Consider the following 230686-nt stretch of genomic DNA (forward strand, 5'->3'; position numbering starts at 1 on the left):
TAAACTCATTTGACGAAAGTTCGGCATTCAAATAAGACCAAACGAGTAAGCATACAAGTTGTGCTGGCGACAATAGCAAGAGTGAACCACCTGATCCCTTCCCGAACTCAGAAGTGAAACCTCTTAGCGCTGATGGTAGTGTGGGGTTACCCATGTGAGAGTAAGTCATCGCCAGCTCATTATTCGAAACACCCTCAACTAAACAGTTGGGGGTGTTTTTTTTATACTAAAAAAATAAAATGAAAATAGACAATTAATGATAAAAACCACCCAAGTAGTTTTCAAATAAATCAAAAATATCTTCTACATCATATCTAATAATAATATTTAATTGAGATGAGATCAGGGCTATAAGAAGCTAAATCAAGCAGTTTATAACCCTGTTTTAGAATTCGACACTCTATTGTTTTTAACCATGCTATAAAATATTTGGCGGTGTCACCTGTTCAAAAAATTTAGCATGAGCAGAAGTTAAACTAAGTTTTATCGAAAGGTAGGTATTTAAAAGGTTGCTTTTATTTTCATTCATAAGCATGATCATAATAGGCATGTTAAAGGCACTGCCTAAGCAAATGGAATGTGTATAAAAATTAGTTCGAGAGTATATCGAATGATTTTAAAAAAGAAGAAGGATGTGCAATATGGAATTCATTGTACTCACTATGATCAGTTTGTTGATTTTAGTTACGTTTTTTCTGCGCTATAAAAGAGTTCATTCGAGCTTACATGATAGTGTGTTAAAACAACGTAGAATATTGAATTATAATGAACAATTATTATTAAGTCGTTTAAGTTTCTTACGGCCTGACTACACGATTTTATCGAAAGTTTCTTATGATGCATTAATCACCACGAAATATGAGCATACTCGGCATAAATTTAATGCACTAACAGCCGATTTTGTGGTGTTAAATGAGCGTTACGAGGTAGTGGTTGTGATTGCCTTGTATGATCCTGTTTTAGGTGTGAGCCAACAGTTAAAATCGGGACAATACAGAAGTCATTTATTGAGTTTAGCGGGCTACAAAACGTTAAGTTATATCGGTGTGCCCGATGAGCAACGCTTAGAACAAGACTTAGACATTGAACATCGGGAAATGGCTTTTGCTTAAAAGCAATTGATATTAAAAGATTATAGTGGTTTTACTGCTGTAACAGTCATTTCAACCAAGACATCTGGAGCATATAATTTTGCTTCAACACACGTGCGTGCAGGGGGATTTTGAGGATCAATCCAAGCATCCCATAATTTGTTCATCGCAGCATAGTCTTGTTCAATGTTTTTTAGATAAATTGTTACTGATAAAATATGGCTTTTACTACTGCCTGCATCTGCTAGAAAACGGTCAATATTGGCAAAAGTTTGTGCTGTTTGTGAATGAATATCTTGATTCGTATCATCTGCAAGTTGTCCTGCTAAATGAATAAGATTGCCAGAAACAGCAACTTCACAAAAACGTGTACCTGCATGTAAGCGTTGAATGGTCATTATTTTGTCCTAAATACGTTTTGGTGATGATAATACTTTAGCTTTCATTGTCGCCGCAACTATTGCTGTAAGTAAGCAGCCAATGCTTAAATATATTGCAACGAGAATCCAATGGCCATTTGCATATGCAATCAGTGCTGTGGCAATAAAAGGAGTGAAACCACCACCAATAATACTGGCAATTTGATAACCTACGCCTGCGCCACTATAACGATATTCTGCACCAAAAAGCTCGGTAAAAATTGGTTGATGTACACTCACCACCATGTCATGTGCTAAATTTGCAAGTAAAATTGATAGCACAACAATCCAAAAAATCGAGCCATTTTGTAGGGCAAAAAAGAAGGGGAATGCTGCGAGTGCTCCAATGATCCCTCCCATAATACACATGCGTTTGCGTCCGAAACGATCTGCCATGTAGGCAAAAAAAGGAATACTCACACAACTAATTGCCCCAACTAGCAGTGAAATATTTAAGAAAATTTGTGATGGCATATGTAAATTTTGGGTTGAATAGCTAAGCGCGAATGTAGTGACTAAATACATGGTGAGCAGTTCAGCTAAGCGTAGGGCAATAATATAGAAAAATCCACGTGGGCTTTCTTGAATAGCTTGTAAAATAGGGAAGCGTTTTCTTGGGTGATTTTCTTGTGATTTTTGATGTGAAAATTCAACTGATTCGGGTTGCTTTGCTCGTACCCAAACTGCAAAAGCCACTAAAATAATACTGACCAAAAATGGAATACGCCAAGCCCAAGTATTAAAAGCATCTTGTCCCAAACTAAAAATAACCAATGAAACACAGCCAGAAGCGAGCATGAGACCAACGCCATAGCCAATCTGAACACCGCTGCTATAAAAAGCTTTTTTATGTTCAGGTGCATTTTCAACTGCCATTAATGCAGCACCACCCCATTCTCCCCCCACAGCAAAGCCTTGCAGAGCACGTAAACTCACCAGTAAAACTGGTGCCCACCAACCAATTTGGGCAAAATTTGGCAATAATCCAATACAAACAGTGGCCATGCCCATTAAAAAAACGGTGAGGAACAGCATTTTTTGTCGCCCGAGTTTATCTCCAAAATGTCCAAAGACTAAGCCGCCTAAAGGGCGAAATAAAAATCCGACTCCAAAGGTGGCAAAAGCTGCGAGTGTCCCCATAGTTGGGCTGATGCTTGGAAAAAATTGGCTCTTAAATACCAATGCTGCCACAATGCCATAGAGTAAAAAATCGTACCAGTCGACCACTGCACCAATAAAGCTACTAAAAGCAGCCTGACGGGCACGCTTTTCTACAGAAACGGAAGGCTTTGTGGTCATGTAAATATCCATATCGGTCAGTCAAAATCTAGCGAGCGTTGTTTTGATTGCAATCAAGGTACAATCAAAAGGGGTCATAGCTTAATCGAAATGGATACAGATGGCGAGATGTAGCGGTATTATTCATCAAGTAAAGATAGCTGTTGAATCTGTTGTAGTTCAATCAATTGATATACACCAACGCCAATCAGGCGAAAATGTGCTGTTGGGCTGATATTGGCTTCATCAAGGAGCTGAAAAATGGCATCTTGGAGTTGTATTTGGTGCTGTAATGGCTGATTAAACTGTTTACTATGCTGTAAAATCTTAAAATTGGGCGATTTTAATTTAATTTGTACGCCATAAGCCGTTAAATTCTTAGCTGTTAAGCTCTGCCATACTTGCATTGCCAATTGTTGCCAATAGGGCTGACATTGGCTTAGTTGCAGGTCGAGATTAAACGTAATTTCTTTGGAAATTTGTTGTCGTGGGCGACTTGGGGTCACTGGACGATGATCAATGCCTTGTGCGTATAGGTATAATTGCTGACCATATTTACCAAAATGTTGGACTAAAAAAGCTTCTGGAACTGTTTGTAAATCGCCTAAAGTAAATAAATGAAAGGTGGCTAATTTCGCGGTGGTCACACGCCCCACACCTGGAATCTTATTTAAGGGTAAATTTTGAATAAACTCTTGTACTTGTTTCGGCTTAATAACACATAAACCATTTGGTTTATGCCAGTCTGAGGCAATTTTGGCTAAAAATTTATTCGGTGCAACCCCTGCCGATGCAGTAAGTTGAGTGGTTTCAAAAATTTGCTGTTGAATGGCTTGGGCAATTTCCGTGGCACTTTGGAACTGGCTAAAATGCTCAGTTACATCCAGAAATGCTTCATCGAGTGAAAGTGGTTCAATAAGCTTGGTATATTGCTGAAAAATCTGTTGAATTTGCTGTGAAACTGCACGGTATAGCTCAAAATTAGGCGCTAAGATAATGACTTGCGGACACAGTTTTTTGGCCTGAGCCACAGACATGGCCGAACGTAAACCAAATTTTCGAGCAGGGTAAGATGCTGTTGTGACGACTGAACGTGGATGATCATGGGCAATAATCACAGGTAAATGTTGCAACTCGGGGCGAGTGCGTAATTCAACTGAAGCATAAAATGCATCCATATCAATATGAATAATTTTACGCATAAAGGTCGCCTATTTGTGTTGAATGCCAATATAGCGTAAGTAACTTTGCCATTGTGCGGGTGTCCCTGCATAGACATCGAGATCGACAGCTTGTTCAATCCCCGCAATTTTACCTTGTTTACTATATTGCCAAAAAAACCAACCACGTTGATCTTTCAAGGTTGGATTGGCTTCATCGTAGTCACGAATCCATAATGCAGTTTTATTAAAATTACCCATTAATACAACATGATAAAAGGTTTTAGATACATAAAAAATTGGTGCTTTGCCATAGTGTTGTTGCAGGAGTCGTTGCATGAGCTTAATTTGTTGAATAAGTTCGGTTCGATTACTTGTGAGTAGACATTGGCTATCATATTCAAGATCGATGACAGGGGCGAGCGCATTCCATTTTTTGGGTACAGTATGAATAAAATTTTGTGCTTGGACTGTGGCATCACGGCATAAACGATAAAAATGGTATGCCCCGACATTTAGACCTTGTTCACGGGCGTGTAACCAATTTTCTTGAAAATTTGGGTCTTGATAATCACCGCCTTCGGTGGCTTTGATATATATAAACTGATAGTGCTGCGGTGAAATTTGTTTCCAATCAATCTGACCTTGATGGTGTGATACATCAAAACCTTGTACAGGATAATTGGACGCTGCTAGTGGTGTATTTTGCATCAGTAGCCAAACGCCAAGGCTTAGTAGACCTATGCCTGTCATGCTTAAAAGCATAGGTAAAAGGTAGCGAGGCGTACGAAACATTTTCTTCATGCAGCGTTTGCAAATCACACAATGGGTTCGCTTAAAGTGTAAAACAAGCTGCGGTTGAAGCCTATTTAAAATTGTAGCAAAGCATGTAAATCATTGCCCTTTTGGGATTTTTAAAAAAATGATCAAGGTGAAAATATTAAATAAACCTAAGCTGATAAACGTCCAATGAAAAACTTGAACGGTATTTAAATGCAGTGTAGGAAGAGAATAGACATTAATTAATGCACCTGAGATGGCAATTGCGATACTCATCGATAGCATCATTATCATTGATAAAAAGCTGTTACCGCTACTGGCATATTGTTTAGGCAGATCTTTTAAGGTGAAGGTATTCATTGAAACGAATTGGGTTGAGTTGAAAATTCCACAAATGAAAAAATGGCTCGCACGAATCCATTCAGGCATATTTGCATCGTGCAGGGCAAATGCCATAGTGCATAGTCCTGAAAATGCGGTATTAAATACGAGTACACGGCGGTAGCCTAATTTTTGAATTAAAGGTCGTACAATCGGTTTAGAGGCCAAAGAACCGAGAACCAATGGAATGAGCATTAAACCTGTGGTTAGAGGTTCAAAGAGGAAAGCCACTTGCAACATGAGTGGCAATAAGAAGGGGATTGCATTGCCTGAGAAACGGGCAAAAAAGTTCCCTAAAATACCGACCCGAAAGCCCTGATTTTGAAATAAATCACTACGAAATAAAGCTTTGGGTACAGCATGTGCGTAATAGGCATAACCAACACAGCTAAATAGACTTACGACAACCAGTGCTGTGCTTAACTTTGTAGATAAATGTTCGGAAAAGCTATCAATCCCAAGGGTTAAACCCATCATGCTGAGCATGAGTAATACAAAACCAAAACTATCGAAGGATGGAACGGTACTTTTTAGGTTCGGTAGAGTTTTGAGGGTGACGATGATCCCTAATAAGCCCATGGGTAAATTGATAAGAAAAATCCAATGCCAACTGTATTGTTCGACCAGCCAACCGCCTAAAGTTGGACCAATTAATGGGCCAACTAAGCCTGCAAGGCTCATCAGGTTCATAGCGGCAAGGAACTGCGGGCGGGGAATAATTTTGAGTAAAGACAGTCTGCCTACAGGTAATAACAACGCCCCGCCAATGCCTTGCAAAACACGAAAAAGAATCAGGCTACTGAAAGATTCAGACATACCACAACCAAGTGATGCAGTAGTAAATAAAAAAATAGCAAATAAATAGACATTCCGCAGACCAAAGCGGTCGGCAAGCCAACCACTTAATGGAATACAACAGGCCACCGACAACACGTAAGCCACGACCACACCATGCATTTTCAGTGGGTCTTGTTGCAAACTTTTTGCCATAGCAGGTAAAGCCGTATTGACGATGGTGGTATCGAGTGCTTGCATGAAAAAACCAATCGATACCAATAACACCAACAGGCGATATTGTGTTTCCAAAGGTTGGTATTTGGTACTGCTGTCTTGGTTCATGCAAAAATCATCGAGGATGGAATGAATGATGATTATAAAGTTTAAAAAGATGATGGTGTATGTGATTGTCTGAGTAAAGATGGGGCATAGCCATAATATTGTTTAAAACTGCGGCTAAAATGGCTGGCAGAGCTAAAGCCGCATAGCGTTGCAATGTCGGTTAAATTGAGCTGTAAATGGCTGCGTAAGTATAAATAAGCCTGATTTAAACGGCGTTGTAGCACGTATTGGTGTGGCGTCATGTGGGTTGAATGACGGAACATATGGGCAAAATGGTATTCGCTTAAATGCACTTGTTCAGCTAAGTCGGCAATACTGAGAGGAAGGTGTAGATGTTGATCAATCCATTGTTTTACATAGTTTAAACTAAATGGTGATAAACCACCTTTCACTGTAGGTAAGGTCCAATCTAAATTACTGTGCTGTTGTAGTAAATGGGTTAGCAGCTGCGTTGCAGCACTACTGAGCAGCATCACATTTTGATTTTGCTGCCAATCATAACTCAATAAAAATTGGCGATACAATTGAGTAATATAAGCATCTTGCGCAAAGGTTTTCTCATCTAGCTGAATCAGACTAGGCTCTTTGTCCCAAATTTTGGCAGCCATTTGGCGTAAATGTTGGTCGGTATAATACAAATGCACAAAAGACAGTTCACCCCGTATATCCCACATCGATTCTTGTGCTTGTGGCATTAAACAAAAATGGTCAGGGCCACCGCCATTGCGCCAGCCCGAAGTCGTTTTTTGATAGCTTTCATAGCCACCTTGCACATAAAGGCTTAAGGTATGATGGTCACTACACACACGCACAGTATCGTGCTGATTAAACCACGCAGCCAGTTGCATGCCATGTCCTAATCCGACCTGATTGAGAAGTTGTGTTTTATGCTGCTGTAATTGCTCTAAAATTTGATAGGTCATTGCATAACAACAAGGCCAATTAGAATGAGAAAATAAGTGTAGCGTTTTTTAGCGCTTAATTTTTGTTTTCGGGTTAAAAAACCGCAAGATTATGCAAGTCAGCTGCGTTTGGCTTTGCCACAATTAACAGCCATAGCGTTGTAGAGAATGATGTAATGGTTAATATTTTATTATATGGCTTGGTGGTGTTAATTTGGGGAACTACATGGATTGCGATTACTGCACAGCAAGGCGTGGTGAGCGCTGAAGTTTCCATTTTTTGGCGCTTTTTAATTTCTGCGGGCATTTTATGGATTATTTTGGCTGTTCGTAAACGTGTGGCTCGCTTGAATGTACGTGACCATTTGTTTTGTGTATTACAGGGCATGTGTGTTTTTGGTTTAAATTTTTTATGCTTTTATAGCGCAGTTGCCTATATTAACAGTGGCTTAGAATCGGTGATTTTTTCATTGGCGGTATTATTTAATGCCATAAATAGCCGTATTTTCTTTAAAACCCCAGTTCCAGTGCGTTTTTATTCTGCCGCGTTGTGTGGCTTTATCGGTATATTGGCTTTATTTTGGCAAGATATTCATGCCACCAGTTTTAAAGTCGAAACATTTTGGGGAATTGGGCTGTGTATGTTGGGTACACTTGGTTTTTCCTTCGGAAATATGATTAGCACACGACATCAACGTCAGGGCTTAGATGTGTTTAGTACCAACGCTTACGCGATGAGTTATGGCACAGTTTTTATGGCGTTGCTGGCATTGTTACAAGGGCATCCGTTTGTGACTGCATTTGATACGAAGTTTGTAGCTGCGGTTTTGTATTTAGCCGTATTTGGCTCGGTGATTGGTTTTACAGCTTATTTTATGTTGGTAGGGCGAATTGGCGCAGGGCAAGCGGCATATAGCACCTTACTTTTTCCCTTAATTGCCTTAAGTGTTTCAACCATTTGGGAAGGCTATGTGTGGAGCAGCAGTGCAATTTTGGGGGTAATGTTGATTTTACTGGGTAACTTTATTTTCTTTGCAAAATTACCCGTATGCAGCAAAATTTTAAAGCCTACAGCACCTTCAGATGCTGTATGAGCATTTTCCCTTCTCCCGCAAGGAAGAAGGGAAAATGGCTTTAATTTATGTTTGAAACAAGTATTAGTGTTTCACGACAATTGAGTCGATACCACTATTTGCTAAGGTCTGTTGTGCTGCAAAGGCTGCATTTTGGCTATTAAATGGCCCTGAAATCACCCGATACCATGTTTTACCGCCTTCTTGGGTGGTAATGACATCGGCTGGGAGTTTGTTCATTAGAATTTCAGAACGTTTCGCATCGGCGCTGTCTGGGTCGCTAAAACTTTTAACCTGTAGAATATAACTGGTGGCAGCAGGTGTTTCACTGACCTCTGAAGCATCATTACTGAGCTGTGTGGGCTGCGCAGGGGCTTCAACAATCATACCTGTATTTTTAGCTTGAGTGTCGGGTACTGCTTGTTCAGGAATGGGAGTGACTTGTTGTTTTGGGAGTTGGTCGTAAAAACGGTAGTCGGTATTGGTTTCTTCTTGGTTTTGTCCCGCACTAATTTCAGTATGTGGTTGCACAGGTGCCCACGGTTTCCATAGCATAAAGGCAACCGCCGCAACTACAAATAAAAGAATCACAAAAAGTGTTAGTACCCATTTCGGTAGCCATGGTTGTTTTGGTTGTTTTGGTCGTTCTGAAACACCACGTTGCATTTTTCCAAACACAGGAAATTCCTCTTTTTTACAGCGACCTTTAGGCAATCTACTGCCAAAGCGTTACAGGTGTAACACTTTGGTTAAAGCTAAAAAATTATACTTATAAACACAAGTTTACATGCTTTCTGGTGCAGAAACACCGAGTAATTTTAGACCATTCTGTAACACTTGTTGTACGTTTACCGAAAGCAATAAACGCGCTTGGGTTAGGTCTTGGTCATCACCTAAAACTTTGTGCTCGTTATACCAACCGTGGAATAACGCCGCCAATTCTTTTAAGTAGTTTCCGACTTGGTGTGGTTCATAAGCATTGGCAGCACGTGCAACAATTTCAGGATAAGCGGCAAGTTTCGCTAAAATTTCAGCTTCAGCTTCTAATTGCAGTTGCTGTGCAAATTCACGTGCTTGAGTTGCATCAAAATTTAAGCCTGTGTCTTTGGCTTTTTCTAACATACGGCAGATACGCGCATGGGCATATTGAATGTAATACACCGCATTATCTTTGCTTTGTGAAACAGCAAGGTCTAAGTCAAAGTCGATGTGTTGTTCGCTTTTACGCATGACATAATAAAAACGTGCAGCATCATTACCAACTTCTTTACGTAAGTCACGTAAAGTCACAAATTGGCCTGAACGAGATGACATTTGGATCATCTCGCCACCACGCCATAAGCTTACGAACTGTACCAAAAGGACGGTAAGTTTGGCTGAGTCATAACCTAAAGCATCAATTGCAGCTTTCACACGTGCAATATAACCGTGGTGGTCTGAACCCCAAATGTCTAAAATATGGGTATAACCCCGTTGTAGTTTATTTAAGTGGTAGGCAATGTCGGATGCAAAATAGGTAGTTTGACCATTGCGGCGTTTAACCACACGGTCTTTTTCATCGCCAAAGTCAGTCGATTTAAACCAAATATTGCCGTCTTTTTCGTATAAGAAACCACGTTGTTCAAGTGTTTCAAGTGCTTCATCAATTTTGTCGGTTAAGCTTGCTTCGCTAAACCACTGATTAAAGGTCACACCAAATTCGCCTAAATCGTCTTTAATGTCGGCTAAAATTGCATTTAAAGCCGCTTGATGGAACACGCGATAGCCTTCGCCAAGCAAGTTTTGTGAATTGGCAATCAAACCATCAATATGTTTTTCTTTGTCGCCTGAAAGCACCACTTTATTGCCATCGGCATCCAATTCTGCTGCATATTGCACATCTTCAGGAACATTGGCATACACATCGGCTACAGGGCGTACTAAAGTTTCGCCTTTTTGGTCGATAATGCTTTGTGCGATATCTTTTACGTAATCGCCCTGATACGCATTTTTAGGAAAAACAAGGCTTTGACCTGTTAATTCCAAATAACGTAAATAGGTTGAAGTCGCCAGAATATCCATTTGACGGCCTGCATCATTGACATAATATTCACGGTCAACCGTTGCCCCTGTGGCTTCAAGCAAGTTTGCCACGGTCATGCCATACGCAGCGCCGCGACCATGTCCTACATGTAGGCTAGAGGTTGGATTCGCCGAGACAAACTCAACTTGAACTTTGTGGTTTGCATTAATGTGTGTACGCCCAAATTCCGCTTGTTGCGCCTGAATTTGATCTAACACAGCAAAGCGTTGGTCGGCATTTAGAAAGAAGTTAATAAAGCCTGGGCCTGCAATTTCAGCTTTAGTGATATCAATTACTTCTGGTAAATTTTCTAGAATTTTTTCGGCAAGATCGCGTGGTTTAAGTCCCGCAGGTTTTGCAGCAATCATCGCAACATTCGATGCAAAATCGCCGTGGCTTCGGTCTTTGGTACGGGTTAAGGTACTGCTGTTTTTCCACTCTTGTGGAAGGACACCTTGCTGCTGAAGCGATTGGATTGCATGTTCGAGCGCTGCTTGTATTGCCGTATTCATAATCTATAGAAAACTTGTCACAAAAAAGAGATCAAATATAGCAAATTTTGTGCGGTTTAGGAAAAGGCATTTATGTTTTAACGTGTGTTGATGAGATCTTTATTGCGTTCTTTTTATCTTTGATGGAATGATGAACCGTCTCTAATTTAGTGTGGAATTTTGAGTTGGCTAAAATGGTTTTGCAGAGTGCAGCATATTTAGGTATTATTGTTATGTTATAACATAATTTTTGAGTGTAAAATGAAAGCCAATCTCCATCCGGATTATCAACAAGTCTTGTTTCACGACACCAATGCTGATGTGTATTTTTTAATTGGTTCAACTTTAAAATCACAGCAAACCAAAGAATATCAAGGTCAAATTTATCCTTATATGACTTTAGATATTTCCAGTGCATCACATCCGTTTTATACAGGTGAGATTCGTCAGGCCAGTAATGAGGGGCGTGTTGCGAACTTTAAGCGTAAATTTGCACGCTTTGCCAAGAAAAAAGTAGATTAACTGCTGTTCGGCACTCACTTTTATGTTTTTACAACCAAAGTGAGTGCTGTAATTCATCTTAAAAATAGCGCTATCGCTACTATAAATATAAGAAATACCCATTTGAGTGAAAAACCGATTAAGCTTAGCAGGGTAAATTGGAGGGTAGGTTAGTCGGCGTGATTAACTTACAAAAACAGATAGGACATAAATGCAATGACGCAAGCCAAGTATCCCCTTTATATTCCTTATGCAGGCAATACTTTATTAGAACTTCCTTTATTAAATAAAGGTTCCGCATTTAGTGAAGAAGAACGGACGCGTTTTAATTTGCATGGTTTAATTCCACATGTTGTGGAAACAATTGACGAGCAAAGCCAGCGTGCATATCAGCAGTTTTCTGCATTCCATGATGCAATTAACAAGCACATTTATTTACGTAATATTCAAGATACCAACGAAACACTTTTTTTCCGTGTACTTGAAGACCATTTAGCCGAAATGCTACCTGTGATTTATACCCCAACTGTGGGCGAGGCGTGTCAGCGTTTTTCTGATATTTATCGCCGTCATCGTGGGGTATTTATTTCTTATCCTGACCGCGAACATATTGATGATATTTTGCAAAATGTCAGCAAAAAGAATGTCAAAGTAATTGTGATTACTGATGGCGAGCGAATTTTAGGTTTAGGTGACCAAGGTATTGGCGGTATGGGCATTCCAATTGGGAAATTGTCTTTGTATACCGCATGTGGTGGCATTAGCCCTGCATATACCTTGCCAATTACCATTGATGTGGGAACCAATAATCCACAACTACTCAATGACCCAATTTATATGGGCTGGCGTCAGCCACGTATTAGTGGTGATGAATATTACAGCTTTGTTGATGAAGTCATTAAAGCAATTCAGCGCCGTTGGCCAAAAGCACTGATTCAATTTGAAGATTTTGCACAAAAAAATGCCATGCCATTGCTTGAAAAATATCGCGATAAAATTTGCTGTTTTAACGATGATATTCAAGGCACTGCCGCAGTTTCGGTGGGCAGTTTAATTGCAGCAAGCCGTGCCGCAGGTAAGCAGTTAAAAGATCAAACCGTTGCCTTTTTAGGTGCAGGTTCGGCAGGTTGTGGTATTGCCGAACAAATTGTGGCGCAAATGATTGCGGAAGGCTTAACCGATGCACAGGCTCGCGCACGTGTGTTTATGGTCGATCGTTTTGGTTTAATCACTGAAAATCAGCCGAATTTATTGAATTTCCAACGTAAATTGGCACAAAAACCTGAAGCGGTTACAAGTTGGGGGAATGCTGAAGAAATTATTTCATTGCTTGATGTGGTGAAAAATGCCAAACCAACTGTGTTAATTGGCGTTTCGGGTCAACCTGGCTTATTTACCGAAGAAGTGATTCGTACCTTGGCACAAAACTGTGAGCGTCCAATTGTATTGCCACTGTCAAACCCAACTTCACGTGTTGAAGCTATTCCTTCGGATATTATTCAATGGACAGAGGGTCGTGCCTTAATTGCCACGGGAAGCCCATTTGCACCAGTGAATTATCAAGGCAAGCTGTATCATATTTCGCAGTGCAATAACTCGTATATTTTCCCAGGCATTGGGTTGGGCATTTTAGCTGCTTCGGCAACGCGAGTAACCGACAGTATGCTGATGGCTTCAAGCAATGCGTTGGCAGATTGCTCACCTATGCTCAAAGATTTAAATGCTGATTTATTGCCTGATATTAATGAAATTCAGCAAGTGTCGCGTTTAATTGCGTTTAAAGTTGCAAAGGCAGCTATGGAAGCTGGGGTTGCACCGACGGTTTCAGATGAACTTTTACTTGAAAATATTGAGCAGAATTTCTGGAAGCCTGTGTATCGTCAATATAAACGAATTCCATTTTAATTAATCATCAGATTAGCCCCGACCTGTTCGGGGCTTTTTTTATTTACTTATTCTAATTTTAGATATCTCGAAAAACGATAAATTTGCCTAATTTTCTTATTTTACGATGGCGTTATAAATATGGATAAATAGATCTTAAGTTCAATATAAATACTTTAGGTTTAGTTATGACAGCTTCTTTCAATCTTCAAAAACCCCTCAATATTGTCGCAGTTTCAGGTGGTTTAAATCATCCTTCTAAAACCGAAGCTTTGGTACAAGCTATTTTAGATGAGCTTGGCGATGCGACTCCCATCAATGTGCATTTTATTAAGTTTAGCGAAATTGGGCATTTATTAGGTGGTGCAATTTACCGCAGCCAATTACCACAGCGGGTGCAAGATGACTTGGCTGCGGTAGAAGCTGCCGATGCTTTAATTGTGGGAACACCTGTTTATCGTGCTTCATTTACTGGGTTATTCAAACATTTCTTTGACTTTGTAGAACAAACCGCTTTGGTGGATGTGCCTGTACTTTTGGCAGCATCAGGCGGGAGTGACCGTCATGCGTTAGTGCTAGAGCACCAACTGCGTCCATTATTTAGCTTTTTCCAAGCACAAACATTACCGATTGGCGTGTATGCCACCGACCGCGATTTTACCGCGCAGTACACCATCCAAAGCGATTTATTGCGTGAGCGCATTACCTTAGCTGTGGCACGTGCTTTGCCAATTTTAGAGTGGGCACCTGCAAAAGGGCAGCGTGCCGCGGTGATTAAATCGAAAACTGAACAAGCCAATCAGCACTTGGGGATTAATAAACAAATTGAGCAAGCAGAAGTATTGCCATCGGCTGCCGTACCTGACTTAAAAACAGCGGAATCACGCTTACATCCAAAATCAACTAAACATCATGTTGCTTAAGCCACATCGATGATACAGGGGAGAGCATTGCATGGCACAGTCACAAGTCGCAATTAAGTTTGCCTATTGGGTACCCAATGTAAGTGGTGGTTTGGTGGTGAGTAATATTGAACAGCGCACCGAATGGAATATTGATTACAACACAAAGCTTGCACAGACAGCCGAGCGTTATGGCTTTGAATATGCATTAACCCAAATTCGTTTTACGGCGGGATATGGCGCAGAGTTTCAGCATGAGTCTGTGGCATTTAGCCATGCAATTTTAGCCGCGACCAACCAATTAAAAGTGATTGCTGCGATTTTACCTGGGCCGTGGAAACCTGCTCTTGCAGCAAAACAGCTCGCTACGATTGACCAACTTACCCAAGGGCGAATTGCAATTAATGTGGTGAGTGGTTGGTTTAAAGGCGAGTTTGATGCCATTGGTGAGCCTTGGCCTGAGCATGACGAGCGTTATGTCCGTTCGGAGGAGTTTATTCGGAGTTTAAAAGGGATTTGGACGACCGATAACTTTAGTTTTGATGGTAAGTATTATCAATTTAAAGATTACACTTTAAAACCTAAGCCTTTACAGCAGCCACATCCTGAAATTTTTCAGGGTGGCACATCACGTGCAGCGCGGGATATGGCAGCTAAAGTTTCAGATTGGTATTTTGCCAATGGCAATAGCGTAGACGGAATTTCACAGCAAATTCAAGAATTACGTGCCAAGGCAAAAGCCAATCAGCATCAAGTTAAAGTTGGGTTGAATGCGTTTGTGATTGCCAGAGATACCGAAGCAGAAGCACAAGCTGTACTTCAAGAGATTCTTGCAAAAGCGAATCCTGAAGCGGTGAATGCTTTTGCCGATGCGACACGTCAAGCAGGGGCAGCGAGTCCTGAAGGGCAAGGTAATTGGGCCGAGTCGAGTTTTGAAGACTTGGTGCAATATAATGATGGTTTTAAAACCAATTTAATTGGAACACCTGAACAAATTGCCGAGCGTATAGTGGCTTATAAAGCGGTTGGGGTGGACTTAATTTTGACAGGCTTCTTACACTTTATAGAAGAAGTGGAATATTTTGGACAGCGGGTTTTACCACTCGTGCGAGAGCTTGAGCAAAAGCAACACAGAAATGTCGCTTAAATTTCTAAGTTTTAATTGAAGCACGCTCAAATTTGAGGGTGCTTTTTGTTTTTTAAGTTATTGTTATAAAGGTAAAAAATAGATAATTTTATTCAAATAAATTGGTTCGAATACACAAAAATAATTGCGATAGTAACAGAATCATCCACATTCAAATGACGTGAAATATGGGAAATTATAATACTGTTATCGATGAGCTTTCTTTAGGCGCAGACGACGAAACACTTGCACAGCGATTCCGTCCAATTTTTCAAAGAATTTCTGCAACAGCATTACAGCGTGAACAACAAAGACAATTGCCCTTTGAACCAATTCAATGGTTAAAAACAGCTGGTTTTGGTGCGGTTCGTGTGCCTGTTCGTTATGGTGGTGCGGGTGCATCGTTGCCGCAATTACTCCAACTGTTAACTGAACTGGCAGCAGCCGACTCCAACATTACCCAAGCTTTACGAGGTCATTTTGCCTTTGTGGAAGACCGTTTAAATGCACATCGTGATCAATCACAAAAAAAGTGGTTTGAGCGCTTTGTTGCAGGTGAATTGGTGGGTAATGCGTGGACGGAAGTGGGGCAAGTGAAAATTGGCGAAGTCATCACACGAGTGAAGCAACAGCCGAATGGAACATGGATTGTTTCGGGAAAAAAATATTACAGCACAGGCAGTATTTTTGCTGATTGGTTAGATTTATTTGCACAAATTGATCATAGCAATCAAAACGTGATTGTTGCTTTACCTACACAGCATGAGCAGATTCAAATTGAAGATGATTGGGATGGTTTTGGGCAACGAACTACAGGCAGTGGTACGGTAACGATTCACGACGTAGCAGTCGATGCTGAAAATATGATTGATTTTGAACAACGTTTTAAATACCAAACTGCATTTTATCAGGTGGTGTTATTAAGTGTTTTGTCAGGAACAGCGCAAGCGGCTGTGAAAACTTTTAGTGAGCAAGTCAAGTTGCGTACGCGAGTCTATAGTCATGGTAATGCCGATCGGGTCGATCAAGATGCACAGGTATTACAAGTCATTGGGAAAGCGACTGCACAGGCTTATGCAGCAGAAGCGATTACCGACCGAGCAGCACACGCTTTGCAAGATGCTTATAAAGCACATTTTAGTGCCGAGCTACAATCTGACAGTTTAGAAAAACAAGCCAACATTGCAGCCGAATTAGCATCGGCACAAGGGCAGGTGGTGGTTGCAGATTTGGTTTTAACCTTAACCACCCAACTGTTTAACGCATTGGGTGCATCGGCCACCAGTATGCAAAAAAGTTTAGACCGTTTTTGGCGTAATGCACGTACTGCGGCTTCACATAATCCGATTATTTATAAAGAGCGGATTATTGGCGATTATGTCGTAAATGGAACAGAACCACCGTATGTTTGGCAAATTGGTGGAGGCAGTTTGCAAAAATAAATCTGCCTCATCATGCTCCACGTGGAACATGAGCTTAGCCGCTTTTAAACAGCGTATGATTGAGTGCGCTGTTTAAAAACAGAATTTAGATTTTACTTAGAAAAAAATAAAGCAGCTGTAAAAAATGATAGCCATTTATTGATTAAACCAAAGTAGCTAAGCGTCGCCCTTCATATAGTCGAATAAGCAAGCTGAAACTGGCACAAATACACGCCAATAGCACGACAGCCATCCAACCATATTGCACAAACATGATATTGCCAAGCCATGAGCCTAAAGACATACCAATAAAAACACCTGTAAATAAAATACCATTGAGGCGGCCGCGTGCTTCGGGATTCAAAGCATAAACCAAGGTTTGATGTGACACGAGACTGGCTTGTAAGCCTAAGTCAAAACCAACTGCGGCAATTGCAATCACAATAAGTTGCCAGTAAACGGATACAAAAGGCATGCTAAACATCAACATAAAAGACAGGCAAACCAAGATTGCACCTAACTGGGTAACCGAATGTGCGCCGTATTTATCAGACAGTGTGCCTGCAATTGGCGCTGCGAGTGCACCTGCTGCACCAGCCAGTCCAAAAGCCCCTGCAACAACACTGCCAAAGTGATATTGCTGTGCCAACATTAACGCAAGAGTTGACCAAAAAGCGCTAAAGGCGACTGATAATAATCCTTGTGCAAATGCAGCATGGCGTAAGGCAGGGTAGTGTTGCCAGAGTTTAAGCATTGAACCGAGCAAAGCGAAATAGCTTAATGAAACATGAGGTTTAAATGTAGGTAAAACCCGCCATAAACCTACGGCAACCAGTGCGACACTGAGGGCTGCAATTTGGTATAAGGCACGCCAACCGAAAGCTGCACTGAGAATTCCACTCACTGTTCGTGACAATAAAATGCCAAGCAATAGCCCCGTCATTACTGTGCCGACAAATTTTCCTTGTTGTCCTGCGGGCGCTAAAATGGCGGCAGAAGGAACAATGTCTTGCGCTAGTGTGGCGACAATGCCAATCATTAAGCTTAAAAATAAAATACTTTGGGTGCTATGACTTACACTAAACGCGAATAACGTGAAGGTGAGTAATCCACTTTTAATGAGAATTAAATGCTTACGGTTATAACGGTCGCCCAAAGGAATTAAAAAGAAAATACCCAGTGCATACCCCATTTGGGTAAGGGTTGGTATAAAACCAATAGTGTGTGCTGAAAGCTGTAAGTCACTTTGCAATAACGGTAAAATGGGCTGAGCATAATATAAACACGCCACCGCAAAGCCTGCTCCAAGTGCCAGCATAAAAATTAATAAAGTTGAAGGTGGTGCCGTTGGCGCATGGGTCATGGCTGTCTCGGGTTCTGTAAATATAGAAACAATAGCGATATTTTAAAAAAAATAGCCAATAGTGGTAGCCGCTTCTTTGCTAAAATAGTTATACGTTAGACGCATAACAATAACGCTTATGAAATACGCAGAACGTATAGATCGCATTGAACTCATGCACACCTTTATTCGTATTCTTGAAAGTGGTTCACTTTCGGCTGCTGCACGGCAGTTAAATTTGTCGCAAGCCAGTGTGAGCCGCCGTTTAAGTACCTTAGAGAAATTACTGGGGGTGAAATTACTTATGCGTAACACCCATAGCCTAAAGCTAACTGATGATGGCGAGCGCTGTTATCAGCATGCCAAGCAACTCACCAGTCATTGGCTAAGTTTAGAAGAAGAATTAAAACAGGCATCTGATGAACCTGTTGGCACATTGCGGGTGCGTGTACCACATGCTTTTGGGCAGCAACAATTAATTGAACCGCTCATTCCATTTCTGGAAAAATATCCGCAGCTAAATATTGAATGGAAATTACGTGATATTTTACCTGACTTTTTAGCTGAAGATATCGACTGTGCGATTCATGTTGGTTTTGAACCGAATGTGAATACAGTAGCAATTTTATTGGCAGAAGTACCGCGTATTGTGGTAGCAAGCCCACAATTATTGGCGAAGCATCCGCCCGTTCGGCAGTTACAAGATTTAGCGCATTGGCCTTGGGTAGCAGTGAGTTTGTTTTATCAAGATAAAGTCAGTTTACATAATCATCATACCCAACAATCTGATGTCATTCAGATCAGTCCACGTTTAAGTACCGATAATTTATTTGTGACGAAGAATGCTGTTTTAGCAGGTTTAGGTGTTGCGATGGTGTCGAGTTGGATTGTGAAAGATGAGCTTGCTACAGGGCAATTGGTGCAAATTTTACCAGAGTGGTCTGCCGCACCCATTCCGATCTATTTAATTTATCCGTGGGCAGACTATTATCCTGCACGGTTAAGACAGTTTTTAGCGTTGATGAAACAGGTCATGCCAAATATTGTGGGCGTACAAGCCCCCGATACGGAAAAAATCTGAAAAACTTGCAGCACATGCATGCACTGCAAGGGTCAAAATGAAGTTATTTTACTTTATGTAGTTCATCGCCCACAGCATTAAACAAGCGCTCTAAATCGGTGGCTTTGGCATTAAACATTGGCCCAAATTGCAATGTGTCTGCCCCAAAGCGTACATAAAAACCTGCTTTCCAAAGTGCTGTTCCAACTTCAAATGGGCGAATGGTTGGATCTGCATCGCGGGCATTTAATTGAATTGAGCCAATTAAACCGCAGTTTCGAATATCTGCAATATGCGGTGTGCCTTTTAAACCATGAATAAGTTTTTCAAATTCAGGTGCTAACGCGGCTGATTGGTCAATCAGTTGTTCTTTTTCTAAGACATCTAACGTTGCAAGTGCTGCTGCACATGCCACAGGATGCGCCGAATAGGTATAACCATGGCCCAATTCAACGGCATGTTCAGGCAGGTCTTGCTGCATAAAGGTATTGTAAATTTTACTTGAAGTGACCACGCCACCAATCGGAATTGCACCATTCGAGATTTGTTTGGCAAAGTTTAAAATATCAGGTGTTACGCCAAAATATTCAGCACCTGTCCATTTGCCCATGCGTCCAAAACCTGTAATGACCTCATCAAAAATCAGTAAGATATTATGTTGATCACAAATTTCACGTAAGCGTTGTAAATAGCCTGTTGGGGGAACAATACACCCGCCCGAACCGGAAACAGGCTCGACAATTAGCGCGGCAATATTCGAGGCATCGTGCAGTTCAATCAGTTTAAGCAGTTCATTGGCAAGTTCAATGCCCCCTGTGGCTGACATGCCTTGGGTAAATTGCTGATTTGGTTGTAGTGTATGTGGTAAATGATCGACATCCATAAACTGCCCAAACATTTTACGATTACCACCAATACCCCCTAAACTTGTACCTGCAAGGTTTACGCCGTGATAGCCCTTCATTCGCCCAATAAATTTGGTTTTGCTGGCTTGACCTTGAATGCGCCAATAGGCTTTGGCAATTTTCACTGCTGTATCGGCAGATTCTGAACCTGAACCTGTAAAAAAGACATGATTTAAGGGTTCAGGCATGATTGCCGCGATTTTATCGGCTAATTTAAAAGAAAGTGGATGTCCAAATTGGAATCCTGGCGAATAATCTAAAGTTCCGAGTTGTTGTGCCACGGCTTGCTGAATCTCAACACGGCTATGTCCCGCACCGCATGTCCAAAGCCCTGATAACGAGTCATAAATTTGCCGGCCTTGATCATCCACTAAATAATGGTCTTTGGCAGCCACTACAAACCGTGGGTCTTTGGCAAAGCTGCGGTTGCCACTATAAGGCATCCAATGAGATTGAGAATAGTTGGCATCGTAATCTTGAGTGGTGAACATGGTGGCATCCTGCAATGGCTTGAGCATTTGAGCTTACAATGTTGGCTTAGATAAGATAAATTTAAATCAACTCAACTTTGGTTATAAAAAAACTCACCTAAAATGAAAGCCAAGAACATTAGCCAAATTACCGATTTTGATTTAAAACTTCTACGTGTTTTTCAGCGTGTGGTGGCGTGTGGCAGCTTTGTTGCCGCCGAAAGTGCGCTTGGCATGACGCGCTCTGCAATCAGCCTACATATGAGCGACTTAGAAAAACGCTTAGGTGTTCGATTATGCCAACGTGGGCGTTCAGGCTTTGCCTTAACCGAAGAAGGACGTGAAATTTTACGTTACAGCGAAATTTTATTTACCTCTTTGGAAGATTTTCGTCAGAGTGTTAATCAAGTGCATCAGCACTTAAAAGGTGAGCTCAATATTGGCATTATTAATAATTTGGTGACGCAGCCACAAATGAAAATTACTGCTGCTTTGTCGGCACTGTCCGATGCTAGTCGCGAGGTGCAAATTCATTTAAGCATGAGCACCCCCAGTGAAATTGAACGGGGCATTTTAGAAGGGCGCTTACATGTTGGCGCTTTGCCGATGATGCAACCGCTTTCAGGGTTAGATTATTTCCCCTTGTATGATGAAACCTGTTTTTTATATTGTAGTCAGCAACATCCGCTATTTAATTTAGATGTGAGCATGACCGATTTAAAAAATTTTGATGCGGTTGTTCCGAATTATCGAATGAATAACGAGGCGATGCGCTTACAAAAAAGTTTAAAGAAAAGCGCAACGGCAACTGACCGTGAAGGCATTGCATTTTTAATTTTATCGGGGCGGTTTGTGGGTTTCTTGCCTGATCATTATGCCAAACAATGGGTCGATCAAGGCGTAATGCAGGCAGTTTTACCTGAGCAACTGGCTTTTCAGTCGCAAATTTCGGTGGTGACCCGTAAAGGTCGGCATCCCAATTTAATTCTAGAATTGTTTTTAGAAAAGTTGATGGCGTAGTTGTATTTGGCGCAAATAAAAAGCTGCCACATCGGGCAGCTTTTTATTAATTTTGGAATAATTTTACATATTCGACAAAATAGAATCGCGAACTTGATCCATCGTTGCATCAATTGACAGCATCACGGCATCAGCGCATTGTTTAATTGCGGTGTCTGGATCTTTTAAGCCGTTACCTGTTACAGTACACACAATCACAGAACCTTCAGCAATTTTACCTGCTTTAATGTCACGAATGGCACCGCCAATCGATGCTGCTGAAGCAGGCTCAACAAACACCCCTTCATACATTGAAAGCATGCGCTGTGCATCTAAAATATCGGCATCGGTCAACTCATCAAACCAACCGTTTGAGTCACGTACCACAGCTTTAGCATGGTTCCAGCTTTGTGGGTTACCAATACGAATCGCTGTTGCCACTGTTTCAGGGTTAGTAATTGGCGCACCACGTAAAAATGGCGCAGCGCCTGATGCTTGATAACCAACCATCACAGGTAAACCTTCAGGTTTTGGCCCAGTAAATTGATCTGTTGCAGCATCGTACACCACTTGCTCGAATTGATCGGCAGGTTGGTTGGCAACCGCTTCGGTATAACCCATCCAGTGCGCAGTAATGTTACCTGCATTACCCACAGGTAGGCAGTGGTAATCAGGTGCACGGCCAAGTTCATCCACCACTTCATAAGCAATGGTTTTTTGACCTTGTAAACGGTATGGGTTAATTGAGTTAACAATGGTTACAGGCGCTTTGTCGGCAACTTCTTTTACAAGGCGCATACCATCGTCAAAGTTACCTCGAATTTGCATGGTGATCGCACCGTACATCATGGCTTGCGCCATTTTACCCATGGCAATTTTGCCTTCAGGAATTAAAACAAATGCTTTAATGCCGGCACGTGCTGCATAAGCCGCAGCCGCAGCCGAAGTGTTACCAGTAGAGGCACAAATAATGGCTTTAGAACCTTCTTCAACCGCTTTGGTCACTGCCATGGTCATGCCACGGTCTTTAAATGAACCCGTTGGATTAAGACCTTCATATTTCACATAAATTTCAACATTTTTGCCAATAATACGTGGAATATTCTCAAGCTTAATGAGCGGGGTGTTTCCTTCACCTAAAGAAATTGCACGTGTAGTTGCAGATACAGGTAGACGATCACGATAACGATCTACAAGACCAGTATAACGATTGGCATTCGACATGATGATGTTCCAATGAAAAAATGAAGCATGAAGAGGGGAAACCATTCCCCTCGACCTGATTAGTTATCGAGCGATTCTAAACGAATTCGCACGAGTTCGCCACGAATAGTCGGCAAGGCTTGAATTTGAGCCAATGCCTCATCCATTTTAGATTCGAGAATTGGGTCAGTTAAAATCACGATTGGGATTAAATCTTTTAAACGTGACTGTTGCATGATGGCATCAATACTAATGCCTGCACGGCTTAAAATGGTGGTGATGTCTGCTAAAACACCCGGTTCATCTACTGCATTCACACGTAAGTAATAACCTGTGGTCATTGCTTCACGCGGTAAAATAGGTAAGTCAGTTAGGGCTTCAAAGGCCAATTGTGGAATCGTACCTGCACCATCTTCGGTATATGAAATATCGCGGACAATATCGACAATATCTGCAACCACAGCCGAAGCGGTTGGGCCTGCACCTGCGCCTGCGCCATAATATAAAGTTGGGCCAACCGCATGTGCCTGAACGAGTACCGCATTTTTCACACCGTTGACATTGGCGATCAGTTCTTCTTGCGGAATTAAGGTTGGATGCACCCGTAATTCAATGCCGTTGTCACGGCGGCGGGCGATGCCTAAATGTTTAATTCGGAAACCAAGTTCTTCTGCATATTTAACATCTTGTGCGGTAATTTTGCTAATGCCTTCGGTATAGACTTTATCAAATTGCAGTGGAATACCAAATGCACATGAAGCCAAAATGGTGAGTTTGTGTGCCGCATCAATGCCTTCAACATCAAACGTCGGGTCTGCCTCGGCATAACCGAGTTCTTGTGCTTCTTGCAGTACATCGGCAAAGGCACGACCTTTGTCACGCATTTCGGTCAAAATAAAGTTGCCAGTACCATTAATAATGCCTGCTAACCAGTCAATACGGTTGGCTGCTAAACCTTCACGAATCACTTTAATGATTGGAATACCACCTGCAACTGCTGCTTCATAGGCAATTTGCACGGCATTATCTTCGGCAAGTTTGAATAATTCATTGCCATGTTCTGCAAGCAAAGCTTTGTTGGCAGTCACCACTTGTTTGCCATGTTTAATGGCTTCTTGAATGATTTCATAGGCAGGATGAATACCGCCCATGACTTCAACTACAACGTCTACATCGGGTTGACGGACAATTTCTAATAGATCGTCGCTTTGTTTAATTCCAGCTAAATCGAGGTCTGGGCGAGGACGGCGTGTACCGACATAGGTGATTTGAATTTCCCGACCAGTACGACGTTTAATCTCAGCTGCGTTTTCTTGTAATAGTTTAAGGGCACCGCCACCCACGGTACCAAGACCAAGTATAGCCAGACGAACTGGATTCACGTCATACTCCAAAGTATTTATTTTGATAGTCTTTGATCATAGATAGCATCTGAGGGATCAACAAGCCTTTTTTTCTAAAAATTGAAGGAATTAAATGACATAATTTTATATTTTATATAACTTTTTTTTATAAAATGGCTCTTAAATTTCTTTAGGGAAGTAAATAATTTTTAATTTTATTGAATAAAATCATTTTGATATGTGATTGTTTGCCAAATGGTTAGCTTGAAGAGGATCGATAATAAATTTTTATCAATGATCGATAAATGCTGATAGATATATGTGCAGATTAAAAATATTGAAATATGAGGTGTATTCAAAAAAGGTGAAAATTGTTTAATTTTCACCTTTTTTATAGATTATTTCGCTAAGCGTTGCTCAATTTCATCAGCGCTTAAGTAGCCACCTAAATATTTACCATCTTCTGAGTAAATTGCAGGTGTACCATTTACCCCAATATTCATACCCAATTGATATTGAGCTTTGACTGGACTATTACATGTTGTTGCAGGAAGTTGCTGACCTTGTACCACAGCACTGAAAGCCGCTTTACGGTCGGCACTACACCAAATCGCTTCCATTGATGGGAAGAATTGATCGCCACGTGGCCATGCAATATAACGGACTTCAATACCTTTGGCATTAATTTCAGGTAATTGTTCATGTAGCTTATGGCAGTATGGGCAATTGGCATCGGTAAACACATAAACAACATGTTTAGTTTTGCCCTGTGCAGGGTAAACAATCAAATCTTTTACTTTTAGCTCGGCAAGTAATTTTTTATTTTCACTGGCTTGCAGGTTTTCACTGACGTTATAAAGTTGTTTGTCGCCTAAACGTAATACATCACCTTGAATGATGTATTTACCATCTGCCGTGGCATAAACCGATGGCATGCCTTGTAAGTTGACCCAATAGATGTTGGGTACTTCAGTGCTTTTAATATCGACAATTTTTACATTTACATTGGCTTTTTGGAGTTGGCTTTGTAGTGTTTCAATTAAACGTTGTTTGGCATTACGCTCTAAAACTGGCGATGCTTGTCCTGTTGCTGGTGCGGTTGCAGTCAGCGTATTATCGGTTTTTTGTGAATTTTTATCTTGAGAACAGGCGCTCAGTAGTGTGCTGGTCGCAAGAATACTGGCTACAGCAAGTGAAGAATAACGACGAAACATAGATAACCCTTAAAGGTATAATCAAAAACAAGCTAAGCATAACAAAAATCAGTTTCGGCTTCGTGAATTTTCATTACATCGTGTCAATTTTCTGATAAAACCGCTTGTCGGTTCTAAGCACGTGGATGATGTTCGGCATATAAAGCTTGCATGCGTGCTTGTGCCACATGAGTATAAATTTGCGTGGTCGATAAATCGCTGTGTCCTAATAGCATTTGTACGACACGCAAGTCGGCACCGTGGTTGAGCAGATGCGTTGCAAAAGCATGGCGCAAGGTGTGCGGTGATAAATCGCTGTCGATATTTGCAATAAGCGCATAGCGTTTAATGGCATACCAAAAATTTTGCCGACTCATCAGTCCACCATGAACGGTCAAGAACACATAATCATTATGATTTTTAAACAATTGTGGACGTGCATCTTGAAAATAGCGTTGTAGCCATTCGGTGGCAATCTCGCCGAGTGGCACTAAACGTTCTTTATTACCCTTGCCTAAAATGCGCACATAGCCCTGATTTAAATTCAGTAAATCAAGGCGTAAATTGAGCAGCTCAGAAACACGTAAACCACAGGCATATAATACCTCTAACATAGTACGGTCGCGTAAACCTAAAACAGTCGTGGTATCGGGTGCATGAATGAGTGCTTCAACTTGCTGTTCTGAAATATCTTTGGGTAGGGCACGACCAAGTTTTGGGGTTTTATGCTGTGCAAGTGGATTATCGGTACGTAATTTTTGTTCGCGCAAAAACTTAAAAAAAGAGCGTAGGGCCGACATGTAGCGTGCAATTGAACGTGGACTTTTTCCTTGTTGTGTGAGTTTCAAGAGCACATCGGAAATATCGTGTTCATACCATTCGGTTAAAGGTTTAGTTAATATTTGACTACATTGAATTAAGTCACACAGGTAAGCATTTCGGGTGTGTGGACTTACCGTTTGTGCCACTAAAAAGTCACGATAACTGAATAAAAAACCTAATTTTTTAGGGATTTGAACAGGTGTAGGAATACGTGGTTTTTTATTAGATTGCATGCAAATATGACAAAATACAGAAAGCATTTACTTTAATTTAAAATGAAAAAAAAGTCGATTTTTACATTTTGGCTACAGAATAATGATGGTCATAAAATAAGAAATAAGTATGTAAACTATTCTCATTTATTTTATAATATTGAGAAAATTTGTGGATACGATGCTGTGCTGTTATCAGAATTGAAAAAAAAGCAGACTGCAATCATTACTAAAGTTACGCGAAATTTAGACAGTGATTCAAGTCAACCCGATCTTATAGCAAGTCGCTTAGAAACCTTAGGCTTTGTGGCAGGAACTGCGGTTCAAGTGGTCACAAAAGGCTTCTTTGGTGAAGATCCTATTTTAATTCAAATTGGTTTTACACGATTTGCATTACGAAAGGCAGAAGCTGAAAAAATTGAAGTTGAGTTATCTCATGTAGGAGCTGCCCTGTGAGCGAAGCTTTACGTATCGCCTTAGTCGGCAATCCAAACTGTGGTAAAACCTCACTGTTTAACCACTTAACTGGTACACGTCAGAAAGTGGCTAACTATGCAGGTGTGACGGTAGAACGTAAGACAGGATTCTTTACCTTGCCATCGGGTCGACCTGTGCGAGTATTGGATTTGCCAGGTACTTATAGTCTAGATGCTACTAGTCCTGATGAAGCTGTGACACGTGATGTGGTCTTAGGGAAAATCGAGACTGAAGCACAGCAAGATGTTTTATTGTGTGTGGTGGATGCAACCAATCTCAAATTACATTTGGGTTTAGTGCTTGAAGTGATTGCTTTAAAACGCCCTGTGTTACTCGTGTTAAACATGATGGATGAAGCACGCCGTCGTGGTATGCAAATTAACGTGCAAAAATTATCACAGCGACTTGGTGTGCCTGTAGTAGAAACGGTTGCGGTAAAAAATGCAGGGATTGAAACCCTCATGGCAGCCTTACAACAAGATATGTTTCATGTACCAAGTCATGAACTGAGCGATGTTCAGCTATCAGGCAACATACACGAGCAAATTGCACAAGTACTCAAAGATGTGGTGGTTTATGTCGACAGCGCAGATAAACGCACCGACTTCTTAGATAAAATCTTTTTGCATCCTGTACTTGGTCTGCTCAGTCTCGCTTTGATGATGTTTGTGGTATTCCAAGCGGTATTTTCTTGGGCACAGCCTGTCATGGACAGCATTGATGCGGGCTTTGCATGGTTAGGCAGTCAGGTGGGTCATGTTATTACCCAACCATTATTGCAAAGTTTAATTGCAGATGGCGTGATTGCTGGCGCCGGTAGTGTTTTGGTGTTCTTACCACAAATTATTATTTTGTTCTTCTTTATTTTGGTGTTAGAGGAATCTGGTTACTTGCCACGTGCTGCATTTTTGCTGGATAAATTGATGTTTAAAGCAGGTCTAAGTGGACGTTCTTTTATTCCATTATTGTCCAGTTTTGCTTGTGCGGTACCGGGTGTGATGGCAACACGTAGTATTCATGATCCACGTGATCGTTTTATTACTATTTTGGTTGCGCCATTAATGACCTGTTCGGCACGTTTACCTGTATATGCCTTATTAATTGCGGCTTTCATTCCTAATCAAACTGTAGGGGGCATTTTTAACTTACAAGGTTTGGTGCTTTTTGGTTTGTATATGGGCGGTATTGTGAGTGCCTTAATTGTTGCAGCAGTGGTGAAGTTATTCCAAAAAGACAAATCACAACATGCATTATTAATGGAACTTCCGAGCTATCGTATTCCAGATCCAAAAAGTATTGCGATTGGTTTATTAGACCGTGCCAAAATTTTTGTAAAACGTGTGGGTGGTATTATTTTTGCCTTGGCGATTTTACTATGGTTCTTAAGCACTTTCCCAAGCCCACCAGCGGGTGCAACAGGTCCTGCGATTGATTATTCGTTTGCAGGTATGATTGGGCACTTTATTCAGCCTATTTTTGCCCCAATTGGATTTGGCTGGCAAGTGTGTATTGCGCTGATTCCTGCCATGGCAGCGCGTGAAGTCTTTATTGCATCTTTGGGTACGGTCTATGCATTGTCGGCAGGTAATGAAGATGACCTTGCACAAGGACTATCACATTTGATTAGTAATGGGACTTCAGGTTGGTCGCTTGCGACAGGTCTTGCGGTTTTGGTGTGGTTCATTTATGCACCACATTGTTTGTCTACGCTTGCAACAGTGAAGCGTGAAACGGGCTCACTCAAAATTGTATTGGGGATGGCAGCCTATTTATTTGGTTTGGCATATTTGATGGCGTTCTTGACCTATCAAATTGCATCACATTATTTCGGTGCTTAACCGAAGGAGTTTGAAATGATTGAAGTGTTGATTGTTGCGGTTTTGGTGGCATGGAGTGCTTTGGTTGTCTTCAAAAAAGTCTTTCCCCGAACGGCTTATACAACCTTTGCAAAATTGGCGCAGTTGTGTCAAGCACGCGGTTGGCATGCTATGGCAAAACGTCTAAGTCCTGCAATGGTGAGTGGTTGTGGCGGAAGCTGCGGTTGTAGTAGCAATGACAAGAGTAATGTCGCTCAGCCCGTGGAAGTCCAAGCGGTGAAATGGAAATAAGTGAATTGTTATATACATAAAAAACTGTCCATTTATGGGCAGTTTTTTTATGCAGATATACAAAAAAAAGCACATCGATTGCTACACAGCACACTATTTTGAAAAGCAAAGTGCTAACATTTGCTAAGTTTAAAAATAAAAGGCAATGGGGCAAACATGTTAATACAACGTGGTGGTTTGAAAGTTGTCGCAGGACTCGGCATTTCGGGTGTATCTGCGGTTAATTTTCTGGTTGAAAATGGCTATCAGGTGGCAGTGACCGACTCCCGCGAAACCCCTCCAGGGCATGACCAAATTCCAAGTCATGTGCAACGTAGTTTTGGAAAATTAGATTTAGAATTACTGTTACAAGCCGAAGAAATTATTTTAAGTCCTGGACTTGCACCACAATTACCCGAAATTCAAGCAGCAATGGCTGCGGGTATTGCTGTGATTGGTGATGTACAACTGTTACGCCGTGCTACAGACGTGCCGATTGTGGCGATTACAGGTTCAAATGCCAAAAGTACAGTCACCACATTATTTGGTTTAATGGCTGAAGCCGCAGGAAAGAAAGTCGCTGTTGGTGGTAATTTAGGGCGGCCTGCACTCGATTTACTCAAAGATCAGCCTGAACTTTTGGTGCTTGAATTGTCAAGTTTCCAACTTGAAACCACTTCGCATTTACATGCGGCAGTGGCCGTAGTGTTGAACATGAGTGAAGATCACTTAGACCGCCATGGCGATATGATGGGCTATCATCAAGCCAAGCATCGTATTTTCCAAGGGGTTAAAAAAGTGGTTTATAACCGCGATGATGGTTTGACCCGTCCGTTTGTGCCTGATGCGACCCCAATGCAAAGTTTTGGTTTAAACGCGCCAGACATGAATCAATATGGCATTTTAAAAGACTTAGATGGCACGATTTGGTTAGCGCGTGGTCGTGAGCGTTTGTTAAAAAGCAGTGAAATGTATATTCAAGGGACACATAATGTCGCCAATGCCTTGGCATGTTTAGCATTAGGTGAAGCGATTGGATTACCATTAGAGGTGATGTTAGACACCCTAAAAACCTTTAAAGGATTGGAACATCGCTGTGAATACGTTACCGAAATTGCAGGTGTTCGTTATTATAACGATTCCAAAGGGACTAATATTGGTGCCACTTTAGCTGCTATTGATGGCTTAGGTCGGGCGATTGAAGCACAGCAAGGTCAGGTGTGCTTAATTTTAGGCGGGCAGGGCAAAGGGCAAGATTTTACTGCTTTACGCACATCCTTAACGCACTATGTAAAATTTGCGGTGTTGATTGGTGAAGATGCCGAGTTAATTGAGCAGGCTATTGCAGGTACAACAACGCTGTATCGTGCAGACAGCTTACAACAGGCAGTTGAACTGTGCCAACAACAGAGTCATTTGCATGATGTGGTGCTTTTGTCACCTGCTTGTGCAAGTTTTGACATGTTTAAGGGCTATGTTGATCGTGGGAATCAATTTGTTGCTTGTGTGCAAGCATTGGCTTAAGCCACAACGCAAAAAGGAACATTGATATGGCAGGTTTCGCACAGACAACACGCAGCAAAATTCAGAATATGCTACAACGCATAACGCTGAAACTCCCCGTTGAATTAACGTCGCGCAATATTCTCATTTTTTGTGTGTTGGCTTTATTGATTATTGGCACCATTATGGTGGGTTCGGCCTCTATGCCGTATGCTGATGCTAAGCAACATGACCCATTTTACTTTTTAGAGCGACATGGCATTTCGATTATGATCGGAATTTTGGTGGCATTTGTCACTTCGCGCTTTCCTTTAGAATTTTGGTTTAAAAACACTTTTTTGTTTTGGATCTTAACCATTGGCCTTCTCTTTGTTGCTCTGTTTGTGGGAACAGAGGTAAATGGTTCAACCCGTTGGATTCGCTTTGCAGGCTTTACGCTGCAACCGACCGAAATTGCCAAATTAATGATGGCAATTTTTACCGCCGACTATGTGGTACGCCGTGCGCATGAAGTTCGCAATAGTTGGATGGGCTTGGTACGCTTAGGTGCGATTATGGCAATTACTGTTGGGCTGATTTTAGCCGAACCCGATTTAGGGGCAACAGTGGTGATTGTTATGATGATGTTTGGCGTATTCTTCCTTGCAGGTGCGCCTGTTATTCAGTTTTTGTTTTATATTGGCGCAATTGTGATTGCGGTGATCTTCCTTATTTTATTCGAACCTTACCGTTATGAACGTTTGGTGTCGTTTTCAAACCCTTGGGCTGACCCATTAGGTGCAGGTTATCAGCTCTCGAATGCCTTAATGGCTTTTGGGCGAGGTGAGTGGTTTGGGGTAGGTTTAGGTCATAGTATGCAAAAAATGTCCTATTTGCCTGAAGCACATACTGACTTTATGTTGGCGATTTTAGCTGAAGAATTTGGTTTTATTGGAATTACGGTGGTACTTGGTTTAGAGTTTGTGATGTTGGCGTGCTGTATGTACATTGGACATCGTGCTTTAAAAAATAACTACTTGCGTGCAGGCTACTTGGCTTATGGAATTAGCTTAATCTTCTTAATGCAGGTGCTTGTGAACGCAGGCATGAATATGGGGATGCTCCCGACCAAAGGTTTAACCTTACCGTTTATTAGTTATGGTGGCTCATCGTTAATGATGTGTGCAGCAATGATTGTATTGGTGCTGAAAATTGATGCATCCACTCAAAAAGCCAATCCTGATAAAGAGCTATCCAATTTTTAAGTCAGAGTGTTTAAAAGAAAAACCACACCTCAGCGTGTGGTTTTTTTATGCAAATAGATGAATATCAAGCGCAAAGATAAGCTGAGCTTAGTGAGCCTTTATATCTTGAAAAATAAGGGTGGAGATTACTGATAATTTTCGGCAAGTTGCATTTGATGTGGAATGCTTGCAACATTCCACTGCGCAATGGCTTGTTTGAGCATATTCTGTGGCGTATCTAGGTCAACAGCAGGCTGACGCAGTGCTTGCAGCGCTTGTTGTAAATCGTATGGTGCATTTTTAGGAATCAGTGCAGTCGCCATATTTTGTTTAGATAGCTTTTGTCCCTGACCATTCATTGCTAAAGGTAAATGCATGTAATGAAGAAGCGGATAGCCTAAAACCTGTGCCAACCACATTTGTCGTTGGGTATTGTCGAGTAAATCTGCACCGCGTACCACATGAGTAATCCCTTGCAGATAATCATCTACCACCACAGCCAGTTGATAATTGATAATCCCATCACGACGTTTTAAAACAAAATCACCTAAATCATCTTTTAGGTTGGAACAGTGTCGGCCCTGTAGGCGATCCTCAAAACAAATATTCTGGTCGATAACTTTTAAGCGGATGGCTTGGTCTTGAAAAGGCAGCTGTAAATGGCGGCAAGTGCCTGAGTAAATGGCATTAGAGCCAAGCATTTTACGGGTGCATTGACAGGCATAGACCCAATTTTTTGTATGCAGCTGTTCTAAAATGTTTTGATAAAGCGCTAGGCGATCTTTTTGAAAAATAATCTGGGCATCGGGTTCAAAACCAAAGGCTTCAATACAGCTCAGAATATGTTGTTCACTATTGGGAAAAATTCGCGGGATGTCGGTATCTTCAATTCGTACCAACCATTGCCCATGCTGCGACTTTGCATCGCAATAACTGGCCACTGCGGTAATCAGTGACCCAAAATGTAATGGCCCTGTTGGCGATGGCGCAAAACGCCCAACATAGGCAGGCGTAGGTGGCTGCTGTGTGCTTGGCATGGCAGAACTCAGCGCTTCTGCCTGTAGAACACTTGGCGTACACACAGCAATAACCGAATTAGCCTTTGTTTTGCTTCTCTTTGATTTCTGCAAGCGTTTTGCAGTCAATACAAAGGGTTGCAGTTGGGCGCGCTTCTAAGCGACGTAAACCGATTTCAATGCCACAGGTTTCACAGAAACCATAGTCATCATTTTTAATCGCTTCTAAAGACTGTTCAATTTTACGAATAAGTTTACGTTCGCGGTCGCGGGTACGTAGCTCAATTGCAAACTCTTCTTCTTGCGTTGCACGGTCATTTACGTCAGGCAAAGCAGTTGATTCGTCTTGCATGGTGTTGAGCGTACGATCAACCTCAGACATTAAATCAGCTTTCCATGCCTTTAAAATAAGGCTGAAATGTTCAAGCTGACCTTCAGACATATAGTCTTCGTCTTTTTTAGGTTGATAAGGCGCAATGCCAAATAGACTTGCAGTTGAAGTGCTTTCTGGATTTGCCATTTTCGACTTTGCAGTCTTTCCATCTTGTTGATCTAAGACAGAATTTAAGTTGTCATTCGCCATAATAGGGCATTCCTCATCATATACGTCGCAATCTACGTCATCGCTATGGTGATATGCAAGTTGTTGTTATTTTACCCTTGTAGGGGTAATTTGCCATTTAAAGGGTGGTCATCATAAAGACTTTTCACAAATTTGAATAGTCTTTTTTATCAAACAATGTGAGCGCTTTTTGATGACGCCTTAAAGTAATCGAAATACGCTAAAATAGAAAGTTAATAACCAGTAATGAGTGGATTTATTTTCGCTAAAAGAGCAGGAACACGATGAACTTCAGTGCTGAGCTGTCCTTTTTTCCCTAAAGTTAAGCAGCGATAACCTGGGGCCGCCTCATCAAAGGAAAAATCATGGCTACAAGGCTTAAATTGCACGCAGGTTGAAGGGGTTGCTAAAATCTGTAGGTGTTCCATAACTTGAGAAAAGTTTTGGTGAACGTGTCCATGAATAATGGCTTTAACTTGTGAATAGCGCAGCACAATTTCAAGTAATTGTTGTGGATTCTTTAGTCGATGTCGATCGAGCCATGTCGATTGCATGTGGATAGGATTGTGATGGCAGGCAATTAAGCTTGGTCGGTCTTTAAATTTTTCTAATATATTTTCGAGCTGTTGTAATTGTTCTAAATCAATCAAGCCATCGGTTTTGCCCGACACTGCACTGGTCATGAAAATAATCACCCACGAACCGAGTTCGATATAACTGCATGGCATTGCTTGATGATGCGGAAAGATCGTTAAATCATCGTGGTTGCCTGCCACTTGGAAAAATGGAATATTGAACTGCTGCATGTAGGCTAAATAACGCTGATAGGTTTCAGGTACTGCAACTTGAGCAACATCTCCTGTATGGATAATGGCATCAATTTTAGGATGCGTGGTTAAAATATGTTGCATGAGTGCATGAAAAGAAGCTTCAGGATTCATTCCAACAAACAGGTGACTTGCATCTTGCATGAGATGCGTATCACTAATCTGAATTAAAGTTAATTTTTGTTCTGGTTCTGGGTGGTTCAAAGGGCAGAACCTCCTGTCGGCACGAAAGTCGGCAACTGTGCAATATGTTGTTTCAACCATTGTAATGCCATGATTACAGGTGCATTACATAACCGTTGTTGTTGAAATAATGGTTGAAGATCGGTGTAGTGAAATAGATGTAATTGAATATTTTCCCCTTCTTCTGCAAGGCCAAAAACGCCACCTTGTTGGGGCAGATCAACTTCTGCTGCATAAAGATGAAATAGCTCTGAGCATGCACCAGCCGATGGGTAAAAACTAAACAGATGCTGAATCTCTTGCAGTTCACAACCAGACTCTTCAAGGCTTTCACGGCGGATACAGCTTTCTGGGGATTCATCACCATCTAACACGCCTGCAATCACTTCAAGTTGCCAAGCTGATATCGCATCATTAAGCGCGCCCACTCGGCACTGTTCAATTAAAGCAAATTTTTGTTGTTGGTCATTATAAAGTAGAACCCCTGCTGCGACAGGACGGACTATCAACTCACGTTGTAAAATCGGGGTATAGGCCGTACTTTGGAATAATTGATGGCGAAAATGAATTTTTTCAACGTGCAAAAAGCCACGATAAAGAGACTCTTTTTTGACAATTTCAGTTTGTTGTTTTGTATATGTGGCTTTTTTTACAATATCCATAAGGTGGCTAGGATGAAATATTTACAGTTCATCCTAACCGAGAATTTGATCTAGGCAAGTGCTTTTTAAACTTATTTACAGTTTATGATAAAGTTTTTGCCCGTGTTGCTGATAAACCACATTCATCTGCTGCATTCCTTGTTCAACTTCTTGAATTTGATTGTTTAATTGCAGCGCAATCTCATTATTTTTTGCGTAATCCCTCACATTTTGAGTGATTTTCATCGAACAAAATTTAGGTCCACACATTGAACAAAAATGCGCAGATTTATGTGCTTCTTTGGGCATGGTTTCATCGTGCATACTACGTGCAGTGTCGGGATCTAAACTTAAATTAAATTGATCTTCCCAACGGAATTCAAAACGAGCTTTGGATAGGGCATTATCGCGTGCTTGTGAACCCGGATGTCCTTTGGCAAGGTCGGCTGCATGTGCGGCAATTTTGTAGGTAATAATGCCGTCTTTAACGTCTTTTTTATTGGGCAAGCCTAAATGTTCTTTCGGCGTGACGTAACACAACATCGCTGTGCCATACCAACCAATCATGGCTGCGCCAATGGCAGAGGTAATATGGTCATAACCCGGCGCAATATCGGTAGTGAGTGGGCCAAGGGTATAAAAAGGCGCTTCCTTACAGACCTCAAGTTGCAAGTCCATATTTTCTTTAATCATATGCATTGGCACATGCCCGGGCCCTTCAATCATGACTTGCACGTCATGTTGCCATGCACGATGGGTCAGTTCACCTAAAGTACGTAATTCACCAAATTGCGCTGCGTCATTGGCATCTTGAATACAACCCGGACGCAAGCCGTCACCTAAGCTAAACGAGACATCGTAAGCTTTCATGATTTCGCAAATTTCATCGAAATGGGTGTATAAAAAGTTTTCTTGATGATGTGCCAAACACCACTGCGCCATAATTGAACCCCCGCGCGAGACAATCCCAGTTAAACGATTTGCCGTGAGCGGAACATAGCGCAATAACACCCCTGCGTGAATGGTAAAGTAATCTACGCCTTGTTCTGCTTGTTCAATGAGCGTGTCTTTAAAAATTTCCCATGTCAGGTCTTCTGCAACGCCATCGACTTTTTCGAGTGCTTGATAAATGGGTACTGTTCCAATCGGTACAGGTGAATTACGAATAATCCATTCACGGGTTTCATGGATATTTTTTCCTGTTGATAAATCCATGATGGTGTCGGCACCCCAACGGGTCGCCCACGTCATTTTCGCCACTTCTTCATCAATACTTGAACCCAGTGCCGAGTTCCCAATATTGGCATTGATTTTGACCAAAAAATTGCGTCCAATAATCATCGGTTCAATTTCAGGGTGATTAATATTGGCAGGGATAATCGCGCGACCAGCAGCAACTTCCTGACGTACAAATTCTGGGGTAATTTCAGTTAAGTTTTTTGCACCAAAATTTTGCCCTGCATGTTGGCGCATATCGATATCATCACGTTGGCGCTGATTTTCACGAATGGCGATATATTCCATTTCAGGAGTGATGATGCCCTGTTTGGCATAGTGCATTTGGGTGACGTTTTTGCCTTTTTTGGCGCGGCGCGGTTGTTGAATATGGGCAAAGCGGATATTTGCAGTGCGAATATCTTTTAGGCGTTCTTGTCCAAAACTTGAACTTAGGGTTTCGAGTACATCAGTATCTTGACGTTCGTCAATCCATGTTTGGCGAACATGTGGCAGACCTTGGTTTAAATCGATGTTGATTGTTGGGTCGGTATAAGCCCCCGAGGTGTCATAAACCATAATAGGAGGATTTTTTTCGCCCCCTAAACCTGTTGGTGTATCGGTTAGGCTGATTTCTCGAAAAGGAACTTGAATGTCGGGGCGTGAGCCTTGAATATAGACTTTATTCGATGCAGGCAAAATGCGGGTCAGATCCTGAGCATCTTGTTCATGTTGTGCTGAGAGGTCAGCAGGGGATAGATTCGTTAATTGGTTCATGGCATGATCCTTATGAAAAACACTAACGAATCAAGCAACCAAAAACGAAGGCAGCGATTTCTATGCCATAGAATGACATAGAGCATATCAGTTTTTTGATGACTTGATTCCTACGCAGGTCTTAACCTGATCAGGTTCAACGGTACTCGTAATCAAATTTTGGTAAATTTATACGATCTCAGCGAGGTGTTACTCGCGCTCCGTCAAGCATGCCGCCATAGTAGCATAATTTTGCAGCACTGCACTTCGTAAAATGCAGCTTGGTTTGGTGCTGTTAATACTGGGTTGGGCCAATCAAACTATTGGTGACTTTGCCTGTGTGAGTAATACAAATTGCATCAATTAAACAATCGCGGGTGATATGCGTACCATCTAAGGCTAGAGGGTCAAACAGTTTCATATAAATATCTAACTGCTTATGGGTTTGAATCACATCCCGTTGTGTTGCGCGTTGTTCGCTCGGGCTTAATTCAAATGGAATAGACTGATCACGTTCGGCAGGTGATAGCATCATGAACTGTAGAAATTTTTGTGCCTGTTGTCCAAGCACAGTCGGATTTTGGGCTGCCAACTGTTTAATTTCAAGAAGTGCTTCGGGTGAAATATCTGTTTCGCCAAGGTAATGTTCAGAAATAAGTGAATTGCGGCTACCATGGAACAAAAACTCAGCATATTTAAATTTGAGTCGCTGTGCATCATCAATAAAACTGCTGTTTGGATATTGTGCAACATAATTTTGCCAAAATTGTGCGCGTTGTGACAGTTCACTCCAAGGAAGGTCTAAATTACCATTGGAAAAAATAGGATTTTGATTTTGTTTTGCTAAGGTCTCAAGAAAAATCTGTTCAGCTTTAGGGAGTTCGGGTGCAAAAAGTTCGAGTAAATATTTGGGTTGGCGGCGATACATAATGGTGCCATCCCCTGCATCGTATAACTCATAAAAGGCTTCACCCTGATGCTCAATTAAATAACGGTCACGCGGATTGAAGCTTGCAACATACTGTTGATGCAAAGTTGGATTGGTACTGTTATTTACTGCATATTGTTCAAATGCTTGCTGTTGTTCAGGGTTGCGCTCAGTGGCTAAAAAACGCTGATACATGGTGGTTGAGGCATAAATCAGTTGGGTTTTTTCGGCAAGCGTCATGTGTGCTAAGCACTGTTTGATACTGTGATTGACCTGATTGAGTTCGCTAATTTGACTTTGATTATTAATATTTTGCATTAATTCATTTAAGCGCTCACATAAAGGTTGTACCTTTGGCGTGGAAGCTGCAAGTGCGGGTTCATGCGCAGGTGGTGTGTTTTGTTGATGACAACCACTCATCAACAACACTGCAAAAATAGCGCAACCAAGGAACTTTACCTGCATAAATGAATCGACCTAACGTCATAACAGTAAATAATATTAATGCCGTCATTATGCCAAGATCAGCTAGAAAAGTTGTTGTAGTGTTGCAAGTTTTAGTGAGTAAAGTTTAGTCGTTTTGTTGGTTGTAGAACATTGATACATGATAATGATCAGAAAATGTCATCAAATCTTCACGATTGTTATGTTTAAATTCATCATCGCGTTCCTTGACTGTAAATTTTGGGAGAAATCTCTTGAGCTTAAAAAACCCCATGTTAGCACATCATATTTCCTCTCAATTTAATGAAGAGTTGCAGGAAGTAAATACCAAATTTATGACCATGGGCGGTATTGTCGAACAGCAAGTGACGCATGCGATTCATGCTTTATTAGACATGGATGTTAGCCTTGCTATGGACGTGCAATATACAGAAAAAACGGTTAATCATTTAGAACGAGAAATTGATGAGAGTTTGACTTTAATTTTGGCGCGCCGTCATCCTGCCGCCATTGATTTACGCATGGTGATTGCCATGAGTAAAGCCAATACAGACCTTGAGCGAATTGGGGATGAAGCCTCAAAAATTGCCAGTATTGCACAAAATTTATGTGAAGAAGGTGGTTCACCACGTGGCTTTATGGAAACACGTCATATTGGTAATCAGGTGCGGGTCATGATTCACGATGCCTTAGATGCCTTTGCACGTTTAGATGCCGAACAAGCGGTGAATGTATTACGTGCCGATGCAGACATTGATCGTGAGTATCAATCTGCAACCCGTACTTTAATGACGTATATGATTGAAGACCCACGTTATATTTCACGGGTACTCAATGTGCTGTGGGTGCTACGTTCTTTGGAACGGATTGGCGACCATGCCCGTAATTTATCTGAGCAAGTCATTTATATTGTGAAAGGTTTAGATGTGAGACATACCAGTGTCGATGAAATTGTGCAGCAGGTACATCGCCAATAATTGGTTCTTGTATGCAAAAAAAATCCTAGATTTTGGGGGAAATCTAGGATATCTAAAAGGGTATTACCATCAAGCATAATCATTGCTTAATGATGCTATTTTAATACCTTTTTATGGGATTATCCGTGTAGATCATGTGATCAGATGTTATTTTATATATACACAATGTAAAAACAGCAGCGAAGAGATCGCTGCTGTTTTATCGGTTGGTTTGCCAATTTGCTAAAATAGCTTATTTTTCGGCAGTCCAGCCTTCAGCTTTTTCAACGCTATCATCATTACTAAAAAACTTTTCGCGTTGTTCTTCTAAAAACTTTTTGGCATCTACGTCAAACACATTTAAACGTTTTTCATTAATCAGCGTGGTTTGGTGTTTTAACCATTCTTGCCAAGCTTGTTTCGAAATCGTTTCAAAAAATTCTTGCCCCTTTGCACCAGGGAATGGTGCAAAGTCGAGTCCATCTAAGTCTTGTTGATATTTACGGCAAAATACGTGTCTGCTCATGGCTTATCCTTGGTTATAAAGCGCAGCTAAACGCGTATGTGCACGTGCAATTGCCGCAGTCACTTGTGCAGGTGCTGTTCCGCCAATGTGGTTGCGTGCATTAACAGATGCTTCTAAAGTTAAGGCTTGTTCGAATACATCTGCGCTAATTAAGTTAGAGAACTGTTGTAATTGTTCAAGGGTTAATTCAGATAAGTCTTTGCTTTCTGCCACACCCAAAGCTACAGCTTTACCGACAATTTCATGCGCATCACGGAAAGCGATCCCTTTTTTCACTAAGTAATCGGCAAGGTCTGTTGCAGTTGAGAAACCACGTAAAGCGGCTTCACGCATAATCTCAATATTTGGGACAAGTGCAGGGATCATATCGGCAAAGGCCATGAGTGAGCCACGAACGGTATCAATTGCATCAAACAAAGGCTCTTTGTCTTCTTGGTTGTCTTTGTTATACGCCAATGGCTGACCTTTCATTAAGGTTAATAAGCTCATTAAATCGCCAAAAACACGACCTGATTTACCACGTACCAATTCTGGTACATCTGGGTTTTTCTTCTGCGGCATGATGGATGAACCTGTGCAGAAACGATCAGGAATTTGCACAAATTTAAATTGTGCCGATGTCCATAAAATTAATTCTTCCGACATGCGTGATAAGTGCATCATAATTAACGCTGCTGCCGCGTTAAATTCAATGGCAAAGTCGCGGTCAGATACCGCATCTAATGAGTTTTCAGATACCGCTTCAAAACCTAACAATTCTGCCGTATACGCACGGTCGATTGGGTAGGTTGTGCCTGCAAGTGCCGCCGAACCTAAAGGCATACGATTAACACGTTTGCGGCAGTCTTGTAGACGTTCGGTGTCACGCACTAGCATTTCGAACCATGCCAATAAATGATGACCAAAGGTTACTGGCTGTGCAGTTTGTAAATGGGTAAAACCTGGCATAATGGTGTTGGTGTTTTTTGCAGCCAGTGCCAAAATACCGTTTTGTAGGCGTTGTAATACCACCAAAATTGCATCAATTTCGTCACGTAAATATAAACGAATGTCGGTTGCAACTTGGTCGTTACGACTACGACCTGTATGTAGTTTTTTACCTGTAATCCCAATACGGTCGGTCAAGCGCGATTCGATATTCATGTGCACATCTTCTAAATCAATGCGCCATTCAAAGCTGCCTGCTTCAATTTGAGTTTGAATTTCAGTTAAACCTTGAACAATGTCGTTGCGTTCTGCTTCGGTCAGTACCCCAACTTTTGCCAACATGGTTGCGTGGGCAATTGAACCCACGATATCTTGTTTATAAAAACGTTGGTCAAATTGAACAGAAGCGGTAAATTCAGCAACAAATGCATCTGTCGCTTCACTAAAGCGACCACCCCACATACCAGACGTGGCTTGGGGATTATTTGAGGATTGAGAAGATGTGGTCATGGCGGCTCAGCAAAATAAAAAAGAGTATAGCAAAACCTGACTCGTTTGCCGATGGACAAGCGCTGTACATCAAAGCTGCATCGACTGGCGTACGTCAGGCACAATCTCGCTATTTTTTTACGAAAATTGGCCGTTGGCAATATTTAATCGAATTATTTTTGGCCAGTGCAGTTTTATCTGTGATGTTGGCTCTTGCCGAAGCCCAAACTTGGCAAGCATTACAGCTTGTGCGAATTATGCAAATTTTATTGTATTTGTATTGGGTTGAAGTGGTTTTTGCTTTTGTGGTCGATCGTTATCAGCAGAATTTAAGCCGCGTTTCTCACGCCACTGCACTTGGAGTTGGTTTTTGTATTTTAGAAAGCATCATTGTTTGTACCACCATTTTTTTAAATGGTCTAAATGTGATGTTGCAGCATCATCATGGTTTCTCATGGCAGGTTGAACAATTGTTTATAGGCCTGCCTTTGCATTTAGGCTATGGGTTGTTATTAGGCGTATTTTGCCTGCGCTATTTATATATTCGTGACCAATGGATGCGCCAGCAACATAGCGAATTACAAGCACGGATTCAGGCATTACAAGCACGAATTCAACCGCATTTTTTATTTAATAGCTTAAATAGTGTGGTGAGTTTAATTGCCATAGACCCAGACAAAGCCGAAGATATGCTGATTAATTTATCACGGCTATTTCGAGCCAGTTTGCAAGAACTCAAATTGGTTCCTCTGTGCGATGAAATTGAGCTATGTCGTCAATACATTGCCATAGAGCAAATGCGTTTGGGCGAACGCTTAGAGATGGATTGGCGTTTAGCACGGCCTGATGTGTTGATGGGCATACAAATTCCACTCCTCAGTTTACAACCGTTATTGGAAAATAGTATTTTTCATGGTGTTGAAAAAATGAGCGGGGCGTGTAAGATCAGTTTACTGATTGAAGTGTTAGAACAACAAGTCAATATTGTAATTAGCAACCATTATCCACTCAAACAACAGCGGCAGCGCCAAGGGCATGGATTAGCACTCGACAATGTCAAACAGCGTTTACGTGCTTATTATGGCTATGCGGCCGATATACGTTTTTTTGCGGTAGATGGCATATTTACCACTATTTTACGCTTTCCAACCCAAGTGGATCCAAAAATAGAATGATGTTGGGGACAAATAAGAAACATGAAAATTTTAATTTGTGATGATGAGCCTTTAGCGATTGCACGCTTATCTCGCTTAGTAACACAGCTCGGGCATGAAGTTGTGGCGACAGCAGAAAATGGGGCAGCGGTACAGGCTTTGGTTGAACAGTTACAGCCCGATGTCATTTTGCTCGATATTCAAATGCCTGAATTAGATGGTTTAACTTGTGCGAAAAATTTGGCACATTTAGCCTTTAAACCTGCCATTATTTTTTGTACTGCATTTGATCAGCATGCATTGGCGGCCTTTCAAGCACAGGCGCAGGCTTATTTACTTAAACCAATTGCTAAACAAGACTTAGAACAAGCCTTGGCGCATATTATACAACCTACTCAAGCGCAGCGTAGCCAATTTGGTACTACCGAACCAAACACGCGTTTAACTACCCAGACCACACCACAGCGTCAATTTATTACTGCGCGTTCACATCGTGGGGTTGAGCTGATCCCAATTGATGGTATTTATTATTTTTTAGCAGATCAAAAATATGTTTCGGTGCGTCATGCACAAGGTTTAGTGTTGATTGATGAAACCTTAAAAGAGCTTGAAATTGAATTTGCACAAAAATTTATCCGCATTCATCGTAATGCATTGGTATCGATTCACGACTTAGACGGTTTGGAAAATTTAGGCGCAGGACAGTATCAAGTTCGATTTCGGCACATTGACGAAAAATTGGCAGTGAGTCGCCGTCATTTGGCTGATTTAAGAGAAAAACTACAACAGTTATAGTGTTATGACACCTAAAAATGGTTCTGCTTTTGAAGTAGATGGCGAAAAACTTGCATTTTTATCGGATCAGGTTAAGTTTAATGCTTATTATTTTGCAAAATAGACAGAACAGCGATGAAGTGCCTAAAAATTGCCACCCGTCAAAGCCCACTCGCACTTTGGCAAGCAGAACATATTCAAGCGCGTTTAATGGCGTTATATCCTGAACTTAGTGTGGAATTGGTCAAATTTGTGACCCAAGGCGATAAAATTTTAGATACGCCATTGGCAAAAATTGGTGGCAAAGGCTTATTTGTCAAAGAACTTGAGCATGCTTTATTAGACGGGCGTGCCGATTTAGCGGTACATTCAATGAAAGATGTGCCGATGCAATTTCCCGAAGGTTTAAGCTTGGCCGTAATTTGTGAGCGTGAAGACCCAAGTGATGCTTTTGTTTCGAATGCTTACGCAAGTTTTAATGCACTGCCACAAGGTGCAGTGGTGGGAACCTCAAGCTTGCGCCGTAAATGCCAAATTTTGCAAGCACGCCCAGACTTAGTGATTAAAGACTTACGTGGCAATGTGGGTACCCGGCTTAGCAAATTAGATGATGGTTTATATGATGCGATTGTTCTAGCAAGTTCAGGCTTAAAGCGATTAGAACTTGAAAATCGTATCCGCCATGCATTAGATTTTGAGATGAGTTTACCTGCTGTGGGTCAAGGAGCATTGGGCTTAGAATGTCGGAGTAATGACCAAACAGTTTTAGAGCTAATTGCACCTTTACAACATTTAGACACTGAGCTTTGTGTGCGTGCAGAACGTGCCTTTAACACCACCTTAGAAGGGGGCTGTCAGGTGCCAATTGCAGGGTTTGCCTACTTAAAACAACAGCGTATTTACATGGAAGGGCGTGTAGGGAGTGTGGATGGAAAAACCTTGCTTAAAGTGCGTGGTGAAGCTACTGCCGAAATGCATGCCGCAGAAGCGCTGGGGCGTGACTTGGCACAGCAATTATTGGCACAAGGCGCGGCAGAATTGCTTAAAGCTTTGCATGACTAATGTTATTCATTAACACGCGCCCTGCCGAGCGGGCACATGTCCTGTCAAATTATGTGCGTGATTTGGGTATTCATGTGCTGGATTTACCGTTATTGGAGCTACGACCTATAGATTATAGTCCGATATTGGCACAGCTGTATCAACAGTTGGTGTTCAGCCAAGTGGTGGTGGTGGTGAGTCCAACGGCAGCCGAAATTGGTTGGGCATATTTAGCTAAAAGTGGCTTAACACTTGCTCAAGTGAGCCATTTAACTTGGATTGCTGTGGGGGCCGCCACAGCCAAATTTTTAGCACAGAAAGGTATTCAGGCAGTTGTGCCTACGCTAGAAAATTCAGAAGGCATGTTATCTTTGCCTATATTGCAGCAGTTGAATATGCAGCGAGTGGCTTTTTGGCGTGGCGAGGGTGGGCGACAATTCATGATGGATGCCTTACAGCAACGTGGTATCGAAATTTTAAATTTTATTTTGTACCGTCGTTATTTACCTGAAAATGCGCCCGTCATTTTTAAACAACAGCATGATTTTTTCATGCACTGTATGCCCAAAATTTATGTTTGTATAAGTAGTGAAGCCAGTTGGCGTAATTGGCAGCAGTTATGTCACAATTCGCGACAGTTGCTTTGTCAATGTCATTATATTGTGCTTGGTGAACGCTTATATCATTTAATTGCAAATGCGGTTGAATGGCAAAAAGAGGGACAAATTGTGGCATTGGCAAAATTAACGCCTGAAAACGTGGGGCAATATTTGTTAGCACAAGAAGGATTGGCATGAAAAAACGCGTTCTCATCGCGAGTTTAGTGGTGTTGGTGTGGCTCGCAAAAAATAGCTATGACCAGTGGCAAATCACTCAGCAAATGAATATTTTGCACACTCAAATGACACAACTTGAACAATCGAGTGCCAATTTGAATGACCAATGGGTGGCATTAAAACGCCAACCAACAGAAAATCCTGAAAAAGCAGCCATAGCAGCCAAGTCTGTTACAACGGAAAGCAGTGTGATTACGCCATTTAATCCTGTGGTAATGGTGAAACAACAATTACAATTGGTGCAGTTTGCTTTACAGCAACAGCAAAGTATTTATGCCTTTGAACAATTAACGCAATTACAAAAACAATTATCTACATATGCAATTGCACCTGCTTTACAGCAAAGCCTCGCACAAGGTATGACACAGGATTTACAACGGATTCAGCAATACCATGATCTACGGCAAGGGCAGCTTGACCAAGCCCATGCCTTATTTAGTTTAATCGATCAGCAGCTCAATCACCGTTTAAGCCAACCTCAGCAGGCTTATCAGCCAACAAATACGCACTTTTGGAGTCGGTGGCTGACGATTGAAACAGCTTCTACGCCAAAAACTGAGTTAATGAGTCAACGCTTAGTGTTAAAAGAAGCACAAATTCGCTTGTTGTTGGCACGACAAGCCTTTGATGCAGGCCTTGTGGATGAATACCAAAAAAGTGTGCAGCAAATTTTGGCATTATTACAACAAGCCCCTGCGGTTGATCAGCAGCAATTGACCCAAGCTTTAGCCAAAGCCAAGCAATTGCAAATAGCGGCGGTGCCAACGCTGAGCAGCATTGCGCTATTAAATTAGGAGGCTGTAGGTGAAGTATCTTTTACGTTCCTATTTATGGGTAACTTTGTTGTGTGTGACCGTACTGAGTGTGCTGAGCTATGGTTTCGGTGCAGGCTATGTATATATTTATTTACGGCATTGGCAAATTGAAAGCAATATTTGGGTCTTGATGATTGCACTTGGATTATGCAGTTTGATGGCACAATTATTGTGGTTAGGTGCGAAGCGTTACTTGATGCGTAAACAGCGTCAACAAGAACACGTCCTACATTTTGAGCAACTACACGCATATGAAAAACTTGCGGTGCTGAGTGTATTGGATGCTGAGCCAGAACAAAAAAAAATTTTGCAAGAAATCTATCAGCCATCTATTTTGTTAAAAGAAATTGTACAAGCCAATATGCTTTGGAAGTCGGGGCAGTCTGAACAAGCGTTATTGGTGTTAGAACAAAGTTCGAGCAGCGTATTTGAATTGGCTAGCCTGCAACGCATCGAAGTTTATTTGGCACAGGGTGATGGGCAGCAGGCACTGAGCCAATTAGAATTTTTATCACAACATGATTTATCGCCATGGCTAAGTGCAGTAGCGCAAGGGTATCAAAATAAATTAGAAAACTTATGGGGACAATTTGCGATCCAATTTCCGTGGCATTATTTGCATGCCAGTCAATTTGGGTTGTTAAAGCCAGAACATAAGACCCAATGGTTGCAACAAATTTTAACCCAATATGAGCAGGCCAGTTTAAATGACTTAGAGGCATTGCAAGCGCGTTATTATAAATTGCTAGAAACACAGAATTTAAGCTTGGTGCGTGAAAATAGAATTTTGTGGTTAAAAGTTTTAGCACGTATGCCTGATATGGCGGTACAACATACTCAATTGGCCGAAGACTTATTAAATGAATTATTTGACCAAGAGGTTTTTTATTTATGGTTTGAAAGCCAATGGTTAAAGCAGCAACCCGATTATGCAGATATTGAATCACACTTGGATATTTGGGAACAAAAATATACTCAATTACCAATTTTTGCTTTTAGTCGATGGCATATTTACCAAGCAACAGGGCGATTGCTTGAAGCAGAACAATTACTTCAGCTATTTCCAGATCACTTATTGATGAGTTATTTGCGAATTAAGGTTCAGTTACAAGGTCAGCCACAATTAAGTGAACAATTAAATTTATTATTTGAAGGTAATAATAATTACTTAAAAATTAATGTTTAGGAATATATATGACACATTTAGCTGATTTCCCCATTGTTTTTAATCAAAATGTTGCATGGGGCGATATGGATGCATTTGGACACGTCAATAATGTGGTGTATTACCGTTATATTGAGTCGGCACGAATTGAGTATTTAACGCATTTAGATTTATTTAATGAGCCATTATATGGTGTAGTTGCATCAAGTCAGTGTCAATATTTAAAACCTGTATTCTTTCCTGATCAATTAAAAATAGCCGCGCGTGTAGTTGAAATGCGTCAAAGTGCTATTCGGATGAGTTATGTGTTATGGAGTCAACAGCAGCAAAGCATTGTAGCAACAGGTGAAGCGGTGGTCGTGTTCGTAGACCAAGAGCAATTAAAGAAAACAGCAATTCCTGAATCGATTCGTCAAAAAATAATAGATTTAGAAACAGGGTTTTTACCAATAATTAAAATTACAACTTAATTGAATAAAAAGTATTTAAAGTTTGTTATTTTTTATAGAAAAGAATAAAAAGAAGTTTTGTATAAAATGGCGAATGTATCAGCTATACATTATTTGTAAGATTGATTATGATAAATTGTCAGTAAAGATTTTAAATTTTTTGGAGATTAAATCATGCCAGACATTAGTGCATTAAGTGTTGAAGAGTTAAAAAAATTACAACGTGAAGCTGAAGTTTTAATTGCGTCTAAAAAAGACCAAGCAATTCAAGATGCTTATAATCAAGTCATTGAAATTGCAGCTAAGCTCGATTTAAATATTGAACAATTATTAGAATATGGTGCACAAAAACGTAAAGTTACTGTGCGTAAAACTGTAGAGCCACGCTATCGTAATAAAAACAATGCAAGTGAAACTTGGACAGGTCGTGGTAAAAAACCACGTTGGTTAGCTGCTGAGTTAGGAAAAGGTGCAAAATTAGAAGATTTTCTTATCTAATTTTCCCTTAAATTGAAAAAAGGTATTAATGTATATTTAATGCCTTTTTTTTATGGATTTTTCAGTCGTATTTATTTTACATCACAGGCTTATTCAATGAATTTTGGCTTGAATGAACTGTCATTATTTTTATTTTTCGATAATAAAAAAGAGCTTAAAAATTGTTTTAATCATGCATGCTTAGAAATATCTACATACTTAGATTCAGCTTTAAACATGTTATGCTACGCTGAAAAGAAAATGGGGCATACAACATGAGTTGGACATTACAAGCACTTTCAGATGAACTCAATGGACAAGAGATTGTGATTGATCGCGATATGGTCGTAGGTCGTCATCAATCTACCGATATTGTGTTGCAATCTTCGGCAATTTCACGCCAACATGCGGTCTTTAATTTACAAAATGATGGTTTGTGGTTGAAAGATACAGGTTCATCGAATGGTACTTTTGTGAATGATTCACGCATTGAGCAAGAGACCTTATTGCAAGACCAAGACATTGTGCAATTTGCCCATCTTAAATTTTTACTGCTTGCACCTGTTGTTAAAGAAACTGTGATGGATGAGGTTATAGCGGCTGAAGTCACGGCGGCAGAAAAGATGAGTGAGCAAGGCATGCCAAGTTTGACCGAGCGTGCCGATACAATTGTAAATGCCCAAGGTATGCCACAAAAAGTTGCCATTCCTGTACCTGCGCCAATTCCAGCAGGTATTGATGTTCATGCTAAGTCTGAACCAACGCCTGTTCCGATTGTCACAGCACCGTCACGAGTTGAAGAAAAGATTGAAGAGAAAAAGAATGCTTCAGTCGGGCTAATAAGCATTATTATTCTAATCATCCTTGCGCTGATTGCATGGGCGGTATTGAAATAAACCAAAATCGAAAGGCATCTTAAGGTGCCTTTTTTGTTAAAAATAGGGATATAACAATGTCAATTAGTCAATTACCAACCCGTAATCTCATTCTGTTTGATTTAGATGGTACTTTAATTGATACAGCCGCAGATATGTACGGTGCAATGAACTTGGCTTTAGCGAAGTTGCAATTGCCGTTGGTAACCGAAGCACAGGTGCGTCAATGGGTGGGCAAGGGAACGGCGCAGTTGTGTGAGAGTGTATTGATGCATTTGACAGGTCGGCTTGAGCCAACTCAGCAACAGCAACTTATGCAACATTATTTGGCGTGTTATAGCGCAGGGCTATGTGTGAACAGTCAACCTTTTGCAGGAGTGGTGACATTTCTAAATTATTGCCAAGCACAAGGCATAGCAATGGCATGCGTGACCAATAAACCTGAAGGGCTCGCCAAGCAATTATTGCAACAATTACAACTCGATCATTATTTTGGTTTGACTCTTGGGGGTGACAGCTTGCCTGTGCGTAAACCAGATCCTTTGCCATTGTTACATGCTGCGGCATTTTTTAACTGCTCGCCTGAGCAAACCTTAATGATTGGTGACTCAAGTAATGATGTTGAAGCCGCAAGAAATGCCGGAATCGATTGTATCGTGATGAGCTATGGCTATAATCATGGAGAAGATATTTATGCTTGCCATCCACAGCAAGTGATTGATACTCTCGAAACCCTAATTGTGTCATAAATTTTGCTTTGGGAAGTCTGAAATGGAACACCTTCAAATTTTTCGATGGCGTCGCTCATTTAGTCGTAAATGAATCGCAGCGCTCAATTGAACTTTAATTTAAAAGGTATTTTTACATGATGACATCTCAAAAATTTGCGCTATTACAGCAGCAAGGCTACAACACCATTCCTGTGTATCGTCAGCGCTTAGCCGACACCGATACGCCATTGTCAATTTTTGCCCGTTTAAAAGAAAATCAACACGCTTATTTGTTTGAATCGGTTGAAGGTGGTGAAAATTGGGCACGCTATTCGATGATTGGTTTGGGTGAGTCGACCGTATTTTCCTGCAATAACGGTATTTTAAGCATTCAAGCTGCCGATGGACGTATTGAGCAGCAAGCGTGCCTTGATCCATTTAATTATATTCGTGAATTCCAAGCCCAATTTAAAGTTCCGACCAAAGCTGAGTTACCTGAATTACCGAATTTCACGGGTGGTTTGGTGGGTTACTTTGGTTATGATGCGGTACGTTATATCGAACCACGTTTGAAAAATGTACCTGCACAAGACCCTGTGGGTTTACCTGATATTTGGATGATGCTGTCTAAAACGGTGATTGTGTTTGATAACTTAAAAGACACGCTGTTTTTAATTGTCCATGCCGATGCCACGCAGCCAGATGCTTACCTTAAAGCACAGCAGCAGCTCGATGCATTAGAGGCACGTTTGGCAACCCCAATCAGCCTACAAGCCAAGCCACACACCGCGCCGCATTTCGAGTCGATTACAGGTAAAGAAAAATTCTTACAAACGGTAGAGAAAGTCAAAGATTACATCCGTGCGGGCGATGTGATGCAAGTGGTACCTGGACAGCGTATGGTGTCCGACTTTGATGGCGATGCTTTGCAAGTTTACCGTGCCTTACGTCATTTAAATCCATCGCCGTATTTATTTTTAGTACAAGGTCAAACTTTGGAAGAGGGTAAGCCCTTTCATGTGGTCGGTTCATCGCCTGAAATTTTATCGCGCTTAGAAGATGGTATTGCTACAGTAAGACCTTTAGCAGGCACACGACCACGGGGTAAAACCAAAGAAGAAGACTTGGCGCTTGAGCAAGATTTGTTGTCGGATGAAAAAGAAATTGCCGAACATCTCATGTTGATTGATTTGGGGCGCAACGATGTTGGGCGCGTGGCAAAAATTGGTAAAGTTCAAGTGACCGATAAAATGGTCATTGAGCGTTATTCGCATGTCATGCACATTGTATCGAATGTGCAAGGCGAGGTGCGTGACGATGTTGACGCATTAGATGTGTTTAAAGCAACTTTTCCTGCAGGAACGTTGTCGGGTGCACCTAAAATTCGTGCCATGGAAATTATTGACGAAGTAGAGCCTGTTAAGCGTGGCATCTTTGGTGGAGCAATTGGTTATTTGGGTTGGCATGGTGAAATGGATATGTCGATTGCCATTCGAACTTGTGTAATTCGTGATAATAAAGTTTATGTGCAGGCAGGGGCGGGGCTTGTTGCGGACTCAAATCCTGAATCTGAATGGAATGAAACCCAAATAAAAGCTCGTGCAGTGATCAAAGCGGTTGAATTATCATCAACTGGATTGATTTTATAAGTTTTTTGCAAAAATTTTGCAAAAAGGGCTTGCATCATTTTTAAGTTTTGCTAAACTGCACACCGTTCCGATACGAAACGTACGAAACACTAAGAAGCGCCGGCATAGCTCAGTTGGTAGAGCAACTGACTTGTAATCAGTAGGTCCACAGTTCGAATCCGTGTGCCGGCACCATTCTAAAGTTGTTTTGGTTGTGAGTAAAAGAATAGCACTGAAAGTAAGTGTGATATGGTGAGATTCCCGAGCGGTCAAAGGGAGCAGACTGTAACTCTGCCACGAAAGTTTCGAAGGTTCGAATCCTTCTCTCACCACCATTATTTTACTTCGATAAGTGGTTAATACCAACATTAAGCGGGAGTAGCTCAGTTGGTAGAGCGGTAGCCTTCCAAGCTACATGTCGCGAGTTCGACCCTCGTCTCCCGCTCCATCGAAGTATATTGCTCTTATAGCTCAGTGGTAGAGCACTCCCTTGGTAAGGGAGAGGTCTCGAGTTCAAATCTCGATAAGAGCTCCAGATTACAGTTTAGCGTTTTAACGCAATTTTAAAGAAAGCAGGCTTATTAGTCTGCTTTTCAAGTATTTGGTGTTTGGTTTTTTTAGGCGATGTGTCGAACTGTGTTGAATATACCTGTGTTCGACCTAAACGAGGAAAGTGAACATGGCTAAGGCTAAGTTTGAACGTAATAAACCACACGTAAACGTGGGCACAATTGGTCACGTCGACCATGGTAAAACAACTTTAACAGCTGCGATTGCAACAATCTGTGCAAAACACCACGGTGGTGAAGCGAAAGATTACTCGCAAATCGACTCGGCTCCAGAAGAAAAAGCACGTGGTATTACAATTAACACGTCTCACGTAGAATATGATTCTCCAATCCGTCACTACGCTCACGTAGACTGCCCGGGCCACGCCGATTATGTTAAAAACATGATTACTGGTGCTGCTCAAATGGACGGCGCGATCCTTGTATGTGCTGCGACCGATGGTCCAATGCCACAAACTCGTGAACACATCCTACTTTCTCGTCAGGTTGGTGTACCGTACATCGTTGTATTCTTAAACAAATGTGACCTTGTAGACGACGAAGAATTACTTGAATTAGTAGAAATGGAAGTTCGTGAACTTCTTTCTACTTATGACTTCCCAGGTGATGACACTCCAATCATCCGTGGTTCAGCTTTACAAGCATTGAACGGCAACGCTGACCAATATGGCGAGCCAGCAGTTCTTGCACTTGTAGAAGCGCTTGACTCTTATATTCCAGAGCCAGAACGTGCAATCGACAAAGCATTCTTAATGCCAATCGAAGACGTATTCTCTATTTCTGGTCGTGGTACAGTAGTAACTGGCCGTGTAGAATCAGGTATCGTTAAAGTTGGTGAATCAGTTGAAATCGTGGGTATCCGTGATACTCAAACTACAACTGTAACTGGCGTTGAAATGTTCCGTAAACTTCTTGACGAAGGTCGTGCGGGCGAGAACTGTGGTGTTCTTCTTCGTGGTACTAAGCGTGAAGACGTACAACGTGGTCAAGTACTTGCTAAACCAGGTACAATCAAGCCGCATACTAAATTCGACGCAGAAGTATACGTACTTTCTAAAGACGAAGGTGGTCGTCATACTCCGTTCCTTAACGGTTACCGTCCACAATTCTATTTCCGTACAACTGACGTAACTGGTGCGATCCAGTTGAAAGAAGGCGTTGAAATGGTAATGCCGGGTGACAACGTTGAAATGTCAGTAGAATTAATCCACCCAATCGCAATGGACCCAGGTCTACGTTTTGCGATCCGTGAAGGTGGTCGTACTGTAGGTGCTGGTGTTGTTGCGAAAGTAATTGCATAATCTCGCTACTTGCGTATTGAAACCGAGAACTTAGGTTCTCGGTTTATTTTATGGTCAGTATTTCAATAGTAAAATTTTGATCTTTAATTTATAAAAAAGTTGGGAAATTTTCATCCTGACTGATTTTTCAAAAATTGAAACTTGATGCTGGCTAAATTGTCTTATAAGATGCTGGCTCAATTGTCTTATAATAAGTCGCAAATTCTACGACGAGTAAACCCATGTCGAATGATCAATCGCGTGACGCATTCAATAATGCGCCAATTCCGCAAAGAAATACCACCGCTGAAGTTGTCCGTTCTGGTTCTGCGCTAGATGTTGTGCTTTGGATTATTGCACTTGTTTTGCTGATTTCGGCAACATTGGCAAATCAATACTTGCCTGCTTATTGGGCGCCGGCCAATGATGTTTGGGTGCGGGTCGGGGTAATTTCTGCTTGTATCATTATCGCTTTAGGTTTATTATACGCCACCCACCAAGGCAAAGGATTTATTCGTTTGCTGAAGGATGCGCGCGTAGAATTACGTCGAGTAACTTGGCCAACCAAGCAAGAAACAGTAACAACTTCGTGGCAAGTTGTATTGGTTGTTGTGATTGCGTCTATTGTGCTGTGGTGTTGTGACTACGCTTTGGGCTGGTTAGTGAAGTTGTTTATCGGGTAGGAAGCTATGAAACGTTGGTATATTATTCATGCCTATTCGGGTTATGAAAAGCAAGTGATGCGTTCGCTTAACGACCGAATTCTGCGTAGTACTGTTGCTGAGAGCTTTGGCGAAGTCCTTGTTCCGACTGAAGAAGTCGTGGAAATGAAGGATGGTAAAAAGCGCAAGTCTGAGCGTAAATTCTTTCCTGGCTATGTGTTAGTCGAAATGGATATGAATGAAGACACTTGGCACATTGTTAAAGAATGTCCAAAAGTGTTAGGTTTTATTGGCGGTACGCCTGAAAAACCTGCGCCAATTACGCAAAAAGAAGCAGATGCGATTCTTGCTCGCGTGCGTAATACTGGTGAAGCACCTCGTCCTAAGACGATGTTTGAGCCAGGTGAAGAATTATTGGTTATTGACGGTCCATTCACAGACTTTAAAGGTGTGGTGGAAGAAGTTCAATACGAGAAGTCACGTTTAACGTTGACGATTAACGTATTTAATCGTCCAACACAGGTTGAACTCGAGTTTCGCCAAGTCGAAAAAACGATTTAATTTGTTTTGGATGAAAAACGCCCGATTTGTCGGGCATTGTTATTACAGTGCATTTTGCGCTGTGCATGAAAATTGGGGAGCCTAACGGCGTTTGTACCCAGAGGTAATTGAAATGGCTAAGAAGATTGACGGCTATATCAAGCTGCAAGTTCCAGCTGGTAAAGCAAATCCATCTCCACCAATTGGTCCTGCTTTGGGTCAACGTGGTGTAAACATCATGGCATTCTGTAAAGAATTCAATGCTGCTACACAAAAACTTGAAGTTGGTTTGCCAATTCCTGTTGTGATTACTGTGTACAACGATAAGTCGTTCACATTCATCATGAAAACTCCACCTGCATCTATTCTTCTTAAGAAAGCTGCTGGTATCCAAAAGGGTTCATCTGTACCAAACAAAACTAAAGTTGGTAAGTTGACTCGTGCTCAATTGGAAGAAATTGCGACTACTAAAGAACCAGATTTAACTGGTGCTGATTTAGACGCACGTGTTCGTACCATCGCTGGTTCTGCACGTTCTATGGGCTTGGAAGTGGAGCTATAAGACATGGCAAAGTTAACTAAACGTCAAAAAGCCATTGCTGCTGCTGTAGAAGCACACAAAGTTTACACTTTGGAAGAAGCAGTACAAGTTTTAACAGATCTTCCAGCTGCTAAATTCAAAGAATCTTTGGATGTTGCGGTAAACCTAGGTGTTGACCCACGTAAATCGGATCAAGTGGTTCGTGGTGCGACAACTTTACCTGCAGGTACTGGTAAAACTGTACGTGTTGCAGTATTTGCTCAAGGCGCTGCTGCTGAAGCTGCTAAAGCTGAAGGTGCAGACATCGTTGGTTTTGACGATCTTGCTGAAAGCATCCAAGCGGGTAACTTAGACTTTGACGTTGTAATTGCTGCTCCAGATGCAATGCGCGTTGTAGGTAAGTTAGGTACGATTCTTGGTCCACGTGGTTTAATGCCAAACCCTAAAGTAGGTACGGTAACTCCAGACGTAGCTGGTGCTGTACGTAACGCGAAAGCGGGTCAAGCACGCTACCGTGTAGACAAAGCGGGTATTATCCACGCTGCGATTGGTCAAGTAGGCTTTACTGCTGAAGCGATCCGTTCAAACCTTGAGACTTTAGTTGCTGACTTGAAGCGTTTAAAGCCTGCAACGTCTAAAGGTGTTTATATCAAAAAAATCACGCTTAGCTCAACTATGGGTCCTGGCTTGACTGTTGATGTAAACAACGTATCTAACTAATCTTTTAGTTAAACGAATTTTTAAAGGTCTGCAAATCTCTTTTTGCTCAAAGTAAAAAGTGTTTGCAGGCGGACTTTGAATTGGTAAATGTAAATTTGCCAGCGTCAAAGACCTCAGGTGATGAATGCTTGCGTTTATCTTAATGTTACCTGAGTAGACGCGGTGGTGTGATTTGTTCCTCCTCCGCGTGTAAGTCGAAAGGCTTACGAATTGGGAGTGTACCTGTTTAGGTACATAAATCACCGTTAGGAGGTTTTACAATGGCTCTTCTTATCGAAGGCAAAAAACAGATTGTTGCTGAAGTAAGCGAAGTTGCTTCTAAAGCATTTTCTGTTGTTGTGGCTAACTATCAAGGTTCAAGCGTTGAGCAATTAACACAATTACGTGTTGAAGCTCGTAAGCTTGGTGTAACTACGCGTATCGTACGTAACACTTTGGCTAAGCGCTCATTGGAAGGTACTCAGTTTGATATCTTAAATGACAACCTTGTTGGCCCAACCATTCTCGGTTTCTCAACTTCTGAAGACGACATGGGTGCAGCTGCACGCTTGTTTGAAGAATTTGCAAAAACGAACAAAGCATTTGAATTAAAAGCTGCTGCATTTGACGGCAAAGTTTATCAAGGTGCTGAAGTTAGCGTTATCGCAAACCTTCCAAACCAAGAAAAAGCGCTTACTATGCTTGCCAATGTTCTTCAAGCTCCTATTTCGAAATTGGGCCGCTTACTTACAGCGCTTCAAGAGAAAAACGAGTCAGAAGCTGCATAAGCTCAAACTTACACACACATCATTCAATACCCATTTGGAGTTACTCTCATGGCTTTAACTAACGAAGAAATCTTAAACGCAGTTGCTGAAAAAACTGTTCTTGAACTTGTTGAATTAATTTCTGCTTTCGAAGAAAAATTCAATGTATCTGCTGCTGCTGTAGCTGTAGCTGCTGGTCCTGCTACTGCTGTAGCTGAAGAGCAATCTGAATTCAACGTTGAGTTGACTTCTTTCGGTGCTAACAAAGTAGCTGTTATTAAAGCAGTTCGTGAAGCAACTGGTCTTGGTCTTAAAGAAGCGAAAGATCTTGTAGAAGGCGCTCCTGCTGTTCTTAAAGAAGCTGTTTCTAAAGAAGAAGGCGAAGAACTTAAAGCGAAACTTGAAGCAGCTGGTGCTACAGTTACTCTTAAGTAATTCCTTTGCGGAGTTGATTTTTGCAAATTGACTCCGAAAAATGGCTGATGGCTCTTGGGTCATCAGCCTTTTTGCGTTACAATAGTCGGCTCGATTTTTATTCAAATCGAGTAAAAATGATGCTGTGACTAAAATAACGTAAGTATTCAAACGCTTAGCAATGTTTTTGTGCCTAAAAAAGACATTGCTAAGCGTTTTTACCACTCTCATTTGCAGATTTGTAAGTAGTGGTGGCCATATCGGCCTGCTAATTTCATCTAAATCCGAACTGCAGGCGGGTTTAGTTTTGTACTTTCCGAGGACTCCAGATGGCATACTCATATACCGAAAAAAAACGGATCCGTAAGAATTTTGGTAATTTGCCCAAAGTGATGGACGTTCCGTACTTACTGTCGATTCAAGTCGATTCGTACCGGACGTTTTTACAAGATGGTAAAATTCCCAAAAATCGTGAGGATCTCGGTCTCCAAGCCGCATTTCGTTCAGTTTTTCCAATCGAAAGTTATTCTGGGAATGCTGCCTTAGAATTTGTTGAGTATAGCCTTGGTAAACCTGAGTTTGATGTACGTGAATGTATTCTTCGCGGCTCAACTTATGCGGCACCAATGCGCGTTAAGATTCGTTTGATCATTAAAGATCGTGAAACGAAATCAATCAAAGACGTTCGTGAGCAAGAAGTCTATATGGGCGAAATCCCATTAATGACTGAAAACGGTACTTTTGTGATCAATGGTACTGAGCGTGTCATCGTTTCTCAGTTACACCGTTCACCTGGTGTGTTCTTTGACAGTGACAAAGGTAAAACTCACGCCAACAAAACCTTATATTCTGCACGCATCATTCCTTACCGTGGTTCATGGTTAGACTTTGAATTTGATGCGAAAGATTTGGTATATGTACGTATTGACCGTCGTCGTAAATTATTGGCAACTGTTATTTTACGTGCTTTAAATTATACAGACACTCAAATCTTAGACATGTTCTATGAAAAAGTACCTGTATATTTAGATATGGGTAGCTATCAAATTGAATTGGTTCCAGATCGCCTGCGCGGTGAAATGGCACAATTTGATATTGCCGATAACAGCGGTAAAGTGATTGTAGAACAAGGTAAACGTATTAACGCGCGTCACGTGCGTCAAATGGAAGCTGCTGGCTTAACTAAGCTTTCAGTTCCAGATGAATACTTGTACGAGCGCATTGTTGCTGAAGATATCATTTTACGTAATGGTGATGTGATTGCAGCAAACACCTTGCTTAGCCATGAAGTGATGGTGAAGCTTGTTGAAGGTGGTGTTAAACAATTTAACATGTTGTTTACCAACGACATCGACCGTGGTTCATTTGTTGCAGACAGCTTACGTGCTGACTTAACCCGTGACCGTGACGAAGCTTTGGTTGAAATTTACAAAGTGATGCGTCCAGGCGAGCCACCAACCAAAGAAGCTGCTGAGAACTTGTTCAACAACTTGTTCTTCTCTTCAGAACGTTATGACTTGTCTCCTGTGGGTCGTATGAAGTTCAACCGTCGTTTGGGTCGTCCTTACGAAGTCGGTACAGATCAAAAATCACGTGAAGTTGAAGGTATCTTGTCAAATGACGATATCATCGATGTATTGCGTACTTTGATTGAAATCCGTAACGGTAAAGGCGAAGTCGACGATATCGACCACTTGGGTAACCGTCGTGTACGTTCTGTTGGTGAAATGACAGAAAACCAATTCCGTGTTGGTTTAGTTCGTGTTGAACGTGCCGTGAAAGAGCGTTTGGGTCAAGCTGAAACAGACAACCTTTCTCCGCAAGATTTAATTAACGCCAAACCTGTTGCAGCAGCAATCAAAGAATTCTTTGGTTCAAGCCAATTGTCACAGTTCATGGACCAAAACAACCCATTGTCTGAAATTACACACAAACGTCGTGTATCAGCACTTGGGCCAGGTGGTTTGACCCGTGAACGTGCAGGCTTTGAGGTACGTGACGTACACCATACACACTATGGTCGTGTTTGTCCGATTGAAACCCCTGAAGGTCCAAACATTGGTTTGATCAACTCGCTTTCTGTATACGCTAAAGCGAACGATTTTGGTTTCTTAGAAACACCATATCGTAAAGTGGTTGATGGCCGTGTAACTAAAGAAACAGAGTACCTTTCTGCAATTGAAGAAGTAGGTACTGTGATTGCACAGGCCGACTCAGCAGTAGATGCCGATGACAACTTGATTGATGAAATGGTTACCGTTCGTCACCAAGGTGAAACCATTCGTATGCCGCCTGAAAAAGTAACGCATATGGACGTTTCTGCACAGCAGGTTGTATCTGTTGCAGCATCACTCATCCCATTCCTTGAACACGATGACGCCAACCGTGCATTGATGGGTTCAAACATGCAACGTCAGGCTGTGCCGACTTTACTTGCGGACAAGCCGCTTGTAGGTACAGGTATGGAAGCAAACGTTGCACGCGACTCTGGTGTGTGTGTGATTGCAGGCCGTGGTGGTGTGATTGAGTTTGTAGATGCATCACGTGTCGTTATTCGCGTGAATGAAGATGAAATGATCGCGGGTGAAGCGGGCGTTGATATCTATAATTTGATCAAATACACACGTTCGAACCAAAACACTTGTATCAACCAAAAAGTTCTTGTGAACTTGGGTGATAAAGTTGGTCGTGGTGATGTGTTGGCTGATGGTCCATCTACCGATGGCGGTGAGCTTGCATTGGGTCAAAACATGCGTGTTGCGTTCATGACATGGAACGGCTTCAACTACGAAGACTCGATCCTACTTTCTGAACGTGTACTTCAAGAAGACCGTTTAACCTCAATTCACATTCAAGAATTGTCGTGTGTTGCGCGTGATACCAAGTTAGGTGCAGAAGAAATTACTGCCGATATTCCTAACGTAGGTGAAGCGGCATTATCTAAGCTTGACGAATCAGGTATCGTGTATATCGGTGCTGAAGTGACTGCGGGCGATATCCTTGTTGGTAAAGTTACGCCTAAAGGTGAAACGCAATTAACACCTGAAGAAAAATTGCTTCGCGCAATCTTCGGTGAAAAAGCGGCTGATGTAAAAGATTCATCTTTACGTGTTCCATCGGGCACTAAAGGTACAGTTATTGATGTTCAAGTGTTTACACGTGACGGCTTAGAAAAAGACGAACGTGCGCAAGCAATTGAAAAAGCACAGTTAGATGCGTATCGCAAAGACTTAAAAGAAGAATACAAAATCTTCGAAGAAGCTGCGCGTGAACGTGTGATCCGTTTGTTGAATGGCCAAGAATCAAATGGTGGCGGTACAACGAAACGCGGTGACAAACTGACTGATGCGGTATTGTCTGGTCTAGAGTTAGTTGACTTACTTGACATTCAACCAACTGACGAAGCAATTGCTGAGCGTTTATCTCAAATTCAAGTGTTCTTAAAAGAAAAGGGCATTGAAATTGATGAGAAATTTGCTGAGAAAAAACGCAAACTTTCTACAGGTGATGAATTAACCACTGGCGTATTGAAAGTTGTTAAGGTTTACTTGGCTGTTAAACGTCGCATCCAACCGGGTGATAAAATGGCGGGTCGTCACGGGAACAAGGGTGTTGTATCTAACATTCTGCCTGTAGAAGATATGCCACACGATGCAAGCGGTGTTCCTGTTGATATCGTACTTAACCCGCTAGGCGTACCATCGCGTATGAACGTGGGTCAGATTCTTGAAACGCATTTAGGTTTAGCGGCGAAAGGTCTGGGCGAGCAAATCGACAAGATGATGCAGCAGCAACGCACCATGGCTGAGCTACGTGGCTTCTTAGACAAGATTTACAACAAAGTGGGTGGCGAGCAAGAACAGCTTGATACTTTAACTGATGCTGAAATCTTAAAGCTTTCTGGTAACTTGCGTAAAGGTGTTCCTTTAGCGACTCCTGTATTTGACGGTGCTGAAGAAGGTCAAATTAAAGAGTTACTTGATCTTGCTGGTTATTCTAAGACTGGTCAAATGGACTTATACGATGGACGTACAGGCGAGAAATTCGACCGTCCGGTAACTGTAGGTTACATGTATATGCTCAAATTGAACCACTTGGTTGACGACAAGATGCATGCGCGTTCGACAGGTTCTTACTCGTTAGTGACGCAACAGCCGCTTGGTGGTAAAGCACAATTCGGTGGTCAGCGTTTCGGTGAGATGGAAGTCTGGGCACTTGAAGCTTATGGTGCTGCGTATACCTTGCAAGAAATGTTAACTGTGAAATCGGATGACGTTGAAGGTCGTACTCGTATTTATAAGAACATTGTAGATGGTAACCATTATATGGAACCAGGTATGCCTGAATCGTTCAACGTATTGACCAAAGAGATCCGTTCTTTAGGTATCAACATTGAACTGAAAAATGGTGACTAAGTAACCATTAACGCCCTCACAACTGCTGGTTTATACTTTAAGCGGTTGTGAGGGAATTTTCAGTTAAAAAACAATATTTGTGACCCAGTCGTAGCACTGAAATTGCTTCGGCACACGGAGAAAAAAATTGAAAGACTTGCTCGATATCATGCGCAAAAAGACGGACTCAGAAGGTCATGCTCCTGTAGAGTTTGATCGCATCCGTATTGGTCTTGCGTCACCAGAAATGATTAAGTCATGGTCTCATGGTGAAGTTAAAAAGCCTGAAACCATTAACTATCGTACGTTCAAACCAGAACGTGATGGTTTATTCTGTGCCAAAATCTTTGGACCAGTAAAAGATTACGAATGCTTGTGTGGTAAATACAAGCGTATGAAATACAAAGGCGTCATTTGTGAAAAATGTGGCGTTGAAGTAACAACAGCTAAAGTTCGTCGTGACCGCATGGGCCACATTGAACTTGCGTCACCTGTTGCACACATTTGGTTCTTAAAATCATTACCAAGCCGTATCGGTTTGTTACTTGATATGACTTTACGTGATATCGAACGCGTATTGTATTTCGAATCATACGTTGTGACTGACCCAGGTATGACACCGTTTGAGAAGTACCAACTTCTAAACGATGAAGAATACTTCAATGCACTTGAAGAACACGGTGATGAATTCACTGCGAAAATGGGTGCAGAAGCGGTTCAAGACTTGTTAAAAGATATCGATCTTGAAAACGAAATTTCTCGCTTACGTGAAGAAATTCCACAGACATCTTCTGAAACTAAATTGAAGAAAATGTCTAAACGCTTGAAATTAATGGAAGCGTTTAAAGAATCGAACAACAAGCCAGAATGGATGGTGATGAATGTACTTCCTGTACTTCCACCAGACTTACGTCCGCTTGTACCACTTGAAGGTGGTCGTTTCGCAACATCTGACTTGAACGATCTTTACCGTCGTGTGATCAACCGTAACAACCGTTTAAAACGTCTTTTAGACTTGGCTGCACCAGATATTATCGTACGTAACGAAAAGCGTATGTTACAAGAGTCGGTAGATGCCTTGTTAGACAACGGTCGTCGTGGTCGCGCAATTACCGGTTCGAACAAACGTCCGCTTAAATCTTTGGCAGATATGATCAAAGGTAAGCAAGGTCGTTTCCGTCAAAACTTATTGGGTAAACGTGTTGACTATTCTGGTCGTTCGGTAATTACCGTTGGTCCATCTTTACGTTTGCACCAATGTGGTTTACCGAAAAAAATGGCACTTGAATTGTTCAAGCCGTTTATTTTTGCAAAATTACAAGCTTCTGGCCAAGCAACCACCATTAAAGCTGCCAAGAAAATGGTTGAGCGCGAAACTCCAGAAGTTTGGGACGTTTTAGCATCGGTGATTCGTCAACATCCAGTGATGTTGAACCGTGCGCCTACACTTCACCGTTTGGGTCTGCAAGCATTTGAACCGATCTTAATTGAAGGTAAGGCAATCCGTCTTCACCCGCTCGTTTGTGCTGCGTTTAACGCCGACTTCGACGGTGACCAAATGGCGGTACACGTACCATTAACACTCGAAGCTCAACTTGAAGCACGTGCGTTAATGATGTCGACCAATAACATCTTGTCACCTGCCAATGGTGAGCCAATCATCGTTCCTTCTCAGGACGTTGTATTGGGTCTTTACTACATCACGCGTGATGCAGTAAATGCCAAAGGTGAAGGCATGATGTTTGCCGATACGCATGAAGTAAACCGTGCGCTCGCAACCGGTCAGGTGAACATTCACGCGCGCGTAAAAGCACGTGTACACCAAACTGTGATTGATGAAGATGGTCGTCGTGAAAAGCAAACCATTATTGTTGATACCACACCAGGTCGTTGCTTACTTTGGGAAGTTGTTCCTGAAGGCTTAAGCTTTGATATGATTAACCTTGAGATGACCAAAAAGAACATCTCGAAATTAATCAACACTTGCTACCGTAAGCTTGGTTTAAAAGACACGGTTATTTTTGCTGACCAATTGATGTACCTAGGCTTCCGTCAAGCGACGCGTTCGGGTGTTTCTGTTGGTATGGAAGATATGGTTATTCCACCGCAAAAACAAGCAATTATTGACAAAGCAGAAGCAGAAGTCCGTGAAATCGAACAACAGTTCGAACAAGGTTTCGTAACTGCGGGCGAACGCTATAACAAAGTGGTCGATATTTGGGCGCGTACCAACGACCAAGTTGCAAAAGCGATGATGGACAACTTGTCTTTCACTAATGTTAAAAACAAACAAGGTGAAGACGAGAAGCAAAAATCGTTCAACAGTATCTACATGATGTCTGACTCAGGTGCCCGTGGTAGTGCGGCACAGATTCGTCAGCTTGCAGGTATGCGTGGCTTGATGGCAAAACCAGATGGCTCGATTATTGAAACACCGATTAAAGCTAACTTCCGTGAAGGCTTAACGGTACTTCAGTACTTTATTTCAACGCATGGTGCGCGTAAAGGTTTGGCCGATACAGCATTAAAAACTGCTAACTCGGGTTACTTGACGCGTCGTTTGGTAGACGTTGCACAAGATTTAGTGATTACTGAGTCTGACTGTGGCACTGCTGGCGGTTTAGTGATGACACCATTCATTCAAGGTGGTGACGTGATCGAGCCATTACGTGACCGCGTATTGGGTCGTGTAACGGCAGAAGACGTGCGCCGCGCATCTGACGATGAAGTGGTATTACCACGCGGTACGTTAATTGACGAGAAAATCGCAGCTCAGCTTGAAGAAGCGGGTGTCGATGAAGTTAAAGTACGTTCGGTAATTGCGTGTGAATCAACATTTGGCGTATGTGCGAAATGTTACGGTCGTGACCTTGCACGTGGTCACTTGGTGAATCCAGGTGAATCTGTGGGTGTAATGGCTGCGCAGTCAATTGGTGAACCAGGTACACAGTTAACCATGCGTACGTTCCACGTGGGTGGTGCTGCAAGCCGAACTTCTGCTGCAAACAGCGTTCAAGTGCGTAACAAAGGTACTGTACGTTTCCACAACGTGAAAACTGTACAACACGCAAAAGGTCACTTGGTTTCTGTTTCACGTTCAGGTGAAATTGGTATTGCCGATGACTTAGGTCGTGAACGCGAGCGTTATAAACTGCCTTACGGTGCGTCAATCTTACTTAAAGATGGCGAAGCTGTAGAAGCGGGCGGTATTGTGGCGACTTGGGATCCACATACACATCCACTCGTTACCGAAGTTGCAGGTAAAGCACGTTTCAGTCAGATTGTTGATGGCGCGACTGCAACCTCGAAAACTGATGACGCAACGGGTATGACTACGGTTGAAATCTTGCCTGTAACAGCACGTCCTGTTTCTGGTAAAGATATGCGTCCTGCAATTGTGTTAGACACAGCAGACGGCACAGAACAGTTCTACTTCTTGCCACAAAACACTATTGTGACTGTCCGTGATGGCGAAACAATTGGTGTGGGTGACGTTATTGGTCGTGTACCACAAGAAACTTCACGTACCCGTGACATTACCGGTGGTCTACCGCGTGTAGCTGACTTGTTCGAAGCACGTAAGCCGAAAGAACATGCCATCCTTGCTGAAATTTCAGGTGTGGTGAGCTTCGGTAAAGAGACCAAAGGTAAGAACCGTTTAGTGATTACCCCAACAGACGGTACTGAGATCTACGAAGAATTGATTCCAAAATGGCGTCAAATCAACGTGTTCGAAGGCGAGCATGTGAACCGTGGTGAAACCATTTCTGATGGTCCACAAAACCCACATGACATCTTACGTTTGAAAGGTGAAGTTGCGTTAACTAACTACATCGTAAATGAAGTTCAAGACGTTTACCGCTTACAAGGCGTAAAAATTAACGACAAGCACATTGAAGTTATCGTACGTCAAATGTTGCGTAAAGTTGATATTACCGATGGCGGTGATACAAGCTTCATTAAAGGTGAGCAAGTTGATTACATCCGTGTTGTGGGTGAAAACCAAGCAGTTTCGGCGCAAAACAAATTCCCTGCGAAATTTGAGCGTCAATTGATGGGTATTACCAAAGCATCGCTTTCAACTGACTCGTTCATCTCTGCTGCATCGTTCCAAGAAACCACGCGTGTGTTAACTGAAGCGGCTGTAACAGGTAAAGAAGATGATTTACGTGGCTTGAAAGAAAACGTCGTTGTGGGTCGTTTGATTCCTGCGGGGACTGGTTTGGCGTATCACTTAGAGCGTCGTCGCCAAGAAGCAGAAGCTGCTGAATTTGAGCTACACAACGACTTTAGCGATGTAGACCAAGCATTTAGCCAAGCATTAAACGAAGAACAGTTCTAAGTTTAAGTGTTTGAATAAAAAAAGAGCTTTTCGAGGCTCTTTTTTTATGTATGAAATGATTTTTAGCGTATGCCTTGATGACGGTGAGATTGTTAAGCATTAGTTTTTTTCGATTCTGATATTCCAATTTTGGATGATGCGTATTACGTTGATTTTAGAAAGACTTAACATTTTTGGCGATTTAAAAGTCTCTTTACGATAAAAAATGATATTAAGAGAATAGGTAAGGTTAATAAAAAACGTATTACATAAATCGGGTAGACTAACGATTTACTCCAACTTTTCATTTCATTCGGGTCAGTAATAAATATAAAAGTATCGTCTGAGGTAGGTTTCTGAAAAATTATCTTTTTTATCAAAATATTAGATTTCGACATTGAGTTGGTATCAATTAGTTCCCCTTCTAATTTAGTTATATTTTTTAATTTTGTGATATTACAAAAGCTATCATTTTTACTACCTAAATATGCACAATTAGCAATATATTTTTTCTTATCTTTAATCAAAATTAACGATGTCATTTTTCCTGCTTTTATATAAGAAGTAGGGGCTTCCAAATGGATCGATAATTTAGATATAGGACTCAGAAGATATGGATTCAACAACAATATTAGTGACAAAATAACAATTATTGGAATTATTAAAATGAAAATATTCTTGTAAAAGAACAGGTATATTTGGGATAAGGGAGACTTTACTTCTTCTTTGAGCCATTTTCTGGTATTTCGCATTTATTCGTATGATCCTAGACACTAGATGTGTGCTGAAATTACAGGAGACTTTCACTTGGGACTCTAAACAGCTAACCTATCAAAGTATTATAACCAAACGATAATTCCATAAAACTCAAAGATAACCTATCAATAGATTGATCTTTAAAATCTAATGATAGGTTTATCGTTAAACGCATCAAAACATATCTAAAATTAACGATAGATTCAGACTGAATAATATTCAGTTTTTCACATAGACACTTTAATCGGTAATCGATGGTTAATAATATCTTTTTAAGTTTCAGTTATTTAATAACTTTCCAAAATCAAAAAGAATCTCCAAAAAACGATTTAAAAAGTCTGATTTTTACAGCAACTTCGTCCCCAAAGCCACGTCACCATCGGGTACACATAAAAACACACCACCATCTTCATCGTGTAAACCTGTAATTAAACATTCCGACTGAATTGGCCCAATTTGCTTTTTCGGAAAATTCACCACGGCAATCACTTTTTTGCCAAGCAAGCTTTCTTTGGTATAGTGTTGGGTGATTTGTGCGCTACTTTTACGAATGCCAATTTCAGTACCGAAATCGACATATACAATAAAAGCAGGTTTACGTGCCTTTGGAAAATCTTCAACTTGAATAATTTGCCCAACACGTAGTTCTACTTTGGTAAAGTCATTCCAATCAATGGTTTGCATGTCTTATAAGTTCCATCTTAGAGTATTATTTTGTCGTAATTTCAAGGGAAACCATGAAAGCCCCATTGCACAAGATACAAAATACCTAATAACAATAGCAAGCCAAATAAAAATTCTAATTTTTTCATTTTGTTTTCAGCTAGACCTAATGTGAGAATACATCGCTTACTTTATACACGATTTTGTTTAGCAGTTTAGGTGCAATCTTTATCATCAATATTCATAACGATTCCTGTTTTTTATTTGAGATTGTGAATTAAAAAGGTTTATGATTTTATCCATATTAAACGAATTAAATTTAAGGATAACTCATGACCACCGATGCACAATTTCCAACCCCTGACAATTTAGGCATTGCTGTATATGCCAATAATGCTGAAGCCATTGGTAACACGCCACTCGTTCGAATTAATCGAATTATTCAGGGTAGTGCAACGGTTTTGGCAAAAATTGAAAGCCGAAATCCTGCATTTTCAGTGAAATGCCGTGTTGGTGCAGCTTTAATTAGCGACGCCGAAAAACGAGGTGCTTTAAAAGCAGGCATGCATATTGTCGAGCCAACCAGTGGCAATACAGGCATTGCTTTGGCATTTGTGGCTGCGGCAAAAGGCTATCCGATTACACTAACCATGCCTGCAAGTATGAGTTTAGAACGCCGTAAAGTGCTCAAAGCATTGGGTGCAAATTTGGTTTTAACGGAACCTGCAAAAGGCATGAAAGGTGCGGTAGATGAAGCGGTGCGCTTGGCTACCGAGCAACCTGAACTGTATTTTTTACCGCAGCAATTTGAAAACCCTGCCAATCCACAAATCCACCAAGACACTACAGGTCCTGAAATTTGGCAAGCTACCGATGGCAATGTCGATATTTTAGTGGCGGGTGTTGGTACAGGTGGCACGATTACAGGTATTTCGCGCTATTTCGAGCAAACCCAAAACAAGCCGTTATATTCGGTGGCGGTAGAACCTGCGGAATCTCCAATTATTGCCCAAGCGAAACAAGGCGAAGCAATTACCCCTGCACCGCATAAAATTCAAGGGATTGGTGCAAACTTTATTCCTAAAAATTTAGATTTAAATTTTGTCGATGAAGTGATTGCTGTCAATAGCGCCGATGCTGTGACATGGGCACGAAAAGCCGCAACTCAAGAAGGTATTTTAGTGGGTATTTCAAGCGGTGCTGCTTTGGCAGCAGCAGCCGAATTGGCTATTCGTCCTGAAAATGCAGGGAAAACCATTGTGGTGATCTTGCCCGACAGTGGCGAGCGCTATTTGTCTTCGGTGTTATTTGATGGTTTGTTTGATGATGTTTAAGACTACTTAATCAGTCATTTAAAAAGGATGTTCGCTTGAATATCCTTTTTTATTCGGCACTTTTAAGTTGCATTGTAACCGTTGGAATGTGAGCAAATTTTTTGGCATAAACCACACAAATCATCACCAAAACTGCTGAAATTACCATGCCTAAACTGACTGTTTCATGCAGTAATAAGGTACACAATATGAGTCCAAAAAAAGGCTGAATGAGTTGTAATTGTCCAACGCCAATCACCCCTGCGGTTGCTAAACCGTGATACCAAAAAATAAACCCAATAAACATACTAAACATTGAAACATAGCCAAGCCCTATAATTGCAGAAAGGGGTGCTTGACCAAGGTGTATAGGAAAAAAGTAATAGCTAAGAGGTAGCATAACGGGCAATGCAAGTACCAAAGCCCATGAAATCACTTGCCAACCGCCCAATTCACGCGCAAGTTTCCCCCCTTCGGCATAGCCTAAACCACATAAAATAATGGCGGCAAACATCCATGATTGTCCTGAAATGCCTTGTGCATGTGTATTTTGGGTAAAGGCAAATAAAACCACCACGCTACTGCCTAAAATTGCGAAAAACCAAAATTTAGGCTGTGGCCGTTGTTCGCCTTTAAGTACAGCAAAGAGTGCCGTGGCTAATGGCAAAATGCCAACAAAAACCACCGAATAAGCTGCGGTAATACTTTGCAAAGCCATAGAGGTGCAAAATGGGAAACCAATTACCACACCTAGCGTGACAATACTTAAACGTTGCAATTGCGCCCAATTGGGTTTGGCTTGTTTAAGTAAAATTAAACAGATGAGTGCCAAGCAGCCTGCAAAACTGGCACGGCCAACCGTCAAAAAAGTGGGTGAAAATGCAGCCAGTGCTACCCGTGTAGCAGGCAATGACCCTGAAAAAATTAACACGCCAATTAAGCCACTGAGCCATCCATTTAGTTTCGATTGCATGTTGCTGCTCCATTGTAATTGAGCTTTATTTATAAATGTGGCAGGCTAGTTTGACGAGATACACAGCAATACAATTCAAAGATACTGTACTGGTTCAATTTAGAGAACTGTCATGGAAAAATCACAACAACTGAGCAAAATAGAACACCTAATGCTGTGGGTTCAGCAGCAGATTCAACAGCGGGTTTGGACTTCAGGTGCTAAGTTACCTTCGGTGCGTGCTTTGGCACAGCAGAAAAATTTGTCTGTTTCAACCGTAGTTGAAGCCTATGCACGTTTAGCAGCCCAAGACATTATAGAAGCACGGCAGGGTTCAGGCTATTTTGTTAAATCACAACTAAAGCCTTATTTATTAACTACCTATGAGCCACAATTAACGCGAGCAGTTGACCCGCTTTGGATTTCTCGGCAGTCTTTAGATGCATCAGATGACATTTTAAAACCAGGTTGTGGTTGGTTGCCTAAAGCATGGATGCCTGAGGAAATTGTGCGTAAAGCCATTCGGAATGTATCTCGAGCCGACAGCGGTGTTTTAATGAACTACGCAACGGCATTGGGCTTACCCGAACTTCGGCAAGTGATTGCACGCCGTTTAGAAATAAATGGCGTTACTGCTCATCCCGACCAAGTGCTATTGGTGGAAAGTGGTACACATGCGATTGACTTAATTTGTCGAATGTACTTAAACAAAGGCGATTATGTGCTGATAGATGATCCTTGCTATTTCAATTTTCAAGCACTGCTGAATGTACATGGGGTGCATACAATTGCTGTGCCTTTTACTGAAACTGGCCCTGACCTATATGCATTTCAACAGGCATTGCAACAACGTCCACGGTTATATATCACGAATTCAGGGCTGCATAACCCGACAGGGGCAAGTTTGTCTTTAGCTACGGCACACCAAATTTTAAAATGGGCAGAACAATCATCATTTTTAATTATTGAGGATGATATTTTTGCCGATTTTGAGCAAATTCCTGCACCACGTTATGCTGCCTTAGGTGGTTTTTCACAAGTGCTACAAGTAGGTAGTTTTTCTAAAACTGTGTCAGCGGCAATTCGTTGCGGTTATATTGTGGCAGATGCAACATGGCTTGACCCTTTACTCGACTTCAAAATCGCAACGACATTTAACCACGACCACTTTAATGCAGCGGTAATTTATCAGGTCTTGCAAGATGGGCAATATCCTAAATATTTGGCGGCATTAAAGAAAAAGTTAGCGCAAGCAGTGAGTCATACGTTAAAGCAATTGCAAGCTTTGGGGATTGAACCGTGGTTACTTCCTAAGGCGGGAATGTTATTGTGGTGTAAACTGCCTACAGGTATTGATGCCACAGAATTGTCACAATATTGTTTAGCCGAGGGTGTGATTCTAGCTCCGGGAAATGCGTTTAGTTCATCGCCACAGGCCAAGCAATTCTTACGCTTTAATGCAGCGCAGTGTTTAAATGCCAAAGTCTTTCAAGTTTTGGCACAAGGTTTGGCAGTGTGTAGGCATCAAGCATCGGTTAAGATAAGTTGATAAAAATCTGCATCTAACCAACGATTAAACTTTTTTGCCATTTGTGGCATGTGACCGACATGCCGAAAGCCAAGTTTTTGATGCAAAGCAATACTCGCTTGGTTTTGGGCGTCAATCACACCAATCATGGCATGAAAATTTTGTGCTGTGGCAGCGTCAATGAGTCGAGCCAATAACGGTTTGCCTAATCCCAAACCTTGGTGCTGTGCTTGAATATAAATTGAATGCTCAAGGGTGGCGTGAGAGAGCGGCTGTGGGCGAAAATGCCCAAAGCTTGCAAAACCTGCTAGCTCACCATTTGGAGCAACAACACCAATTACAGGGAAATTGAGCTGTTGTTTACTTTCAAACCATGCTTCGACCATGGCAAGTTGCCGTGGTTCTGACTCATACAACGCCGTGCTATGTAAAATCTCATGGTTCCAAATGGCTAAAATGGCTTTGCCATGCAAGTCAAATTGGCAATCGACCCATTGATAATGGTGTGGCAGTGAAAACGACATGGGCGATTACTCTTCATATTATGTTGATGATTGTAGCGAGCTTGAGTAAAAGCGCCAATAAAAAAGCCTTGTTTAAAACAAGGCTTTTTTATTGCAAAAATGCGTTTGCTCTGCTTATTTGATTGCTTGTTTCGGGCGTACCCAAACATAATACGCGATGGTTAAAAGTAGGAGCCAAATTGCACCGACATATAATGCAGGGCGTGAATCTGGAAAATAGCCAATCATGGCAATAATAAACAACATAAATGCTGTGGCTAAAATGGGGGCAATTGGCCATGCAATAACGGGAAAATCTAGCTTTTTAATTTCATCAGCTGTTAATTTTTTACGCATGCCCATTTGTGCAAGTAAAATCATCAGCCATACATAAACCGTGGCAAAAGTGGCAATCGAGGCAATAATTTCAAACACATTTTCAGGAATAAAATAATTTAGTACGACGCCAATGAGCAGCACAAGCGTCATGACCACAACAGGCATCAGCGGTGCGCCGTTCTTAGAAGTTTTGCAAAACACTTTGGGTGCATGACCTTTAAGCGCCATGCCATACATCATGCGGCCTGCACCAAATACATCGCTGTTAATGGCAGAAATGGCAGCGGTAATCACCACAATATTTAAAATGGTCGCTGCAGATTTAATCCCTAAACCTTCAAAAATTTGTACAAAAGGACTGCCCGATGTTCCAATTTGGTTCCACGGAAAAATAGCCATGAGTACAAAAATGGTCAGCACATAAAACAAAATAATACGAATAGGCACGGCATTAATGGCACGTGGAATCGCAACTTTCGGATTTTCTGTTTCACCTGCGGTCACGCCAATAATTTCGATGCCGCCAAAGGCAAACACCACCACCGAGAAACAGGCAATAAAGCCTGCAATGCCATTCGGCATAAAGCCACCATGTTGCCAAAGGTTGGCAATGCCGGGGCTAAAGTCGGAATGCGGCATGTGTACGCCGTAGAGCATAATCCCAAGACCACCTAAAATCATGGCAACAATGGCAGTCACTTTAATAATAGATAGCCAGAACTCTAGTTCACCATACACCTTAACGTGAATCAGGTTAATTGCACCTAGTAACAGAATGACGGAGAGAATCCAAATCCAACGCGGAGTATCTGGAAACCAAAAGCCCATGTAAATGCCAAAAGCGGTGACATCGGCAAGTGCCACAATTACCATTTCAAAGACATAAGTCCAACCTGTGGTAAAGCCAGCTAAAGGACTAATATATTCCGCAGCATAACGACTAAACGAGTCTGAAACAGGGTTATGAACAGCCATTTCGCCAAGCGCACGCATGACAATATAAATGGCAATTCCTGCAATCATATAGGCCAGTAAAACAGATGGCCCTGCTTGTTTAATTGCAGACGCCGACCCTAAAAATAGTCCTGTACCAATTGCCGAACCTAGTGCAAGGAAGCGGATATGGCGCGTACTCAGCCCACGCTTTAAAGTAGATGTCTCTGACATGATTCACTCCAATTCATGGGCGGCTATTGTATAGAAGCTTATCTCGTTGTTCACACAAAATTTAGACATTCTATAAATGATAGGGCTAAATATGGCGGTATGATTAAAAAAAATACAAAATTATGCATGGATAAGTTTTATCACTATTTTTTGTTGTCGCGATAAATTTCTATTTGTCCGATCAATTGCATAAAGTTGTAGCAGATTTGAATAAGTGTAAAAGTGCATATTTATAGGATGATATGTATCAAAATTTCAGCGTACATGTCATATTTTACGGATAAGGATTAAGCATCTGTTTGGGTAACAATATACTTTCTAAAATGGGCTTGTTAAGCTCCGCGATGGTGCATCAACATTGATCGATGCAGGATAAAGGATGCAAAATTGAACATCGCGCTAAAAAAGAATATAGGACTTAACCAAACCGTGTGGAAAATCATGTTTGGATTGATGGCTTTACCTATCATGTCCGCGCATGCCTCGGGTTTGAGCGGACTACTCTCGACAGAAAGCTCTGCTTGTTTAAATCAGTTTTATCAGGATGCACCACCGTTTTTAACCAAAGATAATCTCAATAGAAACAGTTATCCATTGTGTTATAACGGTTTTAATGTGATGTATTCAGGCATGTCGAAAACGCCGTTATGGAGTGCCGAACATTTAACCCCCGCGCGATTTAATCAAAAAATTAAACGTGAAGATAACTTCCATGAAGAAACCCAAATTCCTGTCGAATATCGTGCGCGTTTAGCTGATTATCGTGCTTCAGGCTATGACCGTGGGCATATGTCACCCAATGCGGATATGTCAGATAAGGCATCACAATCAGACAGTTTTTCTTTAGCGAATATGGTGCCACAAGCACCAAAAAATAACCAAGAAGTGTGGCGAAAACTTGAAGAAGCTACCCGTACAATGGTCAAGAAAAATAAGCAAGATGCCTATGTGGTTACTGGCCCAATTTTTGAAGGCAAGCGTTTAAAAACTATTGGTAATGGTGTATTGGTGCCAACGGCTGTATTTAAGGCAGTGTATTACCCTAAAACAGGCGTAATTGGTGCGTATTATGCGCCAAACAACAACTCACAGCAGGTGTATGTGGTGAGTGTCTGTAAAATTGAAGACTTAACTGGAATTAATTTATTTCCACGTTTAAGCGAAGAAACAAAACGAAAAACCTACCATTTGCCTTTGCTAGCAAGTGAAGTAAAACCAAATGCTAAAGTTGGATATTTAAATTGGGATGCGAAAAGCCAATGTGCAGTCGATGTAGGTGATGAGGCCTTACATAGCTTAAAAAAGAAATTTCAGCCTGGCGCAAATTATAGTACGACATCACTCGAGCAAAAAGGCGAGTCCTCAATTGCCCAAGCTAAAGAAAAGATTCATTCAGTTTCAGAGGGATGGTTTCAAAATTTTATAAAACAATTGATCATGTCCATTTTAGAGTTTATTTTAAAAATGGTGAAAGGTTCATGATGACAATAACAACAATCTAGTGAGGAAAAATAATGTTTAAACCTTTTGAAGATGATCACAGCGCCTCGGCTATTTATGATCTGAACTTAGAAAATCAGCTTGATTGTGTGAATGTATATGGCAATTTGCAAATTAGTAAGGATAAGAAAGGTTTAGAAACGGCCAAAGCCTTACAGGCATTTATTAATAGTGTCGTAGAAGCGCTTGAGCAAACGCCCGACTTACCCGAACAAGTCGCTTTGCAGCAAGAAAAAGAAGTGGAGAATCCTTTTTTATAAAAATAGGATCTCTTAAAGCAAGTCTAAATTGACTCATGTACGAAATAACGTACATGAATACAAGATAATTGCATATAGCCATAGGTTGTCCAATTGAATATGATAAACAACATCAAAAACAGGATGTTCTAGAACCTCAAAAAGGATTTGAGTCGTTCAATACAAGGATGGTATGGATTACAGGATGTAGCCAAAGTACCAAATACGAAAAACCCCGACAGGATGTCGGGGTTTTTTCTTTGTATCAAGTATATTTTAAGTATTTGAAGAGGGTCTCAATTTTTGTACCAAGAAGATACCGCCAAAAATAATCGACATGGTCAGGACAATACTGAGTCCACTGGCAATATTGAGTAAAGCGCTTGACCATAAGCCAACGCCTAGTGCAATTTGTCCTAACAAAAAAGCGAAAATCACCATTTGTTTAGGCGAATGTGACAATAGGCGTGCGCTGAGTGCGGGAATGACCAATAATGCACCCATTAATAACGAACCTACGGCACGTAATGCCAGTACAGTAAATAAAGCCAATAACAGCATGAAAATTAAACGCTGTAATTTTGCATTAACACCTTCACTTATGGCCATATCTGGGTCAATTGCAACCCGTACCTGAGCTGACCATGACCGCCATAGCAAGATCACAGAAACAATCACAATACATGCAAAAACAGGGAGTTCGGCCCAACTAATGGTGAGTAGATCACCAAATAAATAACTCATCAATTCAGGGCGCAGTGTTGGCAGATGCTGAATTAACAAAAGCCCTGTACAGAGTAAAGTTGATGCCAAAAGTGCTAATAAGGCATCGTTTGGGAGTCGGCGGTCATGAAGCACCCACAAAATTGAGACCAAAAGTAAAGCCAAAAAGCCAACCCCGAGCCACATGGGTAAATGTAAAAGTGCGGCTACTGCCACTCCTAATAACGTACCGTGTGACATAGTATCAGCAAAAAATGACATTCTACGCCACAGCATTAAGCAGCCTAAAGGTGCAGTTAAAATAATTAAACAGGCGCCCATCACCCATGCAGGGAGTAACAGTTCTAACCATTCCATCATCGGTTATACCTCTGCTTCGGGGTGAATATGAGGGTGGGGAAGGTGTTCGCAAGGTTCGGCATGATCACCGTGCCCACAATGATCGTGGTGGTGTTGATATGGGACGCGCTGCCCACCAAAAATTGCTAAATATTCAGGGTGCTTTTGCACGTTCTCAGGTAGCCCACTACAGCAAATATGCTTGTTTAAGCACACGACACGCTGTGTACCTTGCATGACCCATTGTAAATCGTGAGAGACCATGACCACAGCACAGCCATAGCGCTCAGGTAAACTGCGTACATATTCATATAGTTCTTCTTCAGACTGAATGTCTAAACCTTGCATCGGTTCATCAAGCACTAATATATTCGGTTTGCGCAGTAAAGCGCGTGCTAATAAAACCCGTTGTCTTTCACCGCCAGAAAGTTGTTGGACTTTGGCTTGTTGTAATTTTGCAATGCCTGTTTCTTGAATAATTTGTTGTTTATAAACAGCATCGGCTTGTTCTAGTGCGAGTAAGTCTTGCACACGCAAAGGTAAACTGTGTGAAGGATTAAACTTTTGAGGCACATATGAAAATTTAAGTTTCGGGCTTTTATGAATCTGCCCTGCACTTGGTTTAATAATGCCAAGTAAGACCTTAATCAGTGTAGATTTACCTGCACCATTTGGCCCAATAATCGTCACAATTTCATTCGGCTGTAGCTCGAAATCAACTTTTTTTAGAATTTCTCGTGCATCGATCTGAACATCAATGCTTTGCAACGCAATCAGCGGTGCCTGATTTAGTGATGTTGACACTGCTGACAGATTCCTGAAATTTCAATCATCGTTTGATGAATGCTAAATTGATCCGATGCCGCAAGCTGATGCAACTGTGCCAATAAACCCTCGGCAGATGCTTCTTTTACCGCTTTACATTCGGTGCAAATTAAAAAAGCCGCTTGATGGCCTTCACGTGGATGGCAGCAAGGAATAAAGGCATTAATTGAACTTAAACGATGAATAAAGCCTTTATCGAGTAAAAAATCGAGACTACGGTAGACCGTAGGCGGTGCAGCTGGTTTGTCTGAAGTATTTTTGATTTGTGCCAAAATGTCATAAGCACCCACAGGTCCTTTGGCATTTAAAATTAAAGTGAGGACTTCTTTACGTAAAGGTGTAAGACGTGCGCCCGTTGCCAAGCATAAAGCTTCGGCCTCTAAAATACGTGCATGAACATCATCATGATCATGTACTTCATGCAGTGCATTAATATGAGAATGCGAACATGAACTCATTATTTTTACCTATCACACCAAAATTAATTTCATGATTAAAATATCACTATTCTTCCTGTTATAGTGTAACATTAATCTCTTGGTATTGATATACATTTGGTAGAGTCGAGATGATGGCACGTTTTTTGGTAATTTTAAGCTTATTGTTTGGGAGTAGTGCATTGTGGGCACAACAGCCACAAGGCTTTGTTGTGTCGATTCATCCTTTGTTTTTAATCGCACAAGAGATTACTAAAGGCGTTGAAACGCCCATTTTATTGCTGCCAAATCAATCTGGACATGATATTCAGCTTACTCCAGCCAACCGTAAAGCGGTGCAAGATGCAGAGTTGGTACTGTGGTTGGGTAAGGCACATGAAGCACCTTTGGAGAAACTACTCGGTCAAAACTCCAAAGCTATTTCATTATTAAACATGAATATTTTGGCAACCTTGCCATTACGAGACATTAAAGGCAATTCAATTGCCAATAGTATTGATACGCATGTATGGTTAGATCCGAATAATGCGGTGCGAATTGGTTTCTTTATTGCTGCGTTGCGTGCCAAGCAACATCCTGAATATAAAGCACAATATTGGGCCAACGCGCAAGCCTTTGCCAAAGAGCTATTGCAGAACACACAAAAATTTGGGCGTAATAAGAAAACTGCAATGTACTGGTCTTATCATGATGCTTATCAATATATTGAGCGTCCATTAAATATTAAACTGATTGGTGCACTAAGTGAAGATCCGCACTTAGCGCCAACGCTTGCACAAATTAAATACTTAAATGACACGCGTCCATATCCAAGCATGTGTTTGTTGGCAGAAGGGCAGGCGGCAAGTAGCCAGTACAAAAAACTGCAACCTTTTCAATTTGAAGCAGTCGATGAAAGCTTAAATAGTGAAACTAATTTTATTCGTGCATGGGACGATTTAGCGCAAACAATTCAAAAATGCACATTAAACACACAAAAATAGCTAAGCAATAAAAGCTTAACCTTAAATTAAAAAGCCACGGTTTTTTGTGAAAATCGTAGTAGTTCGATCGGGAAATGATTGCATGTTTAGGGGGGGGACTCTATAATGCCTGCGATTAAAAACGATCATCAGCTAAACTTGTCAAGCATTGTTGCTGTGAGTAGATAATAATGAGCCTTAAGAGTCGCATGATTGACCGACGATTGGCGAAAGCTTTGGTCTTCTTACAAGCACTTATGATTCCTGTTTCCGCCTTGATTGCATGGGCCGTGAAAGATATCACTGCTGCCAAAAGTGCTGCACTTGGTGCATTACTGTGTTGGCTTGCAACCAGTTATTTTTCTTGGCAATCCTTTCGGGTTGCTGGCGCACGTGCATCTAAACAAGTGTTGGCCAACATGTATCGTGGCATGATGGGAAAATTTGCGATTGTGATCGTTGGACTTGTTTTGATTTTAAGCAATGTCAAACCGTTATCTCCGGTCGCATTGTTTTGTGGTTTTATTCTCGTTCAAACCATGACGTGGGTCGCGCCATTTTGGGTGTCACGTCTACAAAAACGAGTGTAGGCACATCAAAAGTTGAAAATTTTTTTGAGTGAAACGAGATATCAGGCAGCACGCGATATTCGTTTTGCTCTTTTTAGTAATTGACATTGACCAGGTGTGATTTATGGCTGCTGAACATGCCCTTACTTCGACAGAGTATATCAAGCATCACTTGACCAATTTGACCTATGGCAAAATGCCAGATGGTTCATGGAAATTGGCTGAGAATGCAAAAGAAGCTCATGAGATGGGGTTTTCTGCAATTCACTTGGACTCAATGGGTTGGTCAATTGGTCTTGGTTTCATTTTTTGTTTGATTTTTTGGTGTGTTGCTAAAGCTGCAAATGCTGGCGTACCAACCAAATTTCAATCGGCTATTGAAATGATTATCGAGTTTGTTGACTCAAGTGTCCGCGATACCTTTCATGGTAAATCACGTTTAATTGCGCCACTTTCATTAACGATTTTCGTGTGGATTTTCCTCATGAACTTAATGGATTTGATGCCTGTTGACTTTATCCCGTATTTAGCTCAACAGATTGGTGCAAGCGTATTTGGTATGGATCCTCACCACGTATACTTCAAGATCGTTCCATCTACAGATCCAAACATCACACTCGGGATGTCTTTGTCTGTATTTGTTTTAATCTTGTTCTACAGCATCCGCGAAAAGGGTGTTGGTGGTTTCGTTGGCGAATTGGCATTAAACCCATTTAACCCAAGTAACCCAGTTGCAAAAGCGTTGCTTATTCCAGTCAACCTTATTTTGGAATTAGTAACTTTCCTTGCACGTCCAATTTCCTTGGCACTCCGACTGTTCGGTAACATGTATGCAGGTGAGTTAATCTTCATCTTAATCGCGTTATTACCGTTCTGGATCCAATGGGCGTTGTCTGTGCCTTGGGCGATCTTCCACATTCTTGTTATTACGTTACAAGCATTCATTTTCATGATGCTAACTATCGTATACTTGAGCATGGCAAGCGAAAAGCATTAATGGTAACGCCTAACTGTCATAAGATGGTTAGGCTCAAAATTTTTTATTTTAATTGGTATAAACCTAACCTCTGAGGAATTTTTTATGTCTATCGTTCCAGGTTTAGTTGCAATTGCGGCTGCTATCTTAATCGCTTTTGGTGCTTTGGGTACAGCAATTGGTTTTGGTCTTTTAGGTGGTCGCTTTTTAGAAGCTGTTGCTCGTCAACCAGAACTTGCTCCACAACTTCAAACACGTATGTTCTTAATCGCAGGTCTTCTTGATGCTGTACCTATGATCGGTGTTGGTATTGGCTTGTTCTTCATCTTCGCTAATCCGTTTGTAGGTTAATCAGCTTAATTCCTAAATTAAACTATTGAGGAATAGCAATGAATATCAACCTCACATTGATTGGCCAAGCAATTGCATTTGCGATTTTTGTCGCATTCTGCATGAAGTTTGTATGGCCACCACTAATCAATGCGATTAGTGAGCGTCAGCGTAAAATCGCTGATGGCTTAAATGCTGCTGAAAAAGCGAAAGCTGACCTTGCTGATGCACAGGCGCAAGTAAAAGCTGAATTAGACGCGGCAAAAGCACAAGCAGCTCAGTTGATCGAACAAGCGAACCGTCGCGGTGCGCAATTGGTCGAAGAAGCGCGTACTCAAGCATCTGCTGAAGGTGAGCGTATTCGTCAACAAGCGAAAGAAGCGGTTGACCAAGAAATCAACAATGCTCGCGAAGAACTACGTCAACATGTTGCTGCTTTGGCAGTAGACGGCGCAGAGAAAATTCTGAACCAAACTGTTGATGCTGAAGCTCACAATGCCATGCTGACTCAGCTGGCAGCTAAACTTTAAGAGAGGCGAATATGGCTGAACTCTTGACGTTGGCACGCCCATACGCAAAGGCAGCTTTTGCTTATGCAACTGAGCAAAATGCAACTGACGCTTGGTCAAATGCATTACAAATGCTCAGTGCTGCTGTGCAAGATGAAGCATTCTCCGCTTACTTGAGTCGTCCTGAACTTACTCCAAAAGAGCAAGTTGAGCTTTTTGCGAAAGTTTTAGGTCAAGACCAAACTACAGAAGCAACGTCGAACTTTTTGACAATGCTAGCTGAAAATGGTCGTTTGTCTTTGTTGCCTGAAATTGCAGCAGAATACGAACAGCTTAAAGCACAAAATAACAACACGGTTGATGTCGTAATTGAATCGGCATTTCCATTAACTTCTGTTCAAGAACAGTTGCTTGCACATGCGTTAGAAAAACGTTTTAACGCGGCAGTGAATGTTTCTGTTGAAGTGAAACCTGAGCTTATTGCAGGTGTTGTGATTCGTGCAGGCGATCAAGTAATCGATGATTCGGCGCTGAACAAGCTTGAAAAAATGCGGACTCGTCTTCTTGCTTAATAGCATTTGAAGACTGAACTTTAAAAAGATTGAGGAATAGCGCAATGCAACAACTGAATCCATCCGAGATCAGTGCGCTCATTAAACAGCGTATCGGCGATCTGGACACCAGCGCGACCGCTAAAAACGAAGGTACCATCGTCATGGTATCTGACGGTATCGTGCGCATTCACGGTCTTGCTGATGCAATGTACGGTGAAATGATCGAATTTGACGGCGGCTTATTTGGTATGGCACTGAACCTAGAACAGGATTCAGTGGGTGCCGTTGTTTTAGGTAACTACCTAAGCCTACAAGAAGGCCAAAAAGCACGTTGCACAGGTCGTGTATTAGAAGTTCCGGTTGGTCCAGAACTTTTAGGCCGTGTAGTAGACGCTTTGGGTAATCCAATTGATGGTAAAGGCCCAATTGATGCAAAATTAACTGATGCTGTTGAAAAAGTAGCACCAGGCGTAATTTGGCGTCAGTCGGTCGACGAACCTGTTCAAACTGGTTATAAATCAGTTGATACCATGATCCCTGTAGGTCGTGGCCAGCGTGAGTTGATCATTGGTGACCGTCAAACTGGTAAAACAGCAATGGCGATCGATGCGATCATCGCTCAGAAAAACTCAGGCATTAAATGTGTATACGTTGCAATTGGTCAAAAACAATCGACTATCGCTAACGTGGTACGTAAGCTTGAAGAAACTGGCGCTATGGCGTATACCACTGTTGTCGCAGCTGCGGCGGCTGATCCTGCTGCAATGCAGTATCTTGCTCCGTACTCTGGTTGTACAATGGGCGAATACTTCCGTGACCGCGGTGAAGATGCATTAATTATTTATGATGATTTGTCTAAGCAAGCCGTTGCTTACCGTCAAATTTCATTGCTTCTTCGTCGTCCACCAGGTCGTGAAGCGTACCCAGGTGACGTATTCTATCTTCACTCACGTTTGCTTGAGCGTGCTTCGCGCGTTTCTGCGGACTACGTTGAGAAATTCACTAACGGTGAAGTTAAAGGTCAAACTGGTTCTTTAACTGCATTACCGATTATTGAAACTCAAGCGGGTGACGTATCTGCATTCGTTCCAACCAACGTAATTTCGATTACAGACGGTCAGATTTTCCTTGAAACCTCATTGTTCAACGCGGGTATTCGTCCTGCTGTGAATGCGGGTATCTCGGTATCTCGTGTTGGTGGTTCGGCTCAGACTAAAATCATCAAAAAATTGTCTGGTGGTATCCGTACCGCTTTGGCGCAATACCGTGAATTGGCAGCGTTTGCTCAGTTTGCTTCTGACCTTGACGAAGCAACTCGTAAGCAACTTGAACATGGTCAACGTGTAACTGAATTAATGAAGCAAAAACAATATGCTCCATATTCAATTGCAGACCAAGCTGTTTCAATTTATGCATCTAACGAAGGCTACATGGCTGACGTTGAAGTGAAGAAAATCGTAGACTTTGATGCTGCGTTAATTGCTTACTTCCGTTCAGAACATGCTGCGTTAATGCAAAAAATCGATGAAACTGGTAACTACGACAAAGACATCGAAGCTGCATTCAAAGCAGGTATTGAAAGCTTTAAAGCGACTCAAACTTACTAAGATTCAACGATGTTGAATCTAGTTATGGTTTGGTTCACGGATCAACCTTCGAAAGCTCGAAAGGGCTTTCGAATACTAGGTTAAGCGTATGGCAAATTTAAAAGAAATTCGCGCCAAAGTCGCTAGTATCAAGAGCACGCAAAAGATTACTCGCGCGATGCAAATGGTAGCAGCGTCTAAGATGCGTCGTGCGCAAGAGCGCATGGCTCTAGGCCGTCCGTATGCCGAAAATATGCACCGTGTAATTGCTCATTTGGTACAAGCGAATCCTGAATATAAACACCGTTATATGGTTGAACGCCCTGTCAAACGCGTTGGCTATATTATTGTGTCTTCAGATCGTGGCCTTGCTGGTGGTTTGAACATTAACTTGTTCAAGAAAGTGGTGAAACACGTTCAACAGCAACAAGAGCAGTCAATTGAAGTTCAATTTGCTTTGATTGGTCAAAAAGCGGTTTCGTTTTTTAAAAACTACGGCGGTAAAGTGCTGGGTGCAACCACCAATTTAGGTGACGCGCCAAGCCTTGAACAGTTAACTGGTTCTGTACAGGTGATGTTAGATGCTTTCGATAAAGGCGAGTTAGATCGTATTTATCTAGTATCAAACGGCTTTGTCAATGCCATGACTCAAAACCAAAAAATCGAACAATTGGTTCCATTGGCGCAAGCTGATGAAACACAAGACCTTAACCGCCAATACGGTTGGGATTACTTGTATGAACCAGAAGCTGAAGAGCTTTTAAATGGTTTATTGGTTCGTTACATCGAGTCTATGGTGTATCAAGGTGTGATTGAAAACATCGCTTGTGAACAATCTGCACGTATGGTGGCAATGAAAGCTGCAACCGACAACGCAGGTGACTTGATCAAGAGCCTACAACTTATTTATAACAAGCTGCGTCAAGCCGCGATTACTCAGGAAATTTCTGAGATCGTTGGTGGTGCCGCTGCCGTTTAACATTATTTTGAATTGAGGAGACAGCAATGAGTAGCGGTCGTATCATTCAGATCATCGGCGCGGTTATCGACGTCGAGTTTGAACGTAACAGCGTTCCTAAGATCTATGACGCTCTCCACGTTGATGGCACTGAAACTACATTAGAAGTTCAGCAACAACTTGGTGATGGCGTAGTTCGTACTATTGCGATGGGTTCAACCGAAGGCCTTAAACGTGGTCTTAACGTAACGAGCACGAATGCACCAATTTCTGTACCAGTTGGTACAGCAACACTTGGTCGTATCATGGACGTTTTGGGTCGCCCAATTGATGAAGCTGGTCCAGTTGCAACTGAAGCGCGTTTGCCGATTCACCGTCAAGCACCTTCTTATGCTGAACAAGCTGCATCTACTGACCTTTTAGAAACTGGTATTAAAGTCATTGACTTACTTTGCCCGTTTGCTAAAGGTGGTAAAGTTGGTTTATTCGGTGGTGCCGGTGTTGGTAAAACCGTAAACATGATGGAATTGATCAACAACATCGCGAAAGCTCACTCAGGTTTATCTGTGTTTGCTGGTGTTGGTGAGCGTACGCGTGAAGGTAACGACTTCTATCACGAAATGAAAGATTCTAACGTTCTAGACAAAGTAGCAATGGTCTACGGTCAGATGAACGAGCCACCGGGTAACCGTTTACGCGTAGCGTTAACTGGTTTGACCATGGCTGAATATTTCCGTGATGAGAAAGACGAAAATGGTAAAGGCCGTGACGTATTGTTGTTCGTTGACAACATTTACCGTTACACATTGGCGGGTACTGAAGTATCTGCATTGTTAGGTCGTATGCCATCTGCAGTAGGTTATCAGCCTACACTTGCAGAGGAAATGGGTGTTCTTCAAGAGCGTATTACGTCAACTAAATCTGGTTCGATCACCTCGATCCAAGCGGTTTACGTACCTGCCGATGACTTAACAGATCCATCGCCTGCAACTACATTTGCTCACTTAGATGCAACTGTTGTATTGAGCCGTGACATCGCGTCGAGTGGTATTTATCCAGCGATCGATCCACTTGACTCAACTTCACGTCAGTTAGACCCATTGGTTGTTGGTGCTGAGCATTACGAAATTGCTCGTTCAGTTCAAAACGTTCTTCAACGTTATAAAGAATTGAAAGACATTATCGCAATTCTTGGTATGGACGAGCTTGCAGAAGAAGATAAGTTGACTGTTTACCGTGCGCGTAAAATCCAACGTTTCTTCTCTCAACCGTTCCACGTAGCTGAAGTGTTTACTGGTGCGCCTGGTAAACTTGTACCGCTTAAAGAAACAATTCGTGGCTTTAAAGGTCTTTTAGCTGGTGAATTCGACCACATTCCAGAACAAGCGTTCTATATGGTTGGTGGTATTGACGAAGTTATTGCTAAAGCTGAGAAACTTTAATTAGTTACCTAATTTAGGAGATTCTCATGTCTACAATGCAATGTGATGTTGTCAGTGTAAAGGAGTCTTTGTACTCTGGCGCTGTAACAATGCTAATCGCAAAAGGTGCAGGTGGTGAACTGGGTATTATGCCGGGTCATGCACCACTTGTAACTTTACTCAAGCCGGGCGCAATTCGCGTTCTGCTTGCAGATGGTACAGAAGAGTTAATCTATGTATCTGGTGGTGTTCTAGAAGTTCAACCGCATGTTGTGACCGTTCTTGCAGATACTGCAGTTCGTGCTGACAACTTAGATGAAGCGGCAATTATTGAAGCACGTAAAAATGCTGAAAACTTGCTAGCGAATCAAAAAAGCGATTTGGATGCTGCTGCTGCTTTGGCTGCACTTGCAGAAACTGCTGCTCAGTTGGAAACCATCCGCAAAATCAAGAACCGCGCACAATAAGTGTAGGTTTAAGATTGAAAAGCCACTCGAAAGAGTGGCTTTTTTTATGTGCGCTATTTGGGTTTATTGCAGAAAGACGCACTATAGTATATATATTGGCCGTATATCGTCTAAATGATAGATTTTGAGGTTTCTGTTGAACATAACAATCAAAGCAGTAAAAAAACATCCAAACTTTATACCAATGAAAATTATTGCAACTGGCAGTGCATTACCAAAAAATAAACTCACAGCTGTTGAATTAGATCAAAAATTAAATAAGCCAGAGGGTTATTCTTTTCAGCGTTCAGGTATCGAATATCGTTATCATGCCGATTTGCACTTAAGCCAAGCCGATCTTGCTGTTCAAGCCCTGAATGATGCCTTAACCCGAAATAATATTTTACCGGAATCGATTGATTTACTCATTTGTGCATCTGCTATTCCCATTCAAGCTTTGCCTTATAGTGCCGCACATATTATTCATGCCAGTTCCTTGCCGAAACATACCGCAGGCATGGACATTAATGTTAGTTGCGTAAGTTTCTTAACCGCTTTACATACCGCCGCGTGTTTGGTCAATATGAACAGTTATCGGCGCGTGGCGATTGTATCTGCCGAATTGGCATCACGCGGTTTAGACTGGAATGACGAAGAATCTTCGATGCTTTTTGGCGATGGTGCAGCTTGTGCCATTATTGAACAAGGTAATGGCAAAAGCGGGATTTTATCTTATGCGTTGGAAACCCATCCTGAAGGACTTGAGTTATGCCAAATTCGCGCAGGTGGAACGCGGCGTAATTTAAGATCGGGTATGAACGACAGCGACTTTTTATTTCAGATGCAAAGCAAACCATTATTTAAATTAGCAGCGTCGTTAATTGAGCCTTTTTTTACCAAACTGATGAGCTCGGCAGGGTTGAGTTTAGCGCAAATTAAAACCGTGATTCCGCATCAAGCCAGTCATTTGTCGTTAGAACATATGCGCAGACGACTGATGATTCCTGAAGAAGCCTTTATTAATATTTATCGTTATCGCGGCAATCAAATTGCAGCTTCAATTCCTTCTGCGTTGCATGAAGCGGTCATTAGTCAGCAATTGAAGCCTGAGCAACCTTGTATGTTGATTGGTACAGCCGCAGGTTTAACCTTTGCCGGCATGGTTATTTTGCCATGAAATTTTTAGTGACTGGCGCAACCAGTGGTTTAGGCCGAAATGCCGTAGAATGGTTGCTTAGCCAAGGCTATGTTGTGCATGCAACTGGTCGCAATGAAACGGTAGGGCAGGCACTTAAGGCTTTAGGTGCAACCTTTACCGCTTTAGATTTAACCGTTGCTTCAGACAATGATTATCAAAAACTCTTAACCGATTGCGATATTGTTTGGCATTGTGCGGCGTTATCTTCTCCGTGGGGGAGTTCTCAACAATTTCATCACATCAACACAGTGGTCACCACAAAACTTGCCTTTTGGACGGCACAGTTGGGTACAAAACGTTTTATTCATGTTTCTACACCATCGATTTATTTTGACTTTCAGCATCATCACGACATTCCAGAAAGCTTTTTAGCGCAGCCTTTTGCCAATGACTATGCCAAAACGAAATATGCCGCAGAATGTGCTATTCAAAAGTTAGTGCCAAACTTTCCTGCCACTACGTTTATTATTTTGCGTCCCAGAGGGATTTTTGGCCCACACGATAACGTGATTATTCCGCGCATTTTGGCACAAATCCGCAGTAAAAAAGGCAAATTACATTTGCCGCGTGGCGGGCAAGCTGTATGTGATTTGACCTTTGTTTTAAATGTGGTGCATGCGTTATTTTTAGCATCGACCCAAAACAATTTAGCGTCAGGCGAAAGTTTTAACATTACCAATCAACAACCGATACAATTGGCAAGCATCTTAAACCGACTGCTAAAAGAGCAATTAAAACTGCATTATCAAATTCAAGCTGTGCCATATTTAGTTTTAGATCGTATCGCAGCAATGCAAGAATTGATCGCAAAATTTACCCACAAAGAGCCGCAATTGACCCGTTATAGCATCGGTGCTTTGCATTTTGATATGACGCTCAGCCAAGATGCTGCTATTCATCGCTTAGGATATCGACCCATCTATAAATTAGATGAAGCCATTCAAATGACCGCTACATGGTTTAAACAACAGGATGCATTCTTCAATGGCTAAATTAACGACTTTTGAAGTGGGATACTGTACCCATCCACTATGTATGGTGCAGCAAGGTGCAGGGTTGAAAGCCTGTAAATTTCCCGCTAAGGCATGGTTAATTGAGGTGAATGATCAAAAATGGCTATGGGATACCGGCTATGCCGAACATTTCCATGCAGCCACGCGGTCGGGATTGTTTCAGTTGTATCGAAAAATGACTCCGGTGACTTTTAATGCTTACGAATCCATACAGCAGCAATTAAGTCGAATCGGTATTGAACACCATCAAATCAATCATGTGATCATTTCGCACTTTCATGCCGACCATATTGCAGGGCTAGCAGATTTCCGAGCCAGCCAGTTTATTTGTTCAAAGCAAGCTTGGAGTAAAACAAAAAAATTACGTGGAATCAAAGCATTAAAACGTGCTTTTATTCCAGCGTTAATTCCAAATAATTTTGAGCAGCGTGTAGAGTTTATCGAAAATTTTGAATTTTGCACTTTGCCTGAAGTTTTATTGCCGTTTACACACGGCTATGCGCTGCCTAATAGCGAGCAACAGGTTTTTTTGGTTGATTTGCCCGGGCATGCGGCAGGGCATATCGGTGCATTTGTGCAAACCGAACAAGGCTGGGTGTTGTTGGCAAGTGATGCTGCATGGACCAAAGAAAATTACCAAAACCTTAAAAAACCATCTCGGCTTGCCTATGTAATTATGGATGATGCCAAAGCTTATGATCAAACCTTAAATAAATTGCATCAATTGTCTAAAAATGACCAAGTGAAAATTTATTTAAGCCACGAGGGCAGCCAATGAAACGCTTAAAAACCCTTTGGTATTATTGGACAAGCACAAAACGAAAATTTAAAAGCCGTGACGCGTTAGAGCAGTTTCAACAGCAACAGTTTTCCAAATTTAAAACCCAAGTATTAAGCCAAAGTCCTTATTTTCGTCAATTTCTGCATATACCGCTGGCCGAATGGCCACGCATGGATAAGCCATTAATGATGCAGCATTTTGATGCAATGAATACGGCGGGACTTAAAAAAGACCGCTTATTCCGCTGTGCTTTAGACAGCGAACGCTCAAAAGATTTTAGTTCGAAGGTGGGAAAGTATAGTGTCGGATTGTCATCGGGTACATCGGGACAACGGGGATTATTTGTGGTCAGCCCTGAAGAACAACAATTGTGGGCGGGCAGTATTTTGGCCAAGTTACTTCCAAACGGACTGTTTGCCAAAGAGCGAATAGCACTATTTTTACGTGCCGATAATCATCTTTATCAAAGTGTGAATAGTCATTGGCTGAGCTTAAATTTTTTTGGTTTATTTGAAAATTTTCAACAACAGTTGACTAAACTGAGTGCCTATCAGCCCACCATTATTGTGGCACCCGCCCAAGTGTTAACGGCAATGGCTAAAGAAAAATTAGCCGGAAGATTAAATATTTCACCTAAAAAAGTCATTTCAGCGGCTGAAGTTTTAGATGCGCAAGACCGTGCAATATTAGCGCAAGCGTTTGATCAGATTGGTGAAGTTTATCAAGCCACAGAAGGTTTTTTAGCAGCAACGTGTGCGCATGGAACTTTGCACTTAAATGAAGAAAGTTTGATTGTTGAAGCCGAATGGCTGGATGAACATCGGTTTGTTCCCATTATTACCGATTTTAGTCGCAAAACTCAGCCGATTGTCCGGTATCGTTTAGATGATATTTTGCTTCGAGATCCGACCCCTTGTTTGTGTGGCAGTCACAGTATGGCGATTGCTGCAATTGAAGGTCGTCAGGACGATCAAATTCTACTTAAAGATGCATCAGGCAAAGAAATGACAATTTTTGCAGATTATTGTAGTCGCATTATTGCTCAAACCTTGCCTTTAGACAGCGATTATAGGCTGATTCAAAAAGAACAAAATGTATTTGAACTGATTGCCTGTTGTGAGCGAGCAGCGTTAATGGCGTGTACCGAAAACTTAAGCCAATACTTTAAAACTCAAGGTGCAAATATTGCAAACTTAAGTTGGAAAATCACAAGCGTCTCAGACATTCCAGTCGACTTTACCCTAAAAAGACGCAGAATTATCCGACAACGGTGGACATGTGAATAAGCGGAGTTATCGCCTAATTCATCTGTTGATTGGATGGGGCACGGTTGGGTTCATTTATCAGTTTAATTCGCTGTTACAGGCCAAAGCCACGCTATTGCATCCGTCCAAAATAGATCAACTTATTCCATTTACGCCCTATGCTATTTGGCCGTATTTGTCTTTTTTTATCATTATTCCAGTGTCTTTTTTATCTGCACCATTGCATCGGGTGCGTTGGATGGCAGTCTGTTTTATGCTGACCAGTCTGATTGCAGGCAGCATCTATTTGTTTTTTCCAACCAGTATGCTCAGTGCTGCACCGATTGGAAGCTCAATTCACGCACAATTGCTGGGTGCGCTGATGTCCGTCGATACCGAAAATAATTGCTTACCTTCCTTGCATGTGGCATTAACCTTGATTGTTGTTCTTGGATATATTAATCAAAAACAAAAGGTCAAATCTATATTAATGGCGCTGTGGGGCGGTGTGATTTGCCTTTCTGTACTTTTTTTAAAAAGACATTTATTCTTAGATTTAGTTTCAGGCGCATGTCTAGCCACTGTGGTTGGGGCCGGTGTTTACTATGGCTTAAAGCGCATGAACTATGCAGCGCCATTGAATCGCCACGGAGGGAGATGAGTATGCAGCTTGCAGCCCCATTGATGATCTTGCTTGTTCTTATTCTTTTAGAAGCGTTTATTTTACAGCGTGTTAAAAAACAACAGGTGAATTGGCAAGATATCATTTTTAACCTGAATTCTGGGCATATTGTGCTGTGGCTGTTTCGTGGCCTAGAAATCATCTGCTTTAACTTCGTTTACACCCACTTTAGTTTAGATTTATTTCAAAACCTGCCTGTTGTCATCATATGGATTTTTGCGATTTTTGCATGGGATTTGGGCTTTTATTGGCTACATCGATTACACCATAAAATACCGTTATTTTGGGCGGTGCATGTGGTTCATCATCAAGGGGAGCACTTTAATTTATCCTTGGCGATGCGTAATTCGTGGTATTCATCGCTGACCTCCATTCCGTTTTTTATGTTTATGGCCATTTTAGGTGTGCCGACCTATATGTTTGTGGTGGTGTCGATGTTGCATTATTCGGTGCAATTTTTTAACCATAATGCCGTTACGCCAAAACTTGGCTTTTTAGAAAAAATCTTGGTGACGCCTGCGCATCATCGTATTCATCATGTCAAAGATAAGTTTTATTCGAACCATAATTTTGGGGGCACCTTCATTTTTTGGGATAAACTTTTTGGTAGTTTTCAAGCGGCATTGCCCCAAAAGCCATTTTGTTATGGTTCCTATGGTGTAGCCTCAAGCAATCCTTTTCTTGCCAACAATATTCCATTTTTTCAACTGTTTAAGCTTCCATTTCGCACACCAAAATTGAATGAAAAATATCGCCTGTCGGATGTGCATTTTAGTACAGGTGGTTTTTTATTATTCACATTAACCATTTGTTATATCTATACTTATGGTTATGGCTATAACAATGTCGGCGTGCAGCAATATGCGTTGTTTAGTTATTTAGTGCTTGGAACCATCGCCTTGGGCGCAATTGCAGAAGGGCGCATTTGGGGTATCTACAGTTGGTTTCTTTTAACGTGTTCAGCGGTGTTTGTTTTTCTTGGCATGTGGTCATGGTCGCAGTGGTATTGGCAGCTCTTTTTGTGTTTAGCCGCAGCACATGGACTGATGACGTTGATCAAATGGCTGATATTATCGAAGAAAATCCATGAAATCGTCTAATACCTTAGCACCTTTACGTTACTTAACTGAACAAGATGCCGCGTTTCATAAGGCGTTAATACAACAGGCACGATGTTATTTAGAAGGCAAAAAAGACCATCGATATGCCAATCAAAGTATATTTATTAAAAATGCACTCGTACTGACGTTGTGTGTGCTGTGCTATGTGTTGAGTTTAAATCAGCACAGTATTTGGTTATTTTCCCTTTTTTACTTTGGCTTTATGTGCTCAGCAATGTTTTTAAATATTAATGTGTTACATGATGCAAGCCATAATGCCTTTTTTAAATCACGCCGATTAAACTGGTTGGCGTGTCGGCTAGTAACTTTGCCACTTGGCATTGATGCCGATTATTGGCGTGTGCGTCATGTTGATTATCACCATTTTTATCCAAACATTGAACACTACGATTTAGACTCAGAGGAAAATGGCGTCATTCGGCAAATGCCTTTTCAAAAATGGTATCCGCATATGCGCTATCAGTATTATTACTGGCCTGTGGTGGCAGCGTTATCGTTACCTTATATTGCATGGATTTTTGATTGGTCAGATCGTTTAGATAAAACCCCACTCGCAGAAAGAAAAATTTTAGCCAATTTAGAAGGTTGGCTGATCTTTTTATCGAGCAAAGTTTTACATTTTGTGGTGGTTTTAATTGTTCCAATGCTCTTTTTGACGCAAAATATTTCTTGGGGCGCTATTTTTGCAATTTATTTTGTCTCACAAATGGTCGCATCTTTAGGCGTGGTGTTCTTATTGCTTGGCACACATTGGGCAGAAACAGAATTTTACCAAGCGCCAGTCGATGGCAAAATGCCACAGGGCTGGTATGCACATAACTTTGCCACTGCCTGTGATTGGCAGCCGTCTATTTCAGCCCTGAATGGTTTATTTGGTGGGCTCAATTTGCATTTGACCCATCATCTTTTCCCGAATTGGAATCATCGGCATTATGCTGAATTAGCCAAAATTGTGGCACAGCTTGCCCAAGAACACGGATATGACTATCGCTGTATTGGTTATAAAGAACTGTTAAAAGAGCAAAAGACGTTCCTGACGCGAATGGGGCAAAAACCGTAAACCGTCTTGATTGATAGCCTTCTTAGATTGCTATGTCATTGAAATTTATATACCTACCAAATTCCAACCTGCTGTGCCGTATGTTAGTTAAACAGAAGGACGTTTAGGAAAAGCGATCCCTCATGATACAAAACAACAAGGAGCATAGAAGATGGGAAGTACAATGAAAGCGGCTGTGGTCACCGCATTTAATCAGCCTTTAGAAATTAAACAAGTTGAAATTCCCAAAGTCACTGCGGGAAAAGTATTGGTTAAAATGTTGGCGACCGGTGTTTGCCATACCGACTTACATGCCATGCATGGCGATTGGCCGATTAAACCAACGGTTCCATTCATTCCAGGCCATGAAGGTGTGGGCGAGGTGGTTGAAATTGGCGCAGGCATTACCCATTTAAAAGTCGGCGATAAAGTCGGTGTACCATGGCTATATTCAGCATGTGGTCATTGCGACCATTGCTATGCCGGCTGGGAAACTTTATGTAAAGAACAACAAAACTCTGGCTATTCGGTGAATGGCAGTTTTGCTGAATATTGCCTTGCCGATGGTGAATATGTTGGTGTGATTCCTGAAGGGGTTGATCTACTCGAAATTGCACCGATTTTATGTGCAGGCGTAACTGTGTACAAAGGCCTGAAAATGACCGAAGCCAAAACTGGCGATTGGGTTGCAATTTCGGGCATTGGTGGTTTAGGGCATGTTGCGATTCAATATGCGAAAACCATGGGCTTTAATGTTGTCGCAATTGATGTCGATGATTCAAAAACTGATTTAGCTTTAAAACTAGGTGCAGATGTTGCCATTAATGCACTGAAAAGCAATGTGAAAGAAGAAGTCTTAAAAGCCACTGGCGATGGTTGCCATGGGGTATTGGTCACAGCGGTATCACCAAAAGCCTTTGAACAAGCGGTGTCGATTGTGCGCCGTGGCGGAACCATGGTGTTAAATGGTTTGCCACCGGGTAAATTTGATTTGTCAATTTTTGATATGGTACTTGATGGCATTACCGTGCGTGGTTCAATTGTGGGTACTCGTTTAGACTTAAAAGAAGCCTTAGATATTGCAGCACGAGGTAAAGTGACCGCACATATTAGCGTTGAACCACTTGAAAATATTAATGATATTTTTGAGCGTATGGAACACGGTAAAATTGATGGGCGTATCGTCATTGATTTACGTCTTTAGTGAATATATAAAAAAGAGGGTGATTTCACCCTCTTTTTTTATTCGCAAAAAAATGACGAATATCCATTGGTATTGCTAATTTGTTCAAATTATTTGGCTAATTCAGTTTCTATTGCCGCTAAAATTTCAGGATGATCTGCCGTCATATCTGGAGCAAAACGCGCAACCACTTCACCTTGTTTATTCACCAAAAATTTCTCAAAATTCCATAATACTTCAGGTGGTTCATTTGGGGTTAAACCATAATCGACCAAATCTTTCCACCATGGCCCTTCACCAATACGAGTAGGTTGTGCCGCGATTAAAGCTTGATACAACGGATGCTTATCTTCACCTGCCACCGAAATTTTAGCAAAAAGTGGAAAATGTACATCGTACGTTAAAGAACAAAAGTCTTGGATTTCTTGTTCAGAACCAGGCTCTTGCTCTAAAAAGTTATTGGCAGGGAAGCCCAAAATTTCTAAACCTTGTGCTTTTTTTGCCTGATACAGTTTTTCTAAACCTTCATATTGTGGTGTTAAACCACATTTAGAGGCGACATTCACAATAAGAAGCACTTTGCCTTGATATTGTTCAAGATCAACCATTTGACCTTGAATGTTTTTGACTGGAATGTGGTAAACCGAGTTACTCATGCTGATGCCTAAAAAATAAAAAGATGATTTTACTTGTAAAAAGATTTAGGAAAAAATACAAGCGAATTTTGTAAAAGTTAAAAAAATCAGACAGATTGACGTAGTTTTTGTGGCGTTTGTCCTGTGTAGCGTTTAAAAAACTCAATAAAACTGGAACTATGTCGATACCCTAGTTGGTACGCAATCGATTTAATCGGATTCCCTTGCTGTAGTTGCGCGATTGCTTCAATAATTTTGGCACGGTTACGCCATTCAGAAATTGGCAATTGCAATTCTTGTTGACTTAAGCGCAGGATTTGTCGTTCGCTTAACGCAAATGCAGCTAGAATTTGTGATGTCGACTCTTTAAAGCGTTCAGGTTGCCGTAATTGTTGCAGAATCATCTGTAAGTCGGGATGCATGGTTTGCGGCAAATAATGATCATAACTTTGTGCAGTTTTTAACTGATCAAAGACCACATGTAAAAGATGATCATATGCTAAATCTTTGTGTGATTTATGCGTTAGGACTTCATGCATTAACGACTGAAAAAATGGTGAAATACTTAATGTTTTGGGCTGAGTATAAAGCTGCTGACAAAGTAGCGGGTGAATACGAATACAAATAAAATGAGTATCGTGTTGGTCTATGGCAAGACAACTATGTGCTGTATGCGGTGGCAGCCAAAGGCCATAATTAGGTGGGGCAAAAAACTGTTTATCACCGACTTGTAATTGCAACATGCCATCTAGACTAAAATTAAAATCGCCCCACAAACAAGCATGTGAGGCAATTGAATCATCAGGCTGGAACAAAAACTCATAGACTTCAATTGCATTCGAAATAGAATCAAATGTCGATGAAAAATGGTTGATTTGCATGCCATGACTCACAGGATGTCAAAGTTAAAATTTGCATCCTATTTTTAGCATAAATATTAGCGTAAGCACATGTTTATGTATTTGAACAAGGTTTAGGGTTGTTTAATCCGCGTGCCAAGGTAAATAAGCAGATAATTGCTAATACAATAAAACTGAGTACGCCATAAAGCAGGGTGCTTTCATTAAAGTGATCAACTACCATGCCACCAAATAATGAGCCAACGGCAATCATGACTTGGAATAAAGACACAAATAGGGGCATCCCTTTTTCGACTGCATGTGGTGCATGCAGGAACATCCAAATATTTCCTGCGGTAGGGAATGCACCAAAGGCAAAGCCCCATAATGCAGTTAAAATAAATGCACCAAAGGTATGGGTTGCAAGTAATGGAAAACCTAAAAAGACCACTGCGAAACATAGCCCAATAAATGCAAGGGTATAACGAATATTTAAGTTGCCGCTATAGCCTGAAAAAGCATTTCCAACAATTCCTGCTACACCATATAGAAGCAGTAATGTGCTGATGGTGGATGGATGAAAGCCTGCAACGTGTTTAAAAAATGGAGCAAGGTAACTGTAAGCACAAAAATGGGCTAAGCCAATTAGCAGTACAATAATAATCCCAATTCGTGCTTTTTTAACGCGTAATAGAGCGGGTAAATCTTTGAGCTGAATGGCAGACTCAGGAATAAGTTTGGGTAAGCAAAAAATTTGAATGACGAAAACAAGAGCGCCAATTATGGCAGTAACTCCAAAGGCACTACGCCAGCCATAGAGTGAGCTAAGCCATGTACCAATTGGCACACCTAATACACTTGCAAAAGTAACCCCTGCCATGACAATTGCGGTGGCTTTGGCAATGGGTAAATGGGCAGGCGCGAGTTTGCCACTCAGTGCAATGGCTGTTGCCCAAAATCCACCAACCGCAATGCCTAAAATCAGTCGACTGAACAATAACAGATAAAAATGATGCGAGAAGGCAGTAAGTGCGTTTGCAATGACCATAATTGCTGTTAGCAGCATTAAGACATAACGGCGATCTAAATTTTTCACGCCTACAGAAAGTAAGGATGCAGACAGCGCTGCGGCAATGCCAGGTAAAGTAATTACAAGTCCTGCGGTACCTGTCGAAATGTTTAGGTCGGTTGCAATATCATTGAGTACACCAACAGGCAGAAATTCGCTAGTGACCAGTGCAAATGCGGCAATAGTGACGGCTAAAAGCGCAAACCAACTGCCTTCACGAGAAACAGAATGAGATTCGGATAAAGACGGATGTTCCATCGAAATAACCTTATGAAAATAATCGGAGGAAAGGGTATAATTAATTTAATAGTGAACGTTATAAAATAAAAATAGTTGAATTAAACTGATTCGTCAATTAATTTATTAGTGATTGTTATAAAAATAGATGTCATGTTCATGGTCGAAAATACAGTAGCGGGTGATGTGATGGTGAAGAGTGACCTTCCGAAAAAAAAACGGGGACGTCCAAAGTGCTTTAGTGAACAACAGGCACTTGAAAAAGCTATGCTATTGTTTTGGGAATATGGCTATGAAGCAACTTCGATTAGTGAGTTGACACAAGCATTAGAAATTACGCCGCCAAGTTTATATAGTTGTTTTGGCGATAAAGCATCTTTGTTTTATCGTTGTATCGACTATTATTTAGAGCATGAAGCTTGTCCGATTGTTCCTATCTTCGAGCAAGCCAAAACAGCTAAAGTTGCTTTTGAAATTTATTTATATAACAACATTCAACGCTTATTGCAGCCGAATAAGCCTTCAGGTTGTATGTTGGTGGTTGCAACGGTGAACTGTTCAGAGCAAACCCACGATGTGCAGCAAAAAATTCGTGACAAGCGATTAAAAGAGAAAGAAAAATTAAAAATTCGTTTAGAAAAAGGGCTGTTAGATGGCGATATTGCTCAGCATACCCCAATTGATGAAATGACAGATTTTTATGTCACGATTATTCAGGGCTTAACCCTACAGGCGCGTGATGGGGCAACGCAAGCACAATTACACAAAGTCGTGGCCCATGCGATGCAAGTTTGGGATCTCTTTTTAATCCCAACTGCTGCTGTCGAAGAATCAAGATAAATGTCTGAAATACGATATTTCAATTAAATAAGACATTTTGCACAATAAGTATCTTTAGATTTGAGTGATAATCATGACTCAGTTAAGCAGAGTAAAAGCTTGGGCGATTGTGCTGCCCCTATGTGCGGTATTAATTTGGTCGCTTAATATTGCAGTGACACGTTATGTGTCTGATTATATTCAACCTGTGAGTATTAGTTTTTATCGTTGGTTGGTGGCTTTTGTACTGCTTACGCCGTTTATGTTGCCTAAAATTTGGGTAAAACGTGATGAAATTCGACCATATTTAGGTAAGCTAGCGGTGTTAGCGGCTTTTGGTATGGTGCTATATCAAGGCCTAGCGTATAGCGCGGCACATCTTACCACAGCAACCAATATGGGAATTATTAATGCCTTTATTCCTGTATTTACTATTTTTGTTTCAATGGCAATTTTAAAAGAAATCCCAAATAAATTTGCGATTTTGGGCAGCCTTTTTTCATTAAGTGGTCTGTTATATGTGATGGGACAAGGTCATGGTTTGGCAGCATTTGCTGAATTAGGACGGCATTTTGGCGATCTATTTATGTTGATTGCCGTATTTTTTTATGCCTTTTATGGAGTGTTCTTAAAAAAATGGCAATTGAGCCTGCCACTTTTGGTCAGTGTCTATCTCCAAATTGGCTTTGCCTTAATTTACCATTTACCTTTTATTGCTTATTATGGATTAGATAGGCTGAATGCACAAAATATCTGGAGTGTATTGTATGCAGGAATCTTTCCATCATTAATTGCACCGATATTGTGGATGATGGCGGTACAGCAACTTGGGCCAAATCGCACCAGCATTTTTATGAATTTAATGCCTGTTTTTACGGCCATGATTGCGTACTTTTGGCTTGGGGAAGAATGGACGATTTATTATAGCATTGGCGGTGGTTTGATTTTATTTGGCGTATTGCTGGCACAAAAGAAAACAACACCAAAAGCCGTCACCGTTTAATCATAAGATGCTAGATGATTCACTTAAAAAGGCAGTGTATCTAAGATGAATATCCTTTATTTACATGGTTTTCAAAGCGGTGCGCAGTCGATAAAAGGGCTGCAATTGCAGCAATATTGTCAGCAGCATACGCCACACCGGGTGTATTGCCCCGACTTAAACTTGCCACCCAAGCAGGTCATAGCAACAATAGAACAATATTTTCACAGCTTGGATGATGTCGTGTTGGTTGGCAGTAGTTTGGGGGGATTTTATGCTACCTGTATCGCACTGAAATATGATTGCCCAGCTGTGCTGATTAATCCTGTGATTCATCCGTGGCAGGTTTTTCAGCAACGGTTTACTGAGGTTACTTTGCCTTACCAAGTCCATGAAAATTGGTGCTTAGAAGAAACACATTTGTTAGAACTTGAACAATTACATCAAGCGATGCCGCTACAGCTAACGAAATTTTTAGTGTTATTGCAACAAGGCGATGAAGTTTTGGATTATCGTGAAGCACAGCGCTATTATAGGCAAGGTATGCACGGTGGTTTAGTGATCACCGAAACAGGGGGGCAGCATGCGATGTGCAATTTTGCTGATAAAATCCCAATGTTACTGACGTTTTTGTCAGACCGCTTAATATAAGGAACTTAGATCACGTGTCACAATATACGGCTCAATCGCTCGAAGTATTATCAGGTTTAGACCCCGTTCGTCGCCGTCCGGGAATGTATACCGACACTTCACGTCCGAACCACCTTGCCCAAGAAGTCATTGATAATGCAGTCGATGAAGCATTGGCAGGGCATGCCAATAAAATTTGTGTCACGGTACATAGCGACGGTTCATTGTCGGTGCAAGACAATGGACGTGGCATGCCTGTCGATATTCACCCTGAATATGGGCAAAGTGGGATTGAGATTATCTTAACCAAACTACATGCAGGCGGTAAATTTAGCACCGACAACTATCAATTTTCAGGTGGTTTGCACGGAGTTGGAATTTCTGTGGTGAATGCACTATCAACGCGGGTTGAAGTTGAAGTACAACGCCAAGGCAATTTATATAAAATGGCCTTTGAACATGGTGATGCGGTATCTGCACTTGAGGTGTTAGAGGGAAAAGCTGCAAAACGTGCTACAGGAACATTGGTACGCTTTTGGCCCGATGTGAAATATTTTGATAGTCCTAAATTTGCCTTAAAAGCGTTAAAGCATAATTTAAAAGCCAAAGCAGTACTGGCTGCGGGCTTACATATCAGTTATATAGATGAAATTAATAAAGAAAAAATTGATTGGCAGTTTGAAAATGGACTCGTCGATTATTTAATGGATGAATTGCAAGATCGAGAAATTTTGCCTAATCCTGCTTTTGTGAGTTCAGGTGATGCCGAACGCGCTAGTTGTGAGTTTGCTATTTGTTGGAATGTGGAGTCGGGTGAGCAAGTTCAAGAAAGTTATGTCAATTTAATTCCAACCGCGCAAGGTGGTACGCACGTCAATGGTCTGCGTTCAGGCGTAACCGAAGCCATGCGCGAGTTTTGTGAACTGCGTAACTTATTGCCACGTAACTTAAAATTATCCGCTGAAGACGTTTGGGATGGTGTAAATTATATTTTGTCGCTGAAATTCCAAGAGCCACAATTTTCAGGACAAACCAAAGAGCGTCTTTCTAGCCGTGAAGCATCCAGTATTGTGCTGAATATCGCCAAAGATGCTTTTACTTTATGGCTGAATCAAAATACCGAAACCGCCATGTTATTGGCCGAAATGGCAATTAATAAAGCAGGTCGCCGTTTAAAAGCCGCTAAAAAAGTGGAGCGTAAGCGAATTGTGGCAGGGCCTGCATTGCCTGGAAAACTGGCCGATTGCGTGGGTTTAACTCGTGAAGAATCGGAATTATTTATTGTCGAAGGGGATTCTGCTGGCGGGAGTGCCAAACAGGCGCGGGACAAAAACTTCCAAGCGATTATGCCGATTCGCGGTAAAATTTTAAATACATGGGAAGTCTCTTCAGATGAAGTTTTGGCTTCAGAAGAAGTACATAATATTGCAATTGCGATAGGCGTTGACCCAGGTAGTGATGATTTATCTGAATTGCGTTATGGCAAAATTTGTATTTTGGCCGATGCCGACTCGGATGGTCTGCACATTGCTACTTTGCTTTGTGCTTTGTTCGTGAAGCATTTTCCAAATTTGGTGGAAGCTGGTCATTTATTCGTGGCGATGCCGCCGCTATTTCGAATTGATGCAGGTAAAGAAGTACATTACGCCTTAGATGATGCCGAGCTAGAAGGTATTTTGGCTAAGCTTAAAACTAAAAATCCGCAAATCACTCGCTTTAAAGGTTTAGGTGAAATGAACGCAGGACAATTGCGTGAAACGACAATGGATCCGAACACTCGCCGTTTGGTACAACTTGATTTAGACGATGTTCATTTTACTGCGAGCTTATTAGATAAATTACTCGCGAAAAAACGTTCTGCCGATCGGAAACAATGGTTAGAGCAAAAAGGGAATCTAGCGGATTTAGCAGTTTAAGTTTTTTATATTTTATCTTAAAAAGACGGGGTTAAGACCACGTCTTTTGCATTTAGATCGTGTATATTTTTTTGTGTATAATTAACTTTATTGTATAACGTATAAAAAGTAACTGACCTCTCCATCTTGAGGATAACGTATGCATCGAATTATCCTGCTGTGGTTGGGGATTTTCATTTTGGCTGGACTGACGCTTGCCATTAGCGCCCAATTTTTGATTAGCCCGATTTGGGTTGTGAATGCTTTTTCTGCATATTTTTGCCTTCGCCTACGCAAACAACTAAAAAATATTGTCATTATCGGTCTGTTTAGTACTTCTGCAATTTTTGCTGCGGCACTGCTTTTTGATGGCTACCAAAGTGTAATGCAAAAACTACTTTTATCCTCGCTTTCAGGATTACAAGTGAGCCTTTTTGTTTGGGTATATTATGTATTAATCGATAGAATGCGCCAGCATGATTTTAAATATCGGCAGACAATTTTACTTACTTTTCCAAATATTGTGAGTAGCTTGATTGCAGGTTTATTATTTATTTTAATTCCAAAGCAAGGTGAGCGCTATTTAGAGTTTTTAGATTATTTTTTAGAACAAGTTTCTACTGGTCTTGCGGTAGTTTGTATATTGACGGGTATGAAAAGCATGAAGCAGGTCGAAATGCGTGATTATGCATTGTTGGCATTGGCTTTGTTTATCCAATATTTTATTTCAGTTTCACCGATTTTTTATAACTGTTTTATTCTTCCTATTTTTCTAGTTTATTTTGCAATGCGTTACTCGGTTATCCGTTTTTCTTATTTAGTTGGATTACTGAGTTTAGTTTGTGCGATTTACGTTTCTATTCCTTTAGCAGGGCAATTTTGGCAACAAAATGATCTGCACTTTTTATCCCGTCTGAGTGTGTACCGCTCAGGAATTGCCATGAGTATTGTGATTTATTTATTCATGTGCGAAATTCAAAATTTAAATAAAAGTTTATATTATCACCTAGCTAGAGCGTCATTTAATGATGAGCTAACAGGTCTAAAAAACCGACGTTTTATGCGTGAAAAAGTATTGGCACGTCATCAATTAGAAAATGGTTTGTTATTATTAATTGATATTGATGATTTTAAGAAAATTAATGACCATTATGGACATCATATTGGTGATTTAATTTTAAAAAAATTTACCCATTTAATTGAAAAAAATATGCCCGTAGATGCACAAATATTTCGTTGGGGGGGAGAAGAGTTTTTAGTTTTAATACAATCTATTCAAACCACAGAGGATGCAACACAATTATGCCAAGCATTTATTAACGCAACAAAAGATGTATATTTTGACTGTGATGCAGAACATGTCATAAGTTCATTGAGTGTGGGTGCGGTACAATTTAAGACGTTTTCTGAAAAGAACTATCATCACATTATTAATTATGCCGATGAGCTGCTCTACAAAGCCAAAGCATCTGGTAAGAAATGCTATTTCTTAGCGCAAGATGAGTACCATTAATTTAAGACTCGGGTACTCATGCTCGGGTTTGCTATTGACTTTTTGATTTGCTTGGCGAAATAACTGCCATTCTTCTATTTTTTGTCTATTCGGCAGTTTACAATTTCGACTTGGTTGGAATGCATACAGTTGCGCTTTAGTGAACCTACAGGTGCTATAACAATCTAGCTTAGAGATTTAAAGTGTAATTTGAATTGGTTTTGAAAACTGTATGACATCACAATTCTGCCCAGAACCAATTCGGTCAATTACGGCAAAATCACTTGGGCTTTCAAGCGTAATGAGAGGGTGATGCCATGTGCCTTGGCGATAATTTACGCCTTGTGTACCATCTGACAAAAAAGCATAAATTTGCGTTGGATCGGGTTCATTTGAATTTAATGGCAATCCAACCACAACTAAAAATTTTTGTCCTTGCATAGGAATAAAGGCTTGAGAACCTTTGGGGTGGCGCTCAAGCATATGAATGCTAAACGGTAGCTGTGTGGTTTTAATATTGCGGAAAATACTAATTCCAACCTGTGCTTCACCTTGAATTTGCGTTTCGACTAAGGCGTGATAACGCTCGGTATGGGCATCATTAATGTGAAAAAATGTATTTCCAGTACAACTAATTACTTCGCCAAAAGGCGCAAAGGCTTCGGCACTGAGTGGTTGAATTTGAACAAGATTAAATGACATCACAGCATCCTTTATTTGGTTATTTATAGCACGTTACCCCAAAGACGTACACGGCTAATACCGCCATCAGGAATCATATTAATTCGAATGTGGCTAATTTTTTCATGGCTTAAAATTTCAGTTATAAAGTTATGAATATGATCCATTTGCATCGGTTGTGCTTCTAATAAGAATGGCCAAAACATGCTTTGTGGAATGAGCTGTGCATCGGTTGCATCTTCAATATAAATGGCTTGAATAGAAACTTGTGCAGGGAAATTGCCCTTAAAATGTGCTGTATCAATCTCTAGTTTTTCAATTTTTCCTGCTTGTCCCAAAGCTAAAATACACCAGTCAAATCCCGGTGCGCGGCGGCGTTTGGTTTCCCAACCATCGCCCATGTTTACCCCACGGCCTGGATTAATTAGGTTTTGTGGATGACCATAATGTGCATCGCTAAATGCTATTACGCGTCCGCCATTTTTAAGGGCAACTAAGTCGATATTTTCAGTGTTATGCTGTGTAGTGGTTGCAACTTGTCCATAAACGCGAAAACGTGCCACACCGCCGTCTGGGAAAATATTTAAACGGATATGACTAAAGGTTTGATTTGATGGATGAGCATTAAAAATATGATGCTGACTAGAACCTAAAATATGGTTGTCAAGCAATGGAATCCATTCGGCATGATCGAGTACATCATCAGGTGCATAACACGCTTCAACCGCAGCAGAGGCAGGGTAGTTGCCCGTAAAAAAGGTGGTATCAATATCAAAAGCATGAATTTGACCTGCAACGCCAAGTTTGATGATACACCAGTCATAACCTGCATGGCGCTTACGGCGGGTCTCCCATCCATCCATCCACTTACCATGGTCATCAAATTCGCCTTCAATAAAAATTGGTGCTTCAAATTGCAACATGCGCTTGGCTTCGGCAAAAAACTGATCTGAACATGCCACAATTTCGGCACCAATACGTGCATCTGCTAAATTGGTAAAGCGGTTTAAGTGTGGTGGAAGATCGAAAAGAGGTGCGAGTAAGGTTGCCATAATCCATCCTATTGGTTTTTGTTACAGTTTTGCGCTGAAATAGTGAGCATATATCGCATCATATTATCGTTATATACCGTTTGGTTATAGCATGATTTATGCCATGCACAGTACGCAACTCTGTACAGACAATTGCGAGAAACGTGCCAAAATGGCATAGTTTTGGCATAAAAAATAGCAAAATAATTTTGAATACAGAGGATCTCACGATGGAAATTGTCATTATTGGTGCAGGTATGGGTGGTTTAACGACAGGTATTGCACTAAAAAAGTTCGGGCATCAAGTTTCCATCTATGAGCAGACCACCGAAATTAAACCTGTTGGTGCTGCCATTTCATTATGGTCGAATGGCGTAAAATGTTTGAATTACTTAGGGCTGTCAGAGCAAATTGCCGCGCTAGGTGGGAAAATGGATGCAATGGCCTATGTAGATGGATTAACAGGCGAAACCATGACTCAATTTGGGCTTGAACCTTTAATTCAGGAGGTTGGGCAGCGTCCTTATCCTGTGTCACGCGCAGATTTACAGCAGATGTTGATGGATGAATTTGGCCATGAAAATATTCATCTTGGTAAAAAAATGGTGTCTTTACAAGAACAAAATGGCATCGTTCAAGTTGAATTTGCGGATGGTACACAGATTGAAACTGAGCTGCTTATTGGGGCAGATGGAACACATTCGATTAGCCGTGCTTATGTGTTAGGCGAACAAGTGCAGCGCCGTTATGCCGGTTATGTCAATTGGAATGGCTTGATAGACATGGCAGATGATATTGCGGCAGCAGATCATTGGACGACCTACGTGGGCGAGGGTAAAAGAGCTTCGCTTATGCCTGTTGCGGGGAATCGTTTTTACTTTTTCTTGGATGTGCCTTTGGCGCTTGGGCTTGAAAATGAGCGTAGTCAATATAAAACACAGCTTAAACAATATTTTGCAGGTTGGTGTCCACAGGTGCAGAATTTAATTGAACGTTTAGACTCTGCCACTACCAATCGGGTTGAAATCCATGACATTGAACCATTTTTAAAGTTTTATAAAGGACGTGTGGTGTTGGTCGGAGATGCAGCACACAGCACTACGCCAGACATTGGTCAAGGTGGCTGCCAAGCGATGGAAGATGCGATTTACTTGGCACGTGCTTTACAAGTCAATACTTTAAGTATTGAAGATTCCTTACAACGTTATCAAGATAAGCGTAATGAGCGCACCAAAGAAATGGTGCTACGGGCACGTAAACGCTGTGACGTTACGCATATGAAAGATGAAGCCATTACAACAGCTTGGTATGATGATCTACGTAAAGAACAAGGCCCACATATTATGAAGGGAATTGTGAGTAATATTGTTGGTAACGTTTTGGACTAGTGTTTGAAATGTCTGAAGCTGTGTAAAGGTTTACACAGCTTCAATTGTTCTGCTTAGAAATGGAAATCTACACGAACCATAGGTGTGTTTGCTGTAGCACCTTTATTGCCCTCTGTTGGATTACCAAATTTATTGTGCCAATATTGATACTCTGCGCCGACTCGTAGAGTTTTATCATTTTTGCCCCAAATCAGTGGGCTTAAATCATACATTAACATTGCATCAATATTGGTTTCAGCTGAGGTCTTATCACCAAACTCATTTTTACCTTTTGAATCAATCCAAAGAGCATAACCTTCAAATGATAGTGGGGTTTTTGCAATTGGAATTCCCCATGTTAATTGTATTGCTGCATGTGGGTCGTAGTTGTAGCGACTATCAATACCTTTGGGTTTATTACTTTCAAAAAAAGCTAAAGCACTTAAGCTTAAAAAACCAGGAACATCAAAGTTAATGGTTGGCCCGACTACCCACATTCGTTTTTTAGAGCCGTAAGCGTCATTTTTTGTATTGGCGTCAAAGCCTGCGGTTAATGCATAGCCACGAATGCCTGTTGATGATAAGTCTTTATTAATGACTTTACCGATATCGATATTATTTCGATAGACGACATATACCTCTTTAGTGCCTTTTTCATTGGCTTTATCGCTTATGCCGCCATAAACTTCATCGTCAGACTGTAAAAAATCAACGTTTAAGAAGTTCGTGCCGTAGCTATAGCCGCTGCTGTGGGTAAATGAATAGATTTTTTTGTTAATATCCATTTTCGAACCATCGGCATTATTTTTATATGGTTCTGCAAAATCACTACCGTAACGTAATCCAAAGGCATTATCGCTCCATGTTAATGCTGAAGCATGCTGAGTTGCTGCCACAAGTGTCGATAATGCAAATAAATTGAAAAGTATTTTTTTCGGTTGAACAAAATGTTGAATTAAAGACATCTAGCGACTCCCCCAAGAGTTTGGTTGTAAAAATACGTATCGATGATAAAAATCAACACGCAAAAACCAAGCCAATTTACGTGTAAATGAATTGAAAAGAAATGGGGGAGATAGAAAAACAAAGAAAAATAGTGAGTTAAAACAGTTTTTTTGCGACAGATATAATAAAACAGGGCATGTTCCTATTAACTCCCTCGATAAGTCGAATAGGCATAAGGGCTAATAAGCAGTGGAATATGATAATGCTCATTTTCTTGCGCAATAAAAAAGCAAATACAGACTTTAGGGAAAAAGGTCGCCAAATTTTTTGCTGCAAAATAAGGCGCAATTGCAAATTCGAGTTGATACTCACCACTGATGAATGTGCTGATTCCGAAGTCTTTTAATCGACCATCTTGATCAGTCACGCCTTGTCCGATTAATTGATGTTTGGCATCAAACAATTGAATTGTAACGCCTGCTGCGGGTTTGCCTAAATGTGTATCTAAAATATGGGTGCTAATCATGCTTCAATTTCCTGATCTAAACGTAGTAATGCAATTTGAGCAAGTTGTTGTTTAACTATCTGTTTTTCAGTTTCAATGTCGTTATTTAAGCGTTGTTGGAGCTGTTCTAAGATCATTTCACTATTTAAGCCCGCGGCTTTAATCAGAAAAATAAAACCAAACTTAGTTTCGTAGGCAAGATTGCCTTGTTGTAGTGCATTTAATGTCACAGCATTTTGTACAATGCCTGCTTGCTCTTGCTCTGAAAGCAATTGTTCTTGTTCAGATAAAGCCTGTTTTGCTTTTTTCTCACCAATTCGAGGATGTGTGTCGAGCGATGCTTTAACCTCTTGCCATGTCCACGTGCTACTTTGCACTTGTGCTGCCTGAATCAGGGCATGTTTACTGGCATAGGGGCGTTGTGCATTTAAAGCTGCCATCCACGATGGAATGTTAACGCAGTGTTTAAATAAGGTTTGTGCTTTAATTGGTTCGATGGTATTTAACTCTGTAATTTTCATATAAAACTCCTTTTTTTAATCAATATTTAGATGGTTTTTATACCAGTGTTCGGCAATATCGCTACGTCGACAAATCCACACATCTTCATGTGATTGAATATAATCTAAAAAGCGCTGTAAGGCTTTAAAACGCGCAGGTTTACCCAACAGGCGACAATGCATACCAATCGAGAGCATTTTGGGGCGCGTTTCACCTTCGGCATACAACACATCAAAAGCATCTTTTAAATATTGATAAAACTGCTCGCTATGATTAAATCCAGCAGGCGCACTAAATTTCATATCATTGGTTTCGAGCGTATATGGAATAATTAAATGTGGGCGTGTTTGACCTGCTTGATTGGTTAAACTTGTCCAAAATGGGAGATCATCACCATAGTTGTCGCAGTCATATTTAATTTGTGGAAATTCGGCCAATAACTGACGTGTATTGGGACTGTCACGTCCTGTGTACCAGCCAATAGGTGCTTCACCAAACAGCGTTTCTAGCACGGACAGTGCTTGATCCATATACATTCGTTCTGTTGCCAAATCCATATCTTGATAATGAATCCAACGCTGCCCATGCGATACAATATCGTAATTGGCTGCTTTAATTGCCTCAACAATGTAAGGGTTACGAATTAAAGCCATTCCCACTCCAAAAATGGTCATGGGTAAATGACGCTTTTGAAATTCCTGATGAATGCGCCAAAAACCTGCGCGTGAGCCATATTCATACATCGAATCCATCGACATATGTTTAGCAGGAAAACTCGCTGCGCCGACAATTTCAGATAGAAATTGTTCTGAGCCTGCATCACCATGTTCGATATGGTTTTCGCCACCTTCTTCATAATTGAGTACAAATTGCACCGCAATTTTGGCTTGGTTTGGCCAATTGGCCTGTGGTGGCTGACCATGATAGCCGATTAAATCGCGTGAATAAGGCGCAGATTGAATCGCATCAATTAAGGCTTGGCCGCGCAAATAAGATGTTGTCACAGTTGCTTTCCTTTTGATCGTTTTTTTGAAAATTGTACTTGCATATTTTTGAGTATAGGCTGATATTGAAAATATAAGGACAACAAAGCATATGCAAGAATGGTGACAAATTTTTTATTTGTCGAAGTAAATAAAGACAAATAAATTGAAACTAAACGTCAACATTCGGCTGTGTTGAAAGGTGCTAAAACAAGGATAGTGGTTTGTTTTTGCAGATTGCAAAAGAGATGAAAAGTAGAAGGTGACTTATGAACATTGAAATCCGTACCGATAAAAACATCCAAAATAGTGACCGTTTAATGAGTTATATTTCAACCGAACTCAATAACGAATTTCAACGTCATAGCGAAAAAATTACTCATATTGCCGTACATTTAAGTGACGAAAATGGCGCTAAAGGCGGTGATGATGACTTACGTTGTATGATTGAGGCGCGTCCTGCGGGGCTTAAACCTGTTGTGGTTAGCCATAAAGCAGGAAATATTGATGCTGCGATTCATGGTGCAATTGACCGTCTTAAACGTGGACTTGAACATGTGTTTGAGAAGAAAGAGCATGTGCGTGGCAAGCCGCTAGAATTTATTGAAGATGAAGCGTAATTATTGCTCGTTTGTAAAAAAAGCTCCTTTAGGAGCTTTTTTTATTTATCCGTCACGAAATATTGTTAAACTATTTTCTATCTAAAACGCATTTTTAAGATTGAGAATGACCTATGCTAACAACAGTACAACAAGAACTCATTCAAGCAATTGAGCAATTAGACCTTGAAAAAGTCAAAGCTTTGTTGGCAGATGGACTTGATCCGAATTTTTTAGAGCCTGAAAAAGGTCCTCCAATTTCAATTATTTGTGATGTTTTGTTTCAGTGGTGGCAGCCGATTTACGATGCTTATGAAGAAGGCACACCAATTGCAGAGTCAGAAAAACAAAACAGTTTAACTGTGTATTTAGATATTTTAGATACACTCATTGCCGCCAATGCCAATTTACATTTATGGGACAGTGAAGAGTTTTTTGGCCCACTTTGGGATGCAGCAAGTGCAGCTTGCGTACCTGCGGTACAACGTTTACTTGATCATAAGGTGAATCCAAATACTTTAGATGATGAAGGTTTAACGGTTTTATCTTCAATTAGCCAGTTAATGTACGAATGCGATTTTGATGAAATTGATTGGGATGAAACATGGCCAGAAGAACAGCAAACTTTACAGTTATTACGTGAGCATGGCGCTAAAATGACCAAAGAATTAGTGTAAATAAGATTAAAAGATTGAGGTAAATCAACGATGAAAATATGGCAAAGTACCGCATTTGGCTTGGCACTTGCATCTAGCATGCCAAGTTTTGCAGCAGAATTTTCGTTTGACCGTCCAGGGACAGGTTTTGGCACAGGCATTACCCCAATGGGCAAGTTGGCTTGGGAGCAAAGCTTGCCAACAGTGAGTTATAGCAAGGCATCTAGTGATAATGGTTTAGAAAAAACCACAACAATTCAGGGTGATATGCTATTTCGTACAGGCTTGGCGCAGGACTTAGAATTACAAGTGGGTTGGGATGGTCCAGCGTGGCAACAAGTTAAAAATGCAATGGGTAAAACAGAAACCCATGGCTTAGGTGATGTGTCAGTTGGCGTTAAAAAAGCGATTGATTTACACGATGACCGTATGACGATGGCATTGCTCGGTCGGGTATCTTTTGCGACAGGTAATACTGACTTTAGTAATGGACATGACATTTATACCATCGGTTCAACCGTGGCTTATCAGCAAGATGATATTCTTTCGACCAGTATTACCATGCTTTACGCACTTGAAGGTAGTGATTGGTCTGTGACTGCGGTACCGACGTTAAACTATAAATTATCTGATAAATGGTCAGGGTATTCTGAATTTGTTTATCGTAAAAAAGAAAGCCAGTCGGATCAAACCTCATTAGCAACAGGCGTAGTTTATGCTTTGAATGCACGTACACAGCTTGATGCAAGTGTTGGATTTGGATTGGCAGGTGACACCCCAGATTATTCGGGTGGTTTAGGTGTTGCATTCTTATTTTAAAGCCTAAGGAAACATGTTGAACTCATCTGTTTTAAGTGAAGCAATAGGACAGCGTTTGCTGCGATATTGCTTTTATTTCTGGTGCTGTGTATGCAGTTTAAGCTTACATGCTGAAAGTACGCGTTTTTTAACGGCCGATCAGGCATTTGTTTTCTCTGCAGAATCAGAAAATAAGCATCAGGCTGAACTGTCGTGGAAAATTCAGCCACATTTTTATTTGTATCAGCATAAAATCAGCGTAACCCCACAAGGGCGACAAGCGATTTCGTTGAAATACCCACAAGCGGTAAAGCAACATGATGATAATTTTGGTCAAACTTTGGTATATTTTGATCAGGTGAAACTCAAAATTGCAACTCAACCGAACCAAAGTTATGTTGTGACATGGCAAGGCTGTGAACAAGATCGGATTTGTTATCCGCCACAAAGCACCACAGTACAAACCGATGCAAGTGGTCTTGTGAGTTTGCAAGATCAACCTGTTGCTGCACAGCCAAGTTTACTTGCTTTGTCAGAAAAAAACCAAGCGCAGTTAGCCCCTCAGCAAAATACAATTGTTGCTAATAGCACACGCATGCAAACACCTGAAAGTCCTGAAGGTTTAGCGGCGCAAGATCAAACATGGCAGATGCGATTAAGTCAGCATTCGTTCGCTTATAGTTTACTGTTATTTTTAGGTCTAGGTTGCTTATTGGCTTTTACGCCATGCTCTTTACCCATGCTCCCTATTGTCAGTAGTTTACTCATTCGTGAGCATCGCGGTGTCAAAGCATGGCTGATTGCATTGGTATTTGTATGCAGTATGGCGTTGGTTTATGCCGCCTTGGGGATGATGGCGGCATCAATTGGATTAGGTTTCCAGCGATGGTTGCAACAACCTGCTATTTTGGCGACTTTTAGTGGCTTATTTGTGTTATTTGCCTTGAATTTGTTTGGTGTTTTTGAACTAAAAATGCCGCATCAAATCACCCATCATTTGGGGCGTTGGCAAAATATGCAACAAGGTGGCTCACTGCTTGGTGCAATGTTGATGGGCATTGTTTCAGCTTTATTGGTCGGGCCATGTATGACTGCACCTTTGGCCGGTGCGTTATTATTTATTGCACAAACCCAACAGCAGTGGCAGGGTGCAATTTTATTGTTTGTTCTTGGTTTTGGAATGGGAATTCCGCTGCTGTTAGTGAGTTTGATTGGAACACGTATTTTGCCTAAAGCAGGGCAGTGGATGCATTATATTAAAGTGCTATTTGCCTTTGTTATGCTTGCGTTGGCATTATATTTTGTGCGTGCGTTATTGCCACTCATGCTCTTTAGTGGTCTGCAATTGCTGTTGTTGTGTAGTTTTGCTTTCTATTTAATGTATGGAATCTACACACATCCACGTGGTTTGAAAGTGTTATATGTCGTACTGTTTTTGGGCGTTGTGCCAATATTGGCTTATCAGCAATATCAAAACTTTAAACATCAGCCTTCTGTAACACAGAGCAATACATTAATTTGGCACCGTGCAACCACGGCGGTCGAATTCAAACAGCTTTTGGCACAAGCCCCAAAAGATCAGGCAATTGTTGTGGATGTTTATGCTGATTGGTGTACGGCTTGCCAACCGATTGAACATCACATTCTGACGCAGCCACAGGTACAACAAGCATTACAGCCATTTTACTTAATTAAACTCGATTTAAGCGATTACGATGCTTCGCATCAAGCATTGCTAAAAGAATGGGATATTTTAGGCCCACCGACTTATTTATTTTTAAATCCGCAGCATCAAGAAGAGCGCCAATTGCGTTTAACTGGCGCATTTGAACAGCAAGCACTTATTCAGCAGGCCAAATTATTGTTGCAGCGTTAATTTAATTCTTCGCGAGGATGAATTCTAAAATATCAAAGGCATGATGCGAAATCGTTATGCCTTTTTTAATGTATGGACATTTAAACTGCCTAAGCGAAGCGCATTTACGTTGTATTAACAGTGTAAATATGCGCTGAACTTGTAAAATGAACGCAATCGCCATTGTACTTCTGCGTCAGCTATTTAAAAATAATCACGATTACAATGACATTGATCTACTACGGCTTCGATATTGTGTTTTGGATTAAGGCTGAACTTTAAATTTGAGCCTGAAAATCGTCCCAAAATGTCACAAGCGTACACTAGACGGTCACACAGCAAAATTGCAAATTTAGTTTGTCTTTTGAATACTAGCAATTCAAGAATAAATTAAATTAGGGAAAATAGATGAAGAAAGTACTTTTGAGTTTAGGATTATTCGGTGCAGTTGTATGTGCACATGCTGCCGATCCATTAAATGGCACAATGTGGAAAACCATTGATGATGTAACCAAACAACCAAAAGCTCTGGTTCAATTTACCGAACAAAAAAATGGCACTTTATCTGCTTCTATTCAGCAAGTGTTTACACCTGGTGAAGAAAATTTATGTACCAAGTGCGAAGGGCCATATCAAAATAAACCACTGAAAGGTGTGACCATTATTCGTGGCTTAAGAAATACGGGCGGTACGCAGTATGATGGTGGCTCGATTTTAGATCCTAAAAATGGCAAAACCTATAGTTTAAAAGGTGAGCTAGCTGGTAACCAATTGAAACTTCGTGGTTATATTGGTATTGCGGCCTTAGGACGTAACCAAGTTTGGATTCGTGCTAAATAAATTATAGTTCAATACAAAGCCCAGTATTCAAACTGGGCTTTTTTATTTAAACACTGCTAAGCGTTTGATAAGTTGCTTCATCGAAACCTGCTATATAGCCAGTTGTGGTAGCAAGAATCGGGCGTTTGATGAGACTGGTATGTGTAATGAGCGTTTCAATTAAGTTTTGTTCAGTAGCAAGTGCATGCTGTTGTTCAGTTTCAGTTAATTTGCGCCATGTAGTGCCTTTTTTATTCAAGACGGTGTCTGCGCCTAAAGCATCAAGCCAAGTCTTGAGCGTGTCAGCATCAATGCCTTGTTTTTTATAATCGTGGAATTCATAAGCTAGCCCGTTGGTAGTTAAAGCATCAAAGGCTTTTTTCATAGAACCACAGTTTTTAATGCCGTAAATTTTGAACATAAGAGTGAAATTATAGTGATAGATTTAATTAGCCTAACTAAAAAATATCAAAAGCTCTAGTTTAAATTGTGCAGAATATTCGGTCTTGAAGTGAATGCAGATAAGCATTGAAGAGAAAGTCACAACGATAACGCTTGAACATTCACTTCAATTGATTAATGATGTATATCAAAAAGAGAAAACCCGCATTTAATCATCCTGATCATGCGGGTCTCACATATAACGTCCAATGTCACATCCTTGAAATAAATACTCGAAAGCATTTATTTAATTTCATCCTACGGCGTCCTATCCCTTTGTCATCCTGACATGTCCTTGTGCCGTGCGGATATAATGCAATAATTCATTTTTAGAAAAAAGTTACATAAACGACAATGAATGTAAGCTATTTCTGCTATTTAAGAGAACAAGTGTTCTGCTTTTTAGCTAAGTTTATAGTCAATAATGACAGGTGCATGGTCGCTAAACCATTCATCTTTATAAACCCAAGCATTGGTGGTGCGGTCTTTCCAGTCGGGTGAGCAGGCTTGATAGTCAATCCGCCAACCGACATTTTTCGCACGTGCTTGTCCGCGATTCGACCACCATGAATATAGCTCGGCTCCCTTTCTCACTTCACGGAAGGTATCCACGTAGCCCAATTCATCATAAATGTGATCGAGCCATGCACGTTCATGGGGTAAACAGCCTGACGCTTTTTGATTGCCTGACCAGTTTTTAATATCAATGCGTTTATGCACAATATTATAGTCACCACAAACGATGATCGATTTATTCTCATCACGCCATTGTTTTAAAATTTTGGCATATTCTGCTAAAAATACATCTTTACGTGCTTGTGCTTCATCGCCCGAAGAACCTGAAGGCAAGTATAACGAAGCGATATGAACAGGTTGTGACAGTCCTAAATCAAATTCGGCTGCAATAAAACGACCTTGTGAATCGGCCAGTTCAAAACCTAAACCATCTTGTACCGATTTAAACGGTAAGCGGCTATAAATCGCCGTACCTGCATAACCTGCACGTTCGGCTGGGAATAAATGCGTGTGCCAACCTTCGGGCTTAAATTTATCGGTCCACTGCGCATGGGTAATTCGGCTTTCTTGCATACAAATCACATCAGCTTCAGATTTTTCAATCCATTCAAGCAGCCCTTTGGTGACCGATGCACGTAAACCATTTACGTTAATTGATACCACGCGTAGAATTTTTACATCACTTGGATAGTGATCCTTTGCTATCATAGTTACGTTTGACCTCAATTTGATGAATTTGGAGCACCTATGACAACGCCGTCGTCTTTTAACCCGCAAGCTTTTATCGAACTCGCGTTATCACGCGGTGTGCTTAAATTTGGTGAGTTTACCTTAAAATCAGGACGTGTCAGTCCGTATTTTTTTAATGCAGGTTTGTTAAACGATGGTGAAGCCTTGTCATTGCTTGCTACGGGCTATGCCGATCAATTGATGCAATGTGAAAATGTTGATGTGATTTTTGGGCCAGCCTATAAAGGTATTCCGTTTGTTGCCGCCACCGCGGTTGCATTGTCGCAAGTGCATGGCCAAAGTGTGCCATGGGGATTTAACCGTAAAGAAGCCAAAGACCATGGTGAAGGTGGTATGTTGGTGGGTGCATCGGTTGCGGGTAAAAAAGTGTGGATTATTGATGATGTGATTACTGCTGGGACTGCCATTCGTGAAGTGGTGACGATTTTAAAAAATGCAGGTGCAAGTATTGCAGGTGTTTTGGTCGCGTTAGATCGTCAAGAGCGTGGGCAAGGTAAACTTTCTGCCATTCAAGAAGTGCAGCAAGAACTTGAAATTCCAGTGCATGCATTAATTACTATGAAAGATTTGATGGATTATTTAGCAGCGAATGGCGAAAAAGAAGCTTTGGCAAAAATGGAAGATTATCGGGTTAACTACGGCATCTAATATTTTTAAAAGCCTATCTTTGGATAGGCTTTTTTATGCATGTTGTTTGAGTATTTGCACCATATCTGTGTCGGGTTGATGTTTATCTTCGACTTCTTTCACAATCGCTTGACCAACTATGATCTGCGTGCCATTAAAACTCATGGTGGGCGAACCGTATAGTTCCCAACCACGATTGAGTGCTTGGCTGACACGTGCACAAAATTGCGCATCGTCTGGGCCGGTTAAATAGCGGTACAGTTTCATGTGGCAATATCATTTAAGCAGATGGTTTTAATTTAGCGTAAAAGCATCTGTTTGACTATTGCGAGATCGTGGCAATTTAAAGTCGATTTATGCTTATAATAATGCCGTTTTAAATACATATAACCATATAAAAAAGCAGGAATCTTCAATGCGAATCAATAAAGATACGACACTGTGCATGTCACTGGCAGCGAAGCCAAGCAACTTTGGAACACGTTTTCATAATTATCTTTATGAAGCACTGAATTTAAATTATGTATATAAAGCCTTTGCCCCAACCGACTTAGCTCAAGCGATTGCCGGTGTACGTGGCTTGCCTGTACGCGGTTGCGCAATTTCGATGCCGTATAAAGAAGCAGTGATGGCATTGGTGGATGAGATGGATGCTTCAGCAACCGCGATTCAGTCGGTCAATACCATTGTCAATACAAATGGGGTGCTCAAAGCTTACAATACCGATTACATTGCCATTGCAAAAATTATTGAAAAATATAAGATTTCACCCAATACTAAATTTGCCTTAAAGGGCAGCGGTGGTATGGCTAAAGCTGTGGCGTTTGCGCTTAAAAATAGTGGTTTTCACAATGGTATTATTGTGGCAAAAAATGCAGTTGCAGGGCAAGAACTGGCACAAAGTAGTGGTTTTGTATGGCAAAAAGAACTGCAAGACAATGATGTTGAATTACTCATTAATGCCACTCCTGTTGGCATGGTGGGTACTGCTTTTGAACAGGATTTAGCTTTTTCAGAAATGGCCATTGCAAATGCAAGCCTCATTTTTGATGTGGTGGCATTGCCTGAGCAAACTCCATTCATTCAAACAGCGCAGGTGCAAGGAAAACGAGTCATCAAAGGTTCAGAAGTTTTTGCTTTGCAGGCACTGGAACAATTCTATTTATATACAGGCATATATCCGGATCAGCGCACTTTTCAGGCAGCGGCTGAATTTTCACGTGCAGGCTAAATTTTTTAAAAGCTCAGATTAATCTTCGCTATACTTTTTAATATTCAAAATGAGAGAAAAACGATGCGTGTACTTGTAGTGATGGATCCGATTGAAACGGTCAACCTTAAAAAAGATTCGACTATGGCCATGCTGTGGGCGGCGAGTCGTCGTGGGCATGAATTGGGCTATGTATTACAGCAAGATTTATACATCGACCAAGGCAAAGCCTTCGGCTTAATCTCACCGCTCAAAGTCTTTGAAGATTACAGCCATTATTACGAGTTAGGCGAAAAACAAAAACAGTCGCTTGCAGATTATGATGTCGTCTTAATGCGTAAAGACCCACCGTTTGATATGAACTTTGTTTACACCACTTACGTGTTGGAACAAGCAGAGCGTGAAGGTGCGTGGATTATTAACAAACCACAGTCTTTACGTGACTGTAATGAAAAGCTGTTTGCGACCCAATTTCCAGAATTACAAGTTCCGACATTGGTGACTTCGCAGCAAAGTTTGATTCGTGAATTTATTCAAACGCATGGCGATGTAATTGTAAAACCACTTGATGGCATGGGTGGAACAGGCATTTTTCGTGTTACGCAAGGCGGCTTAAATATTGGTTCAACCCTTGAAATGCTGACTGAAATGGGCACTCGTCCAATCATGGCACAACGGTATATTCCTGAAATTATCGATGGGGATAAACGCATTTTAATGGTCAATGGCGAACCAATTCCATATTGCTTGGCGCGTATTCCACAAAATGGCGAAGTGCGTGGCAACTTGGCTGCTGGTGGTTTGGGTGAGGCGCGTCCACTGACTGAAAATGATAAAAAAATTGCTGCAAAAGTCGGGCCATTCTTGCGTGAAAAAGGTTTAATCTTTGTTGGTTTGGATGTGATTGGCGATTACGTTACTGAAATTAATGTGACGAGTCCAACCTGTATTCGTGAAATTGATAGCCAATTTGGAACCTCAATTGCTGATACTTTGTTTGAAGTGTTAGAAAAAGGACAAAAGCACGCTGATTGATATGCAAAAACCTTGGCTAAAAATAAAAAATTGGATTCAGGATCAGCGCACGCAAACTGCGCTGACCGAATTACAACGTCTGATAAAACAGAACCCAAAACAAATGCTGCGTGATAGCGTGATGCTGTTGAGCGAAGCTAAATCCTTTGATCATAACCTCTTGATCAATAGCCCTGTCTTGAATCAATTGGGCTTACATCGTTTTCGAGTAAAAACGGCAGCGATGTTAGCGGGAAAGCGCCGTGCACGGTTAGCAAAATTTTTATCAGCAGATGAAGTGTCTGAGTTTCATGCCAACGGGTTTATTTTAAAAGAGAATTTTTTAGCGATCGATGAATTTCAGCGACTTCAATCTGAATTACTCAATACCGCTTTAGACAGTCGAGAAACCTTGCAGGGTGATACGGTTACGCGGCGTATGGCACTAGATGCAAAAGCTTTAGCACGTTTGCCCGTCACCAAAAAGTTATTGTCGAATCCATTGTGGCAAGCACGGTTAAATTATGTCGGCAGTTATTGTTCGCAGCCCATGTACTATGTACAAGTGATTTTATCTCATGTCCGGCAAGCACGACCAGACCCACAAACCCATTTACATAGCGACACATTTCATCCGAACGTAAAAGCATGGTTGTTTTTAACTGATGTGGCTGAGGATGAAGGGCCTTTTGTTTATGTGCCAGGTTCGCATCAGGTCAATCCACAGCGGCTTGCATGGGAGCATCAAAAAGCCTGTTCAATGCATAACGAAAAAAATGTTTTAACGCGGCGTGGCTCATTTCGGATTCAAGCATCGAAGTTGGCAGCGCTTGGATATGCTCAGCCCAAAGCATTTGCAGTCAAAGCCAATACTTTAGTGATTGCCGATACCTATGGTTTTCATGCGCGTGGGCCAAGTGTGCGTCCATCTACACGAATTGAACTATGGGCATATGCACGGCGTAATCCGTTTTTACCGTGGACGGGTGGTGATGTGTTGAGTTCACCTTGGTTGAAAGATCATTTAGTGCCTTTGTATTGGCAAGGACTTGATTTTTTAGAAAAGTATAAGCAGCGTCCGAGTCCATGGCGAGCAGTTGGACAAAAATATGCAACAGACCCTGCGGTATTACACAGCAAACCTTAGCCTTTATAGATTTGAGCACATGATTTCAATGGAATTTGTGCTTAAATCATTTTAAAGCGGTAATATTTGTTGAAAAGACGTGAAAAGCATTCACGCCAATGTGACTTTATGATTAAAATAACCGAGCACATGAACCTAACCTAGCGCATTGAAGTAGAGATCGTGACCAATTCTCAAGCACAAAAAACCAAACATATTTTAATGATGGCGGCAGGTACAGGCGGACATGTCTTTCCTGCTTTGGCTGTTGCAAAATTATTACAACAACAAGGGCACCGCGTGTCATGGTTAGCTACGCCAAATGGAATGGAAAACCGCTTACTTAAAGACCAAAATATTCCGATTTATCAGATTCAAATTCAGGGCGTGCGTGGCAATGGCGTAATGCGTAAGCTTGCTGCACCCTTTAAAATTTTAAAAGCGACACTCAGTGCGGTGCGCTACATGAAACAACAACAGGTTGATGTGGTGGCAGGCTTTGGTGGTTATGTGGCAGGTCCAGGCGGTCTCGCGGCACGTATGCTTGGTATTCCAATTTTAATTCATGAACAAAATGCAGTTGCAGGGTTTACCAATACTCAATTGTCACGGATTGCCAAAACTATTTGTCAGGCTTTTCCAGAGACATTTCCAAAAAGTGACAAAGTCGTGACTACGGGTAATCCTGTGCGTGCCGAAATTAGCGCAACTTTAAGCCCTGCATGGCGTTATGAGCAACGTGCCAATGCAAATATGCCGTTACAAATTTTGATTGTTGGTGGCTCGCTGGGTGCGCAAGCTTTGAATCAACAATTGCCTGCTGCACTGAAAAACTTGAATGTGCCTTTAAATATTGTGCATCAATGTGGTCAGCAACAACTAGAACAAACTCAAGCCGCGTATGCCGATGCACCGAGTGGTGTCACTGTGCAAGTTGTACCGTTTATTGAAGATATGGCTGCGGCCTATAGTAATGCCGATTTAATGATTTGCCGTGCAGGTGCACTGACTGTAACTGAAGTAGCAACCGCAGGAGTGGCAGCGGTATTTATTCCATTGCCTTCGGCGGTGGATGATCATCAAACTGCGAATGCTCGCTTTTTAGAAAAAGTCGGTGCTGCCAAAATTTGCCCGCAAGCCAGTATGAATCCTGAATATTTACAGGCGTTGTTTAATCCGCTCATGAATCGCCAATTATTGGTCGAAATGGCGGTTAAAGCACGTCAACATGCCCAAACACAAGCCACGCAAGATGTGGTTAATTTCATTCAAGCATTATAATTCGAGTATTGTATGTCACCAGTAAGCCCTGCCGATCAAGCGAAGAAACTGATTAAAATTCCTGAAATGCGCCGTATCAAACACATTTACTTTGTGGGAATTGGTGGTGCAGGTATGTGCGGTATCGCAGAAGTGCTCAAAAACCAAGGCTACAAAGTTTCTGGTTCAGACATTAAAGCCTCTAAGACCACTGCACATTTAGAAGAAAAAGGCATTAAGGTTTATATAGGGCACAGTGCTGAGAATTTAAAAGCAGTTGATGTACTAGTGGTTTCAACCGCAATTGATCCTGAAAATCCTGAAGTGAAATTTGCGTTAGAACAGCGTATGCCTGTGGTACGCCGTGCCGAAATGCTCGGTGAATTAATGCGCTATCGCCACGGAATTGCAGTTGCAGGAACACACGGTAAAACTACAACAACTAGTTTGCTCACGACCATGTTGGCAGAAGAAAATCTTGATCCGACCTATGTGATTGGCGGTTTGTTGAATCGTACTGGCGTAAATGCTGCGCTTGGCGCAAGCCGTTATATTGTGGCAGAAGCCGATGAGTCCGATGCTTCATTTTTGTATTTACAACCTATGGCTGCCATCATTACCAATGTCGATGCCGACCATATGGATACCTATGAAGGCAGTTTTGATAAACTAAAAGACACCTTTGTCGATTTTATCCATAACTTGCCGTTTTATGGTTTAGCTGTGGTATGTGGCGACGATGCCAATGTGCGTGAAATTATGCCACGTTTTGGTCGTCCCACTTTGACCTATGGTTTTAACGAAGATAACGATATTCGCGCAGTAGATGTCGATCAAGATGGCATGCAATCGCATTTTACCGTGCTGCGTAAAGGGCGTGAGCCATTACGTTTAACCATTAATCAACCCGGCTTGCACAATATTTTGAATGCTTTGGCCGCAATTGGAATTGCAACCGATGAAGGCGTTTCTGATGCAGCAATTGGCCGTGCATTAGAAGGTTTTAGTGGTGTTGGTCGCCGTTTTCAGGTGCAAGGTGAGTTTGCATTGGGTAAAGGCAATGTGAAGTTAGTTGATGACTATGGACATCATCCCAAAGAGGTGGAAGCGACCATTAAAGCGGCACGTCAAAGCCATCCAGACCGCCGTTTAGTGATGATGTTCCAACCGCATCGTTTTAGCCGTACACGTGATTGTTTTGACGACTTTATTGAAGTGTTGTCTCAGGTTGATCAATTATTGCTGCTTGAGGTTTATGCTGCGGGTGAGAAACCAATTGTTGGTGCAGATAGTCGCTCGTTGGCACGCAGTATTCGTTTACGTGGTCAGGTCGAGCCAATTTTGATTGACCCTGTAGACGGCAATATTGAAAATGTGATGCAACAAGTGTTACAACCGAATGATTTATTGCTCACCCAAGGTGCAGGAAATGTCGGTGCAATTTCGGTTGAATTGGCGCAAAAACAGTTATTTTTAAAATAACTTTGATCCGCATAACTTAAAAATGATGAGCTTAATTTAAGGATAATAAACGTGTCAGATGCAGCAAAATTCGGCAAAGTCGCAGTCTTATTTGGTGGTCGTTCAGCAGAACGTGAAGTTTCTTTAGAAAGTGGTCAAGCAGTGTTAGATGCGCTGTTACGTTCAGGGGTAGATGCACATGCTTTTGACCCTCAGCAACGCAGCGTGACTGAGTTGGTTGGATTTGACCGCGCTTTTATTGTGTTACATGGGCGTGGTGGGGAAGATGGTCAGATTCAAGGTGTGCTTGAATGGCTGAATCTTCCTTATACTGGTACAGGTGTACAAGGCTCTGCAATTGGCATGGACAAAGTTAAAACCAAGCAAATTTGGCAAGGTTCTGAATTACCAACTGCGCCTTATCGCATTGTGAGTGCAGATACTGACTTAAACGCAGTGGTTGCTGAGTTAGGCTTGCCACTGATTATTAAGCCTGTGCATGAAGGTTCAAGTGTAGGCATGAGTAAAGTTGAAAAAGCCGAAGATTTTGCTGCGGCATTGGCAAAAGCAACTCAGCATGATGCGGTTGTTATGGCAGAAAAATGGATTACAGGACGTGAGTTCACCATTTCATTCTTAAATGATCAGCCTTTACCTGTGATTCGTTTGCAGCCGCCTGCGGATGTAGCATTTTATGATTATGCCGCTAAATATCAGCGCAATGACGTTGAATATGGGATTCCATGCGGTTTGAGTGCGGATGAAGAGCAACAATTACAACAACTGACCTTGCGGGCTTTTCAAGCTGTTGGTGCAAGCGGTTGGGGGCGAATTGATGCGATGCAAGATGAACAAGGCAATTTTTGGTTGCTTGAAGTGAATACCGTACCGGGCATGACTAGTCATTCGCTTGTGCCAAAAGCAGCACAAGCGGTGGGTTATGATTTTGACCAACTGTGTGTGGCAATTCTTGAACAAACCTTAACTCAAACGGCTCGCTAATTTATGGCGCAACTCCCTGCTTCAATGCGTCGCAAACGTGCGGCGGTGACGTCGATCCATGAAAAACCACCGACCCGTTCAGAAAAATTACTGAACGTAGGCGGATGGTTATTGTTAATAATTGCAACCATAGTATTCATTGTGGGTATTTATGGGTTATATAAAGTCATTACCGATGCGCGTGTTGCTGATCTTGAAGTTGTGGGAACGGACAGCTCGATTCAAACGCAGCAGGTGATAGCCGAAGTACAACCAATTATGCAGCGCAATTATTTCACCTCCGATTTAGAGCAAATTCGCGATCGAGCTTTACAGGTGTCATGGGTGGAGCGTGTTGTGGTGTCACGCGCATGGCCAAATGCCATTCGCGTGCGGGTCATTCCGAAGCATGGAATTGCACGGTGGGGTACAGGGCGGTTATTGAGTGACAGCGGTGACGTGTTTAGTGAAGCTGTGATACAGTCTCATGCAGATTTACCTTTGCTACATGGGCCGATTAGCCAAGCTCAACTGATGATGCGCCGTTATAATGAAATTAATCGGTTGTTTAAACCATTTAATTTGCATTTAAAAGAGTTGTACTTAACAGACCGTATGACATGGTTTATGCAGTTTGATTCTGGGTTAAGAGTGATTGTTGATCAAGATCAAACCATGAGTAAGTTACAACGGTTAAGTGATTTGGCAGGCAAAGATTTACAACCTGTTTGGTCACAAATTGTGACATTGGATTTACGTTATCGCAACGGGCTTGCGATTCAGTGGAAAGGGGTTGCACCTGTTTCACATGGGCAATTTGTGCTAACAAATTTGGAGCCGAGCGTTGCAGGCAAAGCGCCTGTCGCGCCATAATACGGTTTAAATCAAAAACAGGCGTTAAGCCATAATTAAATTAGATGATAAGTGGTCGTGAAGAATGAGTGAAGCTGTTCCCTCAGTTGTGGCAATAGACATCGGGACACATAAAGTTTCAGTCTTGATTGCTAAAGTGCATGCTCCTGATAATATTCAGGTTGTCGGTATGGCAACTGCCCGTAACCGTGGCATGAGTAAAGGAAAAATTGTTAATTTAGATAAAGTTATTTCTGCCATTAAAAATGCCGTTTCAGAAGCAGAAAATATGGCGGAATGTCGCGTGCATTCTGCATGGGTATCAATTCCAAGCACTGATCTAAAAAGTTACTATGCTGTTGGGCGTACACCGATTGCAAACCCAGAACAGATCATTACCACCAATGAAGTCGTGCGTGCTTTAGAGCTTGCCAAAGCCAGTCATATTGAGGCCGACCACTATTTAATTAGTGCAGTTCCTTTAGGCTTTGAGCTAGATAATACCGAGCAATGGGTAACGAATCCAATTCATATGGCTGCACAAAGCATTACAGGGCATTATCAATTGATGATGCTTCCGCTGAGTACGATGCAAAACCTAGACCGTGCCATGAAAGGTGCGAATGTTGGGGTTGAGCGGATGGTCGTATCGGGTCTTGCGACTGCTGAAGCTAGTTTGTTGCAAGATGAAAAAGATTATGGCGTGTGTTTAGTCGATATTGGTGCAGGTACGACCAATGTTGCTGTTTATTTAGATGGGCGTTTGGCTTTATCTAAAACTTATGCGGTTGGTGGTGAGCATGTAACCCGTGATATTGCCGCAGTATTGCAAATGACCACAGATGAAGCGGAACGGATTAAAGTTTTACATGGTTGTGTTGACTTAAATGCTGTGAAACCTGACCACATGATTAATGTGCAGGGGATTGAAGGCCCACAAACTATTAGTCGGATTGAACTCAGTGAAATTATCATTGCACGTTATGAAGAAATTTTTAGAACGATTCATGCTGATTTAATTCAAACAGGCGCAATACATGGTTTATATCATGGCGTGGTGTTAACCGGTGATGTGTGTCAAATTGAAGGTATGGTGAATTTTACTCGACGGATGTTAGGTGTTTCAGCACATCTTGGAAATCCTCCTTTACAAGTGACAGCAGATGATGCACATTTAGCAGCATTAAGACGTTCACAATATGCAACAGCTGCAGGTTTGTTGATGTATAGCCAAGGTGAAACACCCGATGCAATGGAAATTGTAGAGGTGACACCAAGCCGTAAAGTGATGTCACGATTAAAAAATGGTTGGGATTCTTTAAATAATAAGTTGAAATCCATTTTCTAAGTTTGTTTAAATAATGAGTATTGTTGGGAAGTTGTAAGTAAAAGGCTCTATACTTGACAAATAGAGCTGATACACAGCATCCTAAAATTGTATTTTATATTGACGTTTTAGGCAGTATACGGGCTCAAGTGGCTGCCAATAAGCATTAGGAACACTCAAGGTCATGGCCTCATTTGAATTTTTAGACGAAGAACAAACCGATGGTAACGGCCAAGCCCGTTTCACTGTATTTGGTGTAGGTGGTGGTGGTGGTAATGCCGTACAGCACATGGTTCAATCCGATATTAAAGGTGTAAAGTTTGTTTGTGCCAATACAGATAAACAAGCCCTTGATCGTATGAATGCACCTTTTAAAATTCAGCTTGGCGAACAAAGCACGCGTGGTTTAGGTGCGGGCGCAAATCCTGAAGTTGGGCAAATTGCCGCAGAAGAAAGTCGTGAACAAATCCGTCAGCATTTAGAAGGTGCTGATATGGTTTTTGTGACCGCAGGTATGGGTGGTGGTACGGGTACTGGCGCTGCGCCTGTCGTGGCTGAAGTTGCGAAAGAAATGGGTCTGTTGACCGTAGGTGTGGTGACCACGCCATTTAACTTTGAAGGTCGTCGTCGTCAAAAGTCTGCTGAAAAAGGCATTGAAGCGCTTGAGCAATTTGTTGACTCTTTAATCATTATTCCAAATGAGCGTTTATTAAATGTCTATGGCGACATTTCGATGCAAGATGCTTACAAAAAAGCGGATGATGTTTTACTAAATGCTGTACGTAGTATCTTTGACTTAGTGGTACGTCCAGGGCACATTAACCTTGACTTTGCTGACTTAAAAACTGCAATGAGTACACGTGGTTATGCCATGATGGGTGAAGGTAAAAGCTCAGGCCCTGAGCGTGCAGAAGAAGCGGCGCGTTTAGCTATTCGTAGTCCATTGCTTGATAATGTGAATATTATGAATGCCAAAGGGGTGTTGATTAACATCACTGGCGGTAATGATGTGACTTTGCGCGAAACCCAAATTATTACTGATGTTGTGAATCAGATTGTCGATTTAGACGAAGGCGAAGTGTTCTTTGGTACGGTATTTGATCCGGACGCACGCGATGAAATTCGTGTGACTGTGATTGCAACAGGTTTAACGCGTAATGCCAATAATCAAGATGCACGACGTAAGGCTGCTGCTGCACAGCACAGTACAGTTGCAAGCCATGCGCATACATCTCAAGCGGTTACTGAAGATGACATTCCTGCAATTCAGCGTCAAAATCAACCAGAAAGTGTGGCTGCACCAACTGCTGCTACATCGGTAAATTCTGGCCGTCCAAGCCCAATGAGTATTCAAGATTACTTGAAAAAACAACAAAGTAAGTAAGTATTGAAAAAAACAATTGGCTTTATAGAAAAAGGCAGGGGTAATTAACCTGCCTTTTTATTTTTTATCAATGCTTAAATGTGCTAATCTTTAGCGGTTTGTAAAGGTAGAAGACCGTCCAGATGTTGAAGCAACGTACTCTCAAGCGTGTTGTTAAAGCCAGTGGTATTGGCTTGCACAGCGGGCAAAAAGTCATGATTAATTTTGTGCCGCATACGGTTGACTCTGGAATCGTGTTTCGTCGTATCGATTTAAACCCCGCAATTGACTTGCCAGCAGACGCGATGTTGATTCAAGAAGCCTTTATGTGCTCGAATTTGGTTCGAGAAGATGCCAAAGTAGGTACGGTTGAGCATGTGATGAGTGCAATTGCTGCACTCGGTATTGATAACTTAATTGTTGAAGTTTCTGCATCGGAAGTCCCGATTATGGATGGTAGTGCAGGGCCATTTATTTATCTACTCATGCAAGGTGGTTTGGTCGAACAAGATGCACCGAAAAAATTTATTAAAATTTTAAAACCTATTGAAGCAACGATTGCCGATAAGCGTGCGGCATTTTCACCTCATTCTGGCTTTCAGCTAAATTTCACCATCGATTTTGATCATCCAGCATTCGCCAAAGAATACCAGTCAGCAACCATCGATTTTTCGACTGAAACTTTTGTTTATGAAGTTAGTGATGCGCGAACTTTTGGTTTTATGAAAGATTTAGATTTTTTAAAAGCCAACAATTTGGCCCTAGGTGCAAGTCTTGAAAATGCAATTGGAGTAGATGATACAGGTGTAGTGAATGAAGAGGGGCTACGCTATGATGATGAATTTGTGCGACATAAAATTTTAGATGCGGTTGGAGACTTATATTTGCTTGGACATCAAATTATTGCCAAGTTTGATGCCTATAAATCTGGACATGCACTGAATAACCAATTGCTACGTCAGGTAAAAGATGACCCGAGTAGTTATGAAATTGTAACATTTGATGATATCGATCAATGTCCAATTCCTTATGTAAATGTGAGCTAATTCCTACAATTGCAGCGAGATTAGTGGCATTTTATGCCATTATTCAGCTTTTCTTTACTTGCATCTGATGAAGATTTACGTTAGTTTTTCAATTGTTATTTTATAACACTTGCCAAACGCCGCATGGCTTGGCTAAGCTTAGAGTCGTTTATAAACTCAGCAGCACCTTGTAACATTTGTTGTGTTTCAATCGAAACAGGATGAGCTTCTTGCTGTGGCTGAATGATCACGGGTTCTTTTGTAATGCGTAACCGTACTTGAATTTTTTGCAGATCTTTAAATGCGGGTAATAGCGCAAGTTGTGCGACGTAGTGCTGTTGTAAATAACCGAGTTGACTAATCATGGCTTGGTTTTCGCCTGTAATGATTAAAACACCGTGCTGATAGCATGCTATTTGCCAATTTTCAGGTTGAGGTAAAATAGGTTGGATTTGTTGGCTTAACTTTTGCCAATAACCGACCTGATGAACAAGTTGATTTAAATGACCTGTTCGTGCTTGTTTTTGCTTAGACTGAAAAATATTAGTGGGCTGAGACATTACGTATACCTATCTTGCTGTATTCATCTTAGAACAGCGATAACATCTGAAACAAGTGTAAAAGATTGGGTTTAATTTTTTGTAGCATTTTTAGAGGTTTTTATGCGACGTATTTTATTGGCATTTTCAATGTTGGTCACGACCCCTGTGGTCTTTGCAGATTTAATTGATCTTAAATCATCTCCTACTTCTTCAACTGCACAATTAGAACAATTAACACGTACCATTTCAACCGGTTCTTATAATGCAGAAGTAGATGAAACGTCTGCAGCGCCAACCACAAAAATGAACATTAAATTGCGTCAGCAAGACGCAAAAACAGTCACTTTTAATAATAATTCTCTTAAAAAATATCCATCTTCTGTTATATCTAGCGGTAAAGTTGCTAATGGCGAGTCATGGATGAAAGCGAATCCATTACCCGATATGGTGCGCGTGTCTTCTGAATTTGGCATGCGTAGTTTGCTTGGCACAACACGTCCGCACGAAGGTGTAGATTTATCTGCCCCAAGTGGCACACCTATTTATGCAGCAGGCGCAGGTATTGTGACGCGTGCAGGTTGGGTAAATGGTTATGGTCAGTTTGTTGAAGTGAATCATGGTAATGGGTTTATTACCCGTTATGGCCATGCTTCTCGTGTGCTTGTGAGTGTGGGAGATCGCGTCACTCCAGGCGAAGAAATTGCCAAAGTTGGCTGCACAGGACGTTGTACAGGCCCGCATTTACATTTCGAAGTCGTAAAAGATGGTACACGTAAGAACCCAAGTACTTATCTTGCGATGCTGCCGTAATCCAATTGTAATGATGATGTAAAAACCTCAAAACATGTCATCCTCTTGTTAAAGTCGCCTAGTTAGGCGATTTTTTACATTTAATTGCTTAAAAAGCAAGCATCATTTCCTGTTAAAATGCACATATGTATTGATATTTAAAACTAGCCATAACTTCTTGCCCCCAAAACATGGTAAAAATAACGGGTTTTTTTATAATGATTAAGGAAAGGTGGAATATGGCCTATTATGGTGATTCTGACGCACAGGAAACCCTAGAATGGGAAGATGCTTTTGATTCAGTTTTACAGCATATGGGGACGGACCGTGCAGCATTCTTATTAGAAAAGCTTTATCAACGTGCTATCGCAAAACATGTGCCTATTCAGCGTCTCAATACGCCATATTTGAATACCATTTCTGTACAAGAAGAACCTGCAATGCCGGGTGACCAAGATATGGAACGTCGTATTCGTGCACTTATTCGTTGGAATGCGTTGGCAATGGTGTTACGTGCCAATAAAACGGGCGATGACTTAGGTGGCCATTTGGCGAGTTTTGCATCTTCAGCGACATTGTATGATGTTGGTTTTAACCATTTCTTCCGTGCCAATAGCGAAAGTTTTGGCGGTGATATGATTTATTATCAAGGGCACTGTGCACCGGGTATTTATGCACGTTCATTCCTTGAAGGTCGTTTGACTGAAGAGCATTTAAATAATTTCCGTCGTGAAGTCGATGGTGTCGGGATTCCGAGTTACCCGCATCCTTATTTAATGCCTGACTATTGGCAGTTCCCAACGGTATCTATGGGTCTTGGTCCAATCATGTCGATTTACCAAGCGCACATTCAAAAATACTTGATGAACCGTGGATTGATTAAAGAAGAAAACCGTAAAGTCTGGGCTTACTTAGGCGACGGTGAAATGGATGAGCCAGAAAGTACAGGTGCAATTTCACTTGCAGGCCGTGAAAAGTTAGACAACCTTATTTGGGTAGTAAACTGTAACTTACAGCGTCTTGATGGTCCTGTACGTGGTAACGGTAAAATCATGCAAGAACTTGAGTCATTATTCCGTGGCGCAGGTTGGCGTGTGATTAAAGTTGTTTGGGGTCGCCATTGGGATCCATTGTTAGCAAAAGACAAATCGGGCGCACTTAAAGCTGTTATGGAAGAAACAGTGGATGGTGAATACCAACGTTACCAAGTGAAAGGCGGTGCATATACCCGTGAAAAATTCTTTGGTAAATACCCAGAAGCAGCTGAATTAGTTAAAGATTTAAGCGATGAAGATATTGATAGTCTGAATCGTGGTGGTCATGACCCATATAAAGTCTTTGCAGCCTATGCAGAAGCAACAACTGCTAAAGGTCAGCCAACCGTAATCCTAGCGAAAACTGTGAAAGGTTATGGCTTGTCTGAAGAAATTGAAGCGGTAAATAAAACGCATCAAATCAAAAAGATGCAAATTGAATCGTTGAAATATGTGCGTGACCGTTTTAACTTGCCAATCAGTGATGAAGAGCTAGTTGATGTACCTTTCTATCGTCCAAGCGAAAATTCGCCTGAATTGAAATATATGAAAGCACGTCGTGAAGCCTTGGGTGGTTATTTACCTGCACGTCGTAAAGAAAGTGAAGTGTTAGATATTCCTGAGCTGTCTGTATTTGATGCCGTGTTAAAAGGCTCAAATGGTAAAGAGCAGTCAACGACTATGGTGATGGTACGTTTAATTGCTTCACTACTAAAAGAAAAAGCGATTAAAGACCGTGTTGTACCCATTGTTCCAGATGAAGCGCGTACTTTTGGTTTAGAAGGGATGTTCCGTCAGTTAGGTATTTATGCCGCGCACGGTCAAAAATATACCCCTGAAGACCAAGAACAGTTAATGCATTATCGTGAGGCCAAAGATGGTCATATGTTGCAAGAAGGCATTAACGAAGCCGGCGCGATGAGTGCATGGGCTGCGTTGGCGACCAGTTATTCAACCAATAACTTGCCAATGATTCCAATGTACATGTATTACTCAATGTTTGGTTTCCAACGTATTGGCGATATTGCATGGGCCGCAGGTGACGCACAAGCACAAGGTTTCTTGTTGGGTGCAACCGCAGGTCGTACCACACTAAATGGTGAAGGTTTACAACACCAAGATGGTCATTCACACATTCTTGCCAACACCATTCCAAACTGTGTGTCGTATGATCCATGTTTTGGCTATGAATTGGCTGTGATTGTACATGACGGCTTACAACGTATGTATGTCAACCAAGAACGTATTTTCTATTACTTAACCGTAATGAACGAAAACTACGAGCATCCTGAAATGCCAGAAGATGCTGAAGAAGGCATCAAACGTGGGATGTACTTGTTGCAAGAAGATTCAAAAGCAACGGTTCAATTGATGGGTTCAGGTGTCATTCTGCGTGAAGTGATTAAAGCGGCACAAATTTTACGTGACGAATACCAAATTCATTCGAACGTCTTTAGCGTAACAAGTTTCAACGAACTTGCACGTGATGGTATGGCATGTGAAGAATACAATCGCTTACATCCAATGTCGGAAGAGACCAAAGAATCATGGGTTGCGCAACAACTTCGTGATACGAAAGGTATTGTGGTATCTGCAACAGACCATATGCGTGCCTATAGCGAACAAATTCGTGCATATTTGCCAGACAATCGTCCATTTGTTGCATTGGGTACAGATGGTTATGGTCGCTCAGATTCACGTGCCAAATTACGTAGCTACTTTGGTGTAGATGCAGCGCACATTGTGGTTGCAACCTTGAAAAAATTAGCCGATGAAGGCGAAGTAGATGCGCGTTTAGTTAAAGATGCCATTTCAAGCTTCGAAATTGATACAGATCGTCCAGTGGCTTGGGCACCTCAAGAGCATCCCGAAGTGCAAGCTGTTGCCGCTTACCAAGAAACACAAACAGGTGAGGAGAAGTAATTATGCACATCACAACGCCTGATATTGGTGTAGATAAAGCAACTGTTGCCGAAATTTTGGTGAAAGTGGGCGATACGATTTCGGAAAATGATAGCGTTATTTTACTTGAGTCAGACAAAGCCTCTGTTGAAGTGCCAAGCACTTCGGCAGGGGTGGTGAAAGCCATTTTGGTTAAAGAAGGCGACAACGTGGCTGAAGGCACGGTGTTGATTGAACTTGAAGCACAAGGTGCAGCTTCCGTCACAGCCGAAGCGCCCGTTGTTGCAGCACCAGCACCTGTAGCTGAAACTGCAAAAGTTGAAGTGCCTGCTGCTGCACCGACTGCAACAGCATCGCAAGTAATTGAAGTTCAAGTACCTGACATTGGTGTTGAAAAAGCCTTGGTGGCTGAGCTATTGGTCAAAGTTGGCGATCAGATTAGCGAAAATGACAGTCTTGTTTTGCTTGAGTCGGATAAAGCTTCGGTAGAAGTGCCGAGTACTGTGACAGGTACTGTAGAAAGTATTGCGGTAAATGCAGGTGATAGCGTCAAAGAAGGCGTGGTTTTAATGACGGTGAAAACTACAGCCTCTGCTGCGGCTGCACCTCAAGCTCAAGCTGCTGAATCGGTTGCTACGGCACAACCACAAGCGCCTGTTGCACCTGTAGCAAGCGCACCTGCACAACCTGCGGGCGATGTTGAAATGACTGTACCTGACTTGGGTGTAGATAAAGCTGTTGTGGCTGAGATTCTCATTCAAGTCGGCGATACGGTTGAAGTTGACCAAAGCATTGTGGTAGTTGAATCAGACAAAGCAACGGTTGAAGTACCAAGTACTGTTGCGGGTGTGGTGAAAGCTATTCACTTACAAGCAGGCCAACAAGTGTCACAAGGTTTGGCACTCGCAACCATTGAAGTGAAAGGTTCGGCACCAGTTGCATCAGCGCCTGCTGCTCAAGTTGCGAAAGCCGCGCCAGCTGCACAAGCACCTGTTGTAGAAAAAACTGCTGCACCTGTTTCTGCGGCTTCGCATCCAGCAGAAAAGTTAAGCAAAGAACAGCAAGCTGCCAATGCTAAAGTATATGCAGGCCCTGCGGTACGTAAACTTGCGCGTGAGTTAGGTGTGGTATTGGCACAAGTGACCACCTCTGGTGAGCACCATGGCCGTATCATGAAAGACGACGTATTTGCTTATGTGAAACAACGTTTAACTGCGCCTGTTGAAGCACCAAAAGCAGCGGCGGCAGCCGTAGCTTCAGGCTTACCGTCATTGCCTGACTTCACCGCTTTTGGTGGTGTAGAAGAAAAAGCATTGACGCGTTTACAGCAAGTGTCGATTCCACAATTGTCGTTGAATAACTTCATTCCACAAGTAACGCAATTTGACCTTGCCGATATTACTGAACTTGAAGCATGGCGTAATGACCTTAAAGGCAACTTTAAGAAAGATGGTATTAGCCTAACCATTATGGCATTCATCATCAAAGCGGTTGCACATTTGCTGAAAGAAGAACGTGAATTTGCAGGCCATTTGGCAGATGATGGTAAATCGGTGTTATTGCGTAACGAAATCCATATGGGCATTGCGGTTGCAACCCCAGATGGTTTAACAGTTCCTGTACTGCGTAATCCAGACCAAAAAACCATTAAGCAAATTGCGGTGGAATTGGGTGTGTTGGGTCAAAAAGCACGTGACAAAAAGTTATCTCCGAAAGACCTGCAAGGCGCAAACTTCACTATTTCAAGCTTAGGTGCGATTGGTGGAACGGCATTTACCCCATTGGTAAATTGGCCACAAGTTGCGATTTTAGGTATCTCACCTGCAACCATGCAGCCAGTTTGGAATGGTAAAGATTTTGATCCACGCCTCATGTTGCCTTTGTCATTGTCTTACGATCATCGTGTGATTAATGGTGCAGATGCTGCACGTTTTACCAATAAGCTGACCAAATTGTTGCAAGACATTCGTAGCTTATTGTTGTAATTCACCTTTTTTGAATTGAATTAAAAACCTCGCTTTGGCGGGGTTTTTTTATGCAAAATGAATTGAAAACTTTGCTGAATCTTATATAATCAATGTTACTTCATTGGGGAGTAGCCGCTATTTACTTCGGTAAATAGATGATGATCAACATACTTGTTCCACCGAACATGGTCATCATAGCAAAGAACCAAATGTGCTTAATTAAAAAAGCAATCTTTTGTTGGCAAGACCTTTGATTTATCGCTCTGCAGATTTTGGCTAGCAGGAGAGATAAATCATGGGCAAATTTTGCTAGCCAGAGAAAACACATATGATGGTCTTTCTTTTTTCTCTTGTAACTGTTCTTGTTTCAGAGATTGGCGATAAAACCCAGCTTCTTGCATTGTTACTTGCCGCACGTTTTCGTAAACCAATTCCAATCTTAATTGCTATTTTGGCTGCCACCACGCTGAATCATGGTGTTTCTGCGGTGCTTGGACAATGGTTGACGACTGTTGTGAATCCAACCGTGATGATTTGGATTTTGGCAATGGGCTTTATTGGTATGGCAATTTGGATGCTCATTCCAGATTCAATTGATGAAGAAGATGATGCGATTGCTAAATGGCAGCGTTTTGGTGTGTTTGGTGCAACCTTCATTTTATTTTTCTTGGCTGAAATTGGCGATAAAACCCAAATAGCAACGGTCGCACTTGCCGCACGTTTTGACAGCGTGTTTTGGGTGATGCTTGGTACTACAGCAGGCATGATGTTAGCCGATGGCCCTGCGGTATTTATTGGAAATAAACTTGCCGATAAACTTCCAATTGCCTTGATTCATAAAGTTGGTGCTTTTATTTTCCTTGCGGTAGGTGTAGCGACGCTGGCACAGCATTATTGGTAAAACAGTGATTTGTTGTACATTGCTCAAGAGCATAAGACAATAAACTAGAATAAAAAAGACCATTTTTATGGTCTTTTTTATTTGAGCTGTGATTGCTAAAAATTGTGTTTATAACAAGGTTTACTGCTCCAAACAAAAATTCTGAGTAAGTTTTGGTTTATTTCTAAACGATATTTATTTTATTGAACGAGGAAACGTAGAAAAAATAACTAAAGCGATTGTATCTTGATCTAATCCCATATATTTTATATGGAATAATAAAATATTTATTTCTTTAGGGTTGGGGAAGATGTTCGAACGTACCACATCGCAAGTGCTTTATGATAATGGCACACATAAATGTATTCGTTTTAGTAGTTTGGTGGTGGGTGAGGGTATTCAGGCCAATCAATTTTTGATTATTGATCATGACCGAGCAGCGGTATTAGACCCAGGTGGTGACTTAACCTATGTGCCGTTAACGATGGAACTCAATAAATATACCAAACTGAAAAATTTAGATTATGTGATGGCATCGCATCAAGACCCTGACATCATTACTTCTATGCCGCGTTGGTTGGTCTATACCGACGCGAAAATTGTCGCATCGAAACTTTGGGCGCGCTTTTTACCGCATTTAAGTTCATCTTTTATGAGTGAACGCATGAAAGGCAATTGGGAAGAGCGTTTAATAGAATTATCTGATCAAGGGCAGCGTTTGCGCTTGGGGTTAAGTGATTTATTGGCAATTCCTGCCCATTTTCTACATTCAGTTGGAAATTTTCAGTTTTATGATCCTATTGCCAAGATTTTATTTTCGGGCGATATGGGCGCATCGATTGTTGAACATGCAGATGCTGAAATTGTTGATTTTAATGCACATATCCCCAAAATGAAGGGCTTTCATCAACGCTATATGTGTAGCAATAAAATTATCCGTTTGTGGGTTAATATGGTACGAGAGTTAGATGTTGAAATGATTGTGCCGCAGCACGGCGCTGCATTTATCGGCAAAGCACAGGTGAACCAATTTTTAGATTGGATTGAGCAATTGCCGTGTGGTATCGACTTAATGAATGAAAATGTTTTTAGTATTCCGCAGTAATTTAAAGCGAGAAGTACATGAAAATGAACATCTGTAAAAACAAAAAAATTGCTTTTTACAGATTTTCATTTCGATGAACATGCAATTTGAACAAAAATTTGTTTATAATAGCCCACGGAATTTACCAATGAGCTTGTTATGTTGACCATCGTTCAAGAAGCGTTAACCTTCGATGATGTCTTATTAGTCCCTGCCTATTCTACTGTTCTTCCAAAAGATGTTTCTCTTCGCTCGCGCTTAACGCGTGGCATCCAGTTAAATATTCCACTTGTTTCTGCTGCAATGGATACGGTGACCGAGTCACGCATGGCAATTGCTATGGCGCAAAACGGTGGTATCGGTATCTTGCATAAAAACATGGATATTGCTGCACAAGCGGCAGAAGTACGCCGTGTGAAAAAGTTTGAAGCAGGTATGGTGAAAGACCCTATTACGGTGACACCAAATACACCAGTACGTGAGTTGCTTGCGATTACGCATGCTAACAATATTAGCGGTGTGCCTGTGGTTCAAGATGGTAAAGTGGTTGGTATTGTTACAGGTCGTGACACCCGCTTCGAAACCAATCTTGAGCAGCCTGTAAGTAACATTATGACGCCGCAAGACCGTCTTGTTACCGTCAAAGAAGGCGAGTCAAAAGAAAATATTCAGGCGTTGTTACAAAAGCATCGCATTGAAAAAGTCTTGGTTGTTGATGACAACAATGTATTAAAAGGCTTAATTACGGTGACAGATTTCCGTAAAGCCGAGTCGTTCCCAAATAGCTGTAAAGATGATTTAGGTCGTTTACGTGTGGGTGCTGCGGTTGGTACTGGTGCAGAAACGCCTGCGCGTGTTGAAGCATTGGTTGAAGCGGGTGCTGACGTGATTGTGGTGGATACTGCCCACGGCCACTCTGCGGGTGTAATTGAACGTGTACGTTGGGTGAAGCAAAACTTCCCGCAAGTACAAGTGATTGGCGGTAATATTGCAACAGGTGATGCTGCATTGGCATTGCTTGATGCAGGTGCAGATGCTGTAAAAGTGGGTATTGGTCCAGGTTCAATTTGTACCACCCGTATTGTTGCAGGTATTGGCGTTCCGCAAATTTCAGCTATTGATAACGTTGCCAATGCCCTAAAAGAACAAATCCCATTAATCGCTGATGGTGGTATTCGCTTCTCGGGTGATTTGGCTAAAGCATTAGCGGCTGGTGCAAGCACCATTATGGTTGGTTCTTTAATGGCAGGTACTGAAGAGGCACCGGGTGAAGTTGAATTCTTCCAAGGTCGTTACTACAAGTCTTACCGTGGTATGGGTTCTTTGGGTGCAATGGCGGGTTCATCAGGTTCTGCTGACCGTTATTTCCAAGATGCCAAAGCAGGTGCAGAAAAATTAGTTCCTGAAGGCATTGAAGGTCGCGTACCTTACAAAGGCCCAATGAGCGCAATTGTACACCAAATGATGGGCGGTTTACGTTCATCAATGGGTTACACGGGTTCTGCAACGGTTGAAGACTTACGTCAAAATGCACAATTTGTGAAAATTACATCGGCAGGCATGAAAGAATCACATGTGCATGATGTGACGATTACCAAAGAAGCACCGAATTATCGTGTTGGTTAATTGCGTTTTTTCGTAAAAATTAAGCTTAAAAAAGCCGTCAGTTCATGACGGCTTTTTTGTTTTGGTGTAAAGTATTTCAAATTGTGAATAATAAAAGGTTTGCATATATACAAACCTTAACACCAGTGAGAAACGCATGAGTTATTTTGGTACAGATGGTATCCGTGGGAAATTTGGAGAACTTCCAATTACGCCAGAATTCGCATTAAAATTGGGGTTTGCTGCAGGTAAAGTACTGAAAAAACAAAATCCTGAACATAAGCCTGTGGTTGTTTTAGGTAAAGACACGCGTTTGTCTGGCTATATTTTAGAAGCAGCCTTGCAAGCAGGTTTAAATGCAGCGGGCGTTTATGTACATTTGCTTGGGCCACTGCCAACACCTGCGATTGCCCATTTAACCCGTGCTTTACATGCCAATGCGGGTATTGTCATTTCGGCATCACACAATCCATATTTTGATAACGGCATTAAGTTTTTCTCAGACGAGGGTAAAAAACTGCCGGATGAATTACAAGAAGCGATTAATCAAGAATTAGAAAAAGAGCTGTTGATTGATGATCCTGCGCAGCTTGGTAAAAGTGTCCGTGTGAAAGATGCCAATGGTCGTTATATCGAATTTTGTAAATCGACTTTTCCATACCACTGTAATTTACGCCGTTTAAGAATTGTGGTCGACTGCGCCAATGGTGCGGCCTACAACGTTGGCCCTGCGGTATTCCGTGAATTGGGCGCGCGTGTAACGACTATTTACAACGAGCCAAACGGTTTAAATATTAATGAAAACTGTGGTTCAACCCATCCTGAAAAATTACAGCAAGCAGTGATTGAACATCAAGCAGATGTTGGAATTGCCTTTGATGGCGATGCTGACCGTGTGGTGATGGTCGATAAAAATGGTCAATTAATCGATGGCGACCATATTTTATATATCTTGGCGACACAGGCGAAGCAAAAGCCCGCAGGTATTGTGGGTACAGTGATGAGCAACATGGCACTTGAATTGGCTTTAGAAAAAGCCCAAGTACCATTTGTACGCGCAAAAGTTGGTGACCGTTATGTGTTGCAAGCTTTAGAAGACAACCATTGGACGATTGGTGGTGAACCTTCAGGCCATATTTTAACGCTAGATAAAAGCACGACGGGTGATGCTATTATTGCAGCATTGCAAGTGTTGACCGTTATGGTTGAGCAAGACAAAGCCTTGCACGAATTGGTTGCAGGCTTTGAGTTATTCCCACAAGTGTTGGTGAATGTTCGTTTAGACAAAATGATTGACCCATTTGCCATTCCTGCTTTGGTAGAATTATTTGATCAGGCCGAAGCGCAGTTAAAAGGACGTGGTCGTTTATTGATTCGTAAATCGGGGACTGAACCTGTCATTCGTGTGATGGTTGAAGGTGACCAACAGCAAGAAGTCACTGATTTAGCCAACAGCTTGGCCGATGCTATTCGTCAACATGCGTAGGGACAACCTCGATGGAAGATTTGATTAAAGACTTAAGCGAGTTACGCTTAAGTTATGAAAAAGGTGAATTGCTTGAAAGCCAAGTCAGCCTAAATCCGCATCAGCAATTTTTGCAATGGTTTAACCATGCACTTGAAGCCAAAGTGCATGAGCCGTATGCCATGTCGGTTGCAACCTGTAATGCACAAGGTCGCCCACATGTACGCACTTTATTGCTGCGCGGTGCGACTGAAAATGGTTATGATTTTTATACCAATTATGACAGCCAAAAAGGGCAGGATTTGGCAGAAAATCCTTATGTTGAATTGTTATTTTATTGGCATGACTTAGAGCGTCAAATTCGCATTAGCGGTAAAGTTCAGCAAATTTCTGAAGCTGAATCGACAGATTATTACCATAAGCGTCCGCATGACAGCCAAATTGCTGCGCATATTAGTACACCGCAAAGTGGTGTGATTAAAAGCCGTGAACAATTGGTGGAACGTTTTAATCAACTACAAATGCAAGTCGGTGCAACGGCAAGCCTTGAAAAACCGAATTTTTGGGGCGGTTATCGCGTTGTGCCAGATCAATATGAATTTTGGCAAGGTCGTCCAAATCGTTTGCATGACCGTTTGCAATATCAGCAGCAAGCCGATGGACAGTGGTTATTACAGCGTTTAATGCCTTAAATGAAAAAAAATATTCACATTCAAACCCGCCCATTACTGACAAGCCCTGAAAATTTTCAGGGCATGTTGCCTTTTATGGCCCATATTTTTGCACGTCGAGGCATTGAGTCATCACAAAATTTAGCATTGAAGTTACAGTATTTATTGCCACCGCATTTAAAAGGTTTAGAGCAAGCTGTTGATTTAATCAATCAAGCGATTGATAACCAGCATAAAATTGTGATTGTGGGTGACTATGATGCTGATGGTGCAACCAGTACTGCATTGATGATTTTAGCTTTGCGGGATATGGGCGCAGTGGTGAATTATATTGTGCCCGATCGCTTTAAATATGGTTATGGTTTAACGCCTGCAATTGCTGACCTTGTGCAGCAGACTTTTCAGCCACAATTACTGATTACCGTAGATAACGGAATTTCAAGCCATGCAGGTGTGGCGCAGGCGCAGCAATATGGCATGCAGGTGATTGTAACGGATCATCATTTGACGACTAAAGCGGCACCGAATGCCGAAGCGATTGTGAATCCGAACCAATTGGGGTGTGATTTTGAAAGTAAAGCTTTGGCAGGTGTGGGCGTCGCATTTTATGTGCTGGCACGTTTGTCATCTTTGCGCCGACAGCAAGGTAAAAGCAGCAGTCAGCTGACGCAATATTTAGACCTTGTTGCGCTTGGTACTTATGCCGATGTGGCGGCACTAGATTATAACAACCGTATTTTGGTTGATGCAGGTTTAAAGCGGATTCAGCAACAACAGGCACGTAAAGGCATCTTGGCATTATTAGATGTTGCAGGGAAAGATGCTGCGAGTTTAAAAGCACAAGATTTAGGTTTTGTCCTTGGGCCACGTTTAAATGCAGCAGGGCGCATGGAAAGCATGCAAATTGGCATTGAATGCTTGGTTGCTGAAGATTACAGTGCCGCACATACAATTGCCCAACAGTTACAAGGGTTAAATTTAGAGCGCCGTCAAGTCGAAGCTGAAATGAAGCAAGACGCTTTGCAAGCCTTGGCACAGCTTGAATTTGACCATCATAGTATTCCCGAAGCCTTGGTGTTGTTTGAACCACATTGGCATCAAGGGGTGATTGGCATTGTTGCAGGGCGGTTAAAAGAGCAATTTCACCGCCCAAGTATTGTGTTTGCACCCGATGAAGATGGGATTCATCTAAAAGGTTCAGCCCGCTCAATTGAAGGAATTCATATTCGAGATGCGATTGAATATGTAGCACAGCAATCACCACATTTGGTCCGTTATTTTGGTGGGCATGCCGCAGCAGCAGGTTTAACCATCGAAAAGCAGCATTTTGCTGAATTTAAGCAGCAGTTTACGGCGTATATTCAGCAGATGGATGCTGAATTATTTCAGATGACTTTATGGACCGATGGTGAATTACCCACAGATGCTTTTCAATTAACAACGGTCGATTTAATTGAGCAAGCAGGGCCGTGGGGGCAAAAATTCCCTGCACCGGTGTTTGAGGGATGGTTTGACATTCAAGAACATCGTTGGTTAAAAGAAAAACATTTAAAGTTGAATTTGGTGTTAGACAATGGACAGCGAGTAGAAGCTTTGGCTTTTAATGCACAAGAGCAATTTGAGTTTGATGCAAGCTGTGAAAAAGTTTACTTGGTATATGAGTTGGAACGTAATACCTTTAATGGGGTAAGCCGTTTGCAATTGCGAGTGCTACATTTAACGCAATAAAAAACACGCCCAAGGGCGTGTTTTTTATTGCGTTAAAACCAATTCACATTAGAAGCGGTAGTTTGCACCAATGGTATAGGTGTTGTAGTTGTCACCAAAACCAATACGGCCATCAACACTTACGTTATTGCTGAAGTATTTATCGGCACGAATACCCCATTCTTTTTGGTTAATTGACTTGTCTTTGTAATAGTCTGCACCAAAACTTAAAGTTTTATCAATGAAGTAGTCGCCGCCAACAGAGTATTGTTTGTTATTGTCGTTACCAAACACACCGCGAGCTTCTAAGTTAATGTCATGCTGACCAACTTGAGTGACGTACTTAGCGCGTAAAGTAGGATCTACACCATCTCCACCATTTTTGGTGTCATAGCCTTGAGCACCTACAGCAACCAATAAGCCCGGTGCAGGTAAATAACCGACCTCGGCATTATAAAGTGTGGTTTTTACTTTAGATCCGTGATCAACTTGATATGTGTTACGTCCTACATTTGCACCAAGATAGAAGTCTGAGTTAGGAATATAATATTCCGCGCCACCGCTATATTGACTATTTTCAGTACCATCATTGCTTGCATACGTTGCACTTGCATGGACATTACTTGCACGGTCTAAGAATGCTGCTTCTTTGAGTGGTGCATTACGGGTTTGCACCGGATTAAAATAATAAGTACCGTTTAGGTTGTAAGCACTTGCACCACTACCATTGTCTGGGTCGAGGTAGCCATAAGAACCACCTACTTCAGCTTGATATGCGTTGGCTGTGCCAGTAATAGCAAGACCTGTAAACAGTGCAGTTGCGATCAGTGTTTTTTTCATGGAACTTCCCCTCCGAAAGTTAACATTCATTTTTTGTTACAACTTTTAGTCTAGAGAAAAAAACAGTAGGGTCAACGCTTGTGATGTAACCAGTCTGTATCTATGTAAAATCGTGTAACAATAAACTTATAATAAATTGATTTTTAAATTAAATTGAAAATGTTTTGTTTTATTAATTTGATGGATAAAAAGTGGAGAATAGATTTTTTGCTGAATATTTAATCGATTATTCAATAATTTGTTGCATAAAAACTATTCTAAAGAGAGCGCTCTGGCAATCTGTAATGACAACATGCGGGGCATATCTCCGTATTTCACTCTATGCTAAAATAGTGGGAATTGTATTTTGCATAGAGAAGATTCACGTGGAAATTAATCCTTATCTAAACCAATTAAAAGATTTGACTGATCGTAGCCAAACACTACGGGGGTATCTTTGACTACGATCTGAAAAAAGAACGTTTAGAAGAAGTTTTACGTGAATTAGAAGATCCTGCGATTTGGAATGACCAAGCACGCGCACAAGCGATGGCAAAAGAAAAAGGCGAACTTGAGAATATCATTGGGGTATTGGAACGTTTAGCTGAACAATTAGATGATGCCACAGCGATGTTGGATTTGGCTGTTGAGGCAGATGATGAAAGCTTACTTGAAGATGTGCAAGCCGAATTAAATACCGCTGAAGAAGATTTAGCTAAACTTGAATTCCGTCGGATGTTTAGTAACCCGATGGATCCAAACCCATGTTATGTGGAAATTCAAGCCGGTTCAGGGGGTACAGAAGCACAAGACTGGGCTTCGATGTTACTGCGTATGTATTTACGTTGGATTGAACGTCATGGCTTTAAAGCTGAATTGATGGAAGAATCAGACGGTGATGTTGCAGGGATTAAATCTGCGACCATTCGTGTTGAAGGTGAATATGCGTATGGTTGGTTGCGTACTGAATCTGGCGTACACCGTTTAGTGCGTAAATCGCCATTTGACAGTGGTAACCGCCGTCATACTTCATTTAGCGCAGTGTTTGTATCCCCTGAAATTGATGACAATATCGAAATTGAAATCAATCCTTCAGATGTTCGTACTGATACTTACCGTGCGTCGGGTGCGGGTGGTCAGCATATTAACAAAACTGACTCTGCGGTACGTTTAACCCATGCGCCAACAGGGATTGTAGTGGCGTGTCAGAACCAACGCTCGCAACATGCTAACCGTGACCATGCGTGGAAACAGTTACGTGCAAAATTGTATGAATTGGAAATGAGTAAGCGTAACGAGGCAGCTCAAGCATTGGAAGATTCTAAATCAGACATCGGTTGGGGCAGTCAAATTCGTTCTTATGTACTAGATGATTCACGTATTAAAGACTTGCGTACCAGTGTTGAAAGCTCAAACACAGGCGCGGTACTTGATGGCGATTTAGATAAATTTATTGAAGCAAGCTTGAAGAAAGGGCTTTAATTTTTTATTTGCAAAACGTCAATCTATATGGCTATGGATTGGCGTTTTGCTATTTTGATGTGAGGTTTTGTATTGGCAACCCCATTTTGGTATAACGTGGCATTGGCGGTTTTAAAGCCGTTGTATCGCTTACGAATAAAAAAACGTGCTGCAAACCTAGAACAGTATCAACAAGAATGTTTAGAACGTTTCGGCCCATTTCAAATCCCTAAAAATAAACATGCCATTTGGTTCCATGCGGTGTCGGTAGGAGAAACCAATGCAGCTCAACCCCTCATTCAACATTACTTAAGTCAAAATATTCCCGTTTTAGTCACCAACACCACTAAAACAGGGCAAGCGCATGTGAAATCATTGTTTTTAAAAGCACCGTACCATCACTTATTTCAGGCTGTCTATTTGCCTGTCGACCAAAAACCATTATTAAAACAATTTTTTGCGTTGTATCAACCGCGAGTTTTAGCCTTGGTTGAAACTGAACTTTGGCCGAATTTAATTGCTCAAGCCAAAGCTGAAAATATTCCATGTGTACTTTTAAATGCACGATTGTCGGAAAAATCTGCTCAGGGCTATGCTAAAGTTCCTAGCTTAACTCGTCCTATGTTGCAGCAATTGACATGGATGCTAGCGCAAGATATTCCAACGCAGCAGCGTTACCGCAGCTTAGGTTTAGCGGTTGAAAAAAGTCAGGTGGTGGGCAATATTAAATTTGATATTCAAGCCCCAACGCATTTTGTTGAACAGGCAAAAATTTTAAAAGCACAATGGGCTTTGGGTCATCGTCAGATCATCACACTTGCCAGTACCCATGCACCCGAAGAACAGCAATTGTTGGCCCAATTGCAAACTGAATTACAATCCAATCCCAATTTATTGTGTATTGTGGTACCACGGCATCCCGAGCGTTTTCAGTCGGTTTTTGAAACCTGTACGGCTTTGGGATTAACCACGCAGCGGCGGAGTTTAGGCGAAGAAATTTTGCCGCAAACTCAAGTTTATTTGGCTGATAGTATGGGTGAACTTTGGTTATGGTATGCACTGAGCCAAGCCTGTTTTGTGGGGGGGTCTTTAAATGAACCGGGCGGCGGACATAATATTTTAGAGCCGTTGGCATTGAATGTACCGACTGTTATTGGCCCTCGTTATTTTAATTTCCAAAGTATTGTTGATGAATTGGTGCAGCATCAAGCTTTATTGGTGGGTGAAAATGCACAAGTCGTGGCACAGTTATTATTACAATGTTTAAATGACCTCACATTTTCACAGCAACAAACCCAAGCCGCTGCACAAGTGTTACTTAAGAACCAAGGTTCTTTGCAACAGCATATTGAATTAATTGATCGATACTTAGCATGAATATTGTTTTGTTAACTGCCGAAGAAATACAAGGCGATGAATGGAAAATTGTGTCACCACGGCAGGTACAGCATTTGCATCAGCATCTGAATATTCAAGTTGGCGACACTCTAAAAGTGGGCGTTCGACAAGGTTCACGTTATTTAACTGAAGTGATGCAGGTCAGTACAACACATATTACAGTGCGCCCCATTCAGTCAGAAAGCGTTCCTGAAAAATTGCCGATTCGTTTAGTCGTTGCTTTGCCACGTCCGAAAGTGCTGCGCCGTTTAGTCATGGACAGCGTCACTTTAGGCGTGAGCAGTTTGCATTTAATCCATAGTTATCGGGTCGATAAAAGCTATTGGCAAAGTCCATTTTTGCGGCAACTCGATGATTATGTCAATTTAGGTTTAGAACAAGCAGGCGATTGCATTGCACCTGAAGTGAGCTTGCATCAACGCTTTAAACCCTTTGTCGAGGATATTTTGCCGCAGTGGATTTCTACTGAACAGCCAGCGTTTGTAGCACATCCCTATGCTGAACAGAACATGCCACAGGCAATAGAACAGGCATGTAGCTTGATTATTGGGCCAGAAGGCGGATTCATTCCTTATGAGGTCGATTTAATGCAAAAAAATGGCTGCCAAGCACGCAGTCTGGGCAGCCGAATTTTACGTACAGAAACTGCAATTTCCTATATTTTAGGTCGGTTGAGTTTCTAACGCAGTGTGTTGCACTTTAATTTCTTGAACAGGATATGGAATATTAATTTCATTTTGATCAAAAGCTTGAATCACCTGTTCTTGAATTTCACTGGTCGATCCTGCAATGCTGGTTTCAGTCGTATCAACCCACCAACGTACACGCAGATTGACCGATGAATCTGCAAGACGGTCAACATTCACCGAAAAAGAGGGTTGGCTAAGCACATTGCGGTTTTGGTCGAGCAAATTCAAAATCAATTCTTTGGCTTTTTGTACATCATCATCGTAGCCAATGCCCACAATAAACTCACAGCGGCGACGTTGGTATGCTGTATTGACGGTAATGGCACTGGTATAAACCGTAGCATTTGGAATCACAATGCGGCGACCATCATACGAACGTAAAAAAGTTGCACGAATTTGAATATCTTCAACCGTACCTTCCATGTTATTACAAATAATGTCATCGCCAATCCGAAACGGTTCGCTGAGCAAAATAAGAATGCCTGAAAGTAAGTTTTGGAAAATATCTTTAAATGCAAAACCAATCGCAACCGAACCAATTCCTAGTGCGCTCATGAGCTGACCTGGGGTAAAACCTGGAATAGCAATCACCAGTGCAATTAAAAATCCGAAAAACAAAATGGCAGATGAGCCGACTCGGTTGAGAACTAAAACTAAATTCTGACGGGTATAAGAACGATTCTCGAGCGTTTTGCGTACAAAAAGTTTAAACAGTTTGGTGAGTAGCCAAAAAATCACAAAAACAATAATAGCAATACAAATATAAGGTACACGCTCCCAAAAACTGTCCATAATTTTATCGATGGCACGGTAAGCGTCCTGATATTTTTCGGTATGCGCAAGCACAGACTCAGTGGTTTTTTTACCTGCTTCTTGAATGAGATGTGATGTATCTTGTGCAACGTGTTGTATCGTTGAGGCTTGATTTTCTGCCACAATAAAAAATCCGAAATTAAAGAGGGCTTATTTTGCCTGAAACACCGCGAAAGTTTAATGGATAAACGATGGATTTGTGTTAAAAAGCCAGATGTAGCTGTATTTTGTAAAAAATAGCACAGCTTAAGTTTGAGGACTAAAAAAGCCTGAGAAACCCAAAATTCGCATTCTCTTTAAAATAAAGCTTTTCTCTGAAAGAAAAAGCTTGCACACTATTGTTCTAGATTAGAATAATCTAGCTGAAACGGGTATAAGAATTGGGCAAGCCGCTGGGATGATGGGCTTGTTACAAGTGTACATTTATAAAGAAATGTCGTAGCGTAAAGAAATTTACTCGACTGCGACCTATATAGCTATCGCTTATGAATATATTAATCGTTGATGACCATCCTTTATTTCGTCATGCCTTAATTCAGGCAGTCCGCTATAGCCTACCTCAGGCACAAATTCATGAAACGGCTGCGGTCAATGAGTTTTACCAACGCCTAGAGACCGGTGCAGAACCAGATTTGGTCTTGTTGGATTTAAACTTACCAGGTGCATCAGGGTTTTCAGCCTTGGTTCATGTACGAGCACAGTATCCGAGTATTCCGATTATTGTGGTTTCTGCGCATGAAGAAGTTAGTATTATTCAACGTGCGATTGCACATGGTGCAATGGGATATATTCCAAAGTCGGCACATCCAAGCCATATTGGAGATGCCATTAAGCAAGTGTTAGAAGGTGATTTGTGGTTGCCACCGAGTTTACCTGCCAATATGAATTTTGATCCGCGTGCGGCAGATGAAACCGCATTGGCTGAGCGAATTCAATCGTTAACGCCACAACAATTTCGCGTACTGATGATGGTAGCTGAAGGTTTGCTAAATAAGCAAATTGCTTATGAGCTTGATGTATCCGAAGCCACCATTAAAGCGCATGTGACTGCTATTTTTAGAAAGCTTGGGGTGCAAAACCGCACTCAAGCAGTTTTGGCGATTAGTGCTTTAAATATTGAAGAAAAGAAAATTTAAGAGCTAAATAAAAAAGGGCTGCTTGTGCAGCCCTTTTTTATTTTAAGACGGATTGATTTTGAGACCTGATAACCATGCACGCATTGATGCAGGTTTCAATGGTTTGCGTAATAGCATGATATTTAGCATTTTGAGTTGCTGCGGAAGTTCAGGATCAGAGTCTGCGGTAATCAAAGCGATAGGAATCTCGGCGGTTCGATATTTTTGAATAAAATCTAAACCGCGTTGATCTTGGTTTAAGTGCTGATCAATCATCCAAACTTGAATGCTTTCTTGTTCAAGCAGTCGAGCGGCCTCTTCGGGCTCTCGGGCTTTAAGCACCCGATGTCCCCATTTTTTGAGTAAGGTTTCCATGCCATTTAAAATGGTTTCATCATTGTCCAAACATAAAATTGTATAACTGTGGTGCTGCAATGGTTGAATGGGCACAACGCTGCTAGAAACTTGTGGTGCGTCTACAATTGGCACTTCAATTATAAAACAAGAACCGTAGCCCAATTCGGAATAGACATGAACAGGATAATGCAGCAGGCTGGTCATACGTTGTACAATTGCCAGTCCAAGCCCTAAACCTTGTTCACCCCAAGGAGACGTATGTCCACAGCGTTCAAATTCTTGGAACAGTTTAATGCGCTGTTCTTCGGCAATTCCGGGGCCTGTATCCCATACACCTATACGAATATGGCGTGGTTGTGAGGCACTGCGTAAAACACCCACGACAATTCGTCCTTTTGCGGTGTAACGCAAGGCATTACTGACAAAATTTTGAATAATGCGGCGAATCCATTGTGGGTCGGTATCAATCCAAAATTTGGCATCATGAACGTGAAGTTGGATTTTGCGTTGTGCCGCAATTGATTTAAATTGGAGTTCTAAGTCACTGAGTAAATCATGCAATGGGTAAGCTTGGCGTTTGGGTTGAATGCTGCCACCTTCTAAGCGCGCAATGTCGAGCAGTGCCGAGAGCATGCTTTCTGCACCATGTAAGGCTCGGTCAAGTTGTTGTAAAGTTTGCCGATCTTCCTCACACTGAATACTTTGCTCAAGTGCTGTACTAAATAATCGTGCTGCATGCATGGGTTGTAATAGGTCGTGGCTTGCCGCTGCAATAAAGCGACTTTTAGACATGTTGGCGGTGTCCGCTTGTTCACGTGCCAATTGTTGTTCGGTTAAAGCATTTGCCAATCGTTGGGTTCGATCTTGCACCCGACCTTCTAATACGGCCTCATTTTCACGGAAGGCAGTAATGTCGGCAAAGGTTGTCACAAAACCACCACCTTCAATTGGATTACCCCGCATTTGAATGACACGGCCATCTTTACGAATCCGTTCAAATTCATGCGCGCTACCTACTTTCATCCAATGTAAGCGTTTACGTACATGTTCTTCTGTTGAACCGGGGCCACATTCACCGCGTTCGGCATTGTAGCGAATTAGGTCGGAAATTGGGCAGCCAACATAGACTAAATCTTTAGGATAATCAAAAAGTTTTAGGTATTGGTTATTCCATGCGACCAAACACATATTGGCATCGACAACACTTACACCTTGGGTCATATGGTCAATCATGGTCATGAGTAAATTTTGATTAAAGCGTTGCCATTGCGAGGCTTGGTCTAGAATATTGGCAACTTGTGCCACGCCCAAACCATTATTGGCAAGGGCGGTGGTAAGTAAGGTTCGTGCCGAGGCTGCGCCAATGGTACTGGCAAGGTGTTGTTCGGTAAAACGCCACCACATGCCATTGGCAATGCTATTTGGATTTAAAATTAGATGATTCTGCGCACAAAACAGTTGAAAAGCATGTTTAGTTGGGGCTTCACCGGTAATACGTTGTGCCAAAGTCATTAAGTCACCCACCTTTAGGCGTGGGCTATCGGGATGGTAATAACCCAATTCATGATTGGAGTTTTGCGAAGGTAAGGGTTTGGTTTCGTAATAAAAAAAACTTTCGGCTTGAATTTGTTCGGCCACGCTTGGGCGATAAATTTTGGATACCCAAATGTATAAAATGAGATTCACACCTAAAGACCACATCACGCCATGCGAAAGTGGTGCAAGTGATTCAAAGCCGAATAAGGCTTCGGGACGTAAAATAGAAAAGCCGAATAAACCTTGTTGGAAAATATATTGGCGTAATTCTGAATATTCAACGGGAAGGCTGCGTAATAGCGTTGGGAATAATAAAGTATAAGCCCACATAAAAAAGCCAACCAGCAGTCCTGCATAAACGCCTTGTTGACTTCCACCACGCCAATATAAGCCACCAATAAGGGCCGGTGCAAACTGTGCCACAGCACTAAATGCAAGCAAACCAAAAACAGATAACTGGTTAATATCATTAAAATAATGAAAAAATAAGAACCCCATCGACATGACCATTAAAATGCTGACCCGTCGCGTCAATTTTAGTAGTGCAGGTAAGCGTTGGTCGTGGCGGGAAATTAAGTTAAAGCGCCAAATGGCCGGCATGATAAGGTCGTTGCTGAGCATAATCGAGAGGGCAACGGATGAAACCAATAACATGCCTGTTGAAGCTGAAAATCCACCTAAAAATGCCAAAATAGTTAGCCATTCGTGGCCATAACTCATGGGTAAAGTCAGCACAGCTACGTCTGGAATGGTCAATAATTCAGGACTCGCATGCAGCGCCCAACTGGCGATTGGGAAAATGGTGAGTGTGGTTAAAATTAAATACACCGAGAACCAGCGCCGTGCGCCACGAATATGTTTTTCTTCACGGAGTTCGACTACAGCGACATGAAATTGGCGAGGTAAACAGATAATTGCCAATGCTGCCAATAGCGTTTGTACCCAAAACGTTTCGGGCACACCAAACTGTTGGATATGATGAAACTGTTGCTGAATATCGTGGCTCATTTGCGGTAAATTTTGTGGATGATTGCTGATAAAAAAGATCGCAACACAAATTAAAGCAAACAATTTCACAAAGGATTCGATGGCAACCGCAAGCATTAGTCCACCATGTTGTTCGGTATTGGCCATTTGCCGTGTACCAAAAACCATCGATAGCATGGCTAAGATTGCAGTCAGTACAAGTACGGCATTGGTAGTGAAATGTAATGAATTGTCTTGGGGGATAATGACCGCAGTGCTGAGTGCAACAGCGCGCAATTGCAACGCTAAATAGGGAATAATGGCAATCACTGCCAAAACGGTAACGAGCGATGCAAGCGTACCACTTTTACCGTAGCGTGCAGCAATAAAGTCGGCAATAGATGAAATTGAGTGATGTTGTCGAATACGCCCAATACGTCGCCAAATGTCATACCCGAGCCAAACAAAAAGTAACGGTCCTAAATAGATGGGTAGGAAAATAATGCCTTGCCGAACGGCAGCACCTGTTGCCCCATAAAATGTCCAAGAGGAACAATATACCCCAAGCGTTAGACTAAAGAGAAGCATGCGACCGCGTGTGCCAAGTCGACTTGCATATTTCTCGCCAAAAAAAGCACAGCTAAATAAAGTAATAATATAAAGGGATAAAACCCCAAGAATCAGCCAATTATTCATAAGCACAGCAGATTAAGTTTTGCTAATTATCCTCTGCTATTGGCTTCGATGCAAAGAATTGTTTAAAAATGTAGCGACCAAAGTCTAACTGACGCAATTGCCTCAACTTTGTTAATTTTAAGACGTAAAAAAATAAATGAACGCGTATGTGACCAAGGTTGGTCATCTTTTATGGAGTAATAATTATGGATGACGTGCAAGTCGATCGTATTCTACATAATCCAAAATTTAAATTAATGGTGAGCAAACAACGGACGCTCAGTTGGACGTTAACTCTGATTATGTTGGTGGTTTATGTAGGCTTTATGCTGTTGGTTGGCTACAACAAAGCCTTTTTAATGAGCTCATTTAGTGGTGGTGTGACGACATGGGGCATTCCGCTTGGACTTGGCATCATTGTCTTATCATTTGTATTGTGTGGGGTGTATTCCTATATTGCCAACAATTCATTTGATCAATTAAACCGTGAAGCTTTAAAAGAAGTTGAAGCAATTGCACATCAACACAATAACAATCCATCATCAAATACAGCGCATGAGTGAGGATAAAAAAATGAGTTGGACTTCTCTTAAAACCAAAGCATTACTTGCATCGAGTGCTTTGATGTCCTCATTTGCAATGGCAAGCCCTGATTTGGGTGCAGCAGAGCAACAAGCCACCAATTGGCATGCCATTATCATGTTTGTCATTTTTGTTGGTTTTACTTTATTTATTACAAAATGGGCAGCAAAACAAACGCAAAGTACCAAAGATTTTTATACCGCAGGTGGAGGCATTAGTGGCTTTCAAAATGGTTTAGCGATTGCGGGAGACTTTATGTCTGCTGCATCGTTCTTGGGCATCTCCGCAATGGTGTTTAGCTCAGGTTTTGATGGTTTGCTTTATTCACTCGGTTTTATGGTGGGCTGGCCCATTGTTTTATTCTTAATTGCAGAGCGGTTACGTAACTTAGGTAAATATAATTTATCGGATGTGGTGTCATTTCGCTTAGAAGAAAAACCTGTACGTACTTTAGCTGCATTTAGTTCACTGGTTGTGGTTGCATTTTACTTAATTGCACAAATGGTGGGAGCAGGTCAGCTTATTAAGTTACTTTTTGGCTTGAACTATAATATTGCTGTGGTGATTGTAGGTTTGTTAATGATGGCCTACGTGATGTTTGGTGGCATGCTTGCAACCACTTGGGTGCAAATTATTAAAGCGGTGATGTTATTAAGCGGTGCAACTTTTATGGCATTTATGGTCATGAAAGCGGTTGGCTTTAGCTTTAGTGAAATGTTTAATCAAGCAATTCATGTATTCTCACAAGTTCATCATGTGAGTTTTGAAGATGCAGCCAAGATTATGGGGCCAGGGAAATTAGCAGCCAACCCAATTGATGCATTATCTTTAGGCTTAGCTTTAATGTTTGGTACCGCAGGTTTACCTCACATTCTAATGCGTTTCTTTACTGTAAAAGATGCCAAAGAAGCACGTAAGTCTGTTGTCGTGGCAACTGGATTTATTGGTTATTTTTACCTACTGACCTTTATTATTGGTTTTGGTGCAATTCTATTTGTTTCAAACAATCCTCAATTCTTAGATGTTGCAAAAATGGCATTGACAGGTAAGCTTGAGTTGATGGGTGGAAACAATATGGCTGCGGTGCATTTAAGTGATGCTTTGGGCGGTGATCTGTTCATGGGCTTCATTTCTGCTGTTGCCTTTGCCACTATTTTAGCCGTTGTTGCGGGCTTAACCTTATCGGGTGCATCGGCAATTTCACATGACTTATATGCCAACGTATTTAAAAAAGGTCAAACCACACCTGAATCTGAACTGCGCATGTCTAAAATTGCGACCTTAGGTTTGGCTATTTTTGCAATGGTTTTGGGTATTTTGTTCGAGAAACAAAACGTTGCCTTTATGGTGGGCTTAGCATTCTCGGTTGCAAGCTGTGCCAACTTCCCTGTGCTAGTACTGTCTATGTTCTGGAAAGGTTTAACCACACGTGGGGCAGTGATGGGCGGCTTGGTTGGTTTAGTGATGGCGGTCTTACTGATTGTCTTGTCGAAAGCAGTATGGGTCGATACGCTTAAAATTGCAGAAACCCCTGTTATTTCACTCAATGGTCCAGCCATTATTGCAATGCCATTGTCATTCTTCTGTTGTTGGTTCTTTTCAATTACTGATAAATCAGCACGTGCAGAACGTGAGCGCAAAGCCTTTGATGCACAGTTCGTACGTTCTGTGACAGGTATTGGTGCTTCAGGCGCATCGGATCACTAACGCATTTAGCACAACAATAAAGAAGCTCCGTCAGGGGCTTTTTTTATAATTATTTTTTGTTTAAATAATAAACATATTAGGCAATAGGATTCAAATAGAAAAAATGCTAAAATAACGCGCCTATCTTCCTTAGCTTTTAGTTGTTGCTCATGACTACCCATACTCAAATTACTGAAGACCGTATTCTTATTTTAGATTTCGGTTCACAATACAGCCAATTGATTGCACGTCGTGTGCGTGAAGCAGGCGTATATTCTGAAATGTATGCATTTGATATGTCGGAAGAAGACATTCGTGCATTTAATCCAAAAGGGATTATTCTTTCAGGCGGCCCTGAAAGTGTACATGAGGAAGGTAGCCCACGTGCGCCAGAAGTGGTATTTACTTTAGGTGTTCCTGTACTTGGCATTTGCTATGGTTTACAAACCATGTCAGCACAATTGGGCGGAAAAGTAGAAGCAGGTACGGTACATGAATTTGGCTATGCCGAAGTCAATATTCAAGTGCGTGATTTATTAATTGGTGATCTTGAAGATACCAAAGACCAATTAAAAGTATGGATGAGTCATGGCGATAAAGTGACTGCTATTCCAGAAGGTTTCCAAGTTACAGCAAGCACACCAAGCTGCCCAGTGGCGATGGTGTCTGATGAAACACGCCGTTTCTATGGTATCCAATTCCATCCTGAAGTAACGCATACTGCAAAAGGTGCCGAACTTCTGTCAAACTTTGTGCATAAAATTTGTGGATGTGGTGGTCTTTGGACACCAGAACACATTATTGACCTACGGGTAGAACAACTTCGTGCTCAAATTGGCGATGAAAAAGTATTACTTGGTTTGTCAGGTGGCGTAGATTCATCTGTGGTTGCGGCATTGTTGCATAAAGCAATTGGCGACCAACTTACTTGTGTATTTGTAGACAACGGCTTACTTCGCTTAAATGAAGGTGAGCAAGTGATGCAAATGTTTGCCGATAACATGGGTATTCGTGTGATTCGTGCCAATGCAGAAGAGCGTTTCTTAACTGCATTAGCAGGCGAAGTTGATCCTGAGAAAAAACGTAAGATCATTGGTCGTGAATTCATTGAAGTATTTGCAGAAGAAGCACGTAAACTTGATGGCGTGAAATTCTTGGCACAAGGTACCATTTACCCAGACGTGATTGAGTCTGCTGCAAGCAAACAAGGTAAAGCACATGTGATTAAATCACACCATAACGTGGGCGGTTTACCAGAAGACTTAGCCTTTGATTTGGTTGAACCTTTACGTGATTTGTTTAAAGATGAAGTGCGTAAATTAGGTACGACACTTGGCTTACCACATAGCATGATTTATCGTCATCCATTCCCAGGTCCGGGTTTAGGCGTGCGTATTTTGGGTGAAGTGAAAAAAGAATATGCCGACATTTTACGTCTAGCAGATGACATCTTTATGCAAGAACTTCGTGAAAGTGGTTGGTATGACAAAACTGCACAAGCGTTTGCGGTATTCCAACCTGTTAAGTCTGTTGGTGTTGTGGGTGATGGTCGCCGTTATGCGTGGGTTGTTGCACTTCGTGCCGTTGAAACTGTTGACTTTATGACAGCACGTTTTGCTCACTTACCGTACGACTTGGTTGATAAAATTTCAACGCGTATTATGAATGAAATTAAAGACGTTTCTCGTGTGGTGTATGACGTGTCATCTAAGCCACCTGCAACAATTGAATGGGAATAAGCCATTTAATCACGCTTTAATTTAAAAAATAGCCCTCAATGAGGGCTATTTTTTTAAGTACACTGATCTGCATTGAATACAAATTTGACAAAAGACAAAAAATACTAGGTGGTGTTTTAAAAGTATGCGGATGCTTTATTGACAGTTTAAACGAGCATAAAATTTAGAACACGACCAATATTTGAATTACATCACCACATTTTCAGGCTTTTTCAAACTTTGAATGGCGGTATAAATTTCTTGAATATTGTTACAGACAATCAGCTTTGCACGGTGCTGTGGCGGTAAAAAACCTTCGGCAACGGCATGGTCTAACTGTGCAATCAGATGATTATAAAAGCCATTGACGTTATATAGCATCATTGGTTTTTGGTGTTGTTCAAGCTGTGACCATGTGGCAATTTCTAAAATTTCTTCGAATGTGCCTAAACCACCCGGCAAGGCAATAAAAGCGCTGGCACGTTCTGCCATAATCGCCTTACGTTCGTGCATACTTTTTACAATGTGTAGCTCAGTTAAACGGTCATTGGCAATTTCATAGTCCAACATAAATTCAGGAATAACGCCAACAACCTCCGCACCATGGTCCATTGCGGTGTCTGCAACTTGTCCCATTAAGCCAATACTTGCACCACCATACACCACGCCAAAGCCATGTACAGCAAGCCCTTGTGCAAGTTGAATTGCACTTTCTAGATAAATGGCTTTATTGCCGACACGAGAGCCACAATATAATGCGATTAGCGGTTGTTGCGTTTGAGCCGTTGGATTTTTAAAACTTTTATTCATATCAGTCGCACGATTCATGGTTTAGTTTTACCTTAACATGCTTTTTGCCAGAACATTAAGCAAGAAATATGGCAGTTTCGTTGAGATATTTTTATGATGCATCTTTATCTATTGGTTATTGACGTTTGATGTTATCTCATTAGAACAATTTGGCCTGAATATGATCATCAACCTACAAAATTTATCTCGAAAAGCGTAATAAAATGGATAAAAAATGATGAATTTATAAAAAATCTTGCCTATACTAAAAATTCGATTCATAACGTATAGATCAATATGGGTAGTGGTTGTTGTCACTCGCGATATTCTTTTTTCACAATAATAAATTTGATCCCACTTTCAGGATCTGATTATTCTGTTCAACACAGCGCGTTTCTCGCCAATCCATTAAAGGAGGGTAATCACTGATGTTTGAATGGATGTCTGACCCTTCGGCATGGGTAGGTCTTGCCACTTTGGTGGTGCTTGAGATTGTTCTTGGGATTGATAACCTCGTTTTTATTGCAATTTTAGCGGAAAAATTACCGCCTGAAAAACGCAATACTGCTCGCATTGTTGGCCTAACCCTCGCGCTATGTATGCGTATGGTATTGTTGGCTTCGATTGCATGGATTGTCACCTTAGACGAGCCGTTATTTCACATCTTAGGTCAACCATTTTCAGGGCATAGCCTGATTTTACTGTTTGGTGGCGTATTTTTACTGTTTAAAGGCACCATGGAATTGCATGAGCGTCTTGAAGGAAAAATGCACCTGAAAGAAGAAAACCCTGTACATGCAACTTTTTGGATGGTGATTGTCCAAATTGTCGTGCTTGATGCCGTTTTCTCGCTAGACAGTGTGATTACCGCAGTGGGTATGGTGAAACACTTACCTGTGATGATGATTGCGGTGGTCATTGCGGTGGGTGTGATGATGTGGGCATCTAAACCTTTAATGGAGTTTGTGAACAAACATCCAACGGTAGTGATGCTGTGTCTTGGCTTTTTAATGATGATTGGTTTTTCATTGTTGGTTGAAGGCTTTGGTTATCACATTCCAAAAGGCTATTTATATGCTGCAATTGGCTTCTCGGTGTTAATCGAAGCATTGAATCAGGTTACACGCCGAAACCAAGAAAAATTAGTCACCACCACAGACCTACGTTATAAAACAGCTTCGGCAGTCATGCGCATGTTAGGTGGCAATAGTTCAACGAGCGAACCATCAAGTCATGAAACTGATGTTTTGGCAACACAAGCCTTGGCAGAAGAATTGTTTGATGGTGAAAATAGTGCCTATCACAGTGTGATGGTGCAGGGTGTATTAGGGTTATCTGAACGTCCAGTAAAATCGGTGATGACCCCACGCCCTGACTTAGAATGGATTGACTTAGATGAACCTGCTGAGTTGGTTAAATCTCAATTGATGCAAATGACCCATTCACGTTTGGTTTTTGCACATGGTGAACTCGATAATTTAGCGGGAATTGCGCTGACTCACAAAATTTTAAATGACTATATTGAAACAGATCATCTAGATTTTGTTGCCCATTTACGTGAGCCGATGATTGTGCATGAAAATGCCAATGTACTTATGGTGATGGAACAATTACGCAAAGCACCGTTGCAAATGGCGATTGTCTTGAATGAATATGGTTCAATTGAAGGTGTTGTTACACCAATTGATATTTTAGAGGCAATTGCAGGTGAATTCCCTGACGAAGATGAGCTTGAAGCGGCGGCAGAAAGCCTTGAAGATGGTTCACTCATGCTCGATGGCTCAACAGACATTCGCCATGTATCTTTGCTCTTGGGGCAAAATTTGGTGGATGAAAGTGAAGAATATTCAACGCTTTCAGGTTATTTGCTCGTGCATTTAGGGCGTTTGCCTGAAAATGGCGATGTTGTCAAAGTCGACGGATATGTATTTGAAATTGTGACGATGGATGGACATAAAATTGAAAAAGTTCATATCACGCCACAACAAGCAGATGCAGCTTCTGAGAAATCTTAACTTTGCAAAGTGAAAGTAGCTCTTTAAAATAGCCCTGATCATCAGGGCTATTTTTTTATGAACGATTTAAAATGTCCGTGTGGACACGGTAGTTATGTCACCTGTTGTGAGCCGTTGCACTTACGGCAAGCTTATGCGGGTGCTGCGGAACAATTGATGCGTTCACGCTATAGTGCTTTTGCCAAACAGCAAATTGACTATATTATTCAAACCACTGCAATTGGGCAGCAAGCCCAATTAGATGCTGCTGCTCTTGCTGCATGGAGTACACAAAATGAGTGGAACAAACTAGAGATCGTTGCATTTGAACCTAAAATTGGGTCTAAGCATGCCATGGTCGAGTTTAAAGCCTACTATGTCGCAGAGTTACAGCCACAGGTTCATCATGAACAATCGTATTTTGTGCAGTATCAACAACATTGGTATTTTTTAGACCCAACCGTAGATGCATTTCCGACCATGAAACAAGTCTGTTTATGTGGTTCTGGAAAAAAATATAAGCATTGCTGTGCACCTTTTATCGACTAATCTCGTAAAATAGCGTCCAAATTTACATCTAAGGTTGTTCTCATGCTTTTAACCTTTATTTATATTGTTGCCATTACAGCCGAAGCTATGACCGGTGCGCTTTCGGCAGGGCGGCGCAGTATGGATTGGTTTGGTGTGGTTTTAATTGCTTGCGTGACCGCATTGGGTGGTGGTTCAGTACGTGATGTTTTACTTGGACATTATCCTTTAGGGTGGGTTAAACATCCTGAATATTTAGTGCTGACGTGCTGCGCCGCGCTCTTTACAATTTTAATTGCCAAATGGATGAAGCATTTACATTCCATTTTTTTGTTATTAGATGCTTTAGGCTTAATTGGTTTTACCATTATTGGCTGCCAAATAGCCTTGCAAATGGGACACGGTTTTGTCGTGGCATCGGTTGCGGGCGTCTTAACTGGTGTTTCTGGTGGTATTTTACGTGATATTTTATGTAATGACATTCCACTGGTCTTCCGCCGAGAGCTATATGCCAGTATTTCTTTTGTCGCTGTCATTTGCTATTGGGTTTGTATTCATGTTGGTTTAGCATTAGAAGCCAGTATTATCACGACCTTGGCTTTTGGTTTTACACTGCGTGTTATTGCGATTTATTTTGGCTTAGAAATGCCCAAATTTATTTACCAAGATGATGATCACCACTCTGCTTCATCTAAAGATGAATAGCCGTTTTTTGCTAAAAAATCATACAGCGTAGGAGAATAATAAAATGGATATGCTGTCACGGGTACAACGTTTACCGATAGGAAAATTTCATTATCGGTTATTGTGGGTGGTGGGTTTAGGTTGGATGTTTGATGCCATGGATACGGGTATCATTGCATTTATTATGGCAAAGCTTGTGAAGGACTGGAGTTTAAGCCCAGTCGAAAGTGGCTGGATTATTAGTATTGGCTTTGTTGGAATGGCAATTGGTGCGGTAGTATCAGGTGCACTTGCAGACCGATTTGGTCGTAAAACAATTTTTGCTGCCACACTGTGTACCTATAGCCTTGCAACAGCAGCCTGTGCATTTGCACCAAATTTAAGTGCACTTTTAATCTGTCGTTTTGTTGTCGGGCTTGGCTTGGGTGGACAGCTTCCTGTTGCGGTGAGTTTGGTTAGTGAATATATTCCTGCATCTGTACGCGGACGTTTTATTGTTTTGTTAGAAAGTTTTTGGGGTTTAGGTTGGTTGGTTGCTGCCTGTATTTCTTATTTTGTGATTCCAAAATTTGGTTGGCATTGGGCTTTTTTAATCGGCGGTTTACCAGTTTTTTATGTGTTGGTGATTTTAAAAAAAATTCCTGAATCAATTCCTTACTTAATACACCGTGGTCGATTAGACGAAGCACATCAAATTTTACAGCAGCTTGAGCATCAAGCAAATTTAGATGTTATTGAGCATATTGAAGTTACTCAGGTCAAACATCCTTATCAAGCCTCATTTAAGCAGCTTTGGCAGTCACCACTACGTAAACGCACACTCATGCTATGGTTGATTTGGTTTGGTATTGTTTTTTCTTATTATGGTATTTTTACATGGCTGCCGAGCTTACTGTTGAAACAAGGTTATGACGTTGTAAAGTCATTTGAATATGTTTTATTCATGATTTTAGCTCAGCTGCCGGGTTATGTGGTGGCAGCTTGGTTGGTGGAAAAATTAGGGCGAAAACCGACTTTGGCCGGCTTTATTGGCTTGTGTGCGCTGTGTGCTTATTGTTTTGGGCAAGCCACTTCCGATAGCAGTATTATGCTGTGGGGCTGTTTAATGTCATTCTTTAACTTAGGGGCATGGGGTGTACTCTATACGTATACGCCCGAGCAATATCCAACCCATATTCGGGCATTTGGTTCGGGTTGGGCATCGGCAATTGGGCGGATAGGTGGTATTGTTGCGCCTTTGGCTGTCACCCATTTAATGGTGGCTGAACATGGGTTTCAGCAGGTTTTCTTTATGTTTACCGCAGTATTGGTGGCTGTTGCCGTTATTATTTTGGTGTTAGGTAAAGAAACCAAAGGAAAAATGCTTGAATCCTTAAGTTAGCCGTGTGCTAGGTGAGTCTGTAGCACTCAAAACGTGCAGATTCACCATGTATATGATAAAAAATACAATAAAATGATGGAAATATTGCCGTATACATCTAAAAATTAGGCAAAGAGCAGATTCAAGCCGCGTTTTAATTTACGTTTGTCCTGCAATCTTGTTAAATATCACTTTAGCGAATGAAATTGGTCTAAGCACCCTTAAAGGTTATATTTTTTATGACAAACCTTTCGCACCATGCGACAGAAAACCGCTCAATTGCGGAATTTACCGAACAAGCCTATTTAAACTATGCTATGTACGTGATTATGGATCGTGCATTGCCACATATCAGTGATGGTTTAAAGCCTGTGCAACGTCGTATCGTCTATGCAATGAGTGAGCTTGGACTCAAATTTAGCAGCAAACCTAAAAAATCTGCCCGTACGGTAGGCGATGTTTTAGGTAAATATCATCCACATGGCGACTCAGCATGTTATGAAGCGATGGTCTTAATGGCACAGCCGTTTAGTTATCGTTATCCATTTGTGCAAGGTCAAGGCAACTGGGGTTCACCAGACGACCCAAAATCGTTTGCTGCCATGCGTTATACCGAAGCCAAATTGTCGCAATATAGCGAAGTTCTTTTGTCTGAATTAGGACAAGGTACTTGTGATTGGCAAGACAACTTTGATGGTTCATTAAAAGAACCTGTGCATTTACCCGCGCGTGTGCCGAATATTTTATTGAATGGCACAACAGGTATTGCGGTGGGGATGGCGACCGATATTCCACCACACAATTTACGTGAAGTGATTAAAGGGACAATTGCGTTAGTACGTAACCCAAACTTAACCGACCAAAAAATTGCAGAATATATTCCTGCACCTGACTTACCTACACAAGCTGAAATTATTACTCCGCCTGAAGAACTATTAAAACTACAAACGACAGGGCGCGGTAGTTATCGCATGCGTGCGGTATATATCATTGAAAAAAATGAAATCATTATTCAGCATCTGCCCTATCAAGTGTCAGGGTCTAAAGTGATTACCCAAATTGCCGACCAAATGCAGGCAAAAAAATTACCATTGGTGAGTGATATTCGTGATGAATCAGATCATCAAAATCCAACCCGTTTGGTGATTGTACTGCGTTCGAACCGAGTCGATGCCGACCAAGTCATGAGTCATTTATTTGCCACGACCGATTTAGAGTCGAGTTATCGGGTCAATATGAACATGATTGGGGCAGATGGTCGCCCACAGGTTAAATCGATTCGCCAAATTTTGCTGGAATGGATTGAAATTCGTAAGCAAACCATTACACGCCGTTTGCAATATCATTTAAATAAAATTGAAAAACGCCTGCATATTTTGGCAGGTTTATTGATTGCATATTTGGATATAGACACGGTCATTCAAATTATTCGCGAAGAAGATCAACCTAAACCTGTTTTAATGCAGCGTTTTAATATTGATGATATTCAAGCCGAAGCTATTTTAGAGCTGAAACTACGTCATTTGGCGAAACTTGAAGAAATGGAAATTCGCCAAGAGCAAGATGAGCTTGCCGCCAAAGCTGCCATTATTCGTGAGCAATTGGGCAATCCTGAATCACTCAAAAATTTAATGATTGATGAGTTAAAAGAGGATGTAAAAAAATTTGGCGATGATCGCCGTTCAGCAATTGTGCAACGTGCCGAAGCGATACAAATTAAAGAGCAAGATTTGTTACCTGCTGAAACCGTGACGGTCGTGCTGTCCGAAGCAGGTTGGATTCGTGCCGCGAAAGGCGCAGAGATTAATGCAGCCAACTTAAATTATCGAGCAGGCGATCAATACTTGAGTTCTGCTGTGGGTAAAACCAATCAGCGGGTTTATGTGTTAGATAGTGCAGGACGCAGTTATGCCTTACTTATTAACAGTTTACCTTCGGCACGTGGTTTAGGTGAGCCGTTAAGTTCAAAACTTTCCCCTGCAAGTGGCGTAAATTTTGTACAGGTGTTAGTGGCAGATGACCCACAAGAAATTTTTGTGAGCAGTAATGCAGGCTATGGTTTTAAAGCCCCCGCAACAGCGCTCGATACCAACGCCAAAGCGGGTAAAGCCTTTTTAACGTTGCCTGAACAGGCACAAGTGTTGCCTTTGGCAGTTGCCTCATCTTTTAGCCATGTAGCACTGCTCAGTTCGACGGGTAAATTATTACTCATTGAATTGTCGGAATTGCCTGTGTTAAATAAAGGGAAGGGCAATAAACTCATGCAATTGGGTACAGATGAAACGATTTTAACTTTTGAATTGCTGAATTTAACCGACACTTTACATGTGGTTGCAGGGCAGCAGCATTTGAAATTAAAAGCAGATGATTTGCAAAAATATGTGGGTAAACGTGCAACCAAAGGACACCTATTACCACGTGGCTACCAAAAAGCCAATAAACTTAGTGTTCAAAGATAAACCTAGCAAGCGCCTTCATAAAGACGTTAAGATGGTAAGGCGATACAAAACAAACCTTGCCAACAAGATAACGAACGGATGTAGGACGGAGAAAAAGGCATGATGGAAAAAATTTGGTTTGATGAATATAAAAGAACAGGTATTCAAGATAAAATTACTTTGCCAGCCGAAAATACGTCTTTGGTTGATATTTTTGAAAGTAATTTAAAAAAATACAGCACACGTGATGCTTTTGTTTTTATGGACAAAAAAATCACTTATCAAGAACTTGATGTTGCAAGTCGTAAATTTGCAGTCTATTTGCAAAGTTTAGGTCTATCCAAAGGTGCGCGCGTTGCGGTGATGATGCCCAACGTATTGCAATATCCTGTGGCAAGTTTAGCGATTATTCGTGCAGGTTATGTGTTGGTGAATGTAAACCCACTGTATACCTCGCGCGAATTGGAACATCAATTAAATGATGCAGGAGTTGAAGCCCTAATTATTATTGAGAACTTTGCTACGGTTTACCAAAAAATCTTAGGTAAAACCCCTGTGAAGCATGTCGTTGTGGCATCTGTAGGCGATATGCTTGGCTTTGTTAAAGGCCATATTGTGAATTTTGTACTGCGTAGTGTACGTAAGCAAATTCCTGCGTGGGATATTCCTGGACATATTCGCTTTAATGATGCGATCAATAAAGTGAATCCGAATCAGTATAAGCGTCCAAATGTGACTTTAAGTGACCTTGCTGTTTTGCAATATACCGGTGGTACAACAGGAGTTGCCAAAGGTGCAGAGCTTACGCATCGCAATTTAATTGCTAATATTTTACAAATTCAAAATTTATTTGACAGTAAATTTAAGCAAGTTGATGCAGCGGATATAGCTGAGTTTCGGATGATATCTGCTCTGCCGTTGTACCATATTTTGGCATTTACCGTGTGTGAACTGTATGGTATGTGCCAAGGTGCGACCAATTTGTTAATTGCGAATCCGCGTGATTTGCCTGCTTTAATTAAAGAAATTGACAAGTTTAAGCCGACCATTTTCCCTGGGGTGAATACTTTATTTAATGCCTTGATTAATAACGAAAGCTTTAGACAACTTGATCACAGTAAAATGAAGCTTACTGTCGGTGGTGGGATGGCTGTATTGCCTTCAACTGCGGCAGCATGGAAAAAATACACAGGTGTCATTATTCACGAAGGCTATGGTTTATCTGAAACTTCACCTGTTGCTGTGTTTAACCCGCCTGTATCAGAAGAATTTTCAGGTGCGATAGGCATTCCTATTCCATCAACTGATGTTGCGATTTTAGATGATGACGGTAAAGAAGTACCATTAGGCGAGCGTGGTGAAATTGCAATTCGTGGCCCACAAGTGATGAAAGGCTATTGGAATCGCCCTGATGAAACTGCGAAGGTAATGACAGAAGATGGTTATTTCCGTACCGGCGATATTGGAATTATGGATGAGCGCGGTTATATCAAGATTGTAGACCGTAAAAAAGACATGATTTTAGTGTCTGGTTTTAATGTTTACCCAAATGAAATTGAAGAAGTTATTTCACAGCATCCAAAAGTTTTAGAAGTTGCAGCTATTGGTGTAGCTGATGAAAAATCAGGTGAAGTACCAAAACTTTTTGTGGTTAAAAAAGATCCATCATTAACCACAGAAGAATTACTGGCTTTTGCTAAGCAGAACTTAACGGGCTATAAACGTCCACGTTATGTGGAATTTATGGATGATTTACCAAAGTCGAATGTAGGTAAAATTTTACGTAAAGAACTGAGAACACAAAGTAAATAGTCAAAATTAAAAAGACCGCTTAGCGGTCTTTTTAATTTGTCACTTTTTTGAGAGTTAGTTCAAATGAGCGACGTACACAAGGCTATTCGGTGTTGTTATTGGCTATTTTTAAGCATGAGTTGATCTAAGTAAGGGCGAGCAAAGTAAATCACCACCAAAAAAGGCAACATACCCACCAATTGATTTTTTAAATGTTTAGCATCGAGGCCGTGAAAGCTGAAATAATTGTCAATGATGCTATATAGCACGGTGAACCCCAGCCAAAGTGCGACTGACCATTGTTTAATACCTACTGCCCAAAATGCAACGGTTAGCATTACAAAGGTGCCAATGGTGGATTGCCAGTTTAAATTGGCGCAGATCATACTAATTAAAAAGGCGGTAATTGGCAGTACAAATTTTAAAATTCGCTCGACTTTGCGCTGAGCAATCTTTTGCTGTTCTAATGCGGCAAGGAGCGCGCTTTGATCTTGATCGAGCATAATCATCCAAAAGTAGAAAAATACAAATCGTTATATTTAACCGAAAAATGCACAGAAAAGCCATGTTATCATGCAATATCTGTACACCATCCTCAAGAGATTGTAAAAGATGCAAAGCATCAGTGGGATTATTTATCTAATTTTAACCGCCTGTTTATTGCCTTATGCGTTTACTTTGATTGCCAAAATAACAGGGAAATTTAAACTACAAGATAATCAAAATCCACGTGATTTTTTAGCGAAGACCACTGGACTTGCCGCACGTGCCAATGCTGCACAGCAAAATAGTTTTGAAAGTTTACCGCTATTTATCGCAGCCATTTTAATGGCAGAATATATGGTGCTTGATCAGCAGGTGGTGATGACATTTGGTTGGGCATATATTGTCTTACGCATTCTTTATGGCCTGTGTTATATGGCAAATTTTGCAACTTTACGTTCAATTATTTGGTTTTTAGCGATGGGCTGCCCAATTGCTTTATTGCTTTTAGTTGTTCGATTGTATGCTTAATTGGCTTGGATATAGCATCATTTAAGTGATTTTGATTTAAGTTTTGCACCAAACTTTAGCAATACCAATATATTTATTGAAACACGATTAAAAATATACAATCTAATCGGTATAATCCTTTTCCATCCATCTGCTTGAAATACAGTTGTGTCTCAAGCATTTTAACTGGCCGACTTAACAGAGTACTATCATGAGCTATAGCAATATCCCTGCGGGTAAAGATGCACCAAATGACATCTACGTAATTATTGAAATTCCTGCAAATGCAGCACCAATCAAATACGAAATTGATAAAGATTCAGACGCATTATTTGTAGACCGTTTTATGGGGACAGCCATGTTCTATCCAGCGAACTACGGTTATGTACCAAATACCTTGTCTGAAGATGGTGATCCATTAGACGTATTAGTTGTAACACCTTACCCAGTGGCTGCGGGTTCTGTGATTCGTTGCCGTCCTGTAGGTAAATTGAACATGGAAGATGACGGTGGTATTGATGCAAAACTGATTGCAGTGCCACACGAAAAGCTTTCACCTTTGTATAAAGATGTTAAAGAATATACTGATCTTCCAGCATTGTTAATCAACCAAGTTGAGCATTTCTTTGCACACTACAAAGATTTAGAGCCAGGCAAGTGGGTGAAAATCTCAGGTTGGGAAGGTGCAGACGTTGCTAAAGCCGAAGTGCTAAAAGCGATTGAAGCGGCGAAAAAGTAAGAGCTTTGACCCTAAAAAACCTACACGATGTGTGGGTTTTTTTTGTTTTAAATATTCGTAAGTCAGAATAATTTCTTTGGATATACAATTTGACTGTGCTGTATCACGCTAAATTTATTGGTTAAAAAGAAATAAAAAATCCCATCTCAAGGATGGGATTTTTAGTGCACGAATGCACAGTCATGATATTTTTAGCTGAAATTAGAAAAATTTCACAGGAATATCAAGGAAGATACGCCATTCATTAGTGCCAGGTAAGTAAGATTCACTTCCGCGTAAAATAGAATTACGTACGCGTAAGTTGGTGCCTTTGGCAAAACCAGATTGTACGGTATATTTCACTTGGTTAAAGAATTCATGTTCTTTAGCATTATCTTCTACGCCACTATCGATGTTCCAACCATAGACATAAGCTGTTGTCCAAGATAAGCCTGGTACACCAAATGCACCTAAGTCAACATTGTATTGTACTTGTGCAGATTTTTCATCGCGGCCGTTAAAGTCGGAAAGGTAAGAGTTTGGCAGGTAAATACTTTGGAAGCCATCTGCATTTGCACCGTAGTCATAGCCCATTCCACCTGTATTTTGTTGGTACGCCAACATCACACTATGTGGTCCTTGATTATAAGTGGTAGAGAAAGCCCAAATATAGTTATTGGTATCTTCTGTTAGTGTACCTGAATATGATTCTGCACCAGCTTTAAATTTAGTTGCATAACCACTTAAATCAAAAGTAAGCGAGTTTTGTTCTGCTAATGGCAATTTATAGTTAAGGTCTGCGTAATGACGGTCTAATTTATCTTTGCTGTCCAAACCATAATAAGATGCATTAAATTGATCATTAAATTTATATTTTGCACCCCAAACATAGGCACGCTTTAGGCCATTACCTGAAGCATCTTTGTCTGTACTAATTTGATTAGACATTTGGTTTTGGGTAAATTTACCTGCAATTACTTCTAAATCTTTTACTTCATGGCTTGTTAAAAGTGTACCTGTGAAGTATTCAGGAACCATACGGCCAGTATTGCTTGCAAGTACTGGAATATCAAGAACTTGTGTGCCATAGGTTAAAGTCGTGTTTGATACACGCGCTTTAACATATGCTCCGCCACGAGTCCATTGGTCATAAGGGTCTACGTATCCATTGGCATCTTTTGCCCCATTATTTTTTAAGGCAGTCATTTGATTGCCAGAATGCTTGTTATCACCCAATTTAAATGAAAAATCGCCTACCGCACCTGTAGCAAAACCGACAGTGCCTTGAGTAAAGCCTGTTTCAGCATTGAGCATTACTGATTGAACAGCAGAATTAGTATCTGGAGCACCATTTTTGTTATCACGTTGGATAAAACCTGTACGCAATAAAACCGATGCAGACGCATCATCGACAAGACCTTTTGAGTCGCTTTGTTCACTTGCAAATGCTGGAGAAACAAGCAATGCTTGAATAAGAAGAACTAATGGTAGCTTTGGTACGTTTAGCATTGGCTGCCCCTAAAAAATGAATGTATATTTTGTTGCAGGATGATGTGGAATCGGTAACAAAATGTACATGTAATCTATAATAAAAAGAATACTTTTATCAAATATTTTTTCACAAAATGAAACATAGTAAGATCTGGTTGATACTTTTGTTGGTTTAATCCATTGTTTTTATGTGGTTTTTACAAGAAATAAAAATACTGGTATGCTGTAAAAAAGTAAGTAAATATTGCTTTTAAATTTTATTTTGGTATGAAAATTGCATTTATTTTTTGCATTTTTAAACAAGTAGAAATCACCTCCGAGGGATGAACAATGAAACAATTAATCGCAGCAGCAATTGCAGTTTCTACACTTTCTACAGCCACTTTTGCTGAGGACAATGGTCTTGCAGCCTATGGTTTAACTTTAACGGGCAATGTAGCCTTAACTAGTGATTATCGTTGGCGTGGGGTAACGCAAACAGAAAATGACCCTGCCATTCAAGGCTCATTTACCCTTGCACACAGTTCGGGACTTTATTTTTCTGCATTTGCATCCAATGTCGACTTTGGTGCAGGAACAAAGGCACATTTAGAGTTAGACCCAAGCATTGGTTTTACAACGCCACTTAATTTTGGTTCTTTGAAACCAAATTTAGATGTTGGATTGGTATATTATAATTATCCAAGTGGTGGGAATATTAATTGGCCTGAGCTTTATGCCAAACTTACATTTGCCGATGCTTTTGTAAAAGGCGATAGCATTGTTCCAAGTATTTCTTATACCAATCAATATGGCGGTAGCGAAGGTAAAGTTGATGGTAAAAAAGTCTCGAATTGGAACTTTAATTTAGCTTACTCAGCACCATTTGCAGACACTGGTTTTGGTGGTGTTGCAAGTGTGGGTTATAGTAAAGCAGATAAAAATATTTATAGCATTAATGCAAATGGCGATGCGACTGATAAAGACTTTTTTGATTGGAAAGTGGGTGTAACCTACAATGTAAAAGCTGTTTCAGGTTTAACGGCAGAGCTTGATGCGGTAGGAACAAATATTGATAATTATGACCACACATTAAAACGCGGTGCAGAGACTGGCGCTGTCTTTACTTTAACAAAAACATTCTAATTTAGAATATGTTGATAAAAACCGCCAAAAGGCGGTTTTTATTTTAAAGCTGAAATGGACTGCGATAAGACAGTGCTTCAGATAAGTGCAGGGTTTGTATTTGCTCACTTTGTGCAAGGTCTGCAATAGTGCGTGCCACACGTAAGATGCGATGATAACCACGCGCAGATAAGTTGAGTCGTTGTTGTGCAAGTGCCAAGATATGGCTGCCTTGCGGGCATACACTGGCAAACTTTTCCAGTTGCGTTGTAGATAAAAGATGGTTTGACATACCTTGACGCTGCATTTGTTGCGTATAGGCTTGAGTAACTCGTTGGCGAACAGTTTCAGAATTTTCAGGGATTAGATCACTTTGTAAATCTTGATGAGAAAGTGGTGGTACATCAATATGTAAATCAATTCGATCTAGTAATGGCCCAGAAATCCGGTTTTGATAACGTTTAATGGCTTCTGCTGAACATTGACAACGACTATCCTGATTAAACGCATAACCGCATGGGCATGGATTCATGGCAGCAACCAATTGAAATTGTGCTGGAAAGGTGATTTGTCGCGCTGCTCTTGAAATAATAATTTCTTTGCTTTCTAAGGGTTGTCGTAAAACCTCTAAGACTTTGCGGTCAAATTCAGGTAACTCATCAAGAAATAAAACCCCGTGATGTGCAAGGGTGATTTCACCCGGTTTTGGGGAAGATCCACCACCGACTAAAGCAATTGCTGAAGCTGTGTGATGGGGTGAACGGTAGGGGCGTTGCCCAAACTGATAAGGCTGCTGTGCGATAGAGTGAATACTTGCAACGGCTAAACTTTCTTCTTGATTTAATGGCGGTAAAATACTGGGCAAGCGCGAAGCGAGTAGCGTTTTACCTGTACCCGGTGGGCCGCGAAATAATAATGAATGACCACCAGCGGCTGCAATTTCTAATGCTCTGCGTGGGCGAAGTTGCCCTTTTATGTCAGCTAAATCGGTATTGTGGATTGCGATTGGTAATGTAGGCGGAATGGTTGCTACTGTTAAAAGAGTATGCCCTAAAAAATGTGAGCATACTTCTTTTAAATGTGTTGCAGGGAAAAGCTGTAAACCCTGCACTTGACTTGCTTCATTGATATTGTCAGTCGGTAACATCAGTTTGTGCTGTTGTTTTTGACAGGCAAGTGCAATGGTCAAGACACTTGAAACATGGCGTAGTTGACCATCGAGTGCCAACTCACCTACAAATTCAAATTGTTCGATATTGGTTTCGGGGAGTTGCCCCGATGCAATTAAAATTCCAAGTGCAATTGGTAAATCTAAGCGAGAACCATCTTTAGGTAAATCTGCGGGTGCAAGATTAATGGTAAGGCGCTTAGTTGGGAATTGGAAGCCACTGTTAATAATAGCGGAACGCACCCGATCTTTGCTTTCTCGTACGGCAGCTTCAGGCAAACCGACAATCGTTAAGGATGGAAGGCCCTGACTGACATGGACTTCAACTTCAATCAGCGGTGCATTCAGCCCTAAAACACCACGCGTATAAATTTTCGCAAAAGACATATTAACGATCCATTTTAGTGCTTATTTTCTTTTTATACTCTTTTTTATTTGCACAATTATGGTGCTTTTTTAAGTTGAAGCAGTGCCTGCTCTAGTTGATCGACTTGTTGTTTAAGTTGGGTTAAACGTAGGTTGGCAGTTTCTAAGGCTTTCTTCTGTCGGTCAATTTCACTTTGCGAAACCAAATCCATACGTTCAATGGTTTCATTGAGTAATGCTCTTAAATTGTGCTCTAAATCTTTTTTTGGTTGTTCCACTTGCGCCAAAATGGCCTGTAATAAGCTTTCTAGCATCGTTGCTCACTCAATTTTTATAAGAATAATGAGTTTAACATGACATTGATATAAACTAACTTTTCATCAATTAAAATTGAAGAAATAAGCATTTTTGCCAATCTTCTTCAATTCAAAGCATAAAATAAGGTATAAGTGTTTTCAGATATACCATGTTGCTGTCTTCCCCTAACCGCAGCAACATTGGCATGGAAATTGAACATAAAACCTTACAGCTGGAAAATAAGCCGAAGGAAAACAAACATGAAGCTCGTAACTGCAATTGTAAAACCATTTAAGCTCGATGATGTGCGTGAAGCATTATCTGAAATCGGCGTTCAAGGCATCACCGTCACAGAAGTCAAAGGATTCGGTCGCCAAAAAGGGCATACTGAACTTTATCGTGGTGCAGAGTATGTTGTTGATTTTCTACCTAAAGTCAAAATTGAAATTGCAATTAGCGATGACATGGTGGATTCGGTGATTGAATCAATTACCCGTGTTGCTAGTACAGGTAAAATTGGCGATGGTAAAATTTTCGTCACTAATCTCGAACAAGTGATTCGTATTCGTACCGGAGAAACTGGGCCAGATGCAGTTTAATTTGGCATAAAGTTTGCTGAGTGCATTGTAACTCGCAAAAACAGGTTGGGGGAAACACATGAAAAAAATAATGATGGCGTTGAGTCTGGCAGGTGTATTGTTTACTTCTGTTGCAAGTCATGCAGACACAACAGCACCAGCGACGACGAGTTCGGTCGCAGCTTTCCAAGCATCACATATTGAATTTGCCGTTGGCAAAGTAGACGTAAATGCCAACGATCCGGGTATTCAAAATATTGTAGCGTATGCCAAAGCACATCCTGAAGCCAGTTTCCAGCTGAGCGGCTTTGTAGACAGTACAGGCGATGCGATAACCAATAAAAAAATTGCCAAACAACGTGCAGAGCAAGTTAAAACCACTTTAGTCGCTGCAGGTGTTGATGAACATAAAATTAGCTTACAAAAACCAGATGATATTGTTGCAGGAACATCTGAAGGCGCTCGCCGCGTTGAAATTGATCTTGTAAAAAGTACAGCTGTTGCACCAACCACAACAGCCGAGACAGCGCCTGCGGCAACCGCCGCCGTGCCTGTAGCAGCAACGCCAAAGCTTGACACTGGTGATACTGCTTGGGTGTTAATTTCGACTGCATTAGTGCTGTTAATGACCATTCCTGGTTTGGCTTTGTTTTATGGTGGTATGGTACGTAAAAAGAACGTCCTTAGCACCATGGTACATAGTTTCATGGCTGCAGCCGTGGTGAGTATTGTTTGGGTTGTAATTGGTTATACACTTGCGTTTGATTCAGGCAATTCGTTTGTGGGTGGACTGAGTAAAGTCATGCTTACAGGAATTACGACAGAATCCTTGCAAGGCACTATTCCTGAAATTTTGTTTGTTATTTTCCAAATGACTTTTGCAATTATTACCGTTGCGATTATTAGTGGTTCGATTGCAGAACGTATGAAATTTAGCGCGTTTATCGCGTTTATTACCATTTGGGTAGTTGTGGTTTATGCGCCGATTACGCATTGGGTTTGGGGTGGTGGTTGGTTGGGTGCCGATGGTGCACTTGATTTCGCAGGTGGTACAGTTGTCCATATTAACTCAGGTGTTGCAGGTTTAGTTGCCGCTTATGTGATTGGTAAGCGTATTGGCTTGGGTAAAGAGTCAATGGCACCACATAATTTGGTATTGACTGTGATTGGGGCAAGCTTACTTTGGGTGGGTTGGTTCGGTTTTAACGGTGGATCTGCACTTGGTGCAAATGGTGCAGCAGGTTATGCGCTTGTGACTACACAAGTGGCAGCCGCGGCAGCCGCGATTTCTTGGTCAATTATTGAAAAATTAGTTCGTGGTAAAGCTTCTGTACTTGGTGCAGTGTCTGGCGGTGTTGCCGGTTTAGTCGTGATCACTCCTGCGGCAGGTTATGTCACTGTTGGTGGCTCATTAGTGATGGGCTTACTCGGTGGTCTGATTTGTTTCTGGGGAATTACTGGGCTTAAACGTATCCTTAAAGCAGATGACTCTTTAGATGCTTTTGGTCTACATGCTGTTGGTGGTATGGCGGGTGCAATCTTAACAGGTGTGTTTGCAAGCTCTTTCATTATGGGCGACAAAGCACCAACAGATATGATGCATCAGTTATGGGTTCAAGTTGAAGGCGTATTAGCAACAATTGCATATAGTGCGATTGCAACTTTCATTATCTTAAAAGTCATTGATGTTGTGATTGGCTTACGTGTAAATAATGATGATGAGCGCATGGGGCTAGATTTAAGTCAGCATGGCGAACGTGTTGAATAAGACTTTTCACACTGCAAAACAGCTCCTTTTAGGGGCTGTTTTTTATTTTAAACACTACATTTAGTATCTGTAAGATTTTTGATACACTAGAACTACCCTTATCAACAGATTAAAATTGTAATGCATTGTCCATTTTGTAATGCGCCTGACAGTAAGGTCATCGACTCTCGTTTGGCAGCCGAAGGTTGTCAAATTCGTCGACGCCGTGAATGTGTGTGTTGTGGAGAACGTTTTACCACTTTTGAGAGTTATGAAGTTGTCATGCCGCGTGTGATTAAGTCAAATGGTAAAAATGAACCGTTTGATGAGCTTAAATTGCGCCGCTCATTGTTGCATGCATTGCAAAAGCGCCCTGTCACTCAAGACCAAATTGAAGCGGTTTTAAGCGATATTCAATTACAAATTAGACGCTTAGGTGAGCGTGATGTGAGTTCACGTACCATTGGCGAAATTGTCATGCAATCTTTATTTGCTTTAGACCATGTGGCTTATGTGCGTTTTGCTTCGGTTTATCAAGATTTTCAGGATATTGATGCTTTCCGCCGTCAAATCGAGCAAATGCAGCAACGAGAGCAGGACTAAGTATGTCGAATCAATTAAAGCTTGATCAGCATTGGATGCATGAAGCACTGAACTTGGCAAAAACAGCCCAATTTCGGACTCGTCCCAATCCTGCGGTAGGTTGTGTGATTGTTAAGGATCAACAAGTGATTGGTCGTGGTGCGACGGCCCCTGTGGGTGGTTCACATGCCGAAGTTTTTGCACTGCATGAAGCAGGCGAGGCGGCTCATGGTGCAACGGCGTATGTTACGCTTGAGCCTTGTGCGCATTATGGGCGTACACCACCATGTGCAGAAGCTTTGGTCAAAGCTCAAATTAAGCGTGTGGTGGTCGCCTGTTTAGACCCGAATCCATTGGTTGCAGGCAAAGGAATTGAAATTTTAACTCAGGCGGGTATTGAGGTGGATTCTGGTGTGTGTGAATCAGATGCCCAACAGCTCAATTTAGGCTTTTTAAAAGCTATGGCAGATAAAATGCCCTATGTGCGTTTAAAAGTCGCATCGAGTTTAGATGGACGCACGGCAATGGCATCGGGCGAATCTAAATGGATTACCGGTGATTTAGCCCGTCAAGATGTGCAATATTGGCGTGCAATTTCAGGTGCAGTGATTACAGGGATTCAAACGGTACTTGCCGATGATTGCCAACTCAATGTACGTAGCTTGCCGAATGTTGCACTGGATAGTATTGTGCAGCCCAAGCGGATTGTATTAGATCGACAAGGTCAACTGCCGTTAAATGCGAAAATTTTGGCACAACCACAAGATGTGATGGTGATGGGGCCGTATCGCCAAGCATTAGCTGATTTAGGGGTGACCCAATTAGAGAATCAATCCTTGGCGATGTTGTTGCACACTTTATGTCAGCAGTATCAAATTTATGATGTGTTGGTTGAAGCAGGTGCAACGTTAAGCAGTGCTTTTTTACAAGCGGGTTTGGTGGATGAGATGTTGCATTATATTGCCCCAACCTTGCTTGGTCAGTCTGCCCGCACGATGTTTCAGGCAGATTTTCAAACTTTGGCACAACAACAGCGCTTTCGGCTCAAAGATGTGACCCAATTGGGTGATGATTTGCGTTTAAGCCTTTTGCCACAACAAGAGCCACTATGAATTCAGAATCAACGGTTTATAATAAACGTCGCCATGCGGCACGCACCACAGATGAATATCTGTTTCATCAATTGGTACCGTATTTGGGCAATAAACGCCGTTTATTACATCTGATTTTAGAGGCGCTTGAACTGACGGGAACGCTGAATAAAGATGGAAAGCGCGCTCCGATTTTTGCCGACTTTTTTGCAGGAAGTGGTGTGGTGTCACGTTTGGCACGGCAAAATGGTTATCGTGTGATTGCCAATGACTGGGAACCATATAGTCATGCCTTAAATCATGCGATTTTATCGTGTGTAGAAGCACCCAAATTTAATGAATTAGGTGGCTATCAAAAAGCCATTGATTATCTCAATCGCCTACCATTAACCAAAGGTTGGGTGACACATAATTTATGCCCACGTAACGATGAAGAATATGATCCCGCACGAGATCGTTTGTTCTTTAAACGCAGAAATGGTATGCGGATTGATGCGATTCGTCAGCAAATTGCGACATGGCAAGCCCAAGGTGCAATTGATGATGTCGAGATGAGTGCATTACTTGCACCTTTGCTGTATTCGGCAAGTTTTGTGAGTAACACCAGTGGTGTGTTTAAAAGTTTTCATCATGGTTGGGGGGGGAAAACCCAAACAGCGTTGGAGCGAATTGAATCGTTATTGTGGCTGACACCGAGTCGTTTTTGTGAACAAGGTGATACCAAGCAACCGATGGCAGAAATGTGGTGTGTAGATGCGCAGCATCTGGCCAATCAGATGAGTGGTTTTGAGGTGGATGTGGCGTATTTAGATCCGCCGTATAATCAACATGCTTACAGCAGTAATTACCATGTTTTGAACTCTTTAACGCTGTGGGATCAGGTGGATTTACCACCGCCAGATACCAAAGGCTTTAAAAGTGGAATTGACCGCGCATGGCGAAAAGAGCGTCCAAGTCCTTATAATTCTTCAAAATATGCCAAAGAAGCTTATGAGAAATTATTATCGACAATTAATGCACGCTATATTCTGACCAGTTATTCCACCGATGGAAATATTGAAGCGCAAGATTTGCTCAAGGCCAATTTAGCGCGTGGACATGTGACCTTACTGACTCAAGATGTACCACGTTATCGTGTGAGTAAACAACGTCAATCTGAACGTGCGCGTGTATTGGAATTTATTGTGATTACGGACACTAAAGCTAAATCAGGACCACCACTGCGTCAACTCTTGGGGCAGCTGTATCATTATGCAGAGCTAGGCGGTGTAGATACTTCTGGGGTCAGTACCCAATTGGCACTTTGGTAAAATTGAGAGCTAACATATGTTTACAGGTATTATAGAAAGTGTAGGGCAGGTCGAAAGTTTACAGCCACTGGGTGGTGACGTACGGGTACGCATTCGCACTGAACTTGATTTGTCTGATGTGAATTTAGGTGACTCGATTGCCACCAATGGCGTTTGCTTAACTGTTATTGCATGGGGGAAAGATTGGTACAGTGCCGATGTTTCGCTTGAGAGTTTAAATCGTACCACGCTTGGGCAGTGGAAAGTTGGACAAAAGGTAAATGTGGAAAAAGCCATGTTACCGACCACTCGTTTTGGTGGGCATATTGTCAGTGGTCATGTCGATGCCGTTGCGGAAATTAGCTGTGTCCGTCACGATGCGCGTTCGTTATATTTTGAAGTTACTGCACCTGCGGCATTGGCGAAATATTTGGCTGAAAAAGGCTCAATTACAGTTGATGGTGTTAGCCTGACGATTAACCATTTACGTGGCAATATTTTGAGTTTGAATTTAATTCCACATACTGCTGAACGCACCAATATTGCAACGTGGAAATTAGGCACTCAAGTAAATTTAGAGGTCGATATTTTGGCACGTTATATCGAGCGTTTGTTGTTGGGAGATAAAGCGGCAGAAGTCTCGAATGAGTCAAAACTGAGTATGGCATTTTTAGCTGAAAATGGTTTTTTAAAATAAAACCATTCATCAAAACTCAATCACTTTTATTCCTCATCCTAACCTTCTCCGACAAAGGAGAAGGTGTGCGCGGCATGAATTTATTTTTCAGATGATTTTTGCTGTGCTAGCACATAGGAAATTTCTTCTTCGGCAGCTTGTTGTAGCTTTAGGTTAAAACCTTTGACGGCTTTTTCAATCTGCTCAATTAAACTTTCAGCTTCAAGTTCCAAGCGAATTTTAAGATTGTCGAGTGCTGCCTGAACTTCAGGTGTCACTACGCTATTGGTTTTCATCTGAACTTGCGGTGCTTGCACTTGTAATGGTGCAGGATTTTTTTGATAACGTGCTGAATGCTCATTAAATTCAGCCAACACCTGTTGCTGTAAGTTGTGTAGATTTGTAGTTTGAGTACTGTATTGCAACATTTCATCATGCTGTAATTGCTGCGCGAACTGCTGTTGTTGTTCTCGTTTGCGTTTTAGATTTTGTTCAAGTTGCTGCTGTTTACGAATCCGTGCCGCTTCAATCAGTTCCGCTTTTAGCTTGGCATAGGTTTGTTCAATGGTCGCATAAGAAGCCAGTTGAGCTTGTTTATTCTGTGCTAACCATTCATCTAGATGTGTTTCAGGATTCAGTAATTTGGAAATACGATTTAAATCGTCCAAATACGTTTGGCGAACTGCCTGTGGTGTACTCAGCCAACGAGTTTTAAAATTTGCTCCAACATCTAAGGCCACCATTTGACTCCTTTTACGCGTTTAGTTCGGTATTACAATTTAAAGGTACGTGGTGAGAAGCCTAATCGTCGATATTGTTTAAATTTCTCACGCCCGACCATTTTAGTCGATTCTTGATTTTCAACAATTTCAATCATGTGTTCAATCGTATCTTGTGGTGCAAGCACATGTTCGGTGAAGTTAAATACAACCCAATGTCCTGACTTTGGCAAGTGTTCAGAAATGCATACTGCTGCCTTTTCATCATGAATTCCGTGTGGAATAAAACTATTGGGATCAAACGACCAAAGTAACTCATCTAACTGTTGCTGTTGTACTACATTGGTACAGTGCCACCAAATCTTTTTCGATTGTTTGAGAATTTTACGACTTAAACGACAAGCACTTTCGGCTTGTCGTTCAGGGCTTTTTTCAAACAGATAAAAGCTAATATCAGTCATGCTGGGCACGGTTAGCAATAAACTGCATGAGTAAAGGTACAGGACGACCCGTTGCACCTTTATTAGCACCTGATAACCATGCTGTACCTGCGATATCTAAGTGCGCCCAGCGATAATCATGCGTAAAGCGTTGTAAGAAACACGCTGCGGTAATTGCACCACCTTGAGGGCCACCAATGTTGCCAATATCAGCAAATGGGGAATCAAGTAGCTCTTGATAATCGTCCATGACAGGTAAGCGCCACACACGGTCAAAGCTTTGCTCACTTGCGGTTTGAAGCTCTTGGACTAAGGCATCATCACCCGAGAACAAACCACTTACGACTTTACCAAGTGCAACCACACAAGCACCTGTTAACGTTGCAATATCCACAACGACCGCAGGATTAAAGCGTTTGATGTAGGTGAGCGTGTCACAGAGTACTAAGCGACCTTCGGCATCGGTGTTTAAAATTTCAACGGTTTGACCGCTCATGGTGGTGACAATATCGCCTGGGCGTGAAGCCTTGCCTGAAGGCATATTTTCTGCTGCTGCAATTGCACCAACCACATGAATTGGCAAACGTGCTTCACATAAAGCGCGTATAGTGCCCATCACAGACGCAGCACCACACATGTCAAATTTCATTTCATCCATGCCCGCGCCCGGCTTTAATGAAATGCCGCCAGTATCAAAAGTCACGCCTTTACCAACTAAAACCACAGGGGCTTCTTCACGTTCTGCCAAATATTCAAGGGTGATGATACGACCTGGACGCTCTGAACCTTGGCTGATGGCAAGAAATGCGTTCATGCCTAGATCAGCCATTTGCTGTTCATCAAGCACGGTGACTTTAAGTAAGTCGGGAAATTCAGCAGCCAGTTCTATTGCAAGTTTGGCTAAAGACTCTGGATAGCAAATATTCCCTGGTTGGTTTCCAAGGTCACGTGCTAGATTTTGACCGACTTGAATGGCATTAATCAGTTCAATTTCAGCCTGTGATAATTGACTACCAATTAAATTAAGCTGGCTTAGTTTACGTTCAGTTTTTTTAGATTTGTACGCATCAAAGCTATAATTGGCTTGGCTCAAGGCTAAGGCAAATACATAGTGTAAATGTGCAGGTAAGTCGCTTAAATCGAGGTCGGCTTCGTTATATTTTTTTTGTAATGGCGTGAGAATGCTTTGTGCAAGCTTTGCCATTTTATTGGCACTGAGTTCTTCTATTTTGCCTAAACCCACAAAGCTACAAAATGGATAATGTTGATTTAGTCCAATTGCAGGTAAAATCTCAGTGAAACTCGCTGTATATTGGCTAGCATCAATTAAAGTTGCAGCTTGTGTAAGAAGAGGTGTACGTTGTTGTGATTCGATTTGTTTTGCATCGGTTAAAACGATGAGAGCATAGCCTGAATTTTGGCTGGTTTTTAAAGAAATTTTCATGCGCTGATCAATGCCTGTAGATATCGGTCAATATAAGGTTATTGAACCATTACACTCGGTTCAATTGCAATGTGCAAGCTTAGGATAGCTTTTTTATTCTCCAGATTGAGTTAAACTAAGCAGTCATCTTGATTCGGCACGTAAAAGCTTGGCGTAGCGCTTCAAATTTTATTGTATTTCAATGTTAAGGATGTTTCCTTTTGATTATTCGGCGTTATTTAGTCAAACAGGTTGTAGAAACCTCATTGGTCGTGGTGGCCTTGCTTACATTAATTATGATGGGCGGGCGATTGATCAAATATTTTGGAATTGCAGCCCAAGGACGATTAGATGCAAGTGTTCTATTTAGCATCATTGGTTATCGTCTGCCTGAATTTCTAACGCTGATTTTCCCACTGGGCTTTTTTATTGGCTTAATGTTGGTTTTTGGCCGACTATATGTTGACCATGAAATGGCAGTGCTTAATGGTAGTGGCATTAGCCGTAATCACTTAGCGCGACTTTTATTGCCTTTAACGACCATTTTTTTGATCATTCAAATGATCCTGATGATTTGGGTATCGCCTTGGGGATTACGTCAATTTGAACAATTAACTGGTGCTCAAGCTGTGCGAACGGGGTTCGACTTAGTCCGTCCCAAAGAATTTGTAAGTTCAGGTATTTATACGATTTATGCCAGTGATTTATCTGAAGATCGTAAGAATTTAAAAGATGTGTTGTTATATCAACGTTCAACGCAAGACAATAAACCGAATGTCGTGATTTTGGCGCGAGAAGCTGTACGAGTTGAAATTCCGAATGATCCTGCCAATGTGGTCGATTTGATTGATGGCCGGCGTTATGAACTTTATCCGGGACAGCCACGTTATACCCAAGCTGAATTTAAGCGTTATCGTTTAAGAATTGAAAATAAAAAAGATGCCGAAGTCAGTGGTGATGAAGCTGAGTCTATGCGCATGGCTGAACTTTGGAAAAAACGCAACGACCCCGTGGTACAAAGTGAGTTGGGTTGGCGCTTATTTGTGCCATTTGCGTTGGTGGTGGCATTAATGTTGGCTACTGCATTATCTGAGGTGAATCCGCGTCAGGGACGTTATTATCGCTTATTGCCTGCAATTTTAATTTTTGCAAGTTTGATTGTGGCTTTAATGGCAGTCCGAACACGCATTACCCGTGCTGAATTAGGAATATGGGCTTATCCTGCTGTGCTATTTGTTTATGCCATTGTTACATTGTTTTTCCTGCGCAAGCCAAATTTAAAGGCTAAGCTGAATTTAAAGTTGAATAAGTGAGTTTGCCAATGTTAGCACGCCGTTTAATTGCCAAACATGTCACCACAACCGCAGCACTTGCGATGCTTGGGACGACTACTGTTTTAGGATTGTTGCAGGCACTCTTTACCTATTTGGCTGAATTAAGTAGTTTAAAAAATGGTTATACCGCACTTAAAGCAGTTGAATATGTATTTTGGAATACACCCCATTATGTTTATGAAATTTTGCCTATTTCTGCCTTAATTGGTGCGGTGATTGGACTTGGTGCGTTGGCATCGAATAGTGAACTGATTGTCATGCGTTCAGTTGGGATTAGTTTGTGGCGGATTGTGGGTTGGGTCATGCGCTCAGCTTTGCTTTTAGTGGTATTTGCATTTGTACTCAGCCAATGGGTCATTCCTTATACTACCGAGCGTGCCAATAGCATCAAGAATCATCAAGCGGTGAGTAGCTTGGGAGAGGTTCGTGGCTATTGGAGCCGAGAAGGGCAGCGCTTTATTTATATTGATTATGCTAACTCTCAAGGTGAGTTGCGTAATATCCAAGTTTTGGACTTTGACCAAGATTATCGGCTTAAACAAGATTTATTTGCCGAGCAAGGTCAATTTGGATCGCAAGCCGAATGGAATTTGAAAAATGTCCAACAAACGCAAATCCAAGCCACAGGCGATGCGACCTTTACCCAATCAGCACAGCTTCCCCTCGATTTAGCATTAAAGCCTGAATATGTACACATGGTTACGGTCGATCCTGATGAGCTGCCACCTAGTCAATTGGTGGCTTTTATGCGTTATCTTTCTGTACATAGCCAAGTACCTAAAAGTTATCAATTGGCTTTTTGGCAAAAAGTGGCAATGCCATTTTCATTGTTGGCTTTGGTTGTGATTGCATGTTCATTTATTTTTGGCCCATTACGCCAACAATCAATGGGTTTTCGCTTGGTCATTGCTTTATTTGTTGGCTTAGGTTTTTACTACCTACAAGACTTTTTGGGCTATGCAAGTTTGGTTTATAGCCCATCGCCTGCGTGGTTTGTATTTGTTCCTATTATCTTGATTTTTATTGCAGGCGGTTATTTACTCAATCGTGCCAAATAATAACTGAAAATTGAGTGGGCAATAACCGATTTAAATGCAATAGAGAATTGTAAAAAAATTCGGTAAGATGAAGTCCCACTCAAATCAGAACAGCAAGAGAGTAGAAAATGACGGATACGAAGACAGGCAAAATTCCTCATGTCTTGGTCATCATGGATGGTGTTGGTCATCGTGAAGCGATTGAAGACAATGCTTTTTTGGCGGCAAAAACCCCGCATTTAATGGCAATGCAACAGCAGCATCCGCATAGTTTAATTTCTGGTTCGGGTGAAGATGTTGGCTTACCTGATGGTCAAATGGGCAATTCTGAAGTTGGGCACATGAACTTAGGCGCAGGCCGAGTGCTGTACCAAGATTTTACGCGTATCACTAAAGATATTCGTTCAGGCGCTTTCTTTGAACATGACGTTTTAATTGATGCCGTGGATAAAGCCAAAGCTGCTGGCGGCGCACTCCATATTATGGGGTTGTTGTCTGAAGGGGGGGTGCACTCACATGAAGACCATATTGTGGCAATGTGCAAACTTGCCTTAGAACGTGGTGCTCAAGTGTATTTACATGCATTCTTAGATGGCCGTGATACCCCGCCAAAAAGTGCTGAACCTTCTTTAGCAAAATTGGATGCTTTATTTGCACAATATCCACAGCAAGGCCGAATTGCGACTTTAATTGGTCGTTATTTTGCCATGGATCGTGATAATCGTTGGGATCGTGTCGAACAAGCCTATCGCCTACTTACAGAAGGTGAAGCTGTTCGTGTGGTGGCTTCTGCACAAGAAGGTTTGCAACAGGCTTATGATGCAAATGAAAGTGATGAGTTTGTAAAAGCCACCCGTATTGGTGATGTTGCTGCGATGCAAGATGGCGATAGCGTGGTGTTTATGAATTTCCGTGCCGACCGTGCGCGTGAAATTACCCGCGCGTTGGTTGAAAAAGACTTTACAGGTTTTGAACGCAAAGTTTTACCCGCACTGTCTAAATTTGTCATGCTCACCCGTTATCAAGCCAGTATTGATGCACCTGTGGCTTACATGCCAGAAGCGCTACACAATACTTTGGGCGAGTATTTATCTAATTTGGGCAAAACTCAATTGCGTATTGCCGAAACTGAAAAATATGCGCATGTAACTTTCTTTTTTAGCGGTGGGCGCGAAGATGAATATGCAGGTGAGAAACGAATTTTAATTCCATCACCAAATGTTGCCACCTACGACTTAAAGCCTGAAATGAGTGCATTTGAGGTTACTGATGCATTGGTTGATGCGATTCACTCGGGTGAATATGATTTGTTGGTGGTGAATTATGCCAATGGTGACATGGTTGGGCATACAGGTGTATTTGATGCTGCGGTAAAAGCGGTTGAGGCAGTAGATACCTGCTTAGGTCGAGTCTATGCAGCAGTGATGCAACAAAAAGGCCATATGTTGGTGACTGCCGATCATGGTAATGTCGAGCAAATGCAAGATTATGTCAGTGGTCAAGTCCACACGCAGCACACGACAGAACTTGTGCCTTTTATTTATGTTGGGCCAACTCAGGCTGAAATTGCAGAAGGCGGAGTTTTGGCAGATATTGCACCGACGTTATTACATTTAATGCAATTGCCAATTCCTGCGGACATGAAAGGTAAAAATCTGATCACATTAACTCCATAAAAGGGCATAGTATGGTTCAAATGATAAAAAAGCTGATGGTTGCTGTATTGCTTTGTGGTTATTTGAGCCATCCTGCTGTGGCAGTCGAAAATACATCAGATACAGATGATGATAGTGGCAATACAGAGACTCATCATAACGATGAGATTCCGATTGAAGCAATTCAAAAATTTGTTCAAGTGTATGGCATTGTTAAAGATAATTATGTTAGTGCTAAATCAGATGATGCCTTATTTGAGCAGTCGATTAAAGGTTTGGTGGGTGGATTAGATCGTTATTCACGTTATTTGTCGCCTGAAGATTATAAGCAACTGGTGCAATATACCGATGGGGATGTTGCCTCGGTCGATTTTGATTTAAGCTTTGATAAAGCACATAAACAATGGCTTATTACTGGGTTGAAATCAGATGCGGATTCGATTAAATTGGGACTGCATAATGGTATGGTGGTATATAAAATTGATAATCAAGAACTCAAAGAATTAAACCATGAGCAAGTCCGAAATTTACTTTATGGTTCGGTTGGAACCGTATTAACAGTACAAACCAGTTTGATTGGTCAGCCGACAACAGTCGTGCGTAATAAGAAGGTCGAAGTTGAAATTTCATCTACGTTGCTGCATAACCAAGTATTAGTAATTAAATTACCTGTATTTCAACAAGAAACTGCCAGTGAAATAAAAAGTATTTTAGAGCAATATCCCGATAAAAAAGTCAAAGCAGTTTTAATTGACTTAAGAAATAACCCCGGTGGACTCTTATCTTCTGCGGTTGAAACAGCCGATTTATTTTTAAATAGTGGTTTTATTGTCACGACCAAAAGCCGTTCAGAAGGTGTGCAAAGTTTCCAAGCCTTGCCTGGCAGTGAGTTTGGTCAGGTGAAATTGGGTATTTTAATGAATGGTCGCTCGGCTTCTGCGGCCGAAGTTTTTACCGCAGCATTGAAAGAGCATAACCGTGCATGGGTAATGGGTGAAAAAAGCTATGGCAAAGGGGTTGTGCAAAAATTATTTCCTTTGCCAAATGGTGCTGCCATTCAAATGACGGTTTCGCATTATTACACCCCGAAGGGCAATATGATTGATGGTCAGGGAATTCAGCCCAATCAAATTTATGCATTACCACTGGAAATGAAAGACGACATTTATGTGGAAAATGCTGCTGAATTATTGCTCAAGCATAAATAAATAGTTTCATCTAAGTTCGGTTGTCTTTCTCCCTTAAGGGAGAAAGTTACAATAAGCAAAATTAGATCGTTTAATTTGAAACTAGTCTATTTGTTGTGAAATAGGCTATTGTTCTTCAATTTGTTCGTCATCTAACCCAAACTTTTTTAAGCGATAACGTAATGAGCGGAATGACATACCGAGTTTTTTTGCGGCCAATGTTCTGTTCCAATGGGTTATTTCGAGTGCATTTAATAAAATGTTTTTTTCAATATCTTCTAAATAAGCTTCCAAACCCTCTACCGGTAGTCCTTGTTTTATCTCCATTGAGACTTGCATGCTTTTAGTAGCATCCAGATTTGGCTGAATTTGAGAAGATGGTCGAGAAAATTGGGGTGTACCACATTGTAAATGTGCAATATCGATTTTTTGTTCATCGCAGAGCGTCATTGCACGTTCAACCATATTGCGTAGTTCTCGTACATTGCCACTAAAGCTTTGTCCAAGTAAAAATTGTTGTGCCGCAGGGGTAAGTTGTTTGCTTGGTATATTCCATTCGTGACAAATCTGGCTCATAAAATGCTGGGTAAGCTCAATAATATCTTGACCACGTTCGCGTAGCGGAGGGAGTTGAACATCAATCACATGCAGGCGGAAAAACAAATCTTGTCTAAATTTTCCTTGCTGAATCAGTTGTTCTAAATTTTGATGGGTAGCACTGATAATGCGAAAATCAACGGCAATTTCTTGGTCGCTGCCAATCGGGCGGATTTTCTTTTCTTGTACCGCACGCAGAAGTTTCACTTGCATGCTCATCGGGAGTTCAGCAATTTCATCTAAAAATAGACTACCGCCATGTGCAGCTTGAATGAGGCCTTGTTTGTCTTGAGTTGCATTGGTGAAACTGCCTTTTTTATGGCCGAATAACTCACTCTCCATAAGCTCACAGGGAATTGCACCGCAGTTAATCGCCACAAATGCGCCTGTATTTCGGTTGCTTAATTGATGAATTAAGTTGGCCACCACCTCTTTGCCAGTTCCTGATTCGCCACGAATAAAAATTGGGGCTTGGGTACGTGAAATTTTAGTCAGGCTACGTTTGAGTTGCTGCATGGGTCGCGATTGCCCAATCAACATTTTATCTTCAATACTATGGTGTTGATGAACTGATGTTTCATGTGGAACAATGGCTTTTTCGAGTAATTGTTGCAATGCTTCAGGTAAAATAGGTTTGCTAATAAAGTCAAATGCACCTGCTTTTAAGGCCTGAATGGCAATTTCCATATTGCCGTAAGCGCTAATCACGGCAATTGGAGTATTTGGATAATATTCACTGACATATTCAACCAATTTAATGCCATCGGCATCGGGCAAGTTTAAGTCGGTTAGGCAAGCATGAAAGCTTTGTGCGGCAAGCTTTTGTTTGGCATCAAAGACGTTATGTGCCACCTCAGACGCAATTCCCATTCGCTTTAAACTCATTTGCATAAGCAAGCATAAATCTTGTTCATCATCGACCAGAAGAACACGAGTTGGTTGTATTGTCATAAATCCCCAAAATATTATTGTGTTTGAATGGCAGTGCATTCAAGTCGGAAACAAGTTCCGTGTTGTAATTTGCTGTAGGTTAATTTTGCCTGATTTGCTTCGCAAAAACTATGCGAAAGATATAAGCCTAGGCCTGTTCCTTTGACTTCTGTAGTAAAAAAAGGTGAAAAAAGCTGTTGTAGTTGGTTTTCTGGAACACCTTGCCCAAAATCAATCACATCTATTAATACTGTATCTGCTTGAATATAGGCATGAATTTCGATGTATTCTGCGGTTGCTGCATTATGGCGTAAGGCATTTTGAATTAAATTAATCAAAACTTGGCGCAGTTGTGCCTCATCAAAAGACAAATGAATGTTTTGTGAAATATGGAGCTGAATCTGCTGTTGATGCATAGTTAAATCTTCTGCAATCAGTAGCGTTAAAAATTGATTGAGATGAATATCCACAGGCAAGGTAGCTTGGTTGTGTGCCATGCTCAAAGTAGAATGAATGATGTGGTCAATCCGTGTCGATTGTCGTTGAATCATCTGTTGTAGAAATTGGACTTGTTCGGCATCGGCGTCTAACAGCAGGCTATTGGCTTGGACAATACTTGCAAGTGGATTACGAATTTCATGTGCAATACTAGCAGAAAGCTGACCTAAAGCCGCCAATTTTAATTGTTGAACCTGTTGGTTCATGCGCTGAGCATCTTGCATAATCAGCAAAGTTAATACTGATTGTGGCAAATAAAGCTTTTGTACGCGAATTAAAATACTGCTACGAATCGCTTCAAACACAAAACGTTCGCCTTGTTGAGTTTGATGCTGTTCTAAATATAAGGATAATTCAGGATGCAGGCGCTGTAACGGGGTTTGCCGAAAGGTGTTTGGCATATCTAATAATAATTGTGCTGCGGGGTTACTGAGCACCACTTCTTGTTTTTCATTTAAAACCAAATAACCCATGTCAATTTGTTCAAGAATATAGCGATTAATGTTTTGTAGGCGCAGTAATTCTTGTGACTGTACAAAATTTAAATTTTCAAGAAGTTGAAAGCGTTGTACCGTAAATTGCGCGGTTAAATACACCACAAAAAATAAAAATGCCAGCAATGCACTATTGCCAATATTGCTTAGGTCAGAAAAGGCAAGCCATGTCCCCACAAACTGTAGATATAAGACTGCAATAATGGAACAAAGTGTGAGTGCCAACGCTTGACGTTTACTGAGCAGTAAACTGGCCATAAAAATGGTAATCACAAACAACAAGCTAATATGTAGATTCGGTGTGCCAATGGCAAAATTGAGGCTAGTAAAACACAGTACATCAATACCGCTGAGTAAAATCAATTGTCGTGATAACGCTGTCGGAAAAAGTTGAAAGGTCACCAGTTGTAAAAGACCTAAACAACAATAGACGACTAAGGTAAAAAAATATAAACCTTGATGTTCATAATTTTCTTTGAGTTGTGCATAGGTCAGAAAAAACAGCAGCAGCAAACTAGACGCAATAATCACGCGATAGACACTGTACCAAACACCAAGTCGGTAAAGTGTTGACTGCTGTTTTTCAAAGTGAAAAGGCATGCGATGATTAAATTAAGGTTTAATTAAACCGTAACGCATGGCCAAGTGCGTTAACTTTACATCACTGTCGATGGCTAATTTTTCAAAAATACGATAACGATAGGTATTCACTGTTTTAACGCTTACAAACAGTTTATCGGCAATTGCTTGAGCACTTTGGCAGTTCACCACCATCATCGCGACTTGCATTTCACGTTCAGACAATAAGTCAAAAGGGGATTGTTGTGCTTCAGATAAATAAGAGCTAGCAAGTTGTTCGGCAATGTCGGCACTAAAATATTTACCACCTTGCATGACTTTATGAATGGCACGTACCATTTCTTCAATTGGAGCGCCTTTGGTAATATAACCCTTGGCACCTGCTTTAAGTAATAAAGAAGGGTAAGGTTCTTCTGCTAAACCGCTTACCGCAATGACACGAATATCGGAGCTAATTTGTAATAAACGTCGTGTTGTTTCAACACCACCAATGCCGGGCATATTCACATCAAGCAGTACAATATTAGGATGATGGATACGGGCAATAGTAAGTGCTTCTTCACCAGATTCAGCCTGACCAATCACATTTAAATCGGTATGGTCGGCTAACATCCGACAAATGCCAGTACGTACTAATTCATGGTCATCTACTACTAATACTGAAATCACTTTTTGCTCCCCCATTAAGAAATTGGGTTTTTTGTTACATAACGCAAATTAGGCTTGCATTTCAAGCCCAAAATTAGCAATGCTATTCTAAAATATAATTTAAAAGTCGTGTGCAATAACTTAACTTTATCTAAGTTTTACGATTGTGCCAATGTACGGCATATTCGTGGTCACACGCAAATGTATCTGCTGTCCTTGAGTTGAGTGTAATGTCATGAAAAGTTTAAAAAAATCATTGGCACATGCTTTGAGTGTGTCGATGTTAATTGGTTTGAGCAGCCAAAGTTTTGCTGAACTGGTCGTGAATCATGGCCCAGGGCCAGGTTCCCAAGCCAAAGCTTGGACGACGGATGATGCTAAACAATATTTTAATGAAGATGATGACGAACCCTCACCGCGAGGCAGTACGCAAATTTCAACGTCATTAAGATCAAGCCCAACAAGTAATAGCATTAAAGTTGCACCAAGTACTGGGCAAGTATTTGATACGCGCTATTCAGGCAATGCGCCTGCGATTAGTGCTGGTTCTGCTTTGGTGATGGATGCCCATACTGGAGAAGTACTTTATAGTAAAAATAGCAATATGTCGCGTCCAATAGCATCTTTAACGAAGCTAATGACGGCTGTGGTTACGGCAGATGCACATTTGAATATGTCAGAACAAATCACCTTACAACCGATTGATTTTGATGGGCCAAAAAAGGCCAGTTCAACGTTACGTATTGGCGACAAAATGAATCGTGCAGAAGTATTATTGGTTGCATTGATGAAGTCTGAAAATCCTGCTGCGGCAGCACTGGCACGGACATATCCAGGTGGTAAGCCTGCTTTTGTTGCAGCAATGAATGCCAAAGCACGTCAGTTAGGTATGCATGGTACGCATTATTATGAATCGACAGGTTTAGATCCACGTAATGTGGCATCAGCACGTGATTTAGCCATTTTAGTCAGTGAAGCATCTAAATATGGGGTGATCCGTCAATTTTCATCCACGCCATATTATGACTTTAATTTGGGCTACCGTGTGTTGAAATCAAATAATACCAATGCTTTGGTTCGTAATGGTGGGTGGAATATTAATATTTCAAAAACTGGCTTTATTAATGAGGCTGGGCGCTGCGTAGCGATGCATACCACGGTCAATTCTCGCCCAGCGGTGGTAGTTTTGTTGGGTGAGCCAACGACACAGCATCGTAATAGTGATGCAACCAATTTATTGACGTGGTTAAATAATTTACCAAAACGGATTTAACGCTAGAATTTTGCAAAATGCCAATCTTAAAATATTGGCATTTTTGATTGGAAAATTAACATTCAATGGCATTAACCGCGAGCCCACCTTGAGAGGTTTCTTTATATTTTGCAGACATATCTTTGCCTGTGGCTTTCATAGTTTGAATGACTTTATCTAAAGAAACAAAGTGTTCTCCATTACCACGCAAGGCCATTTGGGCTGCGTTAATGGCTTTAACCGCAGCAATCGCATTACGCTCAATACACGGAATTTGAACCAAACCACCAATCGGGTCGCAGGTGAGGCCTAAATTGTGCTCAAGCCCAATTTCAGCTGCATTTTCAACTTGTTGTGGTGAGCCACCAAACATTTCTGCAAGTCCTGCCGATGCCATTGCACAGGCTGAGCCAACTTCGCCCTGACAGCCAACTTCCGCACCCGAAATAGACGCATTTAACTTACATAAAATTCCAATTGCGGCAGCAGCTAAAAAGAATCGGACAATCGCATCTTCGCTTATGGCTTGATCGTGTTGTACATAATAATATAGCACGGCAGGAATAATGCCCGATGCACCATTCGTGGGTGCAGTCACAACACGCCCGCCCGCAGCATTTTCTTCATTGACAGCTAAGGCGTATAAATTCACCCATTCAATGGCTTGGAAAGAAGAAAAAATCAATTGGGTTTTTTTATGGGTTAATAATTGCTGATGCAAATTTTTGGCACGACGTTTGACATTTAATCCGCCAGGAAGAATACCTTCATGGTTTAAACCATTTTGAATACACTCTTGCATCACTGACCAAATTTTCACAATCTCTGCTCGGATTTGGGCTTCGCTACGCCATGTTTTTTCATTCTCTAGCATAATGTGGCTAATGCTACATTGCTGTTGCTGACAATGGTTTAATAGTTCTGCTGCATTTTTAAAAGGAAATGGGACGACTGCATTGGTTTGCACAGGTGTCGGCTGTGAAATATCCAAATGCTCTAAAATGAAACCACCACCGACCGAATAATAGGTATTGCTATAGAGAAGCTGTTGCTGATCAAAGGCTTCAATGGTCATGGCATTGGGGTGATAGGGGAGTGATTCATTTGAAAAAATTAAATCGGTTTGGGTGCAAAATGATATACGATGCTGTTGATTGAGTTGTAAGCAGTTTTGCTCAAGTATATCTTTTAAATAGAGCGTAGTTTTTCGTGTATCGATAGTTTCAGGATGAAAGCCCATCAACCCAAGTAAGATGGCATGGTCTGTTGCATGGCCAACACCTGTGGCAGAAAGTGAACCATAGAGTGTGACCTGAATACGCTGTACCTGATCAAGCGTATGTTGTGATTGTAAGCTTTGTAAATATTGATACGCCGCACGCATCGGCCCAACGGTGTGTGAACTTGATGGGCCAATACCAATTTTAAATAGGTCAAATACACTCAAGGTCATGAAATAGCGATATCCAAAAATTAAGTTTAGGTGTAAATAGGGTGCAAAGTGATATAAAAATGTTACGCAAATGAGAGTAATGTGTAGAGGTTACTTTAGAAAAAAGCCGATGGACGATACGTGCAACGGCATTTGTATTGTAACAGGATTGAGATAAAAACAAATATACTGCGGCATTGCGGTTTAGACACGGTGATTGTCGCCATAGGCATGTACCGCGCTTTACCGATCACTGAATATCATTATATTTGCAATAACTGATTGTCACTTAACTGATATTTTTGGTTTCTTTAATACAAACAAACGCAATTAAAGATAACAACGCAGCACCACATAAATAATAGCCTACCGCTGCAATGCTATAGCTTTGTGCAAGTTTGGTTGCAATTAATGGAGCAAATGATGCGCCTAAAATACTCGCTAAATTATAAGACAGTGCAGAGCCTGTGTAACGGACTGAAATCGGGAAAATCTCAGATAAAATTGTTCCAATTGGTCCATAGGTTAAGCCCATAATGCTTAAACCGAGGCATAAAAATACTAAAACTGAAGCAGGATGATTGGCCACGAAAAAAGAAGCAAAGCACAAACCAAAAATAATGGCGATGATGCAAATGCCAATTGAGGTATTTTTACGCCCAAATTTTTCGGCAAGTACTGCCGAAACAGGAATACAAATAGCAAAACAAACCGTACCCACCAATTGCATTTTTAAAAATGCTTCACGGCTATAACCGAGTGCGGTTGTTCCCCAATTCAATGCAAATACAGTCATTAAGTAGAATAGTACCAAGGTACACACAGTGGCTAATGTGCCTAAAATAACTTTACCTAAATGATGCTGCACGACTTCTTTAAAGGGTGTTTTTGCTTCTTGGTGGGCATCTAATACTTTTTGAAATGCAGGTGTTTCATGTAGTTTTAGTCGAATGTATAAGCCTAAAATGACCAATAGAGCACTGGTAATAAACGGTATACGCCATCCCCATGCTAAAAAATCTTCATTTGATAAAAATGTGCCCAATAATAAAAATGCACTGACCGCAAGAATAAAGCCAATAGGCGCACCTAATTGTGGGAACATGCCATACCAAGCACGTTGATGTTTAGGCGCATTTTCGGTTGCTAAAAGAATAGCACCACTCCATTCACCACTTAAACCTAAGCCTTGTCCTAAGCGGCATAGTGCTAATAATAACGGTGCAAAAATGCCAATTTGTGCATACGTAGGTAATAAACCGATACTGACTGTAGAAACGCCCATTAATAATAAAGCGGCAACTAAGGTGGCTTTACGGCCAATGCGGTCACCTAAATGCCCAAAAATGGCTGCACCAATTGGGCGTGCAATAAAGGCAATCGAAAAAGTTGCGAGCGATTGTAAAATTGCTGCACTACCACTGCTATTTGGGAAAAATAAATGTGGAAATACCAAAACTGCAGCGGTGGCATAAATATAAAAATCAAAAAATTCGATGGTTGTACCCACCAAACTCGCAAATAAAACACGGGTTTTCGAGTTTGAATAATATGTTGGATTTATGTGTGTAGTAGATTCCATGACAAAAACCATATTTTGTATAAAAAAGAGATGCACAATTTAAAAATCTTGAATTGGGGCATAACATACTGCAATTCATTTTATAGATGTATTTATACTTGAATTGAAACATGAATAAAAATGACTTTATTTCACTAAGATATGAATATAATTCATGTTTTAAGGCGGATAGTACGTTTTATTTATATAGGTTTAAAAAAGTACAAGTCATGTTTTTATATATCTTAAAATGATCAGATCAAATATGATACGAAACTGCTGTGGTAGCAGCAGAAAGAAAAATATCATTAAGGAATATGAGATGAAAAAACATCACCGTGTAATTTTAGGTACAGCATTGGCATTGGGTGCCATGAGCGTTCATGCCAAAACGTATGTGCTGACGGATGTACAAAATAATGTAGAAGTGGGGAATTGGAAAACAGCAGGTGCCAATTACACTATCGAGCAAAAAGTTTTACATGGTGGCAAGCAAGAAGGCAGTAAAGTAATTACCATTACAAGCCCAACAGGACTAACAATTGCACTGTCTCCAACCCGAGGAATGGGTTTATTACATGCAGAAGGCAAAGGGGTGCATTTGGGTTGGAAGTCACCTGTAACTGAAGTGGTGAATCCTGCGTATATCAATTTAGAAAGCCGCAATGGATTGGGCTGGCTAGATGGTTTTAACGAAATGTTGGTACGTTGTGGCTATGAATGGACGGGTCATCCAACTACAGCCGATGGACAAATTTATACTTTACATGGCAAAGTGCAGAATACGCCGGCGTCGTATGTTGCTGTTGAAATTGAGGATAAAGCCCCCTTTGCGATTCATATTAAAGGGCTGATTAAAGAAAGTACTTTCAAAAAAACCGACCTGCAAACCATGACAGAGCTGACCTATATTCCAGGTGAAAGTTCGTTTAAGTTACATGATGTGCTGACCAATCATGCCGATTATGCGCATGATTATCAAATTATTTACCATAGTAATTTTTCTCAGCCAATTTTAGAGGAAGGGGCAAAATTCTTAGCACCTGTGAGTGAAGTAAGTCCATTTAATGACTATGCGAAAAAAGGCTTAAAGGATTGGCAGAGCTATTTAGGTCCAACGCAAGGTTTTGATGAGATGGTATTTAATTTGAAGCCATTGTCCGATAAAAATGGCAATACTATGGCTGCATTACTCAATAAAAATGGAGATAAAGGCGTTGCGATTGCCTTTAATACGCAGCAATTGCCTGTACTGACCTTATGGAAAAATACAGATACCTTAAAACAAGGTTATGTGACGGGCATTGAGCCTGGTACGAGCTATGCTTATCCAGTCACTATTGAGCGAGAGCAAAAACGGGTGAAGCAACTTGCAGCAGGGCAGAGTGTGAGTTTTGATTTAACTTATTCATTGTTGAGTGATCGTGCACAAGTTCAGCAAGTGGAGAAATCAATTCAGCAAATTCAGGGTAAAACCGCAATTAAACAAGTTGAAACTCCTATTGCAAAGGAATAACTCTTTGGGGATTGATATTTATTCCGGATGATATGGTTTATTAGACTTCTTGCATAATCAGTTCTATCTTTATTTTTCTAATCAAGATAAGTGAAATAGATGGATACAAGAAGTTTATTAACTTTAATTTTGGCAATAGCCATCGACATAAAACGTATTTTAATAAACCCTATATATAACATTTATCTAGGTTTTATATTTGGTGAGTGATTCCACTGAAACCCCTTGTAACTTTGCAAATTGAATGAATTATTTTCTTCTATTTTTTTAATAGAAAGATTGGTGTTAAATGACAGTGAATTTTGATCAGTTAGTCAACTAAATTTTCCAAGTCAAAGTTTCCTGATCACTCAGCACATATCAATTCATTGATGAACTTATTTTAAGAAAAAGTACCTTGTGTTTAGCACTATTCTAATCGTAAGTACGTCTTATAGATTATCTTTGTTTGTCTACATACATCACCATTTATATCAGAATACGCCAATTCAACTCAAAATTTTATTTTAAATAAAAATTGGCGCTTAGATATAAAATCCATCTAAAACTTATGGTGTAGCAGCCATTACAGCATTATTCCAAAAGTCACAATGATGCTTGTCTTTAAAGTCAGTAACAGGCTTCAAGCCAGAAATACTTAAATTAAAGGGTTGATGGTTTGGATAACTTTGCCAATTTGGTAGACCGTCGCTATTCGGATTGCCTGTTTTTGCAAAATTACCCCAATATTGTTGCATTTGATCTGATAATTTTTGTTGCTGTGCATTCAAATGCTGACCACGAGTGAGTACGTTTGGGCTAGCAAATACATAATGTAGCTCTCCAGCATGATAACTACGTAAACCATATATTTTTTTCAATAATTTAGAGCGAAATGGTGCATCAGGATCTTCGAACTGATATTGATAAATTGGGGAAGCTTGTTTTTGATATAAATCAAGCATTGCTGTAGTCGGACAAACAAAGACAGAATCGGTGAAAATCTGTGAGAATGCCCGCTTCGTTCCCTCTTTTGCAATGATAGGTTGATAAAGTGTCATGGCTTTTTCGGCAAGCTCAGGTGAATCAAGCATGTCGCTAACACCTTTTTGTAAATTTTTTACCGTGGTCATACCTTTGGTATTGAAACTAAATAACATGGCAAATAAATCACCTTCATTGGCATTGGTTCCAACCAACATTGGGACTTGTGCTGTTTGTCCGCTTTTGAATGCTTGTAAAGGTGAAATTGGCAATAAATCTCCGCCAACCATCGGTGACCAGCCTTCCTTACCTGTAATACCTGAACGATTAGGCTTAGCCTGCATAATTTGTTTTGCTGTTTTTTTACGTAAGCAACTGAGGTCATCAGTACCTGAACAACCTAAGTTCTTAGCAAAGACTAATCCACCTTGTTCGGCTTTTTGCTGTGGGGTTGACCAACCGATGCCCACGCAACTGCCACTTTCCATAATTACACGTTTAAATAATCCTTTAGAGCTTGGCATAACCAAATGCGTACAGACACTGCCTGAACCAGCAGACTCTCCCATTAAGGTAATATTATTTGGATCACCACCAAATTGCGCCACATTGCGTTTCACCCATTTTAAAGCGGCTTGTTGGTCTTGAATACCAAAGGCACCTTCACCAGATGTTCCTTTTAATTCAGGATGTGCAAAGAAACCTAAGGCACCTAAACGATAGCTCGTCGAAACTACAATTACATTCTGTTTTTGTGCAAGCTGTGCAGGGTCATTGTCTCGGGTACTTCCCACCACGTAAGCACCCCCATGAATCCAAAAAATGACCGCTTTCGGTTTGGCTTCTTGATCAGTATTTTTGGGAACATATACATTCAGATATAAACAATCTTCTGATGCATCGGGGTTAACCGAGACACTGGCAACACAAGTATGACCTTGTTTGATGGTTTTTTTCACGCCTTGCCATGCAGTAGGCGCTTGAGGTGAACGAAACCGATTTTCGCCCACAGGTGCTTGGGCATATGGAATACCGAGATATTGATCAGTTTGGTCTTTTACAATACCCTGAATTTGACCAAGGTCAGTCTGAATAATTGCTGTATTTTGATGATTTTGATTTAAATTATTAGTTTGACATGCCATGAGTATAGGAGTGACTACACTGCATAAAGTCAATAATCTAAAGCGATTGTTAAATTTCATAGAAGCTACTTTTCTTGTCTCTGTGGTGTTAATTAGACCAAGCTGACACAAAAGTTCAAGACACATGCTGTAATCTAAGGCACTTTAAAATCACTATTTTTTTTGCAATTGATGCAACTTTAGAAATTTGGGTTTTGAGCATCAATTTTTTGAAAAATTATGAGATAAATCAACAAGAAAAAAGCCCCAATCTTTCGATTGGGGCTTTTAAAACTTGGAGCGGGAAACGAGACTCGAACTCGCGACCCCAACCTTGGCAAGGTTGTGCTCTACCAACTGAGCTATTCCCGCAGGGTCGAATAATTTTTTACTATAAAAAACTAAACAAAAAAGAATTTGGAGCGGGAAACGAGACTCGAACTCGCGACCCCAACCTTGGCAAGGTTGTGCTCTACCAACTGAGCTATTCCCGCGTGCTGCATATATTACCCTAATTCATTTCTGAATCAAGCGTTTTAAATAAAAACTTGATTCAATTGCATAAAATAACAACAAATTTTACATTTATGGTTAAATAAAAGGCGAACCTTGGGTTGTTGTCAATAGATTTCGAGCGTTTAGCGACATAGCTTCTATTTAAAATTTCTTGCTATACTTTTGAATCTATAAATTTTGTGAACTGAAAGTCCATGAGCCAAGAGCAACAAATCATCGAAAAATTACAGCATTTAAGCCCTGCACATCTTGAGGTGATCAATGAATCTTCGGGACATGGAGGATACTATCCGGGAAAAGAATCACACTTTAAAGTGATTGTGGTTGCTGAAATTTTTCATGGCTTACGTTTGGTACAGCGTCATCAAAAAATCTATGCTGAAGTGAACTCACTGTTAGCAGCAGGTGGTGGTGCAATTCATGCTTTGGCAATTCATGCTTACGCACCAAGTGAATGGCAAGGTGAAGCGCCAAACAGTCCTGAATGCGCACATGCACCTAAATCATAGGGAAATGATATGGATTCATTGTTAATCTTAAAAAATTTACATGCTTGTGCAATTGCGTTATTTGTTCTGAGTTTAATTGGTCAAAGCGCTGTTTTGTTTAAAGCTGAACCGGCAACTATGCAGGCTTTGCCGTATCGTCGGGCTTTACTCATTGTGCAGCATAGTGCGATTACATTATTGCTCATTACAGGTCTAAGCTTACTTTATTTGAAAAACTTTCAAGTCCAGCATTGGTTTTATGCCAAAATTATTTTAGCACTGGTGATGCTTTCATCTGTAATGAAAGCATTTAAAGATCCAGTTAAAAGTGAAATTTTATGGGTTCAGCGCAGAGCAGGAATGATCCTTGCATGGATTGCGTTATTCGCCATTTTGGCTTTAGTCATGGTACAACCTAAATTGTTTTAGTGTGATACAAATCTATATCTTGATGGGATATAGACTATTGTAAACTGACTGCATAGATGCACCAATTTACGGTAAATAGAGGTCTTTATGTCTGCTTATAAGTTCGTTTTACCCTTAACTGGGGTGTTGCTTTTAACTGCATGTGCAACAACTTCGATTAAGCCAACTTATGTTTCACCAACACAATATCAAAGCTATAATTGTGGGCAGTTGCAGGCAGAATATAATCGTTTGCAGCAATATCTAGATCAAGGTGTGCAACCTGCAAAACGTACAGGGATGGGTGTAGGGCTAGGTTTAGGTGGTGGTTTTGGCCGTGGAGGTTGGGGTTTTGGACCAACAGTTTCATTTAATCTAGGTCAGTCATCGAATAGTAAGCGAACCGAAGTGGCACAGTTGATGGGTCAGCAAGATGCGATTGTGCAAGCTGCTAAATTCAAGGCTTGTCCAATTATTGTCCGAATTAAGCCAACGACCTAAAATTAAAAATGGGCGAATACTACGCCCATTGATTATATTGATGTAATTTAACGAGATTTTTGACGTTTATTGCGAATAAATTCAAATACCGCAGGCAACAAGCTAAAAGCAATAATCCCTAGCATTAAATGTCCAAAGTTTTCTTTTACAAAGGGTAGTGAGCCAAAAAAATAGCCTGCAATAATAAATGATGATACCCAAAGTAGACCGCCAATCACATTAAAACATAAGAATGACTTGTAGTTCATTGCACCTGCACCTGCAACGAAAGGGGCAAAAGTACGAATAAATGGCATGAAGCGGGCAATAATAATAGTTTTTCCACCATGCAGTTCAAAAAAGGTGTGGGTTTTGATTAAGGCTTCTTTATTAATAAATCGAGATTTCATTTCAAAAACTCGCGGCCCAATATAACGTCCAATATGATAATTGAGCGTATCACCCATAACAGCAGCTATGAACAGCAGTAAAATGAGTAACCATGGATTCATCACGCCTGTCGATGCAGCTAAAGCGCCAGCGGCAAATAATAAGCTGTCGCCTGGTAAAAAAGGCATCACCACAAGCCCTGTTTCGACAAACACAATCAAGAACAAAATCGCGTAAATCCATGCGCCATATTGTTGGATAAATTCGGATAAATGTACGTCAATATGCAGGATAAAGTTGATCAGTTCCATAACAATCGCATAGGCAAAATAATCTACAAATCCTAGCAGTCTGTTGTTTGAATGTCAGTAATAAAGCCGTGAGTTTGTAGTTTTTATTTAAGAATAGACATAAAAATGCCCAATCTAAAGACTGGGCAAGTTGCAGTCAAAAATTTGACCTACATACGGTTATCATCAAGCAAAATTTGTGCTTCACGTAAACTTAAACTACCTTCATAAATAGCACGACCTGTAATTGCACCTAAAATACCGGGTTGACCTTTTAAATGACGTACATCATCTAAATTGGTGACACCACCCGATGCAATAATCGGTAAGCCACAATGCTGTGCCAGTGCAACGGTTTGTTCAACATTCACGCCTTGCATCATGCCATCACGGGCAATGTCGGTATATACAATGCTTGAAACACCTGCATCAGCAAAGCGTTTTGCAAGGTCGGTGGCTTTTAAATCCATCAAATTTGCCCAACCGTCGGTTGCAACATAGCCGTCTTTAGCATCAATCCCGACAATAATATGTCCGCCAAATTTTTTACAAGCTTCTTCAACAAATTCAGGTTCTTTGGCAGCTTTAGTGCCAATAATGACAAATGATACGCCTGCTTCTAAATAATGTTCAATGGTTTCAAAAGAGCGAATACCGCCACCAATTTGAATCGGGAGTTCAGGAAACTCTTTGGCAATTGCTTCAACCACGTTCTTATGAATTGGTGTACCTGCAAATGCACCATTTAAGTCGACCAAATGCAAGCGGCGCGCGCCTTCGTTGACCCAATGTGCTGCGGTTGCCACAGGATCATCAGAGAAAACGGTATCATCTTCCATACGGCCTTGTTTTAAGCGAACGCATTTTCCATCTTTAAGATCAATCGCGGGGATGATTAGCATGCTTTTGTTCCTTGCTTGGTCAGGAGAATTAAAATCGCTCACATCTTAGCAAACTATTGATCAATCGCTAAGCTTTTCATCTTAATAAAAAAGAGATCGGATGATCTCTTTTTAGGTCAAATTAAATCTTCCATTCCACAAAGTTTTTGAGCAGTTGCAAACCTGCGGTATGGCTTTTTTCAGGGTGGAACTGGGTGGCAAATAAATTTTCTTGATGAATTGCGGTACAAAATTCTAAGCCGTAGTTACATGTTGCTGCGACAAGATTTTTATTTTCAGGTTCAACATAAAAACTATGCACAAAGTAAAAACGAGCATCTTGTGCAATATCTTTCCACATTGGATGGCTAGGGTCGTGTTGATGCACTTGATTCCAACCCATGTGTGGGACTTTTAAACCGTCAATATCAGGAAAACGTTTGACTGAACCTTTAAAAATTCCAAGCGCATCACTGCCGCCATTTTCTTCAGAACGCTCTAATAGTGCTTGCATGCCTACACAAATGGCTAAAACAGGTTTGTTAAAGGCCGCTTGACGAATCACTTCATCAATGCCTGCATCTTGCATACCTTGAATACAGTCGCGCATGGCACCAACACCTGGGAATACAATTTTATCGGCTTGGGCAATTAATTTTGGGTCATTGGTGACATCAACCCTTGCACCGACATATTCAAGGGCTTTGGCCGCCGAGTGTAAGTTACCCATGCCATAGTCTAATAATGCAATACGGGTCATTATAAACTTCCTTTGGTTGAGGCAATGGTTCCTGCCGCGCGTGGGTCTTGCTCACATGCCATACGCAGCGCACGGGCAAAGGCTTTAAATGTGCTTTCAATTTGGTGATGGCTATTTTTGCCTTTTAAATTATCAATGTGTAGTGTCATGAGCGCATGGTTGACAAAACCTTGGAAAAATTCTGAAAATAAATCGACATCAAAGGTACCAATACGGGCGCGGGTAAATGGAATATCCATAAATAAGCCCGGACGACCTGAAATATCCACTACCACACGTGACAGTGCTTCATCTAAAGGCGCATAAAAATGCCCATAGCGGCGAATGCCTTTTTTATCGCCTAAGGCTTGTGCAAAGGCTTGACCTAAAGTAATCCCACAATCTTCAACGGTATGATGATCGTCGATTTCTAAATCACCATCACAATGAATATCAATATCGAATAAACCATGTCGTTTAATTTGGTCTATCATATGGTCTAAGAACGGGACGCCTGTGTTTAATGTGCCTTGACCTGTACCATCGAGATTCACGCGAACTCGAATTTTGGTTTCGTTTGTATTTCTCACCACTTCACTGATACGTTCGGTCATGGACACATTCCTCAAAAACGTCAAATTTTGATTAAACATTGCTGTTGTATTACACGCAGCATATTAATTTGCTCGGGAGGGTTAATCAATGCCTATTAGCGTACAGGTTTATACTTCGATAGATGACGAAGAACAACGTAACCAACTTGAGCGTTTGTATAACAGCAGCCCTGAATTTATTTCAGGCACTATAGCGGTAGAGCAGTTACAACAGCAATTAAAACAGTATAGCTTACTTTATACCGCAGAATTTAATTGCCGTATTATTGCGGCCATTTGGTGTATCGGAACAGGAGATACACGATCTTTGCAACATATTGTTGTGCATCCTGCCAATCGTGGGCGAGGGGTTGCACAGCGTTTAATTTCAGAATTGTGCCGAATGGAAAAGGCCAAACAAGTTGAACATTTTCAGCCGGGTTGTGGTGCAATTGCACATTATTTAGCACAGTTGGCTTGAGTTTAGGATGCTGGAGAGTTTTTGCTGCAAAAGTGAACACTTAATTACAATTGGTGTTATTTAATACTTGACCTGAATTTAATTACCGTGTTTAATATGCGTCATTGGCGCGATAGCTCAGTCGGTAGAGCAACGGATTGAAAATCCGTGTGTCCCCAGTTCGATCCTGGGTCCCGCCACCATATTTTAAAACCGCATATTGCGATTTCAATCCTTGATTCCATCAAGGATTTTTTTTGCCTATAGTTTAGGCAAATGATTTAAAAAACAGTATTTTGGGATTGACTCATCGCTTAAATTCAGGCTTAATACACCACATCGGCGCGATAGCTCAGTCGGTAGAGCAACGGATTGAAAATCCGTGTGTCCCCAGTTCGATCCTGGGTCCCGCCACCATATTCAAAAAGCCCCAAAGTTTAACTTTGGGGCTTTTTTATGTTTGATGATGGTTTCTAATCGGGAATCAACCGTTTTCCTACGCATACCGCTTCAACTTCTTCATATCCCAATTGATCATAAAAATTTAAGATTGATAAGTTGTCTTGACGAATGAGTAACTGTACTTTTGGACAGCCGATTGCAATTAGGCGTTTTTCAATGTGTTGAATTAAAGCAGTTGCAACGCCTAAACGTTGATGTTGCGGATGCACAGCCAAATAATGGATCCAACCGCGGTGTCCATCATAACCGCCCATCACTGAAGCAATCAGTTTGTTATCTTTTTCTGCAATTAAAAACAGTTGGTCGCCTTGTTGGGTTTTGCGGAAAATGTCGGTTTCAGGGTTGTTCCATGGTTTTGTGACACCACAAATTTCCCAAAGTTGAACTAAATCTTCAAGATCACCATCTAGGAAAGGCCGAATAATAAACATAACTTTGATTATTGTTGTTGGGTGTTATTTATACAATAAATTAAAATCATGCTTTTGATAAGTGATAATAGAAAGAAAAAGGGCATCTTTTTAAAAGATGCCCTCGACAAAGTGTGTTGCGATTTATTATGGCAACATTTTGCCTTTTTCTTCAAAGTTGGTATGCCATTCCACTGCTTCTTTTAACAGGTGTGGCGTGTGTCCACCTTTAGCACAGGCGCGGTCAAAGTAATCATTTAACGCCGCTTGATAGTCAGGGTGAACACAATTGTCGATAATCACGCGGGCGCGTTCGCGTGGTGCAAGCCCACGTAAATCGGCAAGACCTTGTTCCGTCACTAAAATATCCGTGTCATGTTCAGTATGGTCAACATGGCTCACCATAGGTACAACTGATGAAATATCGCCACCTTTGGCAATCGATTTGGTCACAAAAATAGCCAAATGGGCATTACGGGCAAAGTCACCTGAACCACCAATACCATTCATCATTTTAGTGCCACCGACGTGGGTTGAGTTGACGTTACCGTAAATATCAAACTCAAGTGCGGTGTTAATTCCAATAATGCCTAAACGACGTACCAATTCAGGGTGATTCGAAATTTCTTGTGGGCGTAATACAAATTTGTCTTTATATGCAGCAAGGTTGCCAAACACACGCTCACCACATTGTGGCGATAGCGTCATTGAACAGCCTGAAGCAAATTTCATTTTTCCTGCATCAATCAGCTCAAAAGTACAATCTTGTAATACTTCTGAGTACATCACTAAGTCTTCAAAATTAGAGTGTTTAAAGCCTGTAAGTACAGCATTGGCAATGGAACCAATTCCCGCTTGTAGTGGGCCTAGGTTTTTAGGTAGTCGTTTTGCTTCGACTTCTTGTTCAAAAAATGCAATGAGGTGATTGGCAATGGCTTGAGTTTCTTCGTCTGGGTCGGTCACATTAGATGGTGAGTCTGCTAAGTCATTAAAGACAATCCCTACAACTTTGGCAGGGTCAAATGAAATCCCTTTTTGCCCAATACGGTCATCGACTTGAATTAATGGTACAGGGCCACGTGTTGGGCGTGCTTCTGGGGTATAAATGTCGTGTGTACCTTCAAATTCGGTACTGACTGCGGTATTAATTTCAATAATGATTTGATCTGCAAACTCTACAAAGCTTGCTGAGTTACCGACAGATGTTGTTGGAATAATCAGATTGTCTTCGGTAATGGCAACTGCTTCAATCACCGCAATATCAGGGCGCTTGAGGGTTAAATTACGCATTTGTTCGACTGTTTCAGACAAATGCTGGTCAATAAACATGACCTGACCATTATTAATGGCTTTACGCAAGGTATTGTCCACTTGGAAGGGCATGCGGCGTGCTAATGCACCTGCTTCGGTAAGTTTTTTATCGAGGTCATTGCCTAAGCTTGCACCTGTAATTAAGGCAATTTTGACAGGGTTGGTTTTAGCACGTTCTACAAGTGCCAAAGGCACTGCTTTGGCTTCGCCTGCACGAGTAAAACCACTCATCCCGATTGTCATTCCGTCCTGGATTAGTTCTGCTGCTTGCTCGGCTGAAATGACTTTATCATGTAATGAAGCTAAGCGAATACGATCTAATGACATTGTTCTACTCTCAAAAAATTGATTTTCTAAGTTATTCGCCACTATTTTACGTGCAGCACTCAATAAAGTGCAGCTGTGTTAGGCTAAGGTCTAATTTTTGAAATAAATAGTCATATTTAATCAAATGATGATTTTTAAGATGTTGAAAATATTGGTAGTTTATTTATTTCTTAATTGGGTGGTAAGGCTTGGTTTAGCTTCAAATCAAGCTCGGTCAAAGTGGGTGTTGGCTGGTTGGTGATGTTATGTTCGAATAGACTGAATGGGGAGTGAGACAATTGCTTCAAAGCCTCCTTGCTCACGATTGCGAAGTGTCAGCTCACCGTGATGAAGATCGACAATTCGTTTCACAATTGCTAATCCTAAGCCACTGCCTTGGATGGTACGTGCAGAATTACCCCGTACAAATGGCTGCATGAGGTCTTGAATTTGTTCATCAGGCACGCCTTCTCCGTGGTCTGCCACAGTAATGTGTACATGTTGTTGGTCGGCATAGGCTGAAATTTCAATTGGTTCTGCACCATAACGTTTGGCATTGTTAATCAAATTACCGATTAAGCGTTTGAGCGATAAACTTCGTGCGTAAAGTAATGGCAGCTGTTGTGGGTTAAAGTGAATATCAAGTGGTTTAAATTGCACAATCAATTCTTGTAATAAGTTATTGATATTGGTTGTAGAAAGTTCTTCATCTGAACCATCGCGCATATACGAAATGAATTGATTTAAGATCGCATCCATATCATCGACATCGTAAACTAAACCCTCGCGTAGAAACTCATCGGGCAACATTTCTGCAGTGAGTCGAATGCGGGTGAGGGGGGTTCTTAAGTCGTGTGAAATGCCTGCAAGCATAATTTGGCGGTCTTTACCTGCTTGATCAAGCGTATAAATCATGTGGTTAAATGCTTGATTTACTTCTCGAATCTCTTGTGGTCCATGATTGGTACTTAAGTAAGGCGCTTTACCCGTATGGCTATAACTGTTCGCTGCATTTTGCAAGCGCTTTAGTGGTCGATTGAGCTGACGCACTAAGGTTAAAATAATAATTGATGCTAAAATTGGGACACCAAATAGCCAACCAAAGATTAGTTCGGTGCTGTAATTTGCATAGGTGTTGAGCGGTTCACGTAACCAATGTCCATGCATTTGTGGGGTTTGAATCCAAATGCTTGGGGTTGGTTTGAATTTAAAAAATACTGTTACTTTTTCACGGTCGGCTTGGATTTCTTGGGCAAGACGTTTTTCAATACGGTCGGTAAATAAATCGGCAATTAGTTTATCTTTTACAATAGGATATTTGGCAGGATCGGTCACATATTCGACGCCTAAGCGATGCTTTAACCAGCCTTCAATGTTAAATGTTTTATTGTCTGAGGTAACCTGAATATCTTTATTTTGAATAAAATCGAGTTCGATGGCTAAGTAACGTGCATGTTGCTGAATCTCTGGCAAATACAGGGTGCGCCAAAAAAACCAAAGCGACATAAAAAAGCTGAAGCTGACCACAAACCCAACTAAAACAGTAGTTCGCAGAGCCGCAGAGCGTGGTTTTAGTGTGTCTAAAAAACGTTCTGTGCGGCTGCGTGGTTGTGCATAATAACCAGAGGCATCGACCAAATCTTTTGGGTCTATAGGGTCAAGCTTCACCGTATTATCCTATTACTCAGAACCATCTGGAACAAAGACATAGCCAACGCCCCATACTGTTTGAATATAACGTGCGCGGGCAGGGTTATCTTCAATTAAACGGCGTAAGCGTGACACTTGCACGTCAATTGAGCGTTCCATTGCACCCCATTCACGGCCACGGGCAAGGTTCATCAGTTTGTCGCGGGTAAGCGGTTCACGTGGATGTTGTACTAATGCTTTGAGTACAGCAAATTCACCTGTAGTTAAGGTAACCACTTGTCCTTCACGGGTAAGTGTGCGGGTAGAGAGGTCGAGTGACCAAGAACCAAAACTCACCACTTCCATATGTTGGCTTGGTGCGCCAGGCACTTCACGCACTTGACGGCGTAAAATGGCACGAATGCGTGCAAGTAACTCATTTGGATTAAATGGTTTTGGTAAGTAGTCATCTGCACCTGCATCTAGCCCTGCGATACGGTCAGAATCGCTGCCACGTGCCGTGAGCATAATAATCGGGGTGTCAATATTAGACTGACGTAAACGGCGGCAAATACTTAAGCCATCTTCTACGGGCAACATAAAGTCTAAAACGATGAGTGAAAATAACTCACGTTGTAGCAAACGATCCATTTGAGTTGCATCGTGTGCCGTTTTCACCACAAAGCCTTTGTCTTCTAAAAAGCGTTGCAATAGTGTGCGTAGGCGCACATCGTCATCGACAACTAAAATTCGTTCAACACGATCGTTATCGTGAGGTGCCACATCTTGGGTTTCTGCAGGTACCACTAAACTCATGAAGTGCTCCCTTATTTATCGTAAATAGCATGGTTGATGTTTTGAGTATAATGCGTAAAGGTCGGCTCTGCTATGACTTCATTTGTTCAAATTAACAAATATATACAGGAATATAGCCAAAATGATTCATGCTTTAAAAATGAGGGTAAAAAAATAAAATTCAACGTAAAAAACAAAAACATGCTGGCTTAAAAATATGAAAAAATGACTTAAGATCAAAAGAAATTTAATTTTTGCGCATAATTTGGGTAGATTTTACGGGCATGGTCTTTATAATCTCTGCTTTTAGTTCTATTCCTGATGGGATCAAACACGATGACTGACCTCGTTCAGCAATTGGCAACCGAGCTTGCCGTACGTCCGAACCAAGTAGAAGCTGCAATCCGTTTAATTGATGAAGGCGCAAGTGTTCCATTTATTGCCCGTTATCGTAAAGAAGTGACACAAGGTCTTGATGATACGCAGCTGCGTCAATTAGATACGCGCTTAAGCTATTTGCGTGATTTGTTTGAACGTCGTGAAAAAGTGATTCAATCATTACAAGAACAAGACAAACTAAGCGATGATTTATTGGCACGTGTGAATGCGGCAGAAACCAAAAATGCCTTAGAAGAAATTTATGCGCCGTATCGTCCAAAACGCACCAGTAAATCATTTAAAGCCAAAGAAGCGGGCTTAGGTGCAATTGCGACGCAAATTTTGACTGAAGAAATTGAACCTGCACAAGCATTGGTCGGTTTTAGCCACGAAGATTATCCAGATTTAGACAGCCAACTTGATGCTATTTCGCATATTGTGATTGATGAGTGGGCACAAAACATTGGTTTAAGTGTCGACCTTAAAACGATTTTTGCTAAAACTGCGAGCTTAAAAAGCAGCGTTGCTTCAGAAGAAAAGAAAGAAGTCGGTAAAAAGTTCCGTGACTATTTTGAGTTTTCTGAAAATTTAAACAAATTACCATCGCACCGCTTATTGGCGTTGTTACGTGGTCGTCAAGAAAATGTTTTAACTTTAAAAGTTGAAGGCGAAGACCATGCACCGTTAGCACGTGTCGAAACGGAATATGCGCTTGAAACGCTTCAGCCGCAAGCACGCCAAGACTTTTTAAAGCAAACAGCAAAATTGTTTTGGTTAGGTAAAATTCGTCCGCAAATCGAACATTCGTTACTCACCGAAAAACGCTTAAATGCAGAAAATGAAGCGATGCAGGTGTTTGCAGAAAACTTACGCCATTTGTTGTTATCTGCACCTGCGGGTGGTCGTACTACATTGGGGGTAGACCCTGGTATTCGCACAGGTGTGAAGCTTGCAGTCGTGAGCGATTCAGGCGATGTCTTGGCTCATAGCACGATTTATCCATTTGCACCAAAAGACGACAAAGCAGGTTCAATTGCAGAATTAGCACGTTTATGTGGCGAATTTAAAGTTGACTTGGTTGCGATTGGTAATGGTACAGCAAGTCGTGAAACTGAAAGTTTAGTCGCTGAAATGATGACTGCACACCCTGAGCTGAAATTGACGCGTGTTTCGGTTAGTGAAGCGGGTGCATCGGTATATTCTGCAAGTGAATTAGCGTCTCAAGAATTACCTGAATTGGATGTGTCAATTCGTGGAGCAGTTTCGATTGCACGCCGTTTACAAGACCCATTGGCAGAACTTGTGAAGATTGATCCAAAATCGATTGGTGTGGGTCAATATCAGCACGATGTCAACCAAACAGGTTTGGCAAAAACGCTAGATGCTGTGGTAGAAGACTGTGTGAATGCGGTAGGTGTGGATGTCAATACAGCATCTGCGGCTATTTTGGGTTATATCGCAGGTTTAAATAAATCGATTGCACAGCAAATTGTTGAATATCGTAAAGAGCATGGTCGTTTTGAGCAGCGCCAAGCATTGAAAAATGTACCTCGTTTAGGTGAGCGTACGTTTGAACAAGCTGCAGGTTTCTTACGCATTCAAAATGGTGCTGAGCCTTTAGATGCATCGGCGGTGCATCCTGAAAGTTACCCATTGGTTGAAAAAATTGTTGCAGCGAAAGCAACAACGCTAAAAGACATTATTGGCAATAGCGAAATTATTCGCCAAGTTCATGCCGATGAATTTGTCGATGACAAATTCGGTTTACCAACGATTCAAGATGTTTTAGCTGAACTTGAAAAACCAGGTCGTGACCCACGTCCAGAATTTCGTACCGCTAAGTTCCGTGAAGACATTACAGAAGTTGCGCAATTAACCGAAGGCATGCAGCTTGAAGGTGTGATTACCAATGTTACCAATTTTGGTGCATTTGTTGATGTTGGTGTACACCAAGATGGCTTGATTCATATTTCTGAGCTTGCCAATGAATTTGTTGCCGACCCACATAAAGTGGTAAAACCGGGGCAAATTGTCCAAGTGCGTGTATTAACGGTTGATGTTGAGCGTCAACGTGTGAACTTGAGTATGCGTCCTGAAGGTTCTGCACCTGTGAAAGCACCACGTGCGCCGCGCCGTGAACTAACTACGGACGCACGTAAGCCACAAGCGAAGCGTCCGCAAAATACAGCACGTGCCAATGATGCGGTGAAGAAACCACAACGTGCGAAACAAGAAAAACCACAAGAGCAAAAAATTGGTGGTTTAGGCGCATTGTTGTTACAAGCAGGGATTAAAGGTTCTAAATAAAATTTAGCCAATCAATCTGTATTAAAAAACCTTCCTTCGGGAAGGTTTTTAAATTCGTATGAGATCATATTGCTTATGCTAAATATTCATCACTTTTTTACAGGTTGATAGGCTCCGAACAAAGAAGCTGATGAGATTTAAATTGGCTTTACCTCTTTAGGGTAAAACCTAATCTTTTGATAAAATCTGCGTAATTTTACCAATGCTCGCCTGGAAACAAACGGGCATACGCTTTTTGCACCCAATTGAGTTGTTCTTCTTTGCCCACCGATGCACTTGAACTTGGGAATAAGTTAAAGCCAATCGACATCAGTTTATTGTTAATTTCAGGAGCAACAGCATAGGTTAATGAGGCCAAATAACCTAAATGTGTAGCAATTTTTTTCGGACGCTTCACAATTGCATACGCAATTAAGTCGGCGGCTTGTTCAGGTGATAAGGTTGGCACGTAATTATAGATTTTGGTCGGTGCAATCATGGGCGTGCGCACCAATGGCATATAAATTGAGGTAATCGCAATTTTATGTGCATGTACTTCGGCAGACAAACAGCGACTAAAAGCATCAAGCGCGGCTTTAGAGGCAACATAAGCCGAGAAACGCGTTGCATTGGCTAAAACACCAATTGAGCTGATGTTAATAATTTGTCCGTTCTGACGCTGAATCATATGTGGTAATAAGTTTAAAACTAAGCGCACTGCGCCAAAATAATTCAGTTGCATTGTACGTTCAAAGTCATGAAAACGGTCGAGAGATTCATGCACTGCACGGCGAATCGAACGTCCGGCATTGTTAATTAAAATATCAATATGTTCAACTTCTGCCAAAATTTGCTTTGATGTCGTATCAATGGCATTCATATCACTTAAATCGCAAGAAAAAATAGAGGCCTTGCCGCCAGCTTGTTCAATTTCTTTTTGAACTTCTTGTAAGTTTTCTAACGTACGTGCCACTAAAAGCACGTGTGCGCCTGCCTGTGCGAGTTTTTTAGAAACAGTAAGACCAATCCCACTAGATGCACCTGTAACTAAGATGGTTTTACCTGCGACTTGCGCTTGAAAGCGGAGTTCCAGTTTTCTATTCACGTGTTGTTCCCTGACCTTCATACCAATGGACAATGTCCGAAATATAACTTTATTGTACTGCAAATCATGTTGTTTTCTTAGGTGATCACGCAATTATTTTGTTCAAAATCAGCCCTGAAAATACTGTGATGATCGTTTGTTTTGGCAAATTTCCATCGCATTTTTAAGGCTATTTTTTGTATATATAACATGCTTTTTTAAAAGCGTGAAGTTCTGAAGTAGCGCGTTAGATTGCACACAATAGGATACGAATGATGTTAAAGGAATGATGTAAACTTGTATTGAAAAGTAGATGGTTGCCATTTATCGAGATCCTTCTGATCTAAGAAAAACATGCCTTCTGATCGTCATGTTTTCAGCGTATAATAGACAAAATTTTCTCGCAGTTTTGCGGTGTTTTGCTTTTCCTATTTTGAGGAGTCCTGAGTGGCCCAATATATTTATACAATGAACCGAGTGTCAAAAATGGTTCCGCCAAAGCGCGAAATCTTAAAAGACATTTCTTTATCATTTTTCCCAGGTGCTAAAATTGGTGTGCTGGGTTTAAACGGTGCAGGTAAGTCAACCCTACTTCGCATTATGGCGGGCGTAGACAAAGACTTTTCGGGTGAAGCACGTGCACAGCCAGGTATTAAAATCGGCTATCTTGAGCAAGAACCACCACTTGATCCAAATAAAGACGTTCGTGGTAACGTAGAAGATGGTTTACGTGAACCATTAGATGCCTTGGCGCGCTTAGATGAAGTTTTTGCTGAATATGCTGCTGAAGATGCAGATTTTGATGCGCTTGCCAAAGAACAAGAAAAGTTAGAAGCGATTATCCATTCATGGGATGCACATAATATTGTCAACCAAATGGATCAAGCAGCAGCAGCATTAAACTTACCTGCTTGGGATGCGGATGTGACCTTGCTTTCGGGTGGTGAACGCCGTCGTGTGGCATTGTGCCGTTTGCTTCTATCTAAACCTGACATGTTGTTACTTGACGAACCAACCAACCATTTGGATGCTGAATCTGTATCTTGGTTGGAGCGTTTCTTAAAAGACTTTGCAGGTACGATTGTTGCGATTACGCATGACCGTTATTTCTTAGATAACGTCGCTGAATGGATTCTCGAGCTTGACCGTGGTATGGGTATTCCTTATCAAGGTAACTATTCTTCTTGGTTAGAGCAGAAAAATGCCCGTTTAGAGCAAGAGAACAAGCAAGAAGAATCTTTTGCCAAAGCATTGAAAAAAGAACTTGAATGGGTTCGTTCAAATGCGAAAGGTCAGCAAAAGAAAAACAAAGCGCGTATGGAGCGTTTTGAAGAGCTTAACTCGCGTGAATTCCAACAACGTAACGAAACTTCTGAAATTTACATTCCACCTGGTCCACGTTTAGGGAACAAAGTGGTTGAAGTTGAAGGTATCAGTAAATCGTTTGATGGTCGCTTACTTTATAAAGATTTAACCTTTACTGTGCCACCAACAGCGATTGTGGGTATTGTGGGTGAGAATGGTGCAGGTAAAACGACATTATTCCGTATGATGACAGGCGAGCTACAACCAGATACAGGTTCTGTGGTGCTGGGTGAGTCAGTTAAAGTGGCTTACGTGGGTCAGATTCGTGACACATTGGATAACAACAAAACGGTTTGGGAAGAAGTTTCTGGCGGTTTAGATATCCTACGGATCGGTGAATATGAAATTGCATCACGTGCATATATCGGTCGTTTTAACTTTAAAGGTCAAGATCAGCAAAAACGCGTAGGTCAATTGTCAGGTGGTGAGCGTAACCGTTTACAACTTGCGAAAATCCTGCAAATGGGCGCGAACGTAATCTTACTCGATGAACCATCGAATGACTTGGACATCGAGACTTTACGTGCGCTTGAAGATGCAATTTTGGTCTTCCCTGGTACGGTAATGGTGATCTCGCATGACCGTTGGTTCTTAGACCGTATTGCAACGCACATCTTATCATTTGAAGGTCCAACACCAGAGTTCTTTGACGGTAACTATACTGAGTTTGAAGAATATCGCCGTAAACGTGATGGTGATGACCTTGTAACTAAGCGTCAAAAATATCGCAAAATTGGTGGTTAATCTTTCCATTTAAATAAAAAACCAGCTTCCGAGCTGGTTTTTTATTTGAACGATGGTCGCCTTATTTTTGCCAAACATGATTACAGTCACGGCATTTCCATGCTTTTTGTGCTTGCATAAAACTTTGCATTGAAATTTTAAAGTTGGGTAAATCGCGCCAAAATAATAAACCAGAAATAACGGTAATGACGAATACGACAACGGTTGCAATTTCTAATGTTGTGCCTGCACCATTGCTAAAAATCCAGAGCACGATACTTGCAACCACAAGCAATAATAAAAGAAAAATTGAAAACACCAAAACAATTAAACTTTTTGGGACTTCTGGGCGAGGTGAATTGATTCCTTGGCTAACAGGAAGAATTTTCGCACTTTGGCATTGGGGGCAGCGGTATTGCATGGAAACTCCAAGTTTATTTTGTGGTTATTTTAACGAATTTTAAGAAAAAGCAAAAAGTATTGGCAAGAAAAAAGCCACTGAATCAATTCAGTGGCTTTTTAGAATTTGGCGTCCCTACGGGGATTCGAACCCCGGTTACCGCCGTGAAAGGGCGATGTCCTAGGCCTCTAGACGATAGGGACTTATCGAGGCAACACAGGTAAAGCAATTAAAATTGGTGGAGTCAAGGAGGATCGAACTCCTGACCTCTACAATGCCATTGTAGCGCTCTACCAACTGAGCTATGACCCCAGTCTGTGTGAGCGCTATATTAGTGGGCTTCGGCTCACACGTCAAGAAAAAAGTTTAACTTGTTGAATCAGTTGTATCATTTTTCGGCAATTGGATGCTTTCATTCAACTTTTCCCATACTTTTAGCTCTTTTTTGCTTGGTGCACCTAAAATTTCAAGTGCATGACGCAAACGCGCATAAGTTAAATCAGGGCCAATTGTAACCATCGCTTGCATAACAGGTGTTGAACTGGTCGAACCTGCAATTGCAATAAAGAATGCTGGCATAAAGTCACGTAGTTTAATTTCCATTTGGTTAGCCAAATCCATCAAAATTTGGCTCACGGTCTCATTATTCCACGTAAAGGTTTTTTCTAAACGCCAAATGGCAAATTGTAAACTTTGACGCACTTGTTCAGGCGTTAACTTTTTGCTGACAAACATTTCTGCTGTTAAAGTTGGCATGTGATTAAAGTAAAAACCTGCCCAGTTCACTGCTTCTGAAAGTAGATTAATACGTGGTTGAATGGCAGCAGCAATCTCTTCTAATTTCTGTGGATTAGCCTGCCAAGTTAACAGGCGCTCCAAAAGTTGTGCAGGGGTTAAGGCTTTAATCCACTGACCATTGAGCCAATTTAATTTTTCGACATCAAAAACAGGGCCACCTAAAGAGACGCGCTGAATGTCGAAGTTGTCAATCATTTCGGCCAATGTAAATACTTCACGTTCGTCTGGCATTGACCAGCCCATGCGACCCAAATAGTTAATCAAGGCCTCAGGTAATACGCCAATATCTTTATAATAGTTAATAGATGTTGGGTTTTTACGTTTTGATAGTTTTGATTTGTCTGGGTTACGCAGCAATGGCATATGGCAAAGCTGTGGCATGTCCCAACCAAAATATTGATATAGCAGTTGGTGTTTGGGTGCAGATGGCAACCATTCTTCGCCACGGAATACATGGCTGATTTGCATTAAATGATCATCGACTACGTTAGCTAAATGGTAGGTTGGCAAACCATCGGTTTTAAGCAACACTTGCATGTCAACCTGCGCCCATGGGATTTCCACTTCGCCGCGCAGTAAGTCATTGATTGTACAAATTCCTTCTTCAGGCACTTTCATACGAATGACGTGTGCTTCGCCTGCTGCAAGGCGCTGTTGTACTTCATCTTGAGATAGTTTTAAACCACGACCATCATATTTTGGAGTTTCGCCACGCGCTTGTTGTTCTGCACGCATTTGGTCAAGTTCTTCTGCGGTTGCAAAACAATAAAATGCATGGCCTTTTTCAACCAATTCAAGCGCATATTGCTTATAAATTCCCATACGCTCTGACTGACGATATGGTGCATGTGGGCCACCAACATCAGGGCCTTCAGACCAGTTCAAACCTAACCAACGGAGTGAATCTAAAATCATTTTCTCAGATTCAGGCGTTGAGCGAACTTGGTCGGTATCTTCAATACGTAAAATAAATTCGCCGCCATGTTGTTTGGCAAAGCAAAGGTTAAATAAGGCAATATAAGCAGTTCCTACATGAGGAAAACCTGTAGGAGAGGGTGCAATGCGCGTGCGAACTTTCATCATGGATGCAATAATCTATATTTTAATCCGCCTATTATAGCGAAAAAGCCGATTGCTTGGGGGATTTCAGCGATGACAAAAATGTATTGCTATAATAGAACGGTGTCGAAATTTTTTTAATTTAATCATCCGAACCTTCAGTTTCATTTGAAATAAACTGAAGGTGAATGTTAAGAGTCAGGTCGGAAAATCGCTTGCCAAAAACGAGAAAAACTTTCGTGCTGATAGGCAAAAAAACGTTGAGACGGCTCTACATGAATGGTGTTGAGCAGTTTAATTTCATTTAAATCGGTATTGATGCTGTTATCGTTTTGCTTTTGTTTTTCCAGTTCCTTCGCCATAAAACCTGAAGCATGATTGGTTAGTAATGGGCCATTATTGTTTTTAAGTGTTTTCGGGGCAATTGGAAGCGCATAAGCTTGGTTTAAAAATAACACGCATACACCACCGAGGAACAATCCACGTAAACTCATACGGTAACCTCCTCATCAAATTGGTGAATCATTAACATTAATGTTTAAAACTTAAACATTAATATACCTAAAAATAGCCAAGTTCAAAACTTTTTTATATTACAAAATATATACCATTTGCAAGAAAAACGCAGCAAATGAGGGTGAGGAGAAACAAGAGCAAAACAAAAGGGATTAAGTGCGGTTATGCATGATCGGTTTGTGTGACTGCAATAGCACAAATATGCAATTAGATTGCTTTTATTATTATAACCATTTGTTAGTTAAGTATAAATTAAAGCGTTTATAGTGTGTTTTTTTAGATTATCTTGGTTCTAAAAATGAAAAAAACATGGATCTTTGGTGCATTAAGTATATTTTCGTTAATCACAACGCATAGTTTTGCAGATAAAACCTTTTTAAATGTGTCGTATGACCCGACACGTGAATTTTACCAAGAATATAATCAGCAATTTGGGCAATATTGGCAAAAGCGGACTGGTGAAAAAGTTGAATTTAAACAATCGCATGGTGGCTCAGGAAAGCAGGCAAGAGCAGTGGCTACAGGGTTGCAAGCCGATGTGGTGACTTTAGCTTTAGCCAATGATATTGATGAAATTTCACAAGCGGGTTTTATTCGCCCCGATTGGCAAAAGCAATTCCCAAATCATTCGGCACCGTATACGTCTACAGTGGTGTTTTTGGTACGAAAAGGGAATCCAAAACAGATTAAGGATTGGAATGATTTGACCAAATCTGGAGTGGAGATTATTACACCTAACCCCAAAACAGGTGGTGCACCACGTTGGATTTATTTGGCAGCATGGGGTTATGCATTAAAACAGCCGGGTGGCAATGACACGAAAGCACGTGATTTGGTATCGAGGCTTTATCATAATGTGAAGGTGCTTGATTCGGGCGCACGTGGTTCTCTCACCACTTTTGCCGAGCGTGGGATTGGAGATGTCTTGCTGACATGGGAAAATGAAGCATTATTGGCGCAAAATACTTTGGGTAAAGATAAATTTCAAATTGTTTATCCGTCGGTGTCAATTTTAGCTGAACCATCCGTTGCTATTGTAGATAAAACCGTTGATAAAGATGGAAATCGCAATCTTGCGAAAGGTTATTTAAATTTTCTTTATTCACCGATTGGTCAAAACTTGGCGGCGAAATATAATTTTAGACCACGCAATGCACAAGTGGCGCAACAATATGCCGCCAAGTTTCCTAAAATTCAATTGTTCACAATCGATCAAGTCTTTGGTGGTTGGAAAAAAGCACAGAAAATTCATTTTGCCAATGGCGGTGTTTTTGACCAAATTTATAGTCAATAGTGATGTGTATTTGAAGTTTGAAAGTAGAGAATAGGGGGCAAAGGTGCTGCCTATTCCCTAAAATGTTGAAAATTGAATAAAAAATTGGAAATAACAATCATAAAGTAATAATTACGTACAAAAAGACGTTTGGAAGTTCGAGTAAACACAGGGATAATATGCAATTACATTTTTAATTATGATCTTGCTATTTTATGTCCCATATTTCTGTATTGCTTCATGAAACTATAGATGCGTTACTCGCAGATCGGCATACAGGAATTTATGTCGATGCCACCTTTGGTCGAGGTGGGCATAGTCGTTTATTGTTGTCAAAATTAGATGCCAATAGTCAGGTCTATGCGTTTGATAAAGACCCACAAGCCTTAGCAGTTGCGGCAGAATTAGCGCAGCAAGATCCACGTTTTCATATCATCCATGCTAGTTTTGCAGATATTACGCAAGAGTTAAATGCGCGTGGCATCACCGAAGTCGATGGTATTATGGCAGACCTTGGCGTGTCATCACCGCAATTAGATCAGGCTGAGCGTGGTTTTAGCTTCATGAAAGCAGGCCCACTCGATATGCGCATGGACAACTCTCAAGGTCAAACCGCGAGTGAATGGTTGATGGAAATTGAAGAAGAACAACTGGCCAATGTTATTTTTCAGTACGGCGAAGAACGCTATAGTCGCCGTATTGCCCGTGCCATTAAAAATGCAGGCTTAATGACCACAACTGCCGAATTGGCTGAGGTGGTGAAAGTTGCCCATCCAAAATGGGAAAAAAATAAGCACGCGGCCACCCGAACTTTCCAAGCCATTCGAATTGCGATTAATAAAGAGTTAGAAGACGTTGAGCATTTCTTACCGCAATCGGTCGATTTGTTAAAAACAGACGGACGTTTGGCGGTGATTAGTTTTCATTCTTTAGAAGATCGTTTAATTAAACAGTTTATTCAAAAAGAGTCTTCTTTGGCTGAAGACAATGGTTGGGGTATGCCACAACAACAAGAAGATACTCGCCGTTTGAAGAAAATCTCACGGGTTAAAGCCAGCGAACAAGAAGTGAAAGACAATCCACGCTCTCGTAGTGCATGGTTAAGAGTTGCAGCGCGTTTAAGTCATTAAAGGCACATAATGAAAACAGAAGTGATTGCAGAAGTTGCAGAGAAAACCGAATCTATTCGTAAGCCTATTCAAAAATGGGTGACTTATGCGGTGCTGATTTTACTGGTGTTTATCAGCGCAATGATGGTGGTGTTTGAGGTATTTGAATATCGGCATGATTATCGTCAAATGAACAGTTATTTGCGCGATCAGGACGATTTAAATGCAGAATGGGGACGCTTGCTGATTGAGCAGCAAACCTTTGGTGCAACTGCCCAAATTGGTACTCGAGCAGTGACCCAACTTCGCATGTATTCACCGCCTGCCTCTGCAACGGTGGTTATTTCTCTTCCTGCATCCGACAAAAATAAGTAAGGTTGTATCATGGCTGAAAAACGAATGAATCAACCCCGTAAAGCAAAGCCGCGTGTTGCTGCTGTCACCCAAAAAAATGAAATCAGTTTTGATCAATGGCGCTACACCTTATTGTGGACAATCGTTATTGTCTGTTTTGTGACGTTAATTTTCCGTGCATTCTATGTGCAAGTGATTAATAAAGATTTCTTACAAAGCAAAGCCAATGCTTTAATTTTACGTGATGAAAAAATTAAAGCGATGCGTGGCATGATCACTGACCGTAATGGAGTGCCTTTGGCAATCAGTACTCCAATTATGAAAATTGTGATGGATCCACGTGATTATTTCGAAAATAAAAACCTTTATGATGAAATGACAGCGCCGCTTAAACCCGGTGAACGTCGTAAGCCAAAACAAAAGTTGCCCGATAAAGACTTTAATTTAGATGAGCTTGCCAGTTTGGTGGGCATGGATCCGAACCTGTTGAAAAAACAAATGCAGGCGCATCCACGTTCACGCTATTTGGTCTTAAAAACTGAAGTACCACCTCAGCAAGCCGATCTTATTTTAGAGCGTAATTTCCAAGGTGTTTATACTGAAAAATCGTATAAACGTTATTATCCGCAGCCACAGCCGAATGCACAAATTGTTGGACTGACCAATAATGATGGCATTGGGGTTGAAGGTTTGGAAATGAAGCTGAATAAGGCTTTAAATGGGGTAGATGGCTTACAAACCAATATTCGGGATAAATCAGGCAATCGGGTGAAAGATCCGGATGTGATTAAACCTGTACAAGCAGGTGAAAATTTCACTTTAAGTATCGACTCACGTTTGCAATACATTATGTATCGTGAGTTGACTGCGGCAGGGGTTGCCAACAATGCGCGCTCTGCAACCGCAATTGCAGTCGATGTAAAAACTGGCGAAATTTTAGCGATGGGCAGTTGGCCTTCATATAATCCAAATGATAAAGCCAGTTTGAGTAATAAAGATGCCATGCGTAACCGTGGTGCAATTGATATGTTTGAACCGGGTTCGACCATGAAGCCTTTTACCATTGCAGCAGCGCTTGAAAGTGGTAAATATACAACCAATACCGTGATTAATACCTCGCCGGGTTCAATGGTGATTGGCGGGCATTTAATTCGAGATACCCATGACCATGGTCAATTGACTTTGGCTGGTGTAATTATTAAATCGTCTAACGTGGGTGCTGCAAAAATTGCTTTGTCTTTACCTAAACCAACTATTCCAAGCTTCTTTAAACGGGTTGGATTTAGTCAGCGTTCTGCGGTGCATTTCCCTGGTGAAAGTGCGGGTTTAATTTTGCCACCAAAATACTGGGGTGTGTCAGAAATTGGAACTATGGCATATGGCTATGGCTTAAATGCAACGGTATTACAGTTAGCACAAGGCTATGCCATGTTGGCCAATCATGGTATGGAAATGCCATTGTCTTTATATAAAGTAAATCAACCTGAAAAAGGCAAACAGGTGCTAGACCCTAAAATTGCCGACCAAGTGTTATTGATGATGGAGCAAGTCACGTTACCAGGGGGAACTGCAATTCAAGCGCAAATTCCGGGTTATCGTGTGGCAGGGAAAACAGGTACGGCACATAAACTAAATGCCGACCGCCGTGGTTATTCTAAAACCGAATATCGGGCGCTCTTTGCAGGTGTTGCACCTGTAAGTAACCCTCGTATTGCAATGGTGGTTGTGGTTGAAAACCCGCGTGGTTCATATTATGGCGGTACAGTTTCTGCACCTGTATTCTCAAGAATCATGCAAGAGTCACTGCGCTTGTTAGATGTGCCTTTAGATAAACCACTGAGCGTCAATAAAGTCACAGCAGGGGGAGAAGACGACTAATGAATATTTTTTTACAACACATTTTAGATTTAGCGGACTTGCCTGCATGGATGGCGCAACCCTTTCATGGCTTTTGTTTAGACAGCCGTAAAGTGCAACAAGGGCAAGTTTTTATTGCATTGACCAGTTATAGCCAACCTGAAAAAACTTTGGCTTTTGCACAAACTGCTTTAGCAAATGGGGCTATTGGCATTATTGCAGAAGAAGCGTTAGCTGTAGATAACTGTTGGGTTTTTCCACAAGTGCGCAAGACCATGGGGTTGTGGCAAAAACGCTATTTAGAATTGTCCCAACCTGTTGAGGCGACAAGATTATTTGCAGTGACGGGCACGAATGGTAAAACCACCATTTCACGTTTAATTGCTGAGTTGGTGAGTTTTCAAGGCAAGCCTTGTGCGGTAATGGGCACAACAGGAAATGGGATTTTACCCCATTTAGAGGCCTCTACGCATACCACCTTAGATGCGATTCAACTGCAAAATGCGTTACATGGCTACGCCTTACAAGGTGCACAATTTGCAGCCTTAGAGGCCAGTTCACACGGTTTAGAGCAAGGGCGTTTAAAGGGTTGCCATATTGAAATTGCGGTGTATAGCAATTTGAGCCGTGACCATTTGGACTATCACAAAACGATTGAAGCGTATGCTGAAGCCAAGGCGCAGTTATTTGCCTTTGAAGGCTTAAAAGCTGCGATCATTAATTTAGATGATGATTATGCTGAGGTGATGCTGAATGCTGCACAGCAAAACTCAGCACAGCCGAAAATTTTTACCTATTCGTTAAAGAATACCAAGGCTGACTTTTACGTAACCGAGCTAAGCTTTAGTTTGCAAGGTGCGAGTTTTAAATTACATAGTTCGCAAGGCATTTTTGCAGTAAATAGCTCATTGCTTGGGCACTTTAATGTAGAAAATGTACTGGCCAGTTTAATTGCCGTATTTGCCGCAGGTTTTGATTTAGCCACGATTATTCAGAGCGTACCAAATTTAAAAGGTGCACCGGGGCGGATGCAAGTATTACGCAATGATCGGGCACTTTTTGTGGTTGACTATGCTCATACACCCGATGCTTTAATTCAAGTATTGACTAGTTTGCAGCGTCATGTCGCGCATCGTTTATGGGCGGTATTTGGCTGTGGTGGCGACCGTGACCGTGGCAAACGACCACTGATGACCCAAGCGGCTTTAGCTCATGCCAATCCTGTTATTTTGACTTCGGATAATCCACGTACGGAAAATCCTGAGCAGATTTTTGCCGATATGAAGCAAGATATTGAGTTTGCTGCACATGAAGTGCATGAAATTCATGATCGCCGTGAGGCCATTCGTTATGCGGTGCAGCATGCACAAGCGGGTGATATTGTGGTGATTGCGGGCAAAGGTCACGAGAACTATCAAGAAATTGAAGGTGTCCGCCATTGGTTTGACGATGTGGTAGAAGTTGAAGCCGCTATTCATCATCAAGGTGAAATTACCGCATATTCTGCTTTGGAAAATTAACTTATGCATACATCAACAACAAGTACTGCGCCGTTGATTGCATGGACGGTTGCCGAATTACAACAAGCCACCCAAGGCGTATGGTATCAAGGGCGTGTGCCACAAGGCGATATTAAACGTATTTTAACCGATTCACGTCATGCCGAAATGGGGGATGCTTTTTTAGCCCTAAAAGGCGAACGGTTCGATGCACATACTTTTATGACGCAGGTTCAGGCACAAGGTTGCCAAGTGGCAATTGTAAGTTCACCTCTTCCTGAATTAGATTTAGCTCAATTGGTAGTGCCAGACACCCGTTTGGCACTTGGGCATTTAGGGCAATTTCGCCGTCAGCAATATCCACATTTAAAAGTTATTGCACTGACGGGCAGCAGTGGCAAAACCACGACAAAAGAAATGCTTGGCAGTATTTTGGCACGGCTTGCCCCTACTTTAATTACCCGTGGTAACCTAAATAATGACTTAGGCGTCCCCATGATGTTATTGGAGTTACGCCCAGAACATCAATATGCCGTGATGGAATTGGGTGCAAGCCATATTGGTGAAATTGACTACACCTCAAATCTAGTTGCACCTGAAGTGGCGGGTATTTTAAATATTGGGACGGCACATTTAGGTGAGTTTGGTGGGCGTGAAAAAATTTGTCAGGCAAAATCTGAAATTTACGCGCATATTCAAGCAAAAGGCACAGCCATTGTCCCTGCCGCAGATGACTTTTTTGCGACAATTCAACAAAATGCCGCAGCACATCAGCAGCTAAGTTTTGGTGATGGTGGCGATATTTATGCAACTGAAATTCAGCTTGGTGCCCAGTCATCCACCTTTAAAATGCATACACCACAAGGTACTGTGGATATTGATTTGCCTTTTGCAGGCGCGCACAATGTTGAAAATGCCTTAGCGGCTAGCGCATTTGCATTGGCAATTGGCATTGACTTAGCCGATATAGTATTGGGTTTGGCACAGGCTAAAGGTGCGAAAGGGCGCTTGAATTTTATTCAACATCAGCAATACACATTGATTGATGATACCTATAATGCCAATCCATCTTCTATGCGTGCCGCAGCAGAGGTTTTGCTACAGCAACAGGGTGTTAAAGTGATGTTGATGGGCGATATTGGTGAGCTTGGCGAGAGTAGCCGAGATGAACATGCCGCACTTGGACATGACCTTGCCCAATTGCCGCTCGATTATGTCATTGCTGTGGGTGAATTCGCACAAGATACTGCTGCGGGGGCAGAACATGCGCAACATGTGCATGCATTTTCGACCCAAGCAGAAACACTTCCTTTTTTACTCGATTTAATTCAACAACATCAAAATCAGCCGATGAGTTTTTTATTTAAAGGCTCGCGTTATACGCACATGGAAACGCTGATGGCTGATGTGATGGAGAAACTTTAAATGCTGTTATGGTTATTTCAACATTTGGCAGGCTACGACAGTTCTTTTAATGTTGTTCGCTATTTAACATTACGTGCTTTGCTCAGTGTTTTGACCTCTTTAGGGATTGGTTTAGCACTTGGCCCAGTGATGATTCGTAAACTCCGTGCGCTTAAATATGGGCAAGCGGTGAGTTCCTTTGCACCTGAAAACCACGCAAAAAAAATGGGTACACCAACTATGGGGGGGATTTTAGTCCTCATGTCGATTGGTATTAGTACCTTACTATGGGCTGACTTATCCAACCCTTATGTCTGGATTGTGCTTGGCGTCATGGTGATTTTTGGTGCAGTGGGCTGGGCGGATGACTGGATTAAAATCCGTTATAAAGACAATGCAGGTTTACCTGCACGCAAAAAATTCTTTTGGACATCGGTTGGTTCTTTAGGTGCTGGTATCAGTTTGTACCTCATTGCAACGCATCAACCAAATCCTGTTTATACCCATAATATGCTTGATTTGCTCATTCCATTCTTTAAAAACTGGAGTGTGCCATTTTCGGCGGTACCTTTAGGTTTAGCTTTCTTGGCCTTTACTTATTTGGTGATTAATGGCGCATCCAATGCGGTGAACTTAACCGATGGTTTAGATGGCTTGGCGATTATGCCTGTGGTGTTGGTTGCAACAGGTTTGGGTGTGTTTGCTTATTTGTCGGGGGATATTCGTTTTGCTAACTATCTGCATATTCCTTATATCAAATATTCATCTGAACTGATTGTGATTTGTTCGGCAATGGTCGGTGCGGGTTTAGCCTTCTTATGGTACAACGCGCATCCTGCTCAAATTTTTATGGGTGATGTTGGTGCATTGTCGTTAGGTGCAATGCTTGGCACGATTGCAGTGATGGTCCGTCAGGAAATCGTTTTTGCGATTATGGGTGGTGTTTTTGTAATGGAAGCTATTTCGGTATTCTTACAAATTGGTTCATTACGTATGCGTAATAAGCGCGTATTTTTAATGGCGCCATTGCATCATCATTACGAAAAACAAGGCTGGAAAGAAACCCAAGTGGTGATTCGCTTTTGGATTATTACAATTATTCTAGTGGTTTTGGGCTTAATGACGCTAAAATTGCGTTAAGTCAGAAAGCAATATTAAAGCTGGCACTGTGCCAGCTTTTTTTATTGGGTAAAAATGAGAGAGTAAAACATGCAATGGTTAATGTGTCCTGTGTGTCGGGAACAGCTAGAATTGAACGCACGGACGTGGCGTTGCCAACAAGGGCATAGCTTCGATTTGGCCAAACAAGGTTATGTTAATTTGCATGTGGTGCAACATAAGCATAGCAAACAACCAGGTGACACGCCTGAGTCTGTTGCTGCACGGCGTGCCTTTTTGTCGGGTGGATTTTATGCACCCTTGCGTCAGGCCGTTGAGGCTTTATTACAGCAATACCAACCTAAAACCTTGTTAGATATTGGCTGTGGCGAAGGCTATTACATCCAAGCCATGCAAGCCCATGTTGTCGATTGTATTGGTGTCGATATTGCAAAGTCGGCAGTGCAACATGCAGCGAAAACCAATCCTGAAGTGACATGGGTGGTGGGTACAGGTGCAGTTTTACCTGTTTTAGATCAGTCGATGGAAATCTGCACCAGTTTATTTAGCCCGATTCCAAAACCAGAAATTTTACGTGTCTTAAAGCAAAATGGTTTGTGCTTGGTGGTAACGCCTGCACCGCAGCATTTATATGCACTGCGTGAGCAATTGTTTGATGAAGTGCGTCCGCATGAGCCTGAAAAGTTTGTGGCTCAATTAAGCGATGCATTTGAACTGCTCGAATCTAAAGTTGTGGATGCGCCATTGGTCTTGCAACAGCAAGATATCCAAAATTTATTGGCCATGACGCCTTATGCGTATAAAGCTAAACCTGAAAAACGTCAGGCATTAGAGCAACTGGCTCAGCTTGACGTGACGGCAAGTTTTCAATTGTATCTGTTTAAGAAGATGTAACAGCATCTTTAACCTTTAGTTATTTCTTACGCCTTGCTCGATAAACGAGTAAGGCGTAAATACGTTAAATGGCTTCATTTTGCGGATGCGATGACTCGACCAACTCTGCCAAATTATGATACTTCGCGACGATTTCTTGTGCATGTGATTGTAACGTTTGAATGAGCTTTTCACTATTCATGTATTCGAAGCGATTTTTAGAACCGACAATGGTCAGTGCCATTGGGGCAATTTTGTTGGAATATTGAATTGGAACCGATAGGCTTGAGTAAATGGGATTGACCTCGCCGTGTGAAAAATAATAGCCCTGTTTTTTAATTTTTTTCATGTGCTGAATAAATTCAGCCTCGTTGCTTGCAAAACCACTGTCTGCTAATTGTTGTGCATATTTTTGATAATAGCAATGCAAGCCTTGCTTATTTAAATGTGCCACAATTACTTTCGGGGATGAACCTAAGTATACGGGGCGAGGGTTACCACGACCATAAGACATCAATAATTGCCCACGAAATGATTCGTGATGCAAATCAATACAATAATCATGATTCAAAAAGGTCAGTAAACAGCTCATTTCTGTGCGTTCCACTGCATCTTTAATAAAGGGAATACTGACTTGTACCAGAGGTTCAGTGGTACGAGAAATATAATCTAAAACAGCAATTTTGGGCCCAAGCGTGTAATCACCTGAGGTACCACTCATGCGTTGTAATAAATCGGCAGAAACCAACTCTTTTAAATAACGATAACTGGTTGGTCGAGAAATACTTAACTCATGGCTAATAGTATCGACATCAATGACAGGACGGGTGACCGAAAATAAGTCAAGAACGGTTAAAATTTTCCCAAAACTTGTGATTGCCATAATTCAATTTCATTCCCGCAACAAAGGCATCAAGTGCAACATTAGATATAAATGCTGTTTTAACATATCTTGGCACAGATAAAAATGTAACTTAAATCTTATAAATTATCAAATAAGGATATTTTTGTTGACGATATTGGTTTTTTTTGAAAAAATTGCCAAACCTAATATCGAATAAAGAAGTTATTTCGTTTAAAGCGGTTGTTGTGTAATTGTCTATCTCTCGTTGTTTTTTCTGCTAAAAAATCAATAAAAGGTTTAATACACCCCCTTATAAGGCTGACTTTTTATTCGCTTGTCTTATTTTCATTGTTGTTGCTCTGTCTGCTGTGATTGGCTGTGTATAGGCTCGGTCATCCAAAGTGATGTCTGTGGCGTTGTCAGCAGTTGCTTGTTAAACACAAATAAGATGATTTTTACTGATGTTATCTGACTAGAGAACTGTATATGTTGCTCCATAAACAGCTATTGGCTTTTCGACCGTCAAAAATGGATTATATTTTTGCCGTAAAAGCATTTATTGCAGCGATGTTGGCGTTATATATCGCCTTTTCGCTCGATTTAGCGTATCCGATGTGGGCGATTGGTACAGTATTTATTGTTGTCAGTCCTTATTCAGGCATGGTGGCATCGAAAGCGATTTATCGGTTATTTGGTACAGCAGTTGGAGCGATTGTAGCGATTTTATTAACGCCAGTTTTAATTGATACGCCTTTCTTATTTAGTTGTGTTTTAGCCCTGTGGGTAGGTTTTTGTTTATATATTTCATTGCTAGACCGTACCCCACGTAGTTATGTATTCATGTTGGCAGGGTACACCACAGCTATGATTGTAGCGAATGCGGTCACCAATATTGACACGATTAGTGTGTTTGATATGGCACTTGGGCGTGTGCTCGAAATTTCGCTGGCTGTAGTGTGTACCTCGGTGGTCTTTGCCACCATTTTACCGCTGCATTTAGGCCCTGCCATTCAGCAGCGAGTTGCTAAAGTATTAGATGACACGCGTGACATTTTCCAACAAATTTTGACCAGTACTAAACCCGACCAAGATTATGTTCATTTATTGGGAATGATTACCCGTGATATTGCTGATATTCATGCTTTGGCAGTTCATTTAAGGTATGAAAAAGCTGAACTACGCGGAATGACCAAACCTTTACAGGAGTTATTACATCAACTGAGTATGGTGATTGCCAATTTAACGGCCATGTCGGAACGCGTTGCACAGTTAGATGAGTTAGGACTAAAAAACCGTCATGATTTGGCTTTGATTTCTGAACATGTGATGGCATTTTTGCAGCAGCAACAGCCGCTGCACACCCAAGACATTCAACAATTGCCTGCCGAATTTCATGTAGATTTTGCACAATTACAGCAACATGTTACGCCTGAACAAAACATTCTTTTAGACAGCTTAAAAATGGATATTCGGCATTTCATTCAAAATGTCATTACCGTGAAATTATTGTGGCAGCTCATTCAAAAGGGCGACAAAAATATTCCTGCTACGATTGCGCCGTTAACCACGAAATATCCGAGTTTGCATCGTGACCACGGGATGGCTCTGCGCAGTTCAGTTGCCGCAGCAGTTGCAATTATTGTGGCATTTTCAATTTGGATTTATAGCGGTTGGCGTGCAGGGTATATGATGGCTCAGCTGACGGCCGTATCCGCTTGTATTTTAACGGCGCTAGATAATCCTGTGCCTGCATTAAAGTTATTTATTCGGGGTAGTTTTTACGCCAGTGTCTTGGTGATTATTTATGTTTTCGGCATCATGCCTGAAGTCAAAGAATTTTGGCAATTGGCGTTGGTCTTAGCACCCTGCTTAATTTTTGTGGTCATGCTCTATCCACATCCACCATTAAATGGCTTAGCACTGCCAACCATGGTGTCTTTTATTATGAGCTTGAATTTACAAAACCATTATAAGACCGATGCGATTACTTTATTTGATGCTTGTTTTGCCAGTATTTTAGGGCCAATGATTGCAGTGATTGCCTTATATTTTATTCGTGCAATTTCACCTGAGGAAAGCGCCTCACGTTTGTTATCTGCCCATTATAAAGCGATGCGTGAAGCATTGTCTTTGTCGTATGGGGCCAGTTTTAGAATTCATTTACGCAGTATGCTTGACCGAATTGGTGTGTTAAATACCAAGTTGGTGCAATCTGATACCCTTAGAAAAACCATGAATTTGGCTTTAATTGAAACCAGTGCAGTGGTGGATTTAGTCCGTTTGCATGAACTGGCAGCACAGCCAGAAATATCAGCTGCACTAAAACAGCAATTATATGTGGTGCTTGCACACTTAGATGACACATTTCGTGAACAAGAAAAACAAGTCACATTTGTAGCATCATCAAATGACGCAATTTTTACTGAGTTCCAACAGCTTGCAAGGCTTGCACAGCAAGAACCTGTTGTCGATATTTCAGCGCGGGTCATGATGAGTCTGAATAACATTCAAAACAGCATTTTCCATCAGACCACACCGATTCTAACCATTCAACATAAAGGAGCATAAGCATGGGCGAATTTAATGTGTATGGTGTTTATGTGCCGAGTTTTTTAGTTCAGGCGATTTTGGCGTATATCGTTTTTTATGTGTTGAGTCGATGGACAGATCTGTTGATTGCCAAAGGTTGGATTGGCTTTGCAGGTATTTTTAATTTGAGTTTTTATGTGGTGTGTTTATTTGGCATCCACGGAATATTTGTTGCATGCTCGTCTTAATACGGCTTGGCTAAAATCAATGAGGATTGAGAAAGAATGAATTCGTTTGACCTGCGTAAAGTCGTGCGACCTGTTGTGACGTTGCTGATGCTTCTGCTTGCCGTCTACACCGTGGTACATTTGTGGAATTATTACAATGCCGAGCCGTGGACGCGTGATGGCCGTGTCCGTGGTGATGTTATTCAAGTATCGTCAGATGTCTCGGGTTTGGTAGCTGAAGTTTTGGTACAAGACAATCAAACAGTGAAAAAAGGGCAGCCGTTATTTCGAATTGATATTGCACGGCAAAAATTAGACGTTGAAGATGCTAAAGCCAATGTGGCGAAAGCCCATGCAGGCTTAGCACAGGCCGAAGCAAGTTTGCTACAAGCCAAAGCGAATTTAGTCAAAGGTCAAACCACCACTCAATTGGCCGAAAAAAATGCCAATCGTTATAACAACTTAATGGATGGCGCTATTTCTAAACAAGAGCAAGACCAAATGTTTGCCACCCGCGACCAATCGCATGCAGATTTAGGGCAATTACAAGCCAGTATTGAACAAGCCAAAGCCACCATTAAACAGCAACAAGCGGCTGTGGAAGTTGCACAAAGTAATTTAGATTTAGCTCAATTGAATTTACAACGTGCCGACGTTGTGGCGCCTGCCGATGGTACATTGGTGAACTTTAGCTTGCGTAGTGGCAGTTATATTAAAGTTGGCGATAACGTTGCAGCATTGCTTGACCGTAGCCAATTGTATGTGGTGGGTTATTTTGAAGAAACTAAATTAGACAAAATTCATTTGGGTGATAAAGCTAGCGTACAATTGATGGGAGATTCACAAAAAATTAAAGCCCATGTGCAAGGCATTGCCTCGGGAATTGACGACCGTGAACGCTCAACGAGTGGCAGCTTATTGGCCAATGTGAACCCCACTTTTACGTGGGTGCGTTTAGCGCAGCGCGTACCTGTGAAATTGGTTTTAGATGAAATGCCAAAAAATCAGCTGGCATTTGTGGCAGGGCGTACTGCAACGGTACATATTTTACCAACGACATCAAATGAAAAAAAATAGGCAAAATTTTTGCCTATTTTCTGCTTTAGGGTTGAATCCCTTGTGGGTCGTAATACCAACTTTCAATCATCAGTTTAGCCGCAAGACTATCTGCTGCTAAACGTTTGGCCTGACCCTTGCGCTGGAATGCCTGTAGTTCTTCACGTGCTTCACGGGTTGTGAGGCGTTCATCGACCATGAATGTTTCAATATTGGTTTGATGACGCAGGCGCCGTGCAAATTTTCGCGCCCGAGTAGAAAGTTCAGACTCAGAATCATCCATATTTAAGGGCAAGCCGACTAAGAACAATTGGGGTTGCCATTGTTGCACAATTTTCAGCAAGGCTGTCCAATCTGGAATACCATCTTTCATTGGAAAAAGGGCTAAGGGATTGCTTGAACTAATGGCACTTTGTCCAACGGCAATGCCCATTTTTTGTGTGCCAAAATCAAAGGCCATAATCATTTTGGAGGTGGTTAAGTCAGGCATGGCCAATCTCTGAAGCTAACCATGAACGATCAATGCCTATTTTTTTATAGGCAGCGTCCCATCGGTCTTGGTAGGGTAAATTAAAGACTAGATCCATATCCACATCGCAAATGAGCCAGTCGCCATTGGCAATTTCTTGTTCAAGCTGATTTTTTTCCCAACTGGCATAACCTAGCGCAATTTGATAACGCCCAACGCCTTCGTTGTGCGCAATTGCATCTAAAATATCTTTACTGGTGGTAATGCACAGGTTTTCACCGATCGCAATAGAGGAATGCCACACGGGTTGTCCTGTATGCAACACAAAGCCTGCTTCGGGGCGGAGTGGCCCACCTTGTAAAACTGCATGCGGTTGTACGTGGTCGGCATCGATATCTAAATCATTTAACAGTTCTTTGACCTGAATCTCGGTGGGGCGATTAATGATAATCCCTTGAGCACCCTCTACGTCATGCCGAGCCAAATAAATGACTGTATTGGCAAAAAAGTCATCCGATAGAGTGGGTGGGGCAATCAAACAGCGATGCGTGAGAAATTGTTTAGGCACCTAGGCAGGTCTCCTTAAAATTTAAATAAATTATGTCAATATTTTCAACATACAAGACCAAATTGATTTCGCCAATGTTTTTTTGCAACATTGGCTGAAATTTCTTCGCAATTTAGCTTGTGAATTGTAAAAGGCTTAAGCTTTTACGCTATTTTGGAATTTAAGCTGCCGCAATTGGGTGGCATGTTGTAAGGTTGTTTCATTAATTTCAACACCACCAGTCATACGGGCTAATTCATCAATGCGTTGCGTTTCATTTAATGCAAAAATGGTGCTACTTGCAGGGTCACTTTGTTGTTTTTTTACTAATAAATGTTGGTCGGAATAGGCTGCAACTTGGGCTTGATGTGTAATACATAAAATTTGCACATGTTTGGCAAGTCCTGAGAGCAAGCGTCCAACAATTTCGGCAGTACCACCACTAATCCCCACATCAATTTCATCAAAAACCAAAACTTCGGCGTCGGTTTTTTCTGCATTCATGACTTGCATCACCAAAGCAATCCGTGACAATTCACCACCTGAAGCAACCCGTGCCAAAGGCTGTGCAGGAATACCTTTATTGGCGGTAAATAGCAGTTGAATTGAACTTAGACCTTCGGCAGTTGGGTGTTCTAAAGGATCAAATTTAAACTCAAACAACGCTTCAGGTAAAGCAAGCGGTTTGACTTGTTCGGTCAATTGCTGTGCCAATGGCGTTGCAGCGTGCTTGCGTAATTGATCAAGCGTTTGTGCATGTTCTAAAAACATTTGTTCGTTGTGCTGCACTTGTTCGGCTAAAGTTTCAGGGTCTTCAAGTTGTTGTAACTGTAGCAATTCATGTTGCCAAGTTTCGTATTCTTGTTTGAGCTGCTCTGGTTGGGTGCGATATTTACGTGCCAGACGATGAAACATTTCTAAATCTTGATTGAGTTGTTCCATGCGTTCGGGGTCAAAGCTTTGTTTGTCAATAAACTGGCGTAAATGGGCCGTGGCATCATCGACTTCACTTTGGGCATTCATCAGTGCCTGATAAATACTGGCGAGTTGCTCACTACGACCTGTATGACCCTCAAGGCGGCGTACGAGTCCTGAAATTTCTTGGCTAATATTTTGTTCGGCTTCATCTAGCACATTTAAGCTATATGCACAGTCTTGCATGATGTGTTCATGATGGCTTAAACGGTCAAATTCTTGCTCAATTTCGGCATAATTACATACAATAATTTCTTCAACTTCTTCGAGTTGTTGTTCAAGGGTTTGAATTCTTTGCAAACGGGTACTTTGTGCTAAAAGTGCTTGTTCGTGCTGGCGAATGGATTTTTGCCAAGTGGCATAGGCATCACGGACTTTTTGGGCAGGTGCTTCAAAACTGCTGTAACGGTCAAGCCATTGCTTTGGATAGGGTGGTTCGAGCAATTGTTGTTGGCTATGCTGACTATACAGTTGCACCAAAAAACGGCCTAAATCTTTAAGCTCGGCAAGGCTGCTAGGGCGACCATTAATCCACGCTTTGCTACGACCTGTAGCAAAAATAACGCGGCGTAAGTGAATTTCACCCGATTCATCTGCCAGTTCATGCTGCTCAAGCCACTTTGCCTCTAATGATTCAGGCTGATAATTAAATACCGCCGTTACATCGGCTTTGTCGCTACCAAAACGTACGCTATGGCTGTCGGTACGTTCACCTAAACATGCAGAAAGTGCGTCAAGCAATAGTGATTTTCCTGCTCCTGTTTCACCAGTAAGCACATTAAAACCTGTTTCAATATCAAGTGCTAAGTGGTCGGCTAAGGCAAAATTAATCAGCGTTAAATGAGTCAGCATAAATTACGCATCCTAAAAAGGTTCAATGACCTTCAATATGTCTAAAAGCGTCATCGCGATCTTATATTTTGAAATGATTATACACAACTGGCTTTTTTTAGAATGGCTATTTTGTAGCAAGATGAGCGAGTAATTCTGCGGGTTACTGCTGTTCACTCACAAAGCTGCAATTGAGGTGATTCAATCGATTATTGAAATCGCGTGAAAAATTTGTCATACCTTGTTGGTGATTTTGAGCGTG

208 protein-coding genes, 10 tRNA genes, 1 rRNA gene and 2 riboswitches are annotated in these 230686 nt (G+C 41.3%); of the genes, 140 read left to right on the forward strand and 79 right to left on the reverse strand.

The window, feature by feature from the left end; genetic code table 11:
* Positions 1-62 precede the first annotated feature (62 nt).
* Positions 63-177, forward strand: a 5S ribosomal RNA gene (gene rrf, locus FXN70_RS03250).
* Between the two features lie 464 nt (positions 178-641).
* Positions 642-1112, forward strand: coding sequence for a DUF2726 domain-containing protein (locus FXN70_RS03255; RefSeq protein ID WP_324646068.1), 471 nt, complete (start codon positions 642-644; stop codon positions 1110-1112).
* 20 nt (positions 1113-1132) lie between these two features.
* Here the strand turns inward: FXN70_RS03255 and FXN70_RS03260 are convergent, their stop codons facing one another.
* From FXN70_RS03260 to FXN70_RS03285, 6 genes are all read right to left on the reverse strand, one after another.
* On the reverse strand, positions 1133-1489 hold the full coding sequence (locus tag FXN70_RS03260; protein WP_324646069.1) for a RidA family protein: 357 nt from the start codon (positions 1487-1489) through the stop codon (positions 1133-1135).
* Between the two features lie 9 nt (positions 1490-1498).
* Positions 1499-2809 carry a shikimate transporter gene (gene shiA / locus FXN70_RS03265; RefSeq protein WP_324646070.1) on the reverse strand — a complete coding sequence of 437 codons (1311 nt, stop codon included), beginning with the start codon at positions 2807-2809 and terminating at the stop codon, positions 1499-1501.
* A 119-nt stretch (positions 2810-2928) separates the two neighbouring features.
* Positions 2929-3990, reverse strand: coding sequence for a DNA polymerase IV (gene dinB / locus FXN70_RS03270; protein ID WP_324646071.1), 1062 nt, complete (start codon positions 3988-3990; stop codon positions 2929-2931).
* A gap of 9 nt (positions 3991-3999) precedes the next feature.
* A complete protein-coding gene (locus FXN70_RS03275) occupies positions 4000-4752 on the reverse strand; it encodes a GH25 family lysozyme (protein ID WP_420714360.1) in 753 nt (250 codons plus the stop codon).
* 90 nt (positions 4753-4842) lie between these two features.
* A complete protein-coding gene (gene mdtD / locus FXN70_RS03280; protein ID WP_324646072.1) occupies positions 4843-6228 on the reverse strand; it encodes a multidrug transporter subunit MdtD in 1386 nt (461 codons plus the stop codon).
* Positions 6229-6269: 41 nt separating this feature from the next.
* Entirely contained in the window at positions 6270-7151 is an 882-nt protein-coding gene (locus tag FXN70_RS03285; RefSeq protein WP_324646073.1) for an AraC family transcriptional regulator, read from the reverse strand.
* Between the two features lie 155 nt (positions 7152-7306).
* Here FXN70_RS03285 and FXN70_RS03290 point away from each other — a divergent pair, with 155 nt between their 5' ends.
* The gene (locus FXN70_RS03290; RefSeq protein WP_324646074.1) at positions 7307-8224 is read left to right on the forward strand and encodes a DMT family transporter; all 918 of its coding nucleotides are present in this window, start codon (positions 7307-7309) and stop codon (positions 8222-8224) included.
* A gap of 63 nt (positions 8225-8287) precedes the next feature.
* On the opposite strand, the gene FXN70_RS03295 is transcribed toward FXN70_RS03290, so the two are convergent.
* Positions 8288-8881, reverse strand: a complete 594-nt coding sequence (locus FXN70_RS03295) for an SPOR domain-containing protein (protein ID WP_324646075.1) — start codon at positions 8879-8881, stop codon at positions 8288-8290.
* 105 nt (positions 8882-8986) lie between these two features.
* Entirely contained in the window at positions 8987-10777 is a 1791-nt protein-coding gene (gene argS / locus FXN70_RS03300) for an arginine--tRNA ligase (RefSeq protein ID WP_324646076.1), read from the reverse strand.
* Between the two features lie 240 nt (positions 10778-11017).
* On the opposite strand from argS, the gene FXN70_RS03305 reads away from it, so the two are divergent.
* The 5 genes from FXN70_RS03305 to FXN70_RS03325 all read left to right on the forward strand — a co-directional run bounded on the left by FXN70_RS03305 (position 11018) and on the right by FXN70_RS03325 (position 16611).
* Positions 11018-11278 carry a type B 50S ribosomal protein L31 gene (locus tag FXN70_RS03305; RefSeq protein ID WP_324646077.1) on the forward strand — a complete coding sequence of 87 codons (261 nt, stop codon included), beginning with the start codon at positions 11018-11020 and terminating at the stop codon, positions 11276-11278.
* A gap of 195 nt (positions 11279-11473) precedes the next feature.
* Positions 11474-13162 carry an NAD-dependent malic enzyme gene (locus tag FXN70_RS03310; RefSeq protein WP_324646078.1) on the forward strand — a complete coding sequence of 563 codons (1689 nt, stop codon included), beginning with the start codon at positions 11474-11476 and terminating at the stop codon, positions 13160-13162.
* A gap of 167 nt (positions 13163-13329) precedes the next feature.
* Positions 13330-14064, forward strand: a complete 735-nt coding sequence (msuE, locus tag FXN70_RS03315; protein WP_324646079.1) for an FMN reductase — start codon at positions 13330-13332, stop codon at positions 14062-14064.
* Positions 14065-14095: 31 nt separating this feature from the next.
* Entirely contained in the window at positions 14096-15190 is a 1095-nt protein-coding gene (gene sfnG, locus FXN70_RS03320) for a dimethylsulfone monooxygenase SfnG (protein WP_324646080.1), read from the forward strand.
* A 167-nt stretch (positions 15191-15357) separates the two neighbouring features.
* Positions 15358-16611, forward strand: coding sequence for an acyl-CoA dehydrogenase family protein (locus FXN70_RS03325; protein ID WP_324646081.1), 1254 nt, complete (start codon positions 15358-15360; stop codon positions 16609-16611).
* Positions 16612-16753: 142 nt separating this feature from the next.
* Here FXN70_RS03325 and FXN70_RS03330 read toward each other — a convergent pair whose 3' ends face one another.
* Positions 16754-17953 (reverse strand): MFS transporter, encoded by a 1200-nt coding sequence (locus FXN70_RS03330; protein ID WP_324646082.1) that lies wholly within the window; start codon positions 17951-17953, stop codon positions 16754-16756.
* A gap of 118 nt (positions 17954-18071) precedes the next feature.
* Between FXN70_RS03330 and FXN70_RS03335 the strand changes: the two genes are divergently transcribed.
* Positions 18072-19013 (forward strand): LysR family transcriptional regulator, encoded by a 942-nt coding sequence (locus FXN70_RS03335; RefSeq protein WP_324646083.1) that lies wholly within the window; start codon positions 18072-18074, stop codon positions 19011-19013.
* A 43-nt stretch (positions 19014-19056) separates the two neighbouring features.
* On the opposite strand, the gene FXN70_RS03340 is transcribed toward FXN70_RS03335, so the two are convergent.
* Positions 19057-20388 carry an aspartate aminotransferase family protein gene (locus FXN70_RS03340; protein WP_324646084.1) on the reverse strand — a complete coding sequence of 444 codons (1332 nt, stop codon included), beginning with the start codon at positions 20386-20388 and terminating at the stop codon, positions 19057-19059.
* 102 nt (positions 20389-20490) lie between these two features.
* Here FXN70_RS03340 and FXN70_RS03345 point away from each other — a divergent pair, with 102 nt between their 5' ends.
* Positions 20491-21387, forward strand: coding sequence for a LysR family transcriptional regulator (locus FXN70_RS03345; protein ID WP_324646085.1), 897 nt, complete (start codon positions 20491-20493; stop codon positions 21385-21387).
* Positions 21388-21450: 63 nt separating this feature from the next.
* On the opposite strand, the gene thrC is transcribed toward FXN70_RS03345, so the two are convergent.
* The 4 genes from thrC to xerD all read right to left on the reverse strand — a co-directional run bounded on the left by thrC (position 21451) and on the right by xerD (position 26160).
* Positions 21451-22590 (reverse strand): threonine synthase, encoded by a 1140-nt coding sequence (thrC, locus tag FXN70_RS03350; protein ID WP_324646086.1) that lies wholly within the window; start codon positions 22588-22590, stop codon positions 21451-21453.
* A gap of 59 nt (positions 22591-22649) precedes the next feature.
* Positions 22650-23951: a homoserine dehydrogenase gene (locus tag FXN70_RS03355; protein WP_324646087.1), complete on the reverse strand. Its 1302-nt coding sequence runs from the start codon at positions 23949-23951 to the stop codon at positions 22650-22652.
* A 359-nt stretch (positions 23952-24310) separates the two neighbouring features.
* Positions 24311-25126, reverse strand: a complete 816-nt coding sequence (locus FXN70_RS03360) for a DsbC family protein (RefSeq protein ID WP_324646088.1) — start codon at positions 25124-25126, stop codon at positions 24311-24313.
* A 113-nt stretch (positions 25127-25239) separates the two neighbouring features.
* Positions 25240-26160: a site-specific tyrosine recombinase XerD gene (gene xerD, locus FXN70_RS03365; RefSeq protein ID WP_324646089.1), complete on the reverse strand. Its 921-nt coding sequence runs from the start codon at positions 26158-26160 to the stop codon at positions 25240-25242.
* A 165-nt stretch (positions 26161-26325) separates the two neighbouring features.
* On the opposite strand from xerD, the gene FXN70_RS03370 reads away from it, so the two are divergent.
* The 5 genes from FXN70_RS03370 to ftsW all read left to right on the forward strand — a co-directional run bounded on the left by FXN70_RS03370 (position 26326) and on the right by ftsW (position 31450).
* The gene (locus FXN70_RS03370; RefSeq protein WP_324646364.1) at positions 26326-26595 is read left to right on the forward strand and encodes a FeoA family protein; all 270 of its coding nucleotides are present in this window, start codon (positions 26326-26328) and stop codon (positions 26593-26595) included.
* On the forward strand, positions 26592-28454 hold the full coding sequence (gene feoB, locus FXN70_RS03375) for a ferrous iron transporter B (RefSeq protein WP_324646090.1): 1863 nt from the start codon (positions 26592-26594) through the stop codon (positions 28452-28454). Before FXN70_RS03370 ends, feoB begins: the two co-directional genes overlap by 4 nt.
* Positions 28455-28469: 15 nt before the next feature.
* Positions 28470-28724: a DUF6587 family protein gene (locus FXN70_RS03380; protein ID WP_324646091.1), complete on the forward strand. Its 255-nt coding sequence runs from the start codon at positions 28470-28472 to the stop codon at positions 28722-28724.
* A gap of 156 nt (positions 28725-28880) precedes the next feature.
* Positions 28881-30227 carry a UDP-N-acetylmuramoyl-L-alanine--D-glutamate ligase gene (gene murD, locus FXN70_RS03385; RefSeq protein WP_324646092.1) on the forward strand — a complete coding sequence of 449 codons (1347 nt, stop codon included), beginning with the start codon at positions 28881-28883 and terminating at the stop codon, positions 30225-30227.
* A gap of 26 nt (positions 30228-30253) precedes the next feature.
* Entirely contained in the window at positions 30254-31450 is a 1197-nt protein-coding gene (gene ftsW / locus FXN70_RS03390; protein ID WP_324646093.1) for a putative lipid II flippase FtsW, read from the forward strand.
* Positions 31451-31575: 125 nt separating this feature from the next.
* On the opposite strand, the gene gluQRS is transcribed toward ftsW, so the two are convergent.
* From gluQRS to FXN70_RS03420, 6 genes are all read right to left on the reverse strand, one after another.
* A complete protein-coding gene (gene gluQRS / locus FXN70_RS03395; RefSeq protein WP_324646365.1) occupies positions 31576-32466 on the reverse strand; it encodes a tRNA glutamyl-Q(34) synthetase GluQRS in 891 nt (296 codons plus the stop codon).
* Between the two features lie 58 nt (positions 32467-32524).
* Complete coding sequence (dksA, locus tag FXN70_RS03400; protein WP_324646094.1) at positions 32525-33028, reverse strand: RNA polymerase-binding protein DksA; 504 nt, start codon at positions 33026-33028, stop codon at positions 32525-32527.
* 212 nt (positions 33029-33240) lie between these two features.
* Entirely contained in the window at positions 33241-34038 is a 798-nt protein-coding gene (locus FXN70_RS03405) for a metallophosphoesterase (protein WP_324646095.1), read from the reverse strand.
* Entirely contained in the window at positions 34035-34679 is a 645-nt protein-coding gene (locus FXN70_RS03410; RefSeq protein ID WP_324646096.1) for an NUDIX domain-containing protein, read from the reverse strand. The genes FXN70_RS03405 and FXN70_RS03410 overlap by 4 nt, the downstream gene beginning before the upstream one ends.
* A 75-nt stretch (positions 34680-34754) precedes the next feature.
* Positions 34755-36650, reverse strand: a complete 1896-nt coding sequence (thiC, locus tag FXN70_RS03415; RefSeq protein ID WP_324646097.1) for a phosphomethylpyrimidine synthase ThiC — start codon at positions 36648-36650, stop codon at positions 34755-34757.
* 90 nt (positions 36651-36740) lie between these two features.
* A riboswitch (TPP riboswitch) is annotated at positions 36741-36863 on the reverse strand.
* A 61-nt stretch (positions 36864-36924) separates the two neighbouring features.
* Positions 36925-37977 carry a hypothetical protein gene (locus tag FXN70_RS03420; RefSeq protein WP_324646098.1) on the reverse strand — a complete coding sequence of 351 codons (1053 nt, stop codon included), beginning with the start codon at positions 37975-37977 and terminating at the stop codon, positions 36925-36927.
* A gap of 278 nt (positions 37978-38255) precedes the next feature.
* Between FXN70_RS03420 and phoU the strand changes: the two genes are divergently transcribed.
* The gene (gene phoU, locus FXN70_RS03425) at positions 38256-38978 is read left to right on the forward strand and encodes a phosphate signaling complex protein PhoU (protein ID WP_324646099.1); all 723 of its coding nucleotides are present in this window, start codon (positions 38256-38258) and stop codon (positions 38976-38978) included.
* Between the two features lie 232 nt (positions 38979-39210).
* Here phoU and FXN70_RS03430 read toward each other — a convergent pair whose 3' ends face one another.
* Both FXN70_RS03430 and argH read right to left on the reverse strand, forming a co-directional pair.
* A complete protein-coding gene (locus FXN70_RS03430) occupies positions 39211-39483 on the reverse strand; it encodes an oxidative damage protection protein (protein ID WP_324646100.1) in 273 nt (90 codons plus the stop codon).
* A 3-nt stretch (positions 39484-39486) separates the two neighbouring features.
* Positions 39487-40920, reverse strand: a complete 1434-nt coding sequence (argH, locus tag FXN70_RS03435; protein WP_324646101.1) for an argininosuccinate lyase — start codon at positions 40918-40920, stop codon at positions 39487-39489.
* On the opposite strand from argH, the gene FXN70_RS03440 reads away from it, so the two are divergent.
* From FXN70_RS03440 to rpoC, 24 genes are all read left to right on the forward strand, one after another.
* Complete coding sequence (locus FXN70_RS03440; RefSeq protein ID WP_324646102.1) at positions 40911-42074, forward strand: sensor histidine kinase; 1164 nt, start codon at positions 40911-40913, stop codon at positions 42072-42074. The genes argH and FXN70_RS03440 overlap by 10 nt on opposite strands.
* Before the next feature lie 21 nt (positions 42075-42095).
* On the forward strand, positions 42096-42848 hold the full coding sequence (locus FXN70_RS03445) for a LytTR family DNA-binding domain-containing protein (RefSeq protein ID WP_324646103.1): 753 nt from the start codon (positions 42096-42098) through the stop codon (positions 42846-42848).
* A 114-nt stretch (positions 42849-42962) separates the two neighbouring features.
* Positions 42963-43889 (forward strand): hydroxymethylbilane synthase, encoded by a 927-nt coding sequence (gene hemC, locus FXN70_RS03450; RefSeq protein ID WP_324646104.1) that lies wholly within the window; start codon positions 42963-42965, stop codon positions 43887-43889.
* Entirely contained in the window at positions 43889-44665 is a 777-nt protein-coding gene (locus tag FXN70_RS03455; RefSeq protein WP_324646105.1) for a uroporphyrinogen-III synthase, read from the forward strand. The genes hemC and FXN70_RS03455 overlap by 1 nt, the downstream gene beginning before the upstream one ends.
* A complete protein-coding gene (locus FXN70_RS03460) occupies positions 44662-45498 on the forward strand; it encodes a hypothetical protein (protein ID WP_324646106.1) in 837 nt (278 codons plus the stop codon). The genes FXN70_RS03455 and FXN70_RS03460 overlap by 4 nt, the downstream gene beginning before the upstream one ends.
* Positions 45499-45508: 10 nt before the next feature.
* Positions 45509-46705, forward strand: coding sequence for a heme biosynthesis protein HemY (locus FXN70_RS03465; protein ID WP_324646107.1), 1197 nt, complete (start codon positions 45509-45511; stop codon positions 46703-46705).
* A gap of 8 nt (positions 46706-46713) precedes the next feature.
* Entirely contained in the window at positions 46714-47154 is a 441-nt protein-coding gene (locus FXN70_RS03470) for a thioesterase family protein (RefSeq protein WP_324646108.1), read from the forward strand.
* A 150-nt stretch (positions 47155-47304) separates the two neighbouring features.
* Positions 47305-47631 carry an H-NS histone family protein gene (locus FXN70_RS03475; protein ID WP_324646366.1) on the forward strand — a complete coding sequence of 109 codons (327 nt, stop codon included), beginning with the start codon at positions 47305-47307 and terminating at the stop codon, positions 47629-47631.
* Positions 47632-47885: 254 nt separating this feature from the next.
* Positions 47886-48506 (forward strand): FHA domain-containing protein, encoded by a 621-nt coding sequence (locus tag FXN70_RS03480; RefSeq protein ID WP_324646109.1) that lies wholly within the window; start codon positions 47886-47888, stop codon positions 48504-48506.
* A gap of 56 nt (positions 48507-48562) precedes the next feature.
* Positions 48563-49234 carry a phosphoglycolate phosphatase gene (locus tag FXN70_RS03485; RefSeq protein ID WP_324646110.1) on the forward strand — a complete coding sequence of 224 codons (672 nt, stop codon included), beginning with the start codon at positions 48563-48565 and terminating at the stop codon, positions 49232-49234.
* 116 nt (positions 49235-49350) lie between these two features.
* Positions 49351-50844 carry an anthranilate synthase component I gene (gene trpE / locus FXN70_RS03490; RefSeq protein ID WP_324646111.1) on the forward strand — a complete coding sequence of 498 codons (1494 nt, stop codon included), beginning with the start codon at positions 49351-49353 and terminating at the stop codon, positions 50842-50844.
* Positions 50845-50942: 98 nt separating this feature from the next.
* Positions 50943-51018, forward strand: a tRNA-Thr gene (locus tag FXN70_RS03495).
* Positions 51019-51074: 56 nt separating this feature from the next.
* Positions 51075-51158, forward strand: a tRNA-Tyr gene (locus FXN70_RS03500).
* A 37-nt stretch (positions 51159-51195) separates the two neighbouring features.
* A tRNA-Gly gene (locus tag FXN70_RS03505) sits at positions 51196-51271 on the forward strand.
* Positions 51272-51283: 12 nt separating this feature from the next.
* Positions 51284-51358 (forward strand) — tRNA-Thr (locus FXN70_RS03510).
* Between the two features lie 144 nt (positions 51359-51502).
* Positions 51503-52693, forward strand: coding sequence for an elongation factor Tu (tuf, locus tag FXN70_RS03515; RefSeq protein WP_324646112.1), 1191 nt, complete (start codon positions 51503-51505; stop codon positions 52691-52693).
* A 221-nt stretch (positions 52694-52914) separates the two neighbouring features.
* Complete coding sequence (gene secE, locus FXN70_RS03520) at positions 52915-53355, forward strand: preprotein translocase subunit SecE (RefSeq protein WP_324646113.1); 441 nt, start codon at positions 52915-52917, stop codon at positions 53353-53355.
* A 6-nt stretch (positions 53356-53361) separates the two neighbouring features.
* Positions 53362-53895 carry a transcription termination/antitermination protein NusG gene (gene nusG / locus FXN70_RS03525; RefSeq protein WP_324646114.1) on the forward strand — a complete coding sequence of 178 codons (534 nt, stop codon included), beginning with the start codon at positions 53362-53364 and terminating at the stop codon, positions 53893-53895.
* Between the two features lie 112 nt (positions 53896-54007).
* Entirely contained in the window at positions 54008-54436 is a 429-nt protein-coding gene (gene rplK, locus FXN70_RS03530; RefSeq protein WP_004637639.1) for a 50S ribosomal protein L11, read from the forward strand.
* 3 nt (positions 54437-54439) lie between these two features.
* Positions 54440-55135 (forward strand): 50S ribosomal protein L1, encoded by a 696-nt coding sequence (gene rplA / locus FXN70_RS03535; RefSeq protein ID WP_324646115.1) that lies wholly within the window; start codon positions 54440-54442, stop codon positions 55133-55135.
* A 260-nt stretch (positions 55136-55395) separates the two neighbouring features.
* The gene (rplJ, locus tag FXN70_RS03540; protein ID WP_324646116.1) at positions 55396-55902 is read left to right on the forward strand and encodes a 50S ribosomal protein L10; all 507 of its coding nucleotides are present in this window, start codon (positions 55396-55398) and stop codon (positions 55900-55902) included.
* 48 nt (positions 55903-55950) lie between these two features.
* Complete coding sequence (gene rplL, locus FXN70_RS03545; RefSeq protein ID WP_324646117.1) at positions 55951-56316, forward strand: 50S ribosomal protein L7/L12; 366 nt, start codon at positions 55951-55953, stop codon at positions 56314-56316.
* 308 nt (positions 56317-56624) lie between these two features.
* Positions 56625-60710: a DNA-directed RNA polymerase subunit beta gene (gene rpoB / locus FXN70_RS03550; protein WP_324646118.1), complete on the forward strand. Its 4086-nt coding sequence runs from the start codon at positions 56625-56627 to the stop codon at positions 60708-60710.
* Positions 60711-60837: 127 nt separating this feature from the next.
* Positions 60838-65031, forward strand: a complete 4194-nt coding sequence (gene rpoC / locus FXN70_RS03555; protein WP_324646119.1) for a DNA-directed RNA polymerase subunit beta' — start codon at positions 60838-60840, stop codon at positions 65029-65031.
* A 1080-nt stretch (positions 65032-66111) separates the two neighbouring features.
* On the opposite strand, the gene FXN70_RS03560 is transcribed toward rpoC, so the two are convergent.
* Positions 66112-66450, reverse strand: a complete 339-nt coding sequence (locus FXN70_RS03560; protein ID WP_324646120.1) for a tRNA-binding protein — start codon at positions 66448-66450, stop codon at positions 66112-66114.
* 311 nt (positions 66451-66761) lie between these two features.
* Between FXN70_RS03560 and cysK the strand changes: the two genes are divergently transcribed.
* Entirely contained in the window at positions 66762-67763 is a 1002-nt protein-coding gene (gene cysK / locus FXN70_RS03565) for a cysteine synthase A (protein WP_324646121.1), read from the forward strand.
* Positions 67764-67812: 49 nt separating this feature from the next.
* On the opposite strand, the gene FXN70_RS03570 is transcribed toward cysK, so the two are convergent.
* Positions 67813-68715 (reverse strand): DMT family transporter, encoded by a 903-nt coding sequence (locus FXN70_RS03570; RefSeq protein WP_324646122.1) that lies wholly within the window; start codon positions 68713-68715, stop codon positions 67813-67815.
* 112 nt (positions 68716-68827) lie between these two features.
* Here FXN70_RS03570 and FXN70_RS03575 point away from each other — a divergent pair, with 112 nt between their 5' ends.
* Complete coding sequence (locus FXN70_RS03575; protein ID WP_324646123.1) at positions 68828-70243, forward strand: PLP-dependent aminotransferase family protein; 1416 nt, start codon at positions 68828-68830, stop codon at positions 70241-70243.
* On the opposite strand, the gene FXN70_RS03580 is transcribed toward FXN70_RS03575, so the two are convergent.
* Together FXN70_RS03580 and FXN70_RS03585 are read right to left on the reverse strand one after the other, a co-directional pair.
* Positions 70219-70746: a GNAT family N-acetyltransferase gene (locus FXN70_RS03580; RefSeq protein WP_324646124.1), complete on the reverse strand. Its 528-nt coding sequence runs from the start codon at positions 70744-70746 to the stop codon at positions 70219-70221. The genes FXN70_RS03575 and FXN70_RS03580 overlap by 25 nt on opposite strands.
* 114 nt (positions 70747-70860) lie before the next feature.
* Positions 70861-72231 (reverse strand): amino acid permease, encoded by a 1371-nt coding sequence (locus FXN70_RS03585; protein WP_324646125.1) that lies wholly within the window; start codon positions 72229-72231, stop codon positions 70861-70863.
* 453 nt (positions 72232-72684) lie between these two features.
* Between FXN70_RS03585 and FXN70_RS03590 the strand changes: the two genes are divergently transcribed.
* Together FXN70_RS03590 and FXN70_RS03595 are read left to right on the forward strand one after the other, a co-directional pair.
* A complete protein-coding gene (locus tag FXN70_RS03590) occupies positions 72685-73713 on the forward strand; it encodes a DNA/RNA non-specific endonuclease (protein WP_420714367.1) in 1029 nt (342 codons plus the stop codon).
* A 32-nt stretch (positions 73714-73745) separates the two neighbouring features.
* Complete coding sequence (locus FXN70_RS03595; RefSeq protein WP_324646126.1) at positions 73746-73991, forward strand: hypothetical protein; 246 nt, start codon at positions 73746-73748, stop codon at positions 73989-73991.
* Between the two features lie 255 nt (positions 73992-74246).
* Here the strand turns inward: FXN70_RS03595 and znuB are convergent, their stop codons facing one another.
* The 3 genes from znuB to FXN70_RS03610 are packed head-to-tail and all read right to left on the reverse strand — an operon-like array spanning position 74247 to position 76315.
* The gene (gene znuB / locus FXN70_RS03600) at positions 74247-75053 is read right to left on the reverse strand and encodes a zinc ABC transporter permease subunit ZnuB (RefSeq protein ID WP_324646127.1); all 807 of its coding nucleotides are present in this window, start codon (positions 75051-75053) and stop codon (positions 74247-74249) included.
* A 3-nt stretch (positions 75054-75056) separates the two neighbouring features.
* Positions 75057-75845, reverse strand: a complete 789-nt coding sequence (gene znuC / locus FXN70_RS03605) for a zinc ABC transporter ATP-binding protein ZnuC (protein ID WP_324646367.1) — start codon at positions 75843-75845, stop codon at positions 75057-75059.
* A complete protein-coding gene (locus FXN70_RS03610) occupies positions 75821-76315 on the reverse strand; it encodes a transcriptional repressor (RefSeq protein WP_324646128.1) in 495 nt (164 codons plus the stop codon). The genes znuC and FXN70_RS03610 overlap by 25 nt, the downstream gene beginning before the upstream one ends.
* A gap of 113 nt (positions 76316-76428) precedes the next feature.
* Between FXN70_RS03610 and FXN70_RS03615 the strand changes: the two genes are divergently transcribed.
* From FXN70_RS03615 to adhP, 18 genes are all read left to right on the forward strand, one after another.
* A complete protein-coding gene (locus FXN70_RS03615) occupies positions 76429-77277 on the forward strand; it encodes a metal ABC transporter solute-binding protein, Zn/Mn family (protein WP_324646368.1) in 849 nt (282 codons plus the stop codon).
* Between the two features lie 170 nt (positions 77278-77447).
* Positions 77448-77846, forward strand: coding sequence for an ATP synthase subunit I (locus FXN70_RS03620; RefSeq protein WP_324646129.1), 399 nt, complete (start codon positions 77448-77450; stop codon positions 77844-77846).
* Positions 77847-77949: 103 nt separating this feature from the next.
* Complete coding sequence (atpB, locus tag FXN70_RS03625) at positions 77950-78822, forward strand: F0F1 ATP synthase subunit A (RefSeq protein WP_324646130.1); 873 nt, start codon at positions 77950-77952, stop codon at positions 78820-78822.
* A gap of 84 nt (positions 78823-78906) precedes the next feature.
* Entirely contained in the window at positions 78907-79152 is a 246-nt protein-coding gene (gene atpE, locus FXN70_RS03630) for a F0F1 ATP synthase subunit C (protein ID WP_004750052.1), read from the forward strand.
* 38 nt (positions 79153-79190) lie between these two features.
* Entirely contained in the window at positions 79191-79661 is a 471-nt protein-coding gene (locus FXN70_RS03635; RefSeq protein ID WP_324646131.1) for a F0F1 ATP synthase subunit B, read from the forward strand.
* A gap of 11 nt (positions 79662-79672) precedes the next feature.
* Complete coding sequence (locus FXN70_RS03640) at positions 79673-80212, forward strand: F0F1 ATP synthase subunit delta (RefSeq protein ID WP_324646132.1); 540 nt, start codon at positions 79673-79675, stop codon at positions 80210-80212.
* A 44-nt stretch (positions 80213-80256) separates the two neighbouring features.
* Positions 80257-81801: a F0F1 ATP synthase subunit alpha gene (atpA, locus tag FXN70_RS03645; RefSeq protein WP_324646133.1), complete on the forward strand. Its 1545-nt coding sequence runs from the start codon at positions 80257-80259 to the stop codon at positions 81799-81801.
* A gap of 88 nt (positions 81802-81889) precedes the next feature.
* Complete coding sequence (gene atpG / locus FXN70_RS03650) at positions 81890-82759, forward strand: F0F1 ATP synthase subunit gamma (protein ID WP_324646134.1); 870 nt, start codon at positions 81890-81892, stop codon at positions 82757-82759.
* Positions 82760-82785: 26 nt separating this feature from the next.
* Positions 82786-84180, forward strand: a complete 1395-nt coding sequence (gene atpD / locus FXN70_RS03655; protein ID WP_324625388.1) for a F0F1 ATP synthase subunit beta — start codon at positions 82786-82788, stop codon at positions 84178-84180.
* A 26-nt stretch (positions 84181-84206) separates the two neighbouring features.
* On the forward strand, positions 84207-84626 hold the full coding sequence (locus FXN70_RS03660; RefSeq protein WP_324625387.1) for a F0F1 ATP synthase subunit epsilon: 420 nt from the start codon (positions 84207-84209) through the stop codon (positions 84624-84626).
* Between the two features lie 184 nt (positions 84627-84810).
* Entirely contained in the window at positions 84811-85782 is a 972-nt protein-coding gene (locus tag FXN70_RS03665; RefSeq protein ID WP_324646135.1) for a 3-oxoacyl-[acyl-carrier-protein] synthase III C-terminal domain-containing protein, read from the forward strand.
* A complete protein-coding gene (locus tag FXN70_RS03670) occupies positions 85779-86795 on the forward strand; it encodes an NAD(P)-dependent oxidoreductase (RefSeq protein WP_324646136.1) in 1017 nt (338 codons plus the stop codon). The genes FXN70_RS03665 and FXN70_RS03670 overlap by 4 nt, the downstream gene beginning before the upstream one ends.
* Positions 86788-87594, forward strand: coding sequence for an MBL fold metallo-hydrolase (locus FXN70_RS03675; RefSeq protein WP_324646137.1), 807 nt, complete (start codon positions 86788-86790; stop codon positions 87592-87594). The genes FXN70_RS03670 and FXN70_RS03675 overlap by 8 nt, the downstream gene beginning before the upstream one ends.
* Entirely contained in the window at positions 87591-88883 is a 1293-nt protein-coding gene (locus FXN70_RS03680; RefSeq protein ID WP_324646138.1) for a F390 synthetase-related protein, read from the forward strand. The genes FXN70_RS03675 and FXN70_RS03680 overlap by 4 nt, the downstream gene beginning before the upstream one ends.
* Entirely contained in the window at positions 88876-89502 is a 627-nt protein-coding gene (locus FXN70_RS03685) for a phosphatase PAP2 family protein (RefSeq protein WP_324646139.1), read from the forward strand. Before FXN70_RS03680 ends, FXN70_RS03685 begins: the two co-directional genes overlap by 8 nt.
* 2 nt (positions 89503-89504) lie before the next feature.
* A complete protein-coding gene (locus FXN70_RS03690) occupies positions 89505-90623 on the forward strand; it encodes a sterol desaturase family protein (protein ID WP_324646140.1) in 1119 nt (372 codons plus the stop codon).
* On the forward strand, positions 90610-91704 hold the full coding sequence (locus tag FXN70_RS03695) for an acyl-CoA desaturase (RefSeq protein WP_324646141.1): 1095 nt from the start codon (positions 90610-90612) through the stop codon (positions 91702-91704). The genes FXN70_RS03690 and FXN70_RS03695 overlap by 14 nt, the downstream gene beginning before the upstream one ends.
* 151 nt (positions 91705-91855) lie before the next feature.
* Positions 91856-92887 (forward strand): alcohol dehydrogenase AdhP, encoded by a 1032-nt coding sequence (gene adhP, locus FXN70_RS03700; RefSeq protein WP_324646142.1) that lies wholly within the window; start codon positions 91856-91858, stop codon positions 92885-92887.
* 89 nt (positions 92888-92976) lie between these two features.
* On the opposite strand, the gene FXN70_RS03705 is transcribed toward adhP, so the two are convergent.
* The 3 genes from FXN70_RS03705 to FXN70_RS03715 form a co-directional block, all read right to left on the reverse strand.
* Positions 92977-93522 carry a glutathione peroxidase gene (locus FXN70_RS03705; protein WP_324646143.1) on the reverse strand — a complete coding sequence of 182 codons (546 nt, stop codon included), beginning with the start codon at positions 93520-93522 and terminating at the stop codon, positions 92977-92979.
* A gap of 86 nt (positions 93523-93608) precedes the next feature.
* Positions 93609-94382 carry a helix-turn-helix transcriptional regulator gene (locus tag FXN70_RS03710; protein ID WP_324646144.1) on the reverse strand — a complete coding sequence of 258 codons (774 nt, stop codon included), beginning with the start codon at positions 94380-94382 and terminating at the stop codon, positions 93609-93611.
* A gap of 73 nt (positions 94383-94455) precedes the next feature.
* Positions 94456-95667: an MFS transporter gene (locus tag FXN70_RS03715; protein ID WP_324646145.1), complete on the reverse strand. Its 1212-nt coding sequence runs from the start codon at positions 95665-95667 to the stop codon at positions 94456-94458.
* A 138-nt stretch (positions 95668-95805) separates the two neighbouring features.
* On the opposite strand from FXN70_RS03715, the gene FXN70_RS03720 reads away from it, so the two are divergent.
* The 5 genes from FXN70_RS03720 (at position 95806) to FXN70_RS03740 (ending at position 101485) form a co-directional block, all read left to right on the forward strand.
* On the forward strand, positions 95806-96486 hold the full coding sequence (locus FXN70_RS03720) for a TetR/AcrR family transcriptional regulator (protein WP_324646146.1): 681 nt from the start codon (positions 95806-95808) through the stop codon (positions 96484-96486).
* Positions 96487-96559: 73 nt separating this feature from the next.
* Positions 96560-97468, forward strand: coding sequence for a DMT family transporter (locus FXN70_RS03725; RefSeq protein ID WP_324646147.1), 909 nt, complete (start codon positions 96560-96562; stop codon positions 97466-97468).
* A gap of 45 nt (positions 97469-97513) precedes the next feature.
* On the forward strand, positions 97514-98098 hold the full coding sequence (locus FXN70_RS03730; protein WP_324646148.1) for a YqiA/YcfP family alpha/beta fold hydrolase: 585 nt from the start codon (positions 97514-97516) through the stop codon (positions 98096-98098).
* Between the two features lie 14 nt (positions 98099-98112).
* Entirely contained in the window at positions 98113-99993 is a 1881-nt protein-coding gene (gene parE / locus FXN70_RS03735; protein ID WP_324646149.1) for a DNA topoisomerase IV subunit B, read from the forward strand.
* Between the two features lie 139 nt (positions 99994-100132).
* Entirely contained in the window at positions 100133-101485 is a 1353-nt protein-coding gene (locus FXN70_RS03740; RefSeq protein ID WP_324646150.1) for a GGDEF domain-containing protein, read from the forward strand.
* A 177-nt stretch (positions 101486-101662) separates the two neighbouring features.
* Here the strand turns inward: FXN70_RS03740 and FXN70_RS03745 are convergent, their stop codons facing one another.
* Positions 101663-102166, reverse strand: coding sequence for an ureidoglycolate lyase (locus FXN70_RS03745; protein ID WP_324646151.1), 504 nt, complete (start codon positions 102164-102166; stop codon positions 101663-101665).
* A gap of 23 nt (positions 102167-102189) precedes the next feature.
* Positions 102190-103197 (reverse strand): allantoicase, encoded by a 1008-nt coding sequence (alc, locus tag FXN70_RS03750; RefSeq protein ID WP_324646152.1) that lies wholly within the window; start codon positions 103195-103197, stop codon positions 102190-102192.
* A 209-nt stretch (positions 103198-103406) separates the two neighbouring features.
* On the opposite strand from alc, the gene hpxO reads away from it, so the two are divergent.
* The gene (gene hpxO / locus FXN70_RS03755) at positions 103407-104564 is read left to right on the forward strand and encodes an FAD-dependent urate hydroxylase HpxO (protein WP_324646153.1); all 1158 of its coding nucleotides are present in this window, start codon (positions 103407-103409) and stop codon (positions 104562-104564) included.
* A gap of 53 nt (positions 104565-104617) precedes the next feature.
* Here the strand turns inward: hpxO and FXN70_RS03760 are convergent, their stop codons facing one another.
* The 4 genes from FXN70_RS03760 to puuE all read right to left on the reverse strand — a co-directional run bounded on the left by FXN70_RS03760 (position 104618) and on the right by puuE (position 107498).
* Positions 104618-105508, reverse strand: a complete 891-nt coding sequence (locus FXN70_RS03760) for an outer envelope protein (RefSeq protein ID WP_324646154.1) — start codon at positions 105506-105508, stop codon at positions 104618-104620.
* Positions 105509-105693: 185 nt separating this feature from the next.
* Complete coding sequence (gene uraH / locus FXN70_RS03765) at positions 105694-106014, reverse strand: hydroxyisourate hydrolase (RefSeq protein WP_324646155.1); 321 nt, start codon at positions 106012-106014, stop codon at positions 105694-105696.
* Positions 106011-106514: a 2-oxo-4-hydroxy-4-carboxy-5-ureidoimidazoline decarboxylase gene (gene uraD, locus FXN70_RS03770; RefSeq protein ID WP_324646156.1), complete on the reverse strand. Its 504-nt coding sequence runs from the start codon at positions 106512-106514 to the stop codon at positions 106011-106013. Before uraD ends, uraH begins: the two co-directional genes overlap by 4 nt.
* A gap of 15 nt (positions 106515-106529) precedes the next feature.
* Entirely contained in the window at positions 106530-107498 is a 969-nt protein-coding gene (puuE, locus tag FXN70_RS03775) for an allantoinase PuuE (RefSeq protein ID WP_324646157.1), read from the reverse strand.
* Positions 107499-107746: 248 nt separating this feature from the next.
* On the opposite strand from puuE, the gene FXN70_RS03780 reads away from it, so the two are divergent.
* From FXN70_RS03780 to FXN70_RS03800, 5 genes are all read left to right on the forward strand, one after another.
* Entirely contained in the window at positions 107747-108097 is a 351-nt protein-coding gene (locus FXN70_RS03780) for an HPF/RaiA family ribosome-associated protein (protein WP_324646158.1), read from the forward strand.
* Positions 108098-108210: 113 nt separating this feature from the next.
* Positions 108211-108753, forward strand: a complete 543-nt coding sequence (locus FXN70_RS03785) for an ankyrin repeat domain-containing protein (protein ID WP_324646159.1) — start codon at positions 108211-108213, stop codon at positions 108751-108753.
* A 30-nt stretch (positions 108754-108783) separates the two neighbouring features.
* Positions 108784-109551 carry a transporter gene (locus FXN70_RS03790; protein WP_324646160.1) on the forward strand — a complete coding sequence of 256 codons (768 nt, stop codon included), beginning with the start codon at positions 108784-108786 and terminating at the stop codon, positions 109549-109551.
* Positions 109552-109564: 13 nt separating this feature from the next.
* Positions 109565-111406, forward strand: coding sequence for a protein-disulfide reductase DsbD (gene dsbD, locus FXN70_RS03795; RefSeq protein ID WP_324646161.1), 1842 nt, complete (start codon positions 109565-109567; stop codon positions 111404-111406).
* A 387-nt stretch (positions 111407-111793) separates the two neighbouring features.
* The gene (locus FXN70_RS03800; protein WP_324646162.1) at positions 111794-112225 is read left to right on the forward strand and encodes a DUF2147 domain-containing protein; all 432 of its coding nucleotides are present in this window, start codon (positions 111794-111796) and stop codon (positions 112223-112225) included.
* 46 nt (positions 112226-112271) lie between these two features.
* On the opposite strand, the gene FXN70_RS03805 is transcribed toward FXN70_RS03800, so the two are convergent.
* Entirely contained in the window at positions 112272-112625 is a 354-nt protein-coding gene (locus FXN70_RS03805; RefSeq protein WP_324646163.1) for a Spx/MgsR family RNA polymerase-binding regulatory protein, read from the reverse strand.
* 422 nt (positions 112626-113047) lie between these two features.
* The gene (locus tag FXN70_RS03810) at positions 113048-113869 is read right to left on the reverse strand and encodes an exodeoxyribonuclease III (protein WP_324646164.1); all 822 of its coding nucleotides are present in this window, start codon (positions 113867-113869) and stop codon (positions 113048-113050) included.
* 39 nt (positions 113870-113908) lie between these two features.
* Between FXN70_RS03810 and pyrE the strand changes: the two genes are divergently transcribed.
* Positions 113909-114559: an orotate phosphoribosyltransferase gene (pyrE, locus tag FXN70_RS03815; protein WP_324646165.1), complete on the forward strand. Its 651-nt coding sequence runs from the start codon at positions 113909-113911 to the stop codon at positions 114557-114559.
* A 33-nt stretch (positions 114560-114592) separates the two neighbouring features.
* Here pyrE and FXN70_RS03820 read toward each other — a convergent pair whose 3' ends face one another.
* Positions 114593-114805, reverse strand: a complete 213-nt coding sequence (locus tag FXN70_RS03820) for a DUF1737 domain-containing protein (RefSeq protein WP_324646166.1) — start codon at positions 114803-114805, stop codon at positions 114593-114595.
* 148 nt (positions 114806-114953) lie between these two features.
* Here FXN70_RS03820 and FXN70_RS03825 point away from each other — a divergent pair, with 148 nt between their 5' ends.
* From FXN70_RS03825 to lpxC, 10 genes are all read left to right on the forward strand, one after another.
* Positions 114954-115769, forward strand: a complete 816-nt coding sequence (locus tag FXN70_RS03825; protein ID WP_324646167.1) for a shikimate 5-dehydrogenase — start codon at positions 114954-114956, stop codon at positions 115767-115769.
* A 63-nt stretch (positions 115770-115832) separates the two neighbouring features.
* Positions 115833-116783: a glutathione synthase gene (gene gshB, locus FXN70_RS03830; RefSeq protein WP_324646168.1), complete on the forward strand. Its 951-nt coding sequence runs from the start codon at positions 115833-115835 to the stop codon at positions 116781-116783.
* A gap of 1 nt (position 116784) precedes the next feature.
* Positions 116785-117909 carry a phytanoyl-CoA dioxygenase family protein gene (locus FXN70_RS03835; protein WP_324646169.1) on the forward strand — a complete coding sequence of 375 codons (1125 nt, stop codon included), beginning with the start codon at positions 116785-116787 and terminating at the stop codon, positions 117907-117909.
* A 162-nt stretch (positions 117910-118071) separates the two neighbouring features.
* Positions 118072-119169: an undecaprenyldiphospho-muramoylpentapeptide beta-N-acetylglucosaminyltransferase gene (gene murG, locus FXN70_RS03840; RefSeq protein ID WP_324646170.1), complete on the forward strand. Its 1098-nt coding sequence runs from the start codon at positions 118072-118074 to the stop codon at positions 119167-119169.
* A gap of 12 nt (positions 119170-119181) precedes the next feature.
* Positions 119182-120630 carry a UDP-N-acetylmuramate--L-alanine ligase gene (murC, locus tag FXN70_RS03845; protein ID WP_324646171.1) on the forward strand — a complete coding sequence of 483 codons (1449 nt, stop codon included), beginning with the start codon at positions 119182-119184 and terminating at the stop codon, positions 120628-120630.
* A gap of 51 nt (positions 120631-120681) precedes the next feature.
* Positions 120682-121611 (forward strand): D-alanine--D-alanine ligase, encoded by a 930-nt coding sequence (locus tag FXN70_RS03850; protein ID WP_324646172.1) that lies wholly within the window; start codon positions 120682-120684, stop codon positions 121609-121611.
* A gap of 3 nt (positions 121612-121614) precedes the next feature.
* On the forward strand, positions 121615-122463 hold the full coding sequence (locus FXN70_RS03855) for a cell division protein FtsQ/DivIB (protein ID WP_324646173.1): 849 nt from the start codon (positions 121615-121617) through the stop codon (positions 122461-122463).
* Between the two features lie 64 nt (positions 122464-122527).
* Positions 122528-123790, forward strand: a complete 1263-nt coding sequence (gene ftsA / locus FXN70_RS03860; RefSeq protein WP_324646174.1) for a cell division protein FtsA — start codon at positions 122528-122530, stop codon at positions 123788-123790.
* Positions 123791-123953: 163 nt separating this feature from the next.
* Complete coding sequence (gene ftsZ, locus FXN70_RS03865) at positions 123954-125153, forward strand: cell division protein FtsZ (protein ID WP_324646175.1); 1200 nt, start codon at positions 123954-123956, stop codon at positions 125151-125153.
* A gap of 122 nt (positions 125154-125275) precedes the next feature.
* On the forward strand, positions 125276-126178 hold the full coding sequence (gene lpxC / locus FXN70_RS03870) for a UDP-3-O-acyl-N-acetylglucosamine deacetylase (RefSeq protein ID WP_324646176.1): 903 nt from the start codon (positions 125276-125278) through the stop codon (positions 126176-126178).
* Positions 126179-126273: 95 nt separating this feature from the next.
* Here lpxC and FXN70_RS03875 read toward each other — a convergent pair whose 3' ends face one another.
* Complete coding sequence (locus FXN70_RS03875) at positions 126274-126717, reverse strand: DUF721 domain-containing protein (RefSeq protein WP_324646177.1); 444 nt, start codon at positions 126715-126717, stop codon at positions 126274-126276.
* A 102-nt stretch (positions 126718-126819) separates the two neighbouring features.
* On the opposite strand from FXN70_RS03875, the gene FXN70_RS03880 reads away from it, so the two are divergent.
* The 9 genes from FXN70_RS03880 to recJ all read left to right on the forward strand — a co-directional run bounded on the left by FXN70_RS03880 (position 126820) and on the right by recJ (position 139824).
* Positions 126820-127509, forward strand: a complete 690-nt coding sequence (locus FXN70_RS03880) for a M23 family metallopeptidase (RefSeq protein WP_324646178.1) — start codon at positions 126820-126822, stop codon at positions 127507-127509.
* Positions 127510-127727: 218 nt separating this feature from the next.
* Positions 127728-130445 carry a pyruvate dehydrogenase (acetyl-transferring), homodimeric type gene (gene aceE / locus FXN70_RS03885; protein WP_324646179.1) on the forward strand — a complete coding sequence of 906 codons (2718 nt, stop codon included), beginning with the start codon at positions 127728-127730 and terminating at the stop codon, positions 130443-130445.
* 2 nt (positions 130446-130447) lie between these two features.
* Positions 130448-132409, forward strand: a complete 1962-nt coding sequence (locus FXN70_RS03890; RefSeq protein ID WP_324646180.1) for a 2-oxo acid dehydrogenase subunit E2 — start codon at positions 130448-130450, stop codon at positions 132407-132409.
* A gap of 90 nt (positions 132410-132499) precedes the next feature.
* Positions 132500-132646: riboswitch (yybP-ykoY riboswitch) on the forward strand.
* 73 nt (positions 132647-132719) lie between these two features.
* Positions 132720-133292 (forward strand): TMEM165/GDT1 family protein, encoded by a 573-nt coding sequence (locus FXN70_RS03895; protein WP_324646181.1) that lies wholly within the window; start codon positions 132720-132722, stop codon positions 133290-133292.
* 289 nt (positions 133293-133581) lie between these two features.
* A complete protein-coding gene (locus FXN70_RS03900; RefSeq protein ID WP_324646182.1) occupies positions 133582-134376 on the forward strand; it encodes an MBL fold metallo-hydrolase in 795 nt (264 codons plus the stop codon).
* A gap of 138 nt (positions 134377-134514) precedes the next feature.
* Positions 134515-135981 (forward strand): IMP dehydrogenase, encoded by a 1467-nt coding sequence (gene guaB / locus FXN70_RS03905; RefSeq protein WP_324646183.1) that lies wholly within the window; start codon positions 134515-134517, stop codon positions 135979-135981.
* A gap of 136 nt (positions 135982-136117) precedes the next feature.
* Entirely contained in the window at positions 136118-137446 is a 1329-nt protein-coding gene (gene glmM, locus FXN70_RS03910; RefSeq protein ID WP_324646184.1) for a phosphoglucosamine mutase, read from the forward strand.
* A gap of 11 nt (positions 137447-137457) precedes the next feature.
* On the forward strand, positions 137458-138117 hold the full coding sequence (gene pdxH, locus FXN70_RS03915) for a pyridoxamine 5'-phosphate oxidase (RefSeq protein ID WP_324646185.1): 660 nt from the start codon (positions 137458-137460) through the stop codon (positions 138115-138117).
* Positions 138118-139824 carry a single-stranded-DNA-specific exonuclease RecJ gene (recJ, locus tag FXN70_RS03920; RefSeq protein ID WP_324646186.1) on the forward strand — a complete coding sequence of 569 codons (1707 nt, stop codon included), beginning with the start codon at positions 138118-138120 and terminating at the stop codon, positions 139822-139824. It abuts the gene before it with no gap.
* Between the two features lie 48 nt (positions 139825-139872).
* On the opposite strand, the gene FXN70_RS03925 is transcribed toward recJ, so the two are convergent.
* Positions 139873-140643: a putative porin gene (locus tag FXN70_RS03925; RefSeq protein ID WP_324646187.1), complete on the reverse strand. Its 771-nt coding sequence runs from the start codon at positions 140641-140643 to the stop codon at positions 139873-139875.
* A gap of 365 nt (positions 140644-141008) precedes the next feature.
* Between FXN70_RS03925 and prfB the strand changes: the two genes are divergently transcribed.
* The 3 genes from prfB to FXN70_RS03940 all read left to right on the forward strand — a co-directional run bounded on the left by prfB (position 141009) and on the right by FXN70_RS03940 (position 144164).
* Positions 141009-142104, forward strand: a protein-coding gene (gene prfB / locus FXN70_RS03930; protein ID WP_324646188.1) for a peptide chain release factor 2 whose coding sequence is annotated in 2 segments (ribosomal slippage) — positions 141009-141080 and positions 141082-142104 — 1095 coding nt in all. Because the reading frame shifts where the segments join, the coding sequence is not laid out codon by codon here.
* A 72-nt stretch (positions 142105-142176) separates the two neighbouring features.
* A complete protein-coding gene (locus FXN70_RS03935) occupies positions 142177-143460 on the forward strand; it encodes a 3-deoxy-D-manno-octulosonic acid transferase (protein WP_324646189.1) in 1284 nt (427 codons plus the stop codon).
* Positions 143457-144164, forward strand: coding sequence for a 16S rRNA (uracil(1498)-N(3))-methyltransferase (locus tag FXN70_RS03940; protein WP_324646190.1), 708 nt, complete (start codon positions 143457-143459; stop codon positions 144162-144164). The genes FXN70_RS03935 and FXN70_RS03940 overlap by 4 nt, the downstream gene beginning before the upstream one ends.
* Here the strand turns inward: FXN70_RS03940 and FXN70_RS03945 are convergent.
* On the reverse strand, positions 144144-145082 hold the full coding sequence (locus tag FXN70_RS03945; protein WP_420714368.1) for a mechanosensitive ion channel family protein: 939 nt from the start codon (positions 145080-145082) through the stop codon (positions 144144-144146). The genes FXN70_RS03940 and FXN70_RS03945 overlap by 21 nt on opposite strands.
* A gap of 386 nt (positions 145083-145468) precedes the next feature.
* On the opposite strand from FXN70_RS03945, the gene FXN70_RS03950 reads away from it, so the two are divergent.
* On the forward strand, positions 145469-146119 hold the full coding sequence (locus FXN70_RS03950; RefSeq protein WP_324646192.1) for a response regulator transcription factor: 651 nt from the start codon (positions 145469-145471) through the stop codon (positions 146117-146119).
* A gap of 42 nt (positions 146120-146161) precedes the next feature.
* On the opposite strand, the gene FXN70_RS03955 is transcribed toward FXN70_RS03950, so the two are convergent.
* Positions 146162-149653: a PAS domain-containing hybrid sensor histidine kinase/response regulator gene (locus tag FXN70_RS03955; RefSeq protein WP_324646193.1), complete on the reverse strand. Its 3492-nt coding sequence runs from the start codon at positions 149651-149653 to the stop codon at positions 146162-146164.
* Positions 149654-149838: 185 nt separating this feature from the next.
* On the opposite strand from FXN70_RS03955, the gene FXN70_RS03960 reads away from it, so the two are divergent.
* The 3 genes from FXN70_RS03960 to guaA all read left to right on the forward strand — a co-directional run bounded on the left by FXN70_RS03960 (position 149839) and on the right by guaA (position 153639).
* A complete protein-coding gene (locus FXN70_RS03960) occupies positions 149839-150195 on the forward strand; it encodes a DUF485 domain-containing protein (RefSeq protein ID WP_324646194.1) in 357 nt (118 codons plus the stop codon).
* 10 nt (positions 150196-150205) lie between these two features.
* The gene (locus FXN70_RS03965; protein ID WP_324646195.1) at positions 150206-151921 is read left to right on the forward strand and encodes a cation acetate symporter; all 1716 of its coding nucleotides are present in this window, start codon (positions 150206-150208) and stop codon (positions 151919-151921) included.
* Positions 151922-152070: 149 nt separating this feature from the next.
* Positions 152071-153639, forward strand: a complete 1569-nt coding sequence (guaA, locus tag FXN70_RS03970; RefSeq protein WP_324646196.1) for a glutamine-hydrolyzing GMP synthase — start codon at positions 152071-152073, stop codon at positions 153637-153639.
* A gap of 186 nt (positions 153640-153825) precedes the next feature.
* Here guaA and FXN70_RS03975 read toward each other — a convergent pair whose 3' ends face one another.
* Positions 153826-154446, reverse strand: coding sequence for a TIGR00730 family Rossman fold protein (locus FXN70_RS03975; RefSeq protein ID WP_324646197.1), 621 nt, complete (start codon positions 154444-154446; stop codon positions 153826-153828).
* A 386-nt stretch (positions 154447-154832) separates the two neighbouring features.
* On the opposite strand from FXN70_RS03975, the gene FXN70_RS03980 reads away from it, so the two are divergent.
* The 6 genes from FXN70_RS03980 to FXN70_RS04005 all read left to right on the forward strand — a co-directional run bounded on the left by FXN70_RS03980 (position 154833) and on the right by FXN70_RS04005 (position 163223).
* The gene (locus FXN70_RS03980) at positions 154833-156422 is read left to right on the forward strand and encodes a TerC family protein (RefSeq protein ID WP_324646369.1); all 1590 of its coding nucleotides are present in this window, start codon (positions 154833-154835) and stop codon (positions 156420-156422) included.
* Between the two features lie 57 nt (positions 156423-156479).
* A complete protein-coding gene (locus FXN70_RS03985; RefSeq protein WP_324646198.1) occupies positions 156480-156950 on the forward strand; it encodes a YchJ family protein in 471 nt (156 codons plus the stop codon).
* Between the two features lie 42 nt (positions 156951-156992).
* On the forward strand, positions 156993-157634 hold the full coding sequence (locus tag FXN70_RS03990) for a trimeric intracellular cation channel family protein (RefSeq protein WP_324646199.1): 642 nt from the start codon (positions 156993-156995) through the stop codon (positions 157632-157634).
* A 43-nt stretch (positions 157635-157677) separates the two neighbouring features.
* Entirely contained in the window at positions 157678-158994 is a 1317-nt protein-coding gene (locus tag FXN70_RS03995; RefSeq protein WP_324646200.1) for an MFS transporter, read from the forward strand.
* A 218-nt stretch (positions 158995-159212) separates the two neighbouring features.
* Positions 159213-161432 (forward strand): DNA topoisomerase IV subunit A, encoded by a 2220-nt coding sequence (parC, locus tag FXN70_RS04000; RefSeq protein WP_324646201.1) that lies wholly within the window; start codon positions 159213-159215, stop codon positions 161430-161432.
* Between the two features lie 102 nt (positions 161433-161534).
* On the forward strand, positions 161535-163223 hold the full coding sequence (locus FXN70_RS04005) for a long-chain-fatty-acid--CoA ligase (RefSeq protein ID WP_324646370.1): 1689 nt from the start codon (positions 161535-161537) through the stop codon (positions 163221-163223).
* Between the two features lie 95 nt (positions 163224-163318).
* On the opposite strand, the gene FXN70_RS04010 is transcribed toward FXN70_RS04005, so the two are convergent.
* Positions 163319-163705 (reverse strand): hypothetical protein, encoded by a 387-nt coding sequence (locus FXN70_RS04010; protein ID WP_324646202.1) that lies wholly within the window; start codon positions 163703-163705, stop codon positions 163319-163321.
* Positions 163706-163814: 109 nt separating this feature from the next.
* Between FXN70_RS04010 and FXN70_RS04015 the strand changes: the two genes are divergently transcribed.
* Together FXN70_RS04015 and ppa are read left to right on the forward strand one after the other, a co-directional pair.
* Positions 163815-164216 (forward strand): MAPEG family protein, encoded by a 402-nt coding sequence (locus FXN70_RS04015; protein ID WP_324646203.1) that lies wholly within the window; start codon positions 163815-163817, stop codon positions 164214-164216.
* A 190-nt stretch (positions 164217-164406) separates the two neighbouring features.
* Positions 164407-164934 carry an inorganic diphosphatase gene (ppa, locus tag FXN70_RS04020; RefSeq protein ID WP_324625517.1) on the forward strand — a complete coding sequence of 176 codons (528 nt, stop codon included), beginning with the start codon at positions 164407-164409 and terminating at the stop codon, positions 164932-164934.
* 201 nt (positions 164935-165135) lie between these two features.
* On the opposite strand, the gene FXN70_RS04025 is transcribed toward ppa, so the two are convergent.
* On the reverse strand, positions 165136-166422 hold the full coding sequence (locus tag FXN70_RS04025) for an OprD family outer membrane porin (RefSeq protein WP_324646204.1): 1287 nt from the start codon (positions 166420-166422) through the stop codon (positions 165136-165138).
* A gap of 312 nt (positions 166423-166734) precedes the next feature.
* Between FXN70_RS04025 and FXN70_RS04030 the strand changes: the two genes are divergently transcribed.
* Complete coding sequence (locus FXN70_RS04030) at positions 166735-167529, forward strand: TorF family putative porin (protein ID WP_324646205.1); 795 nt, start codon at positions 166735-166737, stop codon at positions 167527-167529.
* A 43-nt stretch (positions 167530-167572) separates the two neighbouring features.
* Here FXN70_RS04030 and FXN70_RS04035 read toward each other — a convergent pair whose 3' ends face one another.
* Together FXN70_RS04035 and FXN70_RS04040 are read right to left on the reverse strand one after the other, a co-directional pair.
* Positions 167573-169063: a YifB family Mg chelatase-like AAA ATPase gene (locus FXN70_RS04035; protein ID WP_324646206.1), complete on the reverse strand. Its 1491-nt coding sequence runs from the start codon at positions 169061-169063 to the stop codon at positions 167573-167575.
* A 56-nt stretch (positions 169064-169119) separates the two neighbouring features.
* On the reverse strand, positions 169120-169356 hold the full coding sequence (locus FXN70_RS04040) for an accessory factor UbiK family protein (RefSeq protein ID WP_324646207.1): 237 nt from the start codon (positions 169354-169356) through the stop codon (positions 169120-169122).
* 243 nt (positions 169357-169599) lie between these two features.
* On the opposite strand from FXN70_RS04040, the gene glnK reads away from it, so the two are divergent.
* The 6 genes from glnK (at position 169600) to FXN70_RS04070 (ending at position 175323) form a co-directional block, all read left to right on the forward strand.
* Positions 169600-169938, forward strand: coding sequence for a P-II family nitrogen regulator (glnK, locus tag FXN70_RS04045; RefSeq protein ID WP_004868205.1), 339 nt, complete (start codon positions 169600-169602; stop codon positions 169936-169938).
* A gap of 58 nt (positions 169939-169996) precedes the next feature.
* Positions 169997-171685, forward strand: a complete 1689-nt coding sequence (amt, locus tag FXN70_RS04050; protein WP_324646208.1) for an ammonium transporter — start codon at positions 169997-169999, stop codon at positions 171683-171685.
* Between the two features lie 120 nt (positions 171686-171805).
* Positions 171806-172267, forward strand: coding sequence for a transcriptional regulator NrdR (gene nrdR, locus FXN70_RS04055; RefSeq protein WP_324646209.1), 462 nt, complete (start codon positions 171806-171808; stop codon positions 172265-172267).
* Positions 172268-172269: 2 nt separating this feature from the next.
* Positions 172270-173358 carry a bifunctional diaminohydroxyphosphoribosylaminopyrimidine deaminase/5-amino-6-(5-phosphoribosylamino)uracil reductase RibD gene (gene ribD, locus FXN70_RS04060; protein ID WP_324646210.1) on the forward strand — a complete coding sequence of 363 codons (1089 nt, stop codon included), beginning with the start codon at positions 172270-172272 and terminating at the stop codon, positions 173356-173358.
* Entirely contained in the window at positions 173355-174647 is a 1293-nt protein-coding gene (locus FXN70_RS04065; RefSeq protein WP_324646211.1) for a DNA adenine methylase, read from the forward strand. The genes ribD and FXN70_RS04065 overlap by 4 nt, the downstream gene beginning before the upstream one ends.
* Before the next feature lie 16 nt (positions 174648-174663).
* On the forward strand, positions 174664-175323 hold the full coding sequence (locus FXN70_RS04070; RefSeq protein ID WP_324646212.1) for a riboflavin synthase: 660 nt from the start codon (positions 174664-174666) through the stop codon (positions 175321-175323).
* 80 nt (positions 175324-175403) lie between these two features.
* Here FXN70_RS04070 and FXN70_RS04075 read toward each other — a convergent pair whose 3' ends face one another.
* From FXN70_RS04075 to FXN70_RS04085, 3 genes are read right to left on the reverse strand one after another with little or no spacing between them, the layout of a single operon-like run.
* A complete protein-coding gene (locus tag FXN70_RS04075; protein ID WP_324646213.1) occupies positions 175404-176045 on the reverse strand; it encodes a hypothetical protein in 642 nt (213 codons plus the stop codon).
* Positions 176046-176074: 29 nt separating this feature from the next.
* Positions 176075-176482, reverse strand: coding sequence for a DNA polymerase III subunit chi (locus FXN70_RS04080; protein ID WP_324646214.1), 408 nt, complete (start codon positions 176480-176482; stop codon positions 176075-176077).
* Positions 176475-177905, reverse strand: coding sequence for a leucyl aminopeptidase (locus FXN70_RS04085; protein ID WP_324646215.1), 1431 nt, complete (start codon positions 177903-177905; stop codon positions 176475-176477). The genes FXN70_RS04080 and FXN70_RS04085 overlap by 8 nt, the downstream gene beginning before the upstream one ends.
* A 200-nt stretch (positions 177906-178105) precedes the next feature.
* On the opposite strand from FXN70_RS04085, the gene lptF reads away from it, so the two are divergent.
* The 4 genes from lptF to FXN70_RS04105 all read left to right on the forward strand — a co-directional run bounded on the left by lptF (position 178106) and on the right by FXN70_RS04105 (position 183118).
* The gene (gene lptF / locus FXN70_RS04090; RefSeq protein WP_324646216.1) at positions 178106-179197 is read left to right on the forward strand and encodes an LPS export ABC transporter permease LptF; all 1092 of its coding nucleotides are present in this window, start codon (positions 178106-178108) and stop codon (positions 179195-179197) included.
* A gap of 8 nt (positions 179198-179205) precedes the next feature.
* Complete coding sequence (lptG, locus tag FXN70_RS04095; RefSeq protein ID WP_324646371.1) at positions 179206-180276, forward strand: LPS export ABC transporter permease LptG; 1071 nt, start codon at positions 179206-179208, stop codon at positions 180274-180276.
* 107 nt (positions 180277-180383) lie between these two features.
* The gene (gpmI, locus tag FXN70_RS04100) at positions 180384-181931 is read left to right on the forward strand and encodes a 2,3-bisphosphoglycerate-independent phosphoglycerate mutase (RefSeq protein WP_324646217.1); all 1548 of its coding nucleotides are present in this window, start codon (positions 180384-180386) and stop codon (positions 181929-181931) included.
* An 11-nt stretch (positions 181932-181942) separates the two neighbouring features.
* On the forward strand, positions 181943-183118 hold the full coding sequence (locus FXN70_RS04105; RefSeq protein ID WP_324646218.1) for a S41 family peptidase: 1176 nt from the start codon (positions 181943-181945) through the stop codon (positions 183116-183118).
* A 105-nt stretch (positions 183119-183223) separates the two neighbouring features.
* On the opposite strand, the gene FXN70_RS04110 is transcribed toward FXN70_RS04105, so the two are convergent.
* From FXN70_RS04110 to FXN70_RS04120, 3 genes are read right to left on the reverse strand one after another with little or no spacing between them, the layout of a single operon-like run.
* Positions 183224-184645, reverse strand: a complete 1422-nt coding sequence (locus tag FXN70_RS04110) for a sigma-54 dependent transcriptional regulator (RefSeq protein ID WP_324646219.1) — start codon at positions 184643-184645, stop codon at positions 183224-183226.
* A gap of 14 nt (positions 184646-184659) precedes the next feature.
* The gene (locus tag FXN70_RS04115; protein ID WP_324646220.1) at positions 184660-186216 is read right to left on the reverse strand and encodes a sensor histidine kinase; all 1557 of its coding nucleotides are present in this window, start codon (positions 186214-186216) and stop codon (positions 184660-184662) included.
* A gap of 12 nt (positions 186217-186228) precedes the next feature.
* Positions 186229-186864 (reverse strand): response regulator, encoded by a 636-nt coding sequence (locus FXN70_RS04120; RefSeq protein WP_324646221.1) that lies wholly within the window; start codon positions 186862-186864, stop codon positions 186229-186231.
* A gap of 214 nt (positions 186865-187078) precedes the next feature.
* On the opposite strand from FXN70_RS04120, the gene FXN70_RS04125 reads away from it, so the two are divergent.
* The gene (locus FXN70_RS04125) at positions 187079-188116 is read left to right on the forward strand and encodes a serine hydrolase (RefSeq protein WP_324646222.1); all 1038 of its coding nucleotides are present in this window, start codon (positions 187079-187081) and stop codon (positions 188114-188116) included.
* A 55-nt stretch (positions 188117-188171) separates the two neighbouring features.
* On the opposite strand, the gene FXN70_RS04130 is transcribed toward FXN70_RS04125, so the two are convergent.
* Both FXN70_RS04130 and FXN70_RS04135 read right to left on the reverse strand, forming a co-directional pair.
* Entirely contained in the window at positions 188172-189548 is a 1377-nt protein-coding gene (locus FXN70_RS04130) for an L-serine ammonia-lyase (RefSeq protein ID WP_324646223.1), read from the reverse strand.
* Positions 189549-189816: 268 nt separating this feature from the next.
* Complete coding sequence (locus FXN70_RS04135) at positions 189817-191109, reverse strand: MFS transporter (RefSeq protein WP_324646224.1); 1293 nt, start codon at positions 191107-191109, stop codon at positions 189817-189819.
* Between the two features lie 301 nt (positions 191110-191410).
* Between FXN70_RS04135 and FXN70_RS04140 the strand changes: the two genes are divergently transcribed.
* Entirely contained in the window at positions 191411-192604 is a 1194-nt protein-coding gene (locus FXN70_RS04140; protein WP_324646225.1) for an aldose 1-epimerase family protein, read from the forward strand.
* 548 nt (positions 192605-193152) lie between these two features.
* On the opposite strand, the gene FXN70_RS04145 is transcribed toward FXN70_RS04140, so the two are convergent.
* From FXN70_RS04145 to FXN70_RS04155, 3 genes are all read right to left on the reverse strand, one after another.
* Entirely contained in the window at positions 193153-194772 is a 1620-nt protein-coding gene (locus tag FXN70_RS04145) for a carboxylesterase/lipase family protein (protein WP_324646226.1), read from the reverse strand.
* A 215-nt stretch (positions 194773-194987) separates the two neighbouring features.
* Positions 194988-195063: transfer RNA gene (locus tag FXN70_RS04150), tRNA-Gly, on the reverse strand.
* Between the two features lie 46 nt (positions 195064-195109).
* Positions 195110-195185 (reverse strand) — tRNA-Gly (locus FXN70_RS04155).
* 216 nt (positions 195186-195401) lie between these two features.
* On the opposite strand from FXN70_RS04155, the gene FXN70_RS04160 reads away from it, so the two are divergent.
* From FXN70_RS04160 to FXN70_RS04170, 3 genes are all read left to right on the forward strand, one after another.
* Positions 195402-195716: a BolA family protein gene (locus FXN70_RS04160; RefSeq protein WP_324646227.1), complete on the forward strand. Its 315-nt coding sequence runs from the start codon at positions 195402-195404 to the stop codon at positions 195714-195716.
* Positions 195717-195725: 9 nt separating this feature from the next.
* Positions 195726-196124 carry a SirB2 family protein gene (locus FXN70_RS04165; RefSeq protein WP_324646228.1) on the forward strand — a complete coding sequence of 133 codons (399 nt, stop codon included), beginning with the start codon at positions 195726-195728 and terminating at the stop codon, positions 196122-196124.
* 87 nt (positions 196125-196211) lie between these two features.
* Positions 196212-196604 carry a hypothetical protein gene (locus tag FXN70_RS04170; protein ID WP_324646229.1) on the forward strand — a complete coding sequence of 131 codons (393 nt, stop codon included), beginning with the start codon at positions 196212-196214 and terminating at the stop codon, positions 196602-196604.
* 47 nt (positions 196605-196651) lie between these two features.
* On the opposite strand, the gene FXN70_RS04175 is transcribed toward FXN70_RS04170, so the two are convergent.
* The 4 genes from FXN70_RS04175 to hisB all read right to left on the reverse strand — a co-directional run bounded on the left by FXN70_RS04175 (position 196652) and on the right by hisB (position 199497).
* A complete protein-coding gene (locus FXN70_RS04175) occupies positions 196652-197284 on the reverse strand; it encodes a DedA family protein (RefSeq protein WP_324646230.1) in 633 nt (210 codons plus the stop codon).
* Between the two features lie 149 nt (positions 197285-197433).
* Positions 197434-198165 carry a 1-(5-phosphoribosyl)-5-[(5-phosphoribosylamino)methylideneamino]imidazole-4-carboxamide isomerase gene (hisA, locus tag FXN70_RS04180; RefSeq protein ID WP_324646231.1) on the reverse strand — a complete coding sequence of 244 codons (732 nt, stop codon included), beginning with the start codon at positions 198163-198165 and terminating at the stop codon, positions 197434-197436.
* Positions 198166-198286: 121 nt separating this feature from the next.
* The gene (hisH, locus tag FXN70_RS04185; protein WP_324646232.1) at positions 198287-198904 is read right to left on the reverse strand and encodes an imidazole glycerol phosphate synthase subunit HisH; all 618 of its coding nucleotides are present in this window, start codon (positions 198902-198904) and stop codon (positions 198287-198289) included.
* Positions 198904-199497, reverse strand: a complete 594-nt coding sequence (hisB, locus tag FXN70_RS04190) for an imidazoleglycerol-phosphate dehydratase HisB (protein ID WP_324646233.1) — start codon at positions 199495-199497, stop codon at positions 198904-198906. The genes hisH and hisB overlap by 1 nt, the downstream gene beginning before the upstream one ends.
* An 88-nt stretch (positions 199498-199585) precedes the next feature.
* On the opposite strand from hisB, the gene FXN70_RS04195 reads away from it, so the two are divergent.
* The 3 genes from FXN70_RS04195 to FXN70_RS04205 all read left to right on the forward strand — a co-directional run bounded on the left by FXN70_RS04195 (position 199586) and on the right by FXN70_RS04205 (position 200353).
* Positions 199586-199957 (forward strand): acetyl-CoA sensor PanZ family protein, encoded by a 372-nt coding sequence (locus FXN70_RS04195; protein ID WP_324646234.1) that lies wholly within the window; start codon positions 199586-199588, stop codon positions 199955-199957.
* 106 nt (positions 199958-200063) lie between these two features.
* Positions 200064-200139: transfer RNA gene (locus FXN70_RS04200), tRNA-Phe, on the forward strand.
* Between the two features lie 138 nt (positions 200140-200277).
* A tRNA-Phe gene (locus tag FXN70_RS04205) sits at positions 200278-200353 on the forward strand.
* 56 nt (positions 200354-200409) lie between these two features.
* Here the strand turns inward: FXN70_RS04205 and FXN70_RS04210 are convergent.
* From FXN70_RS04210 to ompR, 4 genes are all read right to left on the reverse strand, one after another.
* Positions 200410-200829: a GNAT family acetyltransferase gene (locus tag FXN70_RS04210; RefSeq protein WP_324646235.1), complete on the reverse strand. Its 420-nt coding sequence runs from the start codon at positions 200827-200829 to the stop codon at positions 200410-200412.
* 126 nt (positions 200830-200955) lie between these two features.
* Positions 200956-202446 carry an acetyl-CoA hydrolase/transferase family protein gene (locus FXN70_RS04215; protein WP_324646236.1) on the reverse strand — a complete coding sequence of 497 codons (1491 nt, stop codon included), beginning with the start codon at positions 202444-202446 and terminating at the stop codon, positions 200956-200958.
* Positions 202447-202689: 243 nt separating this feature from the next.
* Complete coding sequence (locus FXN70_RS04220) at positions 202690-204093, reverse strand: ATP-binding protein (RefSeq protein ID WP_324646237.1); 1404 nt, start codon at positions 204091-204093, stop codon at positions 202690-202692.
* A 12-nt stretch (positions 204094-204105) separates the two neighbouring features.
* Positions 204106-204870, reverse strand: a complete 765-nt coding sequence (ompR, locus tag FXN70_RS04225) for a two-component system response regulator OmpR (RefSeq protein ID WP_324646238.1) — start codon at positions 204868-204870, stop codon at positions 204106-204108.
* A gap of 315 nt (positions 204871-205185) precedes the next feature.
* On the opposite strand from ompR, the gene FXN70_RS04230 reads away from it, so the two are divergent.
* Complete coding sequence (locus FXN70_RS04230) at positions 205186-207534, forward strand: Tex family protein (RefSeq protein ID WP_324646239.1); 2349 nt, start codon at positions 205186-205188, stop codon at positions 207532-207534.
* Between the two features lie 196 nt (positions 207535-207730).
* On the opposite strand, the gene FXN70_RS04235 is transcribed toward FXN70_RS04230, so the two are convergent.
* Entirely contained in the window at positions 207731-208618 is an 888-nt protein-coding gene (locus FXN70_RS04235; protein ID WP_324646240.1) for an SDR family NAD(P)-dependent oxidoreductase, read from the reverse strand.
* A 426-nt stretch (positions 208619-209044) separates the two neighbouring features.
* Here FXN70_RS04235 and ettA point away from each other — a divergent pair, with 426 nt between their 5' ends.
* Positions 209045-210706 (forward strand): energy-dependent translational throttle protein EttA, encoded by a 1662-nt coding sequence (gene ettA / locus FXN70_RS04240; protein ID WP_324646241.1) that lies wholly within the window; start codon positions 209045-209047, stop codon positions 210704-210706.
* 61 nt (positions 210707-210767) lie between these two features.
* Here the strand turns inward: ettA and FXN70_RS04245 are convergent, their stop codons facing one another.
* The 5 genes from FXN70_RS04245 to FXN70_RS04265 form a co-directional block, all read right to left on the reverse strand.
* Positions 210768-211106 carry a hypothetical protein gene (locus FXN70_RS04245; RefSeq protein ID WP_324646242.1) on the reverse strand — a complete coding sequence of 113 codons (339 nt, stop codon included), beginning with the start codon at positions 211104-211106 and terminating at the stop codon, positions 210768-210770.
* Positions 211107-211212: 106 nt separating this feature from the next.
* A tRNA-Glu gene (locus FXN70_RS04250) sits at positions 211213-211288 on the reverse strand.
* A 33-nt stretch (positions 211289-211321) separates the two neighbouring features.
* Positions 211322-211397 (reverse strand) — tRNA-Ala (locus FXN70_RS04255).
* 54 nt (positions 211398-211451) lie between these two features.
* Positions 211452-212963 carry a glutamate--tRNA ligase gene (gene gltX / locus FXN70_RS04260; RefSeq protein ID WP_324646372.1) on the reverse strand — a complete coding sequence of 504 codons (1512 nt, stop codon included), beginning with the start codon at positions 212961-212963 and terminating at the stop codon, positions 211452-211454.
* A 170-nt stretch (positions 212964-213133) separates the two neighbouring features.
* Positions 213134-213436, reverse strand: coding sequence for a DUF4179 domain-containing protein (locus tag FXN70_RS04265; RefSeq protein WP_324646243.1), 303 nt, complete (start codon positions 213434-213436; stop codon positions 213134-213136).
* A gap of 320 nt (positions 213437-213756) precedes the next feature.
* On the opposite strand from FXN70_RS04265, the gene FXN70_RS04270 reads away from it, so the two are divergent.
* The 8 genes from FXN70_RS04270 to FXN70_RS04305 all read left to right on the forward strand — a co-directional run bounded on the left by FXN70_RS04270 (position 213757) and on the right by FXN70_RS04305 (position 222967).
* On the forward strand, positions 213757-214752 hold the full coding sequence (locus FXN70_RS04270) for a sulfate ABC transporter substrate-binding protein (RefSeq protein ID WP_324646244.1): 996 nt from the start codon (positions 213757-213759) through the stop codon (positions 214750-214752).
* A gap of 194 nt (positions 214753-214946) precedes the next feature.
* Positions 214947-215861 carry a 16S rRNA (cytosine(1402)-N(4))-methyltransferase RsmH gene (gene rsmH, locus FXN70_RS04275; protein WP_324646245.1) on the forward strand — a complete coding sequence of 305 codons (915 nt, stop codon included), beginning with the start codon at positions 214947-214949 and terminating at the stop codon, positions 215859-215861.
* Between the two features lie 9 nt (positions 215862-215870).
* The gene (ftsL, locus tag FXN70_RS04280; protein WP_324646246.1) at positions 215871-216215 is read left to right on the forward strand and encodes a cell division protein FtsL; all 345 of its coding nucleotides are present in this window, start codon (positions 215871-215873) and stop codon (positions 216213-216215) included.
* A gap of 9 nt (positions 216216-216224) precedes the next feature.
* Positions 216225-218072 (forward strand): penicillin-binding protein PBP3, encoded by a 1848-nt coding sequence (gene ftsI, locus FXN70_RS04285; protein ID WP_324646247.1) that lies wholly within the window; start codon positions 216225-216227, stop codon positions 218070-218072.
* Positions 218072-219571, forward strand: a complete 1500-nt coding sequence (locus tag FXN70_RS04290; protein ID WP_324646248.1) for a UDP-N-acetylmuramoyl-L-alanyl-D-glutamate--2,6-diaminopimelate ligase — start codon at positions 218072-218074, stop codon at positions 219569-219571. The genes ftsI and FXN70_RS04290 overlap by 1 nt, the downstream gene beginning before the upstream one ends.
* Positions 219572-219574: 3 nt before the next feature.
* The gene (locus FXN70_RS04295) at positions 219575-220975 is read left to right on the forward strand and encodes a UDP-N-acetylmuramoyl-tripeptide--D-alanyl-D-alanine ligase (protein ID WP_324646249.1); all 1401 of its coding nucleotides are present in this window, start codon (positions 219575-219577) and stop codon (positions 220973-220975) included.
* Positions 220976-222094, forward strand: coding sequence for a phospho-N-acetylmuramoyl-pentapeptide-transferase (gene mraY / locus FXN70_RS04300; protein WP_324646250.1), 1119 nt, complete (start codon positions 220976-220978; stop codon positions 222092-222094). It abuts the gene before it with no gap.
* Positions 222095-222163: 69 nt separating this feature from the next.
* Positions 222164-222967, forward strand: coding sequence for a putative RNA methyltransferase (locus FXN70_RS04305; protein ID WP_420714361.1), 804 nt, complete (start codon positions 222164-222166; stop codon positions 222965-222967).
* 64 nt (positions 222968-223031) lie between these two features.
* Here the strand turns inward: FXN70_RS04305 and FXN70_RS04310 are convergent, their stop codons facing one another.
* The gene (locus FXN70_RS04310; RefSeq protein WP_324646251.1) at positions 223032-223829 is read right to left on the reverse strand and encodes an IclR family transcriptional regulator; all 798 of its coding nucleotides are present in this window, start codon (positions 223827-223829) and stop codon (positions 223032-223034) included.
* A gap of 450 nt (positions 223830-224279) precedes the next feature.
* Between FXN70_RS04310 and FXN70_RS04315 the strand changes: the two genes are divergently transcribed.
* The 3 genes from FXN70_RS04315 to FXN70_RS04325 are packed head-to-tail and all read left to right on the forward strand — an operon-like array spanning position 224280 to position 227623.
* Entirely contained in the window at positions 224280-226358 is a 2079-nt protein-coding gene (locus tag FXN70_RS04315; RefSeq protein WP_420714369.1) for an FUSC family protein, read from the forward strand.
* A gap of 2 nt (positions 226359-226360) precedes the next feature.
* Complete coding sequence (locus FXN70_RS04320; RefSeq protein WP_324646253.1) at positions 226361-226567, forward strand: DUF1656 domain-containing protein; 207 nt, start codon at positions 226361-226363, stop codon at positions 226565-226567.
* 36 nt (positions 226568-226603) lie between these two features.
* Entirely contained in the window at positions 226604-227623 is a 1020-nt protein-coding gene (locus FXN70_RS04325) for an HlyD family secretion protein (RefSeq protein WP_324646254.1), read from the forward strand.
* A gap of 25 nt (positions 227624-227648) precedes the next feature.
* Here the strand turns inward: FXN70_RS04325 and ruvX are convergent, their stop codons facing one another.
* From ruvX to recN, 3 genes are all read right to left on the reverse strand, one after another.
* The gene (gene ruvX, locus FXN70_RS04330; protein WP_324646255.1) at positions 227649-228092 is read right to left on the reverse strand and encodes a Holliday junction resolvase RuvX; all 444 of its coding nucleotides are present in this window, start codon (positions 228090-228092) and stop codon (positions 227649-227651) included.
* Positions 228085-228639 (reverse strand): YqgE/AlgH family protein, encoded by a 555-nt coding sequence (locus FXN70_RS04335; protein ID WP_324646256.1) that lies wholly within the window; start codon positions 228637-228639, stop codon positions 228085-228087. The genes ruvX and FXN70_RS04335 overlap by 8 nt, the downstream gene beginning before the upstream one ends.
* A 135-nt stretch (positions 228640-228774) precedes the next feature.
* The gene (recN, locus tag FXN70_RS04340; protein WP_324646257.1) at positions 228775-230445 is read right to left on the reverse strand and encodes a DNA repair protein RecN; all 1671 of its coding nucleotides are present in this window, start codon (positions 230443-230445) and stop codon (positions 228775-228777) included.
* Positions 230446-230686: the final 241 nt, after the last annotated feature.

This window comes from Acinetobacter sp. MD2, from assembly GCF_035615575.1.
Lineage (GTDB): Bacteria > Pseudomonadota > Gammaproteobacteria > Pseudomonadales > Moraxellaceae > Acinetobacter.

What these genes read in the sequence shown, in the direction of transcription:
- FXN70_RS04070 (WP_324646212.1), top strand. Translation starts at nt 174,664, where the DNA reads ATGTTTACAGGTATTATAGAAAGTGTAGGGCAGGTCGAAAGTTTACAG.
- FXN70_RS04125 (WP_324646222.1), top strand. Translation starts at nt 187,079, where the DNA reads ATGAAAAGTTTAAAAAAATCATTGGCACATGCTTTGAGTGTGTCGATG.
- FXN70_RS03780 (WP_324646158.1), top strand. Translation starts at nt 107,747, where the DNA reads ATGAACATTGAAATCCGTACCGATAAAAACATCCAAAATAGTGACCGT.
- pdxH (WP_324646185.1), top strand. Translation starts at nt 137,458, where the DNA reads ATGGAAGATTTGATTAAAGACTTAAGCGAGTTACGCTTAAGTTATGAA.
- FXN70_RS03675 (WP_324646137.1), top strand. Translation starts at nt 86,788, where the DNA reads ATGGCTAAATTAACGACTTTTGAAGTGGGATACTGTACCCATCCACTA.
- FXN70_RS03290 (WP_324646074.1), top strand. Translation starts at nt 7,307, where the DNA reads ATGGTTAATATTTTATTATATGGCTTGGTGGTGTTAATTTGGGGAACT.
- FXN70_RS03445 (WP_324646103.1), top strand. Translation starts at nt 42,096, where the DNA reads ATGAAAATTTTAATTTGTGATGATGAGCCTTTAGCGATTGCACGCTTA.
- FXN70_RS03335 (WP_324646083.1), top strand. Translation starts at nt 18,072, where the DNA reads ATGAAATACGCAGAACGTATAGATCGCATTGAACTCATGCACACCTTT.
- FXN70_RS04110 (WP_324646219.1), bottom strand. Translation starts at nt 184,645, where the DNA reads ATGACAATACAACCAACTCGTGTTCTTCTGGTCGATGATGAACAAGAT.
- FXN70_RS03440 (WP_324646102.1), top strand. Translation starts at nt 40,911, where the DNA reads ATGTGGTCATGGCGGCTCAGCAAAATAAAAAAGAGTATAGCAAAACCT.
- FXN70_RS03875 (WP_324646177.1), bottom strand. Translation starts at nt 126,717, where the DNA reads ATGTCTCAGCCCACTAATATTTTTCAGTCTAAGCAAAAACAAGCACGA.
- FXN70_RS03410 (WP_324646096.1), bottom strand. Translation starts at nt 34,679, where the DNA reads ATGGATATTGTAAAAAAAGCCACATATACAAAACAACAAACTGAAATT.
- FXN70_RS03690 (WP_324646140.1), top strand. Translation starts at nt 89,505, where the DNA reads ATGCAGCTTGCAGCCCCATTGATGATCTTGCTTGTTCTTATTCTTTTA.
- secE (WP_324646113.1), top strand. Translation starts at nt 52,915, where the DNA reads ATGTCGAATGATCAATCGCGTGACGCATTCAATAATGCGCCAATTCCG.
- rplA (WP_324646115.1), top strand. Translation starts at nt 54,440, where the DNA reads ATGGCAAAGTTAACTAAACGTCAAAAAGCCATTGCTGCTGCTGTAGAA.
- FXN70_RS03800 (WP_324646162.1), top strand. Translation starts at nt 111,794, where the DNA reads ATGAAGAAAGTACTTTTGAGTTTAGGATTATTCGGTGCAGTTGTATGT.
- FXN70_RS04245 (WP_324646242.1), bottom strand. Translation starts at nt 211,106, where the DNA reads ATGCAATACCGCTGCCCCCAATGCCAAAGTGCGAAAATTCTTCCTGTT.
- guaA (WP_324646196.1), top strand. Translation starts at nt 152,071, where the DNA reads ATGACTACCCATACTCAAATTACTGAAGACCGTATTCTTATTTTAGAT.
- atpD (WP_324625388.1), top strand. Translation starts at nt 82,786, where the DNA reads ATGAGTAGCGGTCGTATCATTCAGATCATCGGCGCGGTTATCGACGTC.
- thiC (WP_324646097.1), bottom strand. Translation starts at nt 36,650, where the DNA reads ATGAACCAATTAACGAATCTATCCCCTGCTGACCTCTCAGCACAACAT.
- FXN70_RS03345 (WP_324646085.1), top strand. Translation starts at nt 20,491, where the DNA reads ATGAAAGCCAAGAACATTAGCCAAATTACCGATTTTGATTTAAAACTT.
- mdtD (WP_324646072.1), bottom strand. Translation starts at nt 6,228, where the DNA reads ATGAACCAAGACAGCAGTACCAAATACCAACCTTTGGAAACACAATAT.
- FXN70_RS03995 (WP_324646200.1), top strand. Translation starts at nt 157,678, where the DNA reads ATGGATATGCTGTCACGGGTACAACGTTTACCGATAGGAAAATTTCAT.
- FXN70_RS03940 (WP_324646190.1), top strand. Translation starts at nt 143,457, where the DNA reads ATGAATATTGTTTTGTTAACTGCCGAAGAAATACAAGGCGATGAATGG.
- FXN70_RS03420 (WP_324646098.1), bottom strand. Translation starts at nt 37,977, where the DNA reads ATGAGTGGTTGTCATCAACAAAACACACCACCTGCGCATGAACCCGCA.
- FXN70_RS03925 (WP_324646187.1), bottom strand. Translation starts at nt 140,643, where the DNA reads ATGAAAAAAACACTGATCGCAACTGCACTGTTTACAGGTCTTGCTATT.
- FXN70_RS03255 (WP_324646068.1), top strand. Translation starts at nt 642, where the DNA reads ATGGAATTCATTGTACTCACTATGATCAGTTTGTTGATTTTAGTTACG.
- FXN70_RS03805 (WP_324646163.1), bottom strand. Translation starts at nt 112,625, where the DNA reads ATGTTCAAAATTTACGGCATTAAAAACTGTGGTTCTATGAAAAAAGCC.
- lptG (WP_324646371.1), top strand. Translation starts at nt 179,206, where the DNA reads ATGTTAGCACGCCGTTTAATTGCCAAACATGTCACCACAACCGCAGCA.
- FXN70_RS03955 (WP_324646193.1), bottom strand. Translation starts at nt 149,653, where the DNA reads ATGAATAATTGGCTGATTCTTGGGGTTTTATCCCTTTATATTATTACT.
- ftsI (WP_324646247.1), top strand. Translation starts at nt 216,225, where the DNA reads ATGGCTGAAAAACGAATGAATCAACCCCGTAAAGCAAAGCCGCGTGTT.
- FXN70_RS03825 (WP_324646167.1), top strand. Translation starts at nt 114,954, where the DNA reads ATGCGAATCAATAAAGATACGACACTGTGCATGTCACTGGCAGCGAAG.
- FXN70_RS04230 (WP_324646239.1), top strand. Translation starts at nt 205,186, where the DNA reads ATGACTGACCTCGTTCAGCAATTGGCAACCGAGCTTGCCGTACGTCCG.
- FXN70_RS03975 (WP_324646197.1), bottom strand. Translation starts at nt 154,446, where the DNA reads ATGAATCGTGCGACTGATATGAATAAAAGTTTTAAAAATCCAACGGCT.
- ftsA (WP_324646174.1), top strand. Translation starts at nt 122,528, where the DNA reads ATGAGTGAAGCTGTTCCCTCAGTTGTGGCAATAGACATCGGGACACAT.
- FXN70_RS03670 (WP_324646136.1), top strand. Translation starts at nt 85,779, where the DNA reads ATGAAATTTTTAGTGACTGGCGCAACCAGTGGTTTAGGCCGAAATGCC.
- FXN70_RS03835 (WP_324646169.1), top strand. Translation starts at nt 116,785, where the DNA reads ATGCAAAAACCTTGGCTAAAAATAAAAAATTGGATTCAGGATCAGCGC.
- FXN70_RS03610 (WP_324646128.1), bottom strand. Translation starts at nt 76,315, where the DNA reads ATGAGTTCATGTTCGCATTCTCATATTAATGCACTGCATGAAGTACAT.
- FXN70_RS03965 (WP_324646195.1), top strand. Translation starts at nt 150,206, where the DNA reads ATGAGTTGGACTTCTCTTAAAACCAAAGCATTACTTGCATCGAGTGCT.
- FXN70_RS03595 (WP_324646126.1), top strand. Translation starts at nt 73,746, where the DNA reads ATGTTTAAACCTTTTGAAGATGATCACAGCGCCTCGGCTATTTATGAT.
- atpE (WP_004750052.1), top strand. Translation starts at nt 78,907, where the DNA reads ATGTCTATCGTTCCAGGTTTAGTTGCAATTGCGGCTGCTATCTTAATC.
- FXN70_RS04075 (WP_324646213.1), bottom strand. Translation starts at nt 176,045, where the DNA reads ATGGTGGCCTTAGATGTTGGAGCAAATTTTAAAACTCGTTGGCTGAGT.
- FXN70_RS03460 (WP_324646106.1), top strand. Translation starts at nt 44,662, where the DNA reads ATGAAAAAACGCGTTCTCATCGCGAGTTTAGTGGTGTTGGTGTGGCTC.
- FXN70_RS04265 (WP_324646243.1), bottom strand. Translation starts at nt 213,436, where the DNA reads ATGAGTTTACGTGGATTGTTCCTCGGTGGTGTATGCGTGTTATTTTTA.
- recJ (WP_324646186.1), top strand. Translation starts at nt 138,118, where the DNA reads ATGAAAAAAAATATTCACATTCAAACCCGCCCATTACTGACAAGCCCT.
- FXN70_RS03620 (WP_324646129.1), top strand. Translation starts at nt 77,448, where the DNA reads ATGAGCCTTAAGAGTCGCATGATTGACCGACGATTGGCGAAAGCTTTG.
- thrC (WP_324646086.1), bottom strand. Translation starts at nt 22,590, where the DNA reads ATGTCGAATGCCAATCGTTATACTGGTCTTGTAGATCGTTATCGTGAT.
- FXN70_RS03740 (WP_324646150.1), top strand. Translation starts at nt 100,133, where the DNA reads ATGCATCGAATTATCCTGCTGTGGTTGGGGATTTTCATTTTGGCTGGA.
- FXN70_RS03810 (WP_324646164.1), bottom strand. Translation starts at nt 113,869, where the DNA reads ATGATAGCAAAGGATCACTATCCAAGTGATGTAAAAATTCTACGCGTG.
- cysK (WP_324646121.1), top strand. Translation starts at nt 66,762, where the DNA reads ATGACCACCGATGCACAATTTCCAACCCCTGACAATTTAGGCATTGCT.
- FXN70_RS04290 (WP_324646248.1), top strand. Translation starts at nt 218,072, where the DNA reads ATGAATATTTTTTTACAACACATTTTAGATTTAGCGGACTTGCCTGCA.
- hisB (WP_324646233.1), bottom strand. Translation starts at nt 199,497, where the DNA reads ATGACCGAACGTATCAGTGAAGTGGTGAGAAATACAAACGAAACCAAA.
- FXN70_RS03635 (WP_324646131.1), top strand. Translation starts at nt 79,191, where the DNA reads ATGAATATCAACCTCACATTGATTGGCCAAGCAATTGCATTTGCGATT.
- FXN70_RS04160 (WP_324646227.1), top strand. Translation starts at nt 195,402, where the DNA reads ATGAGCCAAGAGCAACAAATCATCGAAAAATTACAGCATTTAAGCCCT.
- adhP (WP_324646142.1), top strand. Translation starts at nt 91,856, where the DNA reads ATGGGAAGTACAATGAAAGCGGCTGTGGTCACCGCATTTAATCAGCCT.
- FXN70_RS03855 (WP_324646173.1), top strand. Translation starts at nt 121,615, where the DNA reads ATGGCGCAACTCCCTGCTTCAATGCGTCGCAAACGTGCGGCGGTGACG.
- FXN70_RS03900 (WP_324646182.1), top strand. Translation starts at nt 133,582, where the DNA reads ATGTTCGAACGTACCACATCGCAAGTGCTTTATGATAATGGCACACAT.
- FXN70_RS03455 (WP_324646105.1), top strand. Translation starts at nt 43,889, where the DNA reads ATGTTATTCATTAACACGCGCCCTGCCGAGCGGGCACATGTCCTGTCA.
- FXN70_RS03720 (WP_324646146.1), top strand. Translation starts at nt 95,806, where the DNA reads ATGGTCGAAAATACAGTAGCGGGTGATGTGATGGTGAAGAGTGACCTT.
- rpoB (WP_324646118.1), top strand. Translation starts at nt 56,625, where the DNA reads ATGGCATACTCATATACCGAAAAAAAACGGATCCGTAAGAATTTTGGT.
- FXN70_RS04145 (WP_324646226.1), bottom strand. Translation starts at nt 194,772, where the DNA reads ATGAAATTTAACAATCGCTTTAGATTATTGACTTTATGCAGTGTAGTC.
- FXN70_RS03790 (WP_324646160.1), top strand. Translation starts at nt 108,784, where the DNA reads ATGAAAATATGGCAAAGTACCGCATTTGGCTTGGCACTTGCATCTAGC.
- FXN70_RS04010 (WP_324646202.1), bottom strand. Translation starts at nt 163,705, where the DNA reads ATGCTCGATCAAGATCAAAGCGCGCTCCTTGCCGCATTAGAACAGCAA.
- uraH (WP_324646155.1), bottom strand. Translation starts at nt 106,014, where the DNA reads ATGATTAGCACCCATATTTTAGATACACATTTAGGCAAACCCGCAGCA.
- FXN70_RS04015 (WP_324646203.1), top strand. Translation starts at nt 163,815, where the DNA reads ATGCAAAGCATCAGTGGGATTATTTATCTAATTTTAACCGCCTGTTTA.
- FXN70_RS03570 (WP_324646122.1), bottom strand. Translation starts at nt 68,715, where the DNA reads ATGCAATCGAAACTAAATGGATGGCTCAGTGGCTTAATTGGCGTGTTA.
- FXN70_RS03715 (WP_324646145.1), bottom strand. Translation starts at nt 95,667, where the DNA reads ATGGAACATCCGTCTTTATCCGAATCTCATTCTGTTTCTCGTGAAGGC.
- FXN70_RS04135 (WP_324646224.1), bottom strand. Translation starts at nt 191,109, where the DNA reads ATGGAATCTACTACACACATAAATCCAACATATTATTCAAACTCGAAA.
- gltX (WP_324646372.1), bottom strand. Translation starts at nt 212,963, where the DNA reads ATGAAAGTTCGCACGCGCATTGCACCCTCTCCTACAGGTTTTCCTCAT.
- FXN70_RS03730 (WP_324646148.1), top strand. Translation starts at nt 97,514, where the DNA reads ATGAATATCCTTTATTTACATGGTTTTCAAAGCGGTGCGCAGTCGATA.
- FXN70_RS04025 (WP_324646204.1), bottom strand. Translation starts at nt 166,422, where the DNA reads ATGCTAAACGTACCAAAGCTACCATTAGTTCTTCTTATTCAAGCATTG.
- hpxO (WP_324646153.1), top strand. Translation starts at nt 103,407, where the DNA reads ATGGAAATTGTCATTATTGGTGCAGGTATGGGTGGTTTAACGACAGGT.
- FXN70_RS04040 (WP_324646207.1), bottom strand. Translation starts at nt 169,356, where the DNA reads ATGCTAGAAAGCTTATTACAGGCCATTTTGGCGCAAGTGGAACAACCA.
- FXN70_RS03950 (WP_324646192.1), top strand. Translation starts at nt 145,469, where the DNA reads ATGAATATATTAATCGTTGATGACCATCCTTTATTTCGTCATGCCTTA.
- argH (WP_324646101.1), bottom strand. Translation starts at nt 40,920, where the DNA reads ATGACCACATCTTCTCAATCCTCAAATAATCCCCAAGCCACGTCTGGT.
- ftsL (WP_324646246.1), top strand. Translation starts at nt 215,871, where the DNA reads ATGAAAACAGAAGTGATTGCAGAAGTTGCAGAGAAAACCGAATCTATT.
- glmM (WP_324646184.1), top strand. Translation starts at nt 136,118, where the DNA reads ATGAGTTATTTTGGTACAGATGGTATCCGTGGGAAATTTGGAGAACTT.
- FXN70_RS03960 (WP_324646194.1), top strand. Translation starts at nt 149,839, where the DNA reads ATGGATGACGTGCAAGTCGATCGTATTCTACATAATCCAAAATTTAAA.
- FXN70_RS03380 (WP_324646091.1), top strand. Translation starts at nt 28,470, where the DNA reads ATGATTGAAGTGTTGATTGTTGCGGTTTTGGTGGCATGGAGTGCTTTG.
- FXN70_RS04105 (WP_324646218.1), top strand. Translation starts at nt 181,943, where the DNA reads ATGGTTCAAATGATAAAAAAGCTGATGGTTGCTGTATTGCTTTGTGGT.
- gluQRS (WP_324646365.1), bottom strand. Translation starts at nt 32,466, where the DNA reads ATGCCAAGCACACAGCAGCCACCTACGCCTGCCTATGTTGGGCGTTTT.
- FXN70_RS03430 (WP_324646100.1), bottom strand. Translation starts at nt 39,483, where the DNA reads ATGAGCAGACACGTATTTTGCCGTAAATATCAACAAGACTTAGATGGA.
- FXN70_RS03615 (WP_324646368.1), top strand. Translation starts at nt 76,429, where the DNA reads ATGGCACGTTTTTTGGTAATTTTAAGCTTATTGTTTGGGAGTAGTGCA.
- gshB (WP_324646168.1), top strand. Translation starts at nt 115,833, where the DNA reads ATGCGTGTACTTGTAGTGATGGATCCGATTGAAACGGTCAACCTTAAA.
- atpB (WP_324646130.1), top strand. Translation starts at nt 77,950, where the DNA reads ATGGCTGCTGAACATGCCCTTACTTCGACAGAGTATATCAAGCATCAC.
- dsbD (WP_324646161.1), top strand. Translation starts at nt 109,565, where the DNA reads ATGTTGAACTCATCTGTTTTAAGTGAAGCAATAGGACAGCGTTTGCTG.
- FXN70_RS03990 (WP_324646199.1), top strand. Translation starts at nt 156,993, where the DNA reads ATGCTTTTAACCTTTATTTATATTGTTGCCATTACAGCCGAAGCTATG.
- FXN70_RS03695 (WP_324646141.1), top strand. Translation starts at nt 90,610, where the DNA reads ATGAAATCGTCTAATACCTTAGCACCTTTACGTTACTTAACTGAACAA.
- FXN70_RS03330 (WP_324646082.1), bottom strand. Translation starts at nt 17,953, where the DNA reads ATGACCCATGCGCCAACGGCACCACCTTCAACTTTATTAATTTTTATG.
- atpG (WP_324646134.1), top strand. Translation starts at nt 81,890, where the DNA reads ATGGCAAATTTAAAAGAAATTCGCGCCAAAGTCGCTAGTATCAAGAGC.
- FXN70_RS03890 (WP_324646180.1), top strand. Translation starts at nt 130,448, where the DNA reads ATGCACATCACAACGCCTGATATTGGTGTAGATAAAGCAACTGTTGCC.
- FXN70_RS03340 (WP_324646084.1), bottom strand. Translation starts at nt 20,388, where the DNA reads ATGTTCACCACTCAAGATTACGATGCCAACTATTCTCAATCTCATTGG.
- FXN70_RS03880 (WP_324646178.1), top strand. Translation starts at nt 126,820, where the DNA reads ATGCGACGTATTTTATTGGCATTTTCAATGTTGGTCACGACCCCTGTG.
- FXN70_RS03785 (WP_324646159.1), top strand. Translation starts at nt 108,211, where the DNA reads ATGCTAACAACAGTACAACAAGAACTCATTCAAGCAATTGAGCAATTA.
- lpxC (WP_324646176.1), top strand. Translation starts at nt 125,276, where the DNA reads ATGTTGAAGCAACGTACTCTCAAGCGTGTTGTTAAAGCCAGTGGTATT.
- msuE (WP_324646079.1), top strand. Translation starts at nt 13,330, where the DNA reads ATGACAGCTTCTTTCAATCTTCAAAAACCCCTCAATATTGTCGCAGTT.
- FXN70_RS04310 (WP_324646251.1), bottom strand. Translation starts at nt 223,829, where the DNA reads ATGGCAATCACAAGTTTTGGGAAAATTTTAACCGTTCTTGACTTATTT.
- aceE (WP_324646179.1), top strand. Translation starts at nt 127,728, where the DNA reads ATGGCCTATTATGGTGATTCTGACGCACAGGAAACCCTAGAATGGGAA.
- uraD (WP_324646156.1), bottom strand. Translation starts at nt 106,514, where the DNA reads ATGAAAATTACAGAGTTAAATACCATCGAACCAATTAAAGCACAAACC.
- FXN70_RS04030 (WP_324646205.1), top strand. Translation starts at nt 166,735, where the DNA reads ATGAAACAATTAATCGCAGCAGCAATTGCAGTTTCTACACTTTCTACA.
- rplK (WP_004637639.1), top strand. Translation starts at nt 54,008, where the DNA reads ATGGCTAAGAAGATTGACGGCTATATCAAGCTGCAAGTTCCAGCTGGT.
- ppa (WP_324625517.1), top strand. Translation starts at nt 164,407, where the DNA reads ATGAGCTATAGCAATATCCCTGCGGGTAAAGATGCACCAAATGACATC.
- FXN70_RS04170 (WP_324646229.1), top strand. Translation starts at nt 196,212, where the DNA reads ATGTCTGCTTATAAGTTCGTTTTACCCTTAACTGGGGTGTTGCTTTTA.
- FXN70_RS03590 (WP_420714367.1), top strand. Translation starts at nt 72,685, where the DNA reads ATGGCTTTACCTATCATGTCCGCGCATGCCTCGGGTTTGAGCGGACTA.
- FXN70_RS03710 (WP_324646144.1), bottom strand. Translation starts at nt 94,382, where the DNA reads ATGCAAATCAACCATTTTTCATCGACATTTGATTCTATTTCGAATGCA.
- trpE (WP_324646111.1), top strand. Translation starts at nt 49,351, where the DNA reads ATGATGACATCTCAAAAATTTGCGCTATTACAGCAGCAAGGCTACAAC.
- tuf (WP_324646112.1), top strand. Translation starts at nt 51,503, where the DNA reads ATGGCTAAGGCTAAGTTTGAACGTAATAAACCACACGTAAACGTGGGC.
- FXN70_RS03285 (WP_324646073.1), bottom strand. Translation starts at nt 7,151, where the DNA reads ATGACCTATCAAATTTTAGAGCAATTACAGCAGCATAAAACACAACTT.
- FXN70_RS04325 (WP_324646254.1), top strand. Translation starts at nt 226,604, where the DNA reads ATGAATTCGTTTGACCTGCGTAAAGTCGTGCGACCTGTTGTGACGTTG.
- FXN70_RS04175 (WP_324646230.1), bottom strand. Translation starts at nt 197,284, where the DNA reads ATGGAACTGATCAACTTTATCCTGCATATTGACGTACATTTATCCGAA.
- FXN70_RS03325 (WP_324646081.1), top strand. Translation starts at nt 15,358, where the DNA reads ATGGGAAATTATAATACTGTTATCGATGAGCTTTCTTTAGGCGCAGAC.
- rplL (WP_324646117.1), top strand. Translation starts at nt 55,951, where the DNA reads ATGGCTTTAACTAACGAAGAAATCTTAAACGCAGTTGCTGAAAAAACT.
- FXN70_RS04035 (WP_324646206.1), bottom strand. Translation starts at nt 169,063, where the DNA reads ATGTCTTTTGCGAAAATTTATACGCGTGGTGTTTTAGGGCTGAATGCA.
- FXN70_RS03470 (WP_324646108.1), top strand. Translation starts at nt 46,714, where the DNA reads ATGACACATTTAGCTGATTTCCCCATTGTTTTTAATCAAAATGTTGCA.
- FXN70_RS04210 (WP_324646235.1), bottom strand. Translation starts at nt 200,829, where the DNA reads ATGTTTATTATTCGGCCTTTCCTAGATGGTGATCTTGAAGATTTAGTT.
- FXN70_RS03560 (WP_324646120.1), bottom strand. Translation starts at nt 66,450, where the DNA reads ATGCAAACCATTGATTGGAATGACTTTACCAAAGTAGAACTACGTGTT.
- gpmI (WP_324646217.1), top strand. Translation starts at nt 180,384, where the DNA reads ATGACGGATACGAAGACAGGCAAAATTCCTCATGTCTTGGTCATCATG.
- FXN70_RS04115 (WP_324646220.1), bottom strand. Translation starts at nt 186,216, where the DNA reads ATGCCTTTTCACTTTGAAAAACAGCAGTCAACACTTTACCGACTTGGT.
- dksA (WP_324646094.1), bottom strand. Translation starts at nt 33,028, where the DNA reads ATGGCGAATGACAACTTAAATTCTGTCTTAGATCAACAAGATGGAAAG.
- FXN70_RS03760 (WP_324646154.1), bottom strand. Translation starts at nt 105,508, where the DNA reads ATGTCTTTAATTCAACATTTTGTTCAACCGAAAAAAATACTTTTCAAT.
- FXN70_RS03725 (WP_324646147.1), top strand. Translation starts at nt 96,560, where the DNA reads ATGACTCAGTTAAGCAGAGTAAAAGCTTGGGCGATTGTGCTGCCCCTA.
- ompR (WP_324646238.1), bottom strand. Translation starts at nt 204,870, where the DNA reads ATGAGTTTAGTGGTACCTGCAGAAACCCAAGATGTGGCACCTCACGAT.
- FXN70_RS03310 (WP_324646078.1), top strand. Translation starts at nt 11,474, where the DNA reads ATGACGCAAGCCAAGTATCCCCTTTATATTCCTTATGCAGGCAATACT.
- FXN70_RS03985 (WP_324646198.1), top strand. Translation starts at nt 156,480, where the DNA reads ATGAACGATTTAAAATGTCCGTGTGGACACGGTAGTTATGTCACCTGT.
- murC (WP_324646171.1), top strand. Translation starts at nt 119,182, where the DNA reads ATGTCACCAGTAAGCCCTGCCGATCAAGCGAAGAAACTGATTAAAATT.
- hisA (WP_324646231.1), bottom strand. Translation starts at nt 198,165, where the DNA reads ATGCTAATCATCCCCGCGATTGATCTTAAAGATGGAAAATGCGTTCGC.
- glnK (WP_004868205.1), top strand. Translation starts at nt 169,600, where the DNA reads ATGAAGCTCGTAACTGCAATTGTAAAACCATTTAAGCTCGATGATGTG.
- ftsW (WP_324646093.1), top strand. Translation starts at nt 30,254, where the DNA reads ATGGCAGGTTTCGCACAGACAACACGCAGCAAAATTCAGAATATGCTA.
- argS (WP_324646076.1), bottom strand. Translation starts at nt 10,777, where the DNA reads ATGAATACGGCAATACAAGCAGCGCTCGAACATGCAATCCAATCGCTT.
- FXN70_RS04295 (WP_324646249.1), top strand. Translation starts at nt 219,575, where the DNA reads ATGCATACATCAACAACAAGTACTGCGCCGTTGATTGCATGGACGGTT.
- pyrE (WP_324646165.1), top strand. Translation starts at nt 113,909, where the DNA reads ATGACAACGCCGTCGTCTTTTAACCCGCAAGCTTTTATCGAACTCGCG.
- FXN70_RS04305 (WP_420714361.1), top strand. Translation starts at nt 222,164, where the DNA reads ATGCAATGGTTAATGTGTCCTGTGTGTCGGGAACAGCTAGAATTGAAC.
- FXN70_RS03585 (WP_324646125.1), bottom strand. Translation starts at nt 72,231, where the DNA reads ATGTCAGAGACATCTACTTTAAAGCGTGGGCTGAGTACGCGCCATATC.
- shiA (WP_324646070.1), bottom strand. Translation starts at nt 2,809, where the DNA reads ATGACCACAAAGCCTTCCGTTTCTGTAGAAAAGCGTGCCCGTCAGGCT.
- murD (WP_324646092.1), top strand. Translation starts at nt 28,881, where the DNA reads ATGTTAATACAACGTGGTGGTTTGAAAGTTGTCGCAGGACTCGGCATT.
- FXN70_RS03275 (WP_420714360.1), bottom strand. Translation starts at nt 4,752, where the DNA reads ATGAAGAAAATGTTTCGTACGCCTCGCTACCTTTTACCTATGCTTTTA.
- FXN70_RS03575 (WP_324646123.1), top strand. Translation starts at nt 68,828, where the DNA reads ATGGAAAAATCACAACAACTGAGCAAAATAGAACACCTAATGCTGTGG.
- FXN70_RS03665 (WP_324646135.1), top strand. Translation starts at nt 84,811, where the DNA reads ATGAAAATTATTGCAACTGGCAGTGCATTACCAAAAAATAAACTCACA.
- guaB (WP_324646183.1), top strand. Translation starts at nt 134,515, where the DNA reads ATGTTGACCATCGTTCAAGAAGCGTTAACCTTCGATGATGTCTTATTA.
- rsmH (WP_324646245.1), top strand. Translation starts at nt 214,947, where the DNA reads ATGTCCCATATTTCTGTATTGCTTCATGAAACTATAGATGCGTTACTC.
- FXN70_RS04065 (WP_324646211.1), top strand. Translation starts at nt 173,355, where the DNA reads ATGAATTCAGAATCAACGGTTTATAATAAACGTCGCCATGCGGCACGC.
- hemC (WP_324646104.1), top strand. Translation starts at nt 42,963, where the DNA reads ATGAAGTGCCTAAAAATTGCCACCCGTCAAAGCCCACTCGCACTTTGG.
- FXN70_RS03360 (WP_324646088.1), bottom strand. Translation starts at nt 25,126, where the DNA reads ATGTTTCGTCGTTATTCTTCACTTGCTGTAGCCAGTATTCTTGCGACC.
- FXN70_RS03480 (WP_324646109.1), top strand. Translation starts at nt 47,886, where the DNA reads ATGAGTTGGACATTACAAGCACTTTCAGATGAACTCAATGGACAAGAG.
- xerD (WP_324646089.1), bottom strand. Translation starts at nt 26,160, where the DNA reads ATGCAATCTAATAAAAAACCACGTATTCCTACACCTGTTCAAATCCCT.
- ruvX (WP_324646255.1), bottom strand. Translation starts at nt 228,092, where the DNA reads ATGCCTGACTTAACCACCTCCAAAATGATTATGGCCTTTGATTTTGGC.
- ftsZ (WP_324646175.1), top strand. Translation starts at nt 123,954, where the DNA reads ATGGCCTCATTTGAATTTTTAGACGAAGAACAAACCGATGGTAACGGC.
- atpA (WP_324646133.1), top strand. Translation starts at nt 80,257, where the DNA reads ATGCAACAACTGAATCCATCCGAGATCAGTGCGCTCATTAAACAGCGT.
- FXN70_RS04005 (WP_324646370.1), top strand. Translation starts at nt 161,535, where the DNA reads ATGGAAAAAATTTGGTTTGATGAATATAAAAGAACAGGTATTCAAGAT.
- FXN70_RS04165 (WP_324646228.1), top strand. Translation starts at nt 195,726, where the DNA reads ATGGATTCATTGTTAATCTTAAAAAATTTACATGCTTGTGCAATTGCG.
- znuB (WP_324646127.1), bottom strand. Translation starts at nt 75,053, where the DNA reads ATGATGGAATGGTTAGAACTGTTACTCCCTGCATGGGTGATGGGCGCC.
- FXN70_RS03485 (WP_324646110.1), top strand. Translation starts at nt 48,563, where the DNA reads ATGTCAATTAGTCAATTACCAACCCGTAATCTCATTCTGTTTGATTTA.
- FXN70_RS04215 (WP_324646236.1), bottom strand. Translation starts at nt 202,446, where the DNA reads ATGTCATTAGATCGTATTCGCTTAGCTTCATTACATGATAAAGTCATT.
- FXN70_RS04085 (WP_324646215.1), bottom strand. Translation starts at nt 177,905, where the DNA reads ATGAAAATTTCTTTAAAAACCAGCCAAAATTCAGGCTATGCTCTCATC.
- recN (WP_324646257.1), bottom strand. Translation starts at nt 230,445, where the DNA reads ATGCTGACTCATTTAACGCTGATTAATTTTGCCTTAGCCGACCACTTA.
- FXN70_RS03705 (WP_324646143.1), bottom strand. Translation starts at nt 93,522, where the DNA reads ATGAGTAACTCGGTTTACCACATTCCAGTCAAAAACATTCAAGGTCAA.
- nusG (WP_324646114.1), top strand. Translation starts at nt 53,362, where the DNA reads ATGAAACGTTGGTATATTATTCATGCCTATTCGGGTTATGAAAAGCAA.
- FXN70_RS04320 (WP_324646253.1), top strand. Translation starts at nt 226,361, where the DNA reads ATGGGCGAATTTAATGTGTATGGTGTTTATGTGCCGAGTTTTTTAGTT.
- hisH (WP_324646232.1), bottom strand. Translation starts at nt 198,904, where the DNA reads ATGACCCGTATTGCATTATTAGACTATGGCATGGGTAACTTACACTCG.
- FXN70_RS03305 (WP_324646077.1), top strand. Translation starts at nt 11,018, where the DNA reads ATGAAAGCCAATCTCCATCCGGATTATCAACAAGTCTTGTTTCACGAC.
- ribD (WP_324646210.1), top strand. Translation starts at nt 172,270, where the DNA reads ATGTCGAATCAATTAAAGCTTGATCAGCATTGGATGCATGAAGCACTG.
- dinB (WP_324646071.1), bottom strand. Translation starts at nt 3,990, where the DNA reads ATGCGTAAAATTATTCATATTGATATGGATGCATTTTATGCTTCAGTT.
- nrdR (WP_324646209.1), top strand. Translation starts at nt 171,806, where the DNA reads ATGCATTGTCCATTTTGTAATGCGCCTGACAGTAAGGTCATCGACTCT.
- alc (WP_324646152.1), bottom strand. Translation starts at nt 103,197, where the DNA reads ATGGCAACCTTACTCGCACCTCTTTTCGATCTTCCACCACACTTAAAC.
- FXN70_RS03680 (WP_324646138.1), top strand. Translation starts at nt 87,591, where the DNA reads ATGAAACGCTTAAAAACCCTTTGGTATTATTGGACAAGCACAAAACGA.
- FXN70_RS03895 (WP_324646181.1), top strand. Translation starts at nt 132,720, where the DNA reads ATGATGGTCTTTCTTTTTTCTCTTGTAACTGTTCTTGTTTCAGAGATT.
- FXN70_RS04195 (WP_324646234.1), top strand. Translation starts at nt 199,586, where the DNA reads ATGCCTATTAGCGTACAGGTTTATACTTCGATAGATGACGAAGAACAA.
- FXN70_RS04270 (WP_324646244.1), top strand. Translation starts at nt 213,757, where the DNA reads ATGAAAAAAACATGGATCTTTGGTGCATTAAGTATATTTTCGTTAATC.
- sfnG (WP_324646080.1), top strand. Translation starts at nt 14,096, where the DNA reads ATGGCACAGTCACAAGTCGCAATTAAGTTTGCCTATTGGGTACCCAAT.
- FXN70_RS03640 (WP_324646132.1), top strand. Translation starts at nt 79,673, where the DNA reads ATGGCTGAACTCTTGACGTTGGCACGCCCATACGCAAAGGCAGCTTTT.
- FXN70_RS03820 (WP_324646166.1), bottom strand. Translation starts at nt 114,805, where the DNA reads ATGAAACTGTACCGCTATTTAACCGGCCCAGACGATGCGCAATTTTGT.
- mraY (WP_324646250.1), top strand. Translation starts at nt 220,976, where the DNA reads ATGCTGTTATGGTTATTTCAACATTTGGCAGGCTACGACAGTTCTTTT.
- FXN70_RS04130 (WP_324646223.1), bottom strand. Translation starts at nt 189,548, where the DNA reads ATGACCTTGAGTGTATTTGACCTATTTAAAATTGGTATTGGCCCATCA.
- rplJ (WP_324646116.1), top strand. Translation starts at nt 55,396, where the DNA reads ATGGCTCTTCTTATCGAAGGCAAAAAACAGATTGTTGCTGAAGTAAGC.
- FXN70_RS04080 (WP_324646214.1), bottom strand. Translation starts at nt 176,482, where the DNA reads ATGACTGATATTAGCTTTTATCTGTTTGAAAAAAGCCCTGAACGACAA.
- FXN70_RS03660 (WP_324625387.1), top strand. Translation starts at nt 84,207, where the DNA reads ATGTCTACAATGCAATGTGATGTTGTCAGTGTAAAGGAGTCTTTGTAC.
- FXN70_RS03260 (WP_324646069.1), bottom strand. Translation starts at nt 1,489, where the DNA reads ATGACCATTCAACGCTTACATGCAGGTACACGTTTTTGTGAAGTTGCT.
- FXN70_RS03745 (WP_324646151.1), bottom strand. Translation starts at nt 102,166, where the DNA reads ATGTCATTTAATCTTGTTCAAATTCAACCACTCAGTGCCGAAGCCTTT.
- FXN70_RS04140 (WP_324646225.1), top strand. Translation starts at nt 191,411, where the DNA reads ATGAAAAAACATCACCGTGTAATTTTAGGTACAGCATTGGCATTGGGT.
- amt (WP_324646208.1), top strand. Translation starts at nt 169,997, where the DNA reads ATGAAAAAAATAATGATGGCGTTGAGTCTGGCAGGTGTATTGTTTACT.
- parC (WP_324646201.1), top strand. Translation starts at nt 159,213, where the DNA reads ATGACAAACCTTTCGCACCATGCGACAGAAAACCGCTCAATTGCGGAA.
- FXN70_RS03580 (WP_324646124.1), bottom strand. Translation starts at nt 70,746, where the DNA reads ATGTCGTTTTCACTGCCACACCATTATCAATGGGTCGATTGCCAATTT.